The organism is Bradyrhizobium sp. USDA 4474, assembly GCF_054057515.1.
The window spans coordinates 57,672-287,159 of sequence record NZ_JBSRZJ010000001.1; the positions used below are offsets into that span (position 1 = coordinate 57,672).

Below are 229,488 nucleotides of genomic sequence, written 5' to 3' on the forward strand. Positions count from 1 at the left end.
GCTTACGGCTTCGTCGTCAGGTGAACGTCTGAGCTAGGATCCGGCTCCCATCCTCACGAACTCGTCAGAAAGTCGTCGGACCTCTCAAAACTGAAATCAACGAGCAGAGTGACGCCGCGCCGAAATCACATCTTGAGGCCCGCCTTCGATAGCCGCCGACGCTGGACATCAAGATCGAGCGCATGTTGACCAACAGGGGGTGTTGATACAATCGATCATTGAGATTGCTCCCTTCGCGCGGCCTGGCGCCCTTGCGATAGCCCCTCAAGCTCAGCGTCCGAGATTATGCGCTGTCAACCTACATAAAACGCGCAAGATGAACTTGCTCTTCTTCAGACGCGAGACAGGCCGCAGCTAGTGCACACTGCCGACATCGGGCGATCGTTGCGTTCCTGGACAGGGGGCGCGCCTCAGGGATGACACGGTGTGACGCCCTTCAGTCATCTCCAGTCATGGCTCTCTTATAATTAAGTAAGCCGGTCGTCGAACGTCGTTAGTCTAGCGCGTGAGTCGAACTCCGGGGTGGTTGCCGTCGATAAATTCAACCCCTGCCGCCTCTAAAGCACGTCTGACCGCGGCTAAGTTATTTATGGAAGGGATCCTGCGGCCTTTTTCGAAGTCACGAATGGTGCTCTCGCTCAAATTGGACCGAGCAGCCAATTCGGCCTGAGACCAGTCGAGCAGTCCACGCGCTGCCCGAGATTGATCGGGGGTCATCCAACCGCCATTTCATGAGACACGTTTTGCGTCTACCAGCCACGAAAAGCGTTGACATCCGCGAATTTCAACGGTAACCGTTTAGAGCCGACGTTTTTCGTGTATTGGAGTTTAATTTGATGGCCGAGCGTCTTGGGAGCCATTGCCCGAATTGTGACACCTCGTCAGACGCAGCTCTTTTGGGGCTTGAGAGGCAATTCATCGAGATCGCAGCAGAACTCGAACGCCAGGATGGGAATCTTGAGCTTTCCGACGGCTACTCCACGATGGAGGATGAAGCACTACTGGCCTGCCTCGATCCTATCGAACGAGCGATCATGGAGACCCCGGCACACACGATAGCAGGCTTGGCCGTTAAGGCCCGCCATTTGGCCTATGTTGTACCGAAGTACTGGGAAGCACCGATCGATCAAATCACTTGGGAAGGACGAGCGGTACGTCTGCTAATCGAAACAGTCTGCAGTATCGCAACCGAGCCTTTGCGCAATGAATACGGTGACGCGAATCCTGTGCTCAAACCGACGAATAGATCGGTTAAGGATCGAATGTTGAACCGACCGCAACTCGGCAGCTTGCCGGATACTCCCATGATCGGCGGCTGCGATGGCGAACTGACACTGCTGCGGGTCAACAGCGAGCCTCCGCGATACGGTAATCCTATCCATCGTCTCGTTTCCCACAACTTTCGAAGCGAGGAAGAATGCGCCCCGCGAAATCGAGAGTTGGAGCACTCCATACACAATTGCGATTAGACGAACCAGAAGACTGGCGTTTCCGCGAGAACGCCGGCGATATCCTGTGAGTCGTTCATCAATAGCGCGCGCCATGGGGGGACCCTGGCCTATTACCGGGAGGACGCGTGGCATACGCCTTCGATTTCACTGCTGTCGTCGCGCATTGGCGCGAACTGCTGAAGGGCTGCCTGTTGACGCTGCAACTGTCGCTGCTCGCGATGCCGGTCACGCTCGCGATTGCCGTCGCAGCCGTGCTCATGCTGCAGATGCGGGAGACGATCAGCACCTGGCTCATCGGAGCATTCGTCGAGATCGTGCGCAACACGCCGTTTCTCGTGCAGATCTTCTTTCTCTACTTCGGACTACCCAGCATCGGCGTGCGGCTCGATCCAAATGTCGCGGCGATCATCGCGCTCAGCCTGAACGGCGCCGCTTATACGATAGAGATCCTGCGCGCCGGCGTCGAGGCGGTGTCGCGCGGCCAGATCGAGGCGGGGCTCGCCCTCGGTCTCAGGCCGACGCAGATCTTCCGCCATGTCGTTCTCAAACCTGCGCTGCGCACCGTGTATCCGGCGATGACCAGCCAGTTCATCTTTCTGATGCTGACATCGAGTATCGCCTCGTCCATTACCGCGGCCGAGCTGACGCACGTCGGTGCGGAGCTCGAGGCCGTGACCTTCCGCAGCTTCGAGATCTACTTCACGATCGCCGGGCTCTACCTTGGGATGTCCTTTGGGCTGTCCAAGTTGTCTACGCTGATCCGGCGCATCTGTTTTGCATATCCGGCAGGGTAAGAGGTACGCATGCGAGTCCAGCCATGATCACCTCACTTGGGCCCGCACAGTTTCATCTGCTGCTGGTCGGTACCCTGTGGACGCTGGCCTTGTCGGCAGTCGGTTTCCTGTTTGGAGCCCTCGGTGGACTCGCCGTGGCGTTATGCCGGACCTGCGGTTTGAGGCAGCTGGAGCGGTTTGCCGCCGCGTTCATCGAGATGTTCCGCGGCACTCCACTGCTACTGCAATTGTTCATCGTCTACTACGGTATAGGGCTGCTCAACATCTCGGTGAGCCCCTGGATTGCGGTGTCGATTGCATTCATGCTTCACGCGAGCGCCGTTCTGGGCGAGATCTGGCGCGGATCGATCGAATCAATCCCGCGCGGCCAGACCGAAGCCGCCAAGGCTCTCGGCATCCATTATGGGTTCCGGATGCGCTACATCATCCTGCCGCAAGCCCTAAAGATTTCGCTGCCGGCAACCATCGGCTTCCTGGTTCAGCTTATCAAGGGCACGTCGCTGGCGGCGATCATCGGTTTCACCGAGCTATCCCGGACCGGAACGCTGCTCTCCAACATCACGTACCGGCCGCTGCTAATTTTCACGATTGTCGGCCTGATCTATTTCATCGTCTGCTGGCCGCTATCGCAGCTGGGACGACTTATCGAACGTCGCCTCTCGCCAGTAAGAAGCCAATAAGCCAAAATGCACCAAGGAGGAAATGTGATATCGAAATATTTTCATCGTCGCGTGATTGTTTGTGGCTTAGCGCTCGGATTTGCAGCCATGTCCCCACAGATGGTAGGCGCTCAGACGATCGCGGAAATCAAGCAGCGTGGCATAGTCAGGATCGGTGTGTTGTCGGAGTTGCCGCCGTGGGGCTTCCTCGATGCGTCGGGCAAGCCTGCGGGCTATGATGTGGAGGTCGGCGAGCTGATCGCCAAAAAGATAGGCGTCAAGGCGGAGTTCGTCGGGACGACCGTTGCCGCGCGTATCGCGCAAGTCATGACCGGTAAGGTCGATATGATGCTTGCGATCATGGGCATGTATCCGGAGCGCGCCAAAGTGGTGCAGTTCACCGAGCCTTATGCCGGAATGAAGATCATCCTGCTTGCCAGGAAGGGCCAGATGATCACGAAGCTCGAAGACGCAGCCGCTCTTCGAATCGGTGTCGTGCGCGGCGGGGCCCAGGATATTGCCATTACCAACGGTCTGCCCAAGTCCGCAGACATTCGCCGCTTCGACGATGACTCGGCTGTCATCCAGGCCCTAATTGCCGGGCAGGTACAGGCCATCGGAGCAAATACCACCTACATGATCAACATCAACAAGATATTCCCCAATAATGAATTCGAGCAGAAGCTGGTCTTCAACGAGCAGTGGATGGGTATTGCGACCAAACCCGGCCAGAGCAATCTGAACGTCTGGCTAAACACCCTGATCGACGAAATCCGGGCCAGCGGTGAACTGGCTGCGATCAATAAGAAGTGGATCGACCAGCCGCTGCCCGAATTCCCGACCAAGATCGAGGGCGTTCCCTTTACCGTGCAATAAGCAGGACGCTCCATGCCGCCCACAGTCGATTCCCAAACCGCCATCGTCATGGATGGCGTCAACAAGTACTTTGGCGGATTTCACGCGCTGAAGAACATCAATCTCACAGTCGGTAACGGCGAGCGCATCGTGCTGTGCGGACCGTCCGGTTCCGGAAAATCGACGCTCGTGCGTTGCATCAACCAGTTGGAGACCGTGCAGAGCGGCATGATTGTCGTCGATGGTATAGATCTGACGGCAGGAGGTAAGAATATCGACGCGGTGCGGATGGAAGTCGGCATGGTGTTCCAGCAATTCAATCTCTTTCCGCACATGACCGTGCTCGAAAACTGCATGCTCGCGCCGTTGAAGGTCCGGGGCGTATCTCTGGAAGAAGCGCGGGCAACAGCGAGACGCCTACTCGCTCTCGTCAAGATCGGCGAGCACGCACAGAAGTACCCAGCTCAGTTGTCCGGCGGCCAGCAGCAGCGCGTAGCGATCGCCCGCGCGCTATGCATGAATCCAAAGATCATGCTGTTCGACGAGCCGACTTCGGCGCTGGACCCGGAAATGGTCAAGGAGGTGCTCGACACTATGATCAGCCTTGCCGCTGACGGCATGACCATGGTCTGCGTCACCCACGAAATGGGCTTCGCACGGGCGGTGGCGGACCGAGTGGTCTTCATGGCCGACGGTGAAATCGTCGAAGAGGCATCTCCGGAACAGTTCTTTTCGGCGCCCACACACAAGCGGACGCAGGCGTTTCTCGGCCAGCTTCTCGTCGATTAGAAGCAACCTAAAAAAAGGAAAAACATGAAGAAAATCTTCCTTCTGAACGGACCTAACCTCAACCTCCTTGGCCAGCGCGAACCCGAGATCTACGGGCGAACCACGCTCGCCGAAATTCGCGACCGTTGCATTGCCCGCGCCAGGCCGCTTGGCTATGACATCGACTTCCGTCAGACCAATTTCGAGGGCGAACTGGTTGAAAGCGTGCATCAGGCGCGCCAAGAGGCCGCAGGTATCATCGTCAATCCGGCCGGCTACACCTTCACGTCAATCGCGCTGCTGGACGCGCTGAAGATGTTCCGCGGTCCCAAGATCGAGCTGCATATCTCGAACGTTCATGCACGGGAGAGCACCTACCACAACTCCCTTATCTCGCGCACCGCGACTGGCATCCTGATTGGCTTTGGAGCAAACGGATACGAGCTCGCCATCGATGCTATGGCTCGATTCTTGGCCCCGGCTTGACCGGCGCCAGCGAAATCGGGAGATCGATGCCTCGCGTTGACCTGAACCGGCAGGTGCAGAGCGTACTTGACAAACAGAACATGGGCCAGCAGCTTGGGCCCTGCACACCCGCGCGCATTCCGCTGGGTGATCGCTTCGCAACCCCCGAGCTCGGGTGCCGCCTTAACCGGTCGCGCGACTGCACTCGCTCCCGGGTCCCGATGCTACGCGTCGGCGCACTATGCTGACCCTCCTGCGGGTGTCTCCTAGCCGGTTCTCGCGACCTCAGACGGGTAGGGGCGCGGGGTGTTCGTAGTCTTCCGCAGCTGATCGCGCCCGTAAGTCCAACGGTGGTCAGGAACTTTAGCGCACGCGTGATGAGAAGCGGGGCAAAGCGCTTGCGAATCTCGCCGAGCAGGACGCGGAGCACCTGTACGCTTGTTTGCAAACCGCTTCACCGCATTCGTCGATGCGTGCTCGCTTTCAAGCGCGCTCAAAAGGAACGTGCTTCGCTCCTGGCCGAGGTGGAATTTTTCGTCTCCGCTGGTCGAGCCCCGTCCTGGATGAGACCGAAACAGCTATCGAGGAAATTTTGTCCGGCAGGGGCCTTCGCCGATGCCCCGGCGCGCAGATTTCGCGCGCGCCAGCATGGAAGCTGCCTTTGAAGACGCCATGGTTACAGATTTCGATAACTTCTTGCCGGTTGCCGCGGGTCTGCCCGATCCCAACGATCACCACGTTTTGCTGCGGCGGCCAAGGCGCAAGCCGCGATGATTGTAACGGAAAACCTTAGGGACTCCGGCGGCAGTTCTTTCCGACCTGAACATGGAGGCGAAATCGTACGACGGTTTCATTGCAGATACTATCGCACTCGACGAAGCTCGCGCTGTTGCAGCCATTCGGCGTATGCGCGAACGCTTCAAGAAACCGGAAATGACGCGGGCGCAGCTCTTGCTCGTGATGCAAGCTGCGGGATAGATTGAGACGGTTGACGTGCTAAGGCTCAGACGGGCTTTTGACAACGCATCTCACTTCGGATATTCCATAATGAGTATTATGCGAATCAAACTTGTAAGCGCAATATAGAGATGACACCCCTCCGCAAAGTTGAGATGGCACTCCGCGGTTGGAATGCAGTTGCGGGGGACGGCAATCGTGGTGGTGTCTATGAGCGACAAGGAGTTTTCGCGGCTCAATATTTTGATGGAGGTACAAGCCGGGCGATTGCGGGTGTCAGAAGCCGCCACGGTGCTTCAGTTGCAACGGCGACAGGTGTTCCGGCTGCTCCGTTCGCTCCGCGAGCATGGAGCGGCAAGCTTGGCCTCCAAGCGTCGTGGCAAGCCCAGCAACAACCGGATGCCGGCGCAGGTGCGCGAGCTGACGATGTCGCTGGTGAAGGCGCGTTATGCGGATTTCGGCCCGACGCTGGCGGCAGAGAAGCTCAAAGAGAACCACGCCTGCCTGGTGTCGCGGGAGACGCTGCGCAAGTGGATGTTGGCGGACGGGCTATGGATTGATCGGAAGCGCCGCCTGCCCTCGGTGCATCAGCCGCGCAACCGGCGTGAACGGACTGGTGAGCTGATCCAGATCGACGGTTCGAAGCATTACTGGTTCGAAGGACGTGGCCCGGAGTGCTCGCTGCTGGCCTATATCGACGATGCGACCAGCCAGATTCTGCATGCGGCGTTCGTACCTTCGGAATCGACGCTGGATTATCTGCGCGAGACCAGGGTCTATGTGGAGCGTTATGGCCGCCCGGTTGCGTTTTACTCGGACAAGCACTCGATCTTCCGGGTCAACCATCGCGAGGCGGCCGGTGGCAACGGGATGACGCAATTCGGCCGCGCTCTGAGCGAACTCAACATCGATATCATCTGTGCCAACTCCCCTCAGGCCAAAGGTCGGGTGGAGCGCTCATTCGGAACGCTGCAGGATCGTCTGGTGAAGGAGATGCGGCTTGCCGGGATCTCGACGATCGCGGCCGGCAACGCGTTCCTGCCGGCGTTTATGGCGAGCTACAATGCTCGCTTTGGCAAGACTGCGAAGTCGGACCAGGATGCCCATCGCCCCGGTGAGGACCTGGCGCCGCTGAGCGACGTCTTTGCCTGTAAGGAAGAGCGCACGCTGACGAACAATCTGACGATTCAGTACGACAAGATCCTGTTCATGCTCGAGAACAACGAGGTCACGCGGCGGCTTGCCCGCCAGCGCGTCACGATCATCGACTATCCGGATGGCCATCTGGCGATCCGGCACAACGGGCGGGATTTGCCCTACCGAACGTTCGACAAGCTGCAGAAGGTCAATCAGGCGGCGATCGTCGAGAACAAGCGGCTGGGCGAGGTCTTGGCCTACATTGCCGAGCAGCAGAAGCAGCTGGACATGTCGCGCTCAGCCAAGGCGCCACGCCGTCGAGGCCAGGCCGAGCGGCACATGTTCAAGCTAACCTGACCTTCCAGGGCGTACCATCCGGTCGCGCGGCCGCTGCGCAACCCCGGCCAGCTCCGCGTCCGCGCGCCCTCCTCACCGATTTCCTGGTGACATTTCTAACGAGCGCAGGCGCGTCTTCAGGCCAAAAATAACGTCCATGCGCCCCGGTTGCTGTCAGTTCGGGTGACATTTCTACTTTGCACGCCGGGTGTCATTTCTGCCTTGCCCCGACAAAACTCAAGTGTAACAATGAACGGTTGCCCAGCGCGTCCGTTGCCTGATGGGATCGACACCATCCCCGCCTTTAACCGAGATTGGATCGAGTTGAGCGCTCTTTCCTCATGGATGTAGCAAAATCATTGGGACCTCGGCAGGATCCAGCATCGCGCCCTGATAAGCGATGGGTTCTGGTTCTAGGCGCTACGATAGCGCTCAATAGAGGAAAGATCTGGCACGATTCCGAGCCCCGCCCCCTGATCCAATTCAACCGTGCCTTCCCTGACGCTAAGAACCGGGCCGCAATAGAAATTGCGCAATGGATTGTCGTTGACATCCACCTCGAGCCAACCGTCGCCTCCGACACCGGCCAGGAGATGCGCCGAGGCAAGCAGTCCAATGCCGCCGCCCAGATAATGTGGGCAGAATGTCTTGCCCGATCTCAGGATATCACGCGCGACGCCCGCGCAGACGCTGAGTCCGCCCCATTTCGCGATGTCGGGTTGAATCACACCGAGCACGTCTTTGGCCAGAGCGTCCCTGAATCCCTCGACGCTGGAGATGTTCTCGCCCGCGGCAATCGGCATCTTCGCGGCGCCCCCGAGCCTGCACCACTCTTCCCACGGCCGGTTGGCGCGGATCGGCTCCTCCAGCCAGCGAAGATCGAACGCGGCGAGGCGCGGCAGCATCTCCAATGCCTGCCCGACCGACCAGGCCTGATTGGCATCGGCGGCGAGCATACCCGCGCCGACGAGGGCGCGCAGCGCGCCGAGATTGGCAAGATCGGTTTCGAGACCGAACCCGAGCTTTAGCTTCAATGCGCGATGGCCGCGCTCGAGCGCGGCTTCCGCCGTCTGCGCGGCGCCGCCTGGATTGATGCCGCTGGCATAGACCTTGATCGTGCTCGATTGACCGCCGAGCATCCGCCACAGCGGCGAACGTTGCCGCCGTGCGGAGAGATCCCACAGCGCGATATCGATGCCGGAGATCGCCTGCGCGAACGGGCCCGGCTCACCGCATTGGAGCGCCAGCACTTCGGTTCCCCTGGTGAGGGTCTCGAAAACCTCAGCCGGACCACCGAATTTGCGCCTGAGGAGGCCCGGCGCAAGCACCTCGTTGATGAGCCGGGCACGATGCTCCGCGCCTGGAGCAGGAAAGTTGGACCAGGCTTCCCCCCATCCCTCGACGCCGTCTTCGTCGACGACGCGAACGAAGACGGCGGGACGGTTGAGCATCTTGCCGAACGACGTCACCACCGGCGCTGCGAGCGGATAGCGATAGCAGAACGCCTCGATCGAACGGATGGTAAAGCTGTCAGTCATGTTGCAGATCCTGCGAGACCACGCGGAGCCGCGACCATCTCAGTAGGCGCGCGCGAAGTCACCTTCTTGCTTGATTTCGGTGAATACCGGAAAGCGAGCCTTCCACGCGGCGCCCTTGGCCGTGGTCAGCTTATTGAGACGCTCGAGCACGTTGAGGCCATCCTTGCGCAGGCTCGCCGACACCGCTGCGCGGTCCGGGAAATTCTTCAGGACGGCGTCGAGCCAAATGGTTCGGCCCGCCAGAAATCCGCTCGCCCCTGCGGCATAGGAGTACTCGAGCACGCGCTCGAATTTCTCCGGCGCGGCGCCCCCCGACAGCAGCACCCAGGGGATGCTCCGCTCGCGGCAGATACCGCCGATCGCATCGAACTCCTTCTGCGCGGCTTTCGCCTCCGCGCTGCCGTCACGGGCCGGCAGGCTGTTGGCCGCCAGAGGGCTCTCCAGTTTGAGGAGATCGACGCCGTATTCGGGCTTGGCAAACTCGCGCACGCTGTCGATGACGAGGCCTGGAAGCTTGCCGGGCGATTCCACGTAGTCGGCGGTATGATTGGGGCTGCCGAGGAACGGATAGACCAGGAGCTCCAGCACATAGGGAATGTCATGGCGGGCGCAATCCTCGCCGATCTCGCGCACGAAGCGCTTCTGATGCTCGTTCACGGCGGCATCGGCGTCCGGCCGGTACCAGGCGAGTACCTTGACGGCGTCGCCGCCCATGGCGCGAATCTTGTCCACGCTCCAGTTGGTGATCGCACGCGACTTGCGGCCGCCGGCGGTCTCCTCGACGCGGTGCTCTTCCAGCGTCATGATCAGGCCGCAGCGCGGCGGCAATAGATCGATCGCGGCGGGCACCGCGAAATTCGGATCGAACAGCATGGAGCTGCAATACGGCGCGAGGTTCTCGACCAGGAGGCGCTTGGCCGCCGTGACGTCGGAATATTCGACCTGATCTCGCGTGATGCCTTTGGCTTTCGCGATGGCATCGAACAAGGGCGGCCGCTGGTCCAGCGCGACCATGCGAAAGTGGCCATCTGCGTCAGCAAGCCGTGCCAGGCCGCGGTTCTTTCCAATCGTTCTCATGACTTCGTCCTTATGAATGCAAGACACTCGTTGATGGTGGGGATCCCGTTCCGCCCGCCGGCATGGCGGCATTTCATGGCGGCCGCCGCCGCGGAAAACGTCATGGCGGCCCGCACTTCGAGGCCGGCGCCGATCGCCAGCGCATAGGCGCCATGGAAGACGTCGCCCGCGCCCGTGGTGTCGACGACGTCGACGGCATAGGCGGCCTGGCGGTGCAGCTCGCCATTCGCGTGCCAGCTCACGCCCGCCTCGCCGCGCGTGACGGCGATGACGCGGCAGCCGAAGCGCGCGATGCCCGCGATGGACTTGTCTTCAGATGAGCCGGCAAAGGCCGCAAGCGCGGGCTCGGAGAAGATGGCATGGTCGGTCAGCGGCAGCAGCCGCTCGAACACTTCGGCATCGGCCATGTCGCCGTCGAGCACCGTCGGGATGCCGCGCGTCCGCGCCTGCTGAAACAACGTCGCAGCGCCCTCGACCCAGCGCGGATCGGCCAGCACGGACGATGCGCGCGCAACGGCTTCGAGCGGGAGCCAGTCCGCAGCCTCTGGATACTGGCCGCGGAAATTCACGATCTGCCGCTCGCCGGAAGCATCGACGATGATCCCGGAGACGGACGAGCGGCCGTCGGCAAACAGCCTGAAGCTCTCGACTTCGACGCCTTCCGCCGTGAAAGCCGACTTCATCTCGTGACCGGCGGCGTCAGCCCCCGCCCGCCCCCAGAACGCGACGGACGCGCCGAGCTTTGCCACCGCGACGCTCGCATTGGCAGCCATGCCGCCGCCGAGCGTGCCGTACTCCACGGCCTTGATCTTCTCGCTTCCGCCCGCGAACGGCCGGTCGACCCGCCAGACCTGGTCGAGCGCGGACAAGCCGAGGCAGATCACGTGCACAGGCTTCGCCCCGGATGCGACATCCGCCAGCGCCGAGACATCGGCGATGTTGACCGAGGCGTTCATCGCAAGACCTGCCCGTTGGCGGCATCGAACAAATGCGTCTTGCCGGCTTGCGGGCGCAATGTGATGCGATCGCCGACCTTCGGCCGCAGCGCCGGATCGACACGCGCAATGGCAGGGGCGCCAGCAAGATCGAAATGGATTAACGTATCCGAGCCGAGCGGCTCGACCAGCTTGACGTTGATGGCGATACCGTCGACGGCATCCGTCGCCACGGCAAAATGTTCGGGACGAACGCCAAGCACGGCATTGCCAGCCTGCCGCAGGCGACCCGCAGTCTCGCCGTCGAGCGGCACCACCGTTCCGCCTTGCGACAGAATGGCCCGGTCGTCACGCCATTCGACCGGAAAGAAATTCATCGCGGGCGAGCCGATGAAGCCGGCAACGAACTGGTTGGCGGGCCGCTCATAGACCGCCTCGGGCGTATCGTATTGCTGGATCGTGCCGCTCTGGAGCACGACGATCCGGTCGGCCATGGTCATGGCCTCGATCTGGTCGTGGGTGACGAAGACCATGGTCGTCTTCAGCTCCTGCGACAGCGCCTTGATCTCGGCGCGCACCTGCCCGCGCAGCTTGGCGTCGAGGTTGGACAAGGGCTCGTCGAACAGGAACGCCTTGGGATTGCGCACGATGGCGCGGCCCATCGCAACGCGCTGCCGCTGGCCGCCGGACAGCTCCTTCGGCTTGCGGTCGAGGTAAGGCTCGATGTGCAGTAGCGCCGCGGCGCGCTTGACGCGGGCGTCGATCTCCGCCTTCGGCACGCCCCGCAGCTCCAGCGCAAACGACATGTTGTCGTACACCTTCATGTGCGGATAGAGCGCGTAGTCCTGAAACACCATCGCGATGTCGCGTTGCGCGGCCTGCACGCCGTTGACGCGCTTGTCGCCGATATAGAGATCGCCCGACGAGATCGGCTCGAGGCCGGCGATGATGCGCAGCAAGGTCGACTTGCCGCAGCCGGACGGGCCGACGAACACGACGAACTCGTGGTCCGCGATCTCCAGGTTAAGATCGGGGATCACGGTGAAATTGTCGTAGCGCTTGACGAGATTGCGGATCGAGATCGAGGCCATGATCGCTCAGTCCAGCGCCAGCACAGGCTTGATCAGCTCGCCCTTGGCGAAGCGGACGAAATTTTCGGGCAGAGCCGACAGGCCGAACTCGCCGTCGACGAGGACGCGGTACTCGTCCCTGTACTTGCGCAGCAGCTCGACATTCGGCTCGAAATCCTGGACCGGGAAATAGAAGGTCCGGATCATGTAGAAATCCTTGCGGCGAAACACCTTGCCTTCCTCGATGGTCCAGGGCGCAGCGTTCTCGCCGACCAGCACCAATGCGCCGCGCGGCAGGACCAGCTCGATGCCGAGATTGCGCGCAGCATGCGCGCCCGAACATTCCATGATGAGGGCGAAGCGCTTCGATGTGTCGCCCACCGGATGCGCCGTCGCGCCAAAGGATTGCGCGATTCTGAGACGCGCCGCGTTGGGATCGGCGACATGGATGTCATCGTAGCCGAGCGCGCGGAGCGCCAGCACGACGCCGAGGCCAACCGGCCCTGCTCCCATGATGAGAACCGGCCCCGCCTCGTCCGACGGCACCACGCGGCTGACGAAGCGCACCGCGTGGCCTGACGTGCCGATGGTATCGAGCAGCAGCGGCGCGAGGCTGTCCTCGATGTCGTCGGGCACCGGAAGCAGGCAGTTTTCCGGCACCGGCACGTATTCGGCATATCCCCCCGGCCTGTTCCAGCCGATCAGGCTGGAGACCTCGAGGCACATCTGGGTATCGCCGCGCTTGCAGGCCGCGCAGTGGTCGCAATGCAGGGGAATGTAGACCGCGCAGCGCCGGCCATGCAGTCGGTGACCGGGCTGCTCGACGACGCCGAAGATCTCATGGCCAGCGGTGAACTCGGAGCCCTTGTGCCACAGCTTGAAGTCCGAGCCGCATAACGCGGTGCGCAAGACGCGGACCAGCACCTCGCCGGTGGCGACATCAGGCATTGCCACGCGTTCGATCGTGATGCGGTCATTGCCGTGGAACACCGCGGCCTGCATGATCGAATTCGTACGGGGGGACACGTTCATCGGATACCTAACCTTTCACCGCGCCGAGCGTCAGTCCGGACACCAGCCAGCGCTGGACCAGGGCAGCCAGCACCAGCGGCGGCAGCGCGATCAGCGTTGCCGCCGCCATGAGGGCGCCCCATTGCGTCGAGCCTTCGCCGATGAAGTTGAAGGCCGCCGCGATCAGCGTCTTGGTGTCGCCATTGGAGAGCACCAGCGCAAACAGGAAGTAGTTCCACGAGAAGACGAAGGCGAGGATCGCCGAGACCGCGACGCCTGATGCCACCAACGGCAGCGCGATGCGCCAGAGGATGCGCGTGACGCTGCATCCATCGACCTGCGCCGCCTCGAACACGCTGCGTGGAATGCCGTCGAAGGACGGCAGCAGCACCCAGATCACGATCGGCAGCGTGATCACGGCATGGCTGAGGATCAGTGCGGTATAGGAGCCGATCATGCCGACCTGCCGGAACATCACGTACCAGGGCAGCAGGAACAGCGTGCCCGGCGCCATGCGCGCAGCGAGCGTCAGGATCGCCGGCCACGAAATCCGCGTCCAGGAGACCGCGAACGCGGCAGGAATTCCAAACAGCAATCCGAGCGCGGTCGAGCCGACGGTGACGATCAGGCTGTTGAGCGCGTAGCTCAGGAATGGCGTCGTCCTGGTCAGCTCGACATAATTATCCAATGTCGGCGTGAAGATCAGCGTCGGCGGATAGGCGGTGACCTCGAAGGACGGCTTGAACGAGGACAGCACCATCCAGACCGTCGGCGCCATGATGAGCACGCCGGCGAGCACGAGCTGCAGGGTGTTGAGCCGGCGGATCCAGCGGTCGGTGTGGGCGGCATCGTTCATGACATCACCACGCCACTGCGCCGCGCAGGCGGTTGAAGGCGAGCACGGCGCCGAACACGATCGCCGTCAACGTCAGCATCAAGGCGCTGGCATAGCCGATGTTGAAGAACTCGAAGCCGACCCGGAAGCCGTAGATGTTGAGCGTGTTCGAGGCGTTGCCGGGGCCGCCCTGGGTGGTGATGTAGATGATGTCGAAGAAGCGCAGCAGATCGACGCTGCGCAGGATCGCCGCGGTGACGATGGTCGGCAGCAGCAGCGGCAGCGTGATGCGCTGGAAAGTCTTGAATGGGGATGCACCGTCGATCTGCGCGGCCTCGTAGACGCTCGGCGGCAGGGACTGCAATCCGCCCAACACGATCAGCGCGACGTAAGGCGTCCACTGCCAGCTGTCGATCAGCGCCACGGTCGGAATGACCAGGGATGGCGAGGCCAGCCAGTCCGACGGCGGCAGGCCGAATGCTTGCAGGATGTAGTTGGCGGCGCCGAGCGACGGATCGAGGATCACCAGCCACATCATGCCCGCCACCACCGGCGGCATCATGAAGGGCGAGATGAACAGCGAGCGGACGATGCCCGGCAGGCGCTTGGCATGAAACAGCACCAGCGCGAGCCAGACGCCGAACACGAGCTGCAGCACCAGCGACAGCACATAGAGGGCGATCGTGACCCACAGGCCGTGCCAGAACTCGTAGTCGGAGACCAGCCTGGAATAATTGGCAAGGCCCGCAAAGGACTGCTTGCCGGTCGAGGAGAAGCTCTGGAAACCGAGCCAGACCGTATAGAGTACGGGAAACGCGATCATCGCGACCGTGAAGATCACGGCCGGTGCCGAAAGCGCCGACATTTCCAGCTTCTGTCGATCCTGCGTGAGCGTCGCAGCCGCATCAGACATGCGTGCGATTCCTTGGGGGTGACGCGTGCCGGCCGGCCGCAGGCCAGCCAGCACCGAACATTATTTCTGGGCGATCAGCGCATCGAGTGCCTTGTCGGCATCGGCGCAAGCCTGGTCGATCGGCTTCTGCTTCAGGATCAGATCCTGCACCGCCTGGCCGATGAACTCACGGGATTCCGGATTGGCGACGATGGGATAGCCGACCTCAGAGGAGCCCTTCGTGGCGAGCACGTCTAGCGCCGCCTGCCATTCCTTGCGAACCGGCTCCTCGTCGATCCACTTGCGATATTCAGGGTCCTTTGCGACCGACGGACGCGGCGGGGCAATGCCCTGCAGCGCCATCTTCTTCTGCACCTCGGGACTCGTCGCCCATTGCACGAAATACCAGGCCGCATCCGCCTGCTTGCTGTGCGAAGACACCGCCATGCCCCAGCCGATGGTGGTCGGCACCGTGCCGGCCTCGCCGGCCGGGAACGGCAACAGGCCGGTGTCCTTCAACCGCGCGCCGCCTTCCATCACCGTGCGCAATTCGTTCGAGGATTCGAACGCCATCGCCGCGCGGCCGCTGCGATAGAGCGCCGAGATCTGCTGGAAGCTGTAGTTGACGACGCCGGGCGGCCCGAAATCGCGCAGCAGGCGGCTATAGGTATCGAGCGCCTCCTTGCCCTTGGCCGAGCAGAGGTTCGACTTGCCGCCTGCGATATAGCTGCCGCCGATATTGTGCAGCATGTTGCTGAAGGTGTAGGCGACCGCCGGCTTGAGTCCGCGCGAGACGAACGGCGTCACCGCGCTGTCGCAGGACTTGATCTTCGCAGCGGCGGCTTCGACCTCCTTGATGGTCTTCGGCGCCTCGACACCGCACTTCTTGAAGATGTCGGTACGGTAATAAAAGATCGGGCCCTCGATGTTCATCGGCATGCTCGTCAGCTTGCCGCCGAAGGTCGCGGCTTTCAGCAACGCCTGGCTCAGCCCGACCGGATCATAGTCCTTGGCCACCTCGTTCTTGGCCATTGCGGTGAGGTCGGCATACCAGCCGGCGGCGGCGAACTGCTCGCCCTCGCGCGACGGCAGCGTCATGAACACGTCGACCTCGTCGCTGTTCGCATTCATGACGGTGACCAGACGCTGGCGCATCTGCTGCTCCTGATAGCCGTCGACCTTCAGGGTCATGCCGGTCAGCTTCTCGAAATCGGCCTTGTAGGTCAGCAGCGCCTGGGAGACCGGATTGTTGTTGGCGAGAAAGGTGACGGTCTTGCCCTTGAACTTCATCCAGTCGAAATCCGCCGCCCGCGCCGGCGCACTGACCGCTGCAATCGCGAGAACGGGTAGCGCGACATGCGTCGCGAGCATCCTGGCCTTCATCGAACTCTCCTCCCGGCTGGCCGCCTTGGTTGGCGGACCATTTTGAACATTTGAGCATCAATTGAAAACGGTTACAAAATAGACCTCGAATCCGGTGTGTCAAGCGATGGACAAGCAACGGAATCTCCGGCAGACATGTGCATATCCGCTACGACGCGGCCACGCCGCAGAATGTAACGTTACATTCATGAGCCTGACCAACGCCAAATCCGTGAAACAGGGCATCCGCGCCGTGGCGGCCCGGGCCGGCGTTTCGACCGCCTCGGTCTCGCGCGCGCTCAACGATCCGGCTGCGGTCAGCCCTTCCCTGCGCGCCCGCATCGAACAAGCGATCGACGCACTCGGCTACATCCCGCACGCGCCGGCGCGCCTTCTGTCGTCACGGCGCTCGCGCACCCTCGGCGCGATCGTGCCGACGATCGACAACACGATGTTCGCGCGCGGCATCGCCTCGCTCCAGCAATATCTGTCCTCGGTCGGATACATGCTGTTCCTCACCACCAGCGGTTATGATCTCGACGTCGAACTGCAGCAGGCGCGCAACCTGATCAGCCGCGGGGTCGATGGCCTCGTGCTGCGGGGCGATTGCCATCACGACGGCTTGCGCAAGCTGCTCGCGGACAACGCGGTGCCCTTCATCAATGTCGGCATCTACCAGCCCGACCGGCCCTACCCTTGCGTCGGCACCGACAATGAAGCCGCCGCCCATCGCGCCGCCGCGCATGTCATCGAGCTCGGCCATCGCCGCATCGGGATCGTCTCGGCGCTTCAGCGCAACAACGACCGCGCCAGCGCCCGCGTCGCCGGCTTTCGGCGCGCGCTTGCCGAGAACGGCCTCGAGCTGCCTCCGCAATGGCATGTCGAGGTACCCTATACGCTGGACGACGCGCGCGAGGCGGCGCGATATCTCCTCACCCTCAAGGATCGGCCCTCAGCCGTGGTGTGCGGCAACGACGTCATCGCCTATGGCGTGCTGCTGGAGGCCGAGCGCGACGGTTTCTCCGTGCCGCGCGACCTGTCGGTGGTCGGCTTCGACGACCTCGACTGGAGCCGCCATTTGCGGCCGAGCCTCACCACGATCCACGTTCCGACCGGAGAGACCTGGCAGCGCGCCGGCGAATATCTGGTGCGGAGCCTTGCCGGCGAGCAAACCATCATGCATCGCGAGATCGACTTCTCGCTGGTGGTACGAGAATCGACGGCTGCGCCTCCGAAGTCCCTGAAGTGAGATCCAGCCGATGAATTCGAACTTTTCCCTCGCTGCCGGCTTCCATGCCGTCGTGATCGGCGGCGCCGGCGACATTGGAGCCGCCATCAGCAACCAGTTTTGCGACCTCGGCGCGACGGTGACGGCCACGGGCGCCAATGAGGCCGATCTCGCCCGCACGCTCCTCAAGCCGCGCACGGGCCTGACGCTCGCGAAGCTCGACGTGACCGACGATGCATCCGTTGCGTCGTTCGCCCTGCAGCACAGGCGCGTCGATGCGCTGGTCAACTGCGCCGGGATTCTCGCGCGCGACGAGGAATTCGAGATCGAAACCTTCATGAAGGTGATCGATGTAAATCTCACCGGCACGTTTCGAACCTGCATGGCGTTTCGCCCGCTGCTCGCCGTGCAGAAGGGCTCGATCGTCAACATCGCTTCGATGAATGCGACGCTGGCCCTGCCACGGATTCCTGCTTATTGCGCCAGCAAGGGCGGTGTCGTGATGTTGACCAAGGCGCTGGCCTTGAAGTGGGCTGAGGAAGGCATTCGCGTCAATGCGGTCGCTCCAGGCTACATCGAGACGGCGATCAATGCGGCCGGCCGCACCGATCAAGCGCACTACCAGCGCATCGCCGAGCGCACCGCATTCAAGCGGTGGGGCCAGCCGGCAGATGTCGCTGGCGCAGTCGCCTTCCTGTGCATGCCGGCCTCGCAATACGCGACCGGGACGGTCGTTGCCGTAGATGGCGGTTTTCTCGCCGGATAATGGACAGGCTCTGGACGGAGGTCACCGAAACCTCATTAGAGAGCGGCGAATTGTTCCGAGTATTTACCAGGACCACATGTCACGCGTCCATGCACCGGCGAATCATCTCCTGAGTGTGACACACGGATTGCCCGGGGAAGAGGATGGCCACGCCGCTTTCGCGGCTACCTATTGGTGCCGTATAACATAGATCATGGAATACTTTTTCAATTCTTGGAATGCTACCGAAGACGACTTCGGATTACTTTGATATACTTTCTTCGGCGCTTCGTCCATCCCAGCCATCTCTTCACGCCGGATCGCGCGTTCGCTCCAAGCATGGCGAATGGCGCTGGACGTAACCACGACGGGTTTTCCGTCTTAGCCAGGACTCTAGGGCCTCGACGGCCTGCACGTGACCATCGAATAGATCCAGCCGCCGTCGGCCACGCCCGCCGAGACGGCCCCATTCACGCACCAATGCCGTATCGCCAAAGAGTGTCGGCTCGATCGTGAGCACATAGAAGCGCGCCATGTTACGAGCCGGATCGCGACGCTCGAGCACGAGGTATTGCACGGTGAGTTCGGACATGCGCCAGAATCGCAATTACCGAATCGACCGTCCAATTAAATAAATGAATCGATCAGGGCCAACGATTCAGAATTTTTATGCAGGCTCCGAGACAGCCGAGGTCAGGCGATAACCGGCTCAACTGAGCTCCCAAGCTCCAAGCTTGTTGGGTGGCGGCGCCTCCTTGGAGATGTTCTCTGAACAAGATGCCGCGCGTACTTGATGGAGATCCCCTCCTCCGACCTCAGGCGTTGCGCAAGACTTGCTCGAGCTGCGCCACGAGCTTCGCCCGGTGCTCGGCAAGAAGTTTGTCCAGATTGATCTGCTTCCAGCGCACCGCCGGCAGCTCCGCCGCGCCGGGGACGCCCAGCAGGCTCCAATCCGGCTCGCCGCGTTTGAACTCTACGAGGAAATCCTTGTGAGCTTGCGGCATTTTTCCTGCGAGTTCGGCCGATCAGCGTTTCCCGGGCTTCGAGAAACTCGTCCAGGGTTACTTCGTCGGCGGTCATGCCCTCAAAGCCGTGCGTGAATTCGTGCTCTATATACTTGCGACGAGGAACCACGACCTCGGAAATCGGCCTGTCATGGCTAATGAGGTAGACAATGAACGCCTTGCGGAGATCGTCTGTGATGCCTTCGTTGGCGAGCAGATCGCGGACATCAAAGAGGTCACGCGGATGCTGCCGGTCGAGCGCCGCGACGAGCTTGCCGGCGTATAGATCGGCGAACGAAACGACTTTCGTCTGTGCGAAGCCGAACGTTTCTTCGACGCTCGGCGACACGTCACGCAGCTGCGGCTCGAAGACGCGGCCCCTGATCACCGGCGTGACCTCGATCTTGATCTGCGCATCGCCTTTCTGGACGGTCAGCTTGGTGACGATCTTTTCACGAGCGTTGACGACTTCCGTCACCCGTGCGCCCGGCAATCCTTTCCTGATGGCCGCCGCCATGCGCTTCATCGCCGCATCGATCGCGGCAAGAGATTCGGGGCGCGGAGCCACCGGCACATAGGTCAGGTCGATATCGACCGATAAGCGCGGCATGTCGCGGTGGAAGAGATTGATGGCGGCGCCGCCCTTGAGCGCAAAATCGGGCTCCGCCGCGACGAACGGAATCGTCTCGATCAACAAGGCTACCTGATGCCGGAATTTTTCAGACAGGGGCATTGAGGTCGTCTGGGATGGTTATGAGGTATTTGGTGTCGAGTTTGCCGCCCTTGACGAGCATGCGCTTTCCCGCGCCGAGATTGACTTTCGACCTGTCGATCTGTTTGAGCCAGGCGTGCTGATGTCGCTCCGCGAACCAGAAGAACAGTCGTTTGACCTTGACGCTTTTGCAGTCGTTCAGAAGCGTTTGCAGCCGCCGGGGACTCAGGCTCCTCAAGCCTTCCGCCAGTGCATCAACCTGATGGAAGCTTTCGTGGCGGGGCAATTCGTCAAGCAGTTCGAGGAACGCACGTTCGGGCGTCGATACCGTGAGAGGCCAGTCGAATGGTCCCTGTATTTCCCGCGTCGTCCCCGACTTTGATCCGGGTTTGCTCCCGTGCGTTTTGAATAGACTTTGTGTGCGGTGAACGCGGAATTTCTGTTCGAGCGGGAGTTTGCCGAGCCAGCCGGGAGCGGACTGCGTTCCATATAGATGTACGGTCGTAGCGCCCCTCTGGCTCAAGTAGTGGCCGAGGCCTTGCGCTTCCATGGCGGTACGTCCGCCGACGATGAGATCGGAGCCGAGCAGTCGCTGGAGCGAAACGACCACACCCTGCCAGGAGACTTCGCCGAGCGGGCGCTTGAAGGTTCCCCGCGCCGGCTGAACGAGCCAGCCGGCCGATACGTATTGGCTGCGCAGGCTGGTGGAGTATCCATGCCGTTCCATCCAGGCGGCATCGACGAGAAGCCCCTGCGGGAGGGTTCGTTCGAGTTTGTTTAGCTTTCTGTCGTTTTGCTCAGCCATACTAAGTAAAATTAGCTGTTTTCAAACCGCACGCGAGGTTTAAGTTACGTCAATTTTCCGCAGTCAGACTAAGTAAAATCACAAAAACACAAACTCATTCGGATACAAAATTGACATCTGTTCCCTTTTTGTTCTAATTTGAGCTCCTCCATGAAAGCGTTCGGGTAGATCGACATGTCGGTGGAAAACCCGCCGGCCAAGTCGAAATCGACGACGCGTATGTGGACATTGAGCCGAGCGACATCGCAATCGCGCACAGATCATGTTCAATCCGGTTGCAATGATGGAAGGGAATTCATGAGTTTCAAAGCAACCGGCGCTTCGCACGAGGCGACCCTGCATTGCCCCAACTGCAATCACGAGATCCGGCTGACTGAGTCGCTGGCGGCCCCCCTCCTCGCTGAAACCCGTCAGCGCTTTCAACAACAACTGGCCAACAAAGATGCCGAGATGGAGCGCAAGACCGAGGCGCTGCGGCTGGAACGCGAGCAGGTAGCGAAGGACCGCGAGCAAATCGAAGGCCAGGTTGCGAAGCGATTGACTTCCGAACGCGCCCAGCTGGTCGCGACCGAAAGCAAGAAGGCGCGGGAGGCGGCCGCGGCCGAGCTGCAGGCGAAGGAGGCCGAAGCTGCGGAGCTACGAGCCACCCTGCTCTCCAACAACGCGAAGCTCGCCGAGGCCCAAAAGCAGCAGGCTGAACTGATGCGGCAGCAGCGGGCGCTCGAAGAGGAAAAGCGCGAGTTCGACCTGACGATAGAGAAGCGCGTCCAGGCCTCAATCAGTGAAATCCAGATCAAGGCCAGGCAGGAAGCCGACGAGGCTGCGCGCTTGCGCGTTGCCGAAAAAGACCAGACCATCGAGTCGATGACACGCACGATCGAGGAGCTTAAGCGCAAGGCCGAACAGGGATCACAGCAATCTCAAGGGGAGGTTCTCGAGGTCGAGCTCGAAGAGCTTCTCCGCGGACGTTTTCCAACCGATTCGATTGAGCCGGTTGGCAAAGGTGAGCTTGGGGCGGACGTTATCCAACAGGTGAATGGTGCTATTGGCCAATCTGCCGGCATCATCCTTTGGGAAACCAAGCGCACCAAGGCGTGGAGTGACGGGTGGCTCGCCAAATTGCGCGACGACCAGCGTCGTTCCGGCGCCGACGTCGCTCTGATCATCTCGCATACGTTGCCGAAGCATGTCGAGCAATTCGACTTGGTCGACGGTGTGTGGGTTGCGCATCCACGCTGCGCCCTCCCCGTAGCGGTCGCTCTTCGTCAGGCACTCATCGATGTCTGCAGTTCCCGCATGGTGCAGCAGGGACAACAGACGAAGATGGAGCAGGTTTATCACTACTTGACCGGCACGAAGTTTCGGCAGCGGGTCGAAGCTGTCGTCGAGAAATTCAACGATATGCGCGAGGATCTCGACAAGGAGCGCAAGTTTATGGGCCGGCAATGGGCCAAGCGGGAAACTCAAATCCTGGCCGTCATCGATTCGACCGTAGGCATGGTCGGCGACCTGCAGGCAATTGCCGGTAAGGCCATGCCGGATATTCCCAGCCTAGATACTCCGTTGTTGGAGAACGCTGTTGAGGTCGAACGAAAAGCTGGATGATCCCTCTCCCAGCCTGTTTACAGTGCATCCGCGCGCGAGCCGCCCAGGATCGCATGCAGACTTCGGCCGGCTGTTCACGTCAAGCGCGTAACCAGAAGCGGGCAGTTCGCGGTCGCATTGCACGCCGAACCTTGCCCTCTCGTCATTCACTTTTAAACAGCTCCAACAACGATGCTAGGCCTTTACGAGAAGCAACGAATCCCTGGTCTGCCCAAAGAGCTGACTGTGAGAGGCTCGACGCATCTCCTGATTTAGCTCTCCAACCTGCGCCGCAGTCAGGCTCGCGGACGAGAAGGCGGGCTGTTCATTGGCTTCCGGCAGCAGAAGGGCCGAACGGGGAGAGACCGGATAATAAAAACAGAGCTCAGTCGGAGGCCGGATGCCGTCTCCGCGCAAGTTTATGATTGGCTGATCCCCGGTGATGGAATGGCGTGTCCGTCTTGTTATCGATCAGGACTAGCTTCCGCTGCTTGCGTTCAAGAAAGAGGCTCATGCCGATATTGAACGCGAACATGGGACTCATGATGTCCCATAGTCGCCCCGCACGATTGGATCGTTCAATCTGCGCTCCTATGACTGTTCAGCCGCAACCGAAGCGGCGATCGCTGCGATCGATCGGAAAAGGATGAGAGCATCGTCCCTCGACGCGACAAAGCCGCGCCGTTTCCAGAACTCGGCGGCTTCGGCATCGACGGCGTTGACCATGAGCGCGCGACCGCCGACCAACGCTGCACCCCGCACGCAGCGTTGGAGCGCGTGCTTTACGAGACCCGTGCCGATGCCGAGTCCAGCCCAGCGGGTGTCAGTGGCAAGCTGTCCGAGCAGCAGGCACGGAACCGGATCAGGCGGCTGTCCGGTGCGAATGGCTCGTGGAAGCACCGATGGTACGACCGCCGTCGGTGCAAGACCGTAGTACCCAACGACACGCCCCGCCTCATGAACGACAAGCACGGCGGTGAAACCCTTCTCCTGATTGGAGAGCGCGCGGGTCTTAAGCCAATGGTCGAGTGTCGGCTTGCCGCACGAAAATTCGGATACATCGTGGCTGGCAGTCAGTGGTTCGGGAGCCGATAGGACCACGGCTCACTGCTTTGCGATGTAGCCGGGCTCCCAGGGCGCAGGCCTCTTGGCCAATTCCACCATTTCGGGAACCGGCACGGCGGGGGCAGACAGGACCGCCATGAATTCCTCGAACCCTTCGGGGGTCATGCGGATGAGGCGGTTTTCCATCACGACTTCCTCGGCGGCCCTCACCGCAGCATCGCGCACGAAGTCGGTGCGCGAGCGTCCACGCAAGCTCGCAGCACGGTCGATCATCGCGACGTCTGCCTCCGGCAGACGCATCGAGATCGGGTATTCCTTACGCTCTACGCTACTAGCCATTGCCACCTCCTTCCATGCACGCCCAAGATAAGGGATTGTAGCGCAAAATACAATACCGGATGATGCTGATCGCGAGCAGCTCCTCGAGGCGTTGCAGTTGGAGAGCGCGCCGGAGCTGACGTTCATGCGCAGCTTTTCCCTGTCTTTCATTCGTTTGAAAACGCGCTGCGCTCCACCGTCGCGGTTACTTTGGAGCATCATTACAAGCATGCCAGATGGTGGCGGGCCATTTACGAAGAGCTTAAGCGGGGTGGTCGGGCTAAAAATATTACCCACATCGGAACCGTCCCGCTGGCGCGACATGCAGCGTTCCGGATTGGCGCCGTAATCTTGGACATTGAAGGGAAGAAATTCCCAAATGGCCCTATCGACGGGATGTTGAATGGATATGAGTTCATGCATGATTGCCATCTGAACCATATCAGACAGCTTGTTGAGGACCATTGGTCAGTTTTTTCATCGAGATTCCATCCCCTCAGCACCGCTGATTTCAGTGCGAAGTTTGAGAAGGTGCGCGAGGCAAGAAACGCGGTTTACCATCATCGCTCACTTTCCGGGATGTCGGACGTAGTAGCAGCGGCGGAAGAGCTTTTAGACAAGCTCGATTTTTGCCTGAAATTCGTTCACGTAAAAATTTCGGAGTGCGAGCCAAAGCTGCTTTCCTTTGCCGTCCCTCCGGAAAGGCGCCACCGCACTTGGACGGCATAAATTCAAACTGAGACTCGAAGCTTTCGCCTTGCGAGCGGAATGGCAACCAGAGGCGATTTTCCGACGACTACGTGGCTCTCAAATCCTGAACGAGCCGAGCCCCAATACCCCATAAGCAGCAGTGAGGACGGGGGCAGATGGCTCGCACACCCGCTCCGTGGCTACTCGGTGGCTACCGCCCACACACAAGAAGGCCGCTCTCTGAGCGGCCTTCTCAAGAAATCCAGTTGTATCAGTGGGTTATTTGGTTGCGGGGATAGGATTTGAACCTATGACCTTCAGGTTATGAGCCTGACGAATTAACACCGCCCAAGTCCTCCCCGCATAGGAAGACACTGACCGCGGTTTAAGCGCGATTGGTTGACCAAGCTTCCGGAACGTCAACGGACATCGCTCGCATCGAAGCGTCGATCGCGACCAAGTCTGGGAATCAAGGGATTACGCTGGATCTGGTCGGGGAGGGACCGGAACCTCCTACCCCGGATTATCATTCCCCCACTCGCCTATCGGGTCGGCTCGTCGCCTCGTGTTTTGTCGTGCCCGACTGCATCAACGTCCTGCTTCGCGTCTCGACGCCGGCTAGCGGCCAACTCCGAAAGCTCGTTCTTCAGTGCATGTCGTCGGGTTTCGAGAGCAGGCATGTCGTCGACGAATTGGCGAACCTGGCGAGCCAACTCGTGATCTGCTGGCGCTTCAGAGCGCTGCAGCTCGGCGGCATAATCGAGATATCGACGCCGGATGACGTCCTGACGGGACTTAATCTGTTCGTCCCAAGGATGCTTGGCGGCCCTGCCACCCCTCACTTCCGAAAGCACCTCCTTACGGGCGAGCCGATCAACCTCGGGCGTGATCTTACGTTTGCGCATCGCGCGGACCGCCCCGCGATCGGCCTTTCGAATCCGTCCACGGGTGCGCCGCGGCGTTGCCTCCGCCGAGATCCCTCGAAGCCTGAGTTCGCCCGCAAACCGTTCCCGCCAGGCCTGAAGATCCGCCTTCCGGGGGTTGAGGCGCTTGCCGTCCTGGCCCAAAGACCGAACGGTCAAGTGCACATGGGGATGCTTGTTGTCGAGGTGCTGGACGAAGACATAGTCGTGATTATAGCCGAATGTCTCAATGGCAAACGCCCGGGCCGAATCTTTGAGTGCGATGGCATCAGTACCGGCCGGCATCGACAGAATGATGTTGATCGAAAGCGATCCATCGCGGCGGCGCTTGTCGTCGAGACCGGCATCATCCTCCCAGCGTTGCTGCAGGTCTTTCAATCCGGCACGATGCGTCAGCGACGTGCCCTGTTCTGTTTCCGCATCGAGCTCGCCGTTTCGCGTGATGTATGCAAGGTGCGACTTGAGATGCGCCACGTCCTTGGTGCGACCGGTGATCTTGACCATCACCTCTGGTGCTCGGCGCACGAGGCGCTCGAGCTTTGCACGCATCGCCGGCGTAAAGCGGCCGGGAACCGCCGGATCGGGGATATCCCACTCGGCCCGCCGTGGGCGCCGATTGGGCGTTTCCCAGACATACGAGATCGGCGGAAGATCGGAGGCTAGCCCGGTCGGCCGCGGCGAGCGCCGGCTCATCGCCGTCCATCCCAATAATCGGCGTTGCCGTGCAGCGTGCCACGCAATTGCGCGAGCTCTCTTTCGATGACCAGTTTGGCCTCTTGAATTGCTGATAGATCCGGCTCAACCGCCTTGCCCTGCAGCACACTCGTGTTTGCGGCACGCGCAATCTGGTTGATGTTGCCGCCGATCCGGTTGAGCTCGCGAACGATCGCGCGGAGCGCCTCATGCTCGTTCGGGGAATGCTGCACGGGCGACCCCAGCCGTGAGCGCACCAGCGCGACGATCCAACCGGTTCGCGTCATGCCGCGCTGATGCGAGACTTCCGCGAGCTGCCGCATCTCGCTCTCGCGAAACCGCACCGTCACCTTCTCCGGTCGTCCGATAGGCAACGCCAGGATGCGCGGCGCTGGTGCAGCTAGGGCCTCAGCAATGAGACGCCGCAGCAGCGCGGATTTGCCGCCTTGGGTAGCCGCAAAAGCGGAGAACTGCGCCGCGACTTCGTCGGAGACGCGAAGCGAGATCAGAGCCATGCACTTCAATCCCAATTGCGATGTAATACATCGCTGGCGCGAAGCCTATCCTGCACTAGAAAGCCAAAAAATTTGTCCCTTGATGTTGGTTCAAACCAACATTCTCTGCATTCAACGCTCGCCAATGTAAGGCGATCGAGGGCCCCTGCCCTCTGTGCCGAACTCTGCTCGGGGCGCTCGTTTGGCGGAGTAGGCATCGCGAAGACCGATCCGCCGGCAAGCCAGGAAACGAAGGCACTAACTGACACCGGCACTGTGGACCGCGACTTTCCAGCAGCCTGCGGCCTCTCTACGGCGCTGTGGGGAGCGCGTTCGGCCTTCGGCTGCCGCGCTAACGCGCCATCCTTCGGATCGGAAAGTCGCTCCGCCGGCGCACGCCGATAGTCTGTCGCCGCGGCAGCGAAAGTGTCGAACGAGTTCATCTCGACAGGATCTCCTCGATGCTGAGCGCCGACGCCGGAAACTCCTCTTCTTTGTCCGCACCATCGACCAACACCACGGCGTGACGGGAGCCCTGGGTCGCGGGTCGATCGACAACGAGCTGCCCGGTCCGATCCTGATACCGAACCCTGATTGCCAGCGACGCTGCCGGTTTCGATTGCGAAACGACGCGAGTTTTTGGCTGATGCTCCGTTGCCGCTTCGCGGTCGTCCGCCACGTTGCGCGTGAGCAGTGCTTCCGGGAGGGGAGCGGAGTTTTCGGATCGAAGTCGCCCACCCGGTAATTCGTTCCGTGGATTGGCCCGGACGCCCTCCCCGCGAACGTCCCGGGCCAGTTGTCGAGCCTGTGCGTCGGTAAAGCTGTCCTGCGTCGCGCATCGGCGCTCGATCTCGTCGGGGTGCGTGCGCCAGGCCTGATAGAGTTCATAAAGAGCACGGATCGAACTGCCCTCAAGCCGTGCCCGAAGGAAGTGCGGCATACCTTGGACCGATGCGTAACGCGACACCCAGTCTCTTGGCTTGCCGAGCTTGCGCGAGATCTCCGCCTGGGTATCGCCGGCGTCCAATCGGTCTGCGATGAACCTCGCGATCTCAGGCACGCGCAAATCATCGCGCTGGATATTCTCGATCATCTGAGCGTATCGGTCTGGCAAATCGACGTCTTGAATGAACGCGGGCATTTCTCGCAGCCCGGCGCGCTGCGCGGCGCGGTACCGGCGCGCGCCCATGGCGATGACGTAGCGTCCATCTTGACTAGAACGGCGAAGCACGATGGGTTGCAGCACGCCATGTTCGGCAATCGATTGGGAGAGCTCCTCCAATTCCTGTTCGCCGAAGGTGCGGCGTGGTTGATCGGGGTCTTCGTCAATGCAGCCGATTGCGACCAAAAGCGGCCGTCCGGTTACGCCGCCAGGGTTTGCAGCGACGTCGACGAGCTCCTTGAAGCTGAGATCAAGCGTCATTCGTCGTCTCCTGATCAAGCCGTTCCACGATCTTGGCGAGAACCGCGCGGATTTCCCGACCGGCTTCTTGCGCCGAGCGACGCTTCAAGCTCCACACCGGCACCCGCTCCGCAACGGCTTCGGCATAGCCGTCCCGTGCAACGATCTGACCTGGGAACACGTACTTGCCCGCTTCGCGCAACAACTGCTCTAGGTGCGTTCGTTGACGCGGCGACTTGGTATTAAAGTTCGACGGCAGCAGGCCGAGGAATCGCGTGTCCTGACGAGCGTAGCGTCGTTGCACACCGATCACGGTCTGCATCAGGGCTTTGACGCCCTTTACGGAATAATCTTCCAGGTAAATCGGCGCCAACACATGCGAGGCGGCGACCAAACAAGCGACACTGCGAAGGCCAAGCGATGGCGGGGTGTCGATCACGCAGACATCGAAGCGGCCGGCGGCCTCAGCGAGATTCTGCTGCAGGGTCATGACAGCTGCAGCATTGCCGCGATCGATATCCGTCAAAGAGCTGTCGGCCGGCGCCAGTGTGATGCCGTTGTTTTCCCCAGCGACAAACCGGGTCGCCGGCTTGAAGAGGGCGGCCGCCGAAATCGACCCTGTATGCTGCTTGAGCGTGTCGGTCGCGTTGCCCTGCGCATCAACATCGATCATCAGAACCCGGCGGCCCGCTTCCGCCATAAACCAGGCCAGATGCACGGCAAGGGTCGTCTTGCCGACGCCGCCCTTTTGGTTGTTGATGACGATCGTGTTCACCGGGCCGACCTTGGTGCAACCATCTGCGCCCGTTCCATCCATGTTCCTCCAGACCGTGCTTCGGCTGCCGGCTCGGTCCTGACTTGACCGGCCTCTTCATCCTGGGTGTTGGTTTGAACCAACGCCCATGGCGAACCAGCAGAATCCTGAAAGCAGGCACAAAATCCCCTGCCAGAAGAGTCAGGTGGGACCGAGCCACATCGGGCGCGCAGTCAGTTCGCATGATTGGACAGGCGCACACCGGAGTTGACGCAAGACAACGAAAGCCAAATGCGTGTGCCACTAGCCCTGTTGGTTCAAACCAACACGTTCTGAGGCAGCGTCACCTCGCAATCTCCGTATAGTTTGGGAGACGAGACGGAGCCGACGCCGACCAAAGCTGGACGACGGTAAGAACCGCGCGGCGCCCTCGGGCGCAAATGCGACATCAACCTGCTGATGCTCGGCGAGGCGTTTGACCGGCTCGAGCGAACAAAGCGACGCCGTGGCTATGCCCCGGCGGTGGAAAACCGCTGATCGGCGGGCCATGCGTCGCCGGACGTGGTTGGCTGGTTGCGTTGCCGGATCAGCTCGACGAGTTGCGCTTCGAGCGCCTTGCGCTCCGCGGGACCGAACAGGCAGTCGCGCAGTTCGGCGCGTAGTTCCTCGATGGTGTCGACCGTCATGAGCTTCTCTCCATTCGAAGGGAAGAAGGCCCCGCCTCGCAGCGGAGCCCTCTTGGGAGGCTCAGTCCCGGTTCGGCCGGGACCAGATCAGTTGGAGGCGTTCCGTACCCTCGACCTCGGTCAGGGTGGCGTAGATCGGAGCGGGGAAGCTCGGATCGTCCAGCTTGACGGAGAGGTAGTCACGCTCGGTGTCCTTGGCGGTCTTCTGCCAGGCCGCACCCAACTCGACGTTGCCCGAGTAGATGCGGAAGTGCGGTCCCTTGTCAGAAGGATTTTCGACGCGGATCAGCTTGGCCTTGACGTTGAGGTTTAGCGTCTTGATCGCGCCGGAGAAGCCATTGCCAGTGGAGGTGAAGGTGCCGATGGTAGCCATTGTCTCATTCCCTTGGTTTTCTCGGGCGCGCCTATCGCGTCCTCGATGGCGGTCGTGAGACCGGAGGCGATCGACCTGCACCCGGAGGGCCGAAATGAATGGAGGGCGGCCGGCAGCGACTTTCTTGGACCGCGAGGAATGGCGGGCAGCGCCAGGGGAAGAAAGTCGAGGGCGGGCGTTGCAGGGACAAGATCGAGAGCCCGCAAAGCGGGATCGACCTTCGGTCAGACCAGCCTCCATCGAGGACGCAGATGGGTGCGCCCGTCGCGAAAACACGTGGAATGAAAACAGGCGGCCCGAGTCGGTCCGGCCATTCGGATTTCAAGGCAACGGCGTAGTAACAAAGCGCAGATCACCCTGAGCAGGCCAGCTCGGCGCCGAGTCATCACCCGCGATGGAGCTTGTCGCTGTCAGCAACGTCGGCGCCCCTGTCGAAGTTGCCGTCGCAAGATCGATAAAGAGGCTAGTGACCTGTCTCGCCAGGTGGATTCAACGCCCCGCTCTACGCATCCATGCGACCGCCCGGCGAGGCGTGAGACAGATGGTAGCGTCGCTGGACTTGCCGGCCGCCGAGTCCGGGGTGATTCCGCCGGCACGCGCGATCGAACGAAGCTCGGCGTGCGGGTTGCAACGCCACAGCATTGGTGCGGGTTGTGAGCACGATCGACGTCAACAGAGATCGGCTGCCGGGCTCGATTTCGGTTCGAACGTTACTTAGCCGGCGGGCGCAGCCGGCTTTCCGCCCATTTCCGGGCAGCGGGATCGCGCAGCGGATCGTCTTCGCAGGCCAAGCAGACGTAGCACGGCCGGCCCGGCGCGACGTCGTGGGCACAACCGTCATCGGTTTCCCGCACTTCGGGCACAGCTTCCGGCTCAGGTAGAGCGGAGTCATGGTTTTTCCCTGCCGGAACCAGCTCCCAGTGCGCCGCGAGCACAAGTAGATCGCCAAAACTTGTCCGTATGCACCAGACCGCTTGACGCGGAGCGCGTCCCGCACTGAAATCCGGTTTTCAGTGATGTTGCGGGGGTGGCGTCGTGGAAGATTTTTATAGGAGCTTCGCGAAGCGGGCGCGCGATCTGGCCGAGAACGCGGACCCGTTCACCAGGCGGCGACTACTCGACCTGGCCCAGCGATACGATCTCAAGAGCAAACCAGGATCACCAGGCGGACGGTCCATCCCGCCGCAACGCGCAACGCCACCAACGGTGCTGTTCGCCGGCTCCGGCTAGTCCTAGCGAAAGGTCGCAGTGCAGATCGTGGGCTGCTTCACCGCCACATCGTGGGCGCGCCGTTACTCTATGTTCTGGCGCTCCCCGTCTCCTTCCTTCACATCGCACCGCCTCCCGCGCCCTCCGGCAGCGGCATCGCTTCTATCGAACCATCGAACACTTCAATCGCGCCCGCAGTGCAGTTCGCGTCTCGCCGTTCCTGAGACGCAGTCGCCAGTCGCAGGGCGTCGGAACGCCCGCTCGCTGCTAGGAAGCCTGTCCATGATTTGCAATCTTTTGCTTCTTCCAGAGCGCCATGATCTGCGGTCCGATGGAATAGTTCCCGGCCCTAGCTTTAGCCGTCAGACCCCGTAGATAGCCGCCGGGACTTTTGATTTCGGCCGACCGTTGCAGGATCGCGGCGACGGTGACCGCTGCATCGCCCTCCCCCATCGCGTCCACGGCGTCTTCCCAGGCGCTCGGGCTGACCCCCAGCGCCGATCGAACGACCGCGGCCGTCGCGATGAATTCGGGCCAGCTTCCGATCCCTGTCCGCGAGTACATCGCGATGTCAGGGCAAGCCTTGAGGACCATCCCCAACGGAAATCCCGTCGTCTGTTGGCTCCTCCTCTCCGGCACCGGTTGGGTCTCACCGATCGGCCCCGTGCCTTCTTGAGAGGCTGGTTCAAGTTCAATAAAGGGGTCTGGATTTGAATTCTGATAGTGCGCGCCAGAATGGTTGTCATTGCCGTCCGTTTTCTGTGCAGAGAGATGTGAATCCAACAGCTTGCCCGCCTCTGCGGCAAGGCGCTCCAGGCTTTCGGCAAGAGGTTCGAGGAGGCCTAGACCGACCAGTCGTGGCAAGCGGCCACTGAGGCCTGCGAAGCGCCTCCGGACATCCCCCCAGTCGCCCTGGGCCCCCTCCTCCGCCGCGACGGCAATCATCTTGGCTATATCCCGCCGGAGTATCGAGACACGCTCCCGCGCCAAGGCGACAGCGCGACGCTCGATCCTTACCTCCTCGGCCAGACGATCGAACTCATCGGCCCGCGCCACGATCGGCGTCAGATCGAACCCGAACGCCTGCTCGATTGTGCCATCGCCAGATCGCCGAGCGTATCGCTTTCCATTGGGGCTATCGCGGCGGATGATGAGTCCCGCGTTGACCAGCGCGAAGAGATGTCGGCGGAGCGTGGTCCCAGCCATCCCGTGCGTGCGCTCGCTCAGAGACGCGTTCGAGGGAAAGACAACGAGGTTGCCAGGGGTGAGAGCCGTCTCCGGTAGACACGTCAGCAAGCCGTTGAGCACGGTCAACGCACGATCCGAGATATCGAGCCGCTCCCTCGCATCGGTGATCGCGCGGAAGATCTTCCACTTGTGAACTACTCTGTCTTCAGGGCATGCCTTCGCGGCCGCCTGGCTCGCCATCATGGCAAGCGTCAGCGCGCGCCGCCCGAAGGGCGTCGTTGGGTGACTGTCGATCATGTTCTTCGCCTTTTCAGGCAAAGAAAAAGCGCTCGGCGAATCGATACCGCAGCAAATACGCTTGACTGGGATTCGCGTCCGTGATTCTCTAAGGCTGCTTACACGTTAGAGAAGGCTTCCGGGCGGAGACGTTTCGGGGGCCTTTTTCTTTGCGTTCTACTCCTCTGTTGAAAATCGATACGCCTACTGATCGCGCGGCAAGCCTTCTTGCTGGCTGCGCCATGTTCTCAAGGAGTCTCGGGAAGCGCGCTTACGCAGTTCCCTTGAGGTACTCCACGTAGAGTTCACCTAGCCGTCCTACGACGAATTCGCCGAAGCCTGGGGCAACCTTCTCGTTTACCGCAAGGGTGGTCTTTTCCGTTTTGCGGTCGATCGAGGCGACTGCCTTGCCGTCGGCAGATGTCCAAGGCTCAGGTTCCGCTCGCTGCGGCCTGGGCGCAAGCGCTGCGCATACGGCAAGGAAGCGCGCATCGGAATCTTTACTGCGAAAGGCCTGGTTCGAGATCAGCGGCGCCAAGTCGCCGATTGCATCCTTGCCCTGGAGCAAGGCTTCGAGCTCCATCCACCGTCTCCGGCCAGTTTTCGGGGCGGGGCCGATTGCCTCGATCAGCGCACGCGGAATGGCGCGACCGACCGAGATCAGGCGGGAAAGTTCGGTCTTATCGACGCTGAGGGCGGAGCCGATCGTGTCACGCTTGAACTCGCGGTCCTCGAGAGTGACGGCGTAGATTGCCCTCTCGATGAACGAAAGATCCTTCCGTTCGCCGTTCTCCTTGCCTTGCGCCACCACGAGCTCTTCGTCGGTCATCTTCCTGATGACCGCACGGACCGGCCGTCCGAGTGCCTTCAGCGCCCGCACCCGGCGATGACCGTAAGCCGTTTGGTAGCGGGCCGGCTGACTTGGATGAGGACGCAGTAGAACGGGAACGAGCTGGCCGTTGGCGGAGATCGATTGGACCAGAGCCTCATGCTCCTCGTCCGTACCAGGCATCCGGTCGGTCACGATAGATGCGTCGATCAGCGAGGCATCGATTTCGAGCACTGTCTCGCCATTGGCGAACCGATCGGCCAGCGCTCTCGCCGCTTCGCTCTCGGCCGTCAATCGCTCAAGCGACCGACTCATGGCTCCGACGACGCCACGCCCACCGAGGGTCGGGTGGGGTGCCCTCCCCTCCTCCGCCGGCGGCGCGCTAGGAGCGGCCGGCTTGGCATCGCTCAGCAGATCGCTGAGTAGGTTCTTGCGTCCCATCAGGCTCTCCCCCAGGCCGCTTGCATGAGGTTCTGGATCTCCCCATTGACGCCGTCGAGCGACTCCATCGCGCGGTCGTAGGTCGATCGCGTGAACTGTTCGCGCGGCACCTCGTAGAGGGTTTGCTTGGTGATGCCGGCGTCGCTGATTGCGGTGCTTTTCAGCATCATGTTTGTGATCATGCGGTCGCCGAAAAGCGATCTCATGAAGCCGACCATCTGCGCCTGCGGACCGTCGCCGGGTTCGTAGCGGGTAACGAGATATCTCATCCAATCGTAATTCATGTTGCCGCCGGCTTTCGCGACGACTTCCAACAAGTCCGAGGTCATCAGAAGAAACTGCGACATCGACATCACGTCGAGCATCTGGGGATGCACCGGGATGAGGACTGCGGTCGCGGCGCATAGTGCCGACAGCGTGAGGAATCCCAGCTGGGGCGGACAATCAATGACAACGGCGTCGTAGTTCGCCTCCACCGACCCGAGCACCGTCGCCACCCTTGCGAAGAAGAGTGGATCTCCGGACTGCCGCTGGGCCAAAGCCTTGGGCGTCTCGTGCTCGAATTCCATCAGTTCGATGTTCGCTGGCACGATATCCAGGAGCGGGAAGTAGGTCCGTCGGATGATGTCGCTCAATTCGCGTCGGCTGTCGTCGTAGCGGATGGCGCCATACAAGGTGCCGTTCTCTTCGACGTCGAATTCGGGCTGGTATCCATGCAGAGCCGACAAGGACGCTTGGGGATCGAGGTCGACGGCAAGAACGCGATATCCCTGCAAGGCGAGATGCTGGGCCAAGTGCGCCGCACTGGTGGTCTTGCCGCTACCGCCCTTGAAGTTAACGACAGCTATGACCTGCAGATGCTCCCCTTCCCCGCGCGTCGGCAGATATCGGCGCGAGGCCTTTCCGGTCTCGTCGAGATAAGTCCGAAGGGCCTGGATGTCGCCCAGGGAATAGAGACGTCGGCCGGCCGGCCCGATCTCGGGATCGGGCCCCTTCTTCTCGAGCGACAACTGCCGCAAATAGGAGTCGTTCACGCCGATCAACTTGGCCGCTTCGCCGGACGAGAATCGACGTAAGGTTTTTGCGGCTTTCGGCGGGAAGAGTTTCAGTCTGTGGGCGACAAGTTTCGCGGATAGCTCGCGAGCGTCCGCAGCGATCAGTTCATGGATCGCGCGAGGCTCATTTAACGCCGAATAATCGGCGACAGTTTGTTCTGTCAAAGACACGGCGGCATCTCGTGGTTACGACATTTTGCCGAAAACTCTACATTCGGCGTTAGTAACTCCGATTCTCTACCGCTCGGCAATGAAGAAAGGGTTAACGAGAGATTAAGGACTACGGGACGGCTGGGGCTAGGCCAACGAACCAGTCGCGCAAAGGCCGAGTTCTACATGCATCGCGACTTCAACGAATAGCAACAATGCGGTGCGTGGCGCTCCCATGTTCGGCGAAGCTCACCCGCAATCGCCGTCACCTATCTGAGAAGTGGTCTCGGCCAGACTGGTCGACGTCGAACACCTTGAGCACCCCTGCCCGACGCGGTCACTCGGCCCCATTTGGCTACAAAATTGCGCCTCCTAAGCCGCCAGCGTGCTGCCGTGGAAGGCCCTGTACGTTCAGAAGCCATGGATAAGCATAGAAGATTTCTGCCGCCGAACGATAGGCTGCTGCCAGCTCAATGCTGTCTTTGTCTGCGAAAGGAAATCTTGGATCGCGAGCGATGGCATTTTTCTCGGCATCGCTTCTATCGAAGACTTCCGATCCGTTGCAGCGGTGAAGTGCAAACTCTACGGGGCGTCACCAACTTTCTTCGCGGGCTGAGCCCGCTTTGGCGAGTGTTCGGGCCGCTCTCCCCGCATCGTCTGGGCCAACTGCGAGACGTTGCCATGCGGACGGCGAGACAGCGCAGAACCTCATCACCATCATCGATCGGCCGACCGAAAAGGCGTTCGGATCTAGTCTCGCGCCAGTGTGAAATTGGACGATGACCACGAGCCAAACTCTTTGCTAGGCGAATTTTTCGAGATGCTCATTCGGACCGCCCAGGCGACGCTCGTATCTTTTGCCTGCCCGCGGTCGATGCGCCCCATGAGAATCGAATTCCAAAGAGCATTCAGCGGTAAGGGCCGGCAGGCTTTTATCATGCCCACCCAGCTCTGATCGGAGATGTCCGCCAGGCCAATCTCGGAGTTTATGATTTTCGGTCGGCTCAGGCCTGCTAGTCAAAGAACCCCTGGCCCCAGATTGCCGATTTTGCAACCCGGTTCAGATGTGGACGGCTCCACGCACCAACGTCTAGCGAGGGAAGGATCGCGTAATGTAGTGCATTGGAAAGTTGACCGCGGTCAACTTTTGCTCGGTGCAGAAAGCCGAACACCGTCGTAATCCGAGGAGGGAAGGCAGCAGCTCATGCCCGCAGGCCCCCCGCATCCGCTTTGGCATTTCGGTATCATAGCACCTACACGCCCTGCCTGTGCGCGCCCGACCATCAAAAGTTGACCGCGGTCAACAAGCCGGTGAAAATTCTGAGCCTCAAGTGCACGGTTGGAATCTGGAGAGCAGACGCTCTTTTCAAGCAGAGATTCATTCCGCGCCCTAGGGGGCCAGTCCGGACCCGGCAACCCAATCCAGCGAATCTCAAGGTCGCACAGCCTTGGCCGCCGTCGCGACGGGGCTGGACGCAGCACAGAACCCCCGGAAATTCCAAACAGACCGTTGAGCGTACTGGTCCGAGGAAAAGTCAAAGGCGGCCTCAAACATCAGAATGCCGCTAGGCGTCGTGAGCAAGCCTTGGCGAGCAATTGGGGTTGGCCTTCAAGTGGTGTATCCGACGTGCTATATAAGGATACACGTTGGCGGATAGAGGAGCGCCCGATGGCTTTCCATATTAAGAATCCCGAGACCGACGCGCTGGCACGCAGGGTCGCTGCGCTCAAGAAGATTGGCCTCACCGAGGCCGTGCATACGGCGCTCGCCCATGAGCTGGAGCGTGAGCAGGGTAAGCCAACCTTGGTCGACCTGGGCGTACAGTTCTGTCGCGATCTCCGGGCTAGAGGCAATCCGCAGAGCGGCAAGCCTGCTGACAAGGCGTTCCGCGACAGCCTGTACGAGGATTCCTGATGTTCATTGACGCTTCGGCGCTCACCGCGATGCTGACCGACGAAGATGAGGCGCGCGAGTTGCTGGCCCGCGTGCAGCAAAGCACAACCCGGCTGACTTCGCCGCTGGCCGTCTGGGAGGCGGCGATTGCTATCGCCCGCGTGCTCGATCTGCCGATCACCGCGGCGGCCGAAGCGGTCGAGAGTTATCTCGCGCTGATCGAAATTAAAATGGTGAACGTTGCGCCCGAAACAGCCCGCATCGCGCTCGACGCCTTCGACCGCTTCGGCAAGGGCCGACACCCGGCGCGGCTCAATTTCGGGGACTGTTTTGCCTACGCCTGCGCCCGATATCTTGGCGAACCGTTGATGTTCAAGGGCGCGGATTTTCCGCAGACCGACATCGAGGCGGCCTGACAAGCGCTACTATCGGACCGAGTCTGAGCGTGGCAGAAGTAATGAACGCTGATTCGCGGGGAGCCAGCCCGATAGCCGTGACCGCGACGTTCGGACAGTCGACCTGACCAACGAGGACATCTGAGCGCGGACGGCGGCCGAAGGCGTCCGGTAGAGGGCAGGGGACCTGACCAGCGGCGCATCTTCTCGGCGGTTTGGCGCCAGCGCGGCGAAGAGTCTGGGTCGAGGTCGGCCGAAGCGCTAATTTGCTAGCCGAAATTCAATCGTGGACTGTCCGGAACCGACATCGCTATGACGGAAGCTAAAGCCGTGTTAGTTTCCGTTTCGCTGCTTCTCCCTAAGGTTTATCAGGGCCTTGCTGCCGACCTACAAAATCCCCGATCCACTGCCTTGGGCCCAGCTCGTCGGACCGCTCGCTGCCGCCGAGGACGCCGTGGCTCGCTTCGACGAGCGGCTGGCCAAAAGCCCAATCCGTGACGGCGCAATCAGCCGGACACACTTCACCGATGCCTGCGCCAGTTTGTGGCTGGACGGCGAACTTGTCCACCTCGATGACCTCGTGCTCCACGATGCCGGCATGGACGTTCGCGCTCCTACCCATGAGCTGACTCGCGCCCACGCCGTGCTGCGCGCCCGTCGGCGCATCGCCGAGGCGAAACCCGAATGGGCGTTGTCAGCTCGAGGGCTCTCGAGCCTCCGCGGGCGGGGCGAACGAGAGCAGGAGACGAGCAAGTGGAAGGAAGGTGAGGGAGGTTTTGAGATCGACGAGGCTCGCGAGCGGGAGGAGGTGGGTCTCGAATTGCCCCTCGGTCTCCGCGAGACCGATCCCCATCTGGCCGCCGCTTTCGACGCGGTCGACGCAGCGAACACCAGGGCGGAGCGGAGGCTTGCCGACGAGACTCGGTTTCGGCCGGAGCGGGATTCTCTCATCTACGATCCCGACTGGGATGAGGAGGAACGCCTCGATCAGTGGCGCGATGTGGTCGACCAGACTCGCGGCTTGCCGCCGACCCTGGCGGGGGCGATTGCCGCCGACGCCTGGGGTGAGATCGAACCGCTCGAGCACACGCCTTGGCTCGGCCGCCTGCTCGCCGCAGCATTGTTGAGGGACCGCGGCAAAACGCGATCCCATCTGCCGTGCCTGCATGCTGGGCTGAAAAACATTCCGCGTGAGCGCCGGCGGCCACGCGAGGCCGCAGCGCGTTTGGTCGTGCAGCTCGAGGCCATGACGGCCGCCGCCGAGTCTGGCCGCAAGGATCACGACCGCTGGCTGATGACCAGAAACCTGCTCGCCCGAAAACTCGCCGGCCGTCGCACCACTTCAAAACTGCCGGCTCTCCTCGACTACGTGCTGACGAGGCCGATCGTTTCGGCGGGCATGATCGCGGCGGAACTTGGGATCACTCCCCGTGCTGCCCAAAACCTGGTCGCCGAGCTCGGCCTGCGCGAGGCGACCGGGCGCGGACGCTACCGGGCGTGGGGCGTCCTGTAGAGGCGAAAGCCCGTGTTGTGAACGCTCGGCAGAAAGGCCGTCTCGTCCAAATTAAAAATGCACCAACAAAAAAGCCGCGCGGTTGAAATCCAGCAGCGGCCGTTTCCAGCGCCAGAGGGTGTGACGAAAACTCCGGCTCGAGACGCTGACCAAGGCCTTTATTCGTCCGGCACGCGAGACGAGGGCTTGAGCCTTAGTTTGACCGTACTTATCGTAGCCCAGCTACGACATAGGCAAGAAATCGAAACTTGTATCGCCGTCGACCAGGTACGCCGCGACATAAGAGTACGCGGAATGACCAACTCGCGCGTCCCAGCGACACGCCCCGGCCGACCGCTATCCGGAAGCCGCGCGGCATTCGCAATCGGTTCGTCGACATGGACCGCGGCACGAGGATTCTCGGCCTCGATGTAGCTGAAAATGCTGTCGCGATCGGACAACGCGAAGCGCGACCAGACTAGTTTCACCGTTCCTGCTCCGGCGCTTTTCGAAGCGCAGCGGCACGGCGTTGTGCGAAATGCGCTTCGGCCTCGAAATCATCGATATCAGGCCGCGTGTCGGCCAACGCCTGGCGCACCTTCTCACGAAACCAGGTATCGTAAGCTTGGCTGTTGCTCACGAGCTCCAGCGGAAGCATCCCTTCATTGGCCGTGCGCGTCAGCAGGATCCGCACGGCGTCGGATACCGTGAGACCCATGTTTTCCAGAACCGCAGTGGCCTTTTCCTTCACGTCCGCATCGATGCGGGTCTGGACAGGCATTCGAAGCCATAGCGACCTCCTTATTCGTATCCAGATGAAATACATTTGAATGACATGCACCAGAGACTATCACGGCTCCGTGAGCCGAGGCTGTGACAGCGGGCAAATGGCCCCGCCTTTCGGCGGAGCCATTGCTGTGGGCCCTCAATCCCGATTCGGGCGGGACCAGATGAGCTGTAGGCCGTCCTGGCCCTCCACCTCGATCAGGGTGGCATAGATCGGAGCCGGGAAGCTCGGATCGTCCAGCTTGACCGAGAGGTAATCGCGCTCGGTGTCCCTGGCGCTCTTCTGCCAAGCCGCTCCCAGCTCGACATTGCCGGCGAAGATGCGGAAGTGCGGTCCCTTGTCGGAGGGATTCTCGACGCGAACCAGCTTGGCTTTGGCATTGAGAGCGAGGGTGCGAACCGTGCCGGAGAAGCCGTTACCGGTCGAGGTGAAGGTGCCGATGGTCGCCATTGTCGTGTCCTTTCAGTTTCCCGGGCCGCCCATCGCGGCCTCGATGGCTGGCGACAGACCGGAGGCGATCGACCCGCACGCCGAAGGGGCCGGCACGCAGTAGAGGGCAGCCAGGGCACGACTTTCTTGGCTTGCGCGAGGAATGGGCGCGCAGCGGCCAGGGGAAGAAAGTCGTAACCGGCTGTTGCGGGGGTAAGAGCGAGGCGGCGCTCAAGCGACGACGCCCTTCGGTCAGACATGCCAATCGAGAACGGCGTGGGTGCGCCACAAGAAATGGCCGAGGAACACGACAATGTCGACCATCGAAACCTTGACCGACGAAACAACCCGATCACCGCTCACCCCACACATCTTTAAATTCCTCAGGCTTGCGGGTCGACACCCCAAAACGGGCAAGCGCGCTACTCTGCCGTAAAGAGAGCCACGCGGCCCGACAGTGAACCCGCAGGCCGCAAGCGCGATTTGCTCGGCACAGCGACGACGACCTGTGCAAAGTCAGAATGACGTCCTCCTCGAAGGAGGAACGACATGCAGGCCGGATTAGTCGTCAACGATTTTGATCACCTGAGTGGTCCCTCATTTGGTCTAATTCTGTTCAGATGTCGAAAGTCACATACGGCGTTTATTCGTTTACGGCTGCTTAATGTTTGCGAGCAGGCGAACCCGTAGCCGGTAACGTGAGCGAAATGGCCGGGACAGACGTCTTGCTCGCCGGCGGTGATCGCGCGCGACTGCTGTTTGTCGACGTCTGGAATACGAAAACGCGACGCGGCTAGAGTGTTTCACATTTTGACTGAAGCACAACCGGAGTTGGCGAATAATTGGCGCATTCGCACGGCTGGATTTCTTGGATGAGGTGACCGACTCCAACTGTCCTCGATGGTGCGCTTCTGAGCTTGCCTCATCCACTTTGATCTTGGAGTTGGCTCTTCGGTCGGGTTGAGGTCGGGCGAGTATGGCGACAGGCACCGGCGCCAGCAGCCTGGACAAGCGTGCGCGATCAGTCCTTGAAGTAATGGGTCCGCTGCGCGAGTGATCTCGTCCTCGAAAGCCGCGGCGATGCGTTCTTCGCCCGGAGCGGGCTCTCCATTGTGAACGCGTCCGGCCTGATCCCATTTTCGATGCGTGTCCAGGTTACAGGTGCAGCAATCGGAAATCCGTGGCGCGCCCGCGGCGAATAGGTGCCGATCGCGGTAGTGCCGCGTCCGTTGCGCAGATAATCGAGGAAGATCCGGTTGCTGCGATTTGCCTGCGCCGAAAGGGTGTAGCGATTGGGATTGCGCGCCGCGAACTCGGAGCAAAGTCCGCGCGCGATGCGATGCGCCTGATCGTGCAGTATTGGCTCATTGAGCGGCGCCATCAGATGAACACCCTTGCCCCCGGTCAGCTTGGGCCAGGTGTCAAGCCCTTCGCGCTTCATCAGCGCGCGCAGCTCAAGCGCGGCTTCAGTAAGGACCTTCCATTCAACGCCCTCGCCAGGGTCGAGGTCGATGACGATGCGATCAGCGTGCTCGAAGTCCTCCACGGTTGAATTCCACGGGTGCAGCTCGACGACGCCCATCTGCACCAGTCCGAGAAAGCCATCAAGGGTGTTGACCCACAAGCGCGTGCCTTCGCCACCCTCGCGCTTCCGAATGCGAAGCTGATGCACGCCCCCCGGAATCTCGTTCGGAAGCGGCCCCTTGTGGTAAAAGGTCGTGCCGTGCACGTGCCGCACGAGCTTGAGCGGGCGGTGGCCGAGATGCGGCAGTGCTTTCTTCCAAACTCGCTTCCAATAATACGTCAACTGTTCCTTGGAGGGCACGACCGCGTCGGGAAGAAGCTGGAGGATGTTTTCCTTGGGCACGCCGAGCTTTGGCCGTCCGACAGAGGAGGGCACAAGCCGGGGGGCTTTGACCTTCCGCAATGCCAGATCGTCTCGAAGCCCTTTGAAGACTGCTTCGCGGAGCAGGCCGTCATCTGTGATCGCGCCATACTCCACTTCGACATCCATCGCCGGTTCGACCCAAGTCGCCTTCGGCTTTTTGATCCGGACATCGAGGGCCGATGTCCGCCGGATTAGCGGATCCAGCCGCTCGCGCAGTTCGCGCGCGCTCGTTTCCGTGTACCCGGTCCGAACCTTGCCCGCGTAGACGAGCCTGCCGTTCTGGCGCCGCCCGACGTAGAGCGAGGCGATCTTGCGCGGATGTGCTCCCAGTTTTTCCACGAACGCGACGATCGGAAACGTCTCGCTCTTCTTACATTTGAGCTTGATCCAGGTCTCCTGCCGGCCCGAGCGGTAGGGCCGACCGAACCGCTTGGCGACGAGGCCTTCCAAGCCGAGCTTGCAGCCGTTGGCGAAGATCTCGTCTCCATCGGCCTCGAGAGCCTCGACGTAGATGAAGGTGTGCGGAGCGTCCTTCAGAAGCTCCTGCAGTAGACGCTTGCGATCCTCATATGCCGCGTCGCGCAGATCGTAACCGTCGAGGTACAGGAGATCGAAGGCGTGATAGCGCACACGCTCGCTGCGTTTGGGGCCGAGCTCGCGCCGGAGCTGCTGGAAATCGGACAGGCCGCTGCTGCCGTAGACGACCGCCTCACCGTCGATGATCGCGCTCTTCGCCTTCAGCTTATGAGCCGCGGCTGCGATCGAGGAAAACTGCTCGGTCCAATCGAGCCCCGTGCGAGAATAGACGGTGACAACCCGATCCTGAAGATGCAGTTGCGCGCGGTATCCGTCGGCTTTGATCTCGTAGGCCCAATCCCTCCCGCGTGGCGCATGCTCGCGCAACGTGGGATCACACGGCTCTACGTAACCTGGAATAGCAGCTTTGCGGGCGCCAGCGACGCGCCATACTCCCGAACCAGACTGACGCAACGCCACGGCACACATGCGGACTCAACGCCGTCAAGCTGATTCGTTCCCTGGTGTTCGAGGGTTTTGGCAGAACCGCGTTGCTAGGGCCGCTCGTCGGCCGGTGGCACGTTGGGCCTTGTCGCGTCTAGCCGCCTGTCGCGAAGCCGGGCGTCGGGCTCGCCTATGCGCTTGTATGGGACAAGGGTCCGTTCTGACGCTTGCAGTCCCGAGACACGCTTGCCGACGAGTGCGCGCCATGTCCCCTGGAACCACCAAGGAGAGATGAATTTTGGTCGGGTATCGAACTTTGCGGGCGCATAAAGCCCGATCCGGCGATCATCTTCCCGACCGTTGAGGATGGCCTGGCAGGCGTGAAGTTCATCGATGCGGTGAAGTCCTCGGCACGCAAAGGCGTCTGGGTCCGGATGACGCAGCTGTCGATGCGTCGGTCATGAGCATCAGGGAATCGTGCCGATGACGATGACACGCTTGAGAAATATTGATTCGGGAATCCTATAAAGCACGGCAAAATCAAGAATCTGCCAAAGTAGTGCTAGTCCTTTACTCATAGACTGGCCGCGCGATCCACCGATAAGTGCGCCGCCTTGCGGCAGCGCAATATGTCGTGACGGGATAATCCTATGCCGGCGCTGACCATCTCTCTTTTCAAGCGTCAGACTTACGATCGCCTCCGCCTATCGAGGAGGACCACGGGAAACCATTTCTCCGCCTTTCATAACCATTGGATCGACCGTGTGTTGGCGATGTTGTTCAAAGGATTGGTCGTAAGCAGTACGAGATCAGCCACTCTTCCCGGCTCGATCAAGCCAACGTCCCTCGAGCGCAGTGCGCGGGCGGCGTTCTCGCCAGACACCTGGGATGGCGAAAGCCCGGCTGCCACTAGCAACTCAAACTCCTGATGAAGGCTTTCGCCCGGAATTATCCAAGGGTTGGTCAAATCGGTTCCGGTCGTTAGCAACGCGCCAGAATCTCGCATGATGCGCACGAGAGCCTGCAATTTGGAGTAGGCTGCAGGGTCCAACAGAGGAACACCAGATGCAAGCGGCTGCCGACTACGATGGCGAGGCGGCCTCCGGGGCCTTGAGCTTGGAAGAGGAGGGCGACAAGGGACCACGATTGGCCGGGTCCAAGTGGTTCGTATATCGAAACGGGCAATCCCTTAGTCTCGTGAGCCATCCCACCGCGCGTCATTAGTGCCACGGCTGTAGCCGAGCGGTATAAGAGCCCGGCATGCGCATGCCGGCACTTGCGCGAGCGAAGCTAGTTCTCGAAAAAGTGTTTGCGTGCTGGAAGCTATTTGCTGCTTTTGCTGGTCGCAATTGGTGTCAGAGCTGCAAGGCAGGTCATCAGTTCGTCTCTTCGAAATGGCTTCGTCAACCTAGGCAGGTCCGATTCGATTCCTTCCACTTCTGAATAACCTGAAATGATCAAGACCGGAGTGTCAGGAGAGGTCGCGCGAATTGTGCGCGCCAACTCAGCGCCGCTCATGCCAGACATGAGATGATCCGTCACGATCAAGTCGATGGGAGTTTTATCTCTCACCACTTCGAGTGCCTGCTCGGCCGATGTCACCTCGATGACGCGATAGCCAAGATCGACGAGCATATCCGAGGTGCTTAAGCGAACGAACTCCTCATCATCCACTAGCAATGCCGTGCCACGGCCTCGTACTGAGTGGGCATCGCGCGCGATACTACGTACTTTTGGCACAGATTCGGTTTGAGGCAGCCACAGCTCGATGTTGGTACCGAGGCCCAGCTTGCTATTGACTATCAATGCACCGCCGAGCTGGGAAGCTAGACCGTGGACCATGCTGAGGCCCAAGCCAGTGCCCTTCCCTAGGCCCTTGGTAGAGAAGAACGGTTCGACCGCTCGAGCGAGCGTTGCCTCGTCCATTCCGACCCCAGTGTCAGCCACGGAAATTCGAACGTATTCGCCGGGCGGTACCTTCCGGTCTGCCTCCAACTGAGTATCTGCTGACGCGGCTATCCGCAGCGTGCCTCCATTCGGCATAGCGTCGCGAGCATTCACTGCCAGATTTAGAAGAGCCATTTCCAGCTGGTTCTGGTCCGCCTTGGCCGGCGGCAGGTTATCTTTTACGTCGACTACGACTTTGATCTGTGGCCCCGTCGTGCTCGACATGAGCTCAGCCATGTTCTCAACCAGCTTGGAGACGTCAACCGCAACCGGTTGGAGCGGCTGACGCCGAGCAAAGGCGAGCAGCCGCTGGACAAGCACCTTCGCTCGCTCCGCCGATTGCGCGGCACCGGCGATCAGGCGCTTTTCACGATCACCACCTACCTCGCGGCGCTGCAGCATATCGAGCGCGCCGACGATCGGCGTAAGCAGATTATTAAAATCGTGGGCAACGCCTCCGGTGAGCTGCCCCATCGCCTCCATCTTCTGGCTTTGACGTAATGCTTCTCGGGCAACTTCGAGTTCAGCTTCGCGGGATTTAGTGACGCTGAGATCGCGACCAACTGCGATGAAGTTTTCACCGTCTGCCTCCGGCGCGACAGTCCACTCAATATGCTTCCAGCCGCCTTGCACGGTTGCGATACGATTTTCGAACCGGCTCGGCTGACGCGTCTTAGCCATCCGAGCAATCGCGGCCAGCGTAGATTGCCGGTCATCTGGATGCATGAAAGTCGAGTAGCCACGTGCAAGGAGCTCCGCTTCTCTCCATCCCAGTATTTGCGTCCAAGCAGGGCTCACCGCAGACATCATGCCGGCGTAGTCGGCGCGCGCGAGCATGTCCTGAGAGAGATTCCAGAGGCGGTCGCGCTCTGCCGAACGGGCCGCAACCTGAGCTGCCAGTGTTTCGTTCAACTGCCGCAAGCGGCCCTCGCTCAGTCTTAGCTCATGCTCTGCTGCGCGCCTGGCTATCGCGGCGTGCGTGCGCTCTGCAAAGTCGCGAACGAGAGTAACTTCCTCGACGCTCCAAACGCGCGGTACCGGCGAATGAATAAACATTTGGCCGACGATGCGGCCATTCTCCATAATGGGTAAATCGAGATGCGCTCTGATTCCAAGCGCTCGAAATGCATCTGCATTCGCGGCGGTGCGCGGATCCTTCTGAACATCTGTGTTCGTAACCACGCGGCCCTGCCGTAGATCGTCGATATACGAGCCATAATCTGAAAATTGATGAAGGCCGGCAAGATTATCGTATCCAGGGGCGAACCAGTTCCTTTCAACCAAAGTAGTTCCGGCTTCATGATCAATCGTGCCATACCCGACTCGCGAAGCCCCTAACGCCTTGCCCAACAGCTCAGACGCTGTAAACGAGATGTCTGCGGTGTCCGCAACGTTGCGCAGGCGCTCGTCGAGTTGCAAAAGTGCATCGCGCCGACGCGCTGCCAGGACCTGGCTCGTCGTCTCGGCGACGGCACAGAACATCCCGGCGACGTGACCTCTCTCATCGCGAACCGGCGAGTAAGAAAAGGTAAACCAAGTGTCCTCGTTGTGGCCGTGCCTGTTCATTGTGAGGGGCAGGTCCTCACGGTAGGTCGCCTCACCCGCCATGGCGGCGTCGATTAACGGCGAAATGTCAGGCCAGATTTCTGACCAAATGTCGAAGAAACGAGCGCCAAGTGCGCGCGGGTGCTTGGCACCGAGGATTTCCGCGTACGCGTCGTTGTAGAGAAATCCAAGCTGTTCGCCCCATGCGACGAACATTGGAAACTTGGAATTGAGTAAAAGACCGACGACTGACCGCAAAGACTGCGGCCAATTTTCCGGGTGACCAAGTGGTGAATTCGACCAGTCGTGAGCGCGCATAAGCGCCCCGACGGTGCCGCCACCGTTCAGAAAGTTGAATTGTCCGGTCCAGTCGGCTGTTCCGGACATCCAATCGGCCATATGCCCTCACTGTCGGAAAAGTTGACCCGTCGCGGAAACGATGACGGGAAGAATGCATCCAAATCATACCCAACGCGAGAGGTCTTTGATTGCAGCATTGCAGCAATTACTCAAAATTAGCCAACGGAGGTACGCGATTGAGATTGTTTGGTCGTACTTCTCCTCTGGCGTTCCCGGAGACAGGGACGCGTGATCTCACAGACAACGAAAAGATTCGATGCGAGACGATTTGCAGCCGGCTCGGCGAGACCACTAGAAACGCACGTTGAACCACATAAAGCTAATGCGAATGGAAATGGCCGTACTTCGGGATTACGATCTGGCAGACTACTCCGCTGTGCCGGTATTCGAGCTTTGTCCCTCCGCTCGGTCCACTGCCGAGGCTGCGGGAGATGAGGGTCTGGCCAAAGCCGGATGAGGTCGGCGGCGTCACCAACGGGCCGTCGCGCTCCTCCCATTCGATCTGCAAAGCACCGTCGTCGAGCAGGCCGATCCGCCGCACTGACAGCTTGCCGGATCGGCTCGAAAGCGCGCCGTATTTCACCGCGTTAGTCGTCAATTCGTGGAACACCAGCCCCAGGGAGACGGCTGTCTTGGAATCGATGGAAATGTCCAATCCTTCCATCGTGATGCGTCCGCCGGATAGCGTCGCATACGGCGCAAGCTCGACCCGAAGCACATCTTTGATCTGCAGGTTTTCCCAGGAGGCATTGGATAGCAGTGTGTGGGTGGCCGCCAGCGCCTGGATGCGGCCCGAGAAGGATTTCTGAAAGTCCTCGATCGTGCGTTCGTGGGATGCGGTACGCGCGGAAATCGCCAGCACCATCGCGAGCGTATTTTTAACGCGGTGGTCGAGCTCACCCATCAGAAGGGCCTGGCGGCGCTCGGCGGCTTTGCGTTGCGAGAGGTCGATCAACGTCACCACGCAGCCTTGCGTCCGATCGCCGGTGACGACGAGCGGCGCGGCGCTGATCATGACGTCTGTGACGTCGGCTGTCGACGTCTTCACGGCGGCTTCGAGGCCCTGCACGGGCGTGCCGCTCGCCGCCATTGCCACGATATCGGCACCCGACATCAACTCGGATGCATCGGCAAAACTCAGCTCGATCGCCTCCCCGAATGGCCTTCCGATCGGAGCCTCGGCGCAGATCCGCTCGGCGGCAGCATTAATGTGCGTCACCCGGCCAGCGCGGTCGCAGACGATGACGGCCTCGTTGGCGGAAGCGAGAACCGACCGCGCCAACCGCTCCGATTCCTTGGCTGCAGCGATTTGTTCACGCTCGCTAATATCCGTAAAGGTAATCGCGACGCCGCTCACAATGCCAAAATCGATCGGGGCTCCAGTGAGAAGAAAGCTGCGATCGCTGTCGCCGACGCGAACGTGGATTTCAGATGATTGCCGCTCCTTCAGCGCTTGCGTGAGAAGGCGGCGGAACATGGTCTGATTGACGGCGTCGAGCATGCCGAGCAGTGCTTGTCCCGACAATGCGCCGGCGAGACGGTCTAGCAACACGCACAGCGCCTGGTTGGCATAGAGCAATTGTCCCTCGGCATCGAAAGCGGCGGCGCCGATGTCCATCGCCTCCATGAAGGTGCGGTAGGACTGCCCGTCGCCTTCAAGAGTGAAGACCTGTTCGGTAGTCCCCCCCTTGATGACGACGGCGTCGATTTCGCCCTCGCGTATGGCCCGGAGCGTCTCCTCGGCTTCGTAAAGCCGAGCCTCGAGTTCGTCCCGGGTCAACGCAGATACGAGCGATACCACCGTCATTATTCCTCAACGGACAGGTGAACTAGAACCTTCTGAGTGTCGGAAAGGTCCCCGATAATCTTGCGGATGGGGACTGGAAGCTCTTTAACCAGGGTCGGGATCGCTACGATTCCGTGTTCGCGAGCGAGCTGCGGCTGCTTCTTGAGATCAACGACCTCAACCCTGTACTTGCCAGCAAGGTGCTCCGAGCAGATCTTTTCGAGGTTGCGGATCGCGGCGAGCGACTTGGGTGTCTCGCCTGCGACATAGAGGACGAGCTTGACGGGATCTTTGCTTGATGCGGTCATGACTTAGCCCTGTTTCGTCTTGCCAGGGAGGTCCAGTCCCCGCCCGCGTGCTATTTCTGCCGCGTCTTCCCGGCTCTGTCTGAGATAAACGTCTTCAGCCTTCGTCATTCGTTTGAGCTCGGACTCGTCGGCATCGATATCGGCCCTGAGCGCCTCGATCTGGGCGAGCGCGCGTCGTCGTCGCTGGCCGATCTGGTCCTGGACCCGCGCGACCTCGGCCAGCCGACCGACTTCGGCCCGTCGCGCGCGAGCCTCCTCGTTACGCCGCGCCGACCCGGTCAACGCGCCGCCTTCGCCGAGATAGGGTTCAAGCAGATGGATGCCGTCGTTCGACATGACGAACTCGCGCACCTGATTAGAATGCGAGATGCCTCGTGCTTTCAGCAGGTAAAGTTCGCGGTTGAACTCGCCGTTCGCCTCTCGGTTGAGCAGCAGGATCCAGCCATCCATTAAAGACGACAACCCGGCATCGGTCTCGGCCTGCTGGACATGTGCCAGGTGGGTGAACACGGCCGTGATACCATTGGACTTGAGAAAATCGACGATGCGCAGCAGCATCGCCTGTACCTCGCTGATCTCTGCGGAACCGGTGAAGGCGGAGATCGGATCGAGCACGACAAGCTGTGGTTTGAACTTTCCGACCTCGCGCAACATGATCGCAAGGTGCATTTCGAGCGAGTAGAATGTCGGTCGCGTCGCGATATAGCGCATCTGCCCGTTCTTCAGCCATTTGTCGAGATTGGTGCCGATCGACCTCATGTTGCGGACGGTCTGCGCCTCGGACTCCTCGAAGGAGAGATAGAGCGCGTGCTCGCCGCGCTTGCAGGCAGCGTCAGCCATCATGCAGGCGAGCGAGCTTTTGCCGGAGCCGGCGACGCCGGTGAGTAGGATGCTGCTGCCGCGGTAGAAGCCGCCGCCGGTCAGCATGGCGTCTAGGTCGGGCACGCCGGTTGAGATGCGCTCGTCGAACACCTGGTGGCCGAGGCCGAGGGAGGAGACCGGCAGGACCGAGAAGCCATCCTCGTCGATCAGGAACGGATATTCGTTTGTACCGTGTGCCGTGCCGCGATATTTGACGATGCGCAAGCGCCGCGTCGAGATCTGCTTCTCGACGCGGTGATCGAGCAGGATCACACAGTCGGAGACGTATTCTTCCAGACCTTGCCTGGTCAGGCTACCGTCCCCACGTTCACCAGTGATAACGGCCGTCAGACCTTTCTGCTTGAGCCAGTCGAACAAGCGGCGGATTTCGGCGCGCAAGATGGCCGGGTTTGAGAAAGCCGAGAACAGGCTCTCAATCGTATCGAGCACGATGCGCTTTGCGCCGATCTGGTCCACAGCAAATTCAAGGCGCAGAAAGAGGGCTTCGAGATCGTAATCGCCGATCTCGGCGACTTCTGACGGGTCGATTGCAATGTGCTCGATAACGATCTTGGATTGGTCGATTAGGCTCTGCAGGTCAAAACCGAGCGAGTCGACGTTCGCGACGATATCGACCGGTCGCTCCTCGAAGGTCACAAAGACGCCCGGCTCGTCGTGTTGCCGCGCGCCATTGAAGAGAAATGTCGAGGCAAAAAGCGTCTTGCCGCAGCCCGCCGAACCGCAAACCAAGGTCGGGCGCCCGGAGGGAAGGCCACCTAGTGTCAACTCATCGAAGCCGTCAATACCAGTAAGAGACTTGGATATTCCTTCAGTCATGCCCCGGTTCCAGAACTTGTCCAATCCCGTTGTAGTTCGTGGGAACTGAGCTGCCCAGTCCTAAAAGTGCGAATATTTCACCGGTCCAGGCGGAACTAAATTCGACATACGAGATGGCCGTGGAGGCGCTCTACCCCGGCTGCGGACAATCAGAGCAGACGGAAGATCTCCCTCTCGAACGCGACAATGTCTTCGTGGGATTTGTTTGCGCCGCAGGAGCAGGATCGGCTCCCTCTCGTCCGCGTCGTCTTCGCCTTCGGGTCAATAGAGTGCTTCAAGCCGGCAATCCATTCGCGTTCTTAAGCACGGATGCGGAGCGATCGGCCCAGCCACTTCTTACCGATCCGAATCGTCACTGGAACTCATCTGCGCACCCAAAAGTTCTATTCGCTTAGGCCAGAAGGAGGCCGAGACCAGTGACTATCTTGCGACAAGCCATCGACAAACTCGGTCCGTATCAGTCACTCACGCTGCTAGCCGTGCCGGTCTGTCTGGTTGAGCCTTTGAAGCTAATAGCTGTAGCGGTAGCGAGCGAGGGCCACTGGATCACCGGCACAGCCATGATCATCGCAGCGTATGCCGCCAGCCTACTCATTGTGGAACGACTGTTCGCGGCAGTGAAGCCAAAGCTGCTGAAGCTTAATTGGTTTGCGAAGCTCTGGGCTTGGCTCATTGTCATACGATACCAGCTCGCACGTCCGTTTCCGAGCACGTCGGCTTCGTGACCCTTATGTCATTGTTACGCGCATGACCACGTCGAGCACTGGTGAGGAAAGAGCCGTTAGCATCCTCCGGGAGCTGCACGCTGCCGAGGACGAGTTGATCGGGAAGACTGTCGTCATGACTGACGGCAAAGCTGGAACGATTGATCATGTCTATCTCGACGAAGTGCACGGTCTTCGCATTTCAATCGCTGGGCACGACGGCGAATGGCCGATTTCAACCGTCAAGCTCATCCAGAACTGATGGCTGGAGCACCATCTTCACCGACAAAACAGCCCGCTGGTTGTTTGGGTGGCCGAGAGTTCGCTAGGGTCAAACTCGACACGAACTCAAAGTGAGCATAGCGCGTCCGCTTTCAGGCACATCGCGACCACACGGTCGGCACTTAGTGATTAAGCTGCCTCCTTTATTGCCCGAGTTTTCCGGGACGGGACGGTGGACACGCGAGGCCAACATCCCAGACAAGTCCAATAAGAAACAGACTGGATGGACCACCAGGCTCGGCAGGGGAACGGAGGCCTATTCGGCCTCTTGCGGGAGGCCGGTTGGCTGGGGCGCCGGAAGAACTCGACCGGATCCACCTCCAGTGTAAGGCCGTATGTCCGGGTCTGCCGATGAGGTGGCTCGCCCTACACTGCGCGTCCGAGGGTTGCTCGGGCGGACCGAGCCGATCCTAGGACGAGCCGTGGCAAATTATAGGGAAGCATTCGTCGGAATCGATGTGGCCAAGCTGAGAAATGCCGTCGCGAGTGCGGACGCAGGCGGGGAGGGGGAGTTCGGTTCTTCGGTGAGGTTGATGCTTCGGCCACCAACATGCGCCGCGTCTTAGAACGGATCTCCAAGCGGGTTGACCGCGTCCACTTCTGTTAAGAAGCCGGCCCAGTTCCCGAGGCGCGATGGGATAAGTTGCAAGCCATTGCAAGAGGCGTTTTCGCGAAGCACCGTTGGCAACAGTCTTTGCCGCTTTCGTTCTCGGTCTAGTGATCGGCGAGCGCCGTTGAGCCAGTTGCTCCTTCGGCCGCTTAACGACAGCTCCCAAGATTGCCGAGCGACGGCGTACACTCGTTGCCGCTTATCGCTGGTGTCCCAGACCGAGGCTGAGCGCCAATGCATTCTGTCTTAAAGATCCTTTCGCTCCACTTCATCAGCTTCGTCAACTTAGCGACGAGCGTACGAGATTGTGAACGAGCCTTGAGAAGCTTGATGTCCGCTGCCGCAACGAACCAAGGTTCAATCATGCACTTTCGATGCCCGATGGCGTTCACGTTCACTTGGCTTACAAGTCAGCCTGCTCCTGGGAACTGATACTTTTTCCTTCGTGTCCCTTGGCGAAGATTCGGCTATCAAGAGTGCCAAACGGACCGTCTAGACTCCTTGATTCTAAAATTGACGACGCGACACAATGCTCGGACCGGATCCTGAGGTTTCTTAGGAGGCGCTCCCTACAGCTTTTACCACCGATCTACGACCTTGACTTGTGGCTCCGCGGCTCCCTCCGATCTGCCATAAGCCTTCTGAACTACGCCTTCCTGAATTGCGGTCCGTATCTCTTTTGCGGCCTTCAGGGCGCGACGCATGAATGGGTCTTCGCTCTCTCGGCTGAACGTCAGTAGCTTGTTGCAATGCTGGCAGTTAATCTGCGAGCCTTCCCGCACTTTGCCGACCTTCTCACGAAAGACTTGTCTGCAAGCGGGACACCGAACCTTAACCCTGTCTTCCATCGCAAATCTCCGGAATCTGTGAACCCTTGTTCTCGAATACTTTGAGAGCCAAACCTAAGCACTCCTATGATTGATGGTTTGTTTCGCCCACAGTTCTCCAGGTCTGAAACGTCAAATTTGACGGGATCTTGCAACGGCACTTCAGGAGCGCTTCGATAGTTTGAGGGTGAACAGCAAAATTAGAAAGGGACAAGATGCACTATCCGTTGGATCATGGCTTACCTCTTGTGCAGCTGAAGGAACGTCGTCGAGAAATGGTCGTCTCACTTCAAAATCGGATCGATCTGGTCGATGGCGTTGAATTGAGGTTACTCGCGGAACTCCAGCAGGCAATCGTTGCTATCGAGAGCGTGATTGCTGACCTCGACTGCGAGCAGGAAGTCGTCTTCGCCGCCGATCATCAAGTTCGCGCGATTCTGCCGTTCGGCAGGCGTGCAGCGGTTCACTCTCCGATCTGACGCCGCTACCGACGAGGGCGTCGGCCCGCCCGCGGAAGGCGGCTCTAGGACTTAACGGACCGTTAGCGAGACTGAAGTAGGCTTAGGCTCGGCAGCCGTTCGGGTCCGCAAGCAATGGAATTTCAGAGTGTAACACCCGCTGTTGTAGCAGCGATCCGGCAGCGTGATCTCCTGAACACATGGCTGCGTCTGTACTTGCACAATGAGGACGACCTTCCCGCCGTTTCCGAGTACGAACCCGGTCGCCTCAAGGAAGAAGCCGACGATCTCGTTTATTATTCTGTCGAAGGGTCCTGCACGCCGCCCGTGGTAACGATACGGAGCGAGGGAACTCGTATGTCGAGTGCTTATGGCGCGATTGGTAAAGGCCGCCGACTAGATGAGTACGTTGGCCCCCGGTTGGCGGCGTCTGTGATGCCAGTTTATCACCTATGCATCGAGCGGCGGCGGCCAGTATACACCGTCTCTCACCTGAAGGACGACGAAGGTCGCGAGGTGGAGTACGAGAGATTACTCCTGCCGTTTGGGCATGGCAGCACGGTGACTGACATCATCGCTTCGCTCAAAACCATCAGCATTGAAGGACGTTTCGAGCTTAGAGACCTGATGAAGCGTACCGAGATCGTAACTGCCCCGGCCGTGCGGGCCGTGATCGACCGCGAGCTCTCTAACGCGCGGCCCTATCGCTCGTCAGCGTGGGCGGATGATCTCGTATTCGAGTGATTAAGGCGTCGCTGCGTGCTTGAAAGCTTCGAGGAAAGTCGACCTTCAGGGGAGCGTGGGCCCGAAAGGCGGCGACGGGGATCGCGGCGATCGAAGCTTTCGTCGTACTTCGGAAACCGGAGGAGCGGCCGTCCTCTTGGGCGACCACTCCTCCAACTCTCTTAATGCATATGAATGAGCCAATAGCCGGCGCCACCGACGACGATAACGGCGGGAACTGCCCACAGCAAAAGAACAGGCATCGGTCTTACTCCTCAACAAGTGACTGCGGGTGGTACTGCAGCAAGATCACTGCTCGGTACAAACCTTCGTGGTCTTGACTGCACCTTCGGCTTCAGTCCGGGTCTTGAACGTCGTGTCCCCGACAACGGTCGTGGTCGTCGTCGTGGGCTTGGTGTCGACGATCGTGCACTTCTTGGTGGTTGCATCACGCACGATGTAGAACCCTTCTGCCTTCGCTACCTGAGTGCCAAAGGCAAGAGCAGCAAACGCGCCGCAGATAATGAGCTTCTTCATTGGGTAGTTCTCCTCCTAGTCAAGCAACGAAGAACCAATCCGTCCGCGTTGCTCAACGTTCCGATCCATTGGCTCGAGGAGCGGCTCGCGTGCTGTTAAGGTTACTCCAATTCCTGTCGCGAGCCGGCAGGTGAGAGCAGCTTAACTACGTTAAAATTCGCAGGCGTTTCAATAGGAACGAAGCATTGCGAACTCCCTTTGATGGGCATGAACGATCACGCTCAACTCGCGACCGCGATGCTGGTCCTTTTCTTCACCGCGATAGCCTTGGTCTGGGGCCAGCTGTACTTAGAGCGAGCCACCACGACGCGAGAGCAAGCCACACTGCAAATCGGCAAGAGGATTTCGCAGTCCTCGCCGATCGCCGTTTCGGGATTGCGCGGTGAAGCAGCGAACATTTCTTCTGCGCTCTCGCGCTGACGACCTCATGATCGTTCTGCGCCTTTGGTGAGCGACGTCCTGCGACATGGTCAAGACGCGCCAAGCGCACCTTGTTTTGCTCTTCCCGGAGCTATGGACGTCGACAGCTAATTACAGCTTGGCCTTAAGGGCTTCTTGCCTGGCGGTTGTGATTCTGTAATGCCGGGATGTCAATCGGCGTTCGGCTGCGACCCACTATCGGCATCCAAAAGGGAGTCCTTTGATCGGCGCGCTCTGTTGGTAGCGCTCGGGTCGTCGGAGCTGGTCGGGGTTGCGGAGGCGGCGCGAGCGCGGGTTGTTTGAACATCGTCGCGGCTTTGAATCGCCAACTGTCGTTGCCGGTCTCAACGATGTCGCAGTGATGGGGTCAATCGGTCGAGTAGCGCGGTGGTCATTTTGGCATCGCCGAACACGCTGGGCCATTCGCCGAACGCAAGATTGGTGGTGACAATGATGGAGGTGCGCTCGTAGAGCCGGCTGATGAGTGGAACAGGAGCTGACCGCCCGATTGCGCGAACGGCAGATAGCCCAGCTGGTCGAGAACGATGAAGTCCATGCGGCTCAGATGCTCAGCGAGCCGTCCCTGCCGTCCGTTGCGGGTCTCGGTCTCGAGCCGGTTGACGAGATCGACGACGTTGTAGAAGCGTCCTCTGGCACCATCGCGGATGCAACTTCTGGCAATGGCGATGGCCAGAAGGTCTTGCCTGTGCCGGTGCCGCCAACCAGCACGATGTTCCGTTGCTGGGCGATAAAGCCGCCGCCAGCGAGATCATTGGCGAGAGTCTGATTGATCGGCGTACCGTCGAACTGGAAGTCGGCGATGTCCTTGGCAAGCGGCAGCTTGGCAATGGTGAGCTGGTATTTGATCGACCTGGCCTGCATCTCGTTGATCTCGGCGTTGAGCAGGTCGCCGACAATGCGCTGAGGCTCATGCTGGCGCTTGACGGCAGTTGCCATGATCTCGTCGAAGGCAGCCTTCATGCCGTAGAGCTTGAGTTCGCCCATGAGATCCAAGATTTGGGTTCGTTCCATCAGATGGTCCTCCGGAGCTTGTCGTAGCGGGCACAATCGGCGATTGGTGCATGACGGAGCGTCAGTGCGGCCGGCGTCATGATGTTGGCCGGTGGGGCGGGTTCACGTTGACGGGCCAGGATATTGAGCACGACATCGGCGGAATGGACGCTGTGACTGAGCGCTTCGGCACAGGCCGCTTCCACCGCGGGCAAACCGTCAGTCAGCACCGCGTTGAGGATGTCGACCATCTGCCGATTGCCATCATCGGTGCTGGCAAGCTTGCGCCGGATTCGCTCGATCGCGGCCGGCAGCACCCAGTCCTTGAAGGGAGCACCGTTGCGCAAGGCGCCGGGTTTGCGGGCGAGCACCGGCACATAATGCCAGGGGTCGTAGACGGTATCCCCGCGGCCAAAGGATCGCGGGTGCTCGGCAACGATGCGTCCATCCTGACGGATCACGATGCGATCGGCATGGGCTTGAACCTCGACCGGCCGTCCGACCGCGGCTGCGACCGAGTACTCGTTGTTGTCAAAGCGCACCAGGCGGGTCTTGGAGACCGATGCCGTCACCGCATGAAAGCCGTCGAAGCGGCCGGCATAGGGGACGAGTTTGGGGCGTTCGGCTTCGAACACGTCCCAGATCGTCTGATCGGCCAGCTCCGGATGGCGATGAGCCTTGGCGTAGGCGATGCATTTGTCGATCAGCCGGGCCTTTAACTCGTCGAGATGTTTGAACCGCAGCCGCGGCGTGAAGAAGCGTTCGCGGACCAGCCCGACCTGGTTCTCGACCTGCCCCTTCTCCCAGCCCGACGCTGGCGTACAGGCGACCGGATCGACCAGATAGTGGCTGCACATCTGCAGGAAGCGGCGATTGTAGATACGGCCTTTACCGACCAAGATCGTCTCTACGGCGGACTTCATGTTGTCGTAGATGCCGCGGGTGCAGGCGCCTTTGAACAGGGCGAACGCCCGGTCGTGGGCGTCGAACACCATCTCCTGCGTCTCTCGCGGATAGGCCCGCACGAACAGCATGCGGCTGTGACAGAGCCGGACATGAGCAGCCTTCACCATCACCGTGGTGCCGCTCAGCAGGACGACTTCGTGGCTCCAGTCGAACTGGTAGGCTTCGCCTGGTGCAAAGCTGAGCGGCACATAGCCGACGCTGTCGAGGTGCCGCGTTCCTTGCTCCATCGTCGTGCATATCGACGAACCGCATCATAGCCGCCGGCGTAACCCAGGCCGCGAAGCTCTTCGAATAGCCGGATGCATCAGCCGTTCCCGCGCCGACTTGCTCGCATTCCCTGCCAGCAATCGGTCAAGCTCGGCACTCCAGGCACCCATCTTCGGGAGCGGCTGCGTCTCGCGCTCATACCGGAACTCCGTCGCCTGAGAACGAATGACCTTGCGAACCACCTTCCGCGATACGCCGAGTTCTCGGCAGATCGCCTTGATCGGACGACCATCAACAAAGTAGGCGCGACGGATCCTACCAATCGTCTCCACCACCAGCATCCCAACCTCGGCTTCCATGACTCGATGGAAGCCACTGTGGACCCTTATCCCGGGGTCCCGATTGGATGCCGATCACCCCGAAAACGGGGTCCTTATTCCATGCCGAAACACACAAGGCCCGACAGCGGCGGAAAACCGGACGTGTCCCGAGGTCGCCGAAGGGCCAGGACCGGACTTCCAAATAACGAAGCAGAATGGCGTGGCTCACTTGGCTCGCTTCCAAACGACCTCGGTCGTCCCTCCGGTCGATGCAACGGCGTTCGTCAGCCTAAGCTCGTCCGTCGAGACTGCGAACGTTCGCTTCTGGTCCGTCCCGTTCCAGTTCGGAAATGAACTGCCCACAACATGAATGTTGAGGGCGCGATCTGGCTCGCTGACGGTGTACGTGCCAAAGTAGGTGATCGTGCCTTGGGCCGTTGCCTTGTATTCGTCGGCCGTGCCCTTCGTTCGATCGTTGGCGGCAAATTTGGCACGGTCGGAACGCATTACCGTAATAATGTAGTGGCCCGTCCCATCGAAAAACGCAATCCCATTTGGATCGTCGCCAAACACCGTGAGCCTGCTGCCGTCCGCGTGCACGGAATTGAATGAGACTAGGTCCCAGGCGCCTAACAGTTGCTCCGTCAGTGTCTTCTGCTGACTGAGAGCGTTGTCCGTCGTGGCAATCATTCCCAGGACTACAACCATCATCATCATGCGGCGGCTGCGCATTGTGCCCTCTCAACGGCGGATGTGCGATCGACGGACATGGTTTTGGCCGGCCGCCTGTATGCTAGCAGGTCAACCGCTCACACGATAGCCGAACGCTCGAAGCGATGTCTGTTCGGGGTCAATCGCGTCGTCTACGATGGACAGATGCCGCGTCTGCTTTACCGCTGATCGCCGACATAGACGGGCCGCGCCGACTTTGTCGCGATGGGCCATTTCCGGACTCATGCACCGCAGCGAGGGGCGGCACGGTGATGCCGAGAGCGCCCGCCGCCGAGGCAGCCTTACCGCCGTTCGACAACGACTGTTCCCCTCACCACGCAGGGTCCGTTTGCCGTCACATACTTCGGTGGCGACATAGGTGTTGGGGAACGCACCGCAGCCTTTTTCAGGTGGGCAGGCATCTGCTGTGCGGCCCGGTGGCACGCTTCGGCATGGGTCGGGAATCGTTTTCCACGGGTATCTTCGGTCTTTTGGCCGCGCACATGCTGGTGAAAGAAGTAACGAGGCATCAAAGCTCCATTCAAGAACGACACCGACACACCCTTCCTCCTCGGGTCGGCGCTGACCAGCGGAACGACAAGGGTGTGATATCGTTCCTCTCGATAGTGCGAGTGGCGATGATGCACAGCGCAGAACCAGAGCCCTGACTCATCTTGCCGTGCTTCAACAAGAGCGATGGACCATACAAGGCGCTGCTTGCCAATCTCGGCTCTTGCTGCCGGTATCGACGCGCTCTAAGCTGCGTCGCGCCAAGGTGCTCGATGGAAATCAAGCGGACATTACCCCGCTCTCAGCTGAGAGGCGTCTTGCGGGCGTTCGAGGAGCGACGGATCGAGCTGGGAAGTTCAGTGTTGGCATGGCCTGTTCCCGCCCGGCCGCACCAGATCCTCAATATCCACCTGGCTGAGCCTTATCGGGTGCGCATCGACGGTGGCAAAGCGAACCCGACGCCGGATATGAGCGTCGTTGGACCGCAAAGCTATCGCCGGGCGCACATCTTCTTGTCGGGTACGATCCACGTCTTCAACATTTTGTTTCAACCGGCCGGGCTGAACCGGCTGGTCGGAATCGACATGACATCCTTGGTTAACCAGGACCCCGCGGCCTCCGACGTTCTTGGAAAGTCCGCCATTGAGCTTGGCGACGCGGTGCGTATGGCGCCGGACTTCCCGCACCGCGTCGCTGCGGTCGAACGCTGGGCCGAAGGCATCCTCCAAGAGTGCGGGCCAGACTGCGCAATTGCACTCGCTTCACGTCGCCTGATCGCAACGCGAGGCTGTTTTCGGATCGAGGGTCTTGTCGCCGGGTCTGGTCTTAGCGCCCGGCAATTCCAGCGGCGTTTTGCGACCCAAACGGGGCTGCCGCCAAAGCTCTTCGCGCGAACCGTTCGCTTCGATCGGGCCTTGGCCGCTCGTCGCAAAGAGCCAACCAGATCCTGGACCGATATAGTTCACGAACTCGGATATTTTGATCAGGCGCATTTCATCCGCGAGTGCCGCTCATTCGCTGGTTTGCCACCCGGCCGCCTCGTCGGTGACTGGAATAATATTTTCTTTCCAGCGGATGACTGAATTTTACAAGCGCCTCTTACTCCTGCTCCGCTAGATCGACCAGACGGGGGGCTGGCTATGGGACTGACACGGCGTACATTCGCCATCATGACAGTGGCCACCATGGCCTCAGCGGTCGACCGGAAAAGCGGAGCGAAGGACATGTCGCCGAATATCGAAAGCTTCAAGGCGATCATCGACCGCGGCTTTTCTCAAGGTGACTTGAGCGTTGCCGATGAGTTCTGCGCAGACCAGATCGTGGAGCATGAATATTTAGCAAAAACAGCCATTCCCGGCCCGCAAATCCTCAAAGCCCAGATCGAAGATGCAAGGCATAGCATTAAGGGTTTGAAGCTTACGATTGAGGCAATCGTGGAGGCCGGCGACACGGTGTGGGCGCGCAGCAGGGCGACAGGCTTCGATCCGCGTTCGGGAAAGCCGGTCGCGATCGACGTCATCGACATCTGCCGCTTTGCAGACGGCAAACTTGTCGAACACTGGGGCGTGCCCGACCGCTTTGCGCTGTTACATCAAATCGGAGCGTTGCCGCCTCTCCCTAACCGAAGGTAGGGCAACCATCATGATGCTTACAGAGCGATGATATCCGACCATCCTTGGGAACAATAATGCCAACGTCGATTTCAGAGCCATCCATTTATGCTCGAAAATTCGCCTCGTCGAACAATGACTCCGATCATTTGATTGCCGTCGCCATCTTCTCGGGAATTGGCCTGCTAGTTTCGCTCATAGCCGTGCTCTTTGGCACGCAAGGAATCTGGGCCTAATGCGACGAAAGATCCGCAAATCTAAGCCGACGGGTTTCTTTATGCCCGTGCGATACGGTGTAAGTTGCACCCTGATCAGCGAAGCTTAGCAACTTGAGTGCGATACGTCCGCTAATGGGATGGTCCGGCCGTGCTCCTGCCCCGCCAGCAAGCGAAGCTGGCAAGGGGCGCCAAAGGAGCACACCATGTCTCAGACACCCAATACCGCCATCGCGGTGATCGGCATCGATATCGGCAAGAACTCGTTCCACGTCGTGGACCAGGACGAGCGCGGCGCCATCGTGCTGCGGCAAAAGTGGTCGCGCGGCCAAGTGGAGGCGCGGCTCGCAAATCTGCCGCGTTGCCTGATCGGCATAGAAGCCTGTGTCGGCGCCCATCACCTGAGCCGCAAACTCGCATCGCTTAGTCACGATTTCAGGTTGATGCCGGCCAAATATGTCCGACCCTATAGCAAGTAAGAACGACTTATGATGCCGAAGCGATTGCCGAAGCCGTGCAGCGCCCGACGATGAAGTTTGTTGCGACCAAGACTGCGGAGCAACTGGATCTGCAGGCGCTGCACCGGGTGCGCGAGCGGCTGGTGTCGCAACGCACCGGCATCATCAACCAGATTCGCGCCTTCATGCTGGAACGCGGGATCGCCGTGCGCCAGCGGCTTCTTGCGCACGGAACTGCCCACTATCCTTGCGATGCGCACCGATGCCCTGTCGGCACGCATGTTGCGTGTCATCGAGGAGGTGGCAGGCGACTGGCGCCGGCTGGACCAGCGCATCGATGGCCTGTCCGGCGAGATCCAAGCACTAGCCCGTCAAGATCAGGCATGTTCGCGCCTGATGACGGTGCCAGGCATCGGGCAGATCATTTCGAGCGCCATGGTGGCCGCGATCGGCACTGGAGACGTATTCTCCAAAGGCCGCGACTTCGGCGCTTGGCTCGGACTGGTGCCCAAGCAGATCTCGACGGGAGACCGCACGATCCTCGGCAAAATCTCGAGGCGCGGCAATCGCTACCTGCGCGTTCTGTTCGTGCAGGCGGCGTGGGTTGTACTCGTCAGGATAAAGAACTGGGAACGTTATGGACTCAAGTCCTGGATCGAAGCCGCCAAAAGGCGGTTGCACCACAACGTGCTCGCGATCGCGCTCGCCAACAAGCTTGCCCGCATCGCCTGGGCGGTGCTGGCTAAAGAACGCGCCTTCGAGCTGACGAGGACCGACGAGGCAGGCGTCCGACCCGCTTGATCCTCGCGCCGTGCTCGGGGCGGTCAAGGCGCAGCCTGGCAACGCCCGAGCCAGCCGCGAGCCAAGCGCGACGGCTGGCCTTGACCGCCCCTGCGCGCGACGCGATCGACGTTCTGCGGGCCGGGACGAAGGAACGGCCCTGGCTCGAACAAAGGAACTGAGCGATATGAGGAGCAAGCGATGACGTAGCCCTATCGACAATTTCCAGACGAGGTCTGCGAGAGGATGAGACGAGATGGAGGTTCGGTCTTCCCGGCGCATGCGAACTCTGGTGACCCTAATGGCCCAATCGAGGACTGTCCGCTAACGAGAACGCACGCGCGCTGATATCCATGATGGCCCGGAGCAAATGCTCCAATCAAAGGCCGGATACATTGATGCAAGACCGCTCACCGCCAGCTCGGCAAAACCACTTGCAACGCACGGCCGGGCCATACATCAGGGTCAATCGCGACGTTTTGGCCCGGTTTAAGTCAGGTTCCGTCCACCAGTGACAGCCGACATATCCCCGGCCGTGGGATGCGGCAGCGATGGGCCAAAAGCCGAGTCATGCTCCGCAGCAAACGCCTCCTCATTCAATCACTTCGTCCGCGACGGCGAGAAGCTGCGGCGGCACGGCGATGCCGAGCGTGGCGGCGGTCTTGAGGTTCAGAACGAGTTCGATCTTGGTAGGTTGCAAGACCGGGAGGTCTGCCGGCCTTTCGCCCTTGATGATCCGGCCGGCATAGATACCGGCCTGTCGATAGGAATCGGTGAGGTTCGTGCCGTAGCTCATCATGCCGCCTGCCACGACATAGTCCCGCCAAGGATAGCATCCGGCTATTCGGTATTTTGCCGACAGCTCGATAATGCGTTCGAGCCGGGTATCCAGGAATGCGTCCGCCATCACCTGGAGCGCGACGACGCCAAGCCTTGCCATGTCAGCAAATGCATCGTCGATCTCCTGCAGCGTCCCTGCGTGCGCCATGCGAAGCTCCACCCCCAAGACACTGGCGGCTTCTGAAGCCTGCGTGGTGTTAGGCGAGGCGGTCGGGTTCGCGGGATTGACGAGATAGGCTATCGCTTTCGCATCTGGTCGCAATTGTTTGAGAAGCTGTGTGGACTTGCTCGGCAGGTCAGACGCCAGGTTGCTGATGCCGGTCGTATTCCCACCTGGATGGCTAAGGCTGGCCACCAGTCCAAGATTGACTGGATCACTCATCACGAAAACGATGGGAACGGAAGACGTTGAGGCCTTTGCCGCGAGCGCAGCAGGAGAGCCGCCCGCCGCAAAGATGACGCTGACGGGAAGGTTCACGAGCTCTTTCGCAAGGTCTGGCAATCGTGAGTACTGGCCTTCGGCCCACCCGAATACGATGTTCACGTTCTTGCCTTCGACCAGCCCCATCTGCCGCAGGCCGCGGCGAAATGATTCGACCAAAGGTGCCGATTCCGACAGCGAGCGGGCACTGAGAAATCCAACGATGGGCACTGACTCCACCGCCGATGCAGCTAGCGGCCACACCGCAGATCCACCAACCAAGCCGAGAAATTCTCGCCGCTTCACGCATCGCCCCAAGGGTCACGACGACCCATTATAGTCGCTTAAGCCGACTTACTGGAAGGGGATAACTTCGTTCCGCTACCTCGGCTTAGGGCCACTATGCGACATCTCACACAGAAAAAAAGCCGCCCGAAGGCGGCTATCGATTGCGATCATAGCGACCTGGGATAAAGCGATGATCAGTGCGCTGCTCTTGCGCCGATACGCAACAAAAAGCCCAAGATCATCATAGGCCCACGTGAACGGCTCAGGAACCGCAGCAGTGAAGGCATAGTTGGTAGAGGTGTTTGGGCGCGGGGTATCCCCGTGACGTCGTCTCTCGTTCTTCAATCGTCACCACTCATCGGCGCGCGCAGCCATGGCTCGACTGTTGTAGGCATTGAAAAAGGCATCGTAATCGCCGCGCGCCTCTGCGAACCGCTGAGACTTCACCCGCTCGACAAGCACCTCGGTTACGTCGGGATTGGCGTCGAGAATGGCCATTGTCTCATTGATATAGTCTTTCAGTGGCATCGCTATCTGGTCAGATGCTTGCTGGGCGCCCATCAACTCTGTTTGTACGTACGGGGGAGCGATTTCAACGACCCGGACATTCGTTTCTTTCAATTGATAGCGCAGCGATTGCGAGTAGGAATGAACGGCCGCTTTTGTCGCGCAGTATGTCGGCGTCATCGCAAGCGGCACGAATGCTAGGCCGGAGGAGATGGTCACGATTGTGGCGTCCGGGCGCGACAAAAAATGAGGGAGCAAGGCGGTCGTGAGCCGAATCGTGCCGAGAAGGTTGGTGGAAATCGTGGCTTCGGCGATGTCCGTCGAGAAACCGGCCCGGGTGACCCGCTCATACCGCATGATCCCGGCGCAGTGGACTACAACATTGAGCGTCGGGCGGCGGACGAGAACGTCGTTAACAAATTTGCCGATTGCTTCACCGTTATTGATATCTAGAACTGCGCCTTCGATTCCGGAATGACTGTAGACGACCTCGTCGAGGGCCTCGCGTCGGCGACCGGCGATTATCACCCGGTTTCCGCGAATTGAGAACTGCTCAGCCAGCGCACGCCCGATGCCCGATCCGCCTCCCGTGACAAGGATCGTGTTCCCTGACCTTTTCATGAAGCACTCCCATCCCTCGCCTTGCTTCGTATGCTTACCGCTGGGAAGCTCGCAGGCACATTCGCGCCCATTTCCTCGTACTCCGGCTGCGATCGCTGCGAAGCCGCGTCAGCCGCGCATTGAAGCCGCTGCTTGCGCCGAGCAGAACCTGGCGCGGCCGCTGATTGGCCCGGCCACTGCGGTAGCGGCGCTGGCCAACTAGAGCTTTTTCTGTCATGTGCACAAGTTCGATGCCGACCCGATCATGAATGGATTGCCATCAAGCCTATGTTGCCGCCCAAGCCGCGTGTTTTCCTCGGGTGAACGACGCGTGTCCTCAATGGCACCTTTCTGGGTCTTGCGCTCTGGACGGCCCAACCGGGCGCATTCAACGATCGGGGCGAATTCAGAACTGGATAGAACTTGGGAGCACGGTCAGCGTCGAAAACGAGGCAGTACTAGATCATTTGTGAATGCCACGAAAAGCCCGAATTCTCAATGTGCCCACCTCGGTGATCGCACCGGGCGAGTAGCTCAGAGCAGCCGGCATATCAAAGGCAGGAGGATCGCCGTGAGCACTCCATTCAGCCCCATGCCAAGTCCGGAAAAGGCGCCAGCAACCTCGTTGATCTGAAGCGCGCGTGCGGTGCCAATGCCGTGCGAGGCAATGCCCATCGTTAGACCCACCACGCGCGGGTCATCGATCCGTGCAATCCGCGCAATGATCGGTCCGAGAATAGCGCCTGTGATGCCTGTCATGATGACCAGGACGACCGTAAGCGTCTGGAGGCCGCCGATTTGCTCGGAAATGCCGACGGCAATTCCCGCCGTCACCGACTTGGGCGCAAGCGAGAGGATGGTCTGAGAATCCGCCCCAAACATCCAGGCGATTCCGACAGCGCTCAGGACGCCAACGGGCAATCCAACCGCGAGGCCGACTGCGATCAAGCGCGCGGACGCACGGATGATGGCCCTCTGCCGAAACAGGGGAACTGCGAGCAGAACGACAGCAGGCGCCAGCATAAACTGGATAACGTCAGCGCCTCGCAAATACGTTTCGTAAGGAATGTGTGTCGTTTCGAGCCCGAGTGAGATCAGGATAATCGCGATCAGGGTTGGATTAAGAACGGGGTGATTGCCACAGAAGCGCGATATGCGGCTCGCTGCGAGAAATGCAAAAACCGTTGCGGCGGTCTCTAGGATCGGCCTTTCCGCCAGGCCGGCCCAGGTCATACTGGTGAGATGACTAAGGCTGGACATCGCGAGCTGTTCCTTCGTGCTGCTGAGCTTTCGTCGCTGTGGACCCGAGCCAACTCACAACGACCATGGTTACGAACAGCGTTATCGCAGTGCCACCAATCACGGCCGCCAAGATCGGAAGCGCTTCGGTCTTCAAGACACCGAGATAGGCGATCACGCCGACACCAGCCGGTACAAACAGCATACCCAGAAATTGGAGTAGCCGATCCGCAAGGACACCCAAGTCGTTCGGAAGCTTTCCGCGAACGGAGAGTTCGGCATAAAGTAAAATCAAGCCCGTGACGGGCGCGGGAAGGGGCAACAAACCCGATCTTGAAGCTATTTCTCCGATGCAAAGCCAACCCATAACGCGCGCAATCTGTTCAAGCATGGCGACAGCCTCCAAAAGCAATGTATCGCCAGCCGCTACAGGAGCAGGCGTCAAAAGCCCTGCCCTTGGTTCGCGGGTAGCGACTAAGTACATGTTGAACGCCGCGACAGAGCAGAACCTGGCTCGTGGCAATCAGCAATTTATCATGGCCATGCGATGGTCCTCGCCAGCTCTGCTTCTGTGAATCCCGGCCCCGCAGATGCGAGGTAGATCACAGCGAGCGCGACGAGCGTGAATGCCACATACGAATATGTGATCCAGTGGCTTTGAATAGTAAGGTGTGGTCGAATGACCGCGCGTTCTGCAATGTTCATGGCAACATTTCCCATGCTGAGTTTGAAGAAGCGGGACGATCCTGTGACAGAAACTCCAAGAGTGGTGTAAGACTGCTCACATCTGCCTTAGAAAAAGATAATTGACGCTCGCTGATCTGGACGTCTCCTACGTGCTATCGGATGTCGAAACTCGCTCATGAACAAGCGAAATAGCATGGCCGCTCGGCAGGAAGCTTGAATCTACCCAGTCGGTGTTGATCCTATTGTGAGCGCGCCCGAAAGACCTGTCGATGGGCTCGGCGCAAAGCTTTAGACGGGCCGGTGAACGGGTCGTGACGATTGTTTGTGGTTTCGCACCCGTTCATTTTTCATGCGGGCGCCACGACGTTCCTCAAGATATTGTCGCAGCCAGCGACCAAGATCAGCAGAGCGGCGAAGTTGCGCGTTGTACAAGATCTCGTCGAGATCACGGAATTGAACGTTTTTGTCGTTCCGCATTGTCTTGCTCCCAAGAGTTAATCAGGGGTGCTCTAAGACGTGGGCGACTTGCTTCTTCGGATGCGACGGCTCGGGGGGTGCCCCGATCGTCGCCCACACAGCAACAGCTATCGCTAAAGCAGTGAGAAAAGTGGACGTCACCGGAGATCGTGGGGCGCGAGCCATGGCTTAATGCGACTGCTCGTATTTCCGAATCTCCTGCAATCGCGTCAGGCAATAATCTCGGTACAGACCTTCAATGAGTGCCCACATGACCGAAATCTCCGTGAGTGAGTTCCAGAAGGCTACGCTAGGTTTGTTTCGGGACTGCTTCGCCGATCATCAAAAATGGTTGCGGCTCGGTGTTGGTGGCTGGGATACCAGTGAACCGTCTGCTCATTTAGTTGAAAACAGAGCCAAAAAAATACGCCGTCCGGCTCGAAAATTCGTGTCCCGGCGGCGCCTAATGCTGGGCCCCTGGCCCGGCTGCGGTCATTGGACCCAGCAGGAGCCCGCGCCGGAGGTCAATGCCGTGACTGGACTTAATCCAGATTGAAGTTCGCTCTGGCCCATATGAGGACCAGAGCATGAAGCGCAACCGCTTTACGGAAGAGCAGATCATCGGGATTTTGAAGGAGCACGAGGCTGGCGTGTCGGTTGCCGATCTGTGTCGGAAGCACGGCGTCAGCGATGCCAGTATCTACAAATGGAAAGCCAAAGTTGGCGGGATGGAGGTCTCGGAGGCTAGTTGCCTAAGTTGAATTTTGCAGTGGCCCAATTTCGTTTTGGAACACGTACATCATTTGTTAATTAAGCCCCCGCAGATACCCGTGCCGGGGTGACCATGTGTGAGAAGTGCGAAGAGCTGAGAGAGAAGATCCAGCGCTATAGGCGCATTGGTGGGCGGTTCCCAGACGCGCAAATGACGGCCGCCATTGCTGCCGCTGTTGTCGAGTTCGAGGCCGAACTCGCCGCGATGCACTCCAAGCAAAAGCAAGAGTAAGAGAGTAAGAGTAAGAGTAAGGCCGCCTCAGTTGGCGGCCTCTTTCGCCTTTATCGCTCGACGCTGGTCACCTCGCTCAAAACGGGCCGGAGATCGGCGCCGCAGCTTGCCGCAGCCCTGGCAGAGGAAACGCGGCTCGAAGTTGCGAGATCCTGATGTCGTTTGGCCAACGATCAGTAGTCAGCTCAGAGCTCGAATTGAGGCTTACGACCCCACTTTGTCTCGGGAAGCAAAGGCTATTCCGATCCGCTTGGCCGAACGCCACACCGCTCGACACGGCCGGCGCAATTCCGCCGTCGGGATGCTCAGCATGAATTCGTGCGGAATACCAATCTGACTTGGTACATCCAAGTTGGCACCGCCGTCCGACAGGTCACGGACGACGCAGCTGAGGGCGCCCCCAGGAAATTCGATCCTCGCGGCTTTGAAGACGCGCCGCCGGCGTACGTAGCGTTTTTCCATGATCGCGAGACTACAGGCGACAGGTGAGAAATTGTTGAAACTTGTCAGGGAAAGTCCCGCCCGATTTGTGGGGAGCAATTAGGGGTCCGTTAATCGATCACGCCCGGCTTTGCTAGCACATCGCGCCATCTAAGGCGGCACCGATCGCACCGAGCGCGAGCACCACCAGAACCAACTACATGGGCGTGCGAGAGGATTTGACTGAATTATCGGTTAAAGCCGATGAACAGGTGAAGAATAGCCATGTCGAAACGTCTGGTGATCTGGAAGGCGCCCGAAATTTCGGCCAACCCGATAGAGAACAGCCCAAGTGCTTGACCCGCTACACATAGTCATGTTGGGTTTTGGGCGCGAACTTCCGGATCGTCATGTCTTGATCATGCGCCGGCGCAACGGGCTCACTGCCTCGTCGGTCATGGGATGCTCCTGTTCTGGGTGAAGGTTGCGAACCCCTCAGTCTCAAGACAGGACGCCCCGTTGCGCTATCTCTCAGCCGTGCTGCGGGCTGCCGAACTTACCGCGCGAGCGGTTTAGTCCTTTGGCCCGGAGCCGCCGCATCCCACGGCCGGAGAAATGTCGGCTGTTAGGGGGGCGACCGAACCTTACTGGACCAAAACCGTCGCGATTGACCGAATCCGGAGTGCCTGAGCAGATAAGGCACGCCTTGAATTAGAGCGTGCGCAATGATTCACCGAGCGCGTCGATGCGCATGTTGGCTTCCGCCGCGGGTTCGAGGACTAGCCTAAGTTCTTCGTCACCATCCTTGCCTCTCCCGCACCGCGCCAAGGCCTTACCGCGTTGGGCGACCCAGGAAGCATACGGGAGCGGCTCATCAGCAGTCCGACGTAACAACGCGTCGGCCTGGCGGTCGGCCTCATCCCAGTCTCCGAGCAAAATCGCGCGCTCGATGGCGTAACGGCGGAACCAAAAATGGTTGTGGCCGACGGCACCGCGCTCGAGCAGCGCCTCGGCGGCATCAAGCGCAGCCTCCTGATCTTCCTGCCGGTCTTCTAGCAGGGCAAGAAGTCCAAAAAAGATCGGGCCGACAAAACCGTGGCCGGTCTGCTCCGAGATATCTCGCCCTTGACGTGCCAGTGCCAGCGCGTCCTGGCGGCGACCTGTGGCCAGCATCACCTCCGCGCAATGACTGAGGATGACCGCCTCGTAACGCCGAGCATTGAGTGAGCGCGCAAGCTCCAGTGCTTGCGATTGCTCTCGTACTGCCTCAGTATATCGCCCCGCCGCGGTCAGGCAGAAGCCAATCGAGTGCACCGCAAACATTTCGGCGTGTCGGTTGCCAATCCTTATGGCAGCATCCTTGCCTGCGCGCATATCATCAAGGCCGCGATCGAAGTCGCAGGTATAGATTCTGCAATGTCCCATCATGACGCGATTGGGCGCTATGATCTTTGCTAGTCCGTCGGCCTCGCAGAGCTCGACGCAGGCTGTGAAATGCTGCAGCGCCGTCGCCATTCGACAATCCATGTAGAGTGCGTCAGCGAGACCGCTCAAAGCACGGGCTTGCCACTCCAGCGATGCCACCCGTCGGGCCGCTTCGAGCGCGGACTGATGCTGGGTGCGGCACTCATTGAGCTGACCACGCACGAAATGCAAGTTTCCCCTGATGTAGTGGATCTCCGCAAGCGAGCGGCTGTCATCGAGCGCCTGGGCAAGAGGTTCGGCATCGGATAGCGATGCAGATGCGTCCTCCAAACGAGCCGTCAATCGGTTTGCCGCGGCGCATCCAATCAGGGCGCGGCAGCGGGCCGCGGCATCGCTGGCCTCCGCCAGCGCGCGAACGTACGCTTCGAGTGATTCCGTGCCGCGTCCGGCATCCTGCTGGAGGTCGCCGAGCAGGGTGGCAAGTTCAACTGCCTCCCCGCCGCCGGTTGCGAGCGCAAGGCCGCGTGACGCCAGGGTGATGGCCTGATCCTGCCGAAACAGGCCGGCCTGCATCTTTGCCGCCGCGATATAGGCACGCGGCGCCTCCGCACTGCCGGCGCAATCCAGATGTTCGGCGCGCAGCACCGGATCGTCGACGAATATCGCAGCGGCTGCGGCGTGGAGTTCGCGTTTGCGAGCGTTTGTGATCGAACCGTAGATACCCTCGCGAACCAGCGCATGCGCAAACAAAAAGCCGTCGGCCGTCGGACGCAGCAACACGTTGCCAACCAGGGTATCACAGACGAAATTCGGGTCATGAAGCAACGTCCGGAGCTGGGCGAGAGTGAAGCGCTGGCCGAGCACGGACGCTGCTTGGATGGCACGGCGGTCAGGCGCCGAAAGCAGATCGGTGCGCGCCAGCACCACGCTCTGGATCGAGGCGGGCAGGCGCCCATCCGTCAAATCGCCGGCGCCTCGCAGCAGCTGCTCGAGGAACAGCGGATTACCGCCCGCGCGTTCGACGCACTGATCGGCGAATGCAGAGGCGTCGATGAAACGTCTGGCAATCGCCAGCCCGTCCCGCACCGACAATGGCGATAGATCGATAGTCGCGATGCCTACCTCGCCGGTCATGCCGCGCCATTGTGCGTCGAGCTTGTCGCCGTCGAGCCGCGTGGTCATGACGAGCACGGTGCGGCTCAACACCGTCGCACGGCTCACCGCCGCGAGCAGGCTGAGCGTTTCGGCGTCGGCCCAGTGTACGTCCTCGATGGTGATGAGCAGAGGATTTTGCCTTGCCACCCATCTTACGAGCGCGGCAATCACGCGCTCTTTGCCGCTGTTGCGCGCCGCGTTATCCATCGCCTCGTAGAACTTTCGAGCGGCGTCGCTGTGCGGTATTTCCAGAAGATCACGAAAATAAAGCGTGTCATCCGTCTGCAATTGTGCCCGTTCCACCACTGACTCGATCGCGGCCTCGACGGCGACCGCCTCAGCGCCCGGGGCGAGTTCCAGGAGCCTGGACACCAGGGTGCGCACCGCACCATGGCCACGCGCTGTCCCGAAATCGAGCACAAAACCAGCGGCGCAGGTCATCCCAATCGCTACAGAAATCGATTTCAGCTCGTCCAGCAGCCGCGTCTTGCCGATCCCAGCCTCGCCGCGGATCAGCACCGCAGTTCCGGATGTGCCGTCGACACAGGCGTTGAGGATGGCGCGAAGCTGCGCGAGCTCGGAGCGCCGGCCGACCAAGCTCTGCGCGTCCGGAGCCAACGATTTCATTTCAAGTGGCCGCCATGCCTCCATCGGACGCGCCACACCTTTGAGCGTCAGCAAACCCGTGGACTCGAATACAACGACTTGTTTTGTCGCCTGATAGACGAGATCGGACACCAGGATTTCGCCGGCTCCGGCGCGGTCGAGCAGCCGCGCGGCGATATTGGCGGCTTCACCGGTGACCGTGTATTCGCGGTGGTGGCTGCTGCCCAACGCGCTGGCGACAACCTCGCCGGTTGCGATCCCGATGTGAATCGCTAGGGAGGAGGGTAGACCGGATGCTAGGGCCGGCACGCTGGCTTGTATTTCAAGAGCTGCGCGGATCGCTCGTTCCGCATCATTGCCGCGCGCCCGCGGTGCTCCAAATAGAGCCATGGTGGCGTCTCCGATGTGCTTGTCAATCGTGCCGCCGAAGCGGTCAACAATCGCGTCGACCATCGCGAAGAAGCGCTTAAGCACCGCGCGCACGTCCTCGGGGTCCAGTGTCGAGGACAGAGGCGTAAAACCGATGAGATCGCAGAAAAGCACCGTGACGGGACGGCGATCGCCTTCGTCCTCGTCGACGGTGGCGGCTGGTTTAGCTGCGGCAGCGTTCGCTCCAAGCGCGCGGCCACACTCGCCGCAAAATCGTGCGCCATGCTCGTTGGCAAAACCGCAGGCGGGACAGTCGAGCGAAAGTGCGGAGCCGCACGACGCGCAGAATTTGCGTTCTACCCGGTTGTCATGTCCACAGTCATTACAGCGCACGACGACCCTCCGTGACGCTCAAGATGAGCCCACATCGCAAGCACCGCAAGGTAAAACCGGAGACGCCTTTGCGTCCTCGCGTAAGGCGATTTGGGACAGCTAGGGGGCCTGCTAAATTATTGAGCCTGCTGAGTAACTAAGTAGAGCAGTGCGAGTTAGTGCGAGTTGAAGTGAGGTGTATGTGGTTCTGCGGCGGCAACGGCCTGATACCAGGCAGTGGGTGGTCGGAACTGCTGCGCCCAGCAGGGGCGGACGCCTCCATGGTTGCCAAGAGGCCGTGAGCCGGAGATTAACCCCCGCGGGATAGTCGTGACGAACCGGGAGGCGTCCGCTACTGAGCTTCTACGGCGGATCACCGCTCCGACGAACATGGGCATTCAACGCATTGAGTGCTCGCGAGTTTTTGGCTGGCGCTACCGGCTTCACGCGATAAACTACGGTAATAATCTACAAGTTTGCGCGCGAGCAGACTCGAAGGGCAGGGCTCACTAAAGCTGGCGAATGGCTTCCAATGTCTGCGAGGCTCGAATCGCTTACTATTCTATTGATCAACGACGTCCGCCGTCACCTATAACGGAGTAGGGCGCCCAAAACAGCGGATGCGCGTAAGCGAACTCGGTTCTTCCAGCTGAATCAGTGTAACCTGGCCCATCGATCATTGCGATCATCGCCTGCCGTAACGCTTCGCCGCGCGCTAGTTTCTTGTCGTCCGACTGACGCTTGAACAAGTCGGCGACGAGTTCGCGCGCCGACTGCGAATGGACTGACCAATTCGTCACGAGAAGCGCACGGGTCCCTGCGTAGAAGAAGGCGCGACCGAGGCCGGAAGCTGCTTCGGCGCCAGCGCCGTCGCCCAAGCCGGTATTGCAAGCTGAGAGTACAACCCAATCGGCGTCGAGTTTCAGCGCGAGAATTTCCTCCATCGTGAGAAGGCCATCACCGTCGCCGCCCCAAACGGTTGGTGCCGACAGCGCTAAGGCTGGCTGGTTCAAGCCGTTGAGCTCGCCTGGTAGCAGGCCGTGGGTTGCAAACGCGAGTACCTTGAACTCTGAAAGATTGGCCGCCTTCACCCTTGCCTCATTGGCATCCGCCCCGAGAAAGAGCACTTTGGCGGGATCGGCCCGAAGCGCAAGCGCAATCGACTTTAGTTCGTCAGCCGTGTCTGGGAGACGCGGTAATATTGCCAACTCAGCGCTATCGACGCCGAGCTTGGGTAAGTTACGTCGTTTGAGCGGAAGTCCGCGCGTCGCAAGCGGCGCTGCGGCGTTATCGGAGCCCTCAGCGAGTTTCGTCGCCTCCATCTGCTCGGTCGAGAAGTAGGGATCGCCGAAGGCAATCAGCTCACTGCGCGTCGGTTTGCCAGGCGGCAGGTTACGGAGGGTGCGAAGAGCAGATAGAGAGGGCACCATCGTCACGGCATGTGTTCGCGCGAGCCATGGTACCTGCCTGTAGCTGGAAAACAGTACGTCCTCGCCGGCGTCAATTTGAGCGGGGACGGTAGGCAGCAGTGAAAGCGGTAAAAGGCCAAGCTCTCCGTTCGTCACCACGATTAACGTCCTGGACCGTTTCCAGCTACTCTCGACCGGCTTCAGAAGCAGAGAGTAAAGTTGATAGCCGAGATCGACATCGAATGGAGGAATATCGGAAACAAGTGCCGCTTCAGTGTCCAATGCCTTTCTCAGCTGCTTTATCTTGCTCTTGATTTCCGCAGGTCCAATTGCGATGGAAGCAAAAGCGACGGGACCGGCCTTTGGTACGGCCCAGACAAAGCTTGCGTCGTCTCCGAAGTAGAAAGACAACACCGCCTCGTCGTCGTAGTAGAGCGTCCTGAATCTGATCGATGCTCGGCGGCTTGGGATTTACTAGATCGGCGTATGACGGAAAGCGCTCCTTGATCTCGGTACGAGCCGCGTCGCGATCAGACCGCAATTGCGCAATCGATTTCTCGACGTTTTGCAGCACATGCTCATCCCGTTGGCTGGATGGCACACTCAAGAGGTTGTTGAGCAAGCCGAGTTGTGCTCGCGCCTGTTTGCTGAGGTCTTGCTCATTGCGCACAAGTTCGGTGAGCGCTGGCTCCGTCGCAGCGGCCCGTGCACTTGATTCTGCGAATGCTCTCTGTACCGCGCGGCCACGGATCGCGTCAGCCCATGCAAATGTCCTGGCTGCAAGGCCGTCCTCGGCGACCGGCGTTCGTGCCATCAGCACAAGATAGTTTTCAACGATCGACTTAAGTCGCGCCTGGGCCTCGGCCCTAACCTCTTCATCCCCATCGGCAACATTCTCTTGCACGATAGCCAGCAAGACTGGCAATGCAATTCTAAATTCGCGGGCAGCTTCGGGGTCTTTGCCAGCGCGCATCAACGCAATCCCGTAGAATCCACGAGCGGAAGCGCTGTCGTAGTGACCTTCACCGACCCTTGCCACCTGATAATCAACCAGCGCCTGAGCAGCGGTCAAAGCTTCTTCAATTCGGCCGACCATCAACAGTGCATGGACCCGCGAGACTTTCGACAGCAGGGCTTCACGCTGACCCGGCTCCCATTTCGCGGTTGCTTCTAGGAGCATGTCGAACGCCTCGTTCGCGTCGGCGTACCTTTTCTCACCGGTCAAGATTACACCTAGCAAGGACAATGCAGCGGCGCTATTGAATTGATCGTCTCCGATACCGAGCGTCCGCTGGATATCAAGGCTTGTCCGCACCAGCTTTTCGGCTTCTGGAAAGCGGCTTTGCAGTCGTAGAATGCCCGCTAGGCCGGTCACATATTTGGTTATCAGAGGATTGTATTTACCGTCGGCCTTAAGGCGAGAAAGCAATACAGTGCGAGCGTCCAGCTCGGCTTCTGCGAGCCGTCCTTGCCGGGATTTCATCTCGGCGATATTCAATAAAAAAGCGTCCGCTTGCCGTTGCTGCTCGGAAACCAGCGGCACATCTGGATTTGTCTCTTTGAGTTTCTTGAAAGCTTCTATTGATTTCAGTCTCAGTTCGCGCGCTTCCCGAAACGCACTCTCGGCATCGCTGAACCGGCCGCGTGCGGCAAATATGCGCGCTTGCATCAATGCGATGGAGCATTCCCACGACGCTCCTCTGACAGCGTAGCCGCGCCAGCTACGCCGAGCCTCCTGGATGAGCGCAAGGCCTTTTCGGAGGTGCTCTTCAGCTTTCTCCATGTCTCCCATTCGGATCGCGACGCCGACCGCCGTATGGTGCAGGGGAAATAGGTTGCCCGTTGTTTGAGGGTGACTGGCCTCTGCAATCGAACCCTCTAATGCTGCCATGCCGCTCTTTAAGTCCCCGACTGAGTCATAATAGGCTTGGTTCAGCATCCCGATTCGTATCGTGAGTCCCTTGTTTCCTGCTTGTCTTGCGGCAAAAAGTGCTCGCTGACCATCGGCAAATGCCTCGGTCATCCGGCCCAGGATTTGTCTAGCCTCGGATCGCTCGTAGTAGAATATAGCCAAGGCATTCTCAGAGCTATCACTCGCAGGTTCTACATCGGCGGCAGATTTGATCTTTGCCAACAGTATGGGATCAGGTTTCTCGCTGTCGAGAATAGCTGTGATGTCCGCAATCGATGGCGGCGGAGGAAGAAAGCTCGGGGAGGATGAACCCTCTGCTGAGCTTTCTTTAATGATCGAAGTCCCGCCAATCGACGACGAGCTGCAGTCGTGCCGTTCGGCTGCGAGGTTAAACTGGCACTTGTCAGCTTCTTGGCTAAACGCACCTGATGCAGCAAATGCCGATGAAAGGCTTAGCGCGAACGCTAACATCGACCGGCTTATCATTCGAAGTCCCCACCTCGCAGCCAACTGCGCCATCCGCACAGAACAAGTCGTTTCGCGGACATCGAGGTTGACGGGTTAGATCGGCTCGGACACGCCTATGACAGAAGTGCTTTCAAGCGCCAATTTTGGACAGGCACGACGAAGATCATTCTTACGAATAGGCAGAGTTCGCAGCCAGAGAAGCCTTGAACTTACGTCTTCGGTGAGCACGCCCGATAGCCAAATCGATGAATTATGTCACGGCCGGAGATTGTCGTGAATGAGGTAGTGTCCATGATGTGATTGGCTAGAAGATAGCTGCGCAATGCTCCATTATAGGAATTCAGCATACTCTGGGTTGCCTTTTGATCGCTTCCCGCATGAAATAAAAGCTCCGCATTCGGATCGACGCACGCATTTCTGAGCCGCAGGAACATTGTACAAGCCGACTGACAATGACCTTCAATTCGGAAGGGCTGACCCGTCTGCGACGCTTGCTGACGATATTCCTTAAAATCCCTGATACGACCACCCATCCCGTAGCGGGACGATGAGTCCTGAGCACGGGCTACATCCCAGCAACATGCTGTCGATGACATGACTAACAGTACTAAGATCGCCAGATTTTGAGGGGTCCTGATTTTCTTCGCGACGTAATAGTTGAGCTTGCTCAGCATGAAGAATTCCTTGCAGACATGGAGCGAGTTGAAATTGTGTGGTGGGCACGACAGGCATAAGGGCCTGTCACCGTGGGGGGCGATCTAGTGATAAAACATTAGAATCTAATACTCTCCAGAGCATAATTTGATTAGATCGTTGCGGTCAATATCCGCCGAAAAGGCTTTTCCTCGTTCCACATTCGGAACGAGGTCGCCGGCCGTCCGTCTGCGAAAATGCGCGACTAACATCAGCTTCGGCCACAACCGCAGACCAAGCGGGCGCGGGAGTCCGGCCTGCCACTGGAAACCGCATTGCAGCGCGATTACCCTCTGTGAGCAGTAGCCCGCAATTTGCATCTCAACGTTGCGACTGAGCAATAAGCGACGTGATGTCAGCCTCGGGCGAAGCCTGCCCTGAAAAATGCGTCAAGTTGTTCTGCTCGCCTGGCAGCAGCGAAGAGAGACATTTCTCCGAGCGTAGGTTAGGCGCCTGCCGCTAATGATTTTTTCAACAACGATATCAGAGGATATCCGCTCCTCCAAACCCCGCTAAAACTACGGGGCATTTCGCATGTAGCGCCAAAAGCTACGGTCGCAAGCCACGGTCGGGCATCCGCCCAGAACCTTCGAAAGATGATCAAGCTCATCCCGATGCCCGCCCCGAGGTTCGGATAGGGCGATAGAGCAGTTCGGCCTCCTCGCGACGAAGCTATTACAATGAAATACTGCCGCCCTTTTTCAAGAGAACGGCCGAGAAGAGGCATTCGGGCCGGAGCTCTGGCACGCACCAACGAAGGATCTATCGAAGTCCTTCACTTCGTTCGCTATGCCAACCGGCGGCCCAGTAACCTGTATCAACGCCCCGGTTCGCTATAGTTCGCGGTGACATTGTAGATCTCGCCCCGGGTAATGCCCATATCCCTCAGGTCACTATCACTTAGAGCGTACAACTGGGCTCGCGCCTTCTCTCGTTCCCGCCACGCCTGAAACGCAAACCAATATGCTTCGAAGACGCGGAAGACATGCTGTGTCGAAGCGATGGTCTGTCCCGACTCGATCGTCTTCATAGCTGCACCTCTTCAAATCCGCTTTCGACCGAAGTCTGCCGAAAAACGGGTCGGCGCGCTTAATGAATGGCTTACATTTCCCTTACCACACGCTTATTCTTTGTGGTCCAATCCACATCAGGAGCGCTTTTCAATATCCGAAAGATGCCAGGGAGAATGGTGCTTTGCGCTATATCTTCGAGGACTACACATTTGACACGGTCCGTCGCGAACTGCACCGCAGAAGCGATGTCGTCGCCATCGCGCCACAGGTGTTCGATCTGCTCGATTACCTGATCCGCAACAGGGAGCGGGTTGTCAGCAAGGACGACCTCATCAAAGCCGTTTGGAATGAGCGCAGCGTATCGGACGCGGCGCTGACAACCCGCCTGAATGCCGTCCGGGGCGCAATCGGGGATTCCGGCGAAGAACAGCGCCTGATCAAAACGCTGCTGCGCAAGGGTTTCCGCTTCGTAGGTGCGGTGCGGGAAACAGAGAAATCACCTGCTACTTCGGTAGCCACTATTCAGGACCAGCAGAGCCAAAGCAATCTCGCCCGTCCGGAAGGCCCGCCACGTCTGTCAATTATCGTTTTGCCGTTTGCGAATATCGGTGGCGACCCCGAACAAGAATATTTCGTCGATGGCGTAACTGAGAGCCTAATCACGGATTTGTCACGGATCAGCGGCTCGTTTGTCATCGGTCGACACACAGCGTTTACCTACAAGCGCGAAGCGGTTGATCTAAGGCAGGTAGGACGTGAGCTGAACATCCGCTATGTGCTTGAGGGCTCGGTGCAGCGTGGTGGCAACCGCATCCGGGTGAATGTGCAGTTGGTTGATGCGGAAACGGGCAATCACCTCTGGGCCGAGCGTTTTGACAAGCCCATTGCCGACCTGTTCGAAATGCAGGACGAGATCGTATCGCGGCTCGCTAACACACTGAATACCCAGCTAGTTGAGGTCGAGGCACGGAGGGCGGAGGGCTCGCTTCATCCCGATGCAATGGACCTCAACTTTCAAGGCTTGGCTTGCTTGAACAAGGCATTCACGTCCGACGACTTCACCCGAGCGCGCGCCTTTTTTGAACGTGCCTTGAGCATCAATAACCGAAATTTCGTGGCGCTTGCGGGAATGGCATCCGTCGATCTGGGTATGGCTAGCAGCTTACTCACCGACGACCGCGCCTCGCGCTATTCAGAAGCTGAAACAAATGCGATTAAGGCGCTTTCACTGGTCCCAAACTATGCGGTGGCACACTGGATATTGGGCGGCGCCTACATTTTTACAAAACGCGCCGCTGAAGGAATCGGTAAATGCGAGCAGGCATTGGCGCTTAACCGCAATTTAGCCGGCGCATATAACTCTATTGGTTCGGGCAAATATTTTTTGGGTCGAGCTGCCGAGACCGAAGCCCATGTACTTGAAGCTTTTCGGCTCTCCCCTCGCGATAAGAATGCCCATTACTGGATGTACTCTATAGGCCGGGCCAAGATACAATTGGGCGCGGATGCCGAAGCCGTCGATTGGTTTCGGCGAAGCATTGATACTAACCGTAACTTTCCTCTCGCCCATTTTATGTTAGCGGGTGCTCTAAGCGCACTCGGCGCTGTAGATGAGGCGCGAGCGGCTGTACGGGCCGGACTTGCGCTCAGCCCCGAATTTACCATCCGTCGCGTGCTCGCCCACAGAGTAAGCGACAACACGACCTACATTTCCACGCTTGAGCGCCTTTGTCAGGGCATGCGAATGGCCGGGGTGCCGGAGGGCTAAAGTTCATAGGCCAGCGTCGGGACAAGCAGTAGTTATGCCGCCGCCCGATCGTCCCGCCCGCGGCCTACGCCGCATGCTTACGGCACTCACGACGGGGTTGTCGAATAGAGTTCGCCTTTGCTGCAATGCATGAATCCGGAAATGTGCAGGTTTTTGGAGGCCGGCAACGAGGAGGCTCCTCAGGGCTCCACTGGCCGGCGTCCAAAAAGCGCCAAGGCACGAAGTCACGGGAGGTAGGGCGCCGGCGGAGCAGCGAGCGCTGTGAGGATCGCATGTCGGGTGCCGCGTTCGATGGCAAGCGCGACGCGAGCACGAGGTGGCGTGTATCTCTGCATGCCAGGGAACCGAGGAGAGTGCAGTGGGTATCTCGGCAGGTGGGTGAAGTGCAGCAACGGGCAGCCGGTGAATCGATCGACGGGCATTGCTTCGAGAGGCGGCAACCAGGCAGAACGCTTCCACAACTTCCGCGTTTCGGCACGAGTGTTGCAAAAGAGTATTTTTAATGTTTGCGACCTGTGTAATTTCAAATAGTTGCGCGTGGCAGAAATGGCGCATCCGAGAACCACTGCGCGATTAATCGGTCGATCAATATCCAGTGGCATGGTTTGAATCAATTTCTTGCGAGCAGGGATATCGACCGCACATTCAAGCAAACTGGTTGGCGCTTTCGTCAAGGCAATTTTTGTCATTCCATATAGTGGGCCGGTGTGGCTGCCACACCGGGGTGCTGGACCGCGCTTGATCCCGCCCGTTAATCGTGTTGACCTGCCGCCGCGGCATCGCTGTCCTCTCCATCGGCTACAGCCCTGTCGGCTCTTGCTCCCGCGCAGCGGGCTGGAGCGCAGCGACTTGTGCATTGGCCCATCAGCGAAGTGCCCCGCGCGGGACGGAGGTCCGCTTATTGCGGCAGAACGGACCAGATCTGCTCAACCAGAGTTCTTCGCATTTTGATTGACCCATTGCCGACATCGGCAAAATCTCGTCGATGCAAACTAGCCAGCACGGTAAGCAACTGCGCCGAGAGGAACGAACGGCTAGGCTCAAGAGCGGTAACGCCGTACTCGCCCGGAGGGCTCCCTCGCCACTCCGGTATGCTACTAGCGTCGCATGTCAGCAAACGTCTCCGCAGATAAGGATCGGCAACCACTCTGCTCCAGATGCGGCTCCGCTCTGAGCCTGGTTGGTGCAACATCTGCTTGACCCGACCAACGGCCGCTCCGTTCGACTCTTCTCGTGCGCTTGCGGCGAGCGAGCATGGCGGGACGAGGCTGGCCCAACAGCTCCAATTTGAGCCCGCATGGATAATCAACCTGAAGATCCAGTCTGGCCTCGCGGGTGACGTCGACATAAATGCCGTTCGTTCGGAGGGCTGGTCATGAAAAGTGTTACTGAGTCCCACAATCGCGCTGCTGAGTTCGTGCGTCTGGTGCACGAAGCGCAGCAGCATTCCCTCAAACGGCGCTACGCAGATCTTGCTTTCCGCTATCACTTACTTTCCGAAGAGCGCGTTTGAATGATTTAAGGCGGCGAGATCCCGCCAGACGAGCAGTGAACGATCTCGGATGAACGATATCACAGTTCTCAAGAGTTTAAGGGCAAGGCCGGGCGATGGGACTGGTTTGCTGCGACCGTCTAAATGTCTGTCTCTCCGCCGTGAGTTGGTTGTTCGCTGTTACGCCGACTTCCGGTTTTCAGGACATAGTGGACGAGCTTAGGTCGCCCGGTGAGTGCGGGTTTTGCCCCCATAGGATCACGCGCGCCACGTCTGTCTTTTGCAGTGCGGCGAGCCGACGTCGCACATGGCTCGGTTGCCACCGGCGCGACCTGGTTGGTAGGATTGCCCATCCTCGGCGATGGGCGGATCGAGCGTGGCGTTGTTGGTTGAGCCAGTATGGCCGCCGGGCAAGCAGCCGGCATGGGCAGTCTACGTGGCTGTCATCTTTGTCGTGGCTGCTGCCTATTTTCTTGCTGCGCGCCTGAGCCTCTTCCTGCTCGCCGAACCTGACGGCGTTGCCGTGTTCTGGCCGGCCGCAGGGGTTGCTTCCGGTATCCTGATCGGGGCGGGTTCGGCCGCGCGGTGGCCGGTTGTCATCGGCGTGGTGGCGGCGACGCTCGTCGCTAATCTGTCGGGCGATCGCAATTTGTCGAGCTCCATCTTCTTCGCATTCGCGAACGCCATAGAGGCCGTCATTATCGCCGCCCTCGTCGAGCACTTCCACGGCTCGCGATTCGAGCTCGATCGGCTGCAGCGCGTTATTGGATTGTTCGCGGCCACGATCGCCGCAACGGCGCTCTCCGGGTTCGTCGGCACGCTCGGCTTTGTGCTGTTTCACACCTCGAACGCATCGATCCCGACCATCTGGCTTCACTGGTTTACGTCCGACGCGCTGGGCGCCGTGACCGTTGCACCACTTGCGATCGGGGTCGCGTCGCTGATACGCGACTTTCCACCGCGCCGCGAAGTCACGGAAGGAGGCGTGGCATTGACATTGGCCGCGATGTTGTGCGCGGGCATGGTCTTTCTGCCGAACCAGCCGTGGACGTTTGAGCTGGCAATTGCCACCCTCAGCCCGCTTGTTGTCTGGATCGCGGCTCGCCTTCGGCCCGCCTTCACCGCTGCGGCAACGTTCATGTGTGCGATCACGATCGTCTGGACAACGACCTTTGCGGTCGGTGTGTTTGGCGATCCGCGTTTGCCGGTCGAAGAACGCATCCTGTCCGCCCAGGCGACGATTCTGGCAGCGTCGTTCGGCGCGCTGGTTTTGGCGGCGCTCTTCAGCGAACGGCGGCTTCACGAGACCAGCATTCTGGAACGAGAGCTTCGGCTGCAGGAAGCGCTTCGCGCCGGCGGAGTCATGACATTCGACTGGAACGTAGCCGCAGGCGAGGTTCGGTACAGCTCGAATGCCGAACAAATTCTCGGTGTTCTATCGAGGCAGTCCCTCGATAGCTCAGTCTGGCTCGAACAGATCCATCCCGATGATCGTCCGAGGATGATCGAATGCGCGGATGGCGCGCGTCCCGATGCGCCATCGCTTGCGGTGACGTTCCGTTATCGGCGTCCCGACGGCGCCGGCGAAGTGTGGCTAGAGCAAATTGCCGTCGCCCAATTCAATGCAGCCGGAAAGCTTGCGCACATTCATGGTCTCGCGGCTGATATTACCGCTCGTAAACGATCCGAGCAGGAGATTTCGTTCGCGCGTAAATCGGCGGAGTTGGCCGACCGCGCCAAGTCCAGCTTTCTCGCTGCGGCAAGCCACGATTTGCGGCAGCCGCTGCAAACCCTTAGATTCCTGCAAGGCTTGCTCGAGCAGCATCATTCCAATGGCGAAGGGCGCAAGCTCGTCACCGATATGGGCCGTTCGCTCGACACCATGTCCAGCATGCTGTCGAGTTTGCTCGACGTCAATCAGCTCGAATCCGGCAGCGTGCGGCCATCGCTGAGCGAGTTTACGCTCAACGACATATTCGATTCGATTGCCGTCGACTTTGCCCGCTCGGTCGAGGAAAAAGGTCTGCGATGGTGCCTGGTGCGTTCTGGAGCGATGGTCCGCAGCGACAAACGCATGCTCGAGGAAATGCTGCGCAACCTGCTGTCGAACGCGACCCGGTATACCGATGCAGGCAGGATCCTGCTGGGGTGCCGCCGCAGCGGCGATAATATTCGCATTGAAGTCTGGGACAGTGGCGTCGGAATCGGGCCTGATCAACTGCCAGACATCTTTGCGGAATATTATCAGGGTGCGGAGGGCCTGCAGCGTGGCGGTTTCGGACTGGGTCTTGCGATCGTCAGGAGACTGGCGACTTTGCTGGACCATCGAATCCATGTGAGCTCCACAGTCGGCAAGGGTACGCGCTTCTCCATCGAAGTCCCGCGTGTGCAAGCGCGCAGCGATGTACCCGAGGTGCCGCGGAGTGCGGCAAATGAAGTTGATTTGCTGCCGGCACGTGAGGTCCTCATCATCGAGGATGAGACGTCGGTGCGAACGGCGGTCGCCAGATTCCTGAAAGCCAAGGGGATCGAGGCGGTCGTCACGGCGACGGGGGATGAAGCGCTGACGCTCGTGAACAGCGAGAGCGTCCGCCCGGATCTGGTGCTGTCCGACTACAATTTGCGTGGCTCGATCGACGGCGTCGAGAGCATCGGGGCGCTGCGGGCCGCGCTCGGCTGGAACGTTCCAGCCATTATCATGACGGGCGACATGAGGTCGGAGACCGTCGAGGCGATAATCGCACAGGATATTTCGGTGCTGATCAAGCCGTTTCAGGCTGCCGAGCTTCTGCACCATATGACGCAAATCCCGTCCGGAACTACGAAAGCAATCGGAAGGTTCTCGGAGGCACGCACTATGTCTGCCCATGACAAATTGGGCGCGGTGCATCGATGTCGACGATGAGTGGTAAAGCATACGCGGCGTCGATCGGGCCAACCGCCGCGATTGACCTACTTCGGACATCAGCCCGCTTTGACCGGCCTATGCGCTAGTTCAACTTTCGATCTATTTGATGCCTTAGATTGTCGGTGCCTTTGCTGCCGCAAGGCGTTCCCTTAAATCAAAATCGTGCCTGACTGGAATGCTTTTCCAGAACAAGGAAGGAGGATTGCCCATGCGCAATTCGGAACCCACCCCTTTAGTTAGCCACGATCCGAAGGATTTGGAAGGCACGTGGACGCTCGTTTCCGTCGTAACCGAGCGGGACGGCGAAAGATTGGATACTTATGGCCCAAACGCTAAGGGGCATCTGGTGTTCGATCCGATCGGGCGATATTCAATCATCTTTATTTCCAGTGGCCTCCCGAATTTTGCGTCGGACAGCCGTTCCAGCCCGACGGCAGATGAAAGCAATGCTGTTGTTTCGGGAAGCTTCGCCCATTGCGGCACTTACGTCGTGGACGAGGTGGACAAGAGCTTCACGTTTCAAGTCGAGCGTGCGACATTTCCCAACTGGGACGGCAAGAACACGAAACGTTCGTTTGTTATCAGGGGTGATGAGCTGCACTTCACAGACCCGCACTCATCGGGCGGTGGGGTGGCGACAACGATCTTCGAGCGGGCAAAGCGTGCACGCTAGGTCTTCTCTTCAACTCAACACAAGGTCCGCGATTGGCCCGGGGCGGGCCGTCGGGGAAACCGGAGAGGCTCGCAGGAGCCTCGATCGTCGGTTTTGACCCAACTGGTCCGGCCCCGCGTTGCAAGAGATTTCGTCAACCTGTCAGATGGCGGTCTTGCATCAATGTATCCCGCCTCTGATTGGAGCGAGCTACGCCCCGGGCCATCATGGATATCAGGGCGCATTCGAGCTGATTGGCGGACAGGCCTCGAACGGGCCATTCGGTCACCAGTGTTCGCATGCGCCGGGAAGACCGATCTTCCATCGTCGTGTCATCCTCTCGCAGACCTCGACGGGTGAGGGATGTTGGTTACGTCATCTCGATAGCTGCTCACTTCGCGCTGCTCCTTTGTTCGTGTCTGGCGGTCGTTCCTTCGTCCGGGCCTGCGCGCGCAGACGCGCCGCGCGCAAGAGGCCGTCAAGGCCGGCCGTCGTGGTGTCCTGACGTCTTGCTCTACGCTGCCAGGCTGCGCCTTGAGGGCCCCGAGCACGGCGCGAGGGTCGGGCCATCAGGACGCCGTCTCCTCAGTCTTGACGCACTCGAAGGCGCGTCCCTTGTTGAGAACCGCCCAGGCGATCCCGGCAATGCCTCCAGGTCGGAACAATTTTGGGCGCAATTGGAGTCACGCGGCTGCTAGTGCTTCCTTGCTTTAGCGGAGCAAGACGGTAATCCCCTGAACTTCAGGTAGGGCTACAAGATGTCACTCGGAAGGCTGATCGGCCGCTTGCAGGCTGTTAATGGCTTGTCCCCAATCGAGCGCGATCAACTGTTGGACTACCCATTAAGTTGAAGCAGTTCGCTGACGGCAATTACATATTACGCGAGGGAGATGCGGCCACTCAATGCGGCCCGGTCGTGAGTGGGTATGTCTTTCGCCAAAAGATAGTTGGCAGCCGATTGCAAATTCTGTCAAACGCCTTCCGGAACTGCCCCCTTTGCGTCACGAAGAACTGCCCCCACCATCGGATTATGATCTCGGTTGAAGGTTGTTTCCGCCGGTGACGGGCCGGAGGGAGGCGGAGCCGACCGGAGGGCCGTCACCGGCGGTCGGCGTCTTGATGAGGCCGCTTTTGCGCTTGGCGCGAAGTCGGTAGCTGTCGCCGCGGATGGTCAGCACGTGGCTGTGATGCAGGAGCCGGTCAAGGATCGCGGTGGCGACCACGGGATCGGCGAACACCGTACCCCATTCGGCAACGCTGCGGTTCGACGTGATCAGCATCGCGCCAGTTTCGTATCGCCGGCTGACCAGTTGGAAGAACAGATGGGCCGCGTCAGGTTCAAGAGGCAAGTAGCCGAGTTCGTCGACGATGAGCAGCTTTGGCTTCGACAGCGCGAGAAGTTTCTCGTCCAGGCGTCGCTCGCCGTGCGCCTTGGCAAGGCCAGCGACCAGCGTCGTCGCCGTGGTGAACTGCACCGTGTATCCGGCCAGGATCGCCTCTCGCCCGAGCGCGATCGACAAGTGCGTCTTACCTACGCCTGGCGGCCCGAGCAGCAGCACGTTTTCTCCGTTGGCTATCCAACGTGATGCGGCAAGATCACGGATCTGCTTTGGATCGATTGACGGCTGCGCCTCGAAGTCGAAGCCAGCAAGCTCCTTCACCGCCGGGAAGTGTGCGAGCTTCAGCGCCATCTCTATGCGGCGATGGTCCTTGCGTGCGATCTCGCGCTCGCACAGCAGGATCAGCGTCTCACGCGCCGACAGGTTCGCGCGCGCCGCCTCGTCGAGCAGGGTGTCGAGCTGATCGCGGATACCCGAGAGCTGCAGTCGCGCCAGCATGGCATCGAGCGGATCGGCCGTTGCTTCCATTATCTTCTTTGCCCGTGCCATCAGAAGCTTCCTCCGACCACGGCTTCGTATTCGGCAAGAGGGCGCAACAACGACGGGGGTGAGGACGGCGCCAGCACCGCCGCCGCGATCTCAGCCCGGCGGACCGCGCCATTGCGACCAGCAACACCATCGAGATGAGCGGTGTCGATGATCCGCAGCCGGCGTCCATCCGATTGCTTGTGGATCGCAACTTGGTGCAATCCATGGCGGATCCGCACTTCCCCGGCCGCGATCGTTACCGCCACGCGCTCGCCAAGCAGGCGCCACGGCACTGAGTAGCTGTTCGTGTCGATCTCGACGGCGCAATCATGCCCGACGACGCGGGTCAGTTCACGCAACGATCCGAACGACGGTTGCCCGCTAAGCGGCTTCAACCGATGTGCCTCGTCACGCGCAAAGCGAGCAATCGGCGCCTCCCCGGTCGTGCCGTGGATACGCACGTTCGCCACCTCACGCTCCCATCCGGCCAGATGCGCCTCGAATGCCTCCCAGCTCGCGAAGGAATGCCCCGCGATCGCGTTCTTCTTCACGTAACCGACGCCATTCTCCGTCTTGCCCTTCGTCCGCGCCCGATACGGCGCGCAGGCGCGAGGACAGAAGCCCCAATGTTTTGCGAATGCGATCAGCTTGTCATTGAACTGAACCGATCGGGTCACCGCGTCGTGGCGCACCACGAGCGCCCGTGGATTGTCCATCAGCACTTCCTCCGGCACACCGCCGAGGGTCGTGAATGTGCTCTCGAGCCCGGCAAACCAATGCTCCTGCCTCTCGGCCCGGAACGCACGCGCATGAAGCCGTCGCGAGTGGCCGAGCGTTGCCACGAACACGAATGCCTTGACTCTCGCCCCTCCGATCTCGACCAGACGCTCGCCGAAGTCGATCTGCAGCTGCCGGCCTGGCGGCGTCTCGAACCGCGTCGTCGCCAACGCCTCCGCCTTCAGCGCCTGACGATAGGGCTGCACGGCGCGTTGCAGCGTCCGCCGGCTGACTGTCACGCCTTGCTCGGCCAACAGGTCCTGGCGCACCACGTCGGCATTGCCGCGATGCCGAATGAGCCTCTCGCGCAGCCAACCCTCAAGGCCGTCGAGACGCTTCGGCCGCTCAGGCGACTTGAACGGCTTCACCCCGCCCGCCGCCACGTAGTCCTTCACCGTGTGATGACTGCAGCCAAGCTGCCGCGCAATCCGCTTCAGACCCCACCCGCACGCCCTCAGGCGCAACATCTCCGCCACGTCATCCGGCGTCTTCATCACCTGCCCCCGTGGATCAATCCACGACGAGCTTTCCGCGATTCGTTCCTCTTTCATTCACTCTCTCCTCGGCTATCCAAGGAGGGGGCAATTCCTCATGACGCCGAGGGGCGCATTGCCTCACTAAAAATGTTACCGGACAACTTTCCTGTCGTGTCTGGGGCGGAGCTGCCGAATCAGTTCGGTGGCGGGTATGGCAGGGAAGATCAGCATGCGCGCAAAGCGCGAGATCACATCAGCGCTGGTGGAGCGTTATCGGGCGAGCGGACGGCTCGAGAAGGCACGGATCCTGGACGAGCTGTGTGCCCTTACGGGATGGCATCGTAAGCACGCGATCCGAGCACTGTCGGTGGACGGGGCATCGGGATCGGCCGTGCCGCGGCGACGGGGCCGCAGTTACGGAGCTTCCATTCGCGTTGCACTGATTGTGCTCTGGGACGCCTCTGACCGGCTCTGCAGTAAGCGGCTCGTCGCGATGATCCCGTTTTTGCTTCCGGCACTTGAACGGCACGGCAGATTGAAGCTTTCTGCCGATGAGAGGTCGAAGGTTTTGAAGGTGAGCGCGGCGACGATCGATCGCCTGCTGAGCGACGTAAAGATCGCAGCAGCCGGAGGGCGCCGACGGCGGGCGGGCTTTTCTAGTGCCGTACGGCGGCAAGTCCCGGTGCGTACATTCAATGACTGGGGATCACCTCCGCCGGGGTACTGCGAAGCGGATCTGGTTGCGCACGGCGGCATGTCCGTATCTGGCGCGTTCATTCAGACGCTAACAATGGTGGATATCGCAACGGGGTGGACCGAATGCTTTCCGCTCGTCGTGCGTGAAGCAGCTCTTGTGATCGAAGCTCTCGAGCGGGCGCAGAACCTATTTCCCTGGCCCATTCGGGGGCTAGATTTTGATAACGACAGCGCCTTCATGAACGACACGGTCGTGTCGTGGTGCCGTTCTCACGATGTCGAAGTCACTCGTTCCAGGGCCTACAAGAAGAACGATCAGGCATTCGTTGAACAAAAGAACGGAGCTATCGTTCGCCGCCTGGTGGGCTACGGGCGGTTTGAAGGCATTGATGCCGCTCGCTCATTAGCTCGCCTGTTTGCTGCGGCACGGCTGCACATCAATTTCTTCCAGCCCTCGTTTAAGCTGAAGGAGAAGCACCGCGAAGGTGCCAAGATGATCAAGCGCTATCTTCCTCCCGCTACGCCGTACGAAAGAGCATTGGTCCACCCGAGGCTCAATGAGGCATTCAAAGGTCGGCTGCGGGAGATTTACCGGACGCTTGATCCGGTGGCATTGCTGGCACAAATGCGGGACGCTCAGAATGAGCTGGGTAAGCGCGTCGATCAACGGGCTGGAAAGCCAGCGATGACTGTCGCGCAGGGGCATAGCGACTTAGCGGCCTTTGCCCGAGAGCTCGGCGACGGTTGGAAACAGGGTGAGCAGCGGGGCATTCATCGTCGTCGCTATGTGCGGCGCAAGCCTGTGCCACGTCGGCCATCGATGCTCGACCCCTACATTCCCATCATCGAGGAATGGCTCGCCGCGGCTCCGCACTTGTCCGCGGTCGATCTTCTCTCCCGGCTGGAAGCGCATGCGCCCGGTCGGTTCAGCGGCCATCAGCGGCGCACGGTGCAGCGATTGGTCAAGAATTGGCGATCAAAGGCCGCTCGACAGCTCATCAGCAGCACAGAGATCACACTATCGGGCCAAGCTTCGTGCCTTAGTATTTAAATCCTGACAGGTTCTTTCGCCGAAGCACCGCAAGCCGCTCGCTCGCTACGGCGCTCTGTAGGGCGCGCTTCGCGAGCAGCTTGCTCCGACTCGCGGCAGCCGATCCAGAAAAACACCAGGGTGCGCTTCGGTAACATTGTCATCTGAGGCAATATGAGGGGGCAGTTTTCCATGGCGCGCGACACAAATTCTCGCACTGTACGTTCCCGGCGATATTCCCGATTTGCCCACCCTACACCTCCCGCGCATGGATCATGATCTTTGCAGCGTGGGTCCCTCGACAGTGGCGTTTATTCCGCACTCGCATCTGCAAAACTTGCTTACATCATCCGCGCCGCTTACTCATGTTTTTTGGCGCGAAACTTTGATTAATGGCGCTGTATTCCGGGAGTGGGTTGCAGCCCTTGGAGCGCGTTCAGCCTTATCCAGGATCGCGCACCTTCTCTGTGAGCTTGCAGCCCGCCTTGAAGTTGTCGGGCTCATGCCCAACAACAGCTTTGAGTTCCCATTCACACAGCAGAACATGGCGGACGCTTGCGGCCTATCCGCTGTGCATGTCAACCGGATGATCCAAGAGCTTCGATCTCGTGGCTTGATCGAGTGGGAAAGGCGCGAGGTGGTGCTTCTGAATCGTGGAGAACTCGAAGCCCTTGCAGAGTTCAATTCTGATTATTTGCACATTGATGGTGGCAAACGCATAATTTAGCCCGGCTCCGTGCTCAACAGCGTCCGTTCGCGCACGATCAGAGGAGCGCACTTCGTCCAGCCGGTAGCAATGTCGGTGAGCACGAGGGTCTGGATGAAGCTGCCGCGCGCAGATGGACCGCTATGCGCGACAAGGTCGGCCTCGACGAATCCGGGCGCCGGATCATTCCAACCTGCCGACGTCCTTATTGGAACACTGCGACGCAACGAGTGCGTCGCGTGCGGCCGACGCTTGCGACCTAATCCTTCTCGGACCCGCACCAATGCGCGGTCGATCGTCGCAGCGCTGATTGCTAAAAGTTTGTCGCGGATCTCGGGGGCAAGGTCGAGGTGGCCATGCCGTTCCATCGCCTCAATCAACGCAGGAATCAACGCCTTCAGCTGCTTCCCGCAGATCCGGTCTGGCGCCTCCCAAAGGAGCACGAGCGCGTTGTGTTCGACCTCATTATACATTCGACGTCGCGCCCTTCGGCTTGGGCGCGCGTCTTCCTGACCTCGAAGTAGTCGCATCGCATGTTTGCGATGGAACCCGGTGATGTCGACGAACTCATCCAATATCCGCGTCTTCTTCGCGCGATCCGAACGCCGATAGCGCGCGCCTGCTGCCGCAGTTCCTTCCGCGTTGCCATGCTTAGCCACCCCATCTTCGCCCCCGCTCGCTCCCGCTCCAAGGGAGCAATTTACGTTAGGCAACGGCGCAGCATCCGGTAACAATTAGGGCGAGGCAATGCGCACTGTCACCCTGATTGCCGCGCGGCATTTCCCGCGCCAAAGGCCATCCGACTCTGTCGAGTCGCCTCTCGGGCACTAGCCACAGATCGGCGTTTTAGGCCCTTGGCGCCAAGCGCCTCGACCCGTTCCGGATCGAGTTGTAGATGCTCAAAATTTGAGCGCACCTCGTCGCCGTCAAGGTGCGTCCCGAATGTGGCCTAGACGATCCTGATCGCCTCGAAATTGAGGATCATGTTGCTGTGATATTCTTCCGGCCAGTCTTCGCTGATCCGATGGCTAGGTACTTATGTCCGATCTTGAGCTGCTCGGCTTCGCTTCGGTCGGCGCTGAAGTCATCCGCCGCGCAGCGCATTGGGCGGGTGCACCCGATGATGGCTGTCGGTAATGAGGCCCATCAAATAGAATCGGATGACTGTGATCGATCAGCGTCCTGGGTGAATAGTGCAAATGTAGTGAGGCGGCCTACCTCAATGTCCGTCCACAGTCCTGGGCAGCCGCGCCTCACCCTCAATCCTGGTACTCTTGCCAAGCCGGATGTCTGTTCTAACGCTATCGGAGCAATCCCTGTCGAAAGGCCAGGGCCACGGCATGAGAAAGGGTTGATGCAGCAAGATTTTGCCTGGCATTGTCCAGATGAAACTTTACTCCTCGCGACCCGATGCCAAGTAGCTGCGCTACATCTCGCATTGTCTTGCCGTCAGAAATCCAACCGAGACACTGACGCTCGCGCTGAGTCAGCACGGATTCCTGTTGCCCGAGCGGGATCAGGTGGCCGATTTTGGCGGCGCTCACATGTGCATGAAAGGTACGCCCCATCATTTCCAACATGTCCTGCGAGGTCTCAATGAAGCGATCGAGTCCAAGGCTACGCTCGTCCACCGCTAGCGTGAACGCCGCGAACCGGTTTTGGCTCGAGGGTATTCGAACGGTTAGGCCAGTCCTGATCTTGAAGCTCAGCGCCTCGTCAAACAGACGGCGCTCTTTCGCTGACTTTGCGCCTCGCGCATCACGTCCGTCCCACAGGAACACACGGCTCGTGTTTCGCTGCTGAAGAAGAACGGGATCTATGTTGTGATATCCCTCCCCAAAATAACGGCTGGTCCAGCTCTTCGGATAGGATGAGATCAGATGAGGGCCATTCGCGCGCTGCCCAAAATAAGCGAACCATCGGAACCCCAGCGAATGAGCGGCGCGCTCCGCAACACGCCGAAAATCATCTTCCGTATGGACAGCGTGCAGACAATCGACAAATTCATCGCACGCTCTTTTGACATCTTTCATCGCGTCACTTCTCAATTGCTACAACGCGAATATTATAATGATTCGCTCTCTACGTGTAGCGGTTTATTGCGGCGTTGCGACAGCTTTGGGGCACGATACCGCTCTCAGAACTACAGCGGCAAACGCGATCATACGCACAAAGCTGCAACAACCTCTGAGCGAGCTACTCTTAGCGACAATTTCTGTCGCTTCGTGGAAGCAAGGAAATTCCATTTCTTACGCTGATAGTAGGGCTTCTAAAGTGCGCGCCGATACTCGCGCCTCGCAATACGGTTCGCGACCCAACAGATCCATAGCGCCCTGTCAGAACTGACAGTGCAAGGCGGTGACCGTGACTGCTTTCTTGATCTCGAAGCTGTGATTCATAAGTTTGAGGTTAGGAATGAAGGTAATTGTGCGTAGCCGTGCAGCACTGCTGCAAGACTCCGAACTAACGCTGGGAATGCATCGCCTGCGAGGGCGCGTATGCAAAGATCGCCTTGACTGGGACGTCTCTGTTTCAAACGGATTGGAGATTGATCAGTACGACACCTTGGCAATTTATCTCTTGGTGCTCGAGCAAGACGATGTCATTGGTTGTGTTCGCCTCCTGCCGACCGCGGGTCGCAACATGCTTGCGGATACGTTTCCAGTATTGCTGGATGGCAACCCGGCGCCGAGGGCGACCACGATCTGGGAGAGTTCGCGCTTTTGCGTTGACACAAAGACCGTTGCTGCAACGGCTGAGAATGGTCTGCGCAAGGCGACGTTCCTGCTGTTTGCAGCAATGATCGAGTGGGGCCAGCAGAGCGATCTTCAGGCCATCGCAACCGTCACCGATCTGCGCATGGAACGCATCCTGCGCCGGGCCGGATGGCGTCTCGATCGCCTGGGTACGCCCCGTCAAATCGGGACGACCAAAGCCGTCGCCGGTTTGTTGCCGATCACCGATGAGGCCCTCGGCGCGATCGGAACGGCCGGGCAGATTTCGGAGCGTGCAATTGAGGCGCCATCAAGCCTGCCGATCGCTGCCTGACATCGAACGACCTCAGCTCCTGACAAAGGCTCTCACATGGATCCCGCTGCATTTGCGGCTCTGCTCGAACGATGCGCCCCGACCGCAATGGCTCGGCCGCTGGCGGCAATCGTGCGGCAGGCGAGCTCGTTCGAGCCGCTGCTCATCACGATTGAAGGGCGCAAACCGATTCCGATTCAGCCCACTGACCGTGACGAGGCCATCCAGCTCGCAACCGAGGCCATTGCTGGCGGCCAGCATGTCCGAACAGGTCTCGCCCAACTTGATGCTGAGGAAACAAAGAAGGCCGGGCTGACGGTGGCCAGTACATTCGATGCATGCCAGCACATAGCTGGCCTTGGCAGATTGTTCGACACGCGCCTGCAAGCTGCGAGCATGAAAGGCGCAGATCACGACCAGGCGATTGCCGAGGCTGTTGCAAGCTTTGTGTCCAAAGCTCCCAGCCAAGCCTCCGAGCCTCCCATCCAGCCACTGGCGTCTGCCGGTCGTGACCGCCGCACCGGCGATACGACAATCAATCCACCCGCAGCGTCTGCCAGTGAGCACCCGCGCTGGGACGTCTATCGCTCGGGACTAGGCACATCAGCCTTCGTCTATGAGCGATGACAAAGCGTCGTTTTTCCACTTCAACTCAATACCGTGGTCCGGGCTGGGGTCCGGCTGCGGTGCCAATCGGAGCCGCGCCATGACTTCTCCTCTTAAACACTCCGCTGCTCTTCTTTGCATGGGGGCCGTTCTCAGCATTGCGTTGGTGGAACCTGCGCTGGCGCAGACCGCCAACATAGAAGGCGTGCTGCAGAACATCGTCAACATGCTGACCGGCAACGTTGCACGCCTGCTGGCGACAATCGCGGTCATCATCGTCGGCATCGCCTGGATGTTCGGTTATCTCGATCTGCGCAAGGCCGCCTATGTCGTGCTGGGCGTCGCCATCACGTTTGGCGCCTCCGAAGTGGTCTCAACCTTGACGGGGGGTCACTGATGAGCGAGGCCGCGCGCCTCACGGAGGACACCTTGTTCCTCGCATGTACGCGGCCTGCCATGGTTGCCGGCGTAACCATGGAAGCCATGGCGCTCAACGTCATGTTCTCCTGCGTCCTGTTCCTCGCAGCTGGGAGCATCGTTTACGGTCTGGTCGCGATTCCGGTCCATGGGCTTTGCCGCATCATCTGCCGGCACGACCCGAACATGTTCCGGATCCTGCTCGCCTGGATCGAAACTCGAGGGCGCGCGCGCAACGCCGCATTCTGGGGCGGCTCCTCCTGCACGCCGCTCAAACTCATACGGCGATATCGAACAAGGGACCTCGCTTATGCCTAATCGGGCGCTTAAGACCCGGGAGACCGAGCCCGATGCCTACCTGCCGTTCGGCCGGCATGTCACCGACACAGTGATCAGTCTTACTACCCGAGCTCTGTTCACAGTGATCCGGATTGACGGCACCTCGTTCGAGACCGCCGAAACGTCGGATCTGAACGATCTGCATGGCAAGCTTAATCTGACCCTGCGCAATGTTGCAGATCCGCAACTGGCGCTCTGGAGTCACCTGGTGCGCCGCCGCACGTCGATCTATCCGGACGGTACCTTCCGCTCGACCTTCGCAGTGACCCTTGACGCCCAATATCGTGGACGGCTTAGCAAGGAAGCGCTGTTTCGCAACGATCTCTATCTGACCCTGGTTTGTCACCCCGGCCGTGCGGCAGCCGATACGGCGGCTGCGTTCTTTCGGCGGCTCAGCCGAAGCGCCGCAAATTCCGCCGAGGTCGACAGCGCAACCCTGAAGCGTCTTAACGATGCAACGCGAGATATCATCGCGGCGCTCGACCGTTACGGCGCCCGTGCGGCGAGATTGATTGAGCGGGACGGCATCATTTTCTCAGAGCCGATGGAGCTGCTCCACGCTCTCGCCTCCGGGGAATGGATGCCGATGCCGTTGCCGCAAGGGCCGGTCGGCCCCGCGCTCTATTCAAATCGTGTCATCTTCGGCCGCGAAGCTCTCGAGATCCGCAGCGCCGGCGGATCGCGCTTCGCTGGCATGTTCGGCCTCAAGGAGTATCCGGCGTCCACCCGGCCTGGGCTGTTGAACGCGCTGCTTTCGGCGCCGTTTGAGCTCATCGCCACGCAATCATTCGCATTTTTAGCGAAGGCTGACGCCAAGACGGTGCTGACGCGCAAGCAAAACCAACTGGTCTCGGCCCAGGATCCGGCAGCCTCACAGATCGACGAGCTCTCTGATGCGCTCGACGATCTCGAATCCAACCGGTTCGTGCTTGGAGACCATCATCTTTCGCTCCTGGTCTACGCCGATACGCCGTCCCAGCTGCAGGAGCACATGAGCATGGCCCGGCGCGCGCTGGCCGATGCGGGAGCCGTGGTCGCGCGAGAAGATTTGGGGCTTGAAGCGGCCTATTGGGCGCAGCTTCCCGGATTATTCAAATACCGGGCACGCACCGGCGCGATCAACTCACGAAATTTCGCGGCATTCTCGCCGTTCCACACCTATCCGACCGGACAGCCTGCGGGCAACCATTGGGGACGGGCGGTAGCGATGCTCAAGACCGCGTCCGGCTCGCCCTTCTATTTCTCGTTTCATCACGGCGATCTCGGCAACACCTTCATCTGCGGCCCCTCGGGGTCCGGTAAGACCGTCGTACAGAACTTCCTGCTGTCGCAGGCCGAGCGGTTAGGTGCGTCCTACATCTTCTTCGACAAGGACCGGGGCGCCGAGATTTTCGTGCGCGCCGCCGGTGGCACGTATCTGAGGCTCCACAACGGGGTCCCGACCGGGTGCGCGCCGCTCAAAGCGCTGGAGCTGACACCTGCGAACCTTTCCTTCCTGGGCGAACTCATCCGGAAACTCGTCACCCCTGACGATCGCCCGCTGACCGTGGTCGAGGAGGAACGCATCGATACCGGGCTGCGAGCACTCGGTCAGTTGCGGCAATCGGAGCGATCGTTCGGGACCCTACGGGCCTTCCTCGGCCAGCAGGATCGCGAGGGCATTGGTGCGCGGCTCGAGCGATGGTGCCGGGGCGCCCCTTTCGGCTGGGTGCTCGATGGCGATCACGACGCCATCGGCCTTGATGCCAGGTTCATGGGTTTCGACATGACCGACCTCCTGGATGATCCTACGGTGCGCACACCGGTGATGATGTATCTGTTCCATCGTGTGGAGCGGGTGATCGACGGCCGACGCCTGATTATCGACATCGACGAGTTCTGGAAGGCGCTTGGAGATGAGGCGTTTCGTGATCTCGCCAACAATAAGCTCAAGACCATCCGCAAGCAGAACGGTGTCATGGTGTTCGGGACGCAGTCGCCGCGCGACGCGCTGGCCTCGCCGATCGCGCACACCATCGTCGGGCAATGCCCGACCCAGATCTTTCTGCCGAACGCGCGGGGAACACGCTCCGACTATGTCGACGGCTTCCACCTGACCGACACGGAATTCCGTCTGATCAAAGAGGAGCTCGCTCCGGAGAGCCGGCGTTTCCTGGTCAAGCAAGGCCATAACTCGGTGGTAGCAGAACTAGACCTCGGCGGTTTCGACGACGCGCTGGCCGTTTTGTCGGGACGCACGGAAACCGTCGAGCTGCTCGACCGCATTCGGCAGCGGGTCGGCGACGACCCTGCGCAATGGCTGCCGGTATTTCATGCGGAGCGGAGGAAAGCACGATGATTGTTCAGCGTATGCAGAGGGTTCTCTCGTCCGTGTCAATGATGACCCTCATAATGATCTCGTCCGCCAGGGCTGAAATCGTATTCGATCCGAGCGTATATGCGCGCCAATTTGAGCAACTGACGGAGCTGAAGAAGCAAGTCGACACCCTGACGTCGCAGCTCAAGGTCGCACAGGATCAATTGAGCCAGGCCAAGCAGCTGTACGACAGCTTCAATAAGCGGACGAACGCCAACGACATCGGTGCGCTCCTGAACACGCCGCAGTTCCGCAAGGTGCTGCCGCAACAGTTCTGGGAGATCGAACGTCTCGTCGCGGGGCCGGGGGGCGGCAACTTCGCGGACGCAGTCAACCACTACATCACGCAGAACCGCGCCTATGCCGGTAACAGCGGCAACTCGTACTACCAGAGCGAGCTCGACCGGATCGCCCGGCAGACGGGTGCGAAGCATTCCCTTGGCCAAGCGGTCTATGACACCGCGTCTCAGCGCATCGATGCACTCGAAGAGCTCAGGGCGCGCATCAGCTCGGCAATCGACGCCAAGGAGATCCTCGATTTATCCGCGCGGCTGCAGGCAGAACAGGCGCTGCTGCAGAACGATATACTCCGAATGCAGGGACTGGCGATGATCCAGCAGGCCCGCACGGACATGGATGGACAGCGGGAGCGGGAGAAACAGAGACAGCTGATCGACGAAATGAAGGCAGCCCTGCAATGAAGACGAGACTTGCCATTCTTCTCCTCACCGTCAGCACGGCTCTTACGGGCTGCAACGACGCCGACAAGGGTCAACAAGGCAAAACCGTAAGCTGGTTTTTAGATCATCAGGATGAGCTTGCGACGACCCTCAAGACGTGCCGCGACAATCCCGGAGCGCTTGGGACGACGGCTGACTGCATCAACGCGAATGAAGCCCGCAACAAGAACACCATTCAAGAGATGAAAGACGCCCTCAAGTAAGGACCGCCGCGATGACTGTAAACGTCTTCGACAGTTTCCTAAAGGAGTTCGAGCAGCCGATCACGGCATTCGTGTCGACCTCGGTTTCGAACCTCGCCTCCTACATCGACGGTCCACTTCGTACCGCCGTGACGCTCTACGTCATTCTCTATGGGTTTGCCGTGATGCGCGGCGCGATCTCCGAGCCGATCATGGAATTTGCCTGGCGGGCGATGCGGATCGTGGTCGTCGTGTTGCTGGCGACTAATTCCAGCGCATTTCAGCAATACGTCACTGGCCTGTTCTTTGATTCCTTGCCAAAGGAGATTGGCAATGTGCTGGCGGGCTCAGGACTGAACACCAGCTCCGGAGCTCCGTTCGACCAGCTCCTGTCTAAAGGAATTGACGTCGCTAACAAGATCTATGAGCAGGCTGGGTTGACCAACGTCGGCCCCGCGCTCATCGCGGCCATTCTGCTGGTCTTCGTGGCCGTCGGGTCGTTCCTGCAATTTGCTATTCTGCTCTACGCCAAAGTAGGCCTAGGCGTCGTAATCGCACTCGGTCCGCTCTTCATTGCGCTCGGACTATTTGAGGCAACACGCCCGTTTACGGAGGCCTGGCTTCGACAGGTAGCCAATTTCGTGATCCTGTTGGTCCTGGTGGTCGCTCTCGTTGGGCTGATGCTGACCACCGTCAGCGGCTTTATCGGCAGATTCGCGGCAAACGCGGGTACGGCGGGCGAGATGGTGGTTAGTGCGGTCGCCATTAGTGCCGTGCTTGGTCTGTCAGGATACATTTCCCTTCAATTGCCGACCATCGCAGGCGGTCTCGCCGGGGGAGGAGCGTCTCTGGCAAGCCGACTGGTCACAAACCCAATGATTGCCAATGCCACGGCCGCCGCCGGAGGCGCCTATGCCGGCGCTCGTTGGTCGGCCGGCCGCGGCCTCGCTGCACTCAGAGCCAGCCGCCAGGGCGGCAGCATCCGGCGCGTCCAATCGCCGGGCACCTCGACAACCTAGCTATGACGAAACCGTCAGCAGATATTTTCGCTGACGCGACGTCTGAGCGCGAGAGGGTTACAGCTCCCCCGAAGCGGAAACCAATTTCCGCACGGTCTCGCTGCTTTCGGGCAGAGCGAGCGGTCGGCAGAAAAGGCGGAGGAAGGTTAGTGCCAACAAAAGTGACGAGCAGCAGGACACATGCTGACGTGTGTCTGCACTCCGTGATCGGCAGGAGCACCCAACTGGCCAATTTGATTCAAGCGCGGAATTGGACGATGATGGGAGACTTACTTTCGTTTGGGGGCTCGTTGCGCAAAACTCTCGACGTTGGAGGTTTTGACCAGGACGGCACCGGGCTCCTCCACCGGAGAGGAGAGGTATTTGGCGCGTCGCGATCTGCTCGATCTTCGATCTGTTCTTGAGGAACGCTTTCACCCGGCCCTCTTGTCCGAGACCATCGACGCCGAAATGGTCGTCCAGCGCCTTGCGGCTGACTGCGCAGTTGACCACGCCTCCAAGCTCCTTTCCCTGGAACGTCACGACGTCGCGGCTGACGTCATAGCGAGCCGGTGGATTGTCGAAGGCAGGATCGATGCCCGGGATGATGGAGCGAGGGGCGCCAATGACTTTGAGCACCGCGTCCCGAACCGAGGCCGCAATCAAAGCAAGCCGTTCGAGCATCAACTGGCGCTATTTGGGACCGCGCGCATGAGCTTCCGTCCAAGCGGATTTCAGCTCATGGGACGCTTTTCAGCCAGGGCCGAAAGCAAGGCCTCGGACTGCTGCAGGTCCTTGTCACGCTTTGCAAACCCTTTCGGGCGCCATCGGAGACGATGAGCTTGTGGACGGCATAGCGCGCCGGAGCCGGCACGTGCACGTAGATGCCGGGACCGTGCAGGATGACCGTGGGCTCGGGATCGCGGATCAGGAAATCCAGGAAGCGCAGCGGCTGTGCGTCCGTATTCAGGGCGGGTAGCCGACGTCGTAGAAACGATCCCGGTCGGCGCCTGGACCTTCGTTGGCTCGATCGGCTGGCCCTCGTCATTTGCCGGTTCTGGCGAGACTTCAGCTTGATCTGCTTCGGATCCGTGACAGCGGTCTCGACGCGAGCCGGCTTTTTCGGGCTCATCAAACGGACGGTATTTCTTCAGGTAGAGGCGTGGGTTCTTCCTTAACCTCGACAATCGGCTGCGAAGCGCCGTCGGCTTCGAGATCGACGACCAACCTTGCATGGATCTTTTCTGTCGCGGTGGCAGAGTCCATCCACCATTCGGTGCTCCAAGATCCGCCGAATTCGCCAACCGAGATCTGTCAGCACCATCTCGCGCAGGCGGTCGCGATCGCGCGCTGTGGCTGACCGGTGATAAGCGGCACCGTCGCATTCAACCCCGGCAAGGTGTCGCCCGGGAAAATCCGGAAGAACGACGCCGAGGTCAATCCTGAAGAAGGATACGCCCACCTGGAGGATGAACTTCCCAACCCTTTTCCTGGAGGGCCCGCATCACGGCGTCCTCAAACGGCGATTCAGTTTCGCGCCCGGTTGGCGAGAAGGTCTCAGCAATAGCCCGGGCGCCGTTCTCGGCGAACTCAAGGAAGTGCTTGAACTCAACCAGCCCCTTGGCAGGCACCTGTGCGCCCGAGGTCGATCTGCTCGGGCCGTAGCAGTTCGCGCCAGGGATGGAACCTGGCGTCTAGTGGATTTATACTCACTTCGCAGGGCGCGTATAAGGCGGTTGACACTTGTTTCAGGAGGCGAATCGCGCGCCAGCCCGTCAGTAACAATAGGAAGCTTCGGCCCACTTGGAACTCAGCGCTAAAAATCGGGCTGATCACGCCGCGACCTTGCACATGCGCGCGCTTGTTCACGAGAGCCTGAAGAGGTTCGAGGAAGCTGACAACCAGCGAGCGATCGAGCTCGATCCGGCCGACGCGAACACCTGCACCAACCTCGCCAATGTCCTCCAAGATCTCGGTTTATTCGTCCTAGCCCAAAATTCGCTGCGATGAGGTGCGTGACCTCAGGGCCGCTTTACGAGCCTCTGTGTCCATGGATGCACTTCAAGCCCTCCTCAGTCATTCGCCGTGTGCTCCGGAAAGAGTCCTGGCATCCATCGCGAGGCAAGGGCGGCGGGGAAAGCCAGCAGCAATGGATCGCGCGGACCTTTTGAGGTGAGGACGCCACGGCCAATGAGTTCCGATACGATGCGCCGTGCATGACGTGGCGTAAGATCGAGAAGATTGGCGATATCGCCACGCGGAAGCTCGCCCCGATAGAGGATTGCTTCAATCACTGCGCCTGCTTTGGGCGGGAGTTTGCTGAAGCGGCTTTCTTCCTCTGCCCACAGCAATAACCGCGTGCGCAGCCGATCTGGCTGCATCAGCGATTCCATGAAGTTCACTTGGTCAATGCAGGTCTCGAGGAAGAAGCGCGTGAAGGATGCGAGTGCTTCTTCACTGAGATTTCCGCGGCCGTCCAGGTCGTTGCGCCGCGGAAGGTCGCATTGGATGAGATGCTGCTTATATGCGCTGTCCCTTCGAGCAAGCCCGCGAGCCACTGACCAAACGGCCCCAGTATCGAGCCAATCCAACAGCATGGCGTGCGACATCAGCCGCGTAACTCGGCCATTACCGTCAAGAAAGGGGTGAATCCACAAAAGGCGATGATGCGCCACGGCCGCAGCCAAAATGGCGTCGGCTTTTCCAGCACCGATGTAAGCTTTCTCGAAATAGGCGAGAAATCGTGGAACAGCGCCAGGGCTGACGGCGATATGAGGTCCCACCTTGACGTCGCGAAGCCGCAATTCGCCGGGGACAACACGAATTCGTTCCTCTGTACCGGGCTCTTCGATCCATAACATCGCGTTGGGAAGGTGCTCACAAAAGCGACGATGGATTTCGCGGACGCCGTCGATAGTTACGGCGCGACCACGGAGATGACCTTCATCGATCCATTGTTGCACCGCGATGTGCGCCTTGGCTTCGAGCTGCAGATCGCGCTTCTGGGGATCGGCGCTATAGTCGTTCTTCAAGGCGCGTTCGATATCGATCGGGTGCGTATCATGCCCCTCGATGAGGTTGCTGTAATAGCAGTTCATGGCCCGGACGAGATCGGCCAGGGAGCCCAGAAGGCTTTGCGGTAAGCTTCTCTTGAAACCGGCCGACTTCCCGACGAGGTCAACTGCCAAATCGGTCAGTTCCCCCCGGTGGCGGGAACCCTCCGCGATAAGCAGGGGTTCCATGGAAGAAACCGGCTCGCCGCGATCGACAGCCGCTGAAATGTCCTCTTTTTTGTCCTCTGAGTTTTTCGTCATAACCATAAATATATCAAATAGATGCGGAAATTTCACTTAGGAAATTGAGCAGATCAAAGTCCTCATAAATGTCCCACCTTCTCAACAGGTTGAAGAGCTCCAATCTTCGCCAACCCATTGAAATGTTCCCTTTAGCCTACCCTTCACCTAAGATAGTGAGTCGAAAGAAGCGGTCCATGTCTGACTAACAACTTCATCCGCCGGTAAGCTGGGACATCCGTCTGGGCTTTTGCTCGAGTTCAACATCGAGCCGCCAACGACCCGGCTCGCCCCTTTCTGCCACCCATCCGCTCTAAGGTTCGCAATCGTTCCAGCCGCGCCCTTTGCCAGCCAGGTTCCTACGCGCAACTGGAAAACCTGTCAGGCGCATCGCAATGCCTCGGTCAAGAGTTGCGTGAAGCGCTCGGCTGCGACCTGCTGCTGAAGCTTGTTGGGCCGCCTCGATCTCGGTCGCAGGGCCATCGCCAGATGACTCGCGGTCGGGTACCAGGCGTCAGGTTTTGACCGCTGGTCATGTTCATCGTGAGTTTTCATCGTGAGTTCTTCTGCCTCTTGCGGAGCCGAGGTGTGGCACCGTGGTCTCGATCGCAGATATCCGTTCCCACCGCTTTCGCCTGGCGGTGCCTTGGTGGTTCCGCCAGGATTTCGTTTCCACATCCCGCTCGTAGGAAGGGTGCGCAATCGCTATCGCGTATCAACACCACCATGCGGAATAGCGAGACCAAGGGCCGCACAAATCGCGCGTTCAGTCGAGAGCAGCAGCAGCCGGTAGCCAGCATCCTCGTAAAGGGGGCACTGGCCAACTTCGTAACAATCACGCACGTACTTTAACGCCGCGGCCGCTCCTTTGAGGCTTCCTGGTACGGTGCCGGCGAGCTGACGCGAGGCCTTCATCTCAGCCCGGCCGAGTGCGCCTTCAGCCTCGCAGAGGCCACTTAACCTAGCCTCCAACTCGGCCCGCTTACCGCAGGGCGCACGGCGCAGCTCGCGCTCGGCAGCATCCTGCTCGGCGAGCAGGCGCCCCAGTTCCTCAAAGACTCGACGGTGGCTTTCGATGGCATCGAGGATTGGGTCGGGCGCGGTCGAAGCACCGACGCTTTCAACCCATGAAGGGGTGAAGACCCCGGCCAGGATGGCGGCGCCGCCGGTGACGAACTGCCGGCGCCGAACGGCCGGGCCGGCACGAAAGAGTAAACGACTCGTGGTATAGGCAGAATCAGCCTGAGACATGGTGTACTCCATGTTGAGGGTTAGGCTCGCGCAGGTGTTCCACCATCTGTGCGGGCCGCTTGCCTGGCCTGTAGCGGCCAGTGCCGAGAATCGAATCACGGCCGAGTCATTGCGTCAATGCTTATGCGCAGCTTTGATTGCGCGAACAGACTCGCGATGGCGCGATGTGCCGGAAGCATTCGGCTTGGCTCACCGTCCACATTCGGTTCTGGCGCTGGACCCGGTCGCGAGTGTGGGATGAGGATTTCAAGTCATCCGGTGATCGCGGCCTTGCGGAATGAGGCGTGTTTGGGGAGCTGTCCTTACGGACGGTGTGCATTCGCAAGTCGACGGACCTGACTTGTGGACGGCGGCACGGCCGGCGTCGCTGGTCCAAGGATGATATTATTTAAGGCCTATTCGACGTCTTGGCGTGCCTCTTGGCACCTATCGCTTGCCTCCGGCCGCACTTGGGCGATTTCACCTCGACCTGCTGAGTCCGAGAGATCTTGAGCCCTGTCAAAACAGACAGGTCATCCGCACAGCCGACTCTGACCTTCTGATTCAGACCACACTTGTTGAGCAGGCATAACCGGCAAAACGACTCGCGTGGTTGAGCGCGCAAGTGATCGCCAGAACAGGCGACTAAGGCAGAGCAGGGCATCAGAACGATGTGGCGTCGAGTATTCATCATTTGCGTCATCGCGTGGCAGCTTGGCGGCTGCGCGAACTGGACAAAGGGGCCGCCATCCTGTGATGGCCAGACTCGGCGCCCGCTTAACCGCTCGCTCTGGGATTGGGATTCCGGCGCGCCGCCCGCGACACCTGAACCGTCAGGTTCGCCGTCCACACCGATCATCCGGAAGGGCGAAGGCAATCCGTCAGCGCCTTCGACCCATCTCGCCGCGTCCAGCCACTCAGCCGAAATTGCGGCCTCTTACCGCTGGTGCGGCGAGGGAGCGTGAGATGCTCGGGAACGATGACCTGAAAAGCTATTTCGAGAATGCGCGGCGATGGGAACAGGATTTGCTTCTGTCGGCCCGTCGCTCGCGGCGAACAGCGTGGGTGGTTGCCGCTGGCGCCTGCGCCTTGGCGGTGGCCTCAGTCGGTGCGGTCGCAGCGTTAGCACCGCTGAAGACGGTCGAACCATTCGTCATTCGGGTCGACAATGCCACTGGCATTGTCGACACCGTCTCTGCTCTTAATTCGACGCCGGCACGCTACGACGAGGCCGTCACAAAATATTTCCTTGGACGCTACGTTCGCGCGCGGGAGGGTTACAGCTACCCGGAAGCGGAAATCAATTTTCGGACGATTTCTCTTCTTTCGGAGCAGGGCGAGCAGGCCCGCTTCGCAGCCTGGTACCGCGGTTCGAATCCAGAAAGCCCGCAAGTCGTTCAGGGACGCTTTGGCGTGGCCACGGTTCGGATCAAAGCGATCTCGCTCCTGGCGGACAATGTCGCGTCTGTGCGGTTCATGAAAGAGAGCCGCAAGGGCGAGGAGACCCGTGTGACACATTGGGTTTCGACCCTGACCTTCTCTTACGCCAACGCACCGATGTCGTCCGCCGACCGTCTCATCAATCCGCTCGGCTTTCTGGTTTCGGAGTATCGCGCCGATCCGGAGGTCGTGCCATGAAACGTTTAGCGGTTCTGATCTCTCTAACTCTCGGATTTGCCGGGCCCGTGCTGGCGCTGCAGCAGCCAGCGCCTGGGCAACACGATGCGCGCGTGCGCACTGTGACCTATGACCCAGCCAATGTGGTCCGCGTCAACGGCGTCATTCGCGCCTCGACCCAGGTCGTGTTTGCCGATGACGAGGAGATCGCGCATGTCGCCATTGGTGATGCGATCGCATGGGAGGTCGCACCTGCAGGTTCGATCCTATTCCTCAAGCCGCGCGAAAAACATCCGCCGACCAATCTGCAGGTCGTCACCACCCGACCCGACGGGCGCAAGCGCTCCTATCAATTCGAATTGTCGATCGCCGAGACAACGCTCGCCGACAGCTACTTCGTCGTCCGCTTTGCTTATCCCGGAGACGAGATCGAGCGTCGGCGCATCGAGGCGGCCGCCCGAGGCGCGGAACGGGAAGGCGCCCTGATTGATCAGACGTTTGACGTTCATCATGCCTATGGCGCGCGCAACTGGCGCTTTTCCGCCCAAGGCTCGATCGAGCTCGAACCCGAAGCTGTCTTCGATGACGGCAAGGAAACCACGTTCCGCTTCGCCGGCAATCGCGAGATCCCGGCGATCTACCTGATCAACTCGGATGGCTCTGAAAGTCTGGTGCCCAAGGATGTCCGTGGCGAGCTCGTGGTGGTCCATGCCACGGCCCGCGAGTTTCGACTGCGCAAGGGCGACGTCGTGCTCTGCATCTTCAACGAAGCGTTCGATGCTGTCGGCGTCAATCCCGGCACCAACACAACGAGCCCCTCGGTCGAGCGGCGGGCAAAGAGGTCATCTCCAACCCTTAAAGAGCGATGAGGCGGGTGCAAATGACCGAGCTTGAACATGAGACGCTTGCCGGCGAGCGCGGAATTACGCCGGTGGGAGGAGGGGACAGCGGTCGAACGGCGATGCTCAAACGCGGCTTCGGCGCGCTCGCGCTCACCGCATTCGCCTTCCTGATAATCTGGGGAACCTGGAAAAGCGATAAGCCGGTCACGGATTCGGCCCGAAAGCTCACAATCCGCCAGGCGGCGGCCTTCGAGCCCGTCGCGGAAACCCCCGCCGTACCGGTTACCACGGCATCCATTCCGGTTGCACCCATCTTAGCCCCGCCAGTGGCACCCGCGCCGGCTCCCGACCAGATGCTTGAAAGCGCGCGGCGCGCACCGGTGCTGGCCTATAATCGGCCGGTCGCATCGGGACGTTCGGCCCGCAACGAACCGGCCGGAGGTATCCCCGTTGATCCCTATGAGTTCGGACGGGCCGAGCCACGCAATGAGCTCGCCGACAAGCTCAAACCCACGCCGATCGAGGGCGTTCGGGCGGCGCGGCTGGCCAATCGCAATCTTCTGGTGACCCAAGGCACGTCAATCCCTTGCGTGCTCGAGACCGCAATGTCGTCGGATGTGTCCGGCTTCGTCTCCTGCGTCGTGCTGCGCGACGTGATGTCGGATTCCGGCAACGTTGTGCTCATGGAAAAGGGGACGCAAGTCGTCGGCGAATACCGCGGCAGTGTCCGGCGCGGCTCCAAACGGATGTTTGTGCTATGGGCCCGCGCCAAGACGCCCACAGGTGTCATCGTGGCGTTGGCCTCGCCCGCGACGGATGCGCTCGGCAGGGCGGGGTTCGACGGCGACATCGACACGCACTTCTGGGAGCGCTTTGGCTCCGCGCTGCTGTTGTCAATCGTCGGCGATGCCTCTTCGATCGGACGCCAGCAGCTGCAAGACGGCTCGATCCAGATCAACAACACGGCCGGCGCGACGAATACCGCTGCCGGCATCGCCGTCGAGCAATCCATCAACATCCCGCCGACGCTGAGCAAGAATCAGGGCGAGCTCGTGAACATCTTTGTCGCGCGCGACCTCGATTTCTCGTCGGTCTACCGGCTCAAACGGATCGAAAGCCGCACCCAGATTCTCGACCGCACCCTCCCCGAAGGCCTCGTCGGACCGGCAATGGTGACGAAATGACCAGGGCCGCGTCGATCGAGCGGGACGGTGGTCGCCTGGTGCTGGCGCGCTACCTCGAGCCGCTGGCTCCATACCTGGCCGACATCACCCTCACTGAAATCGTCGTCAACGGCCCCGGCGAGATCTTTGTGGAGGGGCCGAACGGTTGGACCCGGCATGAAGTCGCAGCCCTCACGCACACCTACCTCTCCCACCTTGCGACCGCGGCCGCCAGTCACACTCGTCAGGACATCGGGCCGGAATACCCGGTGGTATCGACCAGCCTGATCGGCGAGGAGCGCTGCCAGATCGTCGTGCCGCCGGCCGTGCCTACTGGCACGATCAGCCTCACAATCCGCAAGCCCTCGACATTGACTATGAACCTGGACGCTCTTGAGCGGGTAAAGCTGTTCGACGAGGTCCGCTCCGCCAGTGACGAGCTGGACGCCGACGAGCATCAATTACTCGCGCTGAAAGAGGCGGGCCAATGGCGCGAGTTCCTCCAGCTTGCGGTGCGCACCCGCCGCAACATCCTGATCTCAGGGGCGACGGGCTCCGGCAAGACGACTCTGTCAAAGGCGCTGATCGCGGCAATCCCGGCGCATGAGCGGCTGCTCACTATCGAAGACACGGCCGAGCTCGTCATCCCCCATCAGAATTGCGTCCGGTTGCTCTATGCCAAGGATGGGCAAGGTGTGGCCAAGATCGGCCCCCGCGAACTCCTCGAGTCGTCCCTGCGCATGCGGCCTGACCGCATCCTGCTGCAGGAGCTCCGCGACGGCACCGCCTTCTTTTATCTCAGGAATGTGAATTCAGGGCACCCGGGATCGATCACGACGGTTCACGCCGACAGCGCTCGCCTTGCCTTCGAACAAATGACCTTGCTGGTCAAGGAGAGTGCGGAGGGACGGGACCTCCACCGCGATGATATCCGCTCCCTCTTGCTGCACCTGGTCGATGTCGTCGTCCAGATGCAGAAGCGTAACGGCCGCTATCGCATTTCGGAAATCTACTATGACCCCGTTCGCAAGCGCGACCACGCCCGTTAAGGCGGCCCAGGGCACGGCGCTTGCCTTCGCGGCCGCCGCAGTGTTCCTGCTAGTCGCCTCCAACGTTCTGCTGCTCGGGCTCAGGCTTCACGATGGCGGCTTTCACTGGTCGGAGATCGCCACAGGCTGGCCGCGTTATGGCGCTGACCCGCGCTTCGACCGCTGGCTGACGCTGTCGACGCTCGCCGGGCTGATCGTGGTCTTTGGCCTGCTCGGCGCCATCCTTCGGAACCGTCCGCTTCCCCTTCACGGCAAAGCCCGTTTCGCCTCCGAGCGGGAGATCAAGGCCGCAGGCCTGCGATCGAAGGAAGGCCTGCTGCTCGGCCGCAAGGACGGCAAATTGCTGTGCTTCGGCGGATCGGAACACGTCCTCCTCTACGCCCCAACCCGCGCAGGAAAGGGAGTCGGCTACGTCATTCCAAACCTGCTTAATTGGCCGGATTCGGTTGTTGCGCTGGATGTGAAGAAGGAGAACTGGGATCGCTCGGCCGGTTTTCGCGAAGCGCACGGCCAGGAGGTCCATCTCTTCGACCCGCTCGACGAGAACGGTCGAACGGCTCGCTACAATCCGCTGGGCTATGTGCGCAACGATCCCGCCGATCTCTACGACGATCTGCAGCGCATTGCGGTGATGCTGTTTCCGGCCGAGAGCCGCGGCGATCCGTTCTGGTTCGAGGCGGCTCGTTCATCCTTTGTGGCTATTGGCGGCTATGTCGCGGAGACACCCGGCTTGCCATTGACGATCGGTGAGATCCTGCGCCAGCTCTCGGCGACCCCCGATCTTAAAGGCCACTTCGGTAAGATCATCACCGATCGCAAGGCGGGCCCAACTTCGCTATCACGGCACTGCATTACGGCGCTGAACGACTTCCTCGCAGCTTCCGAAAACACGTTGAACTCGGTCCGCAAGACCGTAACGGCACGGCTTGGCCTCTGGCTCAACCCGCGCATCGATGCCGCAACCTCGAGCAATGATTTCGATTTGCGGCAGCTGAGGCAGAGCCCCATGTCGATCTACCTTGGGGTGACACCTGACAATCTCGACCGCATGGCACCGCTCTTGAACCTGTTCTTTCAGCAGGTGGTCGATCTCAATACAAGGGAGCTGCCGGAACAAAACGCCAAACTTAATCGCAAGGTACTGCTGCTGCTGGACGAGTTTCCGGCGCTCGGCAATGTGAATGTGCTGGCAAAATCGGTTGCCTTCGTCGCCGGCTACGGCATCCGCCTTCTCACCGTCGTCCAGAGCCCGGCGCAGTTGCGCGCCATCTACGGGATAGACGCAGCCCGCAACTTCATGACCAACCACGCGGTTGAGGTCGTGTTTGCGCCAAAGGAGCAGGACGTGGCCAATGAGCTCTCGGAGCGCCTTGGCTATGAGACTGTTAGCGCCCGCAGCCGCAGCGGACCAAAAGGGCTGGCGATGCGGGCAATCAGCGAGACGGTGTCCGAGCATCGTCGCGCCCTGATGCTGCCGCAAGAGCTCAAGCTTCTTCCAAAATCCAAGGCCTTCATTCTCGGCACCGGCATTCCCCCAATCATCGCCGATAAGATCATCTACTATGAGGACAAGTCTTTTCTGGAGCGATTACTGCCGGCGCCTCTCCCAAAGATGCCGAACGCGCGTTCAAATGCACTGCTCGACGCTGAGATCAAGGAGCTGCGCTCCGAGATCGCCGAGTTACGCGCGGTATTCCAAAAACGGCCCATGACCGATGAGGAGGTGGCCGACCCCTCCACGATTCCCGCAGGCGCCAGTTTCGATTTCGGGGATGTGGATGTCGACCTCGAGGGGTTTTCCGAAGAGGACCTGAAAGCCTGGGTCATGAACTACGTCGACGCTCAGGTCATTCCGCCGACACGGCGGACCGGCCGCAAGCAGAAAGGTGAAGAGCATGAGCGCCAGGCATGACGCGAGCGAGGAGTTCAGCCTGGAGCGGCAACGTCGCGCCGGGCGCGCTTCCGCCCGAGAAAAGGGTGAAGGCGAGTCCGCAACAGCCCCCAAGCCCTCGTCCGCGGAGGTTGCTGATAGTGCATTTCCGGACCGGATCCGTCGGAAATATTACGTGGTGGCCACTGAATCCGAAAAGGATGGATCTGGCCGCGAAGCGCGGCTCTATGCCGATGAGCGAAAAGAGTATCTTGCGTTCAAGACCACTGACGATCGCTTGGTTACCCGCATGTCTGCCGCCGAGGTGATCCGGGACATGGTCAGCGTGGCACAGCATCGCCAGTGGGAGACAATTCACGTTCGCGGGTCCGTCGAGTTCCGACGCGAGGCCTGGCTTGAGGCTGGCGCGCGCGGAATAGAGGTGCAGGGCTATCGGCCAAACGAGCTTGATCGGCAGGCGCTCGCTGACCGACGAGCCGCATGGGATCGAGCCCACGCCCGGACCAACGATGTCGGGGCTCGCTCGGCCTCCAACAGGTCACCGCAGGCGGAAAGGCTCGATAACGCCAAGAGCGTTTCCGGACGTCTGATGGAGGTCGGTTTTGGTCCGTATCGCAACCGCACTGACGCGGAGCCGTCAACCTATGTAACCATCGAACTGGATGATGGCCGGCGACATCAGGCGCAGGGCGTCGGCGTCGTAACAGACGTCGCAGACAGTGGCGCGAGGCCAGGCGACCGCATCTCACTGCGAAGGGATGGCGTCGAGCCGGTCGTCAGGGCGATCAACCCCATAGACGCCGCCACAGGAATCGCCGGCATTGAACGACGCCAAATGTCACGCAACATGTGGAATGTAACGGTGGAGGAAGGCCATGCAGACCAGCCGGCGGCAGTGCATGACACCGACCTGCTCGCGGCCCAATCCCAGCTTGTCGTCATCAACAAGCTTGTTGAGCGCGCTCTGCCGAACGATGAGAATGCCCGCCAGAGCATTATGGCCTTCGCCAAGGAGCGCATCGCCCAGCATCTGGAGAAAGGGCATCCGTTTGCGCGAGCGACATTCGCGGAACCTGTTCACGAGCGCCATGAACAACGACCGGGACGCGATAAAGAGGGAAGCCGCCAGAGTCAGAGCGGCGGACATATCAGACTACAAGAGCGGGAGCGCTGATGGGCGATTTCGCACACTCGATCATCTTTAGGTCTCGAGCATCCCAAGCGTGCGCGGTCGTCGAGGCGAATTGCTTGGAGCACGGGAATCATAATCCTGGGGTCGGGGGTTCGAGTCCCTCCCCCGCTACCACGCGTCTCCCACTATCCTCAAAAGTGGGTTTTGGGCTGTAGCGGTCTCCCGCTACCATGTATCCCCCACTACTATGGTGGGCCTCTGGAAAGACCCCTCCGCCGACCAATGCGGCAAGCTTTCCTTTGACCTCGATCTCGAAGCCTTCCCAAGGGCCTTTCGGGTGGACAATGACGCTGTGCACAAGCGACCTGAAGTCGGCGACCAGCGGGCCCCGGTCGTCCTCCGCGCCTGCGTGGCTTGCTATCGTGTCGGCAAGCGCATTGACGGTTTCGATGTAGCGGTCCAGCGTTGCCGGATGCAGTGAGATGGGAGTAGGGGCCTCCTCGAGGGCAGCCAGTTCCGCCTCAACGCGCAACCGCTCTTGCTTCAACTCGACGATCCGTCGCTTAGCATCCTCCTCGGAAATCACGTACTTGATCACGAGATCAATGTTGCGCTGACGCTCACTTTCGATTCGATCACGTTTGGCCTCTAGCCGCAGGCGCTCCGCAGAGGCGTTGCCTGCAAGTCGCTCTCGCTCACTGTTGTAGTTGCGGACATAGGTCTCGATCAGCCGTGGGTCCTTCAACTCCTCGACCATCCCGCTGAGCACAAGTCTTTCGACGTCGCGCAGGTAGATGATCCTGCGATTCGAGCAGCTGCCGCTCTCGCGCACAGCTGAGCAACGAATCCTGGTCTTTCCGGTCTTCGCGGTCATGAACTGACAGACCAGATCCGCAGCAACCGCACCGAAGGAGACCAGACAAGAGATGCGGCGCCCGTCGCTTCATGTGACTGGCCAAATGACCCTTCTCGGTTTTCAAAGCGTGCGCCTGCTCCCAAACGGATTGTTCGACGATCCGCAGTTTGGGCACATCAATGCTCTGCCACTCCTCGCGAGGGTTCGGGCGAGACAATCGTTTACCTGTATCGGGATCCTTCACCATCCGGACCTTGTTCCAGACAATACGGCCAGCATAGAGCTCATTGAAGATGAGCCCTGTCCCGCGCTTGGCGTTGCCGTTGATCGTCGACGCATTCCATCGCCGACCTCGCGGTGGATGTACATTTTGCCGATTGAGATCCTGCGCGATCTCCCGGGGGGGCCGCCCCGCGGCGTATGCTGTAAAAATCCGTTTGACGATCGTAGCTTCATCTTCGACGATTTCGAGCTCGCCGGGTTTGCCGGGTACCGCTCGATATCCGTAGGCACGCCCTCCCGCATGTCGGCCATCGCGTATCACGCCGGCCATGCCGCGGCGGACCTTCTTCGCACCGTCCTCGCGCTGCATCTGTCCGACGAGACCGCGGATCCCAATCAAGATTGAGTCCGCAGTTCCATCGTGGACAGCCTGAATCTCGATCCCTTGGAACGACAACCGTTTGTGGATGCCGGCCAGATCCTCCATGTCACGTGAGAGTCGGTCCAAGGCCTCTACGATCACAACTGTGAAACGATGCTGACGCGCAGCGTCCATAAGCTGCATCAAGCCATCGCGGCCGAATACCGAGGCTCCAGAGCGCGCCTTGTCCTCAAAGGTACCAACGACATCGAGTTGATGACGAGCCGCATAAGCGCGGCAAAGGGCAATCTGGTCTTCAGTCGATTTTTCGTTTTGAAGCTCGGTCGAGAACCGAGCATAGATCGCTGCGGGTTTCATCTCGAATACCACTGCTGATGCGCTTGTCGCCAGCGGCATCGAGATGATTCTTCATCAGACGCTCGCTATCGAAGAGATGATCGCGTCTTGCGTCGGCAATTGCAAGTGCTTCAACAAACCTCATCAAAGCAGGATCGATTTGCGCAGAGGCTGCGGACCGTGGTCCACGACTATTAACTTCTCTCGTCCTTGCGCGCTTCATCCCAACAAGATGCTGCGCACTGGTGAGAGAAAGCACGGCGCTTGTGCGCCGATCGTGGAATTGGATATGATAGAGGACAAAACGGACAGACTCTCAGAAGATGATTTCTGGTGTGGAGAGTCTCTGCCCGCGTTCGCTGTACAACGGCCGACGAAGCTTGGCGTGATGCACTTGCAGGACGCAGTAGCGGCGGCAAGTCGGTAGGCCTAATCTATGGCGAGAAGGAAATGCTTCGGCGTTGGGGCGCCAAAGCTCTGAAGAAAGCGGCTGATGAGATTTCGTATCCAGTTTGGACGCGTCGCGCGTCTAGACATTCGGGCGTGTAAAGCGTAGCCGCGATATCGCCTAAGCACGACCGGAAGGGCATTGGGGCTCACCGGAAAGCACGAAAACATCACTGATGATCAAATCCGTTGCCACGCACGTCCTCGCAGCAACGCTGGAGGTCGCTTGGCCCATGTGTCGCGCTGGCCAAACGGCAAGCATGGCAAAGTCGGACGCAGCATGGCGCTGCTGGGAGCGCGTTGGGGATGCGGGGAAAGCTCTGGAGGTCTGGGTAGACCGTGTGGCCGTGCGCTCCGGTATCGACGTCGGCCAGCACATGATCAACCGTGCGCTTGGCTAATAGCTGAGTGCGAAGAAGGAGCCGCACCGAAGGGCCTCCTTCGGACTCCTAGGTGCGGCACTTATCTCTTCCTGCCGAGTTCGCGAAAGTCGGATTGATCTCTTCCCCTAGTTGCGCTTGGATGGTGGCTCAAGGGGCAGGGAAGATGCGAGTGCGTCGGATTGCAATTTCCGTTTCGCTTTTCATAGTCGTGCAAGCCTCCTCCGCTGCATCGGCGTTAGCAGCCTGCGGGGACAATGGTGGACCGGGATACCGAAACCAATCCGGAAAGTGTGTCGGCTGGGAAGCGCTTGCGCGTCAGTGTGGAAACCCACCCTCAACGAAATGTACGGCTGAACGCGTCGCCGAGGGCTCGGGAGATGCGGCTGCGAAGGGAGCGGCTATCCGGTCGCTGATGGATCGTTCACATGAAGCGAAAAAAGTGCCGGTCAATCCCTAAGGCGCCGGGCTTCTATCTCATCTCACTCCGTGCCGTTGCAGTGATCGCCGGCATGTCAGCATTCGTTGTCCCTACCATTGCTGCCATCGATCCATTGACCGGCCTGAGCTACTTGAGTCGATCAGCAGGAGATATTGATCAGTGGAAAAGGATAGTACTTGAATCAAAGGGACCCAATTTGCGAAAGGCGCAAATCAAGGTCGCTATTCAAACGCGGGGCCCAAGTATGCAGGGCTTAATCCGCATTCCGGGCGCACCAGCGTCCAACTTTGACACCGGCAAGGGTCTGACGGTGGTTGACCTGATCAATGCTGGAGACGAAGTGCGCGGCTATACTGAGATTGTTGCGCTGGAGATTCTGTTCACCCAGACAACCGTTGGGCAATCGTACAAGGTTTTCAAGGTCGATTATGGCGACAGGGCCCAATAGCGACTAACCCTGTGGCTTCATCCCGAGCCTTTCACCGCACATACTTCCGGTGGCTCCGACCATTGCCAGGACTCCCGCGCCAGCCTTGTAATCCTCGGTGTCGAGTTGTTCGATTACGCCAGTTTGCGACGCAATAACGTTCACCCGGCAAGCGTAGTTTTTGGCAAGCCCTGAGCCCCTGTCCATATTGACAGTTGTCTCGGTCGCCAACTGCCAGACGTAGGAAGTTTGTCCACTATTCATCTTGAAAGTAGTTGTTGGCGGCCCCCAGCGGACGACCAGCGTATCGACGTTCTTGCCAATGTATTCTTGACCGAGCCGGGCCCTGACCTCCGGCGCTGACGCAGCGCAGCCCGCAAGCAAAACGCAAAGTGCTACGATCCCAAAAGCTCTCATCAGCCTTAACCTCCCCCAGACCCGAAGCCAGAAAAGCGCAACTCTGACGTTAGTGCAAGAGGAGCTTCTCTCAATTGGTAGGGGCCGCGTGGTTGGCGAAACGGGCTCTTGAGCGACCGTCAGCCAGAGTGTTCTATCTGCGCTTGGCGGCCCTGCTTGATGGAGGTGGCGAATGAGCAACGCGCTCGTCGTTCACAAGGCTCACCTGCCGAAGGCTCTCCTCGGCGTTCGTGCTGCTCAGTACGTGCGAATGTCCACTGAGATGCAGCACTATTCCATCCAAAATCAGGCTGCAGTGATAGCTGCCTATGCACACGCTCACAATCTAACTCTTGTCCGTACCTACAGAGACGAGGGCGAAAGCGGGTTGCTCATCAAGAACAGGCGGGGCCTCCTCCAGCTAATAGAGGATGTCGAAAGTGGACAAGCCGACTTCGGGCACATCCTTGTCTACGATGTAAGCCGATGGGGGCGCTTCCAAGATGCAGACGAAAGTGCGCACTATGAATTCATGTGCAAGCGCGCGGGCATCAAGGTCGCATATTGTGCCGAACAGTTCGACAACGACGGGACTATGCTAGCCAGCATCGTCAAGAACATCAAACGAGTGATGGCGGCCGAGTACAGTAGAGAGCTTTCAGCGAAGGTCTACGCCGGTCAATGCCGCTTTGCTCGGTTAGGCTACAAGCTGGGCGGTTACCCTGGCTACGGTTTGCTGCGGGAGCTTGTTGACGAGAAGGAGCAATCGAAGGGTGTTCTAAAGAAGGGACAGCGAAAGTATCTTTGACTGATCACATTAGAGTTCGTCCCGGAACTCCCCGCGAAGTTGCTACCGTCAGGTGGATATTTAGCCGATTCCTCGATGTGAAATGTGAAACGGTGGTGGCTTGGGAGCTGAACAAGAAGAAAGTGCCGACGCGCTCGGGGGATCCTTGGACGCGCGTGAAGGTCGGAGCCATACTCCGAAACGAAAGCTACATCGGAAATCTCATTTTCAATCGAAGGTCCTTTAAGCTGCGCCAGACATACACGTACAATTCTCCAGACCAGTGGATTAGAGCTGAAGGCTGCATTGAACCCATTGTTGATCGTGACGTCTTCGCAAAGGCGAACAAAATTTATCGAAGAACGTCGCGTCGATATAACCGAAGAAGAGATGCTCGTCCGCTTGCGAAAAGCTTTGCTCAAGCAGGGAAAGTTGAGCAGGGACATTATAGACCGCGCGCCGGGGCTGCCTTGCGTGGCGACATGCCAGACCCACTTCGGCAGTTTGCGAAATCTCTATCGGCTGCTCGGCTACGCTCCGAAACGAAACTATGAATTCCTAGATTCTCGACCTCTTTGGTCGGAGCAAAAGACGAAGCTCACCTTTCGCATTGTAGCTGCCGTTAGAAAGGCGGGTTGCCGTACTAGCACTGGTGGCTGGACAGATTCCCTTCGTGTGAATGAAACCATCTGCATTTCGGTTAGAGCCGCGCGTTGGACGCCGGGAGAGAAGGAGACCCATTCTCCACATTGGACCATTCAATGTGACATCCCAGTGGAAGCCTTTGGTGCGGCCTTGATTGTTGAAGTTAAGCTGCTTTCAGGAGGCTTATCGGACCCCGGCCAACGCCGGATACGTACTTGACGCCAAGGTCCGCAAGGCCTTCGTGGCTGGATGGCCGTTATCGTTCAACGTCTCCCTCAGTTTCTTCACGCTGGTTAATCGAGCTCAACTCGAGCGTGGTGACACCAATGCTCTCTCAAGGCTGAAACAGGGGTTCGATTCCCCTAGGGAGCGCCAGAGAAATCAAAGGCTTAGCTTTCGAGCATTTCGGCAAACCAAACATCGGCCAAACATCGCGCCGTTTCGCTGTTGTTTGCGACAGTCTAAAGATTACGTTATAGTGATATAGTGATGCCTGCGGCGCGATCACGGGCGCCAGCGCGAGAGTACCATTAGTCCCGCTTGTTCGGGCAGCTTCTGAACTACCGGCCCCGGCACTGCATAGGCGGTGCGCCTCAGCGATCGTGAGCGCCAACGGAGGTCGTCCAGCGCAATGCGATTGCGCCGGGGCGGCCTCTTGTCCTTTGAGACCCCCTCGGCCCGGAGGCGGTCTCGATGACGAAAATCAGCAATCCTGCACTAGAGGTGTCGCACGTCGACTCTGCGCTTACCGTAGCGCAGTTCTGCCGCGCCGAGTCGCTTTCCAAATCGACCTACTATTCGCTGCGACGGCGTGGTCTGGGGCCTGAGGAACGGCTCGTGCCCGGCACCAGAATTATTCGTATCACTGCCGAAGCGCGTGCCGCATGGCGTGTGCGGATGGCCGAGTTTGCTCGCACCGAGGCGGCACAGCTTGAAATCGAGCGGCGGCGCAAGCTGGCCTCGATCGCCGGTGAAATCGCGGCGCAATCCCCCAGGCACATCAGCCGTCGTCCCGGTCAGAGGAGGCCGCGATGATTATAGTCGCCACGAACGACGGCATGGGGCTATCTGACCTGACGTCAGACCTGCCGGTTCTAATCGCCTGTAAGCGCCTGAAATCTCAGGGTCCTGACGGGTTGCCGGCATGAGGGGGCATAAGGCCATCGCCCAGCACTTCGGCGACCGCGAACGCCAGCGCCTTGACAAACTATTTCGCGCCCTCGGCACGGACAATACGCACGAGGCCGAAGCAGCGCGCGGCCGGATCGACAGCCTGCTGCGCGACTACAACAAGACGTGGGTCGACATCATCCAATTGCTCGGCGGCGCAGCTAATGCCATTCGCGCTGAGCTTGCCCGCGACATTGTCGCGCTTGGCGCCAGCGAAGCTGACGAGCGTGACAAGGCCCGCCGCAATATTTTCGATCTGCTCGCTCGCCATCGTAAGTCCTGGAATGATCTCGTCGACGTGTTGTCCTCAAACTCGCACGCGGCGCGGGCGTGTGATGCTTCGGCAGACGATCCCGAGCGCGTCAATCCATTGGCGCTGGTTCATCACCTGCTCCAGGAATATGTCGCGCTACAGCCGCGTGAGTATGTCGTTGTCGCACTGTGGGCCTTGCACACTCACGTTAGTGACCGGTTCATGGTGACGCCGCGACTGGCCTTACGCAGCCCCGTCCCCGATTGCGGCAAGACGACGCTGCTTGATATCCTGGCAAGGCTCACGGCGCGGCCTGAAAAGTTCGACGCCGTCTCTACCGCCGCATTATATCGAGTGATCGATGCGGCGCATCCGACCCTACTGATCGACGAAGCTGATAATCTTGGCCTTGCGCTGCGCGACAACGGACGGCTTCGCGCCATCTTGAACAGTGGCCATCGCAAAGGCGGCACAATCGGGATTATAGAGCGCGGCCGCGTGCGCAAATTCTCTACATTTACCCCGTTGGCCTTGGCGCTGCCAGATACGTTCGGCGCGTTGCCGCGTACTCTGAATTCTCGTTGCATCACTATCGCGATGGAGCGTCATGATGGCCAGCGCAAACTCAAGCGCTTCGACGCTAGTCATCCCGATCCCGCGCTCGATGCCGCTTACACACAAATTTTGCTCTGGCGTGAGGTCAAACTCAACCGTGATCCGGCAATGCCAGTGCATAATCGATGGGCCGACAACTGGCGATCGCTGATCAGCATCGCCGACGCGTTAGGCTGGGGCGAAGAGGCACGCGATGCGATGCTTATATTCGCGCGCCAATATCACGACGCTGATATCAAAATTTTGCTGCTCGCCGACATTCGCAAAGTGTTTGACATACGCAACGTCGACTACCTGCCGACCAAAATCCTCCTCGACGCGCTGCATAACCTCGACGAAGCTGACTGGTGCGAGTTTCGCGGTGTTCGCAGCGATCAGCGACCGCACAGGCTTAAAGACACCGAGCTTGCGAGCATGCTGCGTGAGTTCAAAATCAAGCCGAAGACGATTTGGTCCGAAGGCACGAGCGCGAAGGGCTATCGCCGAGCCTGGTTCGAGGAACCATGGCGCGCCTATTGCGACACGACAGCGTCACAGCCAAATGATGCGACGAGTTTTCGGGTTGTTGGTGATGGCACGCCATGAATCGGGATTCTCAGCATCAATGACGGACTCGAGGCTGGGACTGCCCGGGACGAAAAGAGGTAGGCAGCGCCATGAGGATCGATGGCTATAACCGTCAGCAGTTCGAGCCGGCCTGGCGGCAGTACTGCAGCGAGGATGACGGCACAACGGCACACACCAGCAAGGTCGGGCGGAGGCTAGCCTTTTCACGAGGGAGACTTTCGCCTCCTGTTAGTTGCCAGCTTCCGGCGCACTCTGTAATGAGGGTCAAGATGGTGAGTCTCAGATACAGGATGGGGCCATTGGTCTTATCAATATAGATGGGCCCACCCTGCGCCGGGAAGAGCGTCGGCCAGCTCGCGGCATCCGGATCGGCGAAAGGGAGGGGCTCAATGAAACTTCATGCGGTCTCATTCTTGATGTGCGCCGACTAAAGGCAGCCGGTCAGTTTCGGCGTTCGCTAGGGCCTACTTCGCCGCCTTTGTCGCCAAAGACCATGCTGCGTTATAATCTGACCGCCGGGCGGATAGGGTAGCTCCCGAAAAGCATGGACCGCACCATGCTTGCTGCCGCGGCCCTCTTTTTGCGGCAGCGCTAAGCGGAGGCGCGTGCACAATGTCCGATGGGCCGCCGTTAATCCCCAATCCGAGTTGCCCGCGCGACTGGCGACTTAATCGCGAGGCGCGATTCACCTGGAAGCAGCAGCGCCGACGTGAATGGATCAGTTTTCGCGAGATTGTCGAAGAATGGTTGCCGGAGATTGATGGCCACGAGACTGTGCGCGCTAATGCCCGCGACATATTGCTGCGCGATCTTCTCGCTGGCGATTTCGAGGAGCACGGTCGATCCAAGGTGCTTTATCTGCATTTTCGCACTCGGATGGCGAGAATGAAGAGGCAGCATCTATTGACTATCATCGATACATCTCCGCCCGACGTCGTGTGGTCCGAATATCTGGCGCGCTGTTGGTTTCCGCGATCGATGTTTCACCACTGGCTGGCCAAGCACGAGTTGCCGCGCAATCCAGCGCGGTTTGAGCCGCGCGAGGAAGCCACCGAGCATGCTTTGATGAAGCCACCGTCGATGCCAAAGGGAAAGGACTCAGCAAAACCGGAACTGCGACGGGGACGCCCTAGCACGTACGACTGGCCAGAGATCAAGCGGTTCATTTTCGAACAGCTCGATACGCGAGGCGACTTTGCCGAGGAAGACCAAGTAGACGATTGGAAGACATGCGCCGACCTCTACCGAGCAATCGAAGAGAAGTTCGGCGAGAAGTGCCCAGCTCTCACCACCCTGAAAGAGCGCGTCCCTGGGTTAGTGGACGAATGGCGCGCCCAAAAAGGTCAGTAATTCGCCCAACGGGTTGATAATTAATTAGCGACCATTGCCGGCCGACAGTCAAATTCGAAAGTCATATCAAGTTCGGCATCGATCAACTTCAATCGGTGACGGACGATGTCACAGGACTCCACTGGACTTTCGGACTACGAACGTCGCGGCGGACCGCCCGATCGCTACCTTGGGACGGCGGATGCGGCGCGCTACATGAACTATTCGGAGAATCATTTCCGCGCCCTCATTCGCGCCGGCAAGGTGCCGGCACCGGTCCGAGTGGCCGGCAAGTTTTTGTGGCGACAGTCCCTGCTGGATCAGCATATGCACGCGCTAGAAGTCGCGCAGGGTGTCACCGACGCTGCCTAACGAAACGCCGCCCCGGTGAAAGGCGGCGTTCCGTGTTTTTGGAGTCTGTGCAGTGGCCAGCCAGCCGCAAGTCGATCTCTGGAGGTCGCGGGCTGGACGGGTTCGAGTCCCGAGACTCCCACCACCTCATCGGCCGATGGCGCGAGGGGTTGGAGCGCTAGTTCCGTAGCGCGTGACGTCCCAAAAATCAAGGACGACTTACATGTGCGACGGCGTGATCGGTCTCCACCCCCCTGAAACCTTCGTCTGATCTGCCGCCAGTGCGGCCACAACCTGTTTCCTCTTGCGCGGCGCCAGCGCCGCACGCGCGAGAGCGCAAAGCGCGCGCGCTGAATGGAGAGAGACAATGCGAATGTCCGATTTTGCCGGCACAAGGTTCATTAAGGTCGAGGATGTCGCGGACGGTCCCATGGAGGCGATCATCGCCGACGTGACCATGGGCAGCTTCGATAAGCCGATGCTCACTTTCGAAAACGGCGACCAGCTTTCGCTCGGTAAAACCAATGTCCGGACGTTGATTGATACGCTCGGCACAGACGATTCAGAGTCCTGGATTGGCCATAGGATCGAAGTTTACCAGGGCGAGGTTTTGGTCAAGGGCAACAAGCAGCCCTGTGTCTTGGTCCGCGTCATCGGCGGCGAGAGGCAAGTCGTGGCTAAACCCATGGCGCGAACCCGCAAGAACGACCTGGACGACGATATCGTTTACTAGGCAAAGGCCCGATGCTGCTCAGCCTGGAGCAAATCGCGCGCGCACTTGGCGGTCGAGTCGTCGGCCGGGAGGTGCGCGCGCCTTCACCGGGTCACAGTTCGGTGGATGACGGCATGGCGATCAAGCTCGATCTCGATGCAGAGGACGGCTTCATCGTTCATCTCTTCAATGGCGGCGATCCTTTGGCTGCGAAGGACTTCGTACGCGACAGACTTGAATTGCCGTCGTGGCAGCCGAAGAAGGCCAAAAGCAACAACCACAATCAACTGCGCATCGTCGCCACTTATCGCTATGTCAATGCCGATGACGTGCTGTTTTATGAGGTGGTGCGATATGACCCGAAGAAGTTTCTTCAGCGCCGGCCGCTTCCCGGCGGCGGTTATGCATGGGGCCGCGGTGATAGCCCGGAAGTGCTTTATCGGCTCCCCGATCTGATCAAGTTTCCGGACGCGACTGTCTTCTTCTGTGAGGGCGAAAAAGATGCCGATCGCGTTGCCGAGCTTGGTCTCGTTGCCACTACAGTGTCTGGGTCGGCGGCGGACAAATTGACGCCGGAATTGGTAGCGCCGCTGCGCGGGCGCGACGTGTTCATCCTGCAAGATAATGACGCGAAAGGCGTAAGGCGGGCTACAGCAGCAGCGGAAGCATTGCACGGCATCGCGGCAAGCCTGCGCGTGATCCTGCTGCCGGACCTGCCGTCGAAAGGCGACGTGTCCGATTATCTCGATGCCGGCCACACCGGGGAAGAGCTTGAGGCCATTTGCCTATCGGCGCCGATCTGGCAGCCGGGCAACGCAATGCCCGAGATTACACCAGATACAACGGACGACACTGGCCTCGAAGTCTTCGACGCTGGCGATGACATCAATCTTCCGCCCCCACGCGAGTGGCTGCTCGGCAACCAATTCTGTCGCAAATTCCTGTCGTCGCTGATCGCGCCGTGTGCCGGTGGCAAGACCGCGCTGCGAACCGTACAATTCCTGTCGCTCGCGACTGGCCGCGCCTTGACAGAACAATATGTGTTCCGCCGATGCCGTGTGTTGCTGGTTTCACTTGAGGACGACATCGATGAACTGCGACGCCGCATTGCCGCAGCCTGTATTCATTTCGACATAGATCGCAGCGAGCTTAAGGGCTGGCTGTTCTATGCCGCCCCCAAAGGGATCAAGCTCGCCGAAATGCATAAAGGCGCACGCCAGTTAGGCAAGCTTGAATGTAAACTACGCGCGGCCGTGACATCTTTCGAACCCGACATCGTCAGCCTCGATCCGTTCGTGAAAACACATGCCCTGGAGGAGAACGATAATGGCGCAATGGACTTTGTCTGCGATCTCCTCGCGAGACTTGCCGTCGAATGCAATATCGCCGTCGATACCCCGCATCACGCCCGCAAGGGCGCCGCCACGCCCGGCGATCCCGATGTAGGCCGCGGCGCCAGCGGCACCAAGGACGCCGGGCGCTTGGTCTATACCCTCACCCGCATGAGCGAGGAGGAAGCCAAGCAATTCAGCATCAGCCCGCAAGATCGAGCGCAGTTCGTTCGGCTCGACAATGCCAAGGTGAACACTGCGCCGCCCTCGCAGACAGCAACATGGTTCAAAATCATCGGCGTGCAGCTTGGCAACGGCACTGCCGAATATCCGAGCGGCGACGAGGTCCAGACGGTCGTGCCATGGAACCCACCTGACACATGGGCTGGCCTGTCGTCGGTGGCGCTCAATGCCGCGCTGACTGACATCGATGCCGGGCTGCTGAACGGCCAGCGCTATTCCGACGCGCCGAAGGCGAGCACACGTGCCGCTTGGCGTGTCGTCCAAAAGCACTGCCCAGATCGTTCCGAAATGCAGTGTCGTGAGATTATCAAAACTTGGGTGCGAAACGGCGTGTTGTTCAACGAGCCGTACGACGATCCCATCGAGCGCAAGGCGCGGCAGGGCCTCCGCCTAGACCCCGAGAAGCAGCCGTCATGAGATTGCGCCATTAGCCCCGTTTCAATGGCGCACCAATGGCGCAGGATGCCGCTGCGCCATTAGCAAAAGGCGCTAAGCTAAAGCTTAATGGCGCAATGAGCGCGCCATTAGCTTTGGTGCTTGGCGCGCCAATGGCGCAATGGAGCAGAAAAGTGAGCTTCACGGGGTTACTTTGCCCCTCGCGGGCCTGTCCCAGTTTTTTCCAGCTCATAGCCCCATCCGTCTTTAAGTGCTTCTGCAGTTCAACCAATCACGTCTGATGCCAGTTGCCCGGCGTTGTGGTAGGATTCGCCGCTGTTAGCTCCCTCTGACGGGAAAAGGCATGGCCGAGAAGTTCTCAGATGATGATGCACGGGACCTACAGCCTGTCGTGCAGCTCAGGCCGAAGGGCAATGGCAATTTGAAGACGGCGCCGTCTTGGCAGCCCGGGCAATCGGGCAATCCTGCTGGTCGGCGGCCAGGCTCGCGCAACTAGCTGAGTGAAGATTTTCTGCAAGGGCTGCATCGCACATGGCAGAAGCATGGCGACCGTGCGCTGGAGGCGATGGCGATCGACGATCCCTCAAGCTTCTGCCGGCTGGTCGCAGGACTAATGCCGCGTCAGATCGATTTGAGTGTAGGTGTTGATGCGGCGCAGTTTGTCACGACCTTCCGGGAAGCGGTCGAGTTGCTCGGGAACGAGCCCCCGCGCAAGCGTGCGAAGGTGATCGAGGCGGAGGTGATCGATGCCGATGATCAGTGATGCGGAGATTGCCGAAATCAGGCGCAAGGCCGCTGACGGCTCTGAGCCACGTGAGCGCTACGACCTATCTCCGCTGCGGACGCGGGCGGAAGTCTTCGCTTTTTGCGTTGAAGTCGCGCGGCAAAATAGTTGGGATGAAGTCGAGGTGATCGATGCGTTGCTTAAGGTCACCACGCCTTGGCGCGAGGACATCCGCGAGGTCGAGCAGGTGCTGCGGCCTTTGGGTTACGGTGCGGTGGCAAATCATTTGCACAGGAGCGCGCGCTATCTGGAGCCGAAGCCGCCAGCCCAGCGGTCGCACCTCTCACACTTATCGCCGCCACCCAGGCGGGCGCAGACTTAGATCAACATGCGTCCACGGGACAATCTTCTACGTTTCGAGCATCTAGCCCACAAGCGGGCGGTGGCCCGGAAGTGCTCACGGCGATATAGGCAACGGCGCCGAAACAACATTAAGTGCTTGCGGATCGAGATTTCTAATTGGACTACCACGATCGACGCCTTTGTGCGCGCAGGGGTACTGGCGGAGGATCAACGCCATGACGACCGAGCGATTGGGGCCGCCATTGCGCAGCTATGTCGGGCAGGCTTTCGCGCGATCCAGGCGGGATTTGAGAAGGTCCGCTGACCGCGCCGTGATCTTTTCCATCATGCAAAAGTGTTGATTGGCGCATGGTTCAAACGCCCTTGTGATATAAACATTTCTTCTATGCGAAATCCCGATGCAAAAGAGAGTGAGGATTTCCATGAGTGGTATCATTGGCTATGCGCGGGTCTCGACTGACGGCCAGAGCGTCTCCGACCAGATCGTGCAGCTGAAGGCTGCGGGCGCGACCAAAGTATTGTCCGAGAAGCTGAGCGGCGCGCGTTTTGACCGGTCGCAATTGCGAAAGGCAATCACTGCGCTTGGGAAAGGTGACGTGCTGATCATCACCCGGCTCGACAGGCTGGCGCGCTCGAGCCGCGATCTGCTCAATATCCTGCACGAGGTCAGTGAGTCGGGAGCTGCGTTCAAGAGCTTGGCCGATGCTTGGGCCGATACCACCACGCCGCACGGCAAGCTGATGGTGACCATTCTGGGCGGACTGGCTGAGTTCGAGCGCAGCTTGATCAAGGCGCGGACCGACGTTGGCATTCGGCGCGCGAGAGAAGCGGGCGTTAAGTTCGGTCGACCATCGAAGCTGACCAAGCATCAACAGCGGCAGGCGATCAAGCTGCTCGAGGCCGGCGAGCCGCAGAGCGCGGTAGCGCGGCTGCTCGATGTGGACCAATCAACCATCAGCCGGCTGGCCGCGCGCGCGAGGGCAAGGGCGGAATGCCTACGTCCCTAGACACTATCCGGGGGATTCGGGCGTCAAAAAGCGAGGCGACCCCTGTTACGTAGCGCTTTTGACAGATGTCGGGCCAACGCAGGCCGGCTCCAGCTTGAGGTTGTGGCTGCACTTGTAGTCCCGGCCAATACAGGGGGAGAGCGCGAACCTCGGGCGGCGCGCTGACCCCGATGTCACCTCTGGCTAGAGCTACTAGGCGTCTCCAGCGCGCTCAATCCGGAACGGCTATTCGTCCTCTCCTGACCACCCGAAAGCTGTCGGTCGCCCGCAGCAACGACGGCAGACCCTCGACGCGAAAGCGCATGCCGTCTTCCGAGACCCATATGATCCTCGCCCGCTCGCCGTCAGGCCATTCAATGATGTACTCGGGTGCCAGCTCGGGTACCGATCGGGTCATCCGCTTGCTCCTTGCCGTGGAGATGTATGTATGCCGATAGGGCTAATCCGAAAGGGTCCGCGCATCGGGCGAGCCCTGGATTAGGCTCTGCTCGGCTCCAAAGAACGCGCTGGATGCGGCGCGGCGCAAAAGCAAGTAGCTGGGCCGCCGCTTAACACTTTGAACGTCGTCCAAGGCAGCTCGATCTACAGCCGCGAGGTACTCAAGCGCTCGGCAGAGGCGCGCGCCACTGGCGGCCCCCCTTTATGCGCTGGCGGGTGCGATGATGTCCAGTATCCCGAATTTTCTATCCCAAAATCAGCGTGGCAATCGACAGCGTGGTCGCTTGCGGCGCAGTCCACCGCGCTGCGGCGGCGCCCAGCCACTCACCAATGCGTCGTAGCCACGAGCGCTAGCATAGCCGGAGCATGACCATGGCTGGCCCATCTTCAAAGGTGTTTCGCCCGGCGACCTGCCTGTTGAGCAACCAACCAAGTTCGGCTTGTGATCAACCTCAAGACAGCCAAAGAGCTGGGCATCAACATTCCCGTTGCGCTACTTGCTACAGCAAACGAAGTCATCGAATAGCCTCTGTCTCTGCGAATGAGTCCGGTTGTGGCCCACCTGCGAAGTTCCGCGGGGCATGACGGCGGTCCGCTCACCGCGTCAGAGCGGACCAGATTTAATCAACTTGAGTTCTTCGCGTTTTGACCCATCTGCGAAGTTGCGCCGCGTCTGACGAAGGTCTGCTCCTCGCGGCGGACCGGACTGGATTTGCTCAGCCTGAGTTCTTCGCAGATTGACCCAACTGCGACATTGGCCCAGCCATTTTTTCTTGCGACGCACAACGCAGGCTTCGTGATAGCCTCAACTTGGAGGGCGTCGGCACAGGAGGCCTCCTTTGAAGCGGCGCAAGTTCATATCGCTTCTCGGTGCGTAGCGATCGACATTGCCAATGGCGGCGCATGCAGCAGCCAGCGCGGCCGTGGCGGATCAGCTATCTCAGCTCCACCAAGGCACCTGACGGTCTGCCCAGGGCTTAAACAAAAGAGGAAGACGCAGGCTTGTGAGTTTGATATGCTCTTAGTGTAGTTATTGCGGTGATTGTGCCGCCAAACCCAGGGAGTTCACTGTGGCCTGGAAAGCACCGAAGATCGTCGAAGTGCCGGTTGGCATGGAGATCAACATGTACGCCTGCGCAGCGCGCAAATAAGCGATTTGCATCGGCCTGCCCGGCCCCAGAGCTTCGCGACATTTTTCGTCATCTTTGGAGCCGAGCAGGGGCTTTTCGATTTCGGCAACGCAGACAATCGTAAATAGACCCATTGTACGCGGCGGTTGTCGGCGAGTATCCGTCGCAGTTCTTTTTGCATCTTCCGATACGGCGCCCAATTAGATCGGCGCACGACCACCCGCGATCACAGCCTGCGATAGGCAAACACGGATAAGTTCCACGAGGCTAGAAGCGAGCGGCAGTGCCGCATCAGCATCACTATCGCTCCTTCTGCAATGAAATTGACAATTGCTCAAGGCGACGCATTGATAACTGAGCCTCCGACAGCGGGTGCCATCCGCCAGAATTGGGGGCGCATCACAGGGAGGTTAGCAATGGATCTTCGTTCGAAGACGGCGGCTGCTTTGCTCGTTTTGGCCGCAGGTGCCAGCCCCGTAGCCGCGCAGCAGCAGCAGGGCGCGCCAGCCGCGCCGACCACGGGCGGAAGCGCGCTCGAAACACTTGGAGGCATGCACCAGACAGGCGGGGTAGCCGAGTGGCCGGAAGTCCCGCAGACTGGTGCGAAAGCGGACCAGGTGAAGCAGAACCTGACCAAAATCAAGTTACCTTCCGGCTTCCACATATCTCTCTACGCGCTGGTGCCGGATGCGCGTCATATCGCGGTCGGCCCGCAGGGAGTAGCCACGTTCGTGGGCACTCGCAAATCGAAGATATGGGTCCTGACCGACCGCTCGCGCGGCGGTGTTGCGGACGAGGTGAAGGAATTCGCTCCCTCCCTGCCGAAGAAAATTCCGAACGGTGTCTGCTTCTCTAAGGACGGCTTTCTCTACTCGGTAGAGCAGAACCGGGTGCTGGAGTATGCGGCGGCCGAATTCTTCTATGAAAGCCCGGATGTTGCCGTTGGCATTGTCGTGCCGGAAGGCGAGTTGATACCGAAATCTGAGGAGAGCTACAATCATACAGCCCGCCCGTGCCGGGTCGGTCCAGACAATAAGCTGTATATTCAGCTTGGTCAGCCCTACAACGTGCCGCCTAAAGACAAGTTGGACCTGTACAATAAGGTTGGGATGGCCGGCATCATCCGCATGGATCGCGACGGTAAGAACCGCGAAGTCTACGCTACGGGGCTGCGTAATCCCGTCGGCATGGATTTCAATCCGAAGGACAAGTCACTCTGGACCAACGACAACCAGGTCGACGGCATGGGCGATGATCAGCCGCCAGGCGAAATGAACCGTATAGCCAGTGCGGGTCAGGATTTTGGTTTCCCGTACTATGGTGGCGGGCACGTCCGCACGAACGAGTACAAGAACGAGGCGGCGCCAGCCAACGTCGTCTTCCCTGAGGTCGAACAGGCCCCCCATGCAGCGGATCTCGGCCTGACATTCTACACCGGCAGCATGTTCCCGCAGAAATATCGAGGCGCAATTTTCTCGACGCAGCACGGCTCCTGGAATCGAACGGTGCCGGTGGGCGCGCGGGTGATGGTCACCTTCCTCAAGGATGATGGTCACGTCGAGGGGAAATCCGAGCCGTTCGCAGAAGGGTGGAACGACAACGGCTATTACCTGGGCAGGCCGGTGGACGTCGAACAACTGGCGGATGGATCGCTGCTGGTTTCAGATGATCTCGTCGGCGCGGTTTATCGCATCTGGTATGACGGCAAGTGATGCCTTGATCCAATAGGTGGCCCCCTTGGGCGAAGGGGGCCACCTATATGTCCACTCATAGCGGGGTTCGAGTTGATGTCTTCGCATCCCAAGACAGCGCTTCGGCTCGGAAGGTTGGTGGTCCCGTTTGCGCTTCTCGTTACCAGCAACGGCATAGGCAGCGCCGCCGACGTGAAGGCCGGTCGCGCAAAGGCGCTGATGTGCCAGGCATGTCATGGTATTGACGGGCTTTCCAAGGTTCCGGATGCGCCTAACATCGCCGGTCAGACCGAGGCTTACCTCATCACGCAACTCCAGGCCTTCAAATCTGGAGCGCGGAACAACGACGCGATGTCGCTTGTCGCGCAATCGCTATCGGATAACGATGTGGAAGACCTCGCTGCCTATTTTTCGGCAATCGAAGTCAAGATCGTGAAGATTCCCGGCGACTAGGCTGAATCGGTTGGATTCGCACACCGAACGATCGCCTAGGTCGCTTTCAATTTTTATGCGGTGGTAGTCACGGCATTCGCAGGCCGAGGTTGTTAAGGCTTTGCTAGCGAGCGATGATGTCGGCTTGTGGCCCAGGCTGTGCGATAACCCTTTTTGTCGAGTGACAGGTCGAGAGGCCCGGGACCGGGCTTCGAGTCTGGAGTTGGTTCGAGCGCAAACTCCTCTACGTCTGCATCGCTTCCAGCAGTGTTCGGCAGCCCAGAATGGCTATTACACGTTTTAGATTGTAGGCGAGCACATTGAGCGCCATCTCGGTCGCGACTTTGTGCTGTCTTCGCATCACGAAGTGCGTTGCCCCCATCCAGGCCTTTATGGTCCCGAACGGGTGCTCGGCCGTTTGACGACGCAAAGTCATCTTGTTGGGATCTTGGTCAAGCCGCTGCTGAACCCTCTCCAGCACAGCCTCGTGCTCCCACCGCGCGATACGTCGCTCGGGGCCAGTCGTACACTGCGCTTTGAGCGAGCAGCTTTGGCAAGCGGTCGTCCAGTAACGGCGCAGCATCTTGCCGTCCTCCTGACCGGTGAAGCGGTACGTCAACCGATCGCCGGCAGGGCAGCGATAGATGTCCTCGGCCGCAACATAGATGAAGTCCTGCTTGCCAAAACGGCCTGCGGCCTTCGCTCCTGAGGTCAGCGGTTTTGGCAATGTGACCGTGATGCCTGTCTCCTCGCAGGCACGGATCTCTTCGCCGTTGTAGTAGCCGCGATCAGCGACGGCATCGATCGTCTCGACAACCATCTCGTCACGCGCTTGCCTCGCCATGTTCGCGAGCTGTTGCCGATCGCTGCCCACGTTGGTCACCTCGTGGGCCACAATGAGATGATGCTGCGTATCAACTGCCATCTGCACGTTGTAGCCGACTATGCCGGTATCCTTGCCACTTGTGGCCATCGAGCGCGCGTCAGGATCGGAGAGCGAGATCTGCTTGTCATCGCTCTTCATCATCTCCTCGTTGATCGCGTTGAGCCGAACGATCTCCTCTTTGAGCTTTTCGATCTTGCCTTTCAACCGCTCAACCTTCGCCTCCGGCACTGCATCGCCATGGCGATCGGCGGTTTCAAGCTGTGAGAGGTAGCGGGTGATGCTCTCATCGATCCGCTCAAGGCGCCTCTTCATCTTGGCCTCGGTAAAGTTCTTGTCCCGTGCATTGACAGCTTTGAACTTTGATCCATCAATGGCAACGCTAGCTGCACTGAACAGATCTAGCTTGCGGCATAGCGCGACGAACTCGCGACAGACCTCACGAATGGCCTTGCCATTATCCTTGCGGAAGTCCGCAATGGTTTTAAAGTCCGGCGCCAGTTGCCCGGTCAACCAGATCATCTCGATGTTGCGCTGGCATTCCCGCTCCAGGCGCCGGCTCGACGGAATCCGATTGAGATAGCCGTAGACGTAGAGTTTGAGCATCGTGCTGGGGTGATAGCTCGGACGGCCGGTGTCGAGTGGTTGCACACCGTCGAACCCGAGCTTGTCGAGATCAAGACTGTCGACGAACACATCGACCGCTCGCACCGGATTATCCTCGGTCACATAGTCATCGAGCGAGGCCGGAAACAGGGTGTTCTGGCCGCGATCCAACCCTTCGACAAAGCGCTTCATCGGATTCCCCGCAAATCGCGGGGAATCTTATCGCGCGAATCACGCCAAACAGAGCGTTTTCACACAGCCTGGGCCCTGAACGGACTTGCCGACCGGATTTCTCGACTTTCGCAAGTCGCGCAGAAGGAGTACGCTCTAAAACTACATGCGCGAGGAGAGCGGGCATGGGTGTCGCGGAGTGGCTGAGCAAACTGGGGTTCGGCCAATATGCGCGCGGCTTTGCTGAAAACGACATTGATTTCGATGTTCTTCCGCAACTCACGGACGCTGATCTCAAAGAGCTCGGTGTCGGTTCTCTCGGTCACCGTAAGCGACTGCTGGCAGCAATCGCAGAGCAGGCAACCGCGTACCCAGCGAGCAATCAGCCGACGCTGGGCCTGGATAGCGACGAACGGCGACACGTCACCATCATTTTCGTGGACCTTTGCGGTTTCACGGCACTCTCGCAATCCCTCGACCCGGAGGAGATGCGCGAATTGATAGCGGGTTTCACTGCACGTGTGGACGGGATCGTAGCGGGTTATGGCGGGACCGTCGATAAGCACATCGGCGATGCAGTGATGGCGCTGTTCGGCGCGCCGCTAGCTCATGACGATGATCCCACGCGTGCCGTCAGAACCGCCTTAGATGTTCATGCCGCGCTTGCGAGCATGAACGACCCTTCTACGAGGCCGCTGCAGGCCCACATCGGAATCGCCAGCGGCGAGGTGGTTGCGGGCTCCCTGGGCCGCGGCGACGCTCGCGATTATACGGTCATGGGTGATAGCGTGAACCTTGCGGCACGCCTCGTGGCGCTCGCGGCGCCGGGAGAAACCCTGCTTTCCGAGGGCGTATACCGCGCACTGTCGGGACGCGGCATCTGCGAGGAGCTCGGCGACACTTCCCTTAAAGGCCTCAAAGCACCCGTCCGCGTATGGCGACTACATGGACTCGCTGGCGAGTCCGCTGCCGGGACTCGCACCTCTTTTGTGGGGCGCGCCGCAGAAATCGAACAGTTCAAAGGCATTCTCAGCGCGACTGTGGCTCGAAGTGGCGGCCAGATCGTCTACGTGCGCGGAGAGGCCGGAATCGGAAAGACACGGCTCGTCGAGGAGATGCGGCGCATTGCCGAGGAGAACGGCTTCAGCGCTCACCGCGGCCTGGTCCTGGATTTTGGCGTCGGCAAGGGCCAGGACGCGGTACGCGCGCTGCTCTTGAGCTTGTTGGGGCTTTCGCCAGCTTCTGGACAAGCGTTGAGGCAAGAAGCGGCGGAGCGCCTCATTGCCGAACATATCGTGCCGTCTGAGCAGGTGACGTTTCTCCACGATCTCCTCGAGCTTCCACAAACCGCGGAGGGGCGGACGCTTTATGATGCGATGGACAATGCTGCGCGTAATCGCGGCAAGCGCTCGGTCGCTGCGGCAATCGCTGCTCGTGCCTGCCGCAGGAAGCCGACGCTGATGATTGTTGAGGACCTTCATTGGGCGGATTCGCAGGTCTTGGGACATCTCGCCGCTTTTGCGGCAGCGGTGACGGAAGGTCCCGGCCTGCTGATCATGACATCGCGAGTGGAGGGGGACCCTATAGACACCGCTTGGCGCGCTGGCTGCCGCAGCACGCCCCTGGCGACGATCGATCTCGGCCCTCTCCGGCGGGACGAAGCGATTAGCCTTGCCGGTAACTTCGTGGCTGGCACCCAGCATATCGCGACTGCGTGCGTCGAGCGAGCGGGCGGAAACCCTCTGTTCTTAGAGCAGCTTTTGCGAAACGCGAAGGAAGGGAGTGTCGATTCGATACCTCCGTCCATTCAAAGCGTGGTTCTGGCGCGTATGGACCGCCTGTCCTCGATCGACCGGCGCGCCTTTCAAGCGGCATCGGTCATCGGACAGCGCTTCGACCTAATGTTGCTGCGCCATCTGATCGACATGCCCGACTACGTCTGTGACCGACTGGTCACCAGCGCCTTGCTGTTGCCGGAAGGTGATGAGTTTCTCTTCGCCCATGCGCTCATTCAGGAGGGGGCCTACTCGTCCCTTCTCCGATCTCAGACTCGCGAGCTGCACCGCCGTGCGGCACAGTGGTTTGTTGGCAAGGACCAGGTGCTCCACGCGCAGCATCTTGACCGCGCCGAAGATGAGAGAGCGGCCAATGCCTACCTCGCGGCCGCCGGTTGGCAACGCGCCAACTTTCACGTGGAAACTGCCTTGCGTCTCGCCCGTCGCGGCCTCGAGATTGCGCGTACAGACACCGATCGCCATGCCCTCATGTGCATGATCGGTGAACTTCAGCACGATCTCGGCAAGGTCCCAGCGTCCATCGCTACATACCGGGAAGCAGCGACGGCAGCGACGAACGATGCTGCGCGCTGTCGTGCTTGGCTTGGCCTTGCCGACGGTCTGCGCGTCAATGAGGGGCTGACCGAGGCTATCGAGCTGCTCCGCAATGCGCAGGAGTTGGCTGAGCGCGGCGACATGATTGCGGAGCTCGCGCGCCTTCATCACCTCAGGGGCAACATCTTCTTTGCACTAGGGAATGTCGAAGGCTTGCGCCAGGAGCATGAACTCAGTTTCGACTACGCGCGGCGGATCGGATCTCCCGAAGCGGAGGCTCGCGCTCTGGGAGGACTCGCCGATGCGGCCTACGCCCAAGGTCGAATGCGATCGGCCTTCGAGTATTTCAGTCGGTGCGTCACTCTCTCCCGGGCACACGGATTTGGTCGGATCGAGGTGGCAAACCGCTCGATGGTGGGATTCAGCCGCATATATCTCGGCGAGGCGCGACAGGCGCGGCAGGACGGCGATGCTGCCGCGCGGTCGGCCGCGCTGGTAGGTCAACCGCGCGCCGAGATGCTCGCGGTGACCATGAGTGTTTTTGCCTGCTACGAACTTGCGGATTATGAGGCAATGAAGGGCTATCTCGAGCGAGTAACGAGGCTGGCTCGCCAGCTCGGTGCCCGACGTTTCGAGGCCCAGGCCCTGGAGCTGGACGCTCGTAGGCTACTTGATCAAGGCCGGCGGGCCGAAGCCGCCGCGCTGTTGCGAGAGGCGCTCTCGATTTGCAGGGAGGCCGGAACGCAATTCTGCGGGCCAAAGGTCCTCAGCGCTTTGAGTCGAGCGGTAGACGATTCGAACGAGGTCCGCGCGCTACTCGTGGAAGGCAAGGAAATGCTTGAACGCGGTTCGGTCGGCCACAATCATTTATGGTTCTACCGGGACGCCATCGAAGCCTTCCTGTGTAAAGGCGATGCGGCTGGCGCGTTAGAGTATGTCGCTGATTTGGAAAACTATGCCCGGCGCGAGCCTCTCGCATGGTCCGAGCTCTTTGCACAGCGCGGCCGGGCGCTTGCCCGCGCGATGTGCCGCGGTGCCGCGGACGATGTCGGCGGCGGACTTCTCCGTGTCCGATCGGCATTGTGCGACGCTGGGTTCGAAGCCTTCCTTCCGCTGATCGATGCAACGCTCGCACGATAGCGTCGGCCTTTTCGAGCGCGCTGGTGTTCCTAAGGCGCTGTGAGAACCTCTCCGCCGAGTTCTGGCACATCGTGCCGTTTTCGCAACCCCGGCAGGTCCGGAATTGGCCCTTTAGCGAAATTGCGGCCGCGCTGGCGGAGGTCCGCTCATCGTAGCGAACCGGACTAGATTTGCTCAACCTGAGTTCTTCGCATTTTGACTCGCAGCGGTCATCTTTGCGCGTCTGAATGTGGAACTTTCTTATTTGATCCTGTGGTACGGTCGGGCATCGGCTTAAGGCGAAGATCATGAGGCGTCGTGATTTCCTTGGCTTTTTAGGCGCGACATTGGCTTCGGGGCCGCGTTGGCTACATGCGCAGTCTTCGGTCCCTCCGGTAATTTGCCTACTAAATGGCAGAAGCAGCGAGAACAGCGGCGCTTTGGCTGACGAATTCCGTCGCGGTTTAAGGCAGGTAGGTTTTGTTGACGGGACGGATGTCCTCGTCGAATACCATTGGCTCGACGGTCATTACGACAAGATTTCCTCGATCATTAGTGATGCTGTCCGTCGGGGTGTGGCCGTCATTGCCACGCCTGGGAGCACGCCCAGCGCCCTTGCCGCCAAAGCGGCGCCCCAAACAATCCCGATTGTATTTGGCGTGTCCGAACATCCGGTAGCGCTGGGGCTAGTAAAAAGCATCGCGCGACCGGGCACGAATGCGACCGGCATAAATTTTTTCGCGAGCGAGATCGACAGCAAACGGCTCGGGCTCATGCACGAGTTGTTACCTAACGCGACCTACTTTGCAGTCCTCACTAATCCTACCAATCCTACGACTGCCGATGCGACGGCGAAAGCCCTTAGAGAAGTCGCTCCCGGCCTTGGCCCTGAACTGATTTTCTTCAAAGCAAGCACGCCCGCTGAGATCGAAGACGCCTTTGCGGCCATTGCTGGTTGGGGAGCGCAGGCCCTTTTCATCGCGCCTGATGCGTTTTTCACAAGCCACGGCACGCAGTTTGGGATGCTTGCGGAGCGCTATCGACTGCCTGCGAGCACTTTTTCCAGCGAGATGGCCGCAGCTGGCCTTCTGATTGGCTATGGCACCAACCTCGGCGACATGTTTCGCCAAGTTGGAGTCTACGCGGGCACAATCCTTAAGGGTACCAAGCCCGCCGAGCTTCCTGTTTTGCAGTCCACTAAATTCGAGTTCACGATCAATTTGAAGACTGCACGTTTGCTTGGGGTGGACGTTTCTCCCGCAATACTGGCCCGCGCTGACGAGGTGATCGAGTAGCCGCCGATGTCTGGTTGTGGCCCAGGCTGTGTGAAAACGCTCTGTTTGGCGTGATTCGCGCGATAAGATTCCCCGCGATTTGCGGGGAATCCGATGAAGCGCTTTGTCGAAGGGTTGGATCGCGGCCAGAACACCCTGTTTCCGGCCTCGCTCGATGACTATGTGACCGAGGATAATCCGGTGCGAGCGGTCGATGTGTTCGTCGACAGTCTTGATCTCGACAAGCTCGGGTTCGACGGTGTGCAACCACTCGACACCGGCCGTCCGAGCTATCACCCCAGCACGATGCTCAAACTCTACGTCTACGGCTATCTCAATCGGATTCCGTCGAGCCGGCGCCTGGAGCGGGAATGCCAGCGCAACATCGAGATGATCTGGTTGACCGGGCAACTGGCGCCGGACTTTAAAACCATTGCGGACTTCCGCAAGGATAATGGCAAGGCCATTCGTGAGGTCTGTCGCGAGTTCGTCGCGCTATGCCGCAAGCTAGATCTGTTCAGTGCAGCTAGCGTTGCCATTGATGGATCAAAGTTCAAAGCTGTCAATGCACGGGACAAGAACTTTACCGAGGCCAAGATGAAGAGGCGCCTTGAGCGGATCGATGAGAGCATCACCCGCTACCTCTCACAGCTTGAAACCGCCGATCGCCATGGCGATGCAGTGCCGGAGGCGAAGGTTGAGCGGTTGAAAGGCAAGATCGAAAAGCTCAAAGAGGAGATCGTTCGGCTCAACGCGATCAACGAGGAGATGATGAAGAGCGATGACAAGCAGATCTCGCTCTCCGATCCTGACGCGCGCTCGATGGCCACAAGTGGCAAGGATACCGGCATAGTCGGCTACAACGTGCAGATGGCAGTTGATACGCAGCATCATCTCATTGTGGCCCACGAGGTGACCAACGTGGGCAGCGATCGGCAACAGCTCGCGAACATGGCGAGGCAAGCGCGTGACGAGATGGTTGTCGAGACGATCGATGCCGTCGCTGATCGCGGCTACTACAACGGCGAAGAGATCCGTGCCTGCGAGGAGACAGGCATCACGGTCACATTGCCAAAACCGCTGACCTCAGGAGCGAAGGCCGCAGGCCGTTTTGGCAAGCAGGACTTCATCTATGTTGCGGCCGAGGACATCTATCGCTGCCCTGCCGGCGATCGGTTGACGTACCGCTTCACCGGTCAGGAGGACGGCAAGATGCTGCGCCGTTACTGGACGACCGCTTGCCAAAGCTGCTCGCTCAAAGCGCAGTGTACGACTGGCCCCGAGCGACGTATCGCGCGGTGGGAGCACGAGGCTGTGCTGGAGAGGGTTCAGCAGCGGCTTGACCAAGATCCCAACAAGATGACTTTGCGTCGTCAAACGGCCGAGCACCCGTTCGGGACCATAAAGGCCTGGATGGGGGCAACGCACTTCGTGATGCGAAGACAGCACAAAGTCGCGACCGAGATGGCGCTCAATGTGCTCGCCTACAATCTAAAACGTGTAATAGCCATTCTGGGCTGCCGAACACTGCTGGAAGCGATGCAGACGTAGAGGAGTTTGCGCTCGAACCAACTCCAGACTCGAAGCCCGGTCCCGGGCCTCTCGACCTGTCACTCGACAAAAAGGGTTATCGCACAGCCTGGGCCCATCGCTGCCGCCGACGCGCTAGCGCCGCACGTCCGGTTCGAGCGGCAGACCGGAAGTCTTCAGCCGAGTACTACGCCGACGCTTTGACCCTTCTCGGACATCATCGCCTTGGTAGACATCCCGGTGGCTCGGCCATAAGCTTTCGCTAATTCAGTGCGGACGAGTTGCAACCGTTTTCGACCAGCCGAGGGCACGAGTATGGCGGAACTCATCAACGTTGGCGCAATGCAACTTCGATTTTTGCGTACCAAGGATAATACCAGCGGGGCTCTTGATTTGTTTGAGGTGATGATCCCGCCAAATTCCCGCATGCCGGTCCCGCACTATCATCGTGACTGGGAAGAAACGGTCTACGGTCTTGAGGGCATCGTCACTTGGATGGTCGCCGGTAAGCGCATCGAGGTCGGGCCAGGAGATGATCTCTTCATATCGCGAGGTGTTGTCCACGGTTTTGTCAACGAAACGCAGGCGATTGCTAAAATGCTTTGCGTTCTCACGCCAGGAGTTCTCGGGCCCGAATTCTTCCGGGAAATGGCCGTAGCAGTCAGCGGTTCTGTGCCTCCTGATCCTGCTCGGATGGGCGAGATCATGAAACGTTACGGCCTAATGCCCGCGCCTTAGGAGCCGGGTGAGTTTGCCCGGGCGGAGTCCGAAATTGGCCCATGGCTGCCGCATCCTGTTGGCTGTCACGGGTAGACCGGACCTAAATTATCCTCACTGGCCGAATGCCACCGCGTGCCGGTTTACTTGACTCTGTGTTCTTGCTCTGTTCTAGTGGGCAAAATCCAAGGTTTTGGACATGCCGACACTCGAATTCATCCGCTCGGAGATCGAGCGCATGCGCGCGCAGATAGGGCGGCAGCGCAAGGAAATCCTTCACCTTCAGCGGGCATCGATAAGCACGGCTTCCGCCGAAGCTCTTCTCACCCGCATGCAGGCCAAAGTGGACCAGCTCGTGGCCCAGCGTGACGAGATGAAGAGCACCATCGAACCAAAGGAGAAAAAGACACGCGTGCTAGGAGGCCGGAAGTGGTAGGCGAACGACCGAAGTATTTCAGCGACATGGAGAACCCGCCTGAGTTCTTGAAGTCGCTCGAACAGACGCGGCGGCTTTCCACCCGCGAGGGATGGTGCCGCGCGCATATCGAAGCCATTCAGGTCGCCATCGACCAGTATGCCGAGGCCGCGGTGGGCAATCGTGAGTTCTTCCTGAACAAACCCTACAGCATCGGTGGTAGCCGCAGGGACGACATACCCTGAGCGTTGTAAAGACTCGCGGGAAAAATTGACTACACTCCCCGCCGTTGCTCCTAGCGGCGGGTTTTTTGTGGGTTGCGTACAGTGGCAAAGCGTATCAAAGCACGTTTGGCGATGCCGGGCTTCATCAAGCCACAGCTCGCGACATTGAAGGGCAAGGCCCCCTCCGGAGCAGGTTGGCTGCACGAGATCAAATACGACGGCTACCGCACCCAATTCCATATTGATGGCGACAACCGCAAGGCGTTCACCCGCAACGGTCTGAATTGGATCAAACGATTTTCCGTCATTGCCGGTGCCTTCGACATTCCCGGTCAAGCCATCATCGATGGTGAAGTCGTCGTGGTCCACGAGGGAAGAACTAACTTTTTCGAGTTGCAAGCCGATCTCGCGAGAGGCGATCAGGACCGCCTCCTGTTCTATGCATTCGATCTTCTTTGGCTGGATGGAGACCTGCGAAAGGAGCCGCAGGAGAAGCGCAAGCGCTTGCTCAAGGGGCTGTTTGACAAACACGACCTCAGGCCCCCACTGATGTACAGCGAGCACCTTGAGGGCGACGGGCAGCAATTGTTCGAGCACGCGACTCAGCTCAACTACGAAGGGATCATCTCGAAACGGGCCGATGCGCCATACCGCTCTGAAAGGACGGAGGCATGGCTGAAAATCAAAGCCGTCCAGCGAGAAAAATTCCCGGTCGTTGGGTTCGTCAAAGATCCCAGTGGCGTCGCCGCCCTGTATCTCGGCAAGCAGGAAGGCAAAGAGCTGCGATACATGGGCAAGGTCGGCACCGGCTGGTCCCGCACGCACTCCAGTCAGATCAGGAAACAGCTCGATACCGTAGTCAGCTCGAAGACGAAGCTGACCAAGCCCATCAAGAAGCCGAAAGCGACATGGGTAGAGCCGCAATTTTATGCTGAGGTCGAGTACCGCGACATCACGTCGGAGGGACTGTTGCGCGCAAGTTCGTTCAAGGGGCTGTCGAGGAGATCGGGGCGTCGGTGAGTGCATTGTCGAGGAAGGTCGGCTCATCGCACCAGACCGGACCAGATTTGCTCAGCCTGAGTTCTTCGCATTTTGAGCGGACTTCGACCGCGAGTCGCTGGTCTTCTGCCTAAGTTGGAATCGCCGTTCCGAAACTCGCCTCAACGAGATTCCCGCACCAGCTGAACCTCGCAAAGATTGGATCGATGGGCTGGCGTGCCGCTGACCGGGTCGCGGACCGCAGCGTCGACTGTCAGATTGAAATTGGTGCCGGTTGCATCGAACGGATCGGTCGCTGAGATCCCGAGCTCATCGCAACCCTGCCACCAGCCGTGCTCGCCGACGACGACACGCGGATCGAGTTCTTCGCTGAAGCGCGCCCTGGCGCGCATTCCGCCTGCAGGGGTCCGCAAGTCAACCCAGTCTCCGTTCTTGATCCCGCGAGCCGCAGCGGTCGTGGGATTCAGTTCGATCTCGGGGTGCAATGCACGCTTGCGCAGGCTCGGCAGGGCACGATGTTGAGTCTGACAAAACAGACTGGGCTTGGCGCAAGTCAGGATCAAAGGGAAAGCTGCGGCCAGGTCAGGGCGAGCGACAGGGCCGACTGGTGGCTCGAAGAAGTCCGGCATGGCCGAATAACCATGATCGAGGAAGGTCTCGGACCAGAATTCAATTTTTCGCGAAGGCGTTTGAAAGCCACGCGGGCTTCCCTTGCTATCACTGCCGGCGTGTTTGCGGTATCGCATCGTGAGTGGCTTCCGCAATCCAGCCGGCTCCGCGCGAAGCTGCTCCAGGGTAATGCCGCTCGGACCGAGTTGCTGCCGGTAGCTGACATCGACGTTGCCATTCCAGAATTGCTCGCCAAGGCCAAGGCGCGTGGCAAGGTCAAAGATGATATCCGTGTCGGAACGCGCCTGACCGGGCGGATCAACAATTGCTTGCCGAAGTTGAACGTGCGATTGCGCTTCGGCGTTGATATCAAATCCGATTTTGAGAGCCTCGCGTTCGAAGCAGGATGCGACGGGCAGTACAATGTCGGCGAGCGCAGCCGTCGGCGTCATGAACAGATCGGCATGGCCATAAAATCCGAGCGCGGCCAGGGCGGCCCGTCCACGAGCGGGATCGCCATAAGCGAGCAGTAGATTGTTGCCGAACCCCACCAGTCCGCGCACAGGATAGGGAGTACCCTCCAGGACAGCGCTGCAAAAGTCTCGGGCGGAGACATTGTTCCAGCGCGCCGGTCCCAGCGGGCGTTCGACAAACCCGATTGCGGGAGCCAGGCGCTTTGCCGCAGGTAGGTCTTCCCCGGTCATAGAGGCGGCAGGCACGGCTGGCAGCAGGACGTTACCACCAGCCACATCGAAACTGCCGGTCAACGCATAGAGCATCGCCATCGCCCGCGCCGTCTCCGTGCTGTTGGCGTGATGTTCGTGCCCGCTCCAGGCGTAGTAAGAGACCGGCCGGGCCTGCCAGATCGTGCGTGCAGTTTCTTCCAATTGCCCCGGTGCAATCCAGCAGGTACGCTCAATCGCTTCGGGCGAATATTTCCTGCATAGCTCTGCGTAGCGATCAAAGACCGGCCGGCAACTGACGACGCCATTGATGGTTGCGACAGTGAATTCGCCTTGCAGGGCGAGATGCCCGGCGGTCGCCTCGTAGCAACCGGCCGACGGATCATAGCCTACGGTGCGGTTGGCCAATGAATCCCAGGCCACAAACTGGCCTGAGCCACCCCCGGAAGCCAGTTCGTTTGCCGTAAGCAATCTGTTGGTATCCGACCGCACCAAAAGAGGTCCGTTGCTCCATGCGCGCACGAATTCATCATCGTACCAACCTCGCTCGATCATAATGTTGGCCAGACCCAATGCGAGCGCTCCGTCAGTTCCCGGGCGCACGCGCAACCAGACGTCGGCCTTGTTGGCCAGCCCGACGTTGCGCGGATCGATCACGATCAGCTTCATTCCGCGCTTCAGGGCCGCAACGGTCGCTGTCGCGTGGGTGATGCGTGAAAATGACGGGTTATAGCCCCACAGGATAAGGCAGCCGGATTCGGCGATGTCGGGCATTGCGCCGCCAAGGTTCGTCGCAACGGTGCCAACGCCGAACACATAGCGCGTCGCGAACCCGCGCCCCCAACCGCATAGGTCGAGCCCAGATACTAAATTTGGCGTACCAAATGCGTTCATCAGTCTCCGGACATAAGCAGCCGAATCCGCGATAGCAGTTGTTGAGGCGGAGGATTGGCTGAAGGCTACCGCTTCTGGTCCGTGCTCCTCGGCGATGCGACGCATCGCGGCGGCGATCTGGTCGAGCGCCGCATCCCATGTGATTTCCTCCCAACCCGGATCGGAATCACCCTTCGGCCGGGTCCGACGCAGTGGTCTTGTCAGCCTGTCCTTATGGTAGACCAGTTCAGGCGCCGCTCGGCCCTTTGCGCAGATCGCCGCGCCGGTGGGGTGTGTCGGATCGGGATCGAGACGTGTGAACTTGCCATCTGTCAACGTCGCGACCGTTCCGCAGCGGGCGATACAAAGACTGCAATACCCTTGCACCTGACGCACGTTTGGCGAATGCGCTGACATTCACAAGCTCCCTCGCAATGATAGAATCTCGCGTGTCCCGACGGCATGGTCGTACCGATGCCGGTAAACTGCCGCATCGTATCGCGTAGCACACGAATTGCGAAATATGTCGGCTCATGGCCCATCTGCGAAGTTAAGCCGCGCCTGAAGAAGGCCCGCTCATCGCGGCAGAGCGGACCAGATTTGCTCAACCTGAGTTCTTCGCATTTTGGCCCATTGGCGACTTCAACCCTCCGGCACCTCGGCCAGGCGTAATCCCTCACAAACCCGCGCCCGCCCGGCAAGATACGTCGGGTTGTCGCTTGATGAGCCGAAGCGGAAACGGCGCATGGTAAAACCTGGGTCGAGCGCAAGTCCCGCCTTCGCAGCGGCTCGCGCCTCATCCAATGAGCCTAGCAAACCCAGGGCAGCGGCCAACGCAAAATGTGCGGTAGGATAATTGCGGTTGGCCTCAATACTCCGACGTAGCCAATCGGTGGCTTCAGCATCGGCACCGAGATGCATCTTGGCTGTTCCTACAAAGTCCATCCACTGGTGGGCAAGCGTATCGCGGGGGGACAGACGGAAAGCCTCCAGTATATGACCTTCGGTCTCGGCGGCGCGACCCATATGTATTTTGGCCACACCAATAGCGCTATGAGCCCAGGCTGAGTTGCGATCAATAGCCAATACGCGCTCGCATTCAGCAATCCCTTGGGCGGCGCGGTTTGTCATGATGTAGACGCCGCCCAAGACTAAGTGGGCAGATGTATCGTCCGGGGCTAGCGAAAGTGCTTTGACCGCGTTTGTTGCGGCTGCTGAGAGGAGCGCAGTCTTGTTTTCAGTGAGCAGGGTGACGGCCATTCGAAAATCGACGATTGCCAAGCCGACCATGGCTCGGATATTTCCCGGATCGATTGCTAAGGCACGTTCGAGAAAATCGCGCGCCAGCGCCAAATGCGTGGGGGTCGGCCCCTTATACAAGCAGGCATACCCTTGAAAGGCGAGGTCCAATGCGTCCGTATGCAGCGAACGCTCCGCTCGTCGTGCCTCGGCAACAACGAGTTGGACATCTAACGTGTTGGCGAGCCTCGATACGATTTCGTCCTGCATGTCGAAAAGATCAGCGATGGGCCTTTCAAAACGATCGGCCCACAGGTGATTAGCGGTTTCGGCATCGACAAGCTGCACGTTCACTTGAAGCCGTTTGCTGCTACGCTGCAAAGAGCCTTCAAGCACGTAGCGGACGTTCAACTCCCGCCCGACTTGCCGAACGTCTACTGACTTGCCCTTGTAAGAGAACGCGCTGTTGCGGGCGATGACGAACGAGCCGCTGATGCGCGACAGGTCGGTGGTCAGGTTCTCGGTTACACCATCGACGAAGTAGTCCTGCTCGGGATCACCGCTGAGGTTGGCAAAAGGTAACACAACAATTGAAAGATGAGATGCCGAAGGTGACTTCTTTGCAAGGTCGCCGCCATGCGTCGCCAAACTGGCCAACTCGGCCGCGCGCTGCTCGTCTTCGAATATAGTTCCCACGAAGCGGAAGCCCTTGCGGGGCAGCGTCTTGATCAGGTGCTGCCTCTCGCCAGTGTCGCCAATCGCGTTCCGGGCGGCATTGAGTCGGGTCGTCAACGCTGCATCCGAGACGGCGCGGCCATTCCAGATGGCACGGATGAGGTCGTCCTTGCTGACGACGCGCTCTCTATTGCGGATCAGATAGTCGAGGAGGTCGAACACCTGTGGTGGGATTGGGACCATCTCGGCGCCTCGGCGCAGCTCGCGACGGTCCGAGTCAAACGTATAGTTCTCGAAGAGATATCGCACAGCCATTCCCCCTTGGCCTTCTGATCCCCGAGAGACGCTCAACGACAGCCAAGTCATGAGATTATGCCGCTCACGATCAAAATGTAAGCCCGTGGTCAAAGGCTTACCCCGAGCGGCAGCATTTTTCTGGTGAGTGAGATCGGGTGCCCGCATTGGCCGGTGCTGCGGCATCCCACGGCCGAGGATTTGCCGGCTATCAGGGGCGGACCCGGACCTAACTTAAACCGGGCCAAACCGTCGCGATTGACTCAAATCGGACATCAGCCATCGGGCACCCCGGCCAACCGCATGCCCTCATAGACGCGCTCACGCTGGGCGAGGTAACATGGATTGTCGCTGTATGGGTTAGCGCGGAAGCGACGAATGGTGAAATTTGGTTGGAGTACCAATCCGGCCTGCGCTACAGCGCGCGCTTCATCCAGCTGCCCGACAAGCGCTAGGGCCGCGGCGAGAAAAAAATGCGTGAAGGGAAAATTCCGGTTAGCCTCGATGCTCCGCCGCAACCACGCGACCGCTTCGGCATCGGCACCGAGCCAGAACTTGGCGAGGCCCATGACCATCATCCACCGGTAAGCATAGATGTCGCGAGGTGAGAGGCGGATAGCCTCATGGATGTGGGCCTCGGTCTCCTCAGCGCGACCAAGATGAAACTTGCCGCGACCGATCCAGCCATGAGCGTTAGCCAAATTTCGATCCAACGCCAACGCCCGCTCGCATTCGGAAATTCCTTGGGCTGCGCGGGATGTGAAAATATACACCGCGCCCAGATTCATGTGACCCCGTGCGTGCTGCGGAGCCAGTGACAGAGCCTTGTTGAGGGCCGTTTCGGCCGCCGCGAGGGAAGCGGCTCGATCGTCGGTAAAGAAGTTAACGCCTAAAAGGCAGTCAACTATTGCCGTGCCAACCAGTGCTTCGACATTGCCGGGATCAAGCGCCAAGACGCGTTCAAAAAAGCCATGCGCTCGCGTCAGGTGCTCGAGGGTCACTCCCTTGTTTAAGTGAGCGATGCCTTGGAAATACAAATCCATCAAATCGGGATGTATCGAGTGTTCTGCCCGTCGTGCCTCAATTTCAACAATCTGGGCATCCAGCGAGTTGGCCAGCCGCGACACAATTTCGTCCTGCATGTCGAACAAATCAGCGACGGGGTTGTCGAAACGCTCGGCCCATAGGTGGTTGCCACTTTCCGCATCGACAAGCTGCACGTTCACCCGAACCCGGTTGCCACTGCGCTGCACGGAGCCTTGGAGCACGTGACGGATGTTCAACTCGCGCCCAATCTTGCTGAGTTCGACTGCTTTATCCTTGTACCTGAAGGCGGTGTGTCGGCCGATCACGAATGAACCGGAGATGCGCGATAGATCCGTGGTCAAACTCTCGGTCACGCCATCAACGAAATAGGCTTGCTGGGGATCTCCGCTGAGATTAGCGAACGGCAGCACAACAATGGAAAGGCGGTGTGCTGAAGACGGCGTCTCTGCAATCACGCCACCAGGCGTCGTCGAACCCCTCTGCCCCTGTGTTTCTTCCTGCACGGCTCCAACGAAACGGAAGCCCTTGCGCGGCAATGTCTTTATGAGATGTTGTTGCTCGCCGCTGTCGCCGATGGCGCATCGTGCGACATTCAGGCGGGTGGTGAGCGCGGCATCCGATACGGCTCGTCCATTCCATATCGCGCTGATCAGCTCATCCTTGCTGACGGCTCGCTCTCGGTGACTGATCAGGTACGCGAGCAAGTCGAAGACTTGAGGCGCCACGGGCAACACATCCGATCCGCGGCGAAGCTCGCGCCGGTCGGTATCCAAAGTATGGCCTGCGAAGAGATAGCGCAATTTCGCTCCCGTCTGCCATCAGGGAGTGTAGCACGGGGCGCGAAGCGAAAAAATAAGTTGCCGGTGAGGAAAATGTGAGCCGTATGTCAAGCGAGCTCCGTTCTACCTTGGCAAGCTCGCCCGTGGTTAGTCACCTTGGGAGATGGCGATGAGCTCGATCAGTATTTCGGATCGGTCCGCGCTAACGTCCGCGTCGACGCAGCGTCCACCCAATATTCTGAGGAGATATTTTGAGGCTTTTTACGCCAGAAGTATCCGCAACAACCTGCGAGCGAGGCTGGATGAATTGAGTGACCTGGAGCTTAAAGATATCGGGATTACGAGAGCCGAAATAGACTATGTCGTTCGAGCCGATCCTTCGATCGATCCGCGCGGCTTCTGACGCCCAGAGCCCGAGGTGTCCGCTTCCGACAGGTGCCCCGACCAAGTTCACGCTGGCCAACGAGGGCGGCCTTTGACCCCACGCCGACATCTGGGCCAACGTGACGCCCACAAGCGTCGGTTGAATGGTTTGAACAAAAGATGCTGTCGAGCGACACAAGGTGAGATAGCCTGTTTCCAGCTGCCGCTCTTATTGGGAGCGGCGGAAGCGATGATGACCACAAATTCCATTGAGGCCTTTTAAGTAGCAAGAGGGGCAGGAGGCATAATGCGCGCCGTCCTTTGCACTGCGTTCGACGGGGTCAAATCCCTGACTATTGGGGAGACCTCCGAGCCGCGCCCAAAATCTGACGAAGTGCTTATCGATGTGCACGCGGCCTCGGTAAGCTACATGGACTATTTGATGATTTCAGGGGGCTACCAAATGCGGCCGCCCCTTCCTTATGTGCCGGGAACGGATGCGGCCGGAGTGGTGGTCGCGGTGGGCAGCGGGGTCAATCGATTTCGCCCCGGCGACCGAGTGACCTGCGAAAACTGGTATGGCGGATTCGCAGAACGAATGACTGCGAAGGCCAGCCGAACAAGTCGCCTGCCGGACAACGTTGATTTTGTCGTGGGTTCGACCGTATTGCATATTTATCTGACGGCCTATTACACGCTGGTTGATCGTGCCCGCCTCGAATCAGGCGAGACTGTTTTGGTGACGGGTGCGGCCGGCGGTGTGGGCCTGGCTTGCATCGAGCTGGCCCACTTGCTGGGTGCCCGCGTCATCGGTGCCGTCGGCAGCGCCGCCAAGACAGCGATCGTTCACGACTACGGGGCAGAAGCAGTCATCAACTATTCCAGTGAGGATGTCCGCGACCGGGTCAAGGCGTTGACCGCAGGCGAAGGACTTGACGTGTGCGTTGACAATGTGGGTGGCGGTCTGTTCGGGACGCTGGCTCGACTCATGCGATGGAATGGGAGGCTGTTGCCGATCGGCTTCGCCGGCGGAGAGGTGCCCTCTCTCCCGATGAATCTTCCCCTCCTGAAGAATTATTCCGTCGTGGGCGTGTTCACCGGCGCCTGGGCGGACCGCTTTCCGGATGAGAGCTCACGCGCCGCCGACAAGATCTTGCAATGCATCAGTGAAGGCAAGCTGCGCCCTCACGTAGATCGTGTCCTGCCCTTGGAGCGCGCGGCCGAGGCGATGAGTGCCATCGAAAGCCGATCGGTCGCAGGTAGGATTGTACTTCAGGTGAGGTGATCCTAGGACGATCAACGTCAACTTGAAGTCATCAGCGGCCCATTCAAAGGCATGACCCGGGAATATGGATTGATATGCAGACGCTGACGATCCCTCGTCGCTTTCGTGGTCCGCCGAATTCCGGCAACGGCGGCTACGTGTGTGGGATGCTTGCACGGGGAATTTCCGGTGCCGCGGAAGTAACACTGCGCGCTCCCCCGCCTCTGGAGACGCCGCTGGATTGCATGGAGGCCGAGCCAGGGACTTGGGAGTTGCGCCATGGCAAGGCCGTCGTAGCAATCGGCCGGGCCGTGACGTTGGACGTCAGTCGGCTTGAGAGAGCGACCTACGCAGAGGCCCTTGACGCTGAAAAGCAAACTCCACTCAAGCCGCACGAGCATCTGTTGCCTATGTGCTTCGTTTGCGGGCCACAGAGAGCACCCGGCGACGGGCTACGGCTTTTCGCGGGGCCGCTGCTACGACAAGGCCGCAGCGGAGTATTTGCTGTACCTTGGAGGCCTGACGCTTCCCTCACCGCCGACGATGGGCTGATTGCGCCTGAGTTCGTGTGGTCTGCGCTGGACTGTCCGACTGGCTATGTATCCCAGTTCGATTCCGAAACCGGGAACTTCACTGTTTTGCCGATCTTGCTCGGCCGCCTTTCTGTGCGTATCGATCAGCGGCCGCGACCGGGCGAACGATGCGTGGTGACGTCCTGGAAGATTGCTAGCGAAGGCCGCCGTCACTTCGCCGAAGCTGCGCTCTTTGGCGAAGGGGAGAACCTGCTCGCAGTCGGCCGGGCCATCTGGATTGTCGTTGATCGGCAGGTGCAGCTCGGCGCGAAATAGAGAGCCGCACTGCTGTAGGCCGGACCGGCGGCGACACATGCGCGCAATACGGACAGCCAGACCTAAGCCGGACCCCTAGATTGGTTTGGCCAGAGCACAACCTGGCTTAGAGTTCAAGTGTCGGCTTCAACGAGCGGAAGGGCGTTCTCCATGACAATACGGGCCGCTTGGCCAATGCCGGAGGGCATCAAATCGGTCGAGGTGAACGGCTACCCTATGGCGTACCGGGAGAGCGGACGCGGAAGACCGCTCATCCTGGTGCACGGCGTGCTCAACGACTATCGATACTGGAATCCTCAGATCGAGCCGTTTGCCGCGCACTATCGCACGATCGCCGTTAGCCTTCGTCATTACTATCCCGAGCCATGGGATGGGCGCGGCGACGATTTTTCCATCCTCCAGCATGCCGACGACGTAGGTGAGTTCATTCGCAGACTTCACCTTGAGCCAGTTCACTTGCTTGGCCATTCGCGCGGCGGTGCGGTGGTGCTCCATGTTGCCGCTCGTTATCCTGAGCTGATCAAGACATTGATTTTGGCTGACGCAGCCGGGCTCGAGGAGCTATTACCAGACACGCCCGAAGGCCGCGCGATGGCGGCCGAAAGGCAAGCAAATGCCGAGCGCTTGGCGGCCGATCTGGCCAACGGCGATCGTGACGCCGCGCTGCGAGTCTACATCGACGCGCTCAGTGGGCCGGGGCGATGGGATGAGATTAGCCCGGAACAGAAGTTAATCCATTTGGACAATGCGGTGCCTTCGATCCGCACCGAACCGAGACCGAGCCTTCCACCCGAAGCGATCGGCAAATTCCGATTTCCCATCCTGCCGATCGTAGGTGAGAGGAGCCCGAAACGTTTCGCAGAGACACTCCGCGCGATGCGGCTCTGCCTGCCTGACAACACGGAAGAGAGGATCATCATACCCGATGCCGCCCACGGCATGAACCGCCAAAACCCTAAGGCTTTTAACGCGGCGGTCCTTGGATTTTTGTCGCACCAAACCGTCTGAAGTCGCTGGGTAGGACGCATGAGTTTTCGCGAGCGCGATGTGAGCGAGTAGCCTGTCTGCTGCCGTGCGTGAGTAGGTAGTGGTCCATCGCTGCCGCATCCCACGGCCGAGGATATGACAGCTGCAGGGGGTAGACCGGACCTAACCTTGAGCCGGGCCAAACGTTGTAATTGCACCTCAGCGGACATCGTTGCGTGGCGAGAGCCGCACTGAGCGGCGACAGTAGTGCCACCAATAGTAGTCAATGCTAAGCTGAGCCACCCGCGGCTGCCATCTGTCGCGCCGCTTTCTCTTGTGCGAGAGCTGCTTCCAGCCCCGAGATGCTTTCCTGGAGGCGCTGGTTGTTCTCCAGAAGACGCTGGCTGGTCAGGACAAGGATATAATAGCCGAATTGCTGATCACTCTGAAAATAGATTTCAAGCAATCTTTCATAAGTTACCGTCAAGACTTGGCCGTCTTCTATGCACTCGATCGTTGCGGTTCGTCGGTTATTGGGCGTGAGGAAGCCAAGTTCTCCCATGAGACGCCCTGACGGAAGTTCGACACCGATTTCTTTGACGAGAAACTTCCCGGTGACTGTGAGGAGCATTTCCGTAGCGGCATCACCTTTCCTGAATAGTATGTCGCCTCGGCGATATCTACGTTCGGTCATGAATGGTTTGAGCCATTCCGTCGACCTGTCACCCTGCGTCGCGTTACGAGCTTTCTTAACCAGCTTGAGCAGTTGACGGAGGCGAACGGCATTGACTGGCAACAGCAGGAGATAAAGGAGAAAGGTGGCGACGCTTCCTGAGAGCGCGCAAGAAATTACGAAGAATGTACAGCCGACCATATTCGCGACCCGGAGCGGCACCATTCTCTGCATTAGCAAGGTAGCGACAAAGAAGACGGCGCCAACCAAGGCAAACATGTTCGCGAGCGTGATATTGGCCAACACAATCTCAAACAACCGATTAAACAGTCCGTCGTAGGTAATGTTGTTGGGATCAAGCCCCATTTGAACGAGAATCTTTGCGATCCTGAGATTGTCCGCCGCTATATCAAGAATGCGGCCTAGAATTGTCGAAAGATCTGCATTGGAATTCATCGGATCACCCCTATGCAAACAGTCGGCTATGTCTGAACTCGCAGATGCCTGACAGTCAAAGTCTGACAAGCACAAGCGGCATTGATCCACGTGCAATATTACTCGGCGCAGTTGTTTTCGGTGATCACAGGCGCGTGGCCGGTAGCATGCCTACGCTCAGACCGGGCATGGCTCCGGGCTCGCCAGGCGCCATCGAATGACTGACATGGCAGCTTCCGTTGATGGCCCATCTGCGAAGTCGCGGCGCGCCTGACGGAGGTCCGCTTATTGCGGCAGACCGGACCAGATTTGCTCAACCTGAGTTCTGCGCATTTTGACCCAAAGCGATCACGGACAATTTGCACCGACAAGCGCCGTCGATGCAGCGCTTCGTGCAATTGAGACTAATATGGCCAAGAGCTGTTAGGCCGCCTCTATAGATTCGGGTCGCCTCGCAACAAGAATGGTGCTGATGGCCTGCAATACAATTTCGTGCCTTTGATTACGCAAACTGACCTGGTTGCGTACGATGCCCCGATCTGGCTTCGACTTCGACTCCCGCTTCTCTGAGACGACCGCCTCAAGCTCAAGTACATCGTCCGGGCGTACTGCGTTTGGCAGCCTCAGGTCATCATAGCCCAGTCCAGCAAGTGCACGGATCGGAGGCTGATATTTGTTTGTTAGAAAGATGAAGATCGCGAATGTGTGGGCGGCAGATGCCGATAGTCCTCCAAAGACGGAACGCGCGGCAGCTTCCTCATCGATATGGAAAGGCCGAGGGTCGTACTGCTGGGCGAACTGAATAATTTCGGCCTTGGAAACAAGATAGGGACCAGCCTTGCGGCTGTCGCCGACTTCACAATCTTCAAAATATCCGCTGATCATCGGTCAATCCTCTACGGCTGAAGCGAAACTGACGGTAAGAGGTGCTGACTTTGGGCGACCATAGCCGGTCAAATAGCGATGTTGCCTTCTGGCCCCAGCGGCCGCCCCGGCATGTCCGCTACATGTCCCGTCTGTGAGGGCGAAGTCGTACTTGATATGTCAACTTGAGTTTTTCCGGGTGTGCCCCTTATCGGAAGTCGGTGGTCCCCATCTGGCCATCTACTGTTGGCAGGTATCGGAGCCATTCGCCGGATCGAATGTCTCGCGGGTCAATTCCACGGAGCGAGGCGACGCAGTCGATCTCGCGGCGCGGGATGCCGATATCCATCAGGTCCCGGTCACTTAAGTTGGACCAGGCAGCGCGCAATTTCTGCCGTTCGCGACGCTCCTGAGCGGCATCCCAATATTTCCAGATGAAGCTGGCGACATGCCGGGTCGATCCGGATGTCCGTTCCAGCCAATTTGTGCCGTGCGTCGTGCTCATTGCGGGGGCCTCCCGGGATGTGCATCTCCACCGGCACGAGGGTGCCGCGAGATCGGCGGGCACGCTTGACCGGCAGCTTACATTTTCCTCACCGGCAGCTTATTCTTGCGATTGCAGCCGACGCGAGACATAGCTCCGCACTCGGTCTTCGGAGTCGATTGCCCCTGCGTGTCGTTGTTCCGAAGCTGCGGATGAGAGCGGCCAACGCCGAACTAAGGCTTCCTGCAAGATGGAATAAAATCGCAAATTCCAGCGTCGCCATTTTGTCACAGCGCGCGGGGAAGCCTGCTCCGGCTTTAACCAGTATTCCTGATACCAATCAGGCTGAACCTGAAACGCGCTAATCGGCCGTAGGTCATCAAAAGGTATCTTCGTCATGGCAATTTCCTTGCTGAAACTGAGAAAATCGCACCACGACCAACGCGAAAATAGTACTCCAGATTGTCGTCCGCCCGACGTGAACCATTTCACACGGCTTGGCTCGAATGTCGTGGCGGTGCCGAAAGTGCACTCACCGACACCAAGGGTGCCACGGGATCGGCGGGCACGCTTGACTGGCAGCTTACATTTTGCTCACCGGCAGCTTATTCTTGCGGTGTCCGGCGAGGCCAAGGGGATTCATCTTGCGCTATCTCTTCGAGGAGTACGCATTGGACACCGACCGGCGCGAGCTGCATCGCGGGGCGGACGTGGTCCGCATCGCACCACAGTACAGTAGGCTGCGAGGCTTCATTTCCGCTGGTGGCCCGCTGCTGGCCTTCGCGTGAACCACCGCAATGCCTGCTATCCTGCGTAAACCGGACCAGCCCTGAAACGGGGCTGAAGTCGCAGTTTGACCCAACTACGACATCAGCCCTCGGTTACCCGGGCCAATCGCATGCCCTCATAGATGCGCCCGCGTTGGGCGAGGAAGATTGGATTGTCGCTCTGTGCGAATTTGCGGAAGCGACGAATGGTAAAGTTTGGATCAAGCGCAGCTCCATCCTTAGCGGCGATCGTCGCCTCATCCAGCGAGCCAAGCAGCGCGAGTGTTGCGGCGAGCACAAAATGCGCGATGGGGTAATTTCGGTGGGCTTCGATGCTTCGGCGAAACCAACAGAGAGCTTCAGCATCGTCTTTCAGCAGCAACTTGGCTAGGCCGACGTAGAAGAGCCAGCGATGGGCAGAGACATCGCGGGGAGAGAGTTGAAGCGCCTTGTTCACATGGACCTCAGTCTCGGCGCCATGCCCCATAAAATACCGAGCGAAGCCAATTTGCGCGTGCGCCTCAGCCAAATTCCGATCCAACGCCAATGCTCTCTCGCACGCAGCAATGCCTTGAGCTGCCCGATTGGTTACATTTAGCACGCCTCCCAAGACTAAATGGGCAAAGGCATGGCCCGGAACGATGGACAGCACTTTGATCAGCGTCGCCTCTGCTCTTGCGAGAAGTACAGCACGGTCGTCACTCGAGTCATGGGTGCCGATGATAGCATCGATTATTGTCATGCCGACCAAAGCCTCGATATTCTTGGGGTCGAGGGTCAACGCTCGCTCAAAATTACGACGCGCGGGCGCCAGATACTCCGGCGTCCAGCCCTTGTTCACTAAAGCTCTGCCTTGAAAATACAACTCCATTGAACTGGGATGCGGAGATCGTTCTGATCGCCTGGCCTCTACCTCGGTTAGCTGAGCCTCCAGCTCGTTCGCGAGCCGCGATACGATTTCGTCCTGCACGTCGAAAAGATCGGCGATGGGCTTGTCAAAACGGTCGGCCCATAGATGCGCGCCGGTTTCCGCGTCCACGAGCTGGACGTTTACGCGAAATCGATCACCGCCATGCTGCACCGAACCTTCGAGAACGTAACGAACGTTCAATTCGCGGCCGATCTGCTTGAGATCAACAGCTATGCCTTTGTAGGTGAATGCGGTGTGCCGACCGATGACAAACGAGCCCCTAATGCGTGAGAGGTCCGTGGTCAGGCTCTCGGTCACACCGTCAACGAAGTAATCTTGCTGCGGATCACCGCTGAGGTTGGCGAAGGGCAGCACAACGATGGAAAGACGAGGTACCGAAGGCGACTTCTTTGCAAGGTCGCCGCCATGCGTCGCCAAACTGGTCAACTCGGCAGCGCGCTGCTCTTCTTCGAATATAATTCCCACGAAGCGGAAGCCCTTGCGCGGCAGCGTCTTGATCAGGTGCTGCCTCTCGCCAGTGTCGCCAATCGCGTTCCGAGCGGCATTGAGGCGGGTCGTCAACGCTGCATCCGAAACGGCGCGGCCATTCCAGATGACACGGATGAGGTCGTCCTTGCTGACGACGCGCTCCCTGTTGCGGATCAGATATTCGAGCAGATCGAAGACCTGTGGCGCGACGGCGACGACATCGCTTCTGCGGTGCAGTTCGCGACGGACCGTGTCGAATGTGTAGTCCTCGAAGATATAGCGCAAAGCACCATTCTCCCTGGGCATTTTTCGGATATTGAAAAGCGCTCCTAATGTGGATTGGACCGCAAAGAATAAGCGTGCGGTAAGGGAAATGTAAGCCATTCATTAAGCGCGCCGACCCGTTTTTCGGCAGTCTTCGGGCGAAAGCGGATTTGAAGAGGTGCAGCTATGAAGACCACCGAGTTGGGACAGACCATCGCTTCGACACAGCATGTCTTCCGCGCCTTCGAAGCATATTGGTTTGCGTTTCAGGCGTGGCGGGAACGAGAGAGGGCGCGAGCCGCGTTGTACGCTCTAAATGATAGTGACCTAAGGGATATGGGCATTACCCGGGGCGAAATCTACAACGTCACCGCGAACTCTGAAGTGCAGCAGCGCTGACCTGTTAAATTCGTAATTCGATTGAACTGTGCGGAATTCGTAGGGACCAATAGTGAACAGGTTAACACAACGCCTTGGTGCTCAGGCGTAAGGTGATTATGGAATTTGCAGGGCATCCCAATCAGAGGGAGTAATCCTGACGCTCACAGAACTAAATTCAAGGAGTTTTCCTATGGATTATTTTAGTGAGGATTCCGTACACGTTAACAAGTCGTTTTCACTAATTGAACCTGCTGCCGGCGCCACTCAAGAAGACAGGATAACTCACAGGCGTTGGGCGAAAGCCGTGCTGGCCTTTTACGCCATTTTATTTTTCGCTGGCGGGATCGCCATTGGTCTCCACCAGAGCATGACCACGTCGGGTGGCATGGAACAACACGCCACATTGCGTGCCGAAAATCGATCTGCCCACTAGCTGACCACTTCACAAACGCGAACCGTCGCCGGCGTCTCAGCGCGCCCACTGCGCGCAAACTGGAAGGACCTAGGTCATGGCTACTATCACATATACCCACAATGCGCCCTCGGCCCAGCCAACAAAGGATTACGACGGAAAGATCATTGCCGGTTACTGCGTCCTCGGAATTATCGCCCTGGCTGCGCTGTATTTTGCGGCAGCCGGGCCGGGAAGTGGCGGGGCTGCTCTTGCTCTTATGGTGGCTATGCCGTGATTTGGCGGCGCACGATGCGAGGGCTCTTCATTCTGTTTGTGGTTTTCGCGCTAATGTTGGCGGCACGCGGCGAGCATCAAACTGATTTCTTGCCGCGCGCGACCGCGCCTATGCCACCAGTCAATGTGCCTTAGATCTCCGCGCGCGATCAGGGAGCCACCAAGGTCAGCCGCTCGATCAACAGCACTCCCTGCAACAAAGCTTGCCAGTTTTGCGGTTGAACCTTCAGACCTGGAGTAACACCCAACTTATGTGGCCCGTTGCGAAGCGAACCGGCCGACCAATACTGAAAGCGATTGTGTGATCATTCTGCTCGCCTCGCGCAAGGGAGGTAGCTATGGACCCCATTTTTCCTCAGAAACTCATCACGGCGCCATCTCGAAAGCTCATGCTCGGAGTGCTCCTTCTCCTGGCAATGGCGCCCGCCTCATGGGCGAAGGACCGCGCGGCGTGTCTGAGCGTCGGCACCGCGTCCCGGCTGGCGCTGGATAGCCCTTTTGACACAGTGATCGTCGGTGACCAGTTGATCATCCAGGTGCGCACCGACGACGATCGATCCGTCGTTATCGAACCACTCAAACCAGGCGTGACCAACCTGGTTTTCGTCGATACGCGGGGACTGGTTATCGCCAATGTCAGGCTTATGGTTTGCGCATCGTTCGGATCCGTCTCGTGAGATTGGAATAGCCCGATCGCACTCGGCCTCGCCATCCCGCGCTGCTTGCATACGCTAGCAGGGAGACTGCCAATGCGAAGTGATTTCGAGACGATCACCGCCGAGCGACGCGACAATCATGTCCTGCTGATTATATTGAATCGGCCGGATGCCGCCAACGCCATGAGTACCCAGATGGGTCTCGACCTGATGGAACTGTTCGAGGGCCTTTCGGTCGATCTTGAAGCACTGCGGGTCGTGATCCTGACCGGTAGCGGGACCAAGGCGTTCTGCGCCGGCGGTGACCTGAAGCAGCGGAATGGGATGACGGACGAGGCCTGGCAGGCACAGCATCTCGTATTCGAGCGCATGCTGCGCGCGGTACTGGCTTGCCCCATTCCCGTGATCGCCGCGGTCAACGGCGCCGCCTACGGCGGTGGCTGCGAGATCGCGGCGGCGGCGGATTTCGTCTACGCCTCGACCGCTGCCCGTTTTGCGTTGACGGAGGTGACGCTTGGCATCATGCCCGGAATCGGCGGTACGCAGAATCTGCCGCGCGCCGTCGGCGAACGCCGCGCCCAGGAGATCATCCTCTCGGGCCTGCCGTTCTCGGCCGAAGAGGCTGAGCGCTGGGGCCTCGTCAATCGGGTGTTGCCGCCCGAGGAGCTGTTGACGGCGACGTTTGCGATCGCCGACCGCATTGCCGGCAATGGTCCGATTTCGGTGCGTCAGGCCAAGCAGGCAATTCATCGCGGTCTGCAGATGTCCCTTGCTGACGGTCTCGCTTTCGAGATCGAAGCCTATAACCGCCTGGTCCCGACCGCAGACCGCCGCGAGGGCGTCCTTGCCTTTAACGAGCGCCGCAAGCCGAACTTCCTGGGCCAATAGTGTTTGCCGCCTGCAAGCGAAAAGGGAAGGCAAGACGATCGGGCAACAGCCGCGCCATCCGGGACACGCCCCGGCAGCGGCTAGCAAAACGGGAAGGCGGATTTCGGCCCGCTTCATCGAAGAAGAGGCCGATTTGCTTCATAGGCCACTGTATTCGGGATGACGTCTACCTCTGATCAAACCTCCATCCAAGCTGATCGCTGTGACAGGGCTCCCCGAACCACCGACCTTTGAGCCATGGATTTCCGCTGCTGGGCCCAAATGCGAAGTTGCGCCACATCCGACGCTGGTCTGCTCGTTGCAGCAGAGCGGACTCAAGCTCAACCCAACTTCTTCGCGTTTAGCCGCGTATGGGCAGTTGCGCCCGCTGCATGAGATTACGAGGCGAAGGGAGTCCGACGGCGGGGCGGCGGCGCTATTACGGCTGCGGTCCTGATAAGTTCATCTCACGCTCAGCCCGGAATACATTTCCATAGAGACTTGCGATCCATTGACGACCGCGAGCTGTGACATTGAGATAGCGTATCGCCGTATGAATTTGGGGGGCTACATTCTTCCAATAGAACTGGGGATACTTGTAAACAATATCTGCCGGCGTAGCGTAACCCAGTGCCTTGTTGAGCCCAATCTCTTCAAATTCGTAAAACAGGGCGTTCGACTTCCTTAGATAATTGGGATCGCCGAGCTGGCCGATAAGATCCGCAGCCCGCAGTAACAACCCCTCCTCTTCGATCATACTGTCATTCGATGATATCGTATAAGGAAAGCGGGTATATTCAATTGCTTGGGCAATTCGGTTCGCATCAAGGTCTTCGACGGAGTCCAGGCGTTCTAGGACGAACAATTTCGAGCGGTCCACATGATAGGGAGCAAGGGCGGCATCAGATGATCCTCGAGGCAGACGAATTGTGCCACCAGTTACATCTGCAATATAACAATCGTCTTCATCTCCCTGAACAACGCCGCGAACGTATCCGATGTCATGTGCAAGGCATGCCAAAATGAAATTGGCATAATCGTTTGCTGTCGTTGGCCTCAGCAGGGCGCGTCCAGTTAAAATGTCATGTCCCGCAAGGGTAACGAGCGATGTGTGCTCAATATTGTGGTACAGGGCGTCGCTGTTGCCAATGCATTCCAAAGTGAGCTTGGCCGCGAACGGAAGCAACTCAGTTAAACCGGCATGTGAAGCTCCAAACCGGTCCTTAGTTTCCGCGGTCAGAAATGACCCCAAAGCTTGCGATACTAGTTCCGGAACTGTGATCATTTGAATCTTCCGTTAGGCTTGCGCAGTGTGACAACTCCGCGGTCGTGCAGGATGAGATCAAACAATTCAGGGACATTAAGATCCTTCAACAGCAATAGTACCACTTCTCAACCGCGCCGGCGACGTGGAGCTGCTGACGGTCGCAGGTGTGAAGAACAGCAACATCCTACACCGGTGTTAACCCTGTCGGCAAATGATCTGCGCGCGGCTCGTCCGCTGCCGACAGATTGCCTCAATGGAGCGGAGACTTCTTCAACAGCACTAACCTTGGTTAGAGGCGCATCATGCTGAGACCGAGCTTCCTGGGTCTCCTCATCGTATTGGGTGTAGGAGGCCTGTCAGTCGTAGAGCTGCGAGCTCCCCCGCGCGGCACGGTCGCGATCGTCCAGTCGCCTGCCGTACCGGGCGCTGGCTCATCTGCCTCGCCTGACACACTAGCGAAAGGCGATCGCCTTGACGTCGCCCCGGTGAACAGCGTGACACCGACCCAGGTTGCTTTGGCCGAAACGTCTGTTGCTGCCCCAAATTGATGCCCGTATCCCTTCGCCCGAGCTTTCAAGGCCGATCGCTCGCCAACGTCACAATTTGAAGACGGCCGCGGTCGCCGCACGACCCAAACCAAAGAAGGTAACCGCTATCAAGCAAACTGCCGTTGCCGAGCGTTCAAAGTTCGCCAGCGAGACTATGTCCTGTAGGCTCGCGGCGTTTGGCGGCTTGCGCAAGGCGCTGAATTTATCCGGCGCTGCGAGATCTGAGAGGTGCGGGCTTACGCTTTGCGGTGCCCGACGGACGCTACAGGACTGCGCTTCAGAACCCAACGTGTGCAGCCATCCGTACTCCGTCCATGGCTCACAATCCAGCGCATGTCTGCTTCCGGGAGATGACCCGACCAAGGGCATGCCGGCTGCTGAGGGCAGCCTTTGACCCCGGAGCGGACATCAACGTCGATCAGCCACGATCCAACGCTTGGTCTGGCCCCGCTGATGCTCGCAGAAGCGGAGGCCAGGCTTCGAGCAGCGTCGGATCTAAAACTCGCGACCGATCAGCCGGTCTACCGAATAACGGCCGCCCCCCTTGAAGAAAATTGCGACGCAGAGCAATGCCCACAGCAGCGCATACTCGTATCCGCGATTGGTCCAGAAATATCCAAACTGCCACTGAAAAAGGATGACGATCACGATCATCTCGATCCCAACAATGGCGGCTGCGATCCGCGTCAACAAGCCGATGGCGAGGCAAGCGGCGCCGACGGATTCAGTGAAGTATGTCAGGTAAGCCAAAGGCTCCGGGAACGGTAGTCCCTTAGCCGCGATGTTGGGCGCGAACTTGGAAATCGGCGTGTTCAAGATCTTCGTAACGCCATGAGGCACCAGGATGGCACCCGTAGCGAAGCGTATGATCGCGTATGAATAAGGAGCACACGACTCATAGAGCCCCGCGAGCGCAGGGAATACAAGTTTAGCCTTCTGATCTGCCATCTGGCGTCCCCCGGCGACGAACGCCAATGCTGGCGTCCTGATGGACGTAACACCGTCTTCACGCCTCCATTCCCTCGAACCATCCGAATCATTACCTGCTCCGAGGGACAGGTCCGAAGTTGGGGGTAACTCGGAACGACCTCAACGCCGGCAAACCGTCGCCTTTGACCCGAAGGGGTCTTCGCCGAACGGTGGAAGGGGCAATCTCAATGCGCTAGGATAAATTGTTCCCACACGGGAGGTGATGGAATGAATCGGCGCGCTTTTCTCGCCTCGATCATCGCCTTTGGAACGGCGGCGCACCAAAGCGGTACTCGGGCAGCAACAAAGACTGTAAGCATCGGCTGGCTGACCGTGCAACGGGCTTCGAGTCTAGCTCCATTTCTCGACGCATTCCGCAGCGGTCTTGCCGAGTTCGGGTATCGAGAAAGCGACAATCTGGAAATTGAATATCGCTATGGCGATGACAACCTTCTACGGGTAGCGCCACTTGCAGCTGAGCTGGTCCGCAAGCCGGTTGACTTGCTGGTTGTGCAGGGCGCCGCTGTTCCCTTGGTTTACGAGTTGAAACTGTCCATACCTGCGGTGTACGTCTTTAGTGGCGACCCTGTAACCGCTGGGATTGCCGACAGTCTCGCTCATCCACGTGGCAACATGACCGGTCTCACCTTCATGGCGGCCGAATTGAATGCAAAGCGCCTGGAGATATTGCGGGACATCATTCCAGAGTTGCGGCGTCTTGCCATTATCGCCAACCCCGAGCACCCGGGCAGTCAGATAGAGCGCACCTACTCAGAGGAGACGGCCCGGAAGCTCGGTTTGGAAATTGAATTTCATGGGACCTCGACGGACGATCAGCTGGCGGCTGCCTTCTCTGCGATGGACCCGCATCCCCCACAAGCAATCTCTCTCTTCGCCGACGGCTTTGCTATTCAATATCGTCATCGCATAATTGATTACGCCATGAAGCACGGAGCGCCGGTTATTTCTGGTTGGCCCGTATTCGCCAGAAGTGGCGCCATCTGTAGTTACGGGCCCAAGCTGTCGGAATCGTATCGGCGCTTAGCCTACTACGTAGATCGTGTGCTCAAGGGAACCCAGCCATCCCTTCTACCAATTGAACGGCCAACAAAATTCGAAACCGTAGTCAACCTGCAGACCGCCAAGCTCCTAGGTTTCACCGTCCCCGACGCAATCATCGCCTCTGCGGATGAGTTGATCCAATGACTGCTCCTGGCCCGCTGCTGACCTTCACGCGCACCCCCGCAGCGTCCGCTATCCGGCGTATACCGGATCAGCCCTGAAATAGGGTTGAAGTCGCAGTTTGACCAACAAGAGACATCCGGCGATCCATCCTCTTGGCCCGAGAGTGCGTCCAAGCCTTGCCATCATAGCATAGCGTCTTGTACGTGACTGTTGTGCTCATAGGGATAGATATTTTACTGGAAGCGTCCATCCTCGAGTGCGACTGCGAGCAGTTCCTCCGGCACTGAGCCGCCGCCGACGGGAAAGGCGATGTACTGCTTTCCGCCAGCCATGTAACTGAGCGGCGCGCCGCTGGCATTCGAGGGCAGTTCGATCTCGGCGATCTTCTCGCCCGTCATTTTGTCATACACCCATAGATGCGGGTCCCGATTGTGCAGGTCGTAAATCGGCGCGTAGACGCCGGGAATGAAGCGCGGCGGCCCCAAAACTCCCATCTGCACGACGACCATCACCGTCTTCGTCACCAGCGCGAAGCTGCGCGCCGGCAGCCCGTAATCGCCCGGCGACTTCAGCAGCATGACCGACGGCATCGCAATGCTGCGGCCGACCGGAATCCGCCACCGGTGTTCGCCTGAATTCATGTCGATGGCGACGATGCTGGCAAAGGGCGGCTTCAGGAGAGGCAGTCCGCGCGGCCCGGAAATGTATCGGGCGCGACCAATATAATCGTAGGTGCCCTCCCACGGTTCAGGCTTGCCAATGGCGATGAGCGTCGGGATGCGGTAGGTCGGCACGTAGAGAAGGCTCGTTTCGGGATCGACAGCGGCGCCCGACCAGCTCGCGCCGCCGGCATTGCCGGGCACCGCGATCGTACCGCGCAGCGACGGTGGCGTGAACACGCCGCCGCGTTCGTAATCCTTCGCGATCTTGATCGCCTCCTGATGAATCTCCGGCGTCAGGTCGACGAGATTGTCGTCGGTCGCACTCTGGATGTCGAATGGCGCAGGCTTTGAGGGAATCGGCTGGGTCTTCGACGCCTGCTCTCCGGGGATGGTCGAAGCCGGCACCGGCTGTTCCTCTATCGGCCAGACCGGTTTGCCGGTGATGCGATCGAACACGTAGGTGAAGGCCTGCTTGGTTACCTGCGCCACTGCCTTGATCGGTTCGCCGTTGACAGTGATGTCGATCAGGTTTGGCGCCGCTGGCGGGTCGTAGTCCCACAAGCCGTGGTGCACGAGCTGATAGTACCAAACCATCTTGCCTGTGCTGACGTCGAGGCAGACCAGACTCTCGCCATAGAGACCGTCGCCGGGTCTGTGGCCGCCGTAATAATCGTTGGTCGGCGTGCTCACAGGCAGATAGACGTAGCCGAGTTCCTCGTCGGCGCTCATCGGCGCCCACACATTGGCGTTGCCGGCCTCCTTCCAGGAATCGTTCTTCCAGGTCTCCGCACCAGGCTCCTCGCCCTGCGCCACCGTATGGAAGGTCCAGAGCAGCTTGCCACTCGCGATATCAAACCCCCGGACGTCGCCGACCGGCGAGGGCCGCTCGCCCCACCAGTCGAGCACAGACGACCCGACCACGATGACACCGCGAACGATCACCGGCGGAGAGGTCATGGTGTAAAAATGCGGCGACACCGGCCGCCGCAAACCCTGATTGAGATCGACGCGACCGTTGCTGCCGAAATCGATCGCCGGCTTTCCGGTCCTGGCGTCGAGAGCAATCATCTGCGCGAACGCCGTCAGGATCACAATGCGCTCATCATCGCCCTTGCGCCAATAGGCAACGCCCCGATGGGTCCAGCCGAGATTGGCGGGCGGCCCAAGCCCATTCTCGTAGACTTTGGGGTCGAACACCCATTTGGTTTCGCCGGTGACCGCATCGATCGCGGCGACCTGCGACAGCGAGGTCGAGGTGTAGAGCACACCGTCTACCATTAGCGGTGTCGATTCGTTGACGAAACCGGGGCCGATCTCCGGCTTGGCGGCGCGGATCGCCGCGTCCGGCGACTTCCAGCGCCACACCACGTGAAGGTTCTTGGCGTTGTCCCGGGTGATTTGCGTCAGCGGCGAATAGTGGGCGGAAGCATGCGTGCCGGCATAGGCGGGCCATTCGCCGCGCAGCAGCGCTGTCTGGGATTCCAGCGGAGCGCCCGGAATCGCCTGGGCCTCAGCCGCGGCAGGCATGGCTAAAATCGCCAGTGCAGCACACATTTTGGCCGCCCTGGTCAATCCGGTACGCTTGTCTTCGCTCAAGCCAGCCTCCCTCATTCGCAAAACATCGGGCGAATGAGCACCTTGGTCAAAGCAAATCTTTGACAGCAACAAATCTCAGCGCTCGCCAGGTCTCGGACGCACCATCGCACTTGCAGCGCGCCCGACCGGTAACCGACAAACGGCAACATGTCCGAGTATAGCCCGAGTTGGCTAGCTCAATGCTCGCCCAAGCGTCGGCTGGCGAGGGAAGACTGGAAGCAGCACGCAGCGGTCTGGACCGCTGATTTTGACCCCGAGCAGTCATTGGCCGCTCAGTTTTGTTGTGATGCAAAATGTGGCTCTCATTTAACGATGTGGTAGCGTGTTGGTCTCGCCTGGAGGAGGAGCGCATGAGACGACGCGATTTCATGACGCTGGTCGGGGGCACGGCGACTGCGTGGCCGCTCGCGGCGCGCGCGCAGCAGGTAGGCAAGATTTGGCGGATCGGCATGCTGGACACGGCCAGCCGCGAGCTCAACTCGGCCAATATGGGCGTGTTTTTAGGAAAACTGCGGGAGTACGGATACGTCGAGGGGAAAAATTTGACAATCGACTACAGGTCAGCCGGTGGCCGCAACGAACGTTTGCCGGAATTAGTCGCGCAACTCATAGGACTCAATCCCGACGTTGTCGTCCTCAGAGGAACGCCCGAGGCCCTTGCTGTAAAGCAAGCCACCAGCAAAATTCCAGTGGTGATGTCCGCTGTTGTCGATCCGGTAGGAATAGGAGTTGCCGCCTCTCTCCCCCATCCCGGCGGGAATTTCACTGGGATGAGCTCCGTTGTCTATGAACTAGAGGCGAAGCGATTGGGGATCCTTAAGGAGGTTGTCCCAGGGATGAAGCGAATGGCGGTTCTGGGAGATCACTCAAACCCCGCATTCGAAATAGAATGGCAACAGGGGCAGATCGCCGCCCGATCTCTAATGATCGACGCGATACTTTTCGATGTTCGAAGTGCAGCAGATGTCAGCCATGCTTTCGACGTAGCAGTTAGCGAAAAGCTTGACGCACTCCTAGTCAAGGTCGACGGAACAACTCGGCCCAATCGACAACTCATCATCGATCTGGCAGCGATACATAAGTTACCTGCGATTTACTCGGCGAGAGAGTTTGTCAACGCGGGAGGACTCTTTGCCTATGCTGTGAGCTATGTCGACCTTTATAGACGGGCCGCAAGCCTCGTGGAGAAAATCTTCAGGGGCGCAAAACCATCTGAGTTGCCTATCGAGGCGCCCACCAAATTTGAGCTGGTACTGAACCTCAACACCGCCAGGGCGCTTGGCCTCACGTTTCCGCCCGGCGTGCTAGCCATTGCCGACGACGTGATTGAATGAGGGCATGTTGCTGCGGCGCATGAGTCGGGAATTGGCCCGCTGCTGACCTTCACGCGCACCCCCGCAGCGTCCGCTATTCCGGCGTATACCGGATCAGCCCTGAAATAGGGTTGAAGTCGCAGTTTGACCCTGAGCGGACCGGTTCCCCTTCTCGAAATTTGCTGGTGCGCAGGTCCAGGTCCTCTCGGTATTTGACTCCCGATTCCTAAGTCGAGATTGCCAGTGTTGCAACTAGGTGTAAAATCCGGGTCTCTGTTCAGGGGCGCGTGTGATGAACAGTCATTGGTGGGGAATTTATCGGCTGACGAATCGAAGGTTCGAGATCGTTAAGGAGAAAGCCGCAGCGGATCGAGCTGCGGCGCTGGCGATCAACATTCTCAGAGAACCCAAGCCAGACAACCTTCCTGGGGCGCCAGCATTATCCCCTCATCCCGCTGCCGCATGAGATCGAACAGCCGCCACGAGAGTAATGCCACCTCGGTCGGGAGGCGCCTTGGGTTCCAAGACCCTTGCGATACCTCAACCCACCTTCATAAAGCTTCGTAGATTATCCAGCGTAGCCGAGCGGCGCCGCCATGACGTCACTGAGGTTATGGCCCCGGACTCCTAGGCACTCCGGGGCCACCTTCTAAGGATACGGCGATGAAAACCCTGTCAGAGGCAGAAGCCGCTCTGAAAGAGATGGAGCGGGACGCGGACAAGCTCCGGTCTCGCGAGCTACGCGAGTTAGTCCGCGAGTGCATTGAGGAATACCGCCAGATCATCAAGACGCTGCGCAGGTTCTACAACTGAGGGCGCCTCAGCTGGTGGCCTCTCTCATTTCAGCCACGTTGATTTCGGCAACTGGCCCATCTGCGAAGTTACGCCTCGACTGCCGGAGGTCTGCTCATTCAATAATAGCGGACCGGATCTGCTTATCCTGAGGCTCTGCGCATCATCCGAAGTGCGCAGGAGACGTTTTCTATTTGAATGCGTCCGCGACCCTCGTCATCGCCGGATGCGCCCGGTTCTTGACCTTGATCCAGTCCTTGGATCTGCCGCCGCTGTAGCGGCGGTCACGGCGTTTCGACACGAGGCCCTCGAGGCCCATGCGGCACGCAGCGGCGAATAGGTCGGGCCCGATCGCGCCGAGCTCGAACGGTGCGACGAACATGCCGTCAGGGCGGCCGCGCAACAGCCTGGCGAGGTTGGTCTTGCGCATCGTCAGCGGCACCTGGCGCAGATCCTCGCCGCCGAGCGCGATGATGTCGAAGGCGTAGAGCTGCACCTCTGCGTCGTGCCGGCGCGAGTGCAGCGCGTCGAAGTCGGATACGCCATCGACGCCCAGCACGACGGCTTCGCCGTCGATCATGAATTGCTGCTCGCGGTTCTTCAGCGCGGACTCGGCGATCCAGGGAAAGCGGCTGGTCCAGTTATGGCCGCCCCTGGTGATCAGGCGCACATCGCGGCCGCTGCGCTCAACGCGCAGGCGATAGCCATCATATTTGATTTCGTGGATCCAGTCGGGGCCATCGGGCACGACGTCCCGGGCCGTGGGCCTGCAAAGCTCGAATGATTTGGGCATGGCCGGCATCTATGCACGATCGAAAGAGAGTCGAGTCCGGAAGAAAGGAACAGCAGGAAACAAAGGCGTTCTTTCGCCGACAACCAAGGAGCGTCTTGCCATGTCGGTCGTTTTCATCGAGCCTCGTCCCAAAGGAAGGAAAGAGGGCGAACCAATCGAGCACTTCGTCGTCGAGACCCATTCCAATCAGCCGATCGCGACCTTTCCGACGCAAGAGGCTGCGATCAAATGGGCCAAGGAACATGCCCACCAGCCGCATGTGGGTCGGGTCCGACACCTCAACGACAAGAACAAACCGGACCTCTGGCGGCAGGTATGACCTAGAAATCACGCAGCGGAAGCAGAAGCTGCACGCCGATCGGCCTTCCTGTGAAGCGCTCGATGAACTCCCGCACCGGCTCGGTGACCTCAAATCCCTCGGCGACGCGCTGCTCCAGCTCCTGGGCCACGTCCTCAGAGGCGTCTCGCGACCAACCCTCCAGCGGATTGAGTGCGACGACGTGAATTGGGTGGGAGTACTGGCCGCTCAGGAGGTCGCTGATCAGGGTTCGGAAGTCGGTGCTGTCCTCGTCGGTCTCCCGCCACGCAGGTCCGCTGCTGAAGTCCTCCAGTACGAAGTGCATGTCGCGGTCGAGACGATCGGCTACGGGGGTGCTCGAGGGGGATTTACGCATACGCAACTCCGGACTGACCGAGTCCAAGGTAGGTTGCCTTCGATCCAATTGCGAATCGATTCACCTGGTTTATTGCGCGCGCACTCAGGCTCCTACAAGCTGCCAGACCTACCTCCCGCTGGGTGACTGGCGGCCTCGGCCCCCTCGTTCAGCCCCGAGACCCAAAGGTCGGGGTCGCTTTTTTTTCCGGCAGATCTTCGCTTCCGTTGAGCCGGATGTAAGTTCGCTCTGGTCCATTCAGTTCGAGACTCGGGACCATTACAAGAAAAGGCCCCAGCCGGGGGGCTTCCCGCCAGGGCTGTCAGTTTTCCGGCACGACCATTTGGATAGAAGTGCCAGCCGCCTCAAGATTGAACAGCGCGAGTGCGGGCACGGTATGGCGACATTTTGCGGAAAGCTAATCCAGCTTGTGGCGACGCTGGCCTGTTCCGACCGCAAGAAACCCTTTGAAAAATCCGGTTTTGGAACAAATCGTTTTTAAGCTAATTACGTCGTCCGTCGAAACAGCCGCCGCCCCATCATGTGCAACAAGTGCCGCGAGCGTAGAGAGAAAATCGCCCGCTTTAAGCGAATTGATGCGCGATTTCCAGACGAGCAAATGTCTGCAGGAATCGCTGCCGCTTTGGCCGAGTACGAGGCCCAGCTTGCCGCCCTGCACTCCCAGCGAGCGACGAGCCATCCCAGCTCGGTGTTCGTTGAATGACACCGTAGTTCTCCAGCCCAGCACTAGCGGAACTCGCTTTTTTAACCTTCGTTAAGTTCTGGGCAGCTCAGCCGAGAGCCGAGTCATGCAGCCAGACGAGCGGGAATGGCTACGCGATTACATCAAGGCCCGTTTGGAGCGGCGCCGCATCAACGAGGAAATGACCCGGGAGATATTGCTGCGCTCGCGGGAAGTCATCCCTAGATCGGAGGAGCTGCTAAAGCTGACCGGGCCAATTTCCCGGCCCCGGAACCGCGCGAAGAGTGAGGCAGCTCACCTTACCGGCCTCTATGACTTGGCGGTTGGCGGGCTGCCATACAAAAAGGCCCGAGCTTCACCAAAGGGGATAAGTGAGCTGGGGCACAAGTCACCTTGTGGCCCAGGATCACGAACCTAGGCTACCGGGAGAACTTGGCAAATTCCCTGTCGTTCCGCCATCCCGGAGAGCGGACGGACAGCCCTTTGAATCTACTTTTCAGCCGTTTGGCCGGTGGTATAACTGTTCCACTGAGGAACAACTGCCATGGACTACCGGGCTTACATCCTCGATGAGGACGGGCGTATCACCGGCGTGCATGAGCTGGATTGCGCCAACGACGAAGAAGCGAAAGAGAAGGCGGCCCAATTACTCGACGGGCACGACCTTGATGTCTGGCGACGAGAGCGACACGTCGCGCGATTGAAGCGCCATATACGACAGTAAGGCTGAGCTTTGACGTAGCTCAAGGAAGCCACGGCGCAACAGCATTCCCTGTCACAGGCAGAGGAACGCGAGCGGGGCGCGCGCCATGCGACCTTGGATGCTGCACACGCTGACTTGGACACTGAGCGCCATAGCTCTCGCCGTCATCTTTTCGATGACGATGCAGTAAGGCCGCCTCTGGCGGCCTTCCATCTGAGGACTAATAGCGCCAGCGATGGAGCGGCGGCCTTTCGCTGCCTTAGCCAGGCGGAAGGTAACCACCCTTCGGCAGCTGCTTCACCGTTTCAAGATTCTTGTCGATCGATGCAAATAGCTTATCGAACGTACCCGCTGGAACAGTGAGGGTCGGAGAACCTCCCGAAATCGCTTCCAGCTCGGCGGCTGACAGTTCACGATCGCTAGTCGTTTTCATCTGCGTTCTCCCTGTTCTGTGTGGCTGATTGCCATCGGATGCAAATGTACGCGCTGCCAGCGAAGGTCGCTGTGACGCGCGTCACGTTGCCACCGTATTCCGATTAGGCTTATTCCGATTGAAGTCCGGTCGAACGTCGGCACCGCGCCTGCCGCAGTCCGGACATTGGGAAATTTACGAGTGCTCGGTAGGCTCCTTTCCGGTCCCCTTGCATCGGGGACATGGCTTCGGCGGCTCGATCCGAGGCCGCTCCGACGGGATCGGAACAGGCGACCCAACCTGGACAGAGCGCCTCGGACCGAAGTTCCCGGCAAGAATCGAAGCAGGGCGCCCATGGCCAGCGGCGCGCTGGCGAAGAGGGACGAGGCGATGAACGGGGCGCCCGCTCTGCGCGCTCGGATCGCGAGGAGGGAAGCCGCCGAAGAGAGCGGCCGGTACGATGAAGGACGGCGATATGACGAGGGCCGTCGGCACGATGAGCGCCGCCGCTACGATGATCGGGACAGGTACGGAGAGCGCGATCGGTACTATGAGGGAAGACGTTACGGCGACTGGTACGAAGGCCGTCGCTACGAAGAGCGACGCTAGGGGGCGGAGCGCGAGTACCGGGGTCCCCGGAATCTGCAGATCACCCGCCGGCAGCGCACCCGTGTGCACGACATCCTGGTTCGGCGGCACGTCGAGCCAGCGCAGATCGACTTCCCGATCCGAATTGGCGCGCGGGTGCCGGAGTACGTCACGTCGTACGAACTGCCCGACGAGATCTAACACTACGCTCCCGGTTACGAGCGGTATCGCGACTTCGTCGCGAACGACGAGATCGTGATCGTGGATCCGGATACGATGGAAGTCGTAGCGCTAATGGAGGAGTAGCATACGCGCGTTGGGCTCGACACACCGAAAGCAGCCAGGTGCCGGCTGCTTTCGTGCATCCGCTGTGTGCTAGCCGGCCCAGCCCAGGCGCCATGCGCACAATGCAGTCGGAGGCCGCCGGTAGTGGTATCGCGCGAGAATCTGGTGCTCAGGTTAGGATTCCAGCGCCGAGACGGCGCCAGCTGAGGCGGTGACAATAATGCCCGCCGGCTCACAAGGTCGGCAGGTTTTTCTTTGTCAAAATCAACCGCCGAGGGCGAGCATAATCGGCCAGGTTCGCGTGAGGAGCCAGAGCAGCAAGGCAAAGCCGGCCAAGATGCCCATGAAGATCAAAACCGTGTGCGGATCTCTCAACATCAACCTGACCGCCGCGCCACCAATTCCCGCGGGGTTTGGGCGACGCCGAAACATCACACGGCAGGCTGACAACTGCCTTACGCGGGTTCCGTCTCAGCCAATTCGGTGTTGTGGGCCCTGGTGAGCTGCATTCACCTGTGTGTCGCTACCTTACAGGTAGACTCCAGTGCGCCACCGCGATCCTTCTCATGCGGCCGATGCAGTGCTGAGGTGTTGGGCGTCTGGCCCAGCTACAATTACCGGAGCTCGCTCTTTAAAACGAACTTACAATTGCTGGGCGTTCAATGTGGTCTAAGTGTCAAGGACAAACTTGTCGCGCGATGCGGGCAAGAAATACGGTGTCGAACTCTCGGACGTTTCGATCGCTTGGCCGCTGGCTCGTCTGACTCGCCAAGCATATGCCAGATGCTGTGGCTCGGTACTCGACCAGCCTTGCTCTTGCGAGATGCGTCAGCGCTTTCCGGGATCCTTCGCATGCATCGGGGAGGATTGTCGCGCTCCGGGACCTTGATGCACACGGACTGCCTTCGCCGTCAGTGGCTCGCCACATTCTGAGCAGATCATGACTGGATCGAACATTTTGTGGCAGTTCTTGTGTTCGTGCAGCAACGGACGCCCACGCGAGTCGACCATATGGACGTTGCCCCAGTGCACGATCGACATGATGATCGGATATAGGTCGAGACCCCTCTGCGTCAGGATGTACTCGTAGCGCTTCGGCGCTTCTTGATAGGGCGATTTGCGGAGCACTCCGAAGCGGACGAGCTTCTTAAGCCGGTCGGCAAGCAGGTGTCTGGTCACGCCCAGTGATGACTGGAATTCGTCAAATCTGCGGACCCGAAGAAAGCATTGGCGCAGGATAAGCAGGCTCCAGCGGTCGCCGATGACCGCGACAGTGCGCGCCAGCGAGCACGGCTCCTCTTCGAGGGCATCCCATTTCATCAGCGACTCCAACGAATCTACGGCTTCCGAAAATAAATTCTAAAACAGAACTCACTAAGTTTCAATAGGATGCCGCATTTCCGGCGGCGGAGGTGCGATTACATGATGATTATCATATTGACAGTGCTAAAATAGAACTTTAGGACTCGCCGCACGATCAATCGGGCGAGCGGCAATCGCCGCCATTAAAGGGAAGGGCGTTCCATGGCAGCTCCGCTCAAGGTCGAGTTTCATTTCGATTTCGGGAGCCCTAACGCCTACCTGGCCGAGCTCGCGCTGCCCGCGATCGAGCGGCGAACGGGAGTCAAGTTCGATTACGTGCCGGTGCTGCTTGGCGGCGTGTACAAGGCCACCGGGAACATGTCGCCGGCGGAGTCGCTGCGGGGGATCAAGAACAAGCCGGAATACAACGCGCTCGAGACCGAGCGTTTCCTGCGCCGCCACAACATCACTAAATTCAGGATGAACCCGTTCTTCCCCGTGAATACGCTTGCGCTCATGCGCGGCGCCGTGGCGGCCGAATTCGAGGGGGTGTTCGAGCCCTATTTCCGCGCGGCGTATCATCACATGTGGGTCGAGCCCAAGAAGATGGACGACACGCAGGTGTTTCGCGATGCGTTCCTGTCATCCGGGCTGGATATCGATCGCATCGTGGCGCGCGCGCAGCAGGACGACGTCAAGAAAAAGCTGATCGAGAATACCAGCAACGCCGTGGCCCGCGGCAGCTTCGGTTCTCCAACGTTCTTCGTCGGCAACGAAATCTATTTTGGCAAGGACAGCCTGCGCGACGTCGAGGACGAAATCCTCGCGCAATCAGCCGCGCAACAGCAAAAGAGCGCCTGACGGTGCGTAGGCGTGAGAAAGAACTGAGCCCGCAAAGGGCCTGTCAACGACAAGTGTCATTGGCGAACTGGCATCAGACTGCGGCAATACGCAAGCTGGCGGAGTCGCTCGGAAATTGAGGCCGGGCGAGATCGCTTCAACTTCGAAAGGCAGGAGAAGTCACATGCAGAAGAGAAACAGGACGGTTGCGGTGATCGGCGCCGGTGACTTCATTGGCGGCGATATCGCCAAGAAATTCGCCGCTGAAGGCTTCGCGGTATTTGCAGGCCGCCGCAACGGCGACAAGCTCGCGCCGCTCGTCAAGGACATTGAAGCTGCCGACGGCGAGATTCACGCCCGCTCGCTCGACGCGCGCAAGGAGGATGAGATCATCTCCTTCCTGAACGATGCGGACAAGCACGCGCCGCTTGAGGTCTGCATCTTCAACATCGGTGCGAATGTGAATTTTCCCATCCTCGAGACCACCGAACGGGTGTTCCGGAAGGTCTGGGAGATGGCCTGCTATTCCGGCTTCCTCGCCGGGCGAGAGGCGGCGCGGCTCATGCTTGCGCGCGGCGGTGGCAATATCTTCTTCACCGGTGCGACCGCGAGCCTGCGCGGCGGCTCCGGCTATGCAGCCTTCGCCAGCGCAAAGTTCGGCCTGCGCGCGGTGGCGCAGGCGATGGCCCGTGAACTCGGGCCGAAGAACATCCATGTCGCCCATCTCATCATCGACTCTGGCGTCGATACCGAATGGGTGCGGCAGCGCCGGCTCGAAGCGCTCGGGCCCAATGCGCTGGATAATCCGGACCTATTGATGCCGCCCGCATCGGTGGCGACGTCCTATTGGCAGCTCTACCAGCAGCCCAAGAGCGCCTGGACGTTCGAGCTCGAGATCCGACCGTTCGGCGAGAAGTGGTAAGAGGGGCGTCCAATGGAGCTCGCGCTATCCCCGGAAGACGCGGCGTTTCGCGACGAAGTCCGCGCTTTCATCAAGGATAACTATCCTGCCGAAATGCGGGTTCCTAATCCGGAGACCGATCTCTCCAAGGAGCAGATGCTGCTGTGGCATCGCATCCTCCACAAGAAGGGCTGGATCGCGCCACTCTGGCCCAAGGAATATGGCGGGCCCGGCTGGTCCATCCCCCGCCGCTTCATCTTCGAACAGGAGACCACCCGTGCCGGCACGATGCCGCCTTTGGCATTCAGCGTCACCATGGTCGGCCCGGTGATCTACACCTTTGGCAACGAGGCCCAGAAGAAAAAATTTCTGCCGCGCATCCTCTCGGGCGAGGACTGGTGGTGCCAGGGCTATTCCGAACCCGGCTCTGGCTCGGACCTCGCTACCGTCCGCACCAAGGCCGTGCGCGACGGCGACCACTACATCGTCAACGGTCACAAGACCTGGACCACGCTGGCCCAGCACGCCGACTGGATCTTCTGCCTGGTGCGGACCGATCCGGCCGCAAAGCCGCAATCCGGCATTTCGTTCCTGCTGATCGACATGAAGTCGCCTGGCGTCACCGTGCGTCCAATCATCACCATCGATGGCTCGCACGAGGTCAACGACGTCTTCCTCGAGAACGTCCGCGTCCCCGTCGAAAACCTGATCGGCGAAGAGAACAAGGGCTGGACCTACGCCAAATTCCTGCTCGGGAACGAGCGGACCAGCATGGCCGGGATCGGCCGTTCGACGCGCTACATCGAGAAGCTGAAGAAGATCGTCCAGGCTGAAATCCCGCAAGACGATCCGGCGCACCTCGAATTCATCAGAGAAATTGCCCGCGTTGAGCTCGACGTGTTGGCACTGGAAGCAACGGAGCTTCGTGTCGTCGCGCAAATGGCGCGCGGAATCGATCCGGGACCGGCGGCTTCGCTGTTCAAGATCCGCGGCACCGAGATCTTCCAGGACATCACTGAGCTGACTCATCGCGCGATCGGCAATTACGGGCTGGCCATCCGCGAGCATCCGGTCAGCGCCAACCGCTTCATGCCGGGGCCCGACTACGGCCACACCGCCTCGGAGAAATATCTGAACGCGCGCAAGCTCTCGATCTACGGCGGGTCGAACGAGATCCAGCGCAACATCATCGCCAAAGCGGTGCTCGGACTCTGACGGCTAAGCCAGGAGGGGATCGGATGGATATCCAGTTCACGGAAGAGCAGGAATTACTGCGATCCAGCGTCCAGCGCCTGCTGCGCGATCGCTATAATTTCGACGCGCGGCGCAAGATCGTCGCCAGCGAGGAGGGCTGGAGTCGCGAGCAATGGCAGGAATTTGCCGAGCTCGGTCTGCTCGCTGCGCCGTTCTCTGAGAGCGTCGGTGGCCTTGGCGGCGGCGAGCTGTCGACCATGATCATCATGCACGAGTTCGGCCGCCATCTCGTGGTCGAACCGTTCGTCGAGACAATCGTGCTCGTCGGCGGCTTGATTGAGCGGCTGGGATCGGAGGCGCAGAAGCAGGCGCTGATCCCTGATATCGTCGACGGGACGAGCATCTGGGCGTTGGCCACGACCGAGAAGGGATCGCGCTTCGATCCGGCTGATGTCACCACTGCGGCTCGCCGCGAGGGGCAGGACTACGTCCTCAGCGGCGAGAAAGCTACGGTGATCGGCGCGCCCTGGGCGGACCGCCTACTCGTCTCCGCCCGAACCTCAGGACATCGCCATGACCGCAGCGGCGTCAGCCTGTTCGTGGTCGACCGTCACGCGGCCAATCTGCATCTCCAGAGCTTCAGGACCATCGACGGCCGCCGGGCCTCCGAGATCAGCCTGAACAATGTCCGCGGCGAGCTGCTTGGCAGGGAGGGAGAGGGCGTTGCTGCGCTGGAGGCATGCCGCGACCGCGCCATCGGTGCGCTCTGCGCCGAGATGGTCGGAGCGATCGGCGAGCTGAACGATGCAACGCTGGACTATTCCAAGACGCGCAAGCAGTTCGGCGTGACCATCGGCGCGTTCCAGGTGCTGCAGCACCGGATGGTCGACATGTTTATTGCGCATCAGGAGGCGCTGTCCCTGATGCAGCATCTCAATCTCAGCCTCGACGCAGGCGAGGCGGCCATCTCGCGGCTCGCCTCAGGCGCCAAGTCAAAGATCGGCTATGCCGGCAAGTTCGTCGCCGATCAGGCCGTGCAGATCCACGGCGGCATGGGCATGACCGACGAGCTCAATGTCGGCCACTACTTCAAGCGGATTTCCGCGATCAACATCCAGTTCGGCGATCCCGCCTACCACGTGCTGCGCTACGCGCAGCTCGGCGCGGCGGCCTGATCCAGAGAGGCAAACATGACACCTGATGCAGTGATCGTGTCCACCGCCCGTACCGGCGTGGGCAAGGCCTATCGTGGCGCGCTCAACAACACCGACGGGCCGACGCTGGCGGGTCACGTGATGGCCGAGGCCGTGAAGCGCGCCGGCATCGCGCCGGGCGAGGTCGAGGACGTGGTGATGGGCTGCGCCATGCAGCAGGGCACCATGGTGATGAATGTTGCGCGCAAGGGCGCGATCCGCGCCGGTCTTCCAGTGACGGTTGCCGGCACGACGATCGATCGCCAGTGCGCCTCGGGCCTGCAGGCGATCGCGGTGGCCGCGCGCTCGGTGATGCTCGACGGCGTCGAGATCGCGATCGGCGGCGGCATCGAATCGATCAGCCTCGTCCAGAACGACCACATGAACAGGTTCCACGCTGTCGATGAAGAGCTGATGGCGATGAAGCCGGAGATGTACATGTCGATGCTGGAGACAGCCGAAATCGTCGCCGAGCGCTACAAGATCGGCCGGGACAAGCAGGACGAGTACAGTCTCGAATGCCAGCGCCGCGTCGGCGCCGCGCTGCAAGGGGGCCGCTTCAACGACGAGATCATCCCGATCTCGACCAAGATGGCCCTGCTCGACAAGGACACCAAGCAGGTCTCCTACCAGCAGGTGACCCTGGCAAAGGACGAAGGCCCCCGGCCTGATACCACGGCGGAAGGTCTGGCCAAGATCAAGCCGGTGTTCGAAGGCAAGACCATCAGTGCCGGCAACGCCAGCCAGCTGTCCGATGGCGCCTCGGCCTGCGTGATCATGAGCGACAAGATCGCCGCGCAGAAGGGGCTGAAACCGCTCGGCATCTTCCGCGGCTTTGTCGCCGCCGGCGTCGAACCCGACGAGATGGGCGTTGGCCCGGTCGCCGCGATCCCGCGGCTGCTTAAGCGCCACAATCTTGGGATCGACGACATCGATCTCTGGGAGCTCAACGAGGCCTATGCGGTGCAGGTGATCTATTGCCGCGACAAGCTCGGCATCGATCCGAACAAGCTAAACGTCAACGGCGGCTCGATCGCGATCGGCCATCCCTACGGCATGACCGGCGCGCGGCTCACCGGCCACCTCCTGCTCGAGGGACGGCGGCGCAAGGCGAAATACGGCGTGGTGACCATGTGCATCGGTGGCGGAATGGGAGCGGCCGGCTTGTTTGAAATGATCCACTGATCGGAAAAGCAGGAGATCTTCGTGAAGACAGCGATCACTGAACTGTTCGGCATCCAGCATCCGATCATCCAGGGCGGCATGCACTATGTCGGCTTTGCCGAGCTCGCGGCCGCGGTATCGAATGCCGGCGGCCTCGGCATCATCACCGGCCTGACCCAGCGGACGCCGGAATTGCTCGCGAAGGAAATAGCGCGCTGCCGCGACATGACCGACAAGCCGTTCGGCGTGAACCTGACGTTCCTGCCGACATTGTCGGATCCGCCTTATTCAGAATATATCGCCGCGATCCGCGAGGGCGGCATCAAGGCGGTCGAGACCGCGGGCCGCAGCCCGGAGGCCTATATGCCGGCACTAAAGGCGGCCGGTATCAAGGTGATCCACAAATGCACCTCGGTGCGGCATTCGCTCAAAGCGGAGAAGATCGGTTGCGATGCCGTCAGCGTGGACGGATTCGAGTGCGGCGGTCATCCCGGCGAAGACGACATCCCGAACATGATCCTGCTGCCGCGGGCGGCGGATGAGCTGAAGATCCCGTTCGTTGCCTCTGGCGGCATGGCGGATGGACGCAGCCTCGTCGGCGTGCTTGCGATGGGAGCGTCCGGCATGAACATGGGTACGCGTTTCGTCGCCACCAAGGAAGCCCCGGTCCATGACAATGTGAAGCAGGCGCTGGTCAAGGCAACCGAGCTCGACACCGTTCTTGTGATGCGCGCATTGCGCAACACTGAGCGCGTGCTCAGGAACAAGGGCGTCGACGAGTTGCTCGAGATCGAGCGCGAGAAGGGCGCAAGCTTGAAAATCGACGACATCCTCGATCAGGTGGCCGGCGTTTACCCGAAAGTCATGGTCGACGGCAAGATGGATGCGGGGGCGTGGAGCTGCGGCATGGTGGTTGGGCTGATCCACGACATCCCGACGGTCAAGGAGCTGATCGATCGCATCATGGCGGAAGCGGAAGCGATCATTCGCCAGCGTCTGGTTGGATTCCTCGATGGCACCGAGCCTCTAAAGGCGATGAAAGTCGCATGACTTGGGCCGGCTCGTCCGGCCACACGCACCTGCCTACCAGAGAAGCAAAGCGCCGGGCTCGAACCGGCGCAAAGGGAGAGAGACATGGGTATCAGATTGGGCTTCGCGGCCGCATGTGTGGCCGCATCGCTGCTCGCGTCATCGGCTCTGGCCGCCGATGAGCCCGGAGTCACCAGTACGGAAATCAAGATCGGCGGGATATTCCCGTTCAGCGGTCCGGCGTCGTCGATCGGGCTCGTTGGCAAGGGAGTGGTCGCCTACGTGCGGTCGATCAACGATCGCGGCGGCATCAACGGCCGCAAGATCAACTACATCGCAATGGACGACGCCTACAGTCCTCCGAAAGCGATCGAGCACGCCCGCAAGCTGGTCGAAAGCGACGAGGTATCGTTCATCTTCGGACAACTCGGTACGCCCGGCAATTCGGCGACGGCGAAATATCTCAGGGGCAAAGGCATTCCTTCGATCGCGATGTTCAGTGGCTCCAGCAAATTCACCGAGATCGGCGATTACCCGCTGACCACCACCGGTCTCGTCAGCTACCAGACCGAGGGAAGAATATACGCCAAGTTTCTCGACAAGGCGTTACCCGGCGCGAAATATGCGATTCTTTTCCAGAACGACGACCTGGGCAAGGATTACGTCAACGCCTTCAAATCGTTTCTGAAGGCAGAATTCGACAAGCGTGTCGTGACCGCGGCTTACGAGGTAACCGAGCCGACCGTGGACTCGCAGGTCGTCAATCTGAAGAGTTCGGGCGCCGAAGCGCTGTTCGTTGCCGGGACGCCGAAGTTTGCCGCGCAGGCGATCCGCAAGGTTGCCGAGATCGGCTGGAAGGCCAAGGTCATCGTCAACTTTCCGTCGAGTTCGATCGGCGGCACGTTGAAACCGGCGGGTCTGGAAAATTCGACCGGTGTCATCGTCGGTACCATCAACAAGGACCCAACAGACTCGAGGTGGAGTGGCGACGAAGGCATTGAGGCCTACAAGGCGTTCTTTAACAAGTATCTGCCGGGCGCGGACTTCGAGAACTCCAGTTATCTCTCTGGCTACATGCAGGGGGTGATTCTTGAAAGGATACTTCTGCAGTGTGGCAACGATCTCTCCCGCAAAAATATCGTCAAGCAGGCCAAATCGCTCAGCCATGTCGTACTTCCGACAGCCTTCCCGGGAATCGAAGCCAACACTAGCGAAACTAACAACATGATCTGGAGTCAAATGCAGTTGCAGCGCTGGACCGGGAGCAACTGGGAACCGCTCGGCGGGGTTTTGGACGCAAGCTCCGAGTGATGCCTGCGAGGGCTGAGAGCACTTGAAGCACGTTCGATTCCCCATTGCGCGATGACGGCCAACAATGGAGAACCAGCATGACTATAGTCGGATTTCATCAATATCCGCCGATGGATCAGGTGATCTTCGGAAAGCCTGCCGGTCAGGCCTTGCGCGAGGAAGCCGAGAAGCGCGATGCCAAGCGCGTATTCCTGATCGTCAGCAAAACGCTGAACACGCACACTGACGAGATCGAGAAGATCCGCACCGCGCTAGGCGGCCGATATGCCGGTAACTTTGATGGCGTTCCGCAGCATACGACCCGCGCGTCGGCTGTTGCAGCGACGGCGGCTGCCGCAGCGGCGAAAGCGGATTTGATCGTCGCCGTGGGAGGCGGATCCGTGGTCGATGCGGCCAAGATCGTCCTGATGTGCCTTGAACACAATATCACGGACGAGTCCGGCCTCGATGGATTTGAACTGGTCTCGACGCCGGAGGGGCCGCGGCCCGGTCCATTTCGCGCTCCGAAGGTCAGAATGATCGCGATCCCCAGCACGCTCTCGGGCGGAGAGTACAACTCCGGAACGCTGGTGACGGACTCACGCAGGAGGCTGAAGCAGATATTCAGCCACCCATTGATGATGCCGCTGTCGATCATCCTGGATCCCCAGATCACGCGGCACACTCCGCAGACGCTGTGGCTTGGATCCGGCACGCGCGCGATGGACCACGGGATCGAAGCCATCTGTTCGCCGAGAGGCAATCCTCTGGTGGAAAGTGTGTGCCTGCGCGGTCTGCGGTACCTGTACGACGGGCTGCTGGCCACGAAGGAAAATCCGGACGATCTGGAAGCCCGGCAATACTGCCAGCTTGGCTCCTGGATGTCCGCCTTCGGCTTGCAATGCCGCGTTCCGATGGGAGCAAGCCATGCGATCGGACATGTGCTGGGCGGTACCTGCGATGTTCCGCATTACCTTTGCACAGCGGTTATGATGCCGAGCGTTCTGAAGTACAATCAGCCGGTGACGGACGAGGCGCAAAAGCGAATAGCCGAGGCTTGGCGAGCACCTGACGCCACGGCCAGCGATACCTTCGCCCAATTCATAAACCGATTGGAATTACCCGGCCATCTTTCGGAGGTCGGCGTGACACAGGACAAGTTCGAACTGATCGGTCGTAACGCGATGCTATCGGTGTTTACCCGAGCGAACCCGAGGACCATCAAGGGGCCGGAAGATATCGTCGACATTCTCAGGCTTGCTGCATAGAGGCGGTGCGGCCCGAGCGGGCTGGACCTTCTGGATTCAACGCGAAACATCGATCGTCGGATAGGAGCAACGGCCGCATGACCCTTCATCAATCGGTCCTCTCGGAAGGGCCCCAATTCGCGTCACGGGAAATCCGGGTCGAGAAACGTTCCGACGGGGCACTCGTCCTGCGGTCCCCGATCGCGTTCGAGACCCCGCAATGGTCGATCCTGGATTTCATTCCGGAATGGGCGCAGAAGGCGCCACAACGCGTATTTCTTGCCCAGCGTGGCGGCGACGGCGAGTGGCAGAAGCTCTCTTACGCCGAACTATGGCAACGCGTGCAGTCGGTCGGGCAGGCCATGATCGATCGGGGGGCCAAGCGCGGCGACAGATTGGCCATCCTCTCCGGCAATTCGATCGAGCATGCGGTCATGATGTTCGCGGCGATGTCTGTAGGGATCATCGCCGCTCCGATATCGCCGAACTATTCGTCGATGCCGGGTGGGTTGGCTCGCCTGCAGGATATTGCGATGCTGCTTCAGCCGTCCTTCGTCTTTGTGCAGAACAGTGAGGCCTATTCGGGCGCACGCAAGATCCTGGAGCTTTCGTCCGCGACATGGATCGCAGTGGATCAAGGGTCCGAGGTCGTCTCACTACAGTCACTCTATCTGACGCGGCCCGGGGCAGAATTCGAGCGGGCCTTTCGTTCGATTGACAAGGAGGCGGCCGCAAAGATTCTGTTCACATCGGGTTCGACGGGGCTGCCGAAGGGCGTGATCAACACGCACAGGATGATGGCAAGTGCATTGCTGATGGGAACGTTGCTGGTATCGCCTCGCGAGGCACCGGTGCAGGTCGAATGGCTTCCCTGGCATCACACGATGGGAGGCAACGTCATCCTGCATGGAATTTTGAAGCATGGTGGTACACTCTATATCGACGAGGGACGTCCGGTCCCGCAATTGTTTCACAAAACGATTGCCAATCTGAAAGACGTATCGCCGACCGCAATGTTCAACGTGCCTGCGGGATATACGCTGTTGTGCGAAGCCCTGGAAACCGATCATGATTTGCGGACAAATTTTTTCCGACAACTCGACCGGATGACTTACGCAGGCGCAGCGATATCGCGGAGTACGCTCGACAAACTTTACCAGTTGGCGAACGCCGCGAAAGGCAGGCCCATTCCGGTGATGTCGGGTTACGGTACCACCGAAACGGCTCCCACGATTGCTACCACGCATTGGGCAACCGACACGTCGGGCGAGTTGGGACTTCCGGCTCCTGGGGTGGAGTTGAAACTCATCCCCGCCGGGGACACTTACGAAGCCCGCGTGCGCGGCCCGAATGTGACGCCGGGCTATCTTGGCCGGCCGGATCTGACGTCGGCGGCCTTTGACGAAGAAGGTTTCTATCGGGTCGGCGATACCGTGTCGTTCATCGATCCTGCCGACCCGAGCCGTGGCCTGCGCTTCACCGGCCGGGTTTCCGAAAATTTCAAGCTCGCGAACGGGACATGGGTAGCAGTCGGCAATCTGCGGGCAGCGGCGCTGGCGGCTACCCACGGTGCCTTGCAGGATGTCGTCATCGCCGGCGAAAATCGCCACTCTTGCGCTTTGCTGGGTTGGTTGAACCCGGTCATGGCCAGGAAGCACGCCACCAATGCCGATGGCGACCTTAACTGCGACCCCGGTGTGATCGCGTTTCTCCAGCAGTGCTTGCGGCTTTACAATGCCAGTGTCGGAAGCAGCGAGCGCGTATGCGCGCTCACGCTTCTTGCAGAGCCGCCCTCGCTGGCGGCGGGCGAGATCACCGACAAGGCATACATCAACCAACGCGCTGTCCTGATTAATCGGGCGGCGCAGATGGAGCTGATCTATTCGTCCGAGCCGTGCGGTCAGGTGATCGTCATCTAAAGAGATTGCTCGGCACAGTCCATGCACGGTCGATGGCCTCGACGTGGGAGATCGCGATTTCGTGGAATAAAACGGGATTGGCAGAGATGGCAGAAAGTCGGGTCGAAATCGACACGGGAACCAGCGAATTGTTGTGCGAAATCCGCGATCGCGTCGCGCTTATTACGCTCAACCGTCCCGAGGCACGCAACGCGCTTTCTGACCATCTCACGCCGGCATTGCGGCGGATGATCAAACAATGCGGCGACGATGCGGGAGTCGGCGCGCTGCTGATCACGGGCGCGGGCACGGCTTTTTGCGCGGGCGGCGATGTCAAAGGCATGGGTGGCAATTCCAGCAAGGCCGAAACGCCGTTCGAAGAGCGCGTCGCCGATCTGCGCACCAAGCAGCGCACCTTGACCGGCGCGCTGGTGGCGGTGAGGAAGCCGACGATCGCAGCACTCCCGGGACCAGCCGCTGGCGCCGGGATGGCGCTTGCGCTTGCCTGCGATATCCGCGTTGCCGCGGAATCCGCGATCATGTCCACGGGATACGCCCGGATCGGGTTGACCGGGGATTACGGCATCGCCTGGATGCTGACCCGGCTGGTCGGAACATCGCGGGCACGGGAGCTGCTGTTCCTGTCGGAACGGATTGACGCGCGTCGTTGCGAGACGCTGGGTCTCGTCAACCGGGTGGTGCCCGATTCCGAATTGCGCGAGACAGCGTTTGCGCTCGCGACGTCGCTGGCGCAAGGGCCGTCGATCGCGCTGGCCCACATCAAGGACAACCTTGATCACGCCTTGCGGGCGGATTTTCTGGATTCAATGGATCAAGAAGCCGCGAATATGGTCCGGTCGTCGCGGACGGCCGACCACAAGGAGGCGGTGCGCGCCTTCATCGAGAAGCGCAAACCGGTATTTGCTGGGCGGTAGGTTTCGTCATGTTATGCCGACCCAGTTGCTGGCGATTCGAGTCGGAAGGACCGGTTGTGCAGGGAAGCGCGTGCAAATCGCCATTATTTTATGATTATATGCTGTCAAAGCATGACTCGACCCCCACTGCCTTCGGGCCTGGCGGAGTTGGGATCTTCGAATCGAAAAGCATCATGCGCGGAGTGGCGCGCCTGAGCGCGGCCACGTACCAAGACACCAACCATTTCGACCGGCTCATCACGCATGAGCACTTTCGTCCTGATCTTGCATCCTATGTCGAGAAGCTGCTGTCCAGAGCCGCGGCGTGAAGGCCGCCGGCCGCAACAGGGAGGTCTGACCGCATGACCGCGCCAGTTTGCCTGATCTCGGGTGTCGGCCCCGGTACGGGCTCGGCTCTTGCCAGGAAGTTCGCGCAAGGTGGCTATCGCGTGGCGCTGCTCGCGCGCAATGAGGAGCGCCTTGCGGCGCTCGAAGCGCAATTGCCGGGCGCGAAGGGTTTTCGCTGCGACGTTTCGGACCTAGCACAGGTAGATGCGGTGGCATCGGCTGTGGAGCGCGATCTCGGCCATCCCACGGTCGTCATCCACAACGCTGTCGGCGGTGCGTTCGGCACCTTTCGGGAGATCGATCCGGCGATTCTCAACCGCAATTTTCAGGTCAACACGATGGGGCTGTTTTATCTGGCTCGGCGATTGACCCCCGCGATGATCGCGGCCGGTGCGGGCGCCATCGTTACCACCGGCAATACCTCGGCGTTGCGCGGCAAGGCCGGCTTTGCCGGTTTCGCGCCGACCAAGGCGGCGCAGCGGATCCTGGCAGAGTCCATGGCCCGGGATCCGGGACCGCAGGGAATCCACGTCGCCTATGTCGTGATCGATGCAGTGATCGACCTTGAGTGGACGCGAAAGCGGTGGCCTGAGCGGCCGGATGATTTCTTCATCAAGCCGCAGGCGATCGCGAGCGAGATCTGGCACGTAGCCCACCAGGACCGCAGCGCCTGGTCGTTCAATGTTGAACTCCGACCGTTCGGGGAAAGCTGGTAGTCGAGGAGTGTCGCCGGTTGCTGCAGTCTGTGAGACGCCTCGTGAGGTCGGATGTCCGATGCAACATATCTGCAACGCGGAGCGGCTACCCGCGCCGATCTTGTCGAAGCCATCGGGACTTTCCTCGATGGGGTCGCTAGATACGAGGTGATGCCGCCGTCTTCGAGCCTGACCCGGTTCCAGAAGTCTCGGCCTTCGACCGGGTCAGCGAAGCGGATGAGTACTCTTAGCCGATTGGAAATGATGCGCCAAAAAGGGGACTTCGGTTGAACACTATCGAAGTAAATCTTGGCAAAAGGTCATCAGTACCGCCGATCCCGTCGACGGCGATGCTGATAATTGTGTCCTTCATGAATTGAGGGACCCGAATGAAAGAGAAGAAGAGCGGATCATCGCCGGACGTTGTTCGCGTTGTTCTAGGTGAAGCGCTGCCCGCAACCGCTCTTGCACTATTGTGAGGTCGGGGCGATGAGCCAGACGAGATTGCAGCGCGTTTCCGGATCAGCTTGGCAGACGTCGAAGACGCCATTCGACTGCACGGTCACAATTATCCGAAGCGCCCGAAGCGCCGGCGTCGCCGTATATCTGACGGAAACATCCACTGGTGCACACATCATCTCCCTCTACGGGGGGAGGACCGCAGAGCCATCATCGAGCTCTTGAATGGCCGCAATCCGCTGCAGCAGCCGACCGTAATTTTCGACCGCCGGCCGCTTGGCCGCACCATCCCAGCGGCAGGGCCTACCAAGGCCCTGGCCCCGCCGTTGTCCATGGTCGGCGAGCCTGCATGCTCCTACGTAACGTTCTGCCCCGCCTCCATGCTCGGCTCGGTCGTCCGCGTCATCGCGATGATCTGGCGCTCCTTTCGCTCTGCACGGTGGAATCGGGGCCTGCTCGGGTGTTTCCCACAGTTAACCGATGGCCCTGAGGTCGACGCCTAGGCACCCCAGAGGCGAATTCAACCATATCGGCAACGCACCCCACGAGCCGGTTCTTCCTTGCGCTCAGGATCGTGCTTTACGCCGACGAGAAGGCCCCTCCTGAGCTCTCTGCAGCCCGCGATCAAGGTGGCCTTCATCGAATTTGCGAAGGCTCTCGAGGGGCGCCCCGCGGTCGCGGCATGAAGAAGGCCATGGCTTCGACGGTCGACGAACACAGGAGTACCACTCCACGGCCGGGGCCCCTCGAGCTATCGTGAAATAGCCTTGCGCTTGGCCCGGATCAAAGTCGACAAGTGCAGCCCGTTCCTATTGTCTCAATGCCCGATTAGGGAACGTCTCCCATTCGCGCTCGAACAATTGGAGCTCCGTTGCCTCTATCGATAAGGGTCGGGGAGGACGAGAACGCCAGGTAGGAACGAGCAGATATTCCGCCCGTTGAGCCGGAGCCCGATCGCCGGTCGGTATTCCGAGCACTCGTTTCCTTTCGCGCCCTTGACGCAGTTATCTTTCAAGATAACCGATTTGGAGCAGAGCAATGGAAAAGCCCACCCAGGAACAGCTGGATGAACTCAAAAGGTTAAGCTCTAAGGCGGGCGTGGTCGACGAATCTAAGCTCGCTGACACTAAAGAAGACGCAGAAACGCTTATCGACAGTCTAAAAGAGAAGGCGCAAGTCAGTTGAATTGCTTGCTGTCGCGTTTGTATCAGTGACGGGTGACCGCCGAGCGATGAGTATTCTTGCTCAATTGCATCAAGCTGAGGAGGAATTGGTGGGGCGTGCGGTCATTTTGACCGACGGCAAGGCCGGTTCAATCGGACACTTGTTTCTCGATGATATTCATGGACTACGCATATCCATAGTTGGACATGATGGTCAGTGGCCGATCTCAATGATCAAGAAAATCGAGCAATGATCGTCCGCCAATGATCGGCCGCCAATGGTCGGCCATGAGTGTCGCGGGTGTATCTGATCCAAGCGCGGCCCGCAGCTTCATTGTCGAACGAATTATTTCCGGTCAGTCCGACAGGGCTTCACCGGCCTCTCTGAGTTCTTTCAGACGTTGCTGCTCAAGTTGGCGCTCGGCTTCGTACCAAAACTCATCCATTTTGCCATTGGGCTCGCCCGCTTGCTTCCAGATGAGGAAGGCACGTTCTCTGACATCGTTGTCGTCGAGGTGTTTCACACCCTGAGCTCAATCAAACTGTTTATGGGCCAAGTTATGGGCCAGGCGTAAGGCCCGCAGACGCTCACGATTCGCTTTCACCGCTTCCTGAGCAGCCGCGTGATCAACCATGACCTGCTCCGCCTGAGCGTGACGTTCGGCTTCCCTCTCCTCGCGCTGGTCTCTCGTTCTTACGATGCGACGGTTCGGAAATTGCTCGTTTCTCATGTCGTTGGCCCCTTAACCCGACCTCAGCTCTGCAGGGGGGCCAGAGCCGAGGTCGCCAATGCCGTGGGCCTGAACGACCCGGCAAAGCTCAATGTTGGTCCGGCGCCAATCGTTCCTAGGTCGAGCTTACGCAATGCTTCTCTCTCATGGTGAGTTAAAGAGCGGGGGTTCTGTTCGTGGGCGTACCAGCCTTTTTGCGGCGGGCTGCAACTGTTTCGCTGGTGGCACCTGCTGGTGGTTCGCTGGTTCAATTCCATTAGGAACACACCTCTCCCGGTTCCGTTGGTGGGCAGATCGACGGGAAGAATGCGTTCTGTTTCGCAGTGCTCCGAGCAGCGGCCGGCGCGCGGTAGCGAACGTTGAGGAGTCCAAATGGCGAGATCGCCCGGGATCAGTCCCAAGTCGTTGCTGCACCCCGGCTTCACCTGCGCGCGAGCGACCCTATTGATTGCCGCGTTGGTGACCGACCTCATGTATTGGGAAACCTCGAACTGGCAGTGGGCCAACTTGTCGGCTTGGCTGATTACTGCTGGCCTGATTCTGGCTCTCGTCGCCACAATTACCCTGATCGTCGATTTTATCGCAGGCCGAGCGAGACGGATCGACTGGATCGCCTTCGCGCTCGTCGCGCTGGCCGCACTTCTCTCGCTCTTGAACGTATTCATTCACAGCCGTGACGCCTGGACCTCAGTCGTACCTCAGGGCGTCTCGATCTCGGGGATTGTAACCATTCTGCTGCTGATGGCCGCCTTTAACGGATGGAAGGTGAGCACGGCTCGCACCACCGAGATCGGAGAGAGAACGTGACCCATGTGCTTCGTGCCTTGCCAGCCATTTGCACTCTGCTCGCGCTGACCGCCTGCGGCGACCAGGGCGGTGATCCCGTGCGGCAATACGGGGCAGACCCTTACCTCCCGGAGCCCCAGAACTATCTATTGCCACCCATGAGCGTCCCGAAGGAGGTTGGCTGGAAGCCAGGAGAGACCCCGACGACCATTGATGCGTTGAAAGTGCAGGCGATGGCGACGGGGCTGATGCATCCTCGTATCGTCTATCCCTTGCCGAACGGCGATATCCTGGTCGTGGAGGGTAACAGTCCCGGCACCATACCCTTCCGGCCCAAGGACTTCATCCAAGGCAAGGTAAAAGCGCGAGCCGGCACAGCCGGTAAGGGCGGCAACCGCATCACCCTGCTTCGCGATGCCAATGGAGATGGAAAGCCGGAAGAACAGACTATTCTGGTCGACCACCTTCACTCGCCCTATGGCGTGGCTTATGTGGACGGCACGCTCTACGTGGCCAACACGGACGCGATCATCGCTTTCAAGTACACGCTCGGGCAGACCAAGATCACTGAGCCCGGTACGAAGCTTGCGGACCTTCCAGCCGGACCGATTGACCACCACTGGACGAAAGCGATCGTCGCCAGCCCGGATGGGTCCAAGCTCTATGTCGGCGTCGGGTCCAACAGCAACATCACTGAAAACGGCCTTGACGCCGAAGAGGGGCGGGCAGCGATCTATGAGGTGGATCGCTCGTCGGGTGCAAAACGCATTTTCGCGTCGGGCACACGGAATCCGACCAATCTCGCCGTCGATCCCGACACCGGACGGTTGTTCGCGGTCGTGAACGAGCGGGACGAGATCGGCCCGGACCTGGTCCCCGATTATCTCACCATGGTGCAGGAGGGCGCCTTCTATGGCTGGCCTTACAGCTATTGGGGCCAACACGTTGACGTACGTGTCCATCCGCAAAGGCCGGACCTTGTGGCCAAGGCGATCAAGCCCGACTACGGCCTAAGCTCGCACGTGGCCGCGCTTGGTCTCGCGTTCAGCAAAGGCGAGAAACTGTCAGCCAAATTCGGTGACGGCATCTTTGTCGGCGAGTACGGCAGTTGGGATCGTAGCCCTGTCAACGGCTATCAGGTGATTTTCGTGCCGCTGGTAAACGGTCGGCCGGAGGGAAAACCTGTCCCGGTCGTCACTGGATTTCTTGGCAACGACAGCGACACGGTGAGGGGCCGGCCCGTCGGCGTCGCACTTGACCGTACCGGCGCGCTGCTGGTCGCCGACGATACAGGCAACGCGGTCTGGCGCGTCAGTGCGAACACGACGGAGCACTAAATTAGCACGCGCGGGCAATACTCGCCGCTTATCAAATCCTGAGATCAGACGCGAGGGTCTCTATGAGAGTTCGAGTTGGCCTGGCCGCGCTATTCCTCAGCGCATTGGGCCCCCTGGTCTATGCACAAAGCAGCGGTGGCTCCGGCAGCGGTGCTGGTTCGGCAGCAGGGGCTGGCTCCAGCAGCACGGCTGCTGGGTCAATGTCTACTCCCGGATCGGTAAATGGGACTGGTGGGTCGCCTGGGCCAAAAACGAGCAACGCCTAAGTCATGGAACGACAGGAAGTCGACTGGGCAATACTGGTAAAGGGCGGACAAATTCCAGCTCATCATCGGCGGTTAGTGGCTTTGTCAACGACAGTACAATGAACAAAGCTGTAGAGGATTTAGGGATACCAAAAACCGGCATCATGCCTGGCCACTAACCGAGTTCGTTTTGGTTGAAACGACTGCTCTTCCCGCCTTTTTATGCGAATGGTCACCAGCTCCGATGTGGTGAACGGCCGAACCCGCCGATCGTCAGAAGCGATCCTCGAGTTCCACTGATGGTCGTCGACGGTATTTAGTTCAATTCGAGAAGGCACCTTGCCCTGGCGCGCTTGTTATTCCGTCGCATCAGGAGAGCCGTCATGTCAAATTTCAAGCACTCCAATGGCCTGTATCGTCGCGAGTTCGTCGTGAGTGCGACCGCTGGTCTTGTCGCCGCCGGCACATGGTCGCCAGCGAAGGCCCAACCTTCCGAGACCGCGCCGTCCATGACCCCGCAGCCGGCGCCCTCCAGTCTCGCTGGGGACGAAACCACCGCGGACATTCTCGTCGAAACTCTGATCGCTTGGGGCGCAACTCATGCCTTCGGCATCGTCGGAGACGGCATCAACTCGATCGTGGAGGCATTGCGCAAACGCGCCGATCGCATCCGCTATATCGGCGTGCGGCACGAGGAGGCAGCTGCCTTCATGGCCTCGGGTTTCGCCAAGCACAGCGGCCGGCTCGGCGTCTGCATCGGCACCACGGGCCCCGGCGCCGTTCATCTGCTCAACGGCCTGTACGACGCCGCACTGGATGGCGCGCCGGTGGTGGCGCTCACCGGCCTGACCTTTCACGATCTAATGGGCGTGCGTTACCAGCAGGGTATCGACACGGTGCGCCTCATGCAGAGCGTTGCGCTCTACAACGAGCAAGTGACCGGTCCGGAGCATGCGATCATCGTCGCCAATCGCGCCTGCCGCGCGGCGCTTGGCGAGCGCGGTGTCGCGCATCTGACCATCTCAAAGGATGTACAGATGATGAAGCTGTCCGCCGGCAAGCGATCGATGCGCAATCCCGGCGTGAGAACCTCCTCGTCCTGGACCCCGCCCTTGTCACCACCGCCGCAGGACCAGCTGCGCGCGGCGGCGGACCTCCTCAATTCCGGTCGGCGGATCGCCATCTTGCCGGACAGGGCGCCTTGCACGCACGCGAGGAACTGACGCAATTGGCCGACGCGCTCGCAGCGCCGGTGGCCAAATCGTTGCTCGGCAAGGCCGTGCTACCAGACGATTCTCTATTCACCACCGGCGGGATCGGCGACCTCGGCACGGCGCCGTCCTCGTGGATCATGAAGAACTGCGACACCATCCTGATCCTCGGATCCACGATGCCATGGGAGGAGTACTATCCCTCCCCCGGAAAGCGCGCCCGGCATACAGGTCGACCTCAAAGCGGACCGCATCGGCTTGCGTTATGCCGTGGAGATCGGGATTGTTGCTGACGTCAAGGCGACGCTGCAGTCGCTGCTCCCGCTCGTCCAGCGCAAAGGAGACCGTTCGTTCTTGGCTGAAGCGCAGCGTCGCATGGGTGATTGGAATCTTCTGCCGCAGCAGGTCGAAGATACGCAACGCTCGCCGTTGCGCCCGCAGATGGTGATCCGGGCGGTTAGCGACCTCTTGAGCGATGATGCTGTGATTTCTCTCGACTGCGGAGCCAACACGCATTTCGCTGGACGTTGTTTACGCTTACGCGAGAGGCAATTTCTCACCGGCACCGGTATGCTTGCGAGCATGGCGCCGGGGCTGCCCTTTGCGATCGCTGCGCAGTTGGCTTTCCCGAACCGGCAATCGGTGGCGATCGCGGGCGACGGCGGATCTGCCATGCTGATGGCGGAGCTATCGACGGCTGTTGCGCACAACTTGCCTGTCAAGGTCGTGCTGCTCAAGAACAATAGTCTTGCCGAGGTCAAGTTTGAGCAGGAGGAAATCGGTAATCCGAGCTTTGGCTGCGAGTTGTCGCCAATCGACTTCGTTGCTTTCGCTAAAGCCTGCGGAGCCGACGCCTTCCGTTGTGAAACGCCCGCTCAGGTCCGTCCCGCGATTGAAGCGGCGTTTGCCTTCCGTAAACCCGCGCTGGTCGAGGCGTTGGTCGATGCAGACGAAAAGCCGGCAAAGCCGGAGCAGCTCGAAGCTTGACCGTCGGCTGCAGGGAGACGTCATGAAGAAGGTCAGCAACTAAAGCCCGGATGAGCGCGAAGCGAAGCGTCATTAGCTTCGAGGCTGAGCTGCGTGAAAATGCCAGGAGGTTTGACGGCGAAAGAAGAAGTTATTTCTTCAACACCAACCTGGAGTTCGACCTCGCAAGCGTCTTCAACTCTAGCATGAATTGAAGCGTGCAATTCTGCTCGTGTTCCGACGCCTCTCATTTTTACGCAGCGAGGGTCGAAGCTGCCCTCGGCATCGGGTATCACTAGCAAGCGGAGTGCCGGGAAGCCCGCGTTCAGGGTTCGGGCAAACCAGCGAGGAGGATTTTGTCCGGCGTGATTGGAAAGCTGCGTACCCTTACGCCGCAGGCGTGATAGATCGCATTGCAGATCGCGCCCGCTGCGCCACAGATGCCAAGTTCGCCCGCACCTTTGGCCTGTAGCGGGCTGCCGGCGGGATCGCGCTCGTCGAGCAACACGACGTCGAGCAGGGGAACGTCGAGGCTGACCGGAATGTGGTACTCGGCGAAGTCCGGATTGACGACGTGTCCGTCCCGCTTGTCGAACACCATCTCTTCACTGAGCGCGCTGCCGATTCCCCAGACCATGCCGCCCATGCACTGCGACTTCGCAGTCTTGCTATTGAGCACGCGACCGAGGCCGAAGGTTCCGTGAAAGCGCCGAACCCGGCATTCGCCGGTGTAGGCATTGACGCCAACCTCGGCGAAGAACGCGCCGTACATCGCCGCAGAGAAGTCGTCCTCGATTTTGCCTGGCTTGAAGTGGCCGATCTGCTCGATCGGCTTGCCTTCGAGCAAATCACTGAATGCGATTCGTCGGTTGCCGGTTTCGGCGAAACCGTCCTGGAGCTTGAGCTGGTCCTCGCCGCAGCCCAGGCGTTCGGCGAGTTCAAGGCGTATCGCCTCGCAAGCTTCGAGCACTGCCGACCCGGTCGATGCCGCGCCCCAGCTCCCGCCCGAGCCGGAGCCTGGCGGGAACTCTGAATCGCCCAGCCGCACGTCTATGAGTGCCGGATCAAGCCCCAGCATCTCGGCAGCAATCTGTCCGAGAACGGTATAGGTGCCCGTGCCGATGTCGGTCATATCGCTGGCGATCTCTGCGGTGCCGTCGGCACGTAGCGTCACCCGGGCCTGCGCTTCGTTCAGATTATGCACCCGCGCCGCACTTGCTACGCCCGTTCCGATCCACCATTCGCCTTCGCGGCGCTTGCACGGGCGGCGATCGCCGCCGTCCCAACCGAAGCGCCTGGCGCCTTCCTTCAAGCATTCGGCCAGCTTACGCGAGCTGTAAGGAATATCCTCGCTGGGATGCCGGTCCGGAATGTTGCGGAGACGCAATTCGACAGGATCCATCGCGGCCTGATTCGCGAGTTCGTCCATCGCTGATTCGAGCGCCTGCATACCCACCGCCTCGCCCGGCGCGCGTACCGATCCCGCGGTCATCAGATGAATCCGCGCCAGATCGATGCTGATCACGCGATTCTGGCCGCGATACAGGAATTTACTAGCCTGGGTGACCGGCTCGGCGAACTTCTCGCCTGGCAGATTGGAGACCTTGGCCTCGTGACCAAAGCCGGTCAGTTGCCCGTCGCGGTCGATGGCGAGCCGAAACCGCTGGGTCGTTTCGGAACGACGCATGACCGATTGGAACACTTGCTGGCGCAACAGCACCACGCGCACCGGCCGGTTCAATCTGATCGCCACGACGGCGGCAGCGGCGCCATCCACACTGATCCCGAGCTTCGACCCGAATCCTCCTCCAACATAAGGTGAAATCAGCCTGACTTTGTCGGGCGACAGGCCGAGGGCGTCGGCGAGCTCCGTCACGTTGTACTTCAACATCTGCAGGCTTGAATGCAGTGTCAATGTGTCGCCATTCCACAGCGCGATGCTGGCGTGTGGCTCCATAGGAGCGCTGTTGTGAGATTCGGTCGTGTAGGTGACATCCACCGCGTGCGCAGCCTGCGCCGCCGCATGGTCGAGGTCGCCCTGGATCACCGGTTCGCCGTGGGGCTCAACCGGTGCACCGGCCGAGTGTTGGGAGAACGCTGCGCCGCCGTCCCGCCGGTACTCGACCCGCAGATGCTTGGCTGCGTCTCGCGCCTGCTCGAACGTTTCGGCGATGACCACCGCGATCGGCTGCCCCCAATATTGGACCTTTCGCACATTGCGGACGGGCGACTTTCCGGCACCACCCTGCGCTGACCTCGCGATCATCCGGTCGTCCGAGATCACCGCGATCACACCGGGCATCGAAATCACTGACGCTTCGTCAATGGAGGTAACGTCACCCCTGCTGATCGTCGCGGTGACAATCACGCCTTCAACGCAGCCGTCGATTTTGTATTCGGCGGCATAGATGGCGGTTCCGGTGGTTTTGGCCGGCCCGTCCGGGCGATCAAGCGGCTTGCCAATCACTCCCTGGTGCATTGCATCAAGCCGATTACGCTCGTCCGGTTTGTCCATGGTCAGCGAGCGGGTCATGCAGCATCTCCGGTTGCTTCGCGCAGCACTGCTTTCAACGCCCGTCGGACCAAGGGGATTTTGAAATCGTTATCGCCTTGGCCCATCGCACCTTCGAGCAACAGGTCGGCGGCCTTGTCGAACAATTGGCTCGAAGGCACCGCACCGCGCAGCATTTCGTCGATGCGCGCATCGTGCCAGGGCTTGTGCGCCAGCCCGCCGAAAGCGAGCGCCGCCGAACCGATCACGTCGCCATCCATGCACACGACTGCGGCGATCGAGACTAGGGCGAACGCGTAGGACGAACGTTCCCGGACCTTGCGATAGAGCTGGCGGCCACCCGCCGGCGCCGGCAGCAGGACCGCGGTAATCACCTCGCCGGCCTCCAGCACATTTTCACGCTGCGGTGTGTTGCCCGGCAGCCGGTGGAAGTTGCGAACCGGCACGCTTCGCTTGATGTCGCCCGGCGCGGTGATTTCGATTGTTGCGTCCAGCGCTGCAAGTGCCACCGCCATGTCACCGGGATAGGTCGCGATGCATTGTTCGCTGGCGCCAAGAATGGCATGCATGCGGTTAAACCCGCCAATTGCGGCGCACCCGCTGCCTGGCTGGCGCTTATTGCAAGGTGTGTCGATATTGTAGAAATAATAGCAGCGCGTGCGCTGGCATAAATTGCCTCCAGTGGTCGCCTTGTTGCGGAGCTGGAAGGTCGCGCCGGAGAGGATTGCGCGCGCCAGCAGCGGATAGTCCCGGCGAATGCGGGGGTCGGCGGCGCAGGCGCTATTGGTGACCAACGCGCCGATCCGCAGTCTGTCGCCGTCCGGTTCGATGCCACCCAGTGGAAGCCTGTTGATGTCAATCAGTTCGTCTGGCGTCTCGACCTCGAGCTTCATCAGATCGAGCAAGTTTGTGCCACCGGCGATCGGCCGCACGCCCTTCTGAATCAGCTGCGTTGTGCGCTCGAGGCTGTGCGCTCGGCTGTATCCGAACGGTCTCAAGACCCAGCCTCCTTCACTTCCGCGATTGCATTGACGATGTTGGAATACGCGCCGCAGCGGCAGAGATTGCCGCTCATCCGCTCGCGGATTTCCTCGGCGCTCAGCGATATGTCGGTCGTGAGATCGTCAGTGACGAAGCTCGGCCAGCCGAGCGCCGCTTCATTGAGCATGCCGACAGCGGAGCAAATCTGGCCTGGCGTACAATAGCCGCACTGATAGCCGTCGTGACGGACGAAGGCCGCCTGCAGCCGATGCATGTTCTCGGGTGTTCCCAGCCCTTCGACTGTGGTGATGGAGTCGCCGTCGTGCATGATCGCCAGGGTAAGGCAGGAATTAATCCTCTGGCCGTTGATCAGAACGGTGCAGGCGCCGCACTGGCCGTGGTCACATCCCTTCTTGGTGCCGGTCAGGCCACAGTCCCGGCGAAGGAAATCGAGCAGGCTGGTGCGGGGATCACCGGCAAAGTCGCAGGCTCGTCCATTGATGGTCAGCGGCATCGGAACCTCTCGTTGCGATCGAGCCCCAACGCGCCGCAACCCGAATTGTTCTTATACTGGCCTCGCAGATAGATGCGTGGATTAGACGTCAATTCGCTCGTTGCGTCTTCCAGATTATCCATGGCCCGGCAGAACGACTTTCAATCGGGCCCGCTGTGGTCAATCGCGGCAGTTCGGTCCTGTTGCAGACACGACAGGGCTCTCCCGGGGCGCCGCATGGGCAAGGCTGGCTTTCGCTGCCCCAGGATGATGGCTGGTCCGGATGGGCTTTCGCAAACCCAGCGGCTGTTGTCGCATCGTACGCAAAACTGCATGTTTAGGCTAAGTAATCGCGAGCATTTGCTTTCGTGTTACGCGGTGGGCTCTGCCTTCCTCGGTCAGTCTGAAGCCGTCCGTGTCAATGAGGCCAGGATTCTTGAAGGAAAAGCGTATGCCCGCCTCTTGTGAGGATTTATGGCCGCCGGACGGTCCGGATCCCGTTTCGTATGCCAGCTATGGTTCCAGCATGTTGCATGTCCAGAAATCCTGCCTGCCATCGCTGCGTCATGGCCGTTGCCGAGAGGTCGAACGATTTTTCTGGTCCGGCTTCCTCGGCGCCGGGGCGGTAGCTGAGGAGATAAACGAGGTCCTCGTGGTCCACCTCTTGCAACTCGGCGCGAAGCTTGCGGGCTTCCAGGGAAACGCGAAGCCGCTGAAAGGTCTGGTTGCCGAACGTCAGATCGCTCTTCCGCTCGGCGGCGGCTTCGAGGCCGTCGGGGACATTGCCGTTACGCGCAAACAGATCGACGATGTAGAGGCGCAGCGAGCTGGCGGTTTCCAGGACCGGATCGAACGGCGCGTTCAGCGAGAAGCCGCCGTCGCAGAGCCATCTGCCGGCGATCTGCACCGGGGCAAATTCAGGAAGGAAGCCGCAACTGGCCAGGATTTGATCCATCTCGATCCGTGCTGACGCGGAGTCAAACAGGACAGGGTCGCCGCTTTCGACATCGGCGGCGCAGATGGTGATGCGGGGATCGCCGCTGTTGAGGCGTCCGAAGTCGATCAGGCCTATCAGGCGTTCGCGCGTCGGGCCGAGATCGTAGAGACCGCCGAAGTGAGATGCCGGCATCGGCAGGCGGGGATGAAAGAAGCCGGCCTGGCCAAACAGGCGCGTGTTGATCGCGTTGAGCCACGCGAACGGATGCCGGCTGATATTCGGCCCCTTGGACGAACCACCTGCGGCATAACAGTAGCTGCGCAAATTCTGCAGTCGATCGGCATAGGGGCTTCCGGCGACCAAAGCCGCCGTAATCGCGCCCGCCGATGAACCTGTCACCCAGTCGAGCGGCACGGACAGGCCGGCGAACGCTTCGAATGCTCCGCCATGGTAGGCGCCAAGTCCGAGGCCGCCGGCGAAGACGATGGCCGTGAGAGGTTGGTCCGCACCCATGCCGATTGAACGTCGCGCACGCATCGGCGTTCCAACCTGCCGATCCAGCACGCAGGCTCGCGAATAGAGCGATCCGTTAACCTGTGTGAAGCCGCTCGGTGCAGATCTCCTCTAGGGTGATGCCTGCGTCAGCTCGAACGGAATCAGGATGTCCGAACAGTCTGCCAGCCTCCGAAACTTCACCATCAATTTTGGGCCTCAGCATCCCGCGGCGCATGGCGTGCTGCGGCTCGTCCTCGAGCTCGACGGTGAAGTCGTCGCCCGCGTCGATCCCCATATCGGATTGCTGCATCGAGGCACCGAGAAGCTGATCGAGGCCAAGCCCTATCTTCAGGCCATCCCCTATTTCGACCGGCTCGACTACGTCGCGCCGCTGACCCAGGAGCATGCCTTCTGCCTTGCGATCGAAAGACTGATCGGCATTGAAGTGCCGCGGCGCGGGCAATTGATCAGGGTGCTTTATCATGAGGTCAGCCGCATCCTGTCGCACCTGCTGAACGTCACGACCCAGGCCATGGACGTCGGCGCCTTGACGCCTCCGCTGTGGGGCTTCGAAGAGCGCGAGAAGCTCATGGTGTTCTACGAACGCGCGTCAGGCAGTCGGATGCATGCGAATTATTTCCGGCCCGGCGGCGTCCACCAGGACCTTCCTCCGAAGCTCATCGACGACATCGAGGCCTGGTGTGATCCGTTCCTGCGGGTCGTCGACGATCTCGACCGATTGCTCTCGCTCAACCGCATCTTCAAGGCGCGCAACGTGGATATTGGCAGGGTCGCGCTGGAGCAGGCGTGGGCGTGGGGGTTCTCAGGCGTGATGGTGCGCGGCTCCGGCGCCGCGTGGGACCTCCGGAAAGCGCAGCCCTATGACTGCTATGCCGAGATGGACTTCGACATCCCCATCGGCAGAAACGGAGATTGCTATGACCGCTATCTCATTCGCATGGAAGAAATGCGGCAGTCAGTCCGCATCATGAAGCAGTGCATCGCCAAGCTGAAGTCTTCGGACGGAGGAGGCCCGGTTCTCGTGCAGGACAACAAGGTCGCGCCGCCACGGCGCGGCGAGATGAAGCGCTCCATGGAGGCCCTCATCCACCACTTCAAGCTCTACACGGAAGGATTCCACGTTCCTGCGGGTGAGATCTACGTCGCGGTCGAAGCTCCCAAGGGAGAGTTTGGAGTGTTCCTGGTCTCGGACGGCACAAATAAAGCCTATAAATGCAAGATCAGGTCGCCGGGATTTGCTCACCTCCAGGCGATGGACTTTCTCTGCAAAGGGCACTTGCTGGCTGACGTCTCAGCGATTCTGGGCTCTTTGGACATCGTGTTCGGCGAGGTCGATCGTTAAGAGGTATGCTTTGCCCTTCGATAGGGCACGATATCTCCTGGAGCCGATAACCCGACCCAAAGCGCACCGGTCTTGCGAAAGGCTCCCGAGCCCTCTTTCTCGTCATTCAGCCGGGACAATCACCTGTGGCCATCACCGTTTCTCGCCGTTGCATCTTCAGCGGCAACATTGCCGGGAACGGCGACATCATCAAAACGTGCGGCAAGCGTTTCCAACGCCGCGCGCATATCCGGCCCCTGCATTGCGGCGCCATGGCCCGTAATGGCGATCTCCGGCGCAAGCGCCGCCAAATCCCGCACCGACTGCTTCGCGCTCTTCCAATCCGGCGTGAAATACATCGGCGGTCCACGCATCTCCGGCGCCTGCGTCACCACTGAATAAACCGATTCCTGCCGTGTGGTGATGAATGCGTCGCCGGCGATCAAGACGCGGTCGCGCTCGCGCCAGAGTGAGATGTGTCCTGGCGTGTGGATCCATTGCCACTCCGGCATGAACGGTACGCTGTGATCGCCGGGAAGGTCGTAGAGGCGCGATGCGACATTGACCGGCCGGGTGGAAACAGCGGCGAGAGCAATGCGAGCAGGCCTCCACCGACCCCAGGACTGGCCGGTGGGTAAGCGAGTGATCCGTCGAAATAGGGATGCTCGGCCGCATGCCCATAGACCGGAACGTCCCATTCCTCCACCAGCGTCTCGAGCACGCCGACATGGTCGAAATGACCAATGCGTTAAGATGATGCAGGCGGGGCGGCCGCTGCCGCCGAACCGTGCGCTTGCCGGCGGAGCGGACCGCCCGGGCCGATCCCGGAATGCCAGCATCGACCAGCACCCAATTTCCGTCGCCGGCATGTTCGAGGCCGACGGAAAATTGACGATCGCCAATTGCCGGTAGGCGACATCGGCCACAATCCGCCTCGTGTTGTCATTTCGATCGAGATCGAAGCCAGGCTGTTCGGCTTCTGCGCTGGGAGAAAGAGGGATCTGGGTCATGTGCTGCCTGCCAGCTATCTTTCGATCGTGCCCGTCCGCCGGATCTTCTGTTGAAGCAACATTACGCCGTATAGCAGCGCCTCCGCAGTCGGCGGACAGCCCGGGACGTAGATATCGACGGGTATGACGCGGTCGCGGCCGCGCACGACGGAATAGGAGTAGTGATAGTAGCCGCCGCCGTTGGCGCAGGAGCCCATCGAAATGACGTAGCGAGGCTCCGGCATCTGGTCGTAGATCTTGCGGAAGGCGGGCGCCATCTTGTTGGTCAATGTGCCGGCGACGATGATCACGTCTGACTGCCGGGGCGAGGCTCGTGGTGCGAAGCCGAAGCGCTCCGCGTCGTACCGTGGCATCGACATCTGCATCATCTCGACGGCACAGCAGGCGAGCCCGAACGTCATCCACATCAGCGATCCGGTGCCCGCCCAGGTGATCAGCTCCTCCGCGGTCGCCGTCAAACATCCCTTGTCGGCGAGATCGTCACGAGTCTGCATGAAGTACGGATCGGGCGCGTTCGCCGGCCGCCCGTCATCAGGCCGCGGGAGCCGACTGTTTAAAGCATCGGTGCGAAAGGGAGTGTCGGTCATTGGCGAGCTCTCGGACGTACCGCCGACGAAAATTGCAACGTCACCCTAAAGAAAATAGGCGCTCCACTGGGTTGTTCCTGGGCGCCGATTTGTTTGACGATCGTCTATCGCAAGTTAGCGGTGGATCCTTTTCGGAGCACGCGAGCCAGCAAACAGATAAGGCACAAAGCGGCTTTGGAACGGTCGCCGTGGGTGGGCGCGCTTCTACGTCAGCTAATTCCGTAGGACACTCAGGGCAGGTGAGGGGCAACGCGCTTCGGGCGCAGACCCGGCAATTCCGAGACAGGTCTTCTTTTGCTATACCACCGGATGCAAGTCGCTTTTACGTTGTCATCGGGCAAGCTTCCGCGGGTCGTAGGAACCTCTATCAACTGCCCTCCGTTGCAGTCGATGAGCTTCCACCTCTCTGAGATCCTTAAGGCGATTGGGCCCAGCGCCTCGATCATCTTTGCAGCCTGGATCTTCGTAGGCTTTCTCCAGCAGCGCTATGACGCCGCTGTCGATCGCTACCGACAGACCATAAGCGATTATCGCAGCGGAGAACACCCAGCCGATCGGCGCGATAATATTCAAGACCAGATACTGGTTTTTAAGTACCGCTGCCAACTGATGAGTTATGCTTGCTTCACTGGCCTGCTGTCAGCGATTCTCTTCCTTCTGACGCTTGTTTCCGGAGCGGTAGACGTCATCATTCCAGGCAGTTAGTTCCTGCAAGTCTTCGGCACCGTTGCATTGCTTGGAGGCTTTGGCCTGGTCATTCTTGCAACCGTGCTGGTTATTCTGGAGGGGGCTTACACGCATCGTCAGCTCGATGCCGAGCTACTGGATGTCCCTGATCTCGCACGCAGCACCGGGCAGGAGAGCGGCAAGGTGGCGCAACAACAGCCGCGCAACGTGGCGACTGGATGAAATTCACTTAGACGCGAATGCGTGCGACGTACACTGCGGTCTTCAGGCGTACAGCCCGTTGCGATATTCAAATGAATCTTGATATTGCGCAAATTGCACCGCCGGATCGACTTTCCTTCCAAATCCAAGATATCACGGCGTTATCGAGCGCGCGAGCGCAGCCAGAACGGCTGCGCTCGTGGCAGTTCATTAGCTGAGATTTCAGTACTCGTCTGATTGGAAAACGGACGCGCCCCAGCGGGACTCATTGTATCTCGAATTGGCGCGATAACCGTAGCGGTCGCCATGCTGCCAGCTGCCGATCCGCTGGCATTGGCCCACGCCGGCCATCAACTGGCCGCCGCTCATAGCCGGTCCGGCTGCGCCGACAGCTTGGTCGCCGGGTGGCGTACACCGCCCCGGACCTCTTCCCGCCGCAACGCTGGGGCTTGCTGCGCTGAGAGGCAGAATCACGATCAATGCGGCTGCGCTCATACGTTTCATGCTTGTCATGGTTGTCTCCGTGTCTGGTTTGACTAGAAGCCAATCCCTCGTGTCCATGGGCGTTCCTCGCACGGGATCGCGATTTCACGAGCATCAACACGATGCCGACGTCGGGTTCTAATCTCGTTACTTCGGATCAGCGACACGGCATCAAGCGCGATAAGCCAAGACCTCGATACTGCGTAGATCGGCTCAGGGAAGCGGAAGTAGAACAGGATAGGATAGAAATGGTCGGCTTCCTTCGCGTCCGTCAGCTCCGCTGCGAGCTCCGAAAGGTTGTTGTAGCACGCGCTGAGCTGGTTGTTCGCAAAGAGGTGAGCGAGCAACTCCGCAGCGTCACCGGTCTCACCCGAAAGCGCGTGGATTTTGAGGCGTAGTGAGTTTCTGCTCCTGAGAGCGCCGTAGATCTGCATCAGGTAAGTGACGGTGAGCGATATGACTGACGTTCCGATCACCGAATTGAAAATAAACAGCAGCTTCGCGCCGGCGCTTTGTGGACCAAAATTGCTGCCACCAACGATCGAAAGGCTGCTTCCGGCCACGTACCATGCGGTCACGAAATCCCGTGGCGTGGCTTGGTTGCTATTCGTGATGCTTGTCCCGAGCAGAGGGTGGACAATCAGTGCAGCTCCCAGCGCGACAGAAAAGACCGGGCGAGTAGGAGCGTGACTACGATAAGCGGCCCGCAGAACGAAAGCAGATGCTTATTGCGGCTGGAAGCAATTCCGCGCACTGCGAGCCATACCAGTCTAGCCAGGCGGTCGCTCATAATGCCGGTGCCCGCGCGCGCATAGAGCACGGTGAGGAAGACGTCGGCAAGGACGATGGCCATCAACAGCGTGCCCACTATGGGCTCAAACCAATGCACCATCGCCTCCTCGGCTGAGTCGCGGGGCCCCGCCGTCGCCTACTTCGGTTTGGAAGCGCCGTCTGACGCGGTTGCATTGGGATCGCCCGGCATGAACTTGAACAAAGTAAAGTTCTTGTCCGTCCATGCCATGTGGAACCAGGGAGAATCCTGAATATGCGACGCGGTCACGTAGATGTGGCCGTCAGGACCTTGCGAAAAAGTATCCGGCCAGCGCAGACGCGAATCCGTCAACAGCTGGCGTATGCTGCCGTCCTGCGGGTTGATGATCTTGACGGCGTTGTTGGCGATCGAGCTCAGATAGATCTCGTCATTTTCGCCGGTCCAGAGCCCATCCGCCGGCTCTGTCGTGGCCACCGTCTCGGGACGCGCACGACCTGCCATATCGGGATTCTGGATGCTCGACGTGGGAATTCGGTAAAGGGTTTTGCCGGTCAGGGCTTGCCAATACAGCGTGCTGCCGTCCTTCGACAGCGCCAAGCTATCAGCATTGAAGAGCGGTTGCCGTCCGTCTGGCCGCCGCAGCGGCTGGCCATCGGTCATCACATTGACGCTGGGATCGAATTGAGTTGAAGGATCCTCGCTCAGCACACGCCACGCCTGCCCTGAGTCGATGTTAAGAACGACCAGGCCGCCGGGTGAGCCGGAATCGGTGAGGTAGGCGAACTTTCCATCGGGCGCGATGCGGACATCATTCAGATAGCTACCCGGACCAGCTACCCCGGGAGGAATTGGAAAGGATCGCTTCACATTGTTTGATTTCAGATCAATCTCGACGATCTTGGGGCCGCCCTTGATGGTCTTCTCGGCATTGGGGGCCGCCGGATCGACGACCCAGAGAGATCCCCGGTTGTCCGCGACCACGCTTTGAACGCAAACGAAGTGATCGTTGGGTGAGATCTCGGACATCCGTGCGTTGCGCCAGCTGTTCCACCCCTCATTAGGGTAGGGCCTGGTCGAGCCGTCCGGCAGGAGCTCGGCCACCGAGACGGGCGTGTCTTCGGTCCAGCGGGGGAAATTCACGAAGATCCGGCCGTCCGGTGCCACGGTGACGCCGGTGACCTGATGGTCGAATGTGGCGACCACTTGCAAGCGATCGTCGCGCGTGTCGACCAAGGGAGAGACAAGTCGTCCCGCCTTGGCCTTGATGTCTTCCGTCGCCGTCTGCGCGTGGACAATGGAGGCCATCGACAGGAGCAGTGCCGCGCAGGAGCCGAACAGGTTTGGACGCATTGCGCCGTCCTCTCACTTGGAGAAATTCACACAATCCTCTCTCTTCGACATCGTTCCTGTTGCCGAGCGAAACCAAGCTCCCAGACGTCGCGCGTAAACCTAGGTTAACATCGCGGCCTCGCACCGGGATACGTGGAATCCGAAGAACCTGGCCCAGTCCGGCTGAAGACAATCATCATACTCAACAGAACACAGAATGCGTGCGAAATCGATTTTTGTGGATGTGCCGATTAAAGCGGAGGAGGGCGCCAAAAACCTTTCCGGAATTAGAAACCGGTCACCCGTCCACGAGTTCGCGCTTCGGCGGGGCGTGAATCGGAGTGGTCGGCAAGAAGGCGCTAGTTTGGCACGGCAAGGAAGATATCAGGTGTGACACAGTTACCGATCCGGAGATCGAGGACGCCAGAAACGCAATCATCAAGGTGACGAGCTGTGCCATCTGTTGCTCGGACCTGCATCTCTTCCACAACTTCATTCCGGCTATTTCCAAACTATGAACAAGTGGTCGCTGCAGAATGGGTCGAACCTGAGGTCGCAAGCCTGCCCGCTTCAATACTCCTTGTCGAAGATGAAGCGCAGATCAGGATGATGTTAGTCGAGATGATCGAATTGGCGGCATGCAGGGGATAGCGGGGAAACGGAGGAAAAAGCAGCAGCGAACATGGAAGTCGTCCTCGACGAGGTCTGCCGTGATCTTCCGAACAACGGCGGCGACCACGTGAGCCGGAAGTACATCGCCGTGCGGCTCCTTCGCGCGGCGCAACGCGGACGGAAGACGCTGGGAGCACTGGAGAACATCGCTCATCAGGCGATGCGCAAGCTGAGCCGCTGCAAAGCAGCGGCGTAGACGGCCGTTGCGACTTTGTCGATGTGTGCTGAAGCATTGCGTCATTGTAAGGGGCTGAATGTTCGACGTGTATGTGAACGAGAGGAACGGCCCTTTGATTGTCCTCCGCGGAAATCCGATTCCGACTGGAACTGATGGGAGTTGGCGCAAGAAGCGCGCTGTGCGCTCCGTCAGCGAGCGGATTCGTGCCGATTTGGGCACGCGAGGCTTGCATAAGCGGAACCTAGCCGCCCGGCCGGTGCCGCGAGAGCGCTAGTCTTCGCAGCTGCCGGCTGGCGGCCGCAGCGCCAGGCGCCGTAGCTTGGTTAATGGCGTTGAAGAAGGTCTAGGCGGCAAGATCGAACGAAGCGATGAGGGCACGCACGTCATTGGCGAGTCGGCGGTAGTGTTGGCCCGCCCGCTGGTAAAGTTCGCGATTGCCTCCTTCCGATCGACGAGCGATCAGCTCGCACTCCGCAGCGAGGTTTTCAAAACGCTCCAACTTGGCTTGGAAGCCACTCATTGCACGCCCCACTCTTTACTCAAGGGACGGCGACGATATCCGCTCAACTGGGTCAGCTCAAACATATTCAGTGCTGCAGGCGCGAAGTCCCGCCACTCTCGTTGTCTACCCACGATTGCAGTCAAGCGATGGGGCGCGCTAAAAGCGTGAAGATGCTGATCTACGTTGAAATTTGAAGCTGGTCACCACTACATCGCGGATGGGTCACAATGCCAAGGAGTCAGAAAACCTAGGTGCGGCTGACCAACTGGAAGAACAGATGCGCCGCGTCGGGCTCCAGCGCCAGCTACCGGCTCCGCGCCAAGCGAAAGAGCGGCCTCATCAAGACGCCGACCGCTGCTGCGCCCTCTTGCCGAATACGAAGCCGCGGTCGGAGGGAGCTTCTGATGGGCCGCGCGCGCGAACCTGTCGGCGGCGCCGCGATCTCAGCCCGGCGGACCGCGCCATTGCGACCAGCAACACCATCGAGATGGGCGGTGTCGATGATCCGCAGCCGGCGTCCATCCGATTGCTTGTGGATCGCAACCTGGTGCAATCCATGGCGGATCCGCACTTCCCCGGCCGCGATTGTTACCGCCACGCGCTCGCCAATCAGGCGCCACGGCACCGAGTAGCTGTTCGTGTCGATCTCGACGCCGACAAGTGCGTCTTACCTACGCCTGGAGGGCCGAGCAGCACTGCTGATTACCTCGAACCGCAGCGTTGCCGAATGGGGTACGGTGTTCGCTGATCCGGTGGTCGCCACCCACGACCGCGAGGTCATCAGCTGGGTGGCCACAACGGCTGGGATCTCCGGCGAGATGATCCGGGACATGATGGTCCACTGTGTCGAACAGCGGTTCGCCGACATCCGCGCTCCGCGCAAGGTGCAATGGCTGACCGACAATGGATCCATCTTCGCCGCCTATCGCACCCTTGAGATTGCCGCCGCCGCCACGGAGACTAGCGCCTATCTGAAGTCCTCAAGAAGCAACCCGAACGGGAAAGGTCCAGCGCTGGGGTCTGGAGGCATTCTTTCTCTTACGATGTGAAGTTCGCGATTGTGAGCGACTTCAATATCACTCCATCTTGGAAGCTCATGCGCGCAACGATATGGACCAGTGGGCGGTAACGTTTGCCTCTTATCTTCCTGGTTGACCCGCAGAAGTCGCCTCGCGGGATTGCCTTCACCTTCGGCGAACATTCGAAAACGTCAGATGGCGCCGAGTGAAGTAGCTGGAATGATAAGGTTTTGGTCCCAAATGGAGTCAGTCCTCCACTGACAAGCTTTCGAGAAATGGGCAAATGGCGGCAATCTGCGAGCTTATAAGGTTTGGTCGCAAACGGAGGAAGCTCACCGACTGATAAGAAAATCATGTGGAGGCTTGACCTCCGGAGAGATGACCTAAACCACGTCCGGATCTAAGGCCGAGGCGGACTTGGTAGGTGAATTCGTTAACCGACTGCTTTTTGAGGCAATAGGGCCGTCATCGCCCCAAGGAAATCCAGTAGGTCGATGCTAGTTCTGGAAGATTTCCGGCTTGATCCTGCGACAACCCTACGCCAGATTGCCGCGCGATTGAGGATCGAAATGCAGCAGATCGAACAGTGGCTCGAGAAACTAGGCATGTCTGGCTATGCCCAGCTGTTCCTCGAAAATCGGATCGATACCACCGTCCTGGGTGAACTTAACGACCAAGACCTCCGGGAACTGGGAATCGTCCTCGGCGATCGCAAGAAGCTCATGCGTGCAATTCGTGAGTTGCACGCCTCCGACAACATCGCACGCTCCGCGACGTCTCCCGAATCGGTCCCAGATGCGGCCGAACGGCGCCAGTTGACAGTCATGTTCTGCGATCTCGTCGGCTCCACGGCCCTATCAACGCAGCTCGATCCAGAGGACTTGCGGAAGATTATCGGTGCGTACCATCGGACCTGCGCAGGAGTTGTCGAACAGAACGGCGGCTTCGTTGCAAAATATATGGGCGACGGCGTGCTGGTGTATTTCGGCTACCCGCGGGCCCACGAGCACGATGCGGAGCACGCTGTGCAGGCAGCGCTGGGGCTCGTTGCTGCAGTCGGAAAACTCGAAACGGCGGCCCCCGGCCGATTGGAAGTGCGTGTCGGGATTGCAACGGGACTGGTCGTTGTCGGAGACATCGTCGGCTCTGGAGAGGCGCAGGAACGCGGCGTTGTCGGCGAAACGCCGAACCTGGCGGCCCGTCTGCAGGCCGTCGCAGGGCCCGGAATGGTCGTGATCGCGGACGCAACGCGACGGCTGCTCGGCGATCTATTTGTGCTGACGAGTCTTGGGCCACAACAGCTCAAGGGCCTCACTGGACCGGTTCAGGCCTGGGCCGTCCAAGGCGCCAACGCCATCGATGGCCGATTCGAAGCCCTTTATCGTCGCGGATTGGGAGGCCTCGTCGGACGCGAGGGCGAATGTGCCGTGCTGGAGCAGAGCTGGTCCAAAGCTCGAACGAACGACGGGCAAGTCGTTCTCATTGCCGGAGAGGCGGGCATCGGCAAATCGCGCCTGGTGGCTGCCATTCTGGAGCGGGTGGCCGCGGATGCGCCGACGCAGCTGCGTTACTACTGCTCTCCGCAGCACACCAATTCGGCGCTTTATCCGATCGCCAAGCAGATGGAACGGCGCGCGAATTTTACGCGCGAGGATGATCCGAAAACGAGGCTTGACAAGTTTGACACGACGCTCGGCGGTTCATCCACACCTATCGCACACAGGGCAGCGCTTGCCGACCTGCTCCAACTCGCCAATGACGGCCGGTATTCAACCGACGACCTGACGCCGGCGCAGCGCCGCCAACGAATGCTCGAAGCGATCGTGCTGGACATCGAGAGCCAGGCTCGCTCCAATCCTGTTCTCATGATATTCGAGGACCTGCATTGGATCGATCCGACCAGCCTCGAACTGCTTGGCCAGCTCATCGAGGCGATTGCCACACTGCCCGTGCTGATGGTTGCGACGTTCCGGCCCGAGTTTGTACTGCCCTGGGCCGATCGGCCTCATATCACGGCAATGATGATCGCCCGCCTTGGTGCGCGCGAAACCGAAGCTCTCCTCGATGAGGTGATCGGAGAGCACCCCGTTCCGGCACACATGCGCAAGGAGATCATCGATCGCGCCGACGGAATACCCCTGTTTGTCCAGGAGATGACCAAGGCTGTGCTGGAGGCAGGCTCCGAAACGCATTTCCTCGGAGCAATCCCTGCCGCTGCAAGCCCGGTGCCGGCCACCCTTCACGCGTCCCTGATGGCCCGCTTGGACCGGCTCGGTCCCGCCAAGGAGGTTGCACAGATGGCGGCCGCAATCGGTCGCGACTTCAGCCATGCGCTGCTCGCCGCCATCGTGCCACTAGCGGAGTCCGAGCTGAACCGCGGACTCGACCGTCTCGTCGATGCGGGGTTGCTGTTTCGCCAGGGCGAGCCACAAGATTTGAACTATGTCTTCAATCACGCGCTGATCCAGGAGGCTGCCTACGGCACGCTCCTGCGTGAGAAGCGCCGCGAGCTCCATCTTGTAATCGCCGAGACCATAGAAACCGATTTCGGCGACATCGCCGAGAGCCAGCCGGAAGTGCTGGCCCGGCATTGCACGGAAGCCGGCCTCCTCGAAAAGGCCGCACACCTGTGGAGCAAGGCCGGAAAGCGCTCGCTTTCCCGATCGGCGCTCGTCGAAGCGGCGGAACAGCTCGCCCGCGCCCTCGACCTGATCGCCGCGTCGCCCGAGACTGCTTCGTTGCGCCATGAGCGAATCGCGTTACAGATCGAGCTCGCCAACGCCCTGATCCACACCAAAGGGCACGCTGCCCCCGAGACAAGAGCGGCCTTCAATCACGCGCGCGCCTTGATCGAACACGCGGAGAAGCTTGGGGATACGACGGACGATCCCATCATGCTCTTTTCGGTACTCTATGGCTTCTGGGTGGCGAGCCGTATGTCGTTCCACGCCGATGTGACGCGGGAGCTGGCCGCCCAATTCCAGGCCCTCGCCGACGAGCGTCAGGCAGGTACACCAATGATGATCGGGCACCTCTTGATGGGAATTTCCCTTGTGCTCGCCGGGGACCTGACGGCCGGCGCGCACGAGCTCGATCGCGCCGTGGCGCTGTATCATCAAGCCGAACACCGCCCGCTGGCGATGCGGTTTGGCCACGATATTCTCGTCTCCGCCTTGGCGTGGCGCGCCTTTTCACAATGGGCATTGGGTCGCACCGATGTCGTGACGGCCGATGTGGAGCGCGCGATCCGCGAAGCGCGCGAGTTTGGTCACGCTGCCACGCTGATGTATGCGCTCGCGCATGTGTCGCTCACGTTGATCTACATGGGCAAGCTAGACTCCGCGGCCGAGTTCGCCGACGAGCTTATGCAGCTCGCGGACGGAAAGGGATCACGCTTCTGGAACGCTTACGGAAAGCTGCTGCGCGGCCGAGTACTCGCGCTCGAGGGGCATGACTGCGCTTCCGCTGAGATGATCGAGGCCGGGATTTCGGTCATGCGATCGACCGGCGCGACAGCCTATGCGCCGTGGTATCTCAGCACTTTGGGAGCGACATACGCTCGGGTTGGACGGCTTGGTGATGCGCAACGCTGTAGTCAAGACGCGTTGCTGAGTATCCGCGAAAGTGGCGAGTGCTGGCAGGAGGCTGAAGCACATCGCATCGCCGGAGAGGTGGCGCTGGCGTTCGAACCGCCGAACGTCCAGCAAGCGCAGGCTCATTTCGAGCGGTCACTCTTCGTTGCGAAACAACAAATGGCGAAATCCTTCGAACTGATGGCGGCCGAGAGCCTGGCAACACTTTCTCAACGAGAAGGACGCACGCGGGCAGACCCACTCTGCTGACGACAGCTCTTGGGCCAAAGCGGAAGGTCTTAGTGGCCCATTCCGATGTCCGCTGCTGTAGTGCATCCCCATAGTTGATAAGAAATATTCGCACCCAAGACCCTCCAGCAGTACCCATGGAGCACAACTTGATCGACAACATAGCGCGCCAATTCTCCTCACCGAAGAAGGGCGTTCCGTTGATCTCGAACTTATCCCGCAGCGGGGCCCGGCGGCCGAAATGCTCGAGGACGAGATACAGCAGCTGGTCCACGCTCATGCGGCAGCTCTGCCGATTCCCAATTGACCCTATGTTCGTGGGTGCCATTAGCGTTTGCCGGGCCGCAAATTATCCGTCTGTCATAATTTGCAGATGCTCTCGGCATTAACCCAAGTTATATTTTGGGGTATGGGCAGAGAGCTAACTTTGCAGGTTCTGGTGGTCGGGGCCGGTGTCTTCACTGTGGCAGCATCCGTCGCTCTCCTTTTCGGCTTTTGATCTATCTTAATTATTGAATGACGCGCATCGGTGTTGCTTGCCAACGGCAGGACACCGAGTGGGCGCTATGATGCAGCCTTGGATGTTGCACACTTTGACGTGGGGATTGACCGTCGTCGGCCTGATCGCGATCCTGTCGATAGTGCTGTGACGCATGTAGGGAGTGGAGCGTCCCTTGCCGTCGCAGCCAGTCAATCCCGATACCGGCAGAACTCATCCCCGTTCTCGTACTCGACGCAGGTCTTCACGCGAGGACGGGGACGTACCTCATAGTAGTAGCGTCCTTCGTTCTGCTCCGCATACCCACGGCCGCGATCCATGTCATCGTCGTCCCGATGCCAGTTGCGCCCAATGGTTCGATGGTCCTCATCTCGATCCATCATAGGGCCCATCTGGCGTTGGCGCATTCGGTCACTGTCCATCCGGTCCTCGCCGCGCTGCCGCGTAGTCCAATCCCGATTAATCCGGGTGTCCTCAGCGCTTTGACGATCGCGCTCGCGAGCTTGGTCTGATTGCTGTGGTGATCGTTCAGGCTGAACGGGCTTGTTCTGAGCTTGATTTTGATCGGAACGCCGCTGCATCCGATCAGTATCGACCGGAGTGTTCTGAATTTGAGCTTGGTTTGGTTGCGGATTAAGCTGCCCTTTGATTTCGGTTTGAGACTGGTTTGTGTCCCTTCCGCTCTGCTGAGCAGATGCAGTGATGGGATACAGGCTCGCAACCAGGAGCAGCGGAAGGACGAAATCTGAACGACGCATGGTCATACCTCGCAGGGTTTGCTGTCTAACAGCGGACCTCAGCCTTCGTTCTTCTCCCGGAGATACTTTTCTGCCGGCCGCGTGTCGCTTTGGTCGGTCCTTCTGGCACTCCCATCGTGCGAGGCTCATGCAGTCGCACGAACTAGGAACGGTTCGACCCTGTTGATTGTTTTTTAGGACTGCGCCACCCGCCCTCTATCGCTGTCCTAAGTGTCGTCAGCCGCTAAGTCAGGCTGACAAGACTTGGAACATGGAGACCAAACGACCAAACGCTTTGCTCGCGTCTACAAATGCCAGTGCGGGGAACTGGTTTGGGACGGCTAGGAGCCTCAGAACGCGATGACGGCATGGGTCTCTTGATCCGCATGGCGGTCAGGGATGTGGCGGCTGGGATGGCTGACTAGGTGCGGGGAGGCCCATGCCTTTCGCCCGCATCGCAGCAAGTTGTCGGTACGCACTTGCCTGACGCTCAAGATCGGCTCTCAAGGCACTATTGTTCTCACCGGCAGCAAGTCGCTCGAAGGCAACTGCTCTTTCAAGGTAGTGCATCAAAGCGTCAATCATCTGCCTGTCTCCGGGCAGCATAGGGAACGCGACCGCAGCCGTTGCGACCTTGCAACGCTCACCAGGTCGGCGGTGCGTTGCGTGGTCTTCGACAGAACCAAGCCACTGACGCAATGACCGTTCCTCGCCAGCTTAGCCCTTAACCTGCATCAGCAAATCTTCAAGAACTCAGCGAGAGCAGCAGTTCGCAAGGAACGGCTGAGAATACGTCTAGTTGCCGGACATCGATGACATAGTGGTCCCTCCCCATGACTAACTCGGTCAACATCGTTGGCCGGGTTCTTCTTGCATCGGAGCGGGGGGGGGGGTCCTAGCCCCGCCGGCTACAACATGGGGCATTCTGTCGAGGCGCAGCGATCGTTCCTACCGCGCCGTGCGGCGAGATCCGACATGTTCATAACCGGCGTCAGATCATAGGCTAGGACGGGGGCCGTCATCTCGGCCGCTACTCTTGGAAGGAAGCCTCTCGCTCCCAATTCGGGGATACTGACAATCCCGGCCGTGGTAGACCGAGACCCCCCTCGGGGTCGATAATCGGATTCAGAGGTAGAATTTATCGATGTCTACCGTCGACTCTACGCCCAGTTTGGCGAAGTTTTTCGCAAGCCAGTCGCCCGCACATTTTCGCCCCTGGTCGCGAAGAAAAATGAGAAAGTTCCAATCGGCGTTATATTTGCTTGTGGGACTAAGTGCGCCCATGAATTCATCGTCGGCGATGCTGTGGATCAGCACACGCTTGAGCCCTCCATCGACTCGTTTTTGTGTGACAAGCTTGGTGACGAAACTGACCGCCCGCATTTCCCGCATTAGCGACGAATTGAAGCTGATCTCGTTGATGCGGTTCAAAATATCGACAGCGGCGCGCGGCACCTCAGTACGAATCAGCGGATTGATATGGACGATGACAATGTCGGTACTGTTGCAGTTGTAGATCAACGGGAAGAGCGCCGGGTTTCCCATATAGCCGCCGTCCCAATAAGCTTCGCCGTCGATCTCTACCGCGTGAAACATCGTGGGAAGACATGCTGAAGCCATCACGGCAGAGATTGAAATTTCCTTTCCGGCGAAGACCTTTACCTTGCCGGTACGAACGTTTGTCGCAGAGAGGAAGAGCTTGACCGGACAGTCCGGACGCCCCAACACGTCAAAATCGATCGATTGCTCGACCACTTCACGAAGCGGGTTATAGTCTGAAGGGTTGAACTCATATGGCGATAGGACGCGCGTCACGAACCCCATAAGGGAGAAAGCAGGCGACCAGGCCAGCTTGTGATCCCCCAGAATTTGATCGATGAAACTTGGCTGCAACGGTCCCAACTTGGCCGCGTCGCTGACGCGCTTCCAATAGTCCGTAAGCGCTTTGCGTGCCCCTTCGCGACCCCCGATCGCAAGCCCATAGGCAAAGACCGCCGCGTTCATTGCTCCGGCGCTGGTTGCACTGAGCCCCTCGAACGCTAGGTCTTTCTCGTCCAGGAATCGGTCGAGTACACCCCAGGTAAACGCACCATGCGCTCCGCCGCCCTGGAGGGCCAGATTGGTGGTCCGGACCAGGTTGGAGAATGCCGGTTCGTGACCGGCTCTCCCAGGGGCCCCAGGCGTTTCCGCCGACTTGTGCTCCGATGTTTCTTCCATTGCCGAACCGTCGCCCTGATCGCGCGCATGCACAAAGCATTCAATAACAAAGATTGCAGGTGCGGAAACTTACGTCGATCGATGTGAGTCACATGAGCGTTCATACCACAAATAGACGGCAGCTGACGCGACGCTCGCCCATATTTTTCAGAGTCGGAAGGCGACAGGCGATCCCGGCGCCGCGGCTGGTGGCGATGCCTCGAAATGCGCCCTTCGCTATACCAGTGACCTTCATCGCCGCGATCTTCACATCGACGAGCAGGCGATCGATGGTGGCGGCGCTGATAGCCAGAACACGATCACGGTCCGACTGGCCAAGCTGCAATCGGCCATGTTGCTCAAGGGCAGGCAGCAAGGTCGGGATCATCACCTTGAGCCGCTTGCCGCACACCCGATCCGACGCCTCCCACAGCGCCGTCAGCGCGTCCTTGATCGTCGCGCCATATCTGCGTCTTCGCTTTCTTGTTGCCTCGACCTCGCCCGGTCGAACCGTCTCGCGTCGCCGGAGCGCGCGCACCGCATGTTTGCGATGCCAGCCCGTCGTCGCGCACGTCTCGTCGAGGATCCGTCCCTTCTCCGCTCGTTCGGCCGACCGGTAACGCTCCGTTACCGCCGACACCACCTCGCGCCGCGCGCCCATGCTGATCTTTCCCGCCATAGACGCCACCGAACGTTTTCGATGGCACCGACCCAATCATCGGCGAGAAGTTGTCCAGTAACATTCTGGGTGAGGCAATGCGGGGTCGATATTGCAAGCCGAATGACAAAGTGCGTTGATCGATCACCTCTCCGAACTTGCGCAGCTTGAACATCAGCTTCGATTGGCTCGTCGGGCAGTCGCGCTCATAACCGATGAGACGACCGTGAAGAGTCTCGAAGAGTTCGCCGGTGAGTCCGAACAGAACGAGGATTGTTCGCACAAATATGGCCCCTGTTAAAAATCACTTCTCGAGATCGAAGCACTCGCCCGTGATGCAGAACTACGTCACTTTCTGACGGACGGTTCTGTTCCCAGAACTGAATGCAATTCCGTTATATTGTCAAACCTTAAAGTTGCGTTTATAGATAAACACAACTTTCCCCTAGAACCCGGGCGAGCGCGCTACATCTGATCGGTGGGAGGGGGTACCTGATCAGGTAGGCACTTCCTATCCAGCTTATGGCTGGGTAGGGGTCATGATGGGTCGTCGTCGCCAGTAGGACGATGTGCTGAACGTCCCGGCGCAACGGCGCTTAGGGGCATGAGGGAATAGCTCGTACTCCTCCCGCCGCCCTCGTCCTTCACGAGGATACCTTGATTTACGAGACCTTGGATGTCGCGCAGGGCCGTATCGGGCGAGCACTTTTCAATCGTTGCCCATTTGCTCGATGTCAGTTTGCCTTCGAACCCGTCCAGCAGACGGTTCAGCATATTGCGCTGCCGCTCGTTGACTTGAGCCGTGGAGTGCCGCTTCCAGAAGTCGGCTTTTTCGAGCACGGCTGCGAGGGTACTCTCGGCGCCACTGAAGGCGCGGTCGAGACAGCCCAGGAACCACTCAAGCCAGGGTGTGATGTTGAGATCGCCTTTCTGCGTGGTCTCCAGCAAGTCGTAGTAGATCTTGCGCTCGCGCCGTATCTGAGCCGACATGCTGTAGAAGCGTTGCGGTATTCCTTCGGAGCGGGCAAGCGATATGTCGGCGATGGCACGCGCGATACGTCCATTGCCGTCCTCGAATGGGTGGATGGTCACAAACCAGAGATGCGCGATCGCAGCCTTGATTAGTGGGTCGATGTTCTCTTCGGTATTGTACCAGTCGAGAAACGCAGTCATTTCGGCATCGAGCTTGTCGGCAATCGGTGCTTCGTAGTGCACGCGCTCACGTCCGTAGTCACCAGAGACGACCTGCATCGGTCCTGACGAGGCATCGCGCCAGGCTCCAATAGCGATCTTCTTCATGTTGCTGCGGCCGGTCGGAAACAGCGACGCATGCCAGCCAAACAACCTTTCCGCCGTGAGCTCGGCTTTGAACTTCTGGGTAGCGTCGAGCACCATCTCGACAACGCCCTCGACGTTGCGATCGGCTGATGGCAGAGCGCCTGCGTCCATGCCGAGGCGACGCGCCAGCGAAGAGCGCACCGCGTCCTTGTCGAGTTTTTCCCCCTCGATTTCACTGGACTTGAGGACTTCTTCCGTCAGGCTCGTGAGGACAGCCTCCTCCTGCTGGGGGAAGCCGAGCGCCTGCATCCGACCGATGAGCTGGCCTTGGCGAAGCCGCACGGCCGCGAGTTGCTTCGCCAAGGCGTCGCCATCCCAGGAAAATTGAGGCCAATCAGGTAGTTGGTGGATATAGTCCCGCATTCCCCGCACTCCTTGCGGAGAATATGGCGGCCTTTCCCCTCAACCGCAAGGCTAATTACCGCAAAATATGCGGGGAATGGCGCCAATTCTCCGCATCGGACCCGACCCGCCAGCCCCGAAACAGGATCCGTTGGAGCTTCCGCCTGACGCCCTCCTTTGAACTTCCACCAAGAAATCCAAGCCGCCGAGGGATCGCCGGGTGCTGTCTCCATCGCCAAAGACGTCCGCCGATGGCTGCGCGCGAGTTCGCGCGCTTATACCCATTTCGCGAAGTGAGTATAACACGCCGTTTTTCAGATACGGGGTCGATGCGCACCGTCGAACATTGCGATCGAGTAGGGCGGTCGATTCGTTCTCTCCCAATCGGTACCGGCTCGTGCGCGGCGCACATCGAAGCGAGCTCGAATTGATCCAGCTTGATCGCGCCGTTCACAGTCTATTGAGCAGCTTCCTCAAAGACGCCGAGATTGGCGCATCAACGATCTCGCATCGATAGGCTTGATCGACGCGGATCTCGTAACCGATTTTTATTCAGGTTGAATGCGATGGCGTCTGCCGCTTTTCATCTCGCCGCGCTCGTTCGCGAGAGTTGAGTGGGTCGGAAAATGTTCCGGCGAAAATCTAGGTCGGCCAGATCGTCGTCGTGCTCGGCATCGTGCCGTCTCGACGTGGGGCACAACGCAATGGACCTGCCGCAGCTCTCGGCTATCAGCAGCGCCTCGGTGACCCCTGGTTCTTGATTGTCGGCTATCGTGTTTATCTGCCCTGGCGATTGTTCGAATGGTGGTTTGCCTATGAGGGCTATGCGCCCGAGGTGTTCGAGGAAGGTTGAGCGATCGCTGCAGCTGACGACATCGCGGGCGCGGTTTTTGCGATCCTCAATTCGGTGTGGCGCGCGCGCCAAAGCCAGTTGGTGACGACTTACGGTTCGGCACGCTGGGCAACGCCGAAGCAAATCAAGGCGGCCGGCCTGTTCGCGTCCAAAGGCGTATCTGGGGCGCCCCGGGAATAACTATCTGCGCCACGATGGACCGGAGCACGTCATGTGCTTTGCGCCGACTCGCTCGGGCAAGGGCGTGGGGCTGGTGTTACCCACATTGCTGTCGTGGACCTCGTCTGCGGTGGGTGCACGACATCGGCCGAACCATGGCTCAACTGTGAGATCCTGAGCGAATGCTGGATACCTGCGATTCGTGAGAGCTTGTTCACGATAAGGTCTTCAAGAGCGTCGACGTCTGATACCATGACGCAAAGGAGATAATCGCTATCGGGTGATCGGGGATCCCGCGGCAAAAGCGCCATCGTTCCAATCATCAGCTGCTTTGCCGATGTAGCAGGGTGAAGCGCGTGTCGATGACGGCTTGTTCCGATTCGGCACCAGAGTGCGCGAGCCGCGTGATGATCAGTCGCGCAGCTTCCTTCCCGATGAGGTCGCCGGGCGGGCGGATCGTCGTCAATGACGGATTTGCGGCCGCGCTGAAGCTCAAATCGCCGAAGCCCATCACCGACAGGTGCTCGGGGATCGCAATGCCAGAGCGCTGACATTCGAAGATCACGCCAAGTGCGATATGGTCGTTAGAGCAGGCGATTCCATCGACGTTTGGAAAGCGATGCACGGCCTCGCCGAGCAGCATGGCGCCAACTTCGGCGCTCGCTGGTGCAGGGTGCTGGATGACCTCTGCCGTGACATCAGGCGCGTTTCGCGCCGCTTCGACGAAGCCTTGGGCGCGCCGAGCCGCGCGGTGATCCTCATGCAGGCGGGCGCCGAGAAACAATAATCGCTTGCGCCCGCGCTGAAGAAGATGCGAAGCAGCGGCATGACCGACCTGGTCGTGGTGAAAACCGACCGCCATGTCCATGGTCGGGGAACCAAGCTCCCAGATTTCGACAATCGGCACCTTGCTGTCGCGGAGCAGCCTGCGCGTTGCGGCGCTGTGAGAAAGGCCAGTCAATACGACAGCGGCAGGGGCCCAGGCGAGGGCGGTGCGGACGAGATTCTCCTCGTCGTGTTCTCTGTACTCGCTGTGGCTGAGCATCACCTGCAGCCGCTGCTTGCTGAGCTCTTCCTGCAGGGCCGCGACGGTCTCGGCAAAGAACGCATTGCGGACGGATGGCACGATGATGCTCACGACGCGCGACGAGGCGGCCGCCAAGCCACCAGCCATCAGGTTCGGCACGTAGTCGAGCGCTTCGATAGCGCGTGCGATCGCCTCGCTCGCCGACGCCGAGACCGCATCGGGCTTTCTAAAATAGAGGGACACCGTGGAAGGCGACAGCTCTGCGCGCGCCGCTACATCCATGATCGTGACCCGTTGCATCTTGCGCCGGGTGCGTAGGGGCTTTGATGCGGCCATTGCAATGGTGGCTCAAGATAATAGCGCTATTATGTATCCGAAGCCCTGAAAGGCTACAACCGCATTCTGTTTACCGAGCGATATAGTGAGTATGACCAGCTAGATAAGATAGTACTCCCGTCTTCATCCGCAGGATCGAGCCGGTGAGGGTCCGTCGTTGATTTCTAAAAATCGCAGCGCTACTATGAAACATCACGGCGCTGAAAGAACCGTCGGGACGGGAGAACGGGCTCATGGCTTCGGTCAGCCTGCGCAAGCTTGAGAAAAGCTACGGCGCGTTTCGCGTCGTCAAGGCGATCGACCTCGATATCATGGATGGCGAGTTCGCCGTCCTCGTCGGTCCGTCTGGGTGCGGCAAGTCGACCACGCTGCGCATGATCGCCGGCCTCGAACGCATCACCGGCGGCGAGATCCGGATCGGCGACCGCATCGTCAACGATCTGCCGCCGCGCGAGCGCGACATCGCCATGGTTTTCCAGGACTACGCGCTCTACCCGCACAAGACCGTGCGCGAGAACATGGGCTTCAGCCTGAGGGTACGCGGTGCGAATGCGGCGGACGCTGACGCCAGGATCAGGGACGCGGCGGAGATGCTCGGCATCACCCATCTGCTCGACCGCCGGCCGGGACAGCTCTCCGGCGGTCAACGTCAACGAGTCGCGATGGGCCGCGCCATCGTACGGCGGCCGCAGATCTTCCTGTTCGATGAACCGCTCTCCAATCTCGACGCAAAACTGCGTGGTCAGGTGCGTACGGAGATCAAGCGGCTGCATCAGACGATCGGGACCACCATCGTCTACGTCACCCACGATCAGGTCGAGGCGATGACTTTGGCCGATCGCATCGTCATCCTGCGTGGTGGCGACATCGAACAGATCGGAACGCCCGAGCAAGTCTACAATCATCCGGCTAGCGTTTTCGTCGGTGGCTTCGTCGGCGCTCCCTCCATGAATTTTGCGAAGGCCAGGGCCGCTCAAGGCTATCTCGAATTCGCAGATGGCAACCGTCTGCCGCTTGCGGGCATCGCCGGCACAAAGCTCTCGGCGGCCGACGGGCGTGAATTCATCGTCGGAATCAGGCCCGAGCATTTCACGTCCCTGACGTCCGATGACGGCCTAAACAGCCAGGTTCAGGTCGTTGAGCCGCTCGGCTCCGATACGCTGGTGCATTTTGCAATGGGCGGCGCGACATTGACAGCACGGCTGCCGCCCGAGTTGCGCCCGCAGGCCGGCGAAGCGATCAAGCTGGGGCTGGACCCCGCGAAGATTCACCTGTTCGATCCGGAGACGGAGCGCGCCTTGCATTAAAGAGCGCGCAGCGAAACCAACTGCAGGCCAGTCAAGCCGCAACAAAGCGGCGATTTTTTCCGGGAGGACGGCATGAGTTCAGAGCGCATTTCAAGGCTGGCGGGATTGATGCTCGCGTGTGCAGCGACCGCATTCGCAACCAGTGCATCCGCCGAAACCAATTTGAAGGTCTTCGTTACGAGCCAAGGACAGCCCGCTATCTGGCGCACGCTACTCGATCAGTACGAAGCGCGCAATCCGGGCATCAAGGTCGGTATCGAGCTGGGCGGTACGACCTCCGACATGCAGGCCCAGTATCTTAACACGGTGCTCACAGCGAAGGACTCTTCACTCGACGTGTTGATGCTCGACGTTATCCGTCCGGCACAGTTTGCGGCAGCGGGCTGGACCAGCCCGGTCGCAACCGACATGTCTTCCTATCTGCGTGCCTATGCCGAGGCGAACACGATCGACGGCAAGGTGGTGGCGCTGCCCGCCTTTGCGGATTCCATGTTCCTCTATTATCGCAAGGACCTGCTGGACAAATATGGGCTCCAGCCGCCAAAAACCTGGGACGAGCTCGCGGACGCCGCGAAGAAGGTTGCGGACGGCGAGAAGAATCCGAACTTGCAGGGGCTGTCGTTCCAGGGCAAGGCGATCGAAGGCGCGGTCTGCACCTTCCTCGTGCCGTACTGGAGCCAAGGCAAGGTGGTGACCAAGGACGGCAAGCTCGATTTCGATCGCGAGGCGGCGACCAAATCGCTCGCGCTGTGGAAGGGCTTTGCCGACAGCGGTGTTGCCAAGAAGAACATTGCCGAGGTCGCGACCGACGATACGCGCAAGGAATTCCAGGCCGGCAACGTCCTATTCGCGGTGAACTGGGCCTATGCATGGGCGATGTCGCAGGGCGCCGAGTCTGCGGTATCAGGCAAGGTCGGCGTCGCACGGCTTCCGGCAATCAAAGGCGGCGAACAGGCGACCTGCCTTGGCGGCTGGGAGTGGAGCGTTTCCGCTTTTTCCAAGCATCAAGACGAGGCGAAGAAGCTGATTGAATATCTGTCGAGTCCCGAAGTTTCCAAATACGTGGCCATCAACGGCTCGTTGCTGCCGACCTACGGCAAGCTCTATAAGGACGCCGACGTGACCAAGGCGGTGCCCTGGTTCGCCGAGGCGCAAGCCATCGTCGAGACCGCAAAGCCGCGGCCGGTGACGCCGCGCTACAACGAGGTCAGTGAAGCGATCCGGACCACGGTCAATGCGGTGCTCGCGGGTGCGACCACTCCGGCGGACGGCGCCGCCCAGATTGAGGCCCGGCTGAAGCGGATCATCCGCTAAGGCGCGTATTGCAATCCGGATCAGACCTGGTGACAATGAAATCGACGTTCAAAAGCGAGGCCGATCGCGCCGTCATGCGGCGTCCGTGGCTGTCGCGCTGGTCCGATCCTGACGACACTACGCTTGCCGTGATACTTTTGGCGCCCGCAGCGATCCTGCTCGGCGTGATGATCGTCTATCCGGTGAGCCGGCTGATCTACACGAGCTTTCTCGACCTGTCGCTGACGTCGGGCCTGCCGGCGCGGTTCGCGGGGCTCGCGAACTTCAAGCAGATGCCTGATGATCCGGTGTTCTGGCAGGCGACCTGGAACACGGTGCTGATCACGCTCATCACCGTGCCCGGCTCGCTCGTTGTCGGGTTCGCACTCGCGCTGCTCGCCAATCTGCCGTTCCAGATGAAATGGCCGGTGAGGCTCTCGCTGCTGATCCCCTGGTCGCTGCCGCTCTCCTTTGCCGGTCTAATCTTCGGTTGGTTCTTCCATTCCGAGTACGGCGTCGTCAACGATGTGCTGCGCCGGATCGGTCTGCCCGGCGTGATCTGGTTCAACTCGCCGCGGCTCGCCTTTGCCGCGATCTGCCTTGCCATCATCTGGAAGGCCTCGTCCTTCATGGCGATGATCATTCTCGCAGGCCTGCAAACCATTCCGCGTTCGATTTACGAGGCCGCCGACGTCGACGGCGCTGGGCGCGTGCGTCGGTTCTTCGAGATCACGCTGCCGCTGCTCAAGCCGACGATCGTCGTCGCGCTGATCTTCCGCACCATTACCGCACTGCAGACCTTCGACATTCCCTACATGATGACGGGCGGGGGGCCGGGTACCGAAACCGCGACGCTCGCCATGTACATTCATCAGAACACCGTTTCGTTCCTCGACCTCGGCTACGGATCGGCGCTCGCAGTTGTGATGTTTGGCCTGTCGATGCTGGTAACCGCGCTTTACCTGCGCATGATCCGCGGCAACGGGGCCGCATCATGAGCACGGCTGTCGCCTCCACGTTCGACGCGGCTCTCTCAGGCAAGCCGCTGCGGGCCATCGCCTCGTTCATTCTCGTCGTCAATGGCCTGTTTCCGGCTCTGTGGATCCTGCTGACCTCGTTCAAGACCGAGGCCGAGCTCACACAAAAGCCGATCACCTGGCTGCCGCAGGCAGCGACGCTGCGAAACTACTTTCAGGCGTTCTCCGATCAGCCGCTGCTCACCTTTCTGTTCAACAGCTTCATGGTCGCGCTGCTCTCGACCGCGCTCACGCTGCTGGTCTCGGTGCTCGCGGCCTATGCGCTCGCGCGGCTGAACTTGCGGTTCAGGGGGCTGATCATGGCCGTCATCATCGCGGTCTCGACCTTTCCCCTGGTGACGCTGCTGGTTCCCCTGTTCGAGACCATGCGCGCGCTCAATTTGCTGAACTCGTGGACAGCATTGATCCTGCCCTACACCGTGCTGAGCCTGCCCGTATGCACCCTGGTGCTGACGTCCTTCTTCGAAGGCATTCCGCGCGATCTTGAAAACGCCGCCATGATCGATGGCTGCACGCGGTTTGGTGCGCTGTTCAGGGTGGTGGTGCCGCTGTCGGCGCCCGGCGTCTTCACGGCCGGCATCCTCGCCTTCGTCAACGCCTGGGACGAATTCTTGCTGGCCCTGTCGTTTAACTCCAATCCGGGATTGCGGACACTGCCGGTCGGTATCCAGCTCTATCAGGGTGAATTTGCGTTTCCTTGGCCGGTGATCTCGGCGGCGCTCGTCGTCGGGATCGTCCCCGTCGCGATCCTGATCATAATCTTCCAGGAGCGTGTCGTCTCGGGGCTGACCGCAGGTGGCATCAAGGGCTGACGGAAAGGCCGAGAGGAATGCACTTGAAACTCGAGACGACCCCGTCTGGCTTTGCGCTATCGATCTCGGGCCGCCAGATTCTCGCCCACAGTGCCGCGGCGCCATGTTTTTTTGTCGGCCGAGGCAACGACAGCATCGAAATGCACCGCGGCCGCTTCGCGATCGAGGATCGCCTAGCCGAACGCTGTCCGCTCGCGCATGCCGAGATCGACGGTAACACGATCATGCTGTCCTCGGCCAAGGGCCAGCCTGCTCGCCTCGCGGTGACGCTTGAGGGCGATGCGCTGAAGCTGCGGTCGCTCGATCCCTCTGTGAACCGGTTCTGGCTGCGTGTCGTGGCCAACCGTAACGAGCATGTCTGGGGTGGCGGTGAGCAATTCTCCTATTTTGATCTGCGTGGACGACGGTTTCCGTTATGGAGCTCGGAGCCGGGCGTCGGGCGCGACAAGACCACCGCGATTACCTTCAAGGCGGACGCGGTGGGCCACGCCGGCGGCGACTACTATCACACGAACTATCCGCAACCGACCTACATCTCCTCGGCGCGTTATGCGCTTCACGTCGAGACGTCAGCCTACACCGTGTTCGATTTTCGCGAGGACGGGTTTCACGAGATCGAGGCCTGGTCCGTTCCTGAACGCATCGAGCTATTTGCGGCGCCGTCGTTTGTCGCGCTGGTGGAGATGCTGTCCGCGCGATTCGGCCGTCAACCGCCGCTTCCAGAGTGGATTTACAATGGCGCGATCGTCGGCCTGAAGGACGGCGCGAACTCCTTCGCTCGCCTCGCGAAGATGTGCGCGGCCGGCGTCAAGGTTTCCGGTCTCTGGTGCGAGGATTGGGTCGGAATTCGGCCGACCGCCTTTGGCGCGCGATTGTTCTGGGATTGGAAGGCCAACGAGACGCGTTATCCGGGCCTGCGGCAGCGCATCGCCGAATTGAACGATCAAGGCATCCGCTTCCTCGGTTACGTGAACCCGCATCTCTGCAACGATGGCGTCCTATTCGAGGAGGCCGAAAATGCCGGATTCTTCGTCAAGGACGCCTCGGGACGAACGGCCCTGATCGATTTCGGCGAGTTCCACTGCGGCACCGTCGATTTCACCAATCCGGATGCCGCGGCATGGTTCTCGGAGGAAATCATCGGCAAGAGGATGCTCGACTACGGCCTATCCGGCTGGATGGCAGATTTCGGTGAGTATCTGCCGGTTGACGTACGTCTCGCCAGCGGCATCGATGCAAGACTTGCGCATAACCTTTGGCCGACGCTGTGGGCCGAAGTGAATGCGAATGCTGTGGCGAGCCGCGGCCGCACCGGCGAGGCCGTGTTCTTCATGCGGTCCGGCTTCACGGGTGTGCAGAAGTGGTGCCCGTGGCTCTGGGCCGGCGATCAATCGGTCGACTTTTCCAGGCATGACGGGCTGGTCACGGTGATCTGCGCCGCCCTGTCGTCGGGATTGCTCGGCAACGCGTTTCACCATTCCGACATCGGCGGCTATACTAGCCTGTTTGGCAATTTGCGCACGCCCGAGCTGGTGATGCGTTGGAGCGAGATGGCAGCCTTCACGCCCGTCATGCGCAGCCACGAAGGCAACAGGCCTCGTGACAATCTGCAGCTCGACGGCGATCCGGCGGTTCTCGAGCATTTTGCCAGGATGACCGCGATCTACGTTCACCTCTCGCCTTATCTCAGGACGTTGTCGCTGGAAGCTGCGCGCCGGGGCCTTCCAGTGCAACGTCCGCTGTTTCTTCATCACGAAGATGATCGGCGAACCTACGGCATTCAGGATTGCTACCTTTATGGCCGCGATCTGCTCGTCGCCCCCGTCTGGCAGGCGGGCCAGGATCAGCGGAGCGTCTACCTTCCGTCAGGGACCGATTGGACTCATGTGTGGACCGGCCAGTCATTTGCCGGTGGGCACGAGACATCGGTCGCCGCACCGTTGGGGCGACCACCGGCGTTCTATCGCGCGGATAGCGAATTCGAGGCGCTCTTTGCGGGATTGCGCCGGGTGTAGCGGCCCTGTCGGCGTCCGGAGAAGACGTCAGCAATGGGTCCAAGAGCGGAAGTAGGCGCCTCTGCACTTCAGAACCTCAGCCACTGCTCCGTCTAAGTATAAATGAAGAGCATTCCGTGGGGCAGCCGTGTCTACGGCTTCGCCGCAACACGAGATGCTGGCCGACGTCTCCGGGTCACAAGCGGGCATCCTCGTGCTGTCCGACGTGCGGCCCGAAAGCCAGCATTAGGTCGATTGGGAGAGGACAGTTCAACAGGAAAGCGGCGGTCGACTTACTCAAACAAACCTCCAGGCGGCATGCAGCGCTCGGTCGAGCGGCTGCGATTTCGTTGCGTTGTGGTGAGCAGCACCAACCCTGGCGATCAAGCCTATCGAGAGTAACTCCGTCATCGTGGGCTCAGCGTAAGCCGAGAGTCGCTCCGGTCGAATTTCTGGATTTGATGAGCATCCATTGGGTAGAGCTCGGCTACGCGATCCACTCAATACACAACCACGTACTTCGATTGCCGAATGGCTGACGACCGTCGGGATGCTCGAATACGCGACGCGGTTCGCCGAGAACGACATCGACGTTTCGGTGCTCGGCCAGCTCACCGATCGCGACCTGAAGGAGCTGGGCGTCTGGCTTGGTGACCGGCGCAAGCTGCTGGCGAACATTGCCGAATTGTCGGCGTCGGGCGCCAGTCCGATGGCGACCGCACCGGCGCCAAGCGGCGACGGGCGGTATTAGTAGTTTGAAGGACGGGCTGTGGATTGTTGAGCGCCCCGAGCGGAGCATGTGCCGGAGAGCCAAGTAGGAACCATTGGCAGAAAGGAGATTTGGTTTACTAGATGCATTTCGAAGGGTTTACGTATGGCGATCGCTGCTTTTAGAGGAACAACGCCGCTGTTTCTCCCTGAACGTTTTTTCATCGGGCGGCTAGAAGGTTGGGCAGTGCTCGAAAGTCTAGTTGGTGGACTACTGAAGCGCGCAACGATTGCTGGTCACGGCGAACTAGATGCGGAGACTGATACAGTGCTTTTCATCGAGGCATATACATTTGACGATGGTCATAGCGACACTCTGCATTGGACGATCCGAAAAGGTGAAGAGGGCAAGTACACGGGCCTGGAAAATCGACTGGAAGGTGAAGCCATTGGGGAGCAAGCCGGTTGCGCATTCCATTGGAAATACACGCGCGATACACCGCAAGGGGACGGCAAATCGTTCAAGTTGAATTTCGACGATTGGTTTTATGGAATCGATGAACAAGCTTGCATAGTCCGGGGCCGTGCTGGCCGTGCTGGCATCCCATTTGCGACGGCGCACGTTACTTACCACAAGCTTTAGCTTCTGGTGTACGCCGCTGCCACGGTCCCCGGCCACTGGCGCAGCCGCACAACGGCATGACGCCGCTGGCTACTTTAGTTAGAAGCTGGCCAGCCGCGCAACCGCAGCCTGTAACCGTGCTCGGTCATCCATTTGGCGCGTTCGAGATGACTTTCAAAAGCCCGACGGGCGCGGGTGGGTTCGCGCTTGGGATCAATGTGCAACACGAGCTGCGCCACCTCGCGCCAATCGGCCCCGCCGCGTCGGCATCCAGCAGACGCAGATACGTGACGGCGTGTTCATGGTCGTAAGGGGTCAGGGCGGCTGTACCAGTCGGCGCTGTGTCCGCGACATCTGGATTGGCAGGAATAATTCGCATTCATCGAGCCTCAAGAAGGTGGCTAGTGGCCCGCCATTCTGCGCGAATGTCCCGCCACTCATAGTGTCGATTTCAGCACCACGTTGTCGCGCGCCATGGAAAACTGCCCCCTCATATTGCCTCAGATGACAATGTTACCGAAGCGCACCCTGGTGTTTTTCTGGATCGGCTGCCGCGAGTCGGAGCAAGCTGCTCGCGAAGCGCGCCCTACAGAGCGCCGTAGCGAGCGAGCGGCTTGCGGTGCTTCGGCGAAAGAACCTGTAAGGATTTAAATACTAAGGCACGAAGCTTGGCCCGATAGTGTGATCTCTGTGCTGCTGATGAGCTGTCGAGCGGCCTTTGATCGCCAATTCTTGACCAATCGCTGCACCGTGCGCCGCTGATGGCCGCTGAACCGACCGGGCGCATGCGCTTCCAGCCGGGAGAGAAGATCGACCGCGGACAAGTGCGGAGCCGCGGCGAGCCATTCCTCGATGATGGGAATGTAGGGGTCGAGCATCGATGGCCGACGTGGCACAGGCTTGCGCCGCACATAGCGACGACGATGAATGCCCCGCTGCTCACCCTGTTTCCAACCGTCGCCGAGCTCTCGGGCAAAGGCCGCTAAGTCGCTATGCCCCTGCGCGACAGTCATCGCTGGCTTTCCAGCCCGTTGATCGACGCGCTTACCCAGCTCATTCTGAGCGTCCCGCATTTGTGCCAGCAATGCCACCGGATCAAGCGTCCGGTAAATCTCCCGCAGCCGACCTTTGAATGCCTCATTGAGCCTCGGGTGGACCAATGCTCTTTCGTACGGCGTAGCGGGAGGAAGATAGCGCTTGATCATCTTGGCACCTTCGCGGTGCTTCTCCTTCAGCTTAAACGAGGGCTGGAAGAAATTGATGTGCAGCCGTGCCGCAGCAAACAGGCGAGCTAATGAGCGAGCGGCCATCAATGCCTTCAAACCGCCCGTAGCCCACCAGGCGGCGAACGATAGCTCCGTTCTTTTGTTCAACGAATGCCTGATCGTTCTTCTTGTAGGCCCTGGAACGAGTGACTTCGACGTCGTGAGAACGGCACCACGACACGACCGTGTCGTTCATGAAGGCGCTGTCGTTATCAAAATCTAGCCCCCGAATGGGCCAGGGAAATAGGTTCTGCGCCCGCTCGAGAGCTTCGATCACAAGAGCTGCTTCACGCACGACGAGCGGAAAGCATTCGGTCCACCCCGTTGCGATATCCACCATTGTTAGCGTCTGAATGAACGCGCCAGATACGGACATGCCGCCGTGCGCAACCAGATCCGCTTCGCAGTACCCCGGCGGAGGTGATCCCCAGTCATTGAATGTACGCACCGGGACTTGCCGCCGTACGGCACTAGAAAAGCCCGCCCGCCGTCGGCGCCCTCCGGCTGCTGCGATCTTTACGTCGCTCAGCAGGCGATCGATCGTCGCCGCGCTCACCTTCAAAACCTTCGACCTCTCATCGGCAGAAAGCTTCAATCTGCCGTGCCGTTCAAGTGCCGGAAGCAAAAACGGGATCATCGCGACGAGCCGCTTACTGCAGAGCCGGTCAGAGGCGTCCCAGAGCACAATCAGTGCAACGCGAATGGAAGCTCCGTAACTGCGGCCCCGTCGCCGCGGCACGGCCGATCCCGATGCCCCGTCCACCGACAGTGCTCGGATCGCGTGCTTACGATGCCATCCCGTAAGGGCACACAGCTCGTCCAGGATCCGTGCCTTCTCGAGCCGTCCGCTCGCCCGATAACGCTCCACCAGCGCTGATGTGATCTCGCGCTTTGCGCGCATGCTGATCTTCCCTGCCATACCCGCCACCGAACTGATTCGGCAGCTCCGCCCCAGACACGACAGGAAAGTTGTCCGGTAACATTTTTAGTGAGGCAATGCGGGGGGCAGTTCCGGAAGGCGTTTGACACCACGTGGTGCGCCGCCCCTACCACTCTCCCGGCGGTCCTAGAAATCCCGCTCCTTGGGCGCTACGCACGGCATTTTGATTTACCGGGCGTTTTTCGCCGCCCCCGCGGCCAGAGCTTAGGGGCGCGGCCCCTCGGCGCGGCGCAACGGCAGGCCCGCCGGTTTTGGCTCCCCCACGCGCTCCGCGCGCGGTCCCCCCAAAAAAGTTGCTTCAGCCCTTGCCCTTGCACACCTCGCTGCTCGCCCACGAGGGCTGGGGTTATGGCGGCTCTTTGCCGCGCACAACCCCCCGCCGCAAGGAAAAAACCATGAGCAACAGATCCAACAAATCCGCCGAAGCCCGCAAAATCGTGATGGTGCCGCTCGAGCCACGGAACACACCGAGTCGCCACTCGCCACGATCTCCGCGACGATCCGCGCCTTGTCCTCGTCGCTCCACTTCCGCCGACGACCGGCTCCGGTGAAGACCTCAAGCCGCCGCACTGGCTCCGTGATAGCAGTATGCACTGTGTCCATTCTAAGCCTAACGGTCCAAACCGAACCGCAGACTCGCAGATCGCAGGTGGTCACTGAACAGCGCTTACGCTTTAGTGGACGAAGGGAAGACATCAAAGAATTGAAGGCTCACTCCAAGACGCGGACGCCGGTCGTCAAAATCGCGAAGATGACCAGGCGAAGCGAGGTTCGCTATGTCAGAAGGCACTGTCCCTAGGGATTGGTCTCGGCCATTAGCGGTAGTTGGGAGCCTTGTCTACGATGCTCGGCGTTTTACTCAATCGTCGGCCATGTCGGACTGAGAGCGGCGCACAATCTATTGTCGCGAGCGATTGGCGCGCGCGTCGATATACAACGCGGCGGTAAAGGTGAAGGCTAAAGCCAACACGCCCACTCCTGCCGTAACCAACAGGCCTGCAAACATGGTTCGACCATTATTGCTGCAGGCTCGGGACGACAATTCACGTTATGCTACGGGCGTGAAACAAACAGGGCGAATGCGCTGTTTCCCCGTGAATGTAGTACCTCAGTTACAGCATTTCCCAGTAATCGCTGCTAGGCATCTGGGATCCAGAGGAGGTCCAGCGTGTCAACAGATGCTCAAAACCCCGACCGGGACCAAAGCCGCGCGAAGGTTGTGCCGGGTTACACGGGTTTCCACCTTTCTCCCTCCACCCTCAATGAGGCAAAGTCGGCAAAAGCGGCGGAAGGTTCCACTGACTATTACTTTCCGGACAGATGGAGTTGGGGGGCGCCCAGGTCGTCCAAATTTTGGTAGAATTCGGTCGAGCCTACCAACCGTGATTTCCTTGTAGATGAAGCGGGTGAATCAATCGCAACTACCGCGAGAGATCAAGGACCAAAGCCACCGGATTTAGCGCAATCTTATTGCGCAATCGGCTGAGGATGCCGCGAAGCATCAGAGTTTCCGAAGCGGTGCCTGCACTTTCTCCGCGGTGGGCGAGTCAGATCGCTCGTCAACGGGTCCGGACCCCCGAGATTGCCCGAGCGGCCCGGCTAGCGGACTTGGATCGCCGGGCGAATCCTTCTCTCCGCGCCTGCGTTTCAACGCCAGCCCGACCACTCCAAGAAACACCAGAACTGTACCGGCCACCATAAGCCAGTACGGGTAGCCTGTTCTCAAATCGAAAATTTCGTCCATCGACATGAAACTTAGTATAAGTCGGCAACGCGCTCGGCGTACAGGCTGCGCGCGGCGCTGCAGCCTTTACCTGATCGAGCATGAACTGAGCTCTGAGACGCTTGCAGGCGTTCTCGATATCCAGTCTTGCTCGATAACTGCTGACACCAGGAACGAGGCCTACAAACTCCGCACGAAAGTCGCCCACGTCCCCCACAGGTTTGATCAGGATGTTTTTTGGATCAAACCCGACGGCATCGGCGAGAAGGAGTTCGAGCTGAGCAGCACTCCTCTCCTGCATCGATCGTTTCCTTCAGCCTGTGCTTACGCTGCCTAACGGATCGGATTTTTCCTCTTCATAGCTTCGATCCCGGCTTCGGTGATCTTGTATCGCCGAAAACGGGCATCTTCTTCGATCCAACCCTTGCAGCGACCAAGCTGAGCGTTGAGCATTTGTGTGATCGTAAGTAAGCAGATGGCGAGATCTGCCGAGGAGTGGTCACGGGGTCCCGTCAGAGAGGAAGTTGCCAAAATTATTCGGCCCACCTGAGCAAACTTGGATTTGGAAGTAGCAACGCTGAGACGAGCAGGATCGGACATTCGTCCGAAACAAAGGCACCCATCGCTGATAAGATGCGCTCGCGTAGCCTGGAGGTCAGTGAGCGCGCTAAATCGCGTTGTGGCATATCCGGCGGCAGGCCCAGACAATCATTCTGTGAGCCGACCAGGATGAGGCTCGGGGCGCTATCCCCGAGTGCGCAACCATGGAACAAACAAGGCCTACCCGCGCTTAACCAAGTCAGGAGGCCGGCTATGTTGCGACTAAAGCCGTCTCGCCCTATCCGCACGACGCTCGATCTTGCCGACGCGAAGCAGGTGAAGTCTGTTCGGAAACGTTTCGGCATCTCCGATGCTGATTTGATTCGGACTGCCGACAACATCGGTAATTCATGCCGCCATACCGAAGCAAGTTGAACTCGAAAGAGTGGCGGCACTTGAATACTGCAGCTCCAAGAAAGAGCCCGCGTCCCTAGCGTAGAAATCTGCAGCCCTTCTATTAAGGAGGAAAATGCCATGAACGGCCTCATTTACCTGATAGGGTTGATAGTTGTAGTCGCGGCTATTCTTTCGTTCTTTGGCTTACGATAACGCCTCGCAGGCCGCTTGAGAGGCCGACCCAGCTGCTTGGCGCCGTTGAGCCTTTCGAGCGGCGAGCGCCAGACGGTCGCTGGGCAGACGCTGTGCTTTTTGAGACGCGCGAGAACACGCTTCCATGAGACAACTAAAATTAGCGATTCCGTAAAATGGATGATCCACACCAAGTAAACACGATCATTGCGACGACGATCGCGGATTTCTTCAAGGGACATCCTGACGCACAATGTGGAATTGAAGAAGCTAAGCTCTTGGGAAAGCAGATTATTGAAGCCCTGGAATGAGGCGGGCCTCCAGGTTAACCCAGTTGATCCGGCGCGGCCGTCCGCTAACTCCGCCTCATGATTTGCCCAGGCGCTCATAGTTGCACCGCTTTTCACGGTCGAACGTAATTCGAGCAAAGCCGCCTAGCCGCAAAGGTCGCGGTCATGGAAAACGAGCAGGAGTTAAAGCATCATATTGAGCTGGCTACACGCGCTGCGGCCTACATTAAAGATGAGACCACGGTGCAGCGGCTATTGCGATTAGCGCAGGATTAAGCGGCTCTTTGCGGCGCCGCGGCGGCCACAAATCAGGGCGAGGGCTTACGAGCTCTGGGAACAGAGTGGGTGCCCTTCGGGGCGCGATTGGGATTTCTGGCTCCAGGCTGAGCGGACAATCGTCGACAAATTCAGCCGAGATGACGACACAAGGTAGTAGCCCAATGACGCCGTTGCTTTGGCCCCACCCGCTTCATGGGAAAAATCACGATCTGTTTTGCAGCGGGACGCCCCTGGAGGAGCGCTGGCCGGAATGTACAGCGAAGTAGATCTTGAGCAACGGCACGAGCCATGTACGCTCGACGACGAGCGGTCTTTGATAATTCTGTTTGAGCGAGAGACGAA

The 229,488-nt window shown here is 59.8% G+C and carries 210 protein-coding genes, 1 tRNA gene and 15 pseudogenes (1 of these 226 cut by a window edge); 121 read left to right on the plus strand and 105 right to left on the minus strand.

What is annotated here, in order from left to right:
* Positions 1-24, plus strand: partial view of a 4-hydroxyproline epimerase gene (locus ACVW16_RS00240; RefSeq protein WP_456763839.1) — the 3' end only. It extends 978 nt beyond the left edge of the window; only the last 24 of its 1,002 coding nucleotides appear in the window; its start codon lies beyond the left edge, outside the window; the stop codon is at positions 22-24.
* Positions 25-498: 474 nt separating this feature from the next.
* Here the strand turns inward: ACVW16_RS00240 and ACVW16_RS00245 are convergent, their stop codons facing one another.
* Positions 499-717 carry a helix-turn-helix domain-containing protein gene (locus ACVW16_RS00245; RefSeq protein ID WP_456705445.1) on the minus strand — a complete coding sequence of 73 codons (219 nt, stop codon included), beginning with the start codon at positions 715-717 and terminating at the stop codon, positions 499-501.
* A 119-nt stretch (positions 718-836) separates the two neighbouring features.
* Between ACVW16_RS00245 and ACVW16_RS00250 the strand changes: the two genes are divergently transcribed.
* From ACVW16_RS00250 to ACVW16_RS00280, 7 genes are all read left to right on the plus strand, one after another.
* Positions 837-1,469 (plus strand): hypothetical protein, encoded by a 633-nt coding sequence (locus ACVW16_RS00250; protein WP_456763838.1) that lies wholly within the window; start codon positions 837-839, stop codon positions 1,467-1,469.
* Between the two features lie 107 nt (positions 1,470-1,576).
* On the plus strand, positions 1,577-2,245 hold the full coding sequence (locus tag ACVW16_RS00255) for an amino acid ABC transporter permease (RefSeq protein ID WP_456739179.1): 669 nt from the start codon (positions 1,577-1,579) through the stop codon (positions 2,243-2,245).
* Between the two features lie 23 nt (positions 2,246-2,268).
* Entirely contained in the window at positions 2,269-2,925 is a 657-nt protein-coding gene (locus ACVW16_RS00260) for an amino acid ABC transporter permease (RefSeq protein ID WP_456739178.1), read from the plus strand.
* Between the two features lie 87 nt (positions 2,926-3,012).
* Entirely contained in the window at positions 3,013-3,780 is a 768-nt protein-coding gene (locus ACVW16_RS00265; protein ID WP_456790523.1) for a transporter substrate-binding domain-containing protein, read from the plus strand.
* 12 nt (positions 3,781-3,792) lie between these two features.
* Positions 3,793-4,548 carry an amino acid ABC transporter ATP-binding protein gene (locus tag ACVW16_RS00270; protein WP_456739176.1) on the plus strand — a complete coding sequence of 252 codons (756 nt, stop codon included), beginning with the start codon at positions 3,793-3,795 and terminating at the stop codon, positions 4,546-4,548.
* Between the two features lie 24 nt (positions 4,549-4,572).
* A complete protein-coding gene (locus ACVW16_RS00275; RefSeq protein ID WP_456739175.1) occupies positions 4,573-5,013 on the plus strand; it encodes a type II 3-dehydroquinate dehydratase in 441 nt (146 codons plus the stop codon).
* A 1,146-nt stretch (positions 5,014-6,159) separates the two neighbouring features.
* Complete coding sequence (locus tag ACVW16_RS00280; protein WP_456802168.1) at positions 6,160-7,443, plus strand: ISNCY family transposase; 1,284 nt, start codon at positions 6,160-6,162, stop codon at positions 7,441-7,443.
* Between the two features lie 392 nt (positions 7,444-7,835).
* Here the strand turns inward: ACVW16_RS00280 and ACVW16_RS00285 are convergent, their stop codons facing one another.
* From ACVW16_RS00285 to ACVW16_RS00320, 8 genes are read right to left on the minus strand one after another with little or no spacing between them, the layout of a single operon-like run.
* Positions 7,836-8,960, minus strand: coding sequence for a mandelate racemase/muconate lactonizing enzyme family protein (locus ACVW16_RS00285; protein WP_456705437.1), 1,125 nt, complete (start codon positions 8,958-8,960; stop codon positions 7,836-7,838).
* Positions 8,961-8,999: 39 nt separating this feature from the next.
* The gene (locus tag ACVW16_RS00290) at positions 9,000-10,037 is read right to left on the minus strand and encodes a tagatose 1,6-diphosphate aldolase (protein WP_456705436.1); all 1,038 of its coding nucleotides are present in this window, start codon (positions 10,035-10,037) and stop codon (positions 9,000-9,002) included.
* Entirely contained in the window at positions 10,034-10,993 is a 960-nt protein-coding gene (locus tag ACVW16_RS00295; protein WP_456705435.1) for a sugar kinase, read from the minus strand. The genes ACVW16_RS00290 and ACVW16_RS00295 overlap by 4 nt, the downstream gene beginning before the upstream one ends.
* Positions 10,990-12,063 carry an ABC transporter ATP-binding protein gene (locus ACVW16_RS00300; protein ID WP_456705434.1) on the minus strand — a complete coding sequence of 358 codons (1,074 nt, stop codon included), beginning with the start codon at positions 12,061-12,063 and terminating at the stop codon, positions 10,990-10,992. Before ACVW16_RS00300 ends, ACVW16_RS00295 begins: the two co-directional genes overlap by 4 nt.
* Before the next feature lie 6 nt (positions 12,064-12,069).
* Positions 12,070-13,074 (minus strand): zinc-dependent alcohol dehydrogenase family protein, encoded by a 1,005-nt coding sequence (locus tag ACVW16_RS00305; RefSeq protein WP_456705433.1) that lies wholly within the window; start codon positions 13,072-13,074, stop codon positions 12,070-12,072.
* A 7-nt stretch (positions 13,075-13,081) separates the two neighbouring features.
* The gene (locus ACVW16_RS00310) at positions 13,082-13,909 is read right to left on the minus strand and encodes a carbohydrate ABC transporter permease (RefSeq protein ID WP_456705432.1); all 828 of its coding nucleotides are present in this window, start codon (positions 13,907-13,909) and stop codon (positions 13,082-13,084) included.
* A 4-nt stretch (positions 13,910-13,913) separates the two neighbouring features.
* Positions 13,914-14,801: a carbohydrate ABC transporter permease gene (locus ACVW16_RS00315; protein WP_456705431.1), complete on the minus strand. Its 888-nt coding sequence runs from the start codon at positions 14,799-14,801 to the stop codon at positions 13,914-13,916.
* A gap of 60 nt (positions 14,802-14,861) precedes the next feature.
* A complete protein-coding gene (locus ACVW16_RS00320) occupies positions 14,862-16,163 on the minus strand; it encodes an ABC transporter substrate-binding protein (protein WP_456734492.1) in 1,302 nt (433 codons plus the stop codon).
* Between the two features lie 187 nt (positions 16,164-16,350).
* Here ACVW16_RS00320 and ACVW16_RS00325 point away from each other — a divergent pair, with 187 nt between their 5' ends.
* Both ACVW16_RS00325 and ACVW16_RS00330 read left to right on the plus strand, forming a co-directional pair.
* A complete protein-coding gene (locus ACVW16_RS00325) occupies positions 16,351-17,391 on the plus strand; it encodes a LacI family DNA-binding transcriptional regulator (RefSeq protein WP_456705429.1) in 1,041 nt (346 codons plus the stop codon).
* 10 nt (positions 17,392-17,401) lie between these two features.
* On the plus strand, positions 17,402-18,136 hold the full coding sequence (locus ACVW16_RS00330; RefSeq protein ID WP_456705428.1) for an SDR family NAD(P)-dependent oxidoreductase: 735 nt from the start codon (positions 17,402-17,404) through the stop codon (positions 18,134-18,136).
* Between the two features lie 289 nt (positions 18,137-18,425).
* Here the strand turns inward: ACVW16_RS00330 and ACVW16_RS00335 are convergent, their stop codons facing one another.
* The 3 genes from ACVW16_RS00335 to ACVW16_RS00345 all read right to left on the minus strand — a co-directional run bounded on the left by ACVW16_RS00335 (position 18,426) and on the right by ACVW16_RS00345 (position 20,636).
* Positions 18,426-18,707, minus strand: coding sequence for a WGR domain-containing protein (locus tag ACVW16_RS00335; protein ID WP_456705427.1), 282 nt, complete (start codon positions 18,705-18,707; stop codon positions 18,426-18,428).
* A 101-nt stretch (positions 18,708-18,808) separates the two neighbouring features.
* On the minus strand, positions 18,809-19,852 hold the full coding sequence (locus ACVW16_RS00340) for a nucleotidyl transferase AbiEii/AbiGii toxin family protein (RefSeq protein ID WP_456802169.1): 1,044 nt from the start codon (positions 19,850-19,852) through the stop codon (positions 18,809-18,811).
* Positions 19,839-20,636: a type IV toxin-antitoxin system AbiEi family antitoxin domain-containing protein gene (locus ACVW16_RS00345; RefSeq protein ID WP_456705425.1), complete on the minus strand. Its 798-nt coding sequence runs from the start codon at positions 20,634-20,636 to the stop codon at positions 19,839-19,841. The genes ACVW16_RS00340 and ACVW16_RS00345 overlap by 14 nt, the downstream gene beginning before the upstream one ends.
* A 297-nt stretch (positions 20,637-20,933) precedes the next feature.
* Between ACVW16_RS00345 and ACVW16_RS00350 the strand changes: the two genes are divergently transcribed.
* Complete coding sequence (locus tag ACVW16_RS00350; RefSeq protein WP_456705424.1) at positions 20,934-22,241, plus strand: DUF2130 domain-containing protein; 1,308 nt, start codon at positions 20,934-20,936, stop codon at positions 22,239-22,241.
* Positions 22,242-22,811: 570 nt separating this feature from the next.
* On the opposite strand, the gene ACVW16_RS00355 is transcribed toward ACVW16_RS00350, so the two are convergent.
* The 9 genes from ACVW16_RS00355 to ACVW16_RS00395 form a co-directional block, all read right to left on the minus strand.
* Complete coding sequence (locus ACVW16_RS00355) at positions 22,812-23,321, minus strand: GNAT family N-acetyltransferase (protein WP_456705423.1); 510 nt, start codon at positions 23,319-23,321, stop codon at positions 22,812-22,814.
* A gap of 3 nt (positions 23,322-23,324) precedes the next feature.
* On the minus strand, positions 23,325-24,068 hold the full coding sequence (locus tag ACVW16_RS00360; protein ID WP_456705422.1) for a type II toxin-antitoxin system TacA family antitoxin: 744 nt from the start codon (positions 24,066-24,068) through the stop codon (positions 23,325-23,327).
* 509 nt (positions 24,069-24,577) lie between these two features.
* Positions 24,578-24,657 (minus strand) — tRNA-Met (locus tag ACVW16_RS00365).
* Between the two features lie 178 nt (positions 24,658-24,835).
* Entirely contained in the window at positions 24,836-25,909 is a 1,074-nt protein-coding gene (locus ACVW16_RS00370; protein ID WP_456802170.1) for a relaxase/mobilization nuclease domain-containing protein, read from the minus strand.
* Entirely contained in the window at positions 25,906-26,424 is a 519-nt protein-coding gene (locus ACVW16_RS00375) for a plasmid mobilization protein (protein ID WP_456705420.1), read from the minus strand. The genes ACVW16_RS00370 and ACVW16_RS00375 overlap by 4 nt, the downstream gene beginning before the upstream one ends.
* Before the next feature lie 418 nt (positions 26,425-26,842).
* Positions 26,843-27,826: a ParB/RepB/Spo0J family partition protein gene (locus ACVW16_RS00380; protein ID WP_456802171.1), complete on the minus strand. Its 984-nt coding sequence runs from the start codon at positions 27,824-27,826 to the stop codon at positions 26,843-26,845.
* Positions 27,816-28,622 carry a ParA family protein gene (locus tag ACVW16_RS00385; protein WP_456705418.1) on the minus strand — a complete coding sequence of 269 codons (807 nt, stop codon included), beginning with the start codon at positions 28,620-28,622 and terminating at the stop codon, positions 27,816-27,818. Before ACVW16_RS00385 ends, ACVW16_RS00380 begins: the two co-directional genes overlap by 11 nt.
* A gap of 446 nt (positions 28,623-29,068) precedes the next feature.
* Positions 29,069-29,245 carry a hypothetical protein gene (locus ACVW16_RS00390; protein ID WP_456705417.1) on the minus strand — a complete coding sequence of 59 codons (177 nt, stop codon included), beginning with the start codon at positions 29,243-29,245 and terminating at the stop codon, positions 29,069-29,071.
* A 61-nt stretch (positions 29,246-29,306) separates the two neighbouring features.
* A complete protein-coding gene (locus ACVW16_RS00395; protein WP_456705416.1) occupies positions 29,307-29,618 on the minus strand; it encodes a DUF736 domain-containing protein in 312 nt (103 codons plus the stop codon).
* Between the two features lie 1,035 nt (positions 29,619-30,653).
* Here ACVW16_RS00395 and ACVW16_RS00400 point away from each other — a divergent pair.
* Entirely contained in the window at positions 30,654-30,848 is a 195-nt protein-coding gene (locus ACVW16_RS00400; RefSeq protein WP_456739135.1) for a hypothetical protein, read from the plus strand.
* Between the two features lie 246 nt (positions 30,849-31,094).
* Here ACVW16_RS00400 and repC read toward each other — a convergent pair whose 3' ends face one another.
* The 3 genes from repC to repA form a co-directional block, all read right to left on the minus strand.
* The gene (gene repC, locus ACVW16_RS00405) at positions 31,095-32,309 is read right to left on the minus strand and encodes a plasmid replication protein RepC (protein WP_456705545.1); all 1,215 of its coding nucleotides are present in this window, start codon (positions 32,307-32,309) and stop codon (positions 31,095-31,097) included.
* A 253-nt stretch (positions 32,310-32,562) separates the two neighbouring features.
* On the minus strand, positions 32,563-33,561 hold the full coding sequence (gene repB / locus ACVW16_RS00410; protein ID WP_456802172.1) for a plasmid partitioning protein RepB: 999 nt from the start codon (positions 33,559-33,561) through the stop codon (positions 32,563-32,565).
* Positions 33,561-34,781 (minus strand): plasmid partitioning protein RepA, encoded by a 1,221-nt coding sequence (gene repA / locus ACVW16_RS00415; protein ID WP_456705544.1) that lies wholly within the window; start codon positions 34,779-34,781, stop codon positions 33,561-33,563. Before repA ends, repB begins: the two co-directional genes overlap by 1 nt.
* Before the next feature lie 1,654 nt (positions 34,782-36,435).
* Between repA and ACVW16_RS00420 the strand changes: the two genes are divergently transcribed.
* The 3 genes from ACVW16_RS00420 to ACVW16_RS00430 all read left to right on the plus strand — a co-directional run bounded on the left by ACVW16_RS00420 (position 36,436) and on the right by ACVW16_RS00430 (position 38,568).
* On the plus strand, positions 36,436-36,681 hold the full coding sequence (locus ACVW16_RS00420) for a type II toxin-antitoxin system VapB family antitoxin (RefSeq protein WP_456705413.1): 246 nt from the start codon (positions 36,436-36,438) through the stop codon (positions 36,679-36,681).
* Positions 36,681-37,076 carry a type II toxin-antitoxin system VapC family toxin gene (locus ACVW16_RS00425; protein ID WP_456705412.1) on the plus strand — a complete coding sequence of 132 codons (396 nt, stop codon included), beginning with the start codon at positions 36,681-36,683 and terminating at the stop codon, positions 37,074-37,076. Before ACVW16_RS00420 ends, ACVW16_RS00425 begins: the two co-directional genes overlap by 1 nt.
* Before the next feature lie 355 nt (positions 37,077-37,431).
* Complete coding sequence (locus ACVW16_RS00430; RefSeq protein ID WP_456802173.1) at positions 37,432-38,568, plus strand: RHE_PE00001 family protein; 1,137 nt, start codon at positions 37,432-37,434, stop codon at positions 38,566-38,568.
* Between the two features lie 222 nt (positions 38,569-38,790).
* Here ACVW16_RS00430 and ACVW16_RS00435 read toward each other — a convergent pair.
* The 10 genes and pseudogenes from ACVW16_RS00435 to kaiC form a co-directional block, all read right to left on the minus strand.
* Positions 38,791-39,035, minus strand: a pseudogene (locus ACVW16_RS00435) (type II toxin-antitoxin system RelE/ParE family toxin).
* Positions 39,032-39,338: pseudogene (locus ACVW16_RS00440) on the minus strand (type II toxin-antitoxin system RelB/DinJ family antitoxin). The pseudogenes ACVW16_RS00435 and ACVW16_RS00440 overlap by 4 nt, the downstream one beginning before the upstream one ends.
* 134 nt (positions 39,339-39,472) lie before the next feature.
* Positions 39,473-39,784, minus strand: a complete 312-nt coding sequence (locus ACVW16_RS00445; RefSeq protein WP_456705410.1) for a DUF736 domain-containing protein — start codon at positions 39,782-39,784, stop codon at positions 39,473-39,475.
* Positions 39,785-40,566: 782 nt separating this feature from the next.
* Positions 40,567-40,749 (minus strand): annotated as a pseudogene (locus ACVW16_RS00450) (IS630 family transposase); the annotation flags it as partial.
* A 35-nt stretch (positions 40,750-40,784) separates the two neighbouring features.
* Positions 40,785-42,656 carry a DNA ligase D gene (ligD, locus tag ACVW16_RS00455; RefSeq protein ID WP_456705409.1) on the minus strand — a complete coding sequence of 624 codons (1,872 nt, stop codon included), beginning with the start codon at positions 42,654-42,656 and terminating at the stop codon, positions 40,785-40,787.
* Between the two features lie 697 nt (positions 42,657-43,353).
* A complete protein-coding gene (locus ACVW16_RS00460) occupies positions 43,354-43,755 on the minus strand; it encodes an amidohydrolase family protein (RefSeq protein ID WP_456705408.1) in 402 nt (133 codons plus the stop codon).
* 179 nt (positions 43,756-43,934) lie between these two features.
* Positions 43,935-46,502 (minus strand): PAS domain-containing protein, encoded by a 2,568-nt coding sequence (locus ACVW16_RS00465; protein WP_456802174.1) that lies wholly within the window; start codon positions 46,500-46,502, stop codon positions 43,935-43,937.
* A gap of 280 nt (positions 46,503-46,782) precedes the next feature.
* Entirely contained in the window at positions 46,783-48,270 is a 1,488-nt protein-coding gene (locus ACVW16_RS00470) for a sensor histidine kinase (protein WP_456739134.1), read from the minus strand.
* Complete coding sequence (locus ACVW16_RS00475) at positions 48,270-48,557, minus strand: circadian clock KaiB family protein (RefSeq protein ID WP_456705405.1); 288 nt, start codon at positions 48,555-48,557, stop codon at positions 48,270-48,272. The genes ACVW16_RS00470 and ACVW16_RS00475 overlap by 1 nt, the downstream gene beginning before the upstream one ends.
* A 3-nt stretch (positions 48,558-48,560) precedes the next feature.
* On the minus strand, positions 48,561-50,255 hold the full coding sequence (kaiC, locus tag ACVW16_RS00480) for a circadian clock protein KaiC (protein WP_456705404.1): 1,695 nt from the start codon (positions 50,253-50,255) through the stop codon (positions 48,561-48,563).
* Positions 50,256-50,671: 416 nt separating this feature from the next.
* On the opposite strand from kaiC, the gene ACVW16_RS00485 reads away from it, so the two are divergent.
* The 4 genes from ACVW16_RS00485 (at position 50,672) to ACVW16_RS00500 (ending at position 53,880) form a co-directional block, all read left to right on the plus strand.
* The gene (locus ACVW16_RS00485) at positions 50,672-50,980 is read left to right on the plus strand and encodes a hypothetical protein (protein ID WP_456705403.1); all 309 of its coding nucleotides are present in this window, start codon (positions 50,672-50,674) and stop codon (positions 50,978-50,980) included.
* A 22-nt stretch (positions 50,981-51,002) separates the two neighbouring features.
* Entirely contained in the window at positions 51,003-51,221 is a 219-nt protein-coding gene (locus ACVW16_RS00490; RefSeq protein WP_456705402.1) for a PRC-barrel domain containing protein, read from the plus strand.
* Between the two features lie 1,672 nt (positions 51,222-52,893).
* The gene (locus tag ACVW16_RS00495) at positions 52,894-53,157 is read left to right on the plus strand and encodes a hypothetical protein (RefSeq protein WP_456705401.1); all 264 of its coding nucleotides are present in this window, start codon (positions 52,894-52,896) and stop codon (positions 53,155-53,157) included.
* Positions 53,158-53,271: 114 nt separating this feature from the next.
* A complete protein-coding gene (locus ACVW16_RS00500; RefSeq protein ID WP_456705400.1) occupies positions 53,272-53,880 on the plus strand; it encodes a hypothetical protein in 609 nt (202 codons plus the stop codon).
* Positions 53,881-54,168: 288 nt separating this feature from the next.
* On the opposite strand, the gene ACVW16_RS00505 is transcribed toward ACVW16_RS00500, so the two are convergent.
* Positions 54,169-54,396, minus strand: a complete 228-nt coding sequence (locus ACVW16_RS00505) for a hypothetical protein (protein ID WP_456705399.1) — start codon at positions 54,394-54,396, stop codon at positions 54,169-54,171.
* Positions 54,397-54,597: 201 nt separating this feature from the next.
* Here ACVW16_RS00505 and ACVW16_RS00510 point away from each other — a divergent pair, with 201 nt between their 5' ends.
* A complete protein-coding gene (locus ACVW16_RS00510) occupies positions 54,598-54,816 on the plus strand; it encodes a hypothetical protein (protein WP_456705398.1) in 219 nt (72 codons plus the stop codon).
* Positions 54,817-55,132: 316 nt separating this feature from the next.
* On the opposite strand, the pseudogene istB (ACVW16_RS00515) reads toward ACVW16_RS00510, so the two are convergent.
* From istB (ACVW16_RS00515) to ACVW16_RS00525, 3 genes and pseudogenes are all read right to left on the minus strand, one after another.
* Positions 55,133-55,848 (minus strand): annotated as a pseudogene (istB, locus tag ACVW16_RS00515) (IS21-like element helper ATPase IstB); the annotation flags it as partial.
* Positions 55,745-57,341 (minus strand): annotated as a pseudogene (gene istA / locus ACVW16_RS00520) (IS21 family transposase). The pseudogenes istB (ACVW16_RS00515) and istA (ACVW16_RS00520), both read right to left, overlap by 104 nt.
* Positions 57,342-57,545: 204 nt before the next feature.
* Positions 57,546-58,052, minus strand: a complete 507-nt coding sequence (locus ACVW16_RS00525; protein WP_456705397.1) for a lipocalin-like domain-containing protein — start codon at positions 58,050-58,052, stop codon at positions 57,546-57,548.
* Positions 58,053-58,858: 806 nt separating this feature from the next.
* Between ACVW16_RS00525 and ACVW16_RS00530 the strand changes: the two genes are divergently transcribed.
* The 3 genes and pseudogenes from ACVW16_RS00530 (at position 58,859) to ACVW16_RS00540 (ending at position 61,625) form a co-directional block, all read left to right on the plus strand.
* Positions 58,859-59,623, plus strand: a complete 765-nt coding sequence (locus ACVW16_RS00530; protein ID WP_456739133.1) for a helix-turn-helix domain-containing protein — start codon at positions 58,859-58,861, stop codon at positions 59,621-59,623.
* 141 nt (positions 59,624-59,764) lie between these two features.
* Positions 59,765-60,172 (plus strand): ester cyclase, encoded by a 408-nt coding sequence (locus ACVW16_RS00535; RefSeq protein WP_456705395.1) that lies wholly within the window; start codon positions 59,765-59,767, stop codon positions 60,170-60,172.
* Positions 60,173-60,572: 400 nt separating this feature from the next.
* Positions 60,573-61,625 (plus strand): annotated as a pseudogene (locus ACVW16_RS00540) (IS110 family RNA-guided transposase).
* A gap of 571 nt (positions 61,626-62,196) precedes the next feature.
* On the opposite strand, the gene ACVW16_RS00545 reads toward ACVW16_RS00540, so the two are convergent.
* The 5 genes from ACVW16_RS00545 to ACVW16_RS00565 form a co-directional block, all read right to left on the minus strand.
* Entirely contained in the window at positions 62,197-63,171 is a 975-nt protein-coding gene (locus ACVW16_RS00545) for an ABC transporter substrate-binding protein (protein WP_456705394.1), read from the minus strand.
* A 330-nt stretch (positions 63,172-63,501) separates the two neighbouring features.
* Positions 63,502-64,281: an SDR family oxidoreductase gene (locus ACVW16_RS00550; protein ID WP_456705393.1), complete on the minus strand. Its 780-nt coding sequence runs from the start codon at positions 64,279-64,281 to the stop codon at positions 63,502-63,504.
* A 513-nt stretch (positions 64,282-64,794) separates the two neighbouring features.
* Entirely contained in the window at positions 64,795-65,520 is a 726-nt protein-coding gene (locus ACVW16_RS00555; RefSeq protein WP_456734498.1) for an LrgB family protein, read from the minus strand.
* Entirely contained in the window at positions 65,507-65,890 is a 384-nt protein-coding gene (locus ACVW16_RS00560; protein ID WP_456705391.1) for a CidA/LrgA family protein, read from the minus strand. Before ACVW16_RS00560 ends, ACVW16_RS00555 begins: the two co-directional genes overlap by 14 nt.
* A 584-nt stretch (positions 65,891-66,474) precedes the next feature.
* Positions 66,475-66,663, minus strand: a complete 189-nt coding sequence (locus ACVW16_RS00565; RefSeq protein ID WP_456705390.1) for a hypothetical protein — start codon at positions 66,661-66,663, stop codon at positions 66,475-66,477.
* A 250-nt stretch (positions 66,664-66,913) separates the two neighbouring features.
* On the opposite strand from ACVW16_RS00565, the gene ACVW16_RS00570 reads away from it, so the two are divergent.
* Both ACVW16_RS00570 and ACVW16_RS00575 read left to right on the plus strand, forming a co-directional pair.
* Positions 66,914-67,198: a hypothetical protein gene (locus ACVW16_RS00570; protein WP_456705389.1), complete on the plus strand. Its 285-nt coding sequence runs from the start codon at positions 66,914-66,916 to the stop codon at positions 67,196-67,198.
* Positions 67,199-67,229: 31 nt separating this feature from the next.
* Positions 67,230-67,397: pseudogene (locus ACVW16_RS00575) on the plus strand (transposase); the annotation flags it as partial.
* 452 nt (positions 67,398-67,849) lie between these two features.
* Here the strand turns inward: ACVW16_RS00575 and ACVW16_RS00580 are convergent.
* The 6 genes from ACVW16_RS00580 to ACVW16_RS00605 form a co-directional block, all read right to left on the minus strand.
* Complete coding sequence (locus ACVW16_RS00580; protein WP_456705388.1) at positions 67,850-68,107, minus strand: PilZ domain-containing protein; 258 nt, start codon at positions 68,105-68,107, stop codon at positions 67,850-67,852.
* Between the two features lie 669 nt (positions 68,108-68,776).
* Positions 68,777-72,013 (minus strand): adenylate/guanylate cyclase domain-containing protein, encoded by a 3,237-nt coding sequence (locus ACVW16_RS00585; RefSeq protein WP_456705387.1) that lies wholly within the window; start codon positions 72,011-72,013, stop codon positions 68,777-68,779.
* A 548-nt stretch (positions 72,014-72,561) separates the two neighbouring features.
* The gene (locus tag ACVW16_RS00590) at positions 72,562-73,683 is read right to left on the minus strand and encodes a CHAT domain-containing protein (RefSeq protein ID WP_456802175.1); all 1,122 of its coding nucleotides are present in this window, start codon (positions 73,681-73,683) and stop codon (positions 72,562-72,564) included.
* Positions 73,673-75,784 (minus strand): tetratricopeptide repeat protein, encoded by a 2,112-nt coding sequence (locus tag ACVW16_RS00595; RefSeq protein WP_456802176.1) that lies wholly within the window; start codon positions 75,782-75,784, stop codon positions 73,673-73,675. The genes ACVW16_RS00590 and ACVW16_RS00595 overlap by 11 nt, the downstream gene beginning before the upstream one ends.
* 206 nt (positions 75,785-75,990) lie before the next feature.
* Entirely contained in the window at positions 75,991-76,455 is a 465-nt protein-coding gene (locus ACVW16_RS00600) for a hypothetical protein (protein WP_456705385.1), read from the minus strand.
* 836 nt (positions 76,456-77,291) lie between these two features.
* On the minus strand, positions 77,292-77,504 hold the full coding sequence (locus ACVW16_RS00605; RefSeq protein ID WP_456705384.1) for a DUF1127 domain-containing protein: 213 nt from the start codon (positions 77,502-77,504) through the stop codon (positions 77,292-77,294).
* A gap of 164 nt (positions 77,505-77,668) precedes the next feature.
* On the opposite strand from ACVW16_RS00605, the gene ACVW16_RS00610 reads away from it, so the two are divergent.
* Complete coding sequence (locus ACVW16_RS00610; protein ID WP_456802177.1) at positions 77,669-79,255, plus strand: winged helix-turn-helix domain-containing tetratricopeptide repeat protein; 1,587 nt, start codon at positions 77,669-77,671, stop codon at positions 79,253-79,255.
* A 224-nt stretch (positions 79,256-79,479) separates the two neighbouring features.
* Here the strand turns inward: ACVW16_RS00610 and ACVW16_RS00615 are convergent, their stop codons facing one another.
* Complete coding sequence (locus tag ACVW16_RS00615; protein ID WP_456734501.1) at positions 79,480-79,944, minus strand: hypothetical protein; 465 nt, start codon at positions 79,942-79,944, stop codon at positions 79,480-79,482.
* 686 nt (positions 79,945-80,630) lie between these two features.
* On the opposite strand from ACVW16_RS00615, the gene ACVW16_RS00620 reads away from it, so the two are divergent.
* The 3 genes from ACVW16_RS00620 (at position 80,631) to ACVW16_RS00630 (ending at position 84,328) form a co-directional block, all read left to right on the plus strand.
* On the plus strand, positions 80,631-80,768 hold the full coding sequence (locus ACVW16_RS00620; protein WP_456705381.1) for a hypothetical protein: 138 nt from the start codon (positions 80,631-80,633) through the stop codon (positions 80,766-80,768).
* Positions 80,769-81,183: 415 nt separating this feature from the next.
* Positions 81,184-83,652 carry an ATP-binding protein gene (locus ACVW16_RS00625; protein ID WP_456802178.1) on the plus strand — a complete coding sequence of 823 codons (2,469 nt, stop codon included), beginning with the start codon at positions 81,184-81,186 and terminating at the stop codon, positions 83,650-83,652.
* A gap of 211 nt (positions 83,653-83,863) precedes the next feature.
* On the plus strand, positions 83,864-84,328 hold the full coding sequence (locus ACVW16_RS00630) for a lipocalin-like domain-containing protein (protein WP_456734502.1): 465 nt from the start codon (positions 83,864-83,866) through the stop codon (positions 84,326-84,328).
* Positions 84,329-85,335: 1,007 nt separating this feature from the next.
* Here ACVW16_RS00630 and istB (ACVW16_RS00635) read toward each other — a convergent pair.
* Complete coding sequence (istB, locus tag ACVW16_RS00635; protein ID WP_456701697.1) at positions 85,336-86,196, minus strand: IS21-like element helper ATPase IstB; 861 nt, start codon at positions 86,194-86,196, stop codon at positions 85,336-85,338.
* Positions 86,196-87,503 carry an IS21 family transposase gene (istA, locus tag ACVW16_RS00640; protein WP_456802179.1) on the minus strand — a complete coding sequence of 436 codons (1,308 nt, stop codon included), beginning with the start codon at positions 87,501-87,503 and terminating at the stop codon, positions 86,196-86,198. Before istA (ACVW16_RS00640) ends, istB (ACVW16_RS00635) begins: the two co-directional genes overlap by 1 nt.
* A 136-nt stretch (positions 87,504-87,639) precedes the next feature.
* On the opposite strand from istA (ACVW16_RS00640), the gene ACVW16_RS00645 reads away from it, so the two are divergent.
* The gene (locus ACVW16_RS00645; protein ID WP_456701696.1) at positions 87,640-89,175 is read left to right on the plus strand and encodes a DDE-type integrase/transposase/recombinase; all 1,536 of its coding nucleotides are present in this window, start codon (positions 87,640-87,642) and stop codon (positions 89,173-89,175) included.
* A 283-nt stretch (positions 89,176-89,458) separates the two neighbouring features.
* Positions 89,459-89,881 carry a Crp/Fnr family transcriptional regulator gene (locus ACVW16_RS00650; RefSeq protein WP_456739128.1) on the plus strand — a complete coding sequence of 141 codons (423 nt, stop codon included), beginning with the start codon at positions 89,459-89,461 and terminating at the stop codon, positions 89,879-89,881.
* Positions 89,882-89,889: 8 nt separating this feature from the next.
* On the opposite strand, the pseudogene ACVW16_RS00655 reads toward ACVW16_RS00650, so the two are convergent.
* The 3 genes and pseudogenes from ACVW16_RS00655 to ACVW16_RS00665 form a co-directional block, all read right to left on the minus strand.
* Positions 89,890-90,524 (minus strand): annotated as a pseudogene (locus ACVW16_RS00655) (ISNCY family transposase); the annotation flags it as partial.
* A gap of 183 nt (positions 90,525-90,707) precedes the next feature.
* Positions 90,708-90,848, minus strand: a pseudogene (locus ACVW16_RS00660) (ABC transporter substrate-binding protein); the annotation flags it as partial.
* A gap of 313 nt (positions 90,849-91,161) precedes the next feature.
* Entirely contained in the window at positions 91,162-91,893 is a 732-nt protein-coding gene (locus ACVW16_RS00665) for a helix-turn-helix transcriptional regulator (protein ID WP_456739127.1), read from the minus strand.
* Positions 91,894-92,275: 382 nt separating this feature from the next.
* Here ACVW16_RS00665 and ACVW16_RS00670 point away from each other — a divergent pair, with 382 nt between their 5' ends.
* The 8 genes from ACVW16_RS00670 (at position 92,276) to ACVW16_RS00705 (ending at position 98,546) form a co-directional block, all read left to right on the plus strand.
* Complete coding sequence (locus tag ACVW16_RS00670; protein ID WP_456739126.1) at positions 92,276-92,908, plus strand: acyl-homoserine-lactone synthase; 633 nt, start codon at positions 92,276-92,278, stop codon at positions 92,906-92,908.
* Between the two features lie 36 nt (positions 92,909-92,944).
* Positions 92,945-93,514: a type IV secretion protein gene (locus tag ACVW16_RS00675; protein ID WP_456739125.1), complete on the plus strand. Its 570-nt coding sequence runs from the start codon at positions 92,945-92,947 to the stop codon at positions 93,512-93,514.
* A 79-nt stretch (positions 93,515-93,593) separates the two neighbouring features.
* Positions 93,594-93,890, plus strand: coding sequence for a TrbC/VirB2 family protein (locus ACVW16_RS00680; RefSeq protein WP_456739323.1), 297 nt, complete (start codon positions 93,594-93,596; stop codon positions 93,888-93,890).
* Complete coding sequence (locus ACVW16_RS00685; protein ID WP_456739124.1) at positions 93,890-94,228, plus strand: type IV secretion system protein VirB3; 339 nt, start codon at positions 93,890-93,892, stop codon at positions 94,226-94,228. The genes ACVW16_RS00680 and ACVW16_RS00685 overlap by 1 nt, the downstream gene beginning before the upstream one ends.
* The gene (locus ACVW16_RS00690) at positions 94,221-96,587 is read left to right on the plus strand and encodes a VirB4 family type IV secretion/conjugal transfer ATPase (protein ID WP_456802221.1); all 2,367 of its coding nucleotides are present in this window, start codon (positions 94,221-94,223) and stop codon (positions 96,585-96,587) included. The genes ACVW16_RS00685 and ACVW16_RS00690 overlap by 8 nt, the downstream gene beginning before the upstream one ends.
* The gene (locus ACVW16_RS00695; protein ID WP_456739123.1) at positions 96,584-97,306 is read left to right on the plus strand and encodes a type IV secretion system protein; all 723 of its coding nucleotides are present in this window, start codon (positions 96,584-96,586) and stop codon (positions 97,304-97,306) included. The genes ACVW16_RS00690 and ACVW16_RS00695 overlap by 4 nt, the downstream gene beginning before the upstream one ends.
* Complete coding sequence (locus ACVW16_RS00700) at positions 97,303-97,548, plus strand: EexN family lipoprotein (RefSeq protein WP_456739122.1); 246 nt, start codon at positions 97,303-97,305, stop codon at positions 97,546-97,548. The genes ACVW16_RS00695 and ACVW16_RS00700 overlap by 4 nt, the downstream gene beginning before the upstream one ends.
* An 11-nt stretch (positions 97,549-97,559) precedes the next feature.
* The gene (locus ACVW16_RS00705) at positions 97,560-98,546 is read left to right on the plus strand and encodes a type IV secretion system protein (protein WP_456802180.1); all 987 of its coding nucleotides are present in this window, start codon (positions 97,560-97,562) and stop codon (positions 98,544-98,546) included.
* A gap of 57 nt (positions 98,547-98,603) precedes the next feature.
* On the opposite strand, the gene ACVW16_RS00710 is transcribed toward ACVW16_RS00705, so the two are convergent.
* The 4 genes and pseudogenes from ACVW16_RS00710 to ACVW16_RS00725 all read right to left on the minus strand — a co-directional run.
* The gene (locus ACVW16_RS00710; protein ID WP_456739121.1) at positions 98,604-99,209 is read right to left on the minus strand and encodes a DUF1488 domain-containing protein; all 606 of its coding nucleotides are present in this window, start codon (positions 99,207-99,209) and stop codon (positions 98,604-98,606) included.
* Positions 99,210-99,264: 55 nt separating this feature from the next.
* Positions 99,265-99,657 (minus strand): GSU2403 family nucleotidyltransferase fold protein, encoded by a 393-nt coding sequence (locus tag ACVW16_RS00715; protein WP_456802181.1) that lies wholly within the window; start codon positions 99,655-99,657, stop codon positions 99,265-99,267.
* Positions 99,657-99,791: a hypothetical protein gene (locus ACVW16_RS00720; protein ID WP_456739340.1), complete on the minus strand. Its 135-nt coding sequence runs from the start codon at positions 99,789-99,791 to the stop codon at positions 99,657-99,659. The genes ACVW16_RS00715 and ACVW16_RS00720 overlap by 1 nt, the downstream gene beginning before the upstream one ends.
* 70 nt (positions 99,792-99,861) lie before the next feature.
* Positions 99,862-99,987: pseudogene (locus tag ACVW16_RS00725) on the minus strand (hypothetical protein); the annotation flags it as partial.
* Between the two features lie 341 nt (positions 99,988-100,328).
* On the opposite strand from ACVW16_RS00725, the gene ACVW16_RS00730 reads away from it, so the two are divergent.
* Positions 100,329-100,535: a hypothetical protein gene (locus ACVW16_RS00730; RefSeq protein WP_456739120.1), complete on the plus strand. Its 207-nt coding sequence runs from the start codon at positions 100,329-100,331 to the stop codon at positions 100,533-100,535.
* 62 nt (positions 100,536-100,597) lie between these two features.
* Here ACVW16_RS00730 and ACVW16_RS00735 read toward each other — a convergent pair whose 3' ends face one another.
* Positions 100,598-101,875 carry a Fic family protein gene (locus ACVW16_RS00735; protein ID WP_456802182.1) on the minus strand — a complete coding sequence of 426 codons (1,278 nt, stop codon included), beginning with the start codon at positions 101,873-101,875 and terminating at the stop codon, positions 100,598-100,600.
* A gap of 648 nt (positions 101,876-102,523) precedes the next feature.
* Positions 102,524-103,069 (minus strand): hypothetical protein, encoded by a 546-nt coding sequence (locus tag ACVW16_RS00740; protein WP_456802183.1) that lies wholly within the window; start codon positions 103,067-103,069, stop codon positions 102,524-102,526.
* Between the two features lie 945 nt (positions 103,070-104,014).
* Between ACVW16_RS00740 and ACVW16_RS00745 the strand changes: the two genes are divergently transcribed.
* From ACVW16_RS00745 to ACVW16_RS00770, 6 genes are all read left to right on the plus strand, one after another.
* On the plus strand, positions 104,015-104,686 hold the full coding sequence (locus ACVW16_RS00745) for a virB8 family protein (protein WP_456739117.1): 672 nt from the start codon (positions 104,015-104,017) through the stop codon (positions 104,684-104,686).
* Positions 104,683-105,534 (plus strand): P-type conjugative transfer protein VirB9, encoded by an 852-nt coding sequence (gene virB9, locus ACVW16_RS00750; protein WP_456739116.1) that lies wholly within the window; start codon positions 104,683-104,685, stop codon positions 105,532-105,534. The genes ACVW16_RS00745 and virB9 overlap by 4 nt, the downstream gene beginning before the upstream one ends.
* 11 nt (positions 105,535-105,545) lie before the next feature.
* A complete protein-coding gene (virB10, locus tag ACVW16_RS00755; protein WP_456739115.1) occupies positions 105,546-106,691 on the plus strand; it encodes a type IV secretion system protein VirB10 in 1,146 nt (381 codons plus the stop codon).
* Entirely contained in the window at positions 106,688-107,719 is a 1,032-nt protein-coding gene (gene virB11 / locus ACVW16_RS00760; RefSeq protein WP_456739114.1) for a P-type DNA transfer ATPase VirB11, read from the plus strand. Before virB10 ends, virB11 begins: the two co-directional genes overlap by 4 nt.
* A gap of 196 nt (positions 107,720-107,915) precedes the next feature.
* Complete coding sequence (locus tag ACVW16_RS00765) at positions 107,916-109,631, plus strand: type IV secretory system conjugative DNA transfer family protein (RefSeq protein WP_456739113.1); 1,716 nt, start codon at positions 107,916-107,918, stop codon at positions 109,629-109,631.
* Positions 109,615-110,784, plus strand: a complete 1,170-nt coding sequence (locus ACVW16_RS00770) for an LPD7 domain-containing protein (protein ID WP_456739112.1) — start codon at positions 109,615-109,617, stop codon at positions 110,782-110,784. Before ACVW16_RS00765 ends, ACVW16_RS00770 begins: the two co-directional genes overlap by 17 nt.
* Positions 110,785-110,872: 88 nt before the next feature.
* Here the strand turns inward: ACVW16_RS00770 and ACVW16_RS00775 are convergent, their stop codons facing one another.
* The 3 genes and pseudogenes from ACVW16_RS00775 to ACVW16_RS00785 all read right to left on the minus strand — a co-directional run bounded on the left by ACVW16_RS00775 (position 110,873) and on the right by ACVW16_RS00785 (position 112,683).
* On the minus strand, positions 110,873-111,616 hold the full coding sequence (locus ACVW16_RS00775; RefSeq protein WP_456739339.1) for a hypothetical protein: 744 nt from the start codon (positions 111,614-111,616) through the stop codon (positions 110,873-110,875).
* A gap of 154 nt (positions 111,617-111,770) precedes the next feature.
* Positions 111,771-112,559 (minus strand): annotated as a pseudogene (locus ACVW16_RS00780) (recombinase family protein); the annotation flags it as partial.
* Entirely contained in the window at positions 112,498-112,683 is a 186-nt protein-coding gene (locus ACVW16_RS00785; RefSeq protein ID WP_456739338.1) for a hypothetical protein, read from the minus strand. The pseudogene ACVW16_RS00780 and the gene ACVW16_RS00785, both read right to left, overlap by 62 nt.
* Before the next feature lie 1,110 nt (positions 112,684-113,793).
* Here ACVW16_RS00785 and ACVW16_RS00790 point away from each other — a divergent pair.
* A complete protein-coding gene (locus ACVW16_RS00790; protein WP_456739111.1) occupies positions 113,794-114,255 on the plus strand; it encodes a hypothetical protein in 462 nt (153 codons plus the stop codon).
* Positions 114,256-114,258: 3 nt separating this feature from the next.
* Here the strand turns inward: ACVW16_RS00790 and ACVW16_RS00795 are convergent, their stop codons facing one another.
* Complete coding sequence (locus ACVW16_RS00795; protein WP_456739110.1) at positions 114,259-114,651, minus strand: hypothetical protein; 393 nt, start codon at positions 114,649-114,651, stop codon at positions 114,259-114,261.
* Between the two features lie 172 nt (positions 114,652-114,823).
* On the opposite strand from ACVW16_RS00795, the gene ACVW16_RS00800 reads away from it, so the two are divergent.
* From ACVW16_RS00800 to ACVW16_RS00840, 9 genes and pseudogenes are all read left to right on the plus strand, one after another.
* On the plus strand, positions 114,824-115,438 hold the full coding sequence (locus ACVW16_RS00800) for a recombinase family protein (RefSeq protein WP_456739109.1): 615 nt from the start codon (positions 114,824-114,826) through the stop codon (positions 115,436-115,438).
* A 77-nt stretch (positions 115,439-115,515) separates the two neighbouring features.
* Positions 115,516-115,719, plus strand: a pseudogene (locus ACVW16_RS00805) (recombinase family protein); the annotation flags it as partial.
* A 4-nt stretch (positions 115,720-115,723) separates the two neighbouring features.
* Entirely contained in the window at positions 115,724-116,281 is a 558-nt protein-coding gene (locus tag ACVW16_RS00810) for a hypothetical protein (RefSeq protein ID WP_456739337.1), read from the plus strand.
* Positions 116,282-116,755: 474 nt separating this feature from the next.
* A complete protein-coding gene (locus tag ACVW16_RS00815) occupies positions 116,756-117,097 on the plus strand; it encodes a hypothetical protein (protein WP_456739108.1) in 342 nt (113 codons plus the stop codon).
* 109 nt (positions 117,098-117,206) lie between these two features.
* The gene (locus ACVW16_RS00820) at positions 117,207-118,685 is read left to right on the plus strand and encodes a DUF3631 domain-containing protein (RefSeq protein ID WP_456739107.1); all 1,479 of its coding nucleotides are present in this window, start codon (positions 117,207-117,209) and stop codon (positions 118,683-118,685) included.
* Positions 118,686-119,279: 594 nt separating this feature from the next.
* Entirely contained in the window at positions 119,280-120,017 is a 738-nt protein-coding gene (locus ACVW16_RS00825) for a hypothetical protein (RefSeq protein WP_456739106.1), read from the plus strand.
* A gap of 105 nt (positions 120,018-120,122) precedes the next feature.
* The gene (locus ACVW16_RS00830) at positions 120,123-120,368 is read left to right on the plus strand and encodes a helix-turn-helix transcriptional regulator (RefSeq protein WP_456802184.1); all 246 of its coding nucleotides are present in this window, start codon (positions 120,123-120,125) and stop codon (positions 120,366-120,368) included.
* 352 nt (positions 120,369-120,720) lie between these two features.
* Positions 120,721-121,080 carry a hypothetical protein gene (locus ACVW16_RS00835; RefSeq protein ID WP_456739104.1) on the plus strand — a complete coding sequence of 120 codons (360 nt, stop codon included), beginning with the start codon at positions 120,721-120,723 and terminating at the stop codon, positions 121,078-121,080.
* Positions 121,081-121,091: 11 nt separating this feature from the next.
* Positions 121,092-123,050, plus strand: a complete 1,959-nt coding sequence (locus ACVW16_RS00840) for an AAA family ATPase (protein ID WP_456802185.1) — start codon at positions 121,092-121,094, stop codon at positions 123,048-123,050.
* 10 nt (positions 123,051-123,060) lie between these two features.
* Here ACVW16_RS00840 and ACVW16_RS00845 read toward each other — a convergent pair whose 3' ends face one another.
* Entirely contained in the window at positions 123,061-123,261 is a 201-nt protein-coding gene (locus tag ACVW16_RS00845; protein ID WP_456739102.1) for a hypothetical protein, read from the minus strand.
* Between the two features lie 333 nt (positions 123,262-123,594).
* Here ACVW16_RS00845 and ACVW16_RS00850 point away from each other — a divergent pair, with 333 nt between their 5' ends.
* The 3 genes from ACVW16_RS00850 to ACVW16_RS00860 all read left to right on the plus strand — a co-directional run bounded on the left by ACVW16_RS00850 (position 123,595) and on the right by ACVW16_RS00860 (position 125,123).
* The gene (locus tag ACVW16_RS00850; protein ID WP_456802186.1) at positions 123,595-123,792 is read left to right on the plus strand and encodes a hypothetical protein; all 198 of its coding nucleotides are present in this window, start codon (positions 123,595-123,597) and stop codon (positions 123,790-123,792) included.
* Positions 123,776-124,135: a hypothetical protein gene (locus tag ACVW16_RS00855; RefSeq protein WP_456802187.1), complete on the plus strand. Its 360-nt coding sequence runs from the start codon at positions 123,776-123,778 to the stop codon at positions 124,133-124,135. Before ACVW16_RS00850 ends, ACVW16_RS00855 begins: the two co-directional genes overlap by 17 nt.
* Before the next feature lie 403 nt (positions 124,136-124,538).
* Positions 124,539-125,123 (plus strand): recombinase family protein, encoded by a 585-nt coding sequence (locus tag ACVW16_RS00860; protein ID WP_456802188.1) that lies wholly within the window; start codon positions 124,539-124,541, stop codon positions 125,121-125,123.
* A gap of 211 nt (positions 125,124-125,334) precedes the next feature.
* Here ACVW16_RS00860 and ACVW16_RS00865 read toward each other — a convergent pair whose 3' ends face one another.
* A complete protein-coding gene (locus ACVW16_RS00865) occupies positions 125,335-125,520 on the minus strand; it encodes a hypothetical protein (protein ID WP_456739319.1) in 186 nt (61 codons plus the stop codon).
* A gap of 1,111 nt (positions 125,521-126,631) precedes the next feature.
* Between ACVW16_RS00865 and pqqA the strand changes: the two genes are divergently transcribed.
* From pqqA to ACVW16_RS00880, 3 genes are all read left to right on the plus strand, one after another.
* The gene (pqqA, locus tag ACVW16_RS00870; protein WP_012029362.1) at positions 126,632-126,712 is read left to right on the plus strand and encodes a pyrroloquinoline quinone precursor peptide PqqA; all 81 of its coding nucleotides are present in this window, start codon (positions 126,632-126,634) and stop codon (positions 126,710-126,712) included.
* A 395-nt stretch (positions 126,713-127,107) separates the two neighbouring features.
* Positions 127,108-128,403 carry a PQQ-dependent sugar dehydrogenase gene (locus ACVW16_RS00875; RefSeq protein WP_456739318.1) on the plus strand — a complete coding sequence of 432 codons (1,296 nt, stop codon included), beginning with the start codon at positions 127,108-127,110 and terminating at the stop codon, positions 128,401-128,403.
* Positions 128,404-128,574: 171 nt separating this feature from the next.
* Positions 128,575-128,835 (plus strand): c-type cytochrome, encoded by a 261-nt coding sequence (locus tag ACVW16_RS00880; protein WP_456802189.1) that lies wholly within the window; start codon positions 128,575-128,577, stop codon positions 128,833-128,835.
* Positions 128,836-129,058: 223 nt separating this feature from the next.
* Here the strand turns inward: ACVW16_RS00880 and ACVW16_RS00885 are convergent, their stop codons facing one another.
* Positions 129,059-130,495: an IS1182 family transposase gene (locus tag ACVW16_RS00885; RefSeq protein WP_456802190.1), complete on the minus strand. Its 1,437-nt coding sequence runs from the start codon at positions 130,493-130,495 to the stop codon at positions 129,059-129,061.
* A 164-nt stretch (positions 130,496-130,659) separates the two neighbouring features.
* Between ACVW16_RS00885 and ACVW16_RS00890 the strand changes: the two genes are divergently transcribed.
* The 7 genes from ACVW16_RS00890 (at position 130,660) to ligD (ACVW16_RS00920) (ending at position 139,103) form a co-directional block, all read left to right on the plus strand.
* On the plus strand, positions 130,660-133,944 hold the full coding sequence (locus ACVW16_RS00890; RefSeq protein WP_456739316.1) for an adenylate/guanylate cyclase domain-containing protein: 3,285 nt from the start codon (positions 130,660-130,662) through the stop codon (positions 133,942-133,944).
* Positions 133,945-134,231: 287 nt separating this feature from the next.
* Positions 134,232-135,218, plus strand: a complete 987-nt coding sequence (locus ACVW16_RS00895) for an ABC transporter substrate-binding protein (RefSeq protein WP_456802191.1) — start codon at positions 134,232-134,234, stop codon at positions 135,216-135,218.
* 93 nt (positions 135,219-135,311) lie between these two features.
* Positions 135,312-136,748 (plus strand): IS1182 family transposase, encoded by a 1,437-nt coding sequence (locus tag ACVW16_RS00900; protein ID WP_456802190.1) that lies wholly within the window; start codon positions 135,312-135,314, stop codon positions 136,746-136,748.
* Between the two features lie 294 nt (positions 136,749-137,042).
* Entirely contained in the window at positions 137,043-137,465 is a 423-nt protein-coding gene (locus tag ACVW16_RS00905; protein WP_456739314.1) for a cupin domain-containing protein, read from the plus strand.
* A 178-nt stretch (positions 137,466-137,643) separates the two neighbouring features.
* Positions 137,644-137,880 (plus strand): hypothetical protein, encoded by a 237-nt coding sequence (locus tag ACVW16_RS00910; protein ID WP_456739313.1) that lies wholly within the window; start codon positions 137,644-137,646, stop codon positions 137,878-137,880.
* A complete protein-coding gene (locus tag ACVW16_RS00915; protein WP_456739312.1) occupies positions 137,874-138,104 on the plus strand; it encodes a hypothetical protein in 231 nt (76 codons plus the stop codon). Before ACVW16_RS00910 ends, ACVW16_RS00915 begins: the two co-directional genes overlap by 7 nt.
* Positions 138,105-138,185: 81 nt before the next feature.
* Positions 138,186-139,103, plus strand: coding sequence for a non-homologous end-joining DNA ligase (gene ligD, locus ACVW16_RS00920; protein ID WP_456739311.1), 918 nt, complete (start codon positions 138,186-138,188; stop codon positions 139,101-139,103).
* A 140-nt stretch (positions 139,104-139,243) separates the two neighbouring features.
* Here ligD (ACVW16_RS00920) and ACVW16_RS00925 read toward each other — a convergent pair whose 3' ends face one another.
* The 3 genes from ACVW16_RS00925 to ACVW16_RS00935 form a co-directional block, all read right to left on the minus strand.
* Positions 139,244-141,664: a molybdopterin-containing oxidoreductase family protein gene (locus ACVW16_RS00925; RefSeq protein ID WP_456802192.1), complete on the minus strand. Its 2,421-nt coding sequence runs from the start codon at positions 141,662-141,664 to the stop codon at positions 139,244-139,246.
* A 225-nt stretch (positions 141,665-141,889) separates the two neighbouring features.
* Positions 141,890-143,476: a winged helix-turn-helix domain-containing protein gene (locus ACVW16_RS00930; RefSeq protein ID WP_456739309.1), complete on the minus strand. Its 1,587-nt coding sequence runs from the start codon at positions 143,474-143,476 to the stop codon at positions 141,890-141,892.
* A gap of 254 nt (positions 143,477-143,730) precedes the next feature.
* Positions 143,731-145,302, minus strand: a complete 1,572-nt coding sequence (locus ACVW16_RS00935) for a winged helix-turn-helix domain-containing protein (protein WP_456739308.1) — start codon at positions 145,300-145,302, stop codon at positions 143,731-143,733.
* Positions 145,303-145,450: 148 nt separating this feature from the next.
* Between ACVW16_RS00935 and ACVW16_RS00940 the strand changes: the two genes are divergently transcribed.
* The 4 genes from ACVW16_RS00940 (at position 145,451) to ACVW16_RS00955 (ending at position 148,764) form a co-directional block, all read left to right on the plus strand.
* Entirely contained in the window at positions 145,451-145,684 is a 234-nt protein-coding gene (locus ACVW16_RS00940) for a DUF1127 domain-containing protein (protein WP_456739307.1), read from the plus strand.
* A gap of 267 nt (positions 145,685-145,951) precedes the next feature.
* A complete protein-coding gene (locus ACVW16_RS00945; RefSeq protein ID WP_456739306.1) occupies positions 145,952-146,929 on the plus strand; it encodes an NADPH:quinone oxidoreductase family protein in 978 nt (325 codons plus the stop codon).
* Positions 146,930-147,003: 74 nt separating this feature from the next.
* On the plus strand, positions 147,004-147,756 hold the full coding sequence (locus ACVW16_RS00950) for a hypothetical protein (RefSeq protein ID WP_456739305.1): 753 nt from the start codon (positions 147,004-147,006) through the stop codon (positions 147,754-147,756).
* Positions 147,757-147,930: 174 nt separating this feature from the next.
* Complete coding sequence (locus ACVW16_RS00955; RefSeq protein WP_456739304.1) at positions 147,931-148,764, plus strand: alpha/beta fold hydrolase; 834 nt, start codon at positions 147,931-147,933, stop codon at positions 148,762-148,764.
* Positions 148,765-149,011: 247 nt separating this feature from the next.
* Here the strand turns inward: ACVW16_RS00955 and ACVW16_RS00960 are convergent, their stop codons facing one another.
* From ACVW16_RS00960 to ACVW16_RS00970, 3 genes are all read right to left on the minus strand, one after another.
* Complete coding sequence (locus ACVW16_RS00960; RefSeq protein WP_456739303.1) at positions 149,012-149,851, minus strand: Crp/Fnr family transcriptional regulator; 840 nt, start codon at positions 149,849-149,851, stop codon at positions 149,012-149,014.
* Positions 149,852-150,253: 402 nt separating this feature from the next.
* Entirely contained in the window at positions 150,254-150,715 is a 462-nt protein-coding gene (locus tag ACVW16_RS00965) for a MaoC/PaaZ C-terminal domain-containing protein (RefSeq protein ID WP_456739301.1), read from the minus strand.
* A gap of 187 nt (positions 150,716-150,902) precedes the next feature.
* Complete coding sequence (locus ACVW16_RS00970; RefSeq protein WP_456739300.1) at positions 150,903-151,199, minus strand: hypothetical protein; 297 nt, start codon at positions 151,197-151,199, stop codon at positions 150,903-150,905.
* 623 nt (positions 151,200-151,822) lie between these two features.
* On the opposite strand from ACVW16_RS00970, the gene ACVW16_RS00975 reads away from it, so the two are divergent.
* A complete protein-coding gene (locus ACVW16_RS00975; protein WP_456739299.1) occupies positions 151,823-151,966 on the plus strand; it encodes a hypothetical protein in 144 nt (47 codons plus the stop codon).
* Between the two features lie 82 nt (positions 151,967-152,048).
* Here the strand turns inward: ACVW16_RS00975 and ACVW16_RS00980 are convergent, their stop codons facing one another.
* On the minus strand, positions 152,049-153,629 hold the full coding sequence (locus ACVW16_RS00980; protein ID WP_456739298.1) for a winged helix-turn-helix domain-containing tetratricopeptide repeat protein: 1,581 nt from the start codon (positions 153,627-153,629) through the stop codon (positions 152,049-152,051).
* A 165-nt stretch (positions 153,630-153,794) separates the two neighbouring features.
* Here ACVW16_RS00980 and ACVW16_RS00985 point away from each other — a divergent pair, with 165 nt between their 5' ends.
* The 5 genes from ACVW16_RS00985 to ACVW16_RS01005 all read left to right on the plus strand — a co-directional run bounded on the left by ACVW16_RS00985 (position 153,795) and on the right by ACVW16_RS01005 (position 156,221).
* Positions 153,795-154,007 carry a DUF1127 domain-containing protein gene (locus ACVW16_RS00985; RefSeq protein ID WP_456739297.1) on the plus strand — a complete coding sequence of 71 codons (213 nt, stop codon included), beginning with the start codon at positions 153,795-153,797 and terminating at the stop codon, positions 154,005-154,007.
* A 172-nt stretch (positions 154,008-154,179) separates the two neighbouring features.
* The gene (locus ACVW16_RS00990; protein WP_456739296.1) at positions 154,180-154,422 is read left to right on the plus strand and encodes a hypothetical protein; all 243 of its coding nucleotides are present in this window, start codon (positions 154,180-154,182) and stop codon (positions 154,420-154,422) included.
* A 76-nt stretch (positions 154,423-154,498) separates the two neighbouring features.
* A complete protein-coding gene (locus tag ACVW16_RS00995; protein WP_456739295.1) occupies positions 154,499-154,678 on the plus strand; it encodes a hypothetical protein in 180 nt (59 codons plus the stop codon).
* Between the two features lie 337 nt (positions 154,679-155,015).
* On the plus strand, positions 155,016-155,354 hold the full coding sequence (locus tag ACVW16_RS01000; RefSeq protein WP_456739294.1) for a pilus assembly protein N-terminal domain-containing protein: 339 nt from the start codon (positions 155,016-155,018) through the stop codon (positions 155,352-155,354).
* A 72-nt stretch (positions 155,355-155,426) separates the two neighbouring features.
* A complete protein-coding gene (locus ACVW16_RS01005; RefSeq protein WP_456739293.1) occupies positions 155,427-156,221 on the plus strand; it encodes an enoyl-CoA hydratase/isomerase family protein in 795 nt (264 codons plus the stop codon).
* A 418-nt stretch (positions 156,222-156,639) separates the two neighbouring features.
* Here the strand turns inward: ACVW16_RS01005 and ACVW16_RS01010 are convergent, their stop codons facing one another.
* Both ACVW16_RS01010 and ACVW16_RS01015 read right to left on the minus strand, forming a co-directional pair.
* Positions 156,640-157,485, minus strand: a complete 846-nt coding sequence (locus tag ACVW16_RS01010) for a metal-dependent phosphohydrolase (protein ID WP_456739292.1) — start codon at positions 157,483-157,485, stop codon at positions 156,640-156,642.
* A gap of 1,025 nt (positions 157,486-158,510) precedes the next feature.
* Positions 158,511-158,963: a DoxX family protein gene (locus tag ACVW16_RS01015; protein ID WP_456802193.1), complete on the minus strand. Its 453-nt coding sequence runs from the start codon at positions 158,961-158,963 to the stop codon at positions 158,511-158,513.
* 249 nt (positions 158,964-159,212) lie between these two features.
* Here ACVW16_RS01015 and ACVW16_RS01020 point away from each other — a divergent pair, with 249 nt between their 5' ends.
* Positions 159,213-160,190 (plus strand): ABC transporter substrate-binding protein, encoded by a 978-nt coding sequence (locus ACVW16_RS01020; RefSeq protein ID WP_456739290.1) that lies wholly within the window; start codon positions 159,213-159,215, stop codon positions 160,188-160,190.
* 212 nt (positions 160,191-160,402) lie between these two features.
* On the opposite strand, the gene ACVW16_RS01025 is transcribed toward ACVW16_RS01020, so the two are convergent.
* The gene (locus ACVW16_RS01025; protein WP_456739289.1) at positions 160,403-162,427 is read right to left on the minus strand and encodes a pyrroloquinoline quinone-dependent dehydrogenase; all 2,025 of its coding nucleotides are present in this window, start codon (positions 162,425-162,427) and stop codon (positions 160,403-160,405) included.
* 350 nt (positions 162,428-162,777) lie between these two features.
* Between ACVW16_RS01025 and ACVW16_RS01030 the strand changes: the two genes are divergently transcribed.
* Both ACVW16_RS01030 and ACVW16_RS01035 read left to right on the plus strand, forming a co-directional pair.
* Positions 162,778-163,761, plus strand: a complete 984-nt coding sequence (locus ACVW16_RS01030) for an ABC transporter substrate-binding protein (protein WP_456739288.1) — start codon at positions 162,778-162,780, stop codon at positions 163,759-163,761.
* Between the two features lie 642 nt (positions 163,762-164,403).
* Positions 164,404-164,553, plus strand: a complete 150-nt coding sequence (locus ACVW16_RS01035) for a hypothetical protein (RefSeq protein WP_456739287.1) — start codon at positions 164,404-164,406, stop codon at positions 164,551-164,553.
* 169 nt (positions 164,554-164,722) lie between these two features.
* Here ACVW16_RS01035 and ACVW16_RS01040 read toward each other — a convergent pair whose 3' ends face one another.
* Complete coding sequence (locus ACVW16_RS01040; protein ID WP_456739286.1) at positions 164,723-165,325, minus strand: ATP-dependent DNA ligase; 603 nt, start codon at positions 165,323-165,325, stop codon at positions 164,723-164,725.
* Between ACVW16_RS01040 and ACVW16_RS01045 the strand changes: the two genes are divergently transcribed.
* Positions 165,324-165,644: a hypothetical protein gene (locus ACVW16_RS01045; RefSeq protein ID WP_456739285.1), complete on the plus strand. Its 321-nt coding sequence runs from the start codon at positions 165,324-165,326 to the stop codon at positions 165,642-165,644. The genes ACVW16_RS01040 and ACVW16_RS01045 overlap by 2 nt on opposite strands.
* A 1-nt stretch (position 165,645) precedes the next feature.
* On the opposite strand, the gene ACVW16_RS01050 is transcribed toward ACVW16_RS01045, so the two are convergent.
* Both ACVW16_RS01050 and ACVW16_RS01055 read right to left on the minus strand, forming a co-directional pair.
* A complete protein-coding gene (locus ACVW16_RS01050) occupies positions 165,646-165,999 on the minus strand; it encodes a hypothetical protein (RefSeq protein WP_456802194.1) in 354 nt (117 codons plus the stop codon).
* A 397-nt stretch (positions 166,000-166,396) separates the two neighbouring features.
* On the minus strand, positions 166,397-166,705 hold the full coding sequence (locus tag ACVW16_RS01055; RefSeq protein WP_456739283.1) for a hypothetical protein: 309 nt from the start codon (positions 166,703-166,705) through the stop codon (positions 166,397-166,399).
* Positions 166,706-167,225: 520 nt separating this feature from the next.
* Here ACVW16_RS01055 and ACVW16_RS01060 point away from each other — a divergent pair.
* Entirely contained in the window at positions 167,226-167,405 is a 180-nt protein-coding gene (locus tag ACVW16_RS01060) for a hypothetical protein (RefSeq protein ID WP_456739282.1), read from the plus strand.
* 238 nt (positions 167,406-167,643) lie between these two features.
* Here ACVW16_RS01060 and ACVW16_RS01065 read toward each other — a convergent pair whose 3' ends face one another.
* Both ACVW16_RS01065 and ACVW16_RS01070 read right to left on the minus strand, forming a co-directional pair.
* Complete coding sequence (locus tag ACVW16_RS01065; protein ID WP_177243727.1) at positions 167,644-167,817, minus strand: hypothetical protein; 174 nt, start codon at positions 167,815-167,817, stop codon at positions 167,644-167,646.
* Positions 167,818-169,497: 1,680 nt separating this feature from the next.
* Positions 169,498-169,989, minus strand: coding sequence for a winged helix-turn-helix transcriptional regulator (locus ACVW16_RS01070; RefSeq protein WP_456739280.1), 492 nt, complete (start codon positions 169,987-169,989; stop codon positions 169,498-169,500).
* A 204-nt stretch (positions 169,990-170,193) separates the two neighbouring features.
* On the opposite strand from ACVW16_RS01070, the gene ACVW16_RS01075 reads away from it, so the two are divergent.
* The 13 genes from ACVW16_RS01075 to ACVW16_RS01135 all read left to right on the plus strand — a co-directional run bounded on the left by ACVW16_RS01075 (position 170,194) and on the right by ACVW16_RS01135 (position 184,560).
* Positions 170,194-170,832, plus strand: a complete 639-nt coding sequence (locus ACVW16_RS01075; RefSeq protein ID WP_456739279.1) for a DsbA family protein — start codon at positions 170,194-170,196, stop codon at positions 170,830-170,832.
* A 163-nt stretch (positions 170,833-170,995) separates the two neighbouring features.
* Positions 170,996-171,733 carry an SDR family oxidoreductase gene (locus ACVW16_RS01080; protein WP_456739278.1) on the plus strand — a complete coding sequence of 246 codons (738 nt, stop codon included), beginning with the start codon at positions 170,996-170,998 and terminating at the stop codon, positions 171,731-171,733.
* A gap of 12 nt (positions 171,734-171,745) precedes the next feature.
* Complete coding sequence (locus ACVW16_RS01085; RefSeq protein WP_456739277.1) at positions 171,746-172,927, plus strand: acyl-CoA dehydrogenase family protein; 1,182 nt, start codon at positions 171,746-171,748, stop codon at positions 172,925-172,927.
* 23 nt (positions 172,928-172,950) lie between these two features.
* Complete coding sequence (locus ACVW16_RS01090; RefSeq protein WP_456739276.1) at positions 172,951-174,081, plus strand: acyl-CoA dehydrogenase family protein; 1,131 nt, start codon at positions 172,951-172,953, stop codon at positions 174,079-174,081.
* Between the two features lie 15 nt (positions 174,082-174,096).
* A complete protein-coding gene (locus tag ACVW16_RS01095; RefSeq protein ID WP_456739275.1) occupies positions 174,097-175,284 on the plus strand; it encodes an acetyl-CoA C-acyltransferase in 1,188 nt (395 codons plus the stop codon).
* 21 nt (positions 175,285-175,305) lie between these two features.
* Positions 175,306-176,313, plus strand: coding sequence for an NAD(P)H-dependent flavin oxidoreductase (locus ACVW16_RS01100; protein ID WP_456739274.1), 1,008 nt, complete (start codon positions 175,306-175,308; stop codon positions 176,311-176,313).
* 84 nt (positions 176,314-176,397) lie between these two features.
* Complete coding sequence (locus ACVW16_RS01105) at positions 176,398-177,603, plus strand: ABC transporter substrate-binding protein (RefSeq protein ID WP_456802195.1); 1,206 nt, start codon at positions 176,398-176,400, stop codon at positions 177,601-177,603.
* A gap of 77 nt (positions 177,604-177,680) precedes the next feature.
* Positions 177,681-178,850 carry an iron-containing alcohol dehydrogenase gene (locus ACVW16_RS01110; protein ID WP_456739272.1) on the plus strand — a complete coding sequence of 390 codons (1,170 nt, stop codon included), beginning with the start codon at positions 177,681-177,683 and terminating at the stop codon, positions 178,848-178,850.
* 77 nt (positions 178,851-178,927) lie between these two features.
* Entirely contained in the window at positions 178,928-180,748 is a 1,821-nt protein-coding gene (locus tag ACVW16_RS01115; protein WP_456739271.1) for an AMP-binding protein, read from the plus strand.
* 86 nt (positions 180,749-180,834) lie between these two features.
* Positions 180,835-181,662, plus strand: a complete 828-nt coding sequence (locus tag ACVW16_RS01120; protein ID WP_456739336.1) for an enoyl-CoA hydratase-related protein — start codon at positions 180,835-180,837, stop codon at positions 181,660-181,662.
* Positions 181,663-182,003: 341 nt separating this feature from the next.
* Positions 182,004-182,705: an SDR family NAD(P)-dependent oxidoreductase gene (locus tag ACVW16_RS01125; RefSeq protein WP_456739270.1), complete on the plus strand. Its 702-nt coding sequence runs from the start codon at positions 182,004-182,006 to the stop codon at positions 182,703-182,705.
* Between the two features lie 1,476 nt (positions 182,706-184,181).
* Complete coding sequence (locus ACVW16_RS01130; protein WP_456739269.1) at positions 184,182-184,328, plus strand: hypothetical protein; 147 nt, start codon at positions 184,182-184,184, stop codon at positions 184,326-184,328.
* A 46-nt stretch (positions 184,329-184,374) separates the two neighbouring features.
* Positions 184,375-184,560 carry a PRC-barrel domain containing protein gene (locus ACVW16_RS01135; RefSeq protein ID WP_456739268.1) on the plus strand — a complete coding sequence of 62 codons (186 nt, stop codon included), beginning with the start codon at positions 184,375-184,377 and terminating at the stop codon, positions 184,558-184,560.
* Positions 184,561-184,662: 102 nt separating this feature from the next.
* Here ACVW16_RS01135 and ACVW16_RS01140 read toward each other — a convergent pair whose 3' ends face one another.
* Together ACVW16_RS01140 and ACVW16_RS01145 are read right to left on the minus strand one after the other, a co-directional pair.
* The gene (locus ACVW16_RS01140) at positions 184,663-184,830 is read right to left on the minus strand and encodes a DUF2934 domain-containing protein (RefSeq protein ID WP_456739267.1); all 168 of its coding nucleotides are present in this window, start codon (positions 184,828-184,830) and stop codon (positions 184,663-184,665) included.
* A 9-nt stretch (positions 184,831-184,839) separates the two neighbouring features.
* Positions 184,840-185,037 carry a hypothetical protein gene (locus ACVW16_RS01145; RefSeq protein ID WP_456739266.1) on the minus strand — a complete coding sequence of 66 codons (198 nt, stop codon included), beginning with the start codon at positions 185,035-185,037 and terminating at the stop codon, positions 184,840-184,842.
* Between the two features lie 372 nt (positions 185,038-185,409).
* On the opposite strand from ACVW16_RS01145, the gene ACVW16_RS01150 reads away from it, so the two are divergent.
* The 5 genes from ACVW16_RS01150 (at position 185,410) to ACVW16_RS01170 (ending at position 189,603) form a co-directional block, all read left to right on the plus strand.
* The gene (locus ACVW16_RS01150) at positions 185,410-185,844 is read left to right on the plus strand and encodes a DUF2231 domain-containing protein (RefSeq protein ID WP_456739265.1); all 435 of its coding nucleotides are present in this window, start codon (positions 185,410-185,412) and stop codon (positions 185,842-185,844) included.
* Complete coding sequence (locus ACVW16_RS01155; RefSeq protein ID WP_456802196.1) at positions 185,796-187,160, plus strand: PQQ-dependent sugar dehydrogenase; 1,365 nt, start codon at positions 185,796-185,798, stop codon at positions 187,158-187,160. The genes ACVW16_RS01150 and ACVW16_RS01155 overlap by 49 nt, the downstream gene beginning before the upstream one ends.
* A gap of 628 nt (positions 187,161-187,788) precedes the next feature.
* Complete coding sequence (locus ACVW16_RS01160) at positions 187,789-188,628, plus strand: thiamine pyrophosphate-binding protein (RefSeq protein WP_456739263.1); 840 nt, start codon at positions 187,789-187,791, stop codon at positions 188,626-188,628.
* 5 nt (positions 188,629-188,633) lie between these two features.
* Positions 188,634-188,909 (plus strand): hypothetical protein, encoded by a 276-nt coding sequence (locus ACVW16_RS01165; protein ID WP_456802197.1) that lies wholly within the window; start codon positions 188,634-188,636, stop codon positions 188,907-188,909.
* Positions 188,875-189,603 (plus strand): thiamine pyrophosphate-dependent enzyme, encoded by a 729-nt coding sequence (locus tag ACVW16_RS01170; protein ID WP_456802198.1) that lies wholly within the window; start codon positions 188,875-188,877, stop codon positions 189,601-189,603. The genes ACVW16_RS01165 and ACVW16_RS01170 overlap by 35 nt, the downstream gene beginning before the upstream one ends.
* Positions 189,604-189,907: 304 nt before the next feature.
* Here the strand turns inward: ACVW16_RS01170 and ACVW16_RS01175 are convergent, their stop codons facing one another.
* From ACVW16_RS01175 to ACVW16_RS01190, 4 genes are all read right to left on the minus strand, one after another.
* Entirely contained in the window at positions 189,908-192,115 is a 2,208-nt protein-coding gene (locus ACVW16_RS01175; protein WP_456739261.1) for a xanthine dehydrogenase family protein molybdopterin-binding subunit, read from the minus strand.
* Positions 192,112-193,092: an FAD binding domain-containing protein gene (locus tag ACVW16_RS01180; RefSeq protein WP_456739260.1), complete on the minus strand. Its 981-nt coding sequence runs from the start codon at positions 193,090-193,092 to the stop codon at positions 192,112-192,114. Before ACVW16_RS01180 ends, ACVW16_RS01175 begins: the two co-directional genes overlap by 4 nt.
* Positions 193,089-193,589, minus strand: a complete 501-nt coding sequence (locus ACVW16_RS01185) for a 2Fe-2S iron-sulfur cluster-binding protein (protein WP_456739259.1) — start codon at positions 193,587-193,589, stop codon at positions 193,089-193,091. Before ACVW16_RS01185 ends, ACVW16_RS01180 begins: the two co-directional genes overlap by 4 nt.
* A gap of 451 nt (positions 193,590-194,040) precedes the next feature.
* Complete coding sequence (locus ACVW16_RS01190; RefSeq protein WP_456739258.1) at positions 194,041-195,069, minus strand: patatin-like phospholipase family protein; 1,029 nt, start codon at positions 195,067-195,069, stop codon at positions 194,041-194,043.
* Between the two features lie 97 nt (positions 195,070-195,166).
* Here ACVW16_RS01190 and ACVW16_RS01195 point away from each other — a divergent pair, with 97 nt between their 5' ends.
* Positions 195,167-196,363: an NADH-quinone oxidoreductase subunit D gene (locus tag ACVW16_RS01195; protein WP_456739257.1), complete on the plus strand. Its 1,197-nt coding sequence runs from the start codon at positions 195,167-195,169 to the stop codon at positions 196,361-196,363.
* Between the two features lie 119 nt (positions 196,364-196,482).
* Here the strand turns inward: ACVW16_RS01195 and ACVW16_RS01200 are convergent.
* Both ACVW16_RS01200 and ACVW16_RS01205 read right to left on the minus strand, forming a co-directional pair.
* A pseudogene (locus ACVW16_RS01200) lies at positions 196,483-197,352 on the minus strand (MBL fold metallo-hydrolase).
* A gap of 14 nt (positions 197,353-197,366) precedes the next feature.
* Positions 197,367-197,939: a NuoB/complex I 20 kDa subunit family protein gene (locus tag ACVW16_RS01205; RefSeq protein ID WP_456739256.1), complete on the minus strand. Its 573-nt coding sequence runs from the start codon at positions 197,937-197,939 to the stop codon at positions 197,367-197,369.
* Positions 197,940-198,329: 390 nt separating this feature from the next.
* On the opposite strand from ACVW16_RS01205, the gene ACVW16_RS01210 reads away from it, so the two are divergent.
* The gene (locus ACVW16_RS01210) at positions 198,330-198,644 is read left to right on the plus strand and encodes a DUF2721 domain-containing protein (protein ID WP_456802199.1); all 315 of its coding nucleotides are present in this window, start codon (positions 198,330-198,332) and stop codon (positions 198,642-198,644) included.
* Between the two features lie 27 nt (positions 198,645-198,671).
* Positions 198,672-198,848 (plus strand): hypothetical protein, encoded by a 177-nt coding sequence (locus tag ACVW16_RS01215; RefSeq protein ID WP_456802200.1) that lies wholly within the window; start codon positions 198,672-198,674, stop codon positions 198,846-198,848.
* A gap of 515 nt (positions 198,849-199,363) precedes the next feature.
* Here the strand turns inward: ACVW16_RS01215 and ACVW16_RS01220 are convergent.
* The 3 genes from ACVW16_RS01220 to ACVW16_RS01230 all read right to left on the minus strand — a co-directional run bounded on the left by ACVW16_RS01220 (position 199,364) and on the right by ACVW16_RS01230 (position 201,432).
* Positions 199,364-199,888, minus strand: coding sequence for a hypothetical protein (locus ACVW16_RS01220; RefSeq protein ID WP_456739254.1), 525 nt, complete (start codon positions 199,886-199,888; stop codon positions 199,364-199,366).
* 62 nt (positions 199,889-199,950) lie between these two features.
* Positions 199,951-200,178, minus strand: coding sequence for a hypothetical protein (locus ACVW16_RS01225; RefSeq protein WP_456739253.1), 228 nt, complete (start codon positions 200,176-200,178; stop codon positions 199,951-199,953).
* A 60-nt stretch (positions 200,179-200,238) separates the two neighbouring features.
* Entirely contained in the window at positions 200,239-201,432 is a 1,194-nt protein-coding gene (locus tag ACVW16_RS01230; RefSeq protein ID WP_456802201.1) for an L-dopachrome tautomerase-related protein, read from the minus strand.
* A gap of 320 nt (positions 201,433-201,752) precedes the next feature.
* Here ACVW16_RS01230 and ACVW16_RS01235 point away from each other — a divergent pair.
* Positions 201,753-201,917: pseudogene (locus ACVW16_RS01235) on the plus strand (glutathione-dependent formaldehyde dehydrogenase); the annotation flags it as partial.
* 176 nt (positions 201,918-202,093) lie between these two features.
* Entirely contained in the window at positions 202,094-202,279 is a 186-nt protein-coding gene (locus ACVW16_RS01240; RefSeq protein WP_456739251.1) for a hypothetical protein, read from the plus strand.
* A 325-nt stretch (positions 202,280-202,604) separates the two neighbouring features.
* Here the strand turns inward: ACVW16_RS01240 and ACVW16_RS01245 are convergent, their stop codons facing one another.
* Complete coding sequence (locus ACVW16_RS01245; RefSeq protein ID WP_456739250.1) at positions 202,605-202,781, minus strand: hypothetical protein; 177 nt, start codon at positions 202,779-202,781, stop codon at positions 202,605-202,607.
* A gap of 286 nt (positions 202,782-203,067) precedes the next feature.
* On the minus strand, positions 203,068-203,388 hold the full coding sequence (locus tag ACVW16_RS01250) for a Mu transposase domain-containing protein (protein ID WP_456802202.1): 321 nt from the start codon (positions 203,386-203,388) through the stop codon (positions 203,068-203,070).
* Positions 203,389-203,401: 13 nt separating this feature from the next.
* On the opposite strand from ACVW16_RS01250, the gene ACVW16_RS01255 reads away from it, so the two are divergent.
* Together ACVW16_RS01255 and ACVW16_RS01260 are read left to right on the plus strand one after the other, a co-directional pair.
* Positions 203,402-203,812, plus strand: coding sequence for a hypothetical protein (locus tag ACVW16_RS01255; RefSeq protein ID WP_456705378.1), 411 nt, complete (start codon positions 203,402-203,404; stop codon positions 203,810-203,812).
* Between the two features lie 539 nt (positions 203,813-204,351).
* A complete protein-coding gene (locus ACVW16_RS01260; protein ID WP_456705377.1) occupies positions 204,352-207,624 on the plus strand; it encodes an adenylate/guanylate cyclase domain-containing protein in 3,273 nt (1,090 codons plus the stop codon).
* Between the two features lie 669 nt (positions 207,625-208,293).
* Here the strand turns inward: ACVW16_RS01260 and ACVW16_RS01265 are convergent.
* The 4 genes from ACVW16_RS01265 to ACVW16_RS01280 all read right to left on the minus strand — a co-directional run bounded on the left by ACVW16_RS01265 (position 208,294) and on the right by ACVW16_RS01280 (position 213,394).
* Complete coding sequence (locus ACVW16_RS01265) at positions 208,294-208,860, minus strand: hypothetical protein (RefSeq protein WP_456705376.1); 567 nt, start codon at positions 208,858-208,860, stop codon at positions 208,294-208,296.
* 1,104 nt (positions 208,861-209,964) lie between these two features.
* On the minus strand, positions 209,965-211,089 hold the full coding sequence (locus tag ACVW16_RS01270) for a patatin-like phospholipase family protein (RefSeq protein ID WP_456705375.1): 1,125 nt from the start codon (positions 211,087-211,089) through the stop codon (positions 209,965-209,967).
* Positions 211,090-211,156: 67 nt separating this feature from the next.
* Positions 211,157-211,714 (minus strand): hypothetical protein, encoded by a 558-nt coding sequence (locus ACVW16_RS01275; RefSeq protein ID WP_456705374.1) that lies wholly within the window; start codon positions 211,712-211,714, stop codon positions 211,157-211,159.
* Positions 211,715-212,230: 516 nt separating this feature from the next.
* A complete protein-coding gene (locus ACVW16_RS01280; protein WP_456739249.1) occupies positions 212,231-213,394 on the minus strand; it encodes a Fic family protein in 1,164 nt (387 codons plus the stop codon).
* 643 nt (positions 213,395-214,037) lie between these two features.
* Here ACVW16_RS01280 and ACVW16_RS01285 point away from each other — a divergent pair.
* Positions 214,038-214,226: a hypothetical protein gene (locus tag ACVW16_RS01285; protein WP_456739248.1), complete on the plus strand. Its 189-nt coding sequence runs from the start codon at positions 214,038-214,040 to the stop codon at positions 214,224-214,226.
* 211 nt (positions 214,227-214,437) lie between these two features.
* A complete protein-coding gene (locus ACVW16_RS01290; RefSeq protein WP_456802203.1) occupies positions 214,438-214,563 on the plus strand; it encodes a type IV secretory system conjugative DNA transfer family protein in 126 nt (41 codons plus the stop codon).
* A gap of 144 nt (positions 214,564-214,707) precedes the next feature.
* On the opposite strand, the gene ACVW16_RS01295 is transcribed toward ACVW16_RS01290, so the two are convergent.
* Positions 214,708-215,748 (minus strand): LacI family DNA-binding transcriptional regulator, encoded by a 1,041-nt coding sequence (locus tag ACVW16_RS01295; RefSeq protein ID WP_456739246.1) that lies wholly within the window; start codon positions 215,746-215,748, stop codon positions 214,708-214,710.
* A gap of 233 nt (positions 215,749-215,981) precedes the next feature.
* Between ACVW16_RS01295 and ACVW16_RS01300 the strand changes: the two genes are divergently transcribed.
* The 7 genes from ACVW16_RS01300 to ACVW16_RS01330 all read left to right on the plus strand — a co-directional run bounded on the left by ACVW16_RS01300 (position 215,982) and on the right by ACVW16_RS01330 (position 223,542).
* The gene (locus ACVW16_RS01300; RefSeq protein ID WP_456739245.1) at positions 215,982-217,055 is read left to right on the plus strand and encodes an ABC transporter ATP-binding protein; all 1,074 of its coding nucleotides are present in this window, start codon (positions 215,982-215,984) and stop codon (positions 217,053-217,055) included.
* A 108-nt stretch (positions 217,056-217,163) separates the two neighbouring features.
* The gene (locus tag ACVW16_RS01305) at positions 217,164-218,369 is read left to right on the plus strand and encodes an ABC transporter substrate-binding protein (RefSeq protein ID WP_456739334.1); all 1,206 of its coding nucleotides are present in this window, start codon (positions 217,164-217,166) and stop codon (positions 218,367-218,369) included.
* A gap of 35 nt (positions 218,370-218,404) precedes the next feature.
* Positions 218,405-219,346, plus strand: coding sequence for a carbohydrate ABC transporter permease (locus ACVW16_RS01310; RefSeq protein WP_456802222.1), 942 nt, complete (start codon positions 218,405-218,407; stop codon positions 219,344-219,346).
* Positions 219,343-220,197, plus strand: coding sequence for a carbohydrate ABC transporter permease (locus ACVW16_RS01315; RefSeq protein ID WP_456739244.1), 855 nt, complete (start codon positions 219,343-219,345; stop codon positions 220,195-220,197). Before ACVW16_RS01310 ends, ACVW16_RS01315 begins: the two co-directional genes overlap by 4 nt.
* A complete protein-coding gene (locus ACVW16_RS01320; protein WP_456739332.1) occupies positions 220,194-222,212 on the plus strand; it encodes an alpha-glucosidase in 2,019 nt (672 codons plus the stop codon). The genes ACVW16_RS01315 and ACVW16_RS01320 overlap by 4 nt, the downstream gene beginning before the upstream one ends.
* A gap of 451 nt (positions 222,213-222,663) precedes the next feature.
* Entirely contained in the window at positions 222,664-222,942 is a 279-nt protein-coding gene (locus ACVW16_RS01325; protein WP_456705537.1) for an SAM domain-containing protein, read from the plus strand.
* A gap of 123 nt (positions 222,943-223,065) precedes the next feature.
* Positions 223,066-223,542, plus strand: coding sequence for a DUF3833 family protein (locus ACVW16_RS01330; protein WP_456705536.1), 477 nt, complete (start codon positions 223,066-223,068; stop codon positions 223,540-223,542).
* 74 nt (positions 223,543-223,616) lie between these two features.
* On the opposite strand, the pseudogene ACVW16_RS01335 reads toward ACVW16_RS01330, so the two are convergent.
* The 4 genes and pseudogenes from ACVW16_RS01335 to ACVW16_RS01350 all read right to left on the minus strand — a co-directional run bounded on the left by ACVW16_RS01335 (position 223,617) and on the right by ACVW16_RS01350 (position 226,422).
* A pseudogene (locus tag ACVW16_RS01335) lies at positions 223,617-223,900 on the minus strand (DNA -binding domain-containing protein).
* 268 nt (positions 223,901-224,168) lie between these two features.
* Entirely contained in the window at positions 224,169-224,831 is a 663-nt protein-coding gene (locus ACVW16_RS01340) for a hypothetical protein (RefSeq protein ID WP_456802204.1), read from the minus strand.
* Complete coding sequence (locus ACVW16_RS01345; RefSeq protein WP_456802205.1) at positions 224,758-225,705, minus strand: integrase catalytic domain-containing protein; 948 nt, start codon at positions 225,703-225,705, stop codon at positions 224,758-224,760. The genes ACVW16_RS01340 and ACVW16_RS01345 overlap by 74 nt, the downstream gene beginning before the upstream one ends.
* Before the next feature lie 225 nt (positions 225,706-225,930).
* Positions 225,931-226,422, minus strand: a complete 492-nt coding sequence (locus ACVW16_RS01350) for a transposase (protein ID WP_456734507.1) — start codon at positions 226,420-226,422, stop codon at positions 225,931-225,933.
* A 1,840-nt stretch (positions 226,423-228,262) separates the two neighbouring features.
* Here ACVW16_RS01350 and ACVW16_RS01355 point away from each other — a divergent pair.
* The 3 genes from ACVW16_RS01355 (at position 228,263) to ACVW16_RS01365 (ending at position 229,300) form a co-directional block, all read left to right on the plus strand.
* Positions 228,263-228,424 carry a hypothetical protein gene (locus tag ACVW16_RS01355; protein ID WP_456705533.1) on the plus strand — a complete coding sequence of 54 codons (162 nt, stop codon included), beginning with the start codon at positions 228,263-228,265 and terminating at the stop codon, positions 228,422-228,424.
* A gap of 329 nt (positions 228,425-228,753) precedes the next feature.
* Positions 228,754-228,888, plus strand: a complete 135-nt coding sequence (locus tag ACVW16_RS01360; RefSeq protein ID WP_456705532.1) for a hypothetical protein — start codon at positions 228,754-228,756, stop codon at positions 228,886-228,888.
* A gap of 286 nt (positions 228,889-229,174) precedes the next feature.
* Positions 229,175-229,300 (plus strand): DUF2934 domain-containing protein, encoded by a 126-nt coding sequence (locus ACVW16_RS01365; protein WP_456802223.1) that lies wholly within the window; start codon positions 229,175-229,177, stop codon positions 229,298-229,300.
* Positions 229,301-229,488 lie beyond the last annotated feature (188 nt).

Coding starts and splice junctions, on each gene's coding strand:
- ACVW16_RS00245 (WP_456705445.1), bottom strand. CDS start 717: ATGACCCCCGATCAATCTCGGGCAGCGCGTGGACTGCTCGACTGGTCT.
- ACVW16_RS00250 (WP_456763838.1), top strand. CDS start 837: ATGGCCGAGCGTCTTGGGAGCCATTGCCCGAATTGTGACACCTCGTCA.
- ACVW16_RS00260 (WP_456739178.1), top strand. CDS start 2,269: ATGATCACCTCACTTGGGCCCGCACAGTTTCATCTGCTGCTGGTCGGT.
- ACVW16_RS00265 (WP_456790523.1), top strand. CDS start 3,013: ATGTCCCCACAGATGGTAGGCGCTCAGACGATCGCGGAAATCAAGCAG.
- ACVW16_RS00270 (WP_456739176.1), top strand. CDS start 3,793: ATGCCGCCCACAGTCGATTCCCAAACCGCCATCGTCATGGATGGCGTC.
- ACVW16_RS00275 (WP_456739175.1), top strand. CDS start 4,573: ATGAAGAAAATCTTCCTTCTGAACGGACCTAACCTCAACCTCCTTGGC.
- ACVW16_RS00280 (WP_456802168.1), top strand. CDS start 6,160: ATGAGCGACAAGGAGTTTTCGCGGCTCAATATTTTGATGGAGGTACAA.
- ACVW16_RS00285 (WP_456705437.1), bottom strand. CDS start 8,960: ATGACTGACAGCTTTACCATCCGTTCGATCGAGGCGTTCTGCTATCGC.
- ACVW16_RS00290 (WP_456705436.1), bottom strand. CDS start 10,037: ATGAGAACGATTGGAAAGAACCGCGGCCTGGCACGGCTTGCTGACGCA.
- ACVW16_RS00295 (WP_456705435.1), bottom strand. CDS start 10,993: ATGAACGCCTCGGTCAACATCGCCGATGTCTCGGCGCTGGCGGATGTC.
- ACVW16_RS00300 (WP_456705434.1), bottom strand. CDS start 12,063: ATGGCCTCGATCTCGATCCGCAATCTCGTCAAGCGCTACGACAATTTC.
- ACVW16_RS00305 (WP_456705433.1), bottom strand. CDS start 13,074: ATGAACGTGTCCCCCCGTACGAATTCGATCATGCAGGCCGCGGTGTTC.
- ACVW16_RS00310 (WP_456705432.1), bottom strand. CDS start 13,909: ATGAACGATGCCGCCCACACCGACCGCTGGATCCGCCGGCTCAACACC.
- ACVW16_RS00315 (WP_456705431.1), bottom strand. CDS start 14,801: ATGTCTGATGCGGCTGCGACGCTCACGCAGGATCGACAGAAGCTGGAA.
- ACVW16_RS00320 (WP_456734492.1), bottom strand. CDS start 16,163: ATGAAGGCCAGGATGCTCGCGACGCATGTCGCGCTACCCGTTCTCGCG.
- ACVW16_RS00325 (WP_456705429.1), top strand. CDS start 16,351: ATGAGCCTGACCAACGCCAAATCCGTGAAACAGGGCATCCGCGCCGTG.
- ACVW16_RS00330 (WP_456705428.1), top strand. CDS start 17,402: ATGAATTCGAACTTTTCCCTCGCTGCCGGCTTCCATGCCGTCGTGATC.
- ACVW16_RS00335 (WP_456705427.1), bottom strand. CDS start 18,707: ATGTCCGAACTCACCGTGCAATACCTCGTGCTCGAGCGTCGCGATCCG.
- ACVW16_RS00340 (WP_456802169.1), bottom strand. CDS start 19,852: ATGCCCCTGTCTGAAAAATTCCGGCATCAGGTAGCCTTGTTGATCGAG.
- ACVW16_RS00345 (WP_456705425.1), bottom strand. CDS start 20,636: ATGGCTGAGCAAAACGACAGAAAGCTAAACAAACTCGAACGAACCCTC.
- ACVW16_RS00350 (WP_456705424.1), top strand. CDS start 20,934: ATGAGTTTCAAAGCAACCGGCGCTTCGCACGAGGCGACCCTGCATTGC.
- ACVW16_RS00360 (WP_456705422.1), bottom strand. CDS start 24,068: ATGGTCCTCAACAAGCTGTCTGATATGGTTCAGATGGCAATCATGCAT.
- ACVW16_RS00370 (WP_456802170.1), bottom strand. CDS start 25,909: ATGAGCCGGCGCTCGCCGCGGCCGACCGGGCTAGCCTCCGATCTTCCG.
- ACVW16_RS00375 (WP_456705420.1), bottom strand. CDS start 26,424: ATGGCTCTGATCTCGCTTCGCGTCTCCGACGAAGTCGCGGCGCAGTTC.
- ACVW16_RS00380 (WP_456802171.1), bottom strand. CDS start 27,826: ATGACGCTTGATCTCAGCTTCAAGGAGCTCGTCGACGTCGCTGCAAAC.
- ACVW16_RS00385 (WP_456705418.1), bottom strand. CDS start 28,622: ATGGATGGAACGGGCGCAGATGGTTGCACCAAGGTCGGCCCGGTGAAC.
- ACVW16_RS00390 (WP_456705417.1), bottom strand. CDS start 29,245: ATGACGGTCGACACCATCGAGGAACTACGCGCCGAACTGCGCGACTGC.
- ACVW16_RS00395 (WP_456705416.1), bottom strand. CDS start 29,618: ATGGCTACCATCGGCACCTTCACCTCCACTGGCAATGGCTTCTCCGGC.
- repB (WP_456802172.1), bottom strand. CDS start 33,561: ATGGGACGCAAGAACCTACTCAGCGATCTGCTGAGCGATGCCAAGCCG.
- ACVW16_RS00420 (WP_456705413.1), top strand. CDS start 36,436: ATGGCTTTCCATATTAAGAATCCCGAGACCGACGCGCTGGCACGCAGG.
- ACVW16_RS00425 (WP_456705412.1), top strand. CDS start 36,681: ATGTTCATTGACGCTTCGGCGCTCACCGCGATGCTGACCGACGAAGAT.
- ACVW16_RS00445 (WP_456705410.1), bottom strand. CDS start 39,784: ATGGCGACCATCGGCACCTTCACCTCGACCGGTAACGGCTTCTCCGGC.
- ligD (WP_456705409.1), bottom strand. CDS start 42,656: ATGTGTGCCGTGGCGTTGCGTCAGTCTGGTTCGGGAGTATGGCGCGTC.
- ACVW16_RS00465 (WP_456802174.1), bottom strand. CDS start 46,502: ATGGCCGATTGGATGTCCGGAACAGCCGACTGGACCGGACAATTCAAC.
- ACVW16_RS00470 (WP_456739134.1), bottom strand. CDS start 48,270: ATGACGGTGGTATCGCTCGTATCTGCGTTGACCCGGGACGAACTCGAG.
- ACVW16_RS00475 (WP_456705405.1), bottom strand. CDS start 48,557: ATGACCGCATCAAGCAAAGATCCCGTCAAGCTCGTCCTCTATGTCGCA.
- kaiC (WP_456705404.1), bottom strand. CDS start 50,255: ATGACTGAAGGAATATCCAAGTCTCTTACTGGTATTGACGGCTTCGAT.
- ACVW16_RS00490 (WP_456705402.1), top strand. CDS start 51,003: ATGACCACGTCGAGCACTGGTGAGGAAAGAGCCGTTAGCATCCTCCGG.
- ACVW16_RS00495 (WP_456705401.1), top strand. CDS start 52,894: ATGCACTATCCGTTGGATCATGGCTTACCTCTTGTGCAGCTGAAGGAA.
- ACVW16_RS00500 (WP_456705400.1), top strand. CDS start 53,272: ATGGAATTTCAGAGTGTAACACCCGCTGTTGTAGCAGCGATCCGGCAG.
- ACVW16_RS00505 (WP_456705399.1), bottom strand. CDS start 54,396: ATGAAGAAGCTCATTATCTGCGGCGCGTTTGCTGCTCTTGCCTTTGGC.
- ACVW16_RS00510 (WP_456705398.1), top strand. CDS start 54,598: ATGGGCATGAACGATCACGCTCAACTCGCGACCGCGATGCTGGTCCTT.
- ACVW16_RS00525 (WP_456705397.1), bottom strand. CDS start 58,052: ATGCGCAGCCGCCGCATGATGATGATGGTTGTAGTCCTGGGAATGATT.
- ACVW16_RS00535 (WP_456705395.1), top strand. CDS start 59,765: ATGTCGCCGAATATCGAAAGCTTCAAGGCGATCATCGACCGCGGCTTT.
- ACVW16_RS00550 (WP_456705393.1), bottom strand. CDS start 64,281: ATGAAAAGGTCAGGGAACACGATCCTTGTCACGGGAGGCGGATCGGGC.
- ACVW16_RS00555 (WP_456734498.1), bottom strand. CDS start 65,520: ATGTCCAGCCTTAGTCATCTCACCAGTATGACCTGGGCCGGCCTGGCG.
- ACVW16_RS00560 (WP_456705391.1), bottom strand. CDS start 65,890: ATGCTTGAACAGATTGCGCGCGTTATGGGTTGGCTTTGCATCGGAGAA.
- ACVW16_RS00565 (WP_456705390.1), bottom strand. CDS start 66,663: ATGCGGAACGACAAAAACGTTCAATTCCGTGATCTCGACGAGATCTTG.
- ACVW16_RS00570 (WP_456705389.1), top strand. CDS start 66,914: ATGACCGAAATCTCCGTGAGTGAGTTCCAGAAGGCTACGCTAGGTTTG.
- ACVW16_RS00580 (WP_456705388.1), bottom strand. CDS start 68,107: ATGGAAAAACGCTACGTACGCCGGCGGCGCGTCTTCAAAGCCGCGAGG.
- ACVW16_RS00595 (WP_456802176.1), bottom strand. CDS start 75,784: ATGTTAGCGTTCGCGCTAAGCCTTTCATCGGCATTTGCTGCATCAGGT.
- ACVW16_RS00600 (WP_456705385.1), bottom strand. CDS start 76,455: ATGCTGAGCAAGCTCAACTATTACGTCGCGAAGAAAATCAGGACCCCT.
- ACVW16_RS00605 (WP_456705384.1), bottom strand. CDS start 77,504: ATGAAGACGATCGAGTCGGGACAGACCATCGCTTCGACACAGCATGTC.
- ACVW16_RS00615 (WP_456734501.1), bottom strand. CDS start 79,944: ATGACAAAAATTGCCTTGACGAAAGCGCCAACCAGTTTGCTTGAATGT.
- ACVW16_RS00620 (WP_456705381.1), top strand. CDS start 80,631: ATGAAAAGTGTTACTGAGTCCCACAATCGCGCTGCTGAGTTCGTGCGT.
- ACVW16_RS00630 (WP_456734502.1), top strand. CDS start 83,864: ATGCGCAATTCGGAACCCACCCCTTTAGTTAGCCACGATCCGAAGGAT.
- istB (WP_456701697.1), bottom strand. CDS start 86,196: ATGGCACGGGCAAAGAAGATAATGGAAGCAACGGCCGATCCGCTCGAT.
- istA (WP_456802179.1), bottom strand. CDS start 87,503: ATGAAAGAGGAACGAATCGCGGAAAGCTCGTCGTGGATTGATCCACGG.
- ACVW16_RS00645 (WP_456701696.1), top strand. CDS start 87,640: ATGGCAGGGAAGATCAGCATGCGCGCAAAGCGCGAGATCACATCAGCG.
- ACVW16_RS00665 (WP_456739127.1), bottom strand. CDS start 91,893: ATGAAAGATGTCAAAAGAGCGTGCGATGAATTTGTCGATTGTCTGCAC.
- ACVW16_RS00670 (WP_456739126.1), top strand. CDS start 92,276: ATGAAGGTAATTGTGCGTAGCCGTGCAGCACTGCTGCAAGACTCCGAA.
- ACVW16_RS00675 (WP_456739125.1), top strand. CDS start 92,945: ATGGATCCCGCTGCATTTGCGGCTCTGCTCGAACGATGCGCCCCGACC.
- ACVW16_RS00680 (WP_456739323.1), top strand. CDS start 93,594: ATGACTTCTCCTCTTAAACACTCCGCTGCTCTTCTTTGCATGGGGGCC.
- ACVW16_RS00685 (WP_456739124.1), top strand. CDS start 93,890: ATGAGCGAGGCCGCGCGCCTCACGGAGGACACCTTGTTCCTCGCATGT.
- ACVW16_RS00690 (WP_456802221.1), top strand. CDS start 94,221: ATGCCTAATCGGGCGCTTAAGACCCGGGAGACCGAGCCCGATGCCTAC.
- ACVW16_RS00695 (WP_456739123.1), top strand. CDS start 96,584: ATGATTGTTCAGCGTATGCAGAGGGTTCTCTCGTCCGTGTCAATGATG.
- ACVW16_RS00700 (WP_456739122.1), top strand. CDS start 97,303: ATGAAGACGAGACTTGCCATTCTTCTCCTCACCGTCAGCACGGCTCTT.
- ACVW16_RS00705 (WP_456802180.1), top strand. CDS start 97,560: ATGACTGTAAACGTCTTCGACAGTTTCCTAAAGGAGTTCGAGCAGCCG.
- ACVW16_RS00710 (WP_456739121.1), bottom strand. CDS start 99,209: ATGCTCGAACGGCTTGCTTTGATTGCGGCCTCGGTTCGGGACGCGGTG.
- ACVW16_RS00715 (WP_456802181.1), bottom strand. CDS start 99,657: ATGAGCCCGAAAAAGCCGGCTCGCGTCGAGACCGCTGTCACGGATCCG.
- ACVW16_RS00720 (WP_456739340.1), bottom strand. CDS start 99,791: ATGGACTCTGCCACCGCGACAGAAAAGATCCATGCAAGGTTGGTCGTC.
- ACVW16_RS00740 (WP_456802183.1), bottom strand. CDS start 103,069: ATGTCTCAGGCTGATTCTGCCTATACCACGAGTCGTTTACTCTTTCGT.
- ACVW16_RS00745 (WP_456739117.1), top strand. CDS start 104,015: ATGCTCGGGAACGATGACCTGAAAAGCTATTTCGAGAATGCGCGGCGA.
- virB9 (WP_456739116.1), top strand. CDS start 104,683: ATGAAACGTTTAGCGGTTCTGATCTCTCTAACTCTCGGATTTGCCGGG.
- virB10 (WP_456739115.1), top strand. CDS start 105,546: ATGACCGAGCTTGAACATGAGACGCTTGCCGGCGAGCGCGGAATTACG.
- virB11 (WP_456739114.1), top strand. CDS start 106,688: ATGACCAGGGCCGCGTCGATCGAGCGGGACGGTGGTCGCCTGGTGCTG.
- ACVW16_RS00770 (WP_456739112.1), top strand. CDS start 109,615: ATGAGCGCCAGGCATGACGCGAGCGAGGAGTTCAGCCTGGAGCGGCAA.
- ACVW16_RS00775 (WP_456739339.1), bottom strand. CDS start 111,616: ATGACCGCGAAGACCGGAAAGACCAGGATTCGTTGCTCAGCTGTGCGC.
- ACVW16_RS00785 (WP_456739338.1), bottom strand. CDS start 112,683: ATGAGGTTTGTTGAAGCACTTGCAATTGCCGACGCAAGACGCGATCAT.
- ACVW16_RS00790 (WP_456739111.1), top strand. CDS start 113,794: ATGAAGCGAAAAAAGTGCCGGTCAATCCCTAAGGCGCCGGGCTTCTAT.
- ACVW16_RS00795 (WP_456739110.1), bottom strand. CDS start 114,651: ATGAGAGCTTTTGGGATCGTAGCACTTTGCGTTTTGCTTGCGGGCTGC.
- ACVW16_RS00800 (WP_456739109.1), top strand. CDS start 114,824: ATGAGCAACGCGCTCGTCGTTCACAAGGCTCACCTGCCGAAGGCTCTC.
- ACVW16_RS00815 (WP_456739108.1), top strand. CDS start 116,756: ATGACGAAAATCAGCAATCCTGCACTAGAGGTGTCGCACGTCGACTCT.
- ACVW16_RS00820 (WP_456739107.1), top strand. CDS start 117,207: ATGAGGGGGCATAAGGCCATCGCCCAGCACTTCGGCGACCGCGAACGC.
- ACVW16_RS00825 (WP_456739106.1), top strand. CDS start 119,280: ATGTCCGATGGGCCGCCGTTAATCCCCAATCCGAGTTGCCCGCGCGAC.
- ACVW16_RS00830 (WP_456802184.1), top strand. CDS start 120,123: ATGTCACAGGACTCCACTGGACTTTCGGACTACGAACGTCGCGGCGGA.
- ACVW16_RS00835 (WP_456739104.1), top strand. CDS start 120,721: ATGTCCGATTTTGCCGGCACAAGGTTCATTAAGGTCGAGGATGTCGCG.
- ACVW16_RS00840 (WP_456802185.1), top strand. CDS start 121,092: ATGCTGCTCAGCCTGGAGCAAATCGCGCGCGCACTTGGCGGTCGAGTC.
- ACVW16_RS00845 (WP_456739102.1), bottom strand. CDS start 123,261: ATGAGCTGGAAAAAACTGGGACAGGCCCGCGAGGGGCAAAGTAACCCC.
- ACVW16_RS00850 (WP_456802186.1), top strand. CDS start 123,595: ATGGCGATCGACGATCCCTCAAGCTTCTGCCGGCTGGTCGCAGGACTA.
- ACVW16_RS00855 (WP_456802187.1), top strand. CDS start 123,776: ATGCCGATGATCAGTGATGCGGAGATTGCCGAAATCAGGCGCAAGGCC.
- ACVW16_RS00860 (WP_456802188.1), top strand. CDS start 124,539: ATGAGTGGTATCATTGGCTATGCGCGGGTCTCGACTGACGGCCAGAGC.
- ACVW16_RS00865 (WP_456739319.1), bottom strand. CDS start 125,520: ATGACCCGATCGGTACCCGAGCTGGCACCCGAGTACATCATTGAATGG.
- ACVW16_RS00875 (WP_456739318.1), top strand. CDS start 127,108: ATGGATCTTCGTTCGAAGACGGCGGCTGCTTTGCTCGTTTTGGCCGCA.
- ACVW16_RS00885 (WP_456802190.1), bottom strand. CDS start 130,495: ATGAAGCGCTTTGTCGAAGGGTTGGATCGCGGCCAGAACACCCTGTTT.
- ACVW16_RS00890 (WP_456739316.1), top strand. CDS start 130,660: ATGGGTGTCGCGGAGTGGCTGAGCAAACTGGGGTTCGGCCAATATGCG.
- ACVW16_RS00895 (WP_456802191.1), top strand. CDS start 134,232: ATGAGGCGTCGTGATTTCCTTGGCTTTTTAGGCGCGACATTGGCTTCG.
- ACVW16_RS00900 (WP_456802190.1), top strand. CDS start 135,312: ATGAAGCGCTTTGTCGAAGGGTTGGATCGCGGCCAGAACACCCTGTTT.
- ACVW16_RS00905 (WP_456739314.1), top strand. CDS start 137,043: ATGGCGGAACTCATCAACGTTGGCGCAATGCAACTTCGATTTTTGCGT.
- ACVW16_RS00910 (WP_456739313.1), top strand. CDS start 137,644: ATGCCGACACTCGAATTCATCCGCTCGGAGATCGAGCGCATGCGCGCG.
- ACVW16_RS00925 (WP_456802192.1), bottom strand. CDS start 141,664: ATGTCAGCGCATTCGCCAAACGTGCGTCAGGTGCAAGGGTATTGCAGT.
- ACVW16_RS00930 (WP_456739309.1), bottom strand. CDS start 143,476: ATGGCTGTGCGATATCTCTTCGAGAACTATACGTTTGACTCGGACCGT.
- ACVW16_RS00940 (WP_456739307.1), top strand. CDS start 145,451: ATGAGCTCGATCAGTATTTCGGATCGGTCCGCGCTAACGTCCGCGTCG.
- ACVW16_RS00945 (WP_456739306.1), top strand. CDS start 145,952: ATGCGCGCCGTCCTTTGCACTGCGTTCGACGGGGTCAAATCCCTGACT.
- ACVW16_RS00950 (WP_456739305.1), top strand. CDS start 147,004: ATGCAGACGCTGACGATCCCTCGTCGCTTTCGTGGTCCGCCGAATTCC.
- ACVW16_RS00955 (WP_456739304.1), top strand. CDS start 147,931: ATGCCGGAGGGCATCAAATCGGTCGAGGTGAACGGCTACCCTATGGCG.
- ACVW16_RS00960 (WP_456739303.1), bottom strand. CDS start 149,851: ATGAATTCCAATGCAGATCTTTCGACAATTCTAGGCCGCATTCTTGAT.
- ACVW16_RS00965 (WP_456739301.1), bottom strand. CDS start 150,715: ATGATCAGCGGATATTTTGAAGATTGTGAAGTCGGCGACAGCCGCAAG.
- ACVW16_RS00970 (WP_456739300.1), bottom strand. CDS start 151,199: ATGAGCACGACGCACGGCACAAATTGGCTGGAACGGACATCCGGATCG.
- ACVW16_RS00985 (WP_456739297.1), top strand. CDS start 153,795: ATGAAGACCACCGAGTTGGGACAGACCATCGCTTCGACACAGCATGTC.
- ACVW16_RS00990 (WP_456739296.1), top strand. CDS start 154,180: ATGGATTATTTTAGTGAGGATTCCGTACACGTTAACAAGTCGTTTTCA.
- ACVW16_RS00995 (WP_456739295.1), top strand. CDS start 154,499: ATGGCTACTATCACATATACCCACAATGCGCCCTCGGCCCAGCCAACA.
- ACVW16_RS01000 (WP_456739294.1), top strand. CDS start 155,016: ATGGACCCCATTTTTCCTCAGAAACTCATCACGGCGCCATCTCGAAAG.
- ACVW16_RS01005 (WP_456739293.1), top strand. CDS start 155,427: ATGCGAAGTGATTTCGAGACGATCACCGCCGAGCGACGCGACAATCAT.
- ACVW16_RS01010 (WP_456739292.1), bottom strand. CDS start 157,485: ATGATCACAGTTCCGGAACTAGTATCGCAAGCTTTGGGGTCATTTCTG.
- ACVW16_RS01015 (WP_456802193.1), bottom strand. CDS start 158,963: ATGGCAGATCAGAAGGCTAAACTTGTATTCCCTGCGCTCGCGGGGCTC.
- ACVW16_RS01020 (WP_456739290.1), top strand. CDS start 159,213: ATGAATCGGCGCGCTTTTCTCGCCTCGATCATCGCCTTTGGAACGGCG.
- ACVW16_RS01030 (WP_456739288.1), top strand. CDS start 162,778: ATGAGACGACGCGATTTCATGACGCTGGTCGGGGGCACGGCGACTGCG.
- ACVW16_RS01035 (WP_456739287.1), top strand. CDS start 164,404: ATGAAAACCCTGTCAGAGGCAGAAGCCGCTCTGAAAGAGATGGAGCGG.
- ACVW16_RS01045 (WP_456739285.1), top strand. CDS start 165,324: ATGGCCGGCATCTATGCACGATCGAAAGAGAGTCGAGTCCGGAAGAAA.
- ACVW16_RS01040 (WP_456739286.1), bottom strand. CDS start 165,325: ATGCCCAAATCATTCGAGCTTTGCAGGCCCACGGCCCGGGACGTCGTG.
- ACVW16_RS01050 (WP_456802194.1), bottom strand. CDS start 165,999: ATGCGTAAATCCCCCTCGAGCACCCCCGTAGCCGATCGTCTCGACCGC.
- ACVW16_RS01060 (WP_456739282.1), top strand. CDS start 167,226: ATGGACTACCGGGCTTACATCCTCGATGAGGACGGGCGTATCACCGGC.
- ACVW16_RS01065 (WP_177243727.1), bottom strand. CDS start 167,817: ATGAAAACGACTAGCGATCGTGAACTGTCAGCCGCCGAGCTGGAAGCG.
- ACVW16_RS01070 (WP_456739280.1), bottom strand. CDS start 169,989: ATGAAATGGGATGCCCTCGAAGAGGAGCCGTGCTCGCTGGCGCGCACT.
- ACVW16_RS01075 (WP_456739279.1), top strand. CDS start 170,194: ATGGCAGCTCCGCTCAAGGTCGAGTTTCATTTCGATTTCGGGAGCCCT.
- ACVW16_RS01080 (WP_456739278.1), top strand. CDS start 170,996: ATGCAGAAGAGAAACAGGACGGTTGCGGTGATCGGCGCCGGTGACTTC.
- ACVW16_RS01085 (WP_456739277.1), top strand. CDS start 171,746: ATGGAGCTCGCGCTATCCCCGGAAGACGCGGCGTTTCGCGACGAAGTC.
- ACVW16_RS01090 (WP_456739276.1), top strand. CDS start 172,951: ATGGATATCCAGTTCACGGAAGAGCAGGAATTACTGCGATCCAGCGTC.
- ACVW16_RS01095 (WP_456739275.1), top strand. CDS start 174,097: ATGACACCTGATGCAGTGATCGTGTCCACCGCCCGTACCGGCGTGGGC.
- ACVW16_RS01105 (WP_456802195.1), top strand. CDS start 176,398: ATGGGTATCAGATTGGGCTTCGCGGCCGCATGTGTGGCCGCATCGCTG.
- ACVW16_RS01110 (WP_456739272.1), top strand. CDS start 177,681: ATGACTATAGTCGGATTTCATCAATATCCGCCGATGGATCAGGTGATC.
- ACVW16_RS01115 (WP_456739271.1), top strand. CDS start 178,928: ATGACCCTTCATCAATCGGTCCTCTCGGAAGGGCCCCAATTCGCGTCA.
- ACVW16_RS01120 (WP_456739336.1), top strand. CDS start 180,835: ATGGCAGAAAGTCGGGTCGAAATCGACACGGGAACCAGCGAATTGTTG.
- ACVW16_RS01125 (WP_456739270.1), top strand. CDS start 182,004: ATGACCGCGCCAGTTTGCCTGATCTCGGGTGTCGGCCCCGGTACGGGC.
- ACVW16_RS01130 (WP_456739269.1), top strand. CDS start 184,182: ATGGAAAAGCCCACCCAGGAACAGCTGGATGAACTCAAAAGGTTAAGC.
- ACVW16_RS01135 (WP_456739268.1), top strand. CDS start 184,375: ATGAGTATTCTTGCTCAATTGCATCAAGCTGAGGAGGAATTGGTGGGG.
- ACVW16_RS01145 (WP_456739266.1), bottom strand. CDS start 185,037: ATGAGAAACGAGCAATTTCCGAACCGTCGCATCGTAAGAACGAGAGAC.
- ACVW16_RS01150 (WP_456739265.1), top strand. CDS start 185,410: ATGGCGAGATCGCCCGGGATCAGTCCCAAGTCGTTGCTGCACCCCGGC.
- ACVW16_RS01155 (WP_456802196.1), top strand. CDS start 185,796: ATGGAAGGTGAGCACGGCTCGCACCACCGAGATCGGAGAGAGAACGTG.
- ACVW16_RS01160 (WP_456739263.1), top strand. CDS start 187,789: ATGTCAAATTTCAAGCACTCCAATGGCCTGTATCGTCGCGAGTTCGTC.
- ACVW16_RS01175 (WP_456739261.1), bottom strand. CDS start 192,115: ATGACCCGCTCGCTGACCATGGACAAACCGGACGAGCGTAATCGGCTT.
- ACVW16_RS01185 (WP_456739259.1), bottom strand. CDS start 193,589: ATGCCGCTGACCATCAATGGACGAGCCTGCGACTTTGCCGGTGATCCC.
- ACVW16_RS01195 (WP_456739257.1), top strand. CDS start 195,167: ATGTCCGAACAGTCTGCCAGCCTCCGAAACTTCACCATCAATTTTGGG.
- ACVW16_RS01205 (WP_456739256.1), bottom strand. CDS start 197,939: ATGACCGACACTCCCTTTCGCACCGATGCTTTAAACAGTCGGCTCCCG.
- ACVW16_RS01210 (WP_456802199.1), top strand. CDS start 198,330: ATGAGCTTCCACCTCTCTGAGATCCTTAAGGCGATTGGGCCCAGCGCC.
- ACVW16_RS01230 (WP_456802201.1), bottom strand. CDS start 201,432: ATGCGTCCAAACCTGTTCGGCTCCTGCGCGGCACTGCTCCTGTCGATG.
- ACVW16_RS01240 (WP_456739251.1), top strand. CDS start 202,094: ATGGAAGTCGTCCTCGACGAGGTCTGCCGTGATCTTCCGAACAACGGC.
- ACVW16_RS01245 (WP_456739250.1), bottom strand. CDS start 202,781: ATGAGTGGCTTCCAAGCCAAGTTGGAGCGTTTTGAAAACCTCGCTGCG.
- ACVW16_RS01260 (WP_456705377.1), top strand. CDS start 204,352: ATGCAGCAGATCGAACAGTGGCTCGAGAAACTAGGCATGTCTGGCTAT.
- ACVW16_RS01265 (WP_456705376.1), bottom strand. CDS start 208,860: ATGCGTCGTTCAGATTTCGTCCTTCCGCTGCTCCTGGTTGCGAGCCTG.
- ACVW16_RS01275 (WP_456705374.1), bottom strand. CDS start 211,714: ATGGCGGGAAAGATCAGCATGGGCGCGCGGCGCGAGGTGGTGTCGGCG.
- ACVW16_RS01280 (WP_456739249.1), bottom strand. CDS start 213,394: ATGCGGGACTATATCCACCAACTACCTGATTGGCCTCAATTTTCCTGG.
- ACVW16_RS01290 (WP_456802203.1), top strand. CDS start 214,438: ATGTGCTTTGCGCCGACTCGCTCGGGCAAGGGCGTGGGGCTGGTGTTA.
- ACVW16_RS01295 (WP_456739246.1), bottom strand. CDS start 215,748: ATGGCCGCATCAAAGCCCCTACGCACCCGGCGCAAGATGCAACGGGTC.
- ACVW16_RS01300 (WP_456739245.1), top strand. CDS start 215,982: ATGGCTTCGGTCAGCCTGCGCAAGCTTGAGAAAAGCTACGGCGCGTTT.
- ACVW16_RS01305 (WP_456739334.1), top strand. CDS start 217,164: ATGCTCGCGTGTGCAGCGACCGCATTCGCAACCAGTGCATCCGCCGAA.
- ACVW16_RS01310 (WP_456802222.1), top strand. CDS start 218,405: ATGAAATCGACGTTCAAAAGCGAGGCCGATCGCGCCGTCATGCGGCGT.
- ACVW16_RS01315 (WP_456739244.1), top strand. CDS start 219,343: ATGAGCACGGCTGTCGCCTCCACGTTCGACGCGGCTCTCTCAGGCAAG.
- ACVW16_RS01330 (WP_456705536.1), top strand. CDS start 223,066: ATGGCGATCGCTGCTTTTAGAGGAACAACGCCGCTGTTTCTCCCTGAA.
- ACVW16_RS01340 (WP_456802204.1), bottom strand. CDS start 224,831: ATGGCCGCTCGCTCATTAGCTCGCCTGTTTGCTGCGGCACGGCTGCAC.
- ACVW16_RS01345 (WP_456802205.1), bottom strand. CDS start 225,705: ATGGCAGGGAAGATCAGCATGCGCGCAAAGCGCGAGATCACATCAGCG.
- ACVW16_RS01350 (WP_456734507.1), bottom strand. CDS start 226,422: ATGTCTTCCCTTCGTCCACTAAAGCGTAAGCGCTGTTCAGTGACCACC.
- ACVW16_RS01355 (WP_456705533.1), top strand. CDS start 228,263: ATGTTGCGACTAAAGCCGTCTCGCCCTATCCGCACGACGCTCGATCTT.
- ACVW16_RS01360 (WP_456705532.1), top strand. CDS start 228,754: ATGGATGATCCACACCAAGTAAACACGATCATTGCGACGACGATCGCG.